216 protein-coding genes and 3 pseudogenes (2 of these 219 running past the window's edge) are annotated in these 224723 nt (G+C 72.5%); 85 read left to right on the plus strand and 134 right to left on the minus strand.

All coding sequences use genetic code 11. From position 1 onward, the window contains the following. Positions 1-298: the 3' portion of a hypothetical protein gene (locus tag BMZ92_RS08840; RefSeq protein ID WP_218153422.1), read on the plus strand. It extends 191 nt beyond the left edge of the window; the window shows 298 of its 489 coding nt (coding positions 192-489); the start codon falls outside the window, past its left edge; the stop codon is at positions 296-298. Positions 299-316: 18 nt separating this feature from the next. Here BMZ92_RS08840 and BMZ92_RS08845 read toward each other — a convergent pair whose 3' ends face one another. Then, positions 317-1531 (minus strand): chitinase, encoded by a 1215-nt coding sequence (locus BMZ92_RS08845; RefSeq protein ID WP_091505275.1) that lies wholly within the window; start codon positions 1529-1531, stop codon positions 317-319. Positions 1532-1724: 193 nt separating this feature from the next. Here BMZ92_RS08845 and BMZ92_RS08850 point away from each other — a divergent pair, with 193 nt between their 5' ends. Together BMZ92_RS08850 and BMZ92_RS08855 are read left to right on the plus strand one after the other, a co-directional pair. Next, complete coding sequence (locus BMZ92_RS08850) at positions 1725-1919, plus strand: PspC domain-containing protein (RefSeq protein WP_091505276.1); 195 nt, start codon at positions 1725-1727, stop codon at positions 1917-1919. Positions 1920-1939: 20 nt separating this feature from the next. Next, a complete protein-coding gene (locus BMZ92_RS08855) occupies positions 1940-2491 on the plus strand; it encodes a DNA-3-methyladenine glycosylase I (protein ID WP_091505277.1) in 552 nt (183 codons plus the stop codon). A gap of 3 nt (positions 2492-2494) precedes the next feature. On the opposite strand, the gene BMZ92_RS08860 is transcribed toward BMZ92_RS08855, so the two are convergent. Together BMZ92_RS08860 and BMZ92_RS08865 are read right to left on the minus strand one after the other, a co-directional pair. Then, complete coding sequence (locus BMZ92_RS08860) at positions 2495-3787, minus strand: MFS transporter (protein ID WP_091505278.1); 1293 nt, start codon at positions 3785-3787, stop codon at positions 2495-2497. 5 nt (positions 3788-3792) lie between these two features. Then, positions 3793-4986, minus strand: a complete 1194-nt coding sequence (locus tag BMZ92_RS08865) for a Glu/Leu/Phe/Val dehydrogenase dimerization domain-containing protein (RefSeq protein WP_091505279.1) — start codon at positions 4984-4986, stop codon at positions 3793-3795. A gap of 133 nt (positions 4987-5119) precedes the next feature. On the opposite strand from BMZ92_RS08865, the gene BMZ92_RS08870 reads away from it, so the two are divergent. The 3 genes from BMZ92_RS08870 to BMZ92_RS08880 all read left to right on the plus strand — a co-directional run bounded on the left by BMZ92_RS08870 (position 5120) and on the right by BMZ92_RS08880 (position 9561). Next, positions 5120-6043 carry a LysR family transcriptional regulator gene (locus BMZ92_RS08870; RefSeq protein WP_091505280.1) on the plus strand — a complete coding sequence of 308 codons (924 nt, stop codon included), beginning with the start codon at positions 5120-5122 and terminating at the stop codon, positions 6041-6043. Positions 6044-6375: 332 nt separating this feature from the next. Beyond that, positions 6376-8379, plus strand: a complete 2004-nt coding sequence (locus BMZ92_RS08875) for a S9 family peptidase (protein WP_091505281.1) — start codon at positions 6376-6378, stop codon at positions 8377-8379. Between the two features lie 288 nt (positions 8380-8667). Beyond that, positions 8668-9561, plus strand: coding sequence for a LysR family transcriptional regulator (locus tag BMZ92_RS08880; RefSeq protein ID WP_177228605.1), 894 nt, complete (start codon positions 8668-8670; stop codon positions 9559-9561). A gap of 12 nt (positions 9562-9573) precedes the next feature. Here BMZ92_RS08880 and BMZ92_RS08885 read toward each other — a convergent pair whose 3' ends face one another. Genes BMZ92_RS08885 through BMZ92_RS08900 form a run of 4 tightly spaced genes read right to left on the minus strand, consistent with a single transcriptional unit; the run spans position 9574 to position 13687 of the window. Beyond that, complete coding sequence (locus BMZ92_RS08885) at positions 9574-10092, minus strand: cupin domain-containing protein (RefSeq protein ID WP_091505283.1); 519 nt, start codon at positions 10090-10092, stop codon at positions 9574-9576. Beyond that, positions 10089-11036: a fumarylacetoacetate hydrolase family protein gene (locus BMZ92_RS08890; RefSeq protein WP_091505284.1), complete on the minus strand. Its 948-nt coding sequence runs from the start codon at positions 11034-11036 to the stop codon at positions 10089-10091. The genes BMZ92_RS08885 and BMZ92_RS08890 overlap by 4 nt, the downstream gene beginning before the upstream one ends. Continuing rightward, entirely contained in the window at positions 11017-12375 is a 1359-nt protein-coding gene (locus BMZ92_RS08895) for an MFS transporter (RefSeq protein ID WP_091505285.1), read from the minus strand. The genes BMZ92_RS08890 and BMZ92_RS08895 overlap by 20 nt, the downstream gene beginning before the upstream one ends. A 13-nt stretch (positions 12376-12388) precedes the next feature. Then, a complete protein-coding gene (locus BMZ92_RS08900; protein ID WP_177228606.1) occupies positions 12389-13687 on the minus strand; it encodes an amidohydrolase family protein in 1299 nt (432 codons plus the stop codon). 447 nt (positions 13688-14134) lie between these two features. On the opposite strand from BMZ92_RS08900, the gene BMZ92_RS08905 reads away from it, so the two are divergent. The 8 genes from BMZ92_RS08905 to BMZ92_RS08940 all read left to right on the plus strand — a co-directional run bounded on the left by BMZ92_RS08905 (position 14135) and on the right by BMZ92_RS08940 (position 22507). Then, positions 14135-15088, plus strand: coding sequence for an ABC transporter substrate-binding protein (locus BMZ92_RS08905; RefSeq protein WP_091505287.1), 954 nt, complete (start codon positions 14135-14137; stop codon positions 15086-15088). Then, positions 15075-15995: an amino acid ABC transporter permease gene (locus BMZ92_RS08910; protein ID WP_091505288.1), complete on the plus strand. Its 921-nt coding sequence runs from the start codon at positions 15075-15077 to the stop codon at positions 15993-15995. The genes BMZ92_RS08905 and BMZ92_RS08910 overlap by 14 nt, the downstream gene beginning before the upstream one ends. A gap of 1 nt (position 15996) precedes the next feature. Continuing rightward, the gene (locus BMZ92_RS08915) at positions 15997-16761 is read left to right on the plus strand and encodes an amino acid ABC transporter ATP-binding protein (RefSeq protein ID WP_091505289.1); all 765 of its coding nucleotides are present in this window, start codon (positions 15997-15999) and stop codon (positions 16759-16761) included. Further along, entirely contained in the window at positions 16761-18482 is a 1722-nt protein-coding gene (locus BMZ92_RS08920; RefSeq protein ID WP_091505290.1) for an aminotransferase class V-fold PLP-dependent enzyme, read from the plus strand. The genes BMZ92_RS08915 and BMZ92_RS08920 overlap by 1 nt, the downstream gene beginning before the upstream one ends. Beyond that, complete coding sequence (locus tag BMZ92_RS37805; protein WP_218153423.1) at positions 18479-18799, plus strand: MOSC domain-containing protein; 321 nt, start codon at positions 18479-18481, stop codon at positions 18797-18799. Before BMZ92_RS08920 ends, BMZ92_RS37805 begins: the two co-directional genes overlap by 4 nt. 143 nt (positions 18800-18942) lie before the next feature. Then, positions 18943-20064 carry a glycosyltransferase family 4 protein gene (locus BMZ92_RS08930; protein WP_091505614.1) on the plus strand — a complete coding sequence of 374 codons (1122 nt, stop codon included), beginning with the start codon at positions 18943-18945 and terminating at the stop codon, positions 20062-20064. Further along, positions 20061-22181, plus strand: a complete 2121-nt coding sequence (locus BMZ92_RS08935; protein WP_091505291.1) for an amylo-alpha-1,6-glucosidase — start codon at positions 20061-20063, stop codon at positions 22179-22181. The genes BMZ92_RS08930 and BMZ92_RS08935 overlap by 4 nt, the downstream gene beginning before the upstream one ends. A gap of 143 nt (positions 22182-22324) precedes the next feature. After that, entirely contained in the window at positions 22325-22507 is a 183-nt protein-coding gene (locus BMZ92_RS08940; protein ID WP_091505292.1) for a hypothetical protein, read from the plus strand. A gap of 42 nt (positions 22508-22549) precedes the next feature. On the opposite strand, the gene BMZ92_RS08945 is transcribed toward BMZ92_RS08940, so the two are convergent. The 6 genes from BMZ92_RS08945 to BMZ92_RS08970 form a co-directional block, all read right to left on the minus strand. Next, positions 22550-23065 carry a hypothetical protein gene (locus BMZ92_RS08945; protein ID WP_091505293.1) on the minus strand — a complete coding sequence of 172 codons (516 nt, stop codon included), beginning with the start codon at positions 23063-23065 and terminating at the stop codon, positions 22550-22552. A gap of 117 nt (positions 23066-23182) precedes the next feature. Continuing rightward, on the minus strand, positions 23183-25660 hold the full coding sequence (locus tag BMZ92_RS08950) for a LamG-like jellyroll fold domain-containing protein (RefSeq protein WP_091505294.1): 2478 nt from the start codon (positions 25658-25660) through the stop codon (positions 23183-23185). Positions 25661-25697: 37 nt separating this feature from the next. After that, positions 25698-26663, minus strand: coding sequence for an ABC transporter permease (locus BMZ92_RS08955; protein ID WP_091505295.1), 966 nt, complete (start codon positions 26661-26663; stop codon positions 25698-25700). After that, a complete protein-coding gene (locus BMZ92_RS08960; protein ID WP_091505296.1) occupies positions 26660-27619 on the minus strand; it encodes an ABC transporter permease in 960 nt (319 codons plus the stop codon). Before BMZ92_RS08960 ends, BMZ92_RS08955 begins: the two co-directional genes overlap by 4 nt. Beyond that, positions 27612-29165, minus strand: coding sequence for a sugar ABC transporter ATP-binding protein (locus tag BMZ92_RS08965; protein WP_091505297.1), 1554 nt, complete (start codon positions 29163-29165; stop codon positions 27612-27614). The genes BMZ92_RS08960 and BMZ92_RS08965 overlap by 8 nt, the downstream gene beginning before the upstream one ends. Next, positions 29165-30241, minus strand: coding sequence for an ABC transporter substrate-binding protein (locus tag BMZ92_RS08970; RefSeq protein WP_091505298.1), 1077 nt, complete (start codon positions 30239-30241; stop codon positions 29165-29167). The genes BMZ92_RS08965 and BMZ92_RS08970 overlap by 1 nt, the downstream gene beginning before the upstream one ends. Before the next feature lie 152 nt (positions 30242-30393). Between BMZ92_RS08970 and BMZ92_RS08975 the strand changes: the two genes are divergently transcribed. Together BMZ92_RS08975 and BMZ92_RS08980 are read left to right on the plus strand one after the other, a co-directional pair. After that, positions 30394-31395, plus strand: coding sequence for a LacI family DNA-binding transcriptional regulator (locus BMZ92_RS08975; protein ID WP_091505299.1), 1002 nt, complete (start codon positions 30394-30396; stop codon positions 31393-31395). Between the two features lie 48 nt (positions 31396-31443). Beyond that, complete coding sequence (locus tag BMZ92_RS08980; protein WP_091505300.1) at positions 31444-32598, plus strand: cytochrome P450; 1155 nt, start codon at positions 31444-31446, stop codon at positions 32596-32598. Positions 32599-32601: 3 nt separating this feature from the next. On the opposite strand, the gene BMZ92_RS08985 is transcribed toward BMZ92_RS08980, so the two are convergent. Genes BMZ92_RS08985 through BMZ92_RS09000 form a run of 4 tightly spaced genes read right to left on the minus strand, consistent with a single transcriptional unit; the run spans position 32602 to position 35007 of the window. Next, the gene (locus BMZ92_RS08985) at positions 32602-33291 is read right to left on the minus strand and encodes a hypothetical protein (RefSeq protein WP_091505301.1); all 690 of its coding nucleotides are present in this window, start codon (positions 33289-33291) and stop codon (positions 32602-32604) included. Further along, on the minus strand, positions 33288-33812 hold the full coding sequence (locus tag BMZ92_RS08990; RefSeq protein ID WP_091505302.1) for a SigE family RNA polymerase sigma factor: 525 nt from the start codon (positions 33810-33812) through the stop codon (positions 33288-33290). The genes BMZ92_RS08985 and BMZ92_RS08990 overlap by 4 nt, the downstream gene beginning before the upstream one ends. 57 nt (positions 33813-33869) lie before the next feature. Next, on the minus strand, positions 33870-34205 hold the full coding sequence (locus BMZ92_RS08995) for a hypothetical protein (RefSeq protein ID WP_091505303.1): 336 nt from the start codon (positions 34203-34205) through the stop codon (positions 33870-33872). Positions 34206-34242: 37 nt separating this feature from the next. After that, entirely contained in the window at positions 34243-35007 is a 765-nt protein-coding gene (locus tag BMZ92_RS09000; protein WP_091505304.1) for an IclR family transcriptional regulator, read from the minus strand. Between the two features lie 96 nt (positions 35008-35103). On the opposite strand from BMZ92_RS09000, the gene BMZ92_RS09005 reads away from it, so the two are divergent. Further along, positions 35104-36477 (plus strand): MFS transporter, encoded by a 1374-nt coding sequence (locus BMZ92_RS09005; protein WP_177228607.1) that lies wholly within the window; start codon positions 35104-35106, stop codon positions 36475-36477. Then, a complete protein-coding gene (locus tag BMZ92_RS09010) occupies positions 36477-37532 on the plus strand; it encodes an amidohydrolase family protein (RefSeq protein ID WP_218153424.1) in 1056 nt (351 codons plus the stop codon). The genes BMZ92_RS09005 and BMZ92_RS09010 overlap by 1 nt, the downstream gene beginning before the upstream one ends. Here BMZ92_RS09010 and BMZ92_RS09015 read toward each other — a convergent pair. After that, on the minus strand, positions 37514-40666 hold the full coding sequence (locus tag BMZ92_RS09015) for an ATP-binding protein (protein WP_091505616.1): 3153 nt from the start codon (positions 40664-40666) through the stop codon (positions 37514-37516). The genes BMZ92_RS09010 and BMZ92_RS09015 overlap by 19 nt on opposite strands. A gap of 114 nt (positions 40667-40780) precedes the next feature. Here BMZ92_RS09015 and BMZ92_RS09020 point away from each other — a divergent pair, with 114 nt between their 5' ends. The 3 genes from BMZ92_RS09020 to BMZ92_RS09030 all read left to right on the plus strand — a co-directional run bounded on the left by BMZ92_RS09020 (position 40781) and on the right by BMZ92_RS09030 (position 43951). Further along, complete coding sequence (locus tag BMZ92_RS09020) at positions 40781-41650, plus strand: alpha/beta fold hydrolase (RefSeq protein ID WP_091505307.1); 870 nt, start codon at positions 40781-40783, stop codon at positions 41648-41650. A gap of 53 nt (positions 41651-41703) precedes the next feature. Further along, positions 41704-42051: a VOC family protein gene (locus tag BMZ92_RS09025; protein WP_091505308.1), complete on the plus strand. Its 348-nt coding sequence runs from the start codon at positions 41704-41706 to the stop codon at positions 42049-42051. 253 nt (positions 42052-42304) lie between these two features. Continuing rightward, a complete protein-coding gene (locus BMZ92_RS09030) occupies positions 42305-43951 on the plus strand; it encodes a helix-turn-helix transcriptional regulator (RefSeq protein ID WP_245782966.1) in 1647 nt (548 codons plus the stop codon). 6 nt (positions 43952-43957) lie between these two features. On the opposite strand, the gene BMZ92_RS09035 is transcribed toward BMZ92_RS09030, so the two are convergent. From BMZ92_RS09035 to BMZ92_RS09065, 8 genes are all read right to left on the minus strand, one after another. Further along, a complete protein-coding gene (locus BMZ92_RS09035; protein WP_091505309.1) occupies positions 43958-44611 on the minus strand; it encodes an NADPH-dependent F420 reductase in 654 nt (217 codons plus the stop codon). A gap of 328 nt (positions 44612-44939) precedes the next feature. Continuing rightward, positions 44940-46067 carry a non-hydrolyzing UDP-N-acetylglucosamine 2-epimerase gene (gene wecB, locus BMZ92_RS09040; protein ID WP_218153425.1) on the minus strand — a complete coding sequence of 376 codons (1128 nt, stop codon included), beginning with the start codon at positions 46065-46067 and terminating at the stop codon, positions 44940-44942. A gap of 92 nt (positions 46068-46159) precedes the next feature. After that, on the minus strand, positions 46160-46309 hold the full coding sequence (locus BMZ92_RS37295) for a hypothetical protein (RefSeq protein ID WP_177228608.1): 150 nt from the start codon (positions 46307-46309) through the stop codon (positions 46160-46162). After that, the gene (locus tag BMZ92_RS09045) at positions 46306-47439 is read right to left on the minus strand and encodes a lytic transglycosylase domain-containing protein (protein ID WP_091505310.1); all 1134 of its coding nucleotides are present in this window, start codon (positions 47437-47439) and stop codon (positions 46306-46308) included. Before BMZ92_RS09045 ends, BMZ92_RS37295 begins: the two co-directional genes overlap by 4 nt. Beyond that, entirely contained in the window at positions 47436-48101 is a 666-nt protein-coding gene (locus BMZ92_RS09050) for a response regulator transcription factor (protein WP_091505311.1), read from the minus strand. The genes BMZ92_RS09045 and BMZ92_RS09050 overlap by 4 nt, the downstream gene beginning before the upstream one ends. 82 nt (positions 48102-48183) lie before the next feature. Continuing rightward, positions 48184-48843 (minus strand): helix-turn-helix transcriptional regulator, encoded by a 660-nt coding sequence (locus BMZ92_RS09055; RefSeq protein WP_091505312.1) that lies wholly within the window; start codon positions 48841-48843, stop codon positions 48184-48186. A 74-nt stretch (positions 48844-48917) separates the two neighbouring features. Further along, entirely contained in the window at positions 48918-49943 is a 1026-nt protein-coding gene (locus tag BMZ92_RS09060) for a C40 family peptidase (RefSeq protein ID WP_091505313.1), read from the minus strand. A gap of 66 nt (positions 49944-50009) precedes the next feature. Beyond that, the gene (locus tag BMZ92_RS09065; protein WP_177228609.1) at positions 50010-50597 is read right to left on the minus strand and encodes an RNA polymerase sigma factor; all 588 of its coding nucleotides are present in this window, start codon (positions 50595-50597) and stop codon (positions 50010-50012) included. 492 nt (positions 50598-51089) lie between these two features. On the opposite strand from BMZ92_RS09065, the gene BMZ92_RS09070 reads away from it, so the two are divergent. Further along, positions 51090-51851: a hypothetical protein gene (locus BMZ92_RS09070; protein ID WP_091505315.1), complete on the plus strand. Its 762-nt coding sequence runs from the start codon at positions 51090-51092 to the stop codon at positions 51849-51851. Between the two features lie 8 nt (positions 51852-51859). Here BMZ92_RS09070 and BMZ92_RS09075 read toward each other — a convergent pair whose 3' ends face one another. Beyond that, entirely contained in the window at positions 51860-52435 is a 576-nt protein-coding gene (locus BMZ92_RS09075) for an RNA polymerase sigma factor (protein WP_177228610.1), read from the minus strand. A gap of 441 nt (positions 52436-52876) precedes the next feature. On the opposite strand from BMZ92_RS09075, the gene BMZ92_RS09080 reads away from it, so the two are divergent. Then, positions 52877-53530 (plus strand): LuxR C-terminal-related transcriptional regulator, encoded by a 654-nt coding sequence (locus BMZ92_RS09080; protein WP_091505317.1) that lies wholly within the window; start codon positions 52877-52879, stop codon positions 53528-53530. Positions 53531-53537: 7 nt separating this feature from the next. On the opposite strand, the gene BMZ92_RS09085 is transcribed toward BMZ92_RS09080, so the two are convergent. Together BMZ92_RS09085 and BMZ92_RS37300 are read right to left on the minus strand one after the other, a co-directional pair. Then, positions 53538-54116 carry a hypothetical protein gene (locus BMZ92_RS09085; protein ID WP_091505318.1) on the minus strand — a complete coding sequence of 193 codons (579 nt, stop codon included), beginning with the start codon at positions 54114-54116 and terminating at the stop codon, positions 53538-53540. Then, complete coding sequence (locus BMZ92_RS37300; protein ID WP_177228611.1) at positions 54116-54514, minus strand: hypothetical protein; 399 nt, start codon at positions 54512-54514, stop codon at positions 54116-54118. The genes BMZ92_RS09085 and BMZ92_RS37300 overlap by 1 nt, the downstream gene beginning before the upstream one ends. Positions 54515-54778: 264 nt before the next feature. Between BMZ92_RS37300 and BMZ92_RS09095 the strand changes: the two genes are divergently transcribed. Continuing rightward, on the plus strand, positions 54779-55012 hold the full coding sequence (locus BMZ92_RS09095) for a helix-turn-helix domain-containing protein (RefSeq protein ID WP_218153426.1): 234 nt from the start codon (positions 54779-54781) through the stop codon (positions 55010-55012). Here the strand turns inward: BMZ92_RS09095 and BMZ92_RS09100 are convergent. After that, on the minus strand, positions 54966-55712 hold the full coding sequence (locus tag BMZ92_RS09100; RefSeq protein WP_177228613.1) for an ArsR/SmtB family transcription factor: 747 nt from the start codon (positions 55710-55712) through the stop codon (positions 54966-54968). The two genes, BMZ92_RS09095 and BMZ92_RS09100, sit on opposite strands and share 47 nt — an antisense overlap. Before the next feature lie 57 nt (positions 55713-55769). Between BMZ92_RS09100 and BMZ92_RS09105 the strand changes: the two genes are divergently transcribed. After that, positions 55770-56999: an MFS transporter gene (locus tag BMZ92_RS09105; RefSeq protein ID WP_091505321.1), complete on the plus strand. Its 1230-nt coding sequence runs from the start codon at positions 55770-55772 to the stop codon at positions 56997-56999. A gap of 361 nt (positions 57000-57360) precedes the next feature. Here the strand turns inward: BMZ92_RS09105 and BMZ92_RS09110 are convergent, their stop codons facing one another. Then, the gene (locus BMZ92_RS09110) at positions 57361-57669 is read right to left on the minus strand and encodes a hypothetical protein (protein ID WP_091505322.1); all 309 of its coding nucleotides are present in this window, start codon (positions 57667-57669) and stop codon (positions 57361-57363) included. A 96-nt stretch (positions 57670-57765) separates the two neighbouring features. Here BMZ92_RS09110 and BMZ92_RS09115 point away from each other — a divergent pair, with 96 nt between their 5' ends. Further along, positions 57766-58776, plus strand: coding sequence for an LLM class flavin-dependent oxidoreductase (locus BMZ92_RS09115; protein WP_091505323.1), 1011 nt, complete (start codon positions 57766-57768; stop codon positions 58774-58776). A 6-nt stretch (positions 58777-58782) separates the two neighbouring features. Here BMZ92_RS09115 and BMZ92_RS09120 read toward each other — a convergent pair whose 3' ends face one another. Then, the gene (locus BMZ92_RS09120; protein ID WP_091505324.1) at positions 58783-60054 is read right to left on the minus strand and encodes a YeeE/YedE family protein; all 1272 of its coding nucleotides are present in this window, start codon (positions 60052-60054) and stop codon (positions 58783-58785) included. Positions 60055-60095: 41 nt separating this feature from the next. After that, complete coding sequence (locus BMZ92_RS09125; protein WP_091505325.1) at positions 60096-61331, minus strand: MFS transporter; 1236 nt, start codon at positions 61329-61331, stop codon at positions 60096-60098. 76 nt (positions 61332-61407) lie between these two features. On the opposite strand from BMZ92_RS09125, the gene BMZ92_RS09130 reads away from it, so the two are divergent. Next, on the plus strand, positions 61408-61959 hold the full coding sequence (locus BMZ92_RS09130) for a TetR/AcrR family transcriptional regulator (RefSeq protein ID WP_091505326.1): 552 nt from the start codon (positions 61408-61410) through the stop codon (positions 61957-61959). Between the two features lie 50 nt (positions 61960-62009). Continuing rightward, entirely contained in the window at positions 62010-62870 is an 861-nt protein-coding gene (locus tag BMZ92_RS09135) for a zinc-binding dehydrogenase (RefSeq protein WP_091505327.1), read from the plus strand. Between the two features lie 155 nt (positions 62871-63025). Here BMZ92_RS09135 and BMZ92_RS09140 read toward each other — a convergent pair whose 3' ends face one another. Together BMZ92_RS09140 and BMZ92_RS09145 are read right to left on the minus strand one after the other, a co-directional pair. Further along, the gene (locus BMZ92_RS09140) at positions 63026-63448 is read right to left on the minus strand and encodes a hypothetical protein (protein WP_245782967.1); all 423 of its coding nucleotides are present in this window, start codon (positions 63446-63448) and stop codon (positions 63026-63028) included. A 1-nt stretch (position 63449) separates the two neighbouring features. Next, entirely contained in the window at positions 63450-63788 is a 339-nt protein-coding gene (locus tag BMZ92_RS09145) for a MerR family transcriptional regulator (RefSeq protein WP_245782968.1), read from the minus strand. A gap of 105 nt (positions 63789-63893) precedes the next feature. Between BMZ92_RS09145 and BMZ92_RS09150 the strand changes: the two genes are divergently transcribed. The 3 genes from BMZ92_RS09150 to BMZ92_RS09160 all read left to right on the plus strand — a co-directional run bounded on the left by BMZ92_RS09150 (position 63894) and on the right by BMZ92_RS09160 (position 66892). Continuing rightward, positions 63894-64412, plus strand: coding sequence for a hypothetical protein (locus tag BMZ92_RS09150; RefSeq protein WP_091505329.1), 519 nt, complete (start codon positions 63894-63896; stop codon positions 64410-64412). A 185-nt stretch (positions 64413-64597) separates the two neighbouring features. After that, positions 64598-65764: an IniB N-terminal domain-containing protein gene (locus tag BMZ92_RS09155; RefSeq protein WP_143249828.1), complete on the plus strand. Its 1167-nt coding sequence runs from the start codon at positions 64598-64600 to the stop codon at positions 65762-65764. Between the two features lie 159 nt (positions 65765-65923). Beyond that, positions 65924-66892: a sensor histidine kinase gene (locus BMZ92_RS09160; RefSeq protein WP_245782969.1), complete on the plus strand. Its 969-nt coding sequence runs from the start codon at positions 65924-65926 to the stop codon at positions 66890-66892. Here the strand turns inward: BMZ92_RS09160 and BMZ92_RS09165 are convergent. Then, positions 66889-68979: a helix-turn-helix transcriptional regulator gene (locus BMZ92_RS09165; RefSeq protein WP_143249829.1), complete on the minus strand. Its 2091-nt coding sequence runs from the start codon at positions 68977-68979 to the stop codon at positions 66889-66891. The genes BMZ92_RS09160 and BMZ92_RS09165 overlap by 4 nt on opposite strands. 277 nt (positions 68980-69256) lie before the next feature. Further along, positions 69257-69406, minus strand: a pseudogene (locus BMZ92_RS38785) (ATP-binding protein); the annotation flags it as partial. A gap of 206 nt (positions 69407-69612) precedes the next feature. On the opposite strand from BMZ92_RS38785, the gene BMZ92_RS09175 reads away from it, so the two are divergent. Beyond that, positions 69613-70425, plus strand: coding sequence for an alpha/beta hydrolase family protein (locus tag BMZ92_RS09175; protein ID WP_091505334.1), 813 nt, complete (start codon positions 69613-69615; stop codon positions 70423-70425). 6 nt (positions 70426-70431) lie between these two features. Here the strand turns inward: BMZ92_RS09175 and BMZ92_RS09180 are convergent, their stop codons facing one another. The 13 genes and pseudogenes from BMZ92_RS09180 to BMZ92_RS09235 form a co-directional block, all read right to left on the minus strand. After that, entirely contained in the window at positions 70432-71274 is an 843-nt protein-coding gene (locus BMZ92_RS09180; RefSeq protein WP_091505335.1) for an SMP-30/gluconolactonase/LRE family protein, read from the minus strand. After that, complete coding sequence (locus tag BMZ92_RS09185; protein WP_091505336.1) at positions 71271-72170, minus strand: sugar kinase; 900 nt, start codon at positions 72168-72170, stop codon at positions 71271-71273. The genes BMZ92_RS09180 and BMZ92_RS09185 overlap by 4 nt, the downstream gene beginning before the upstream one ends. Then, complete coding sequence (locus BMZ92_RS09190; RefSeq protein ID WP_091505337.1) at positions 72167-72790, minus strand: bifunctional 4-hydroxy-2-oxoglutarate aldolase/2-dehydro-3-deoxy-phosphogluconate aldolase; 624 nt, start codon at positions 72788-72790, stop codon at positions 72167-72169. Before BMZ92_RS09190 ends, BMZ92_RS09185 begins: the two co-directional genes overlap by 4 nt. An 8-nt stretch (positions 72791-72798) precedes the next feature. Next, positions 72799-73944 (minus strand): galactonate dehydratase, encoded by a 1146-nt coding sequence (gene dgoD / locus BMZ92_RS09195; protein WP_091505338.1) that lies wholly within the window; start codon positions 73942-73944, stop codon positions 72799-72801. Further along, positions 73941-74654 carry a FadR/GntR family transcriptional regulator gene (locus tag BMZ92_RS09200; protein ID WP_091505339.1) on the minus strand — a complete coding sequence of 238 codons (714 nt, stop codon included), beginning with the start codon at positions 74652-74654 and terminating at the stop codon, positions 73941-73943. Before BMZ92_RS09200 ends, dgoD begins: the two co-directional genes overlap by 4 nt. 28 nt (positions 74655-74682) lie before the next feature. Continuing rightward, positions 74683-75426, minus strand: a complete 744-nt coding sequence (locus BMZ92_RS09205; RefSeq protein WP_091505340.1) for an SDR family NAD(P)-dependent oxidoreductase — start codon at positions 75424-75426, stop codon at positions 74683-74685. Next, positions 75423-76340, minus strand: coding sequence for a DUF4380 domain-containing protein (locus BMZ92_RS09210; RefSeq protein ID WP_091505341.1), 918 nt, complete (start codon positions 76338-76340; stop codon positions 75423-75425). Before BMZ92_RS09210 ends, BMZ92_RS09205 begins: the two co-directional genes overlap by 4 nt. After that, positions 76337-77386, minus strand: a complete 1050-nt coding sequence (locus BMZ92_RS09215; protein ID WP_091505342.1) for a zinc-dependent alcohol dehydrogenase family protein — start codon at positions 77384-77386, stop codon at positions 76337-76339. Before BMZ92_RS09215 ends, BMZ92_RS09210 begins: the two co-directional genes overlap by 4 nt. Then, positions 77386-78390, minus strand: coding sequence for an ABC transporter permease (locus BMZ92_RS09220; RefSeq protein WP_091505343.1), 1005 nt, complete (start codon positions 78388-78390; stop codon positions 77386-77388). Before BMZ92_RS09220 ends, BMZ92_RS09215 begins: the two co-directional genes overlap by 1 nt. Before the next feature lie 17 nt (positions 78391-78407). After that, positions 78408-79262: an ATP-binding cassette domain-containing protein gene (locus BMZ92_RS38790; protein ID WP_425425800.1), complete on the minus strand. Its 855-nt coding sequence runs from the start codon at positions 79260-79262 to the stop codon at positions 78408-78410. A 141-nt stretch (positions 79263-79403) separates the two neighbouring features. Then, a pseudogene (locus BMZ92_RS38795) lies at positions 79404-79829 on the minus strand (ATP-binding cassette domain-containing protein); the annotation flags it as partial. A 119-nt stretch (positions 79830-79948) separates the two neighbouring features. Continuing rightward, on the minus strand, positions 79949-80941 hold the full coding sequence (locus BMZ92_RS09230; RefSeq protein WP_091505345.1) for a substrate-binding domain-containing protein: 993 nt from the start codon (positions 80939-80941) through the stop codon (positions 79949-79951). Between the two features lie 97 nt (positions 80942-81038). Beyond that, a complete protein-coding gene (locus BMZ92_RS09235; protein WP_245782970.1) occupies positions 81039-82946 on the minus strand; it encodes an MFS transporter in 1908 nt (635 codons plus the stop codon). A 57-nt stretch (positions 82947-83003) separates the two neighbouring features. Between BMZ92_RS09235 and BMZ92_RS09240 the strand changes: the two genes are divergently transcribed. Genes BMZ92_RS09240 through BMZ92_RS09250 form a run of 4 tightly spaced genes read left to right on the plus strand, consistent with a single transcriptional unit; the run spans position 83004 to position 85127 of the window. Beyond that, the gene (locus BMZ92_RS09240) at positions 83004-83516 is read left to right on the plus strand and encodes a MarR family winged helix-turn-helix transcriptional regulator (RefSeq protein WP_091505346.1); all 513 of its coding nucleotides are present in this window, start codon (positions 83004-83006) and stop codon (positions 83514-83516) included. Positions 83517-83532: 16 nt separating this feature from the next. Further along, positions 83533-84084 carry an MmyB family transcriptional regulator gene (locus BMZ92_RS09245; protein WP_218153427.1) on the plus strand — a complete coding sequence of 184 codons (552 nt, stop codon included), beginning with the start codon at positions 83533-83535 and terminating at the stop codon, positions 84082-84084. Positions 84085-84112: 28 nt separating this feature from the next. Then, on the plus strand, positions 84113-84373 hold the full coding sequence (locus BMZ92_RS38560) for an MmyB family transcriptional regulator (protein WP_281245161.1): 261 nt from the start codon (positions 84113-84115) through the stop codon (positions 84371-84373). A 46-nt stretch (positions 84374-84419) separates the two neighbouring features. Further along, positions 84420-85127 carry a GAF and ANTAR domain-containing protein gene (locus BMZ92_RS09250; protein WP_091505347.1) on the plus strand — a complete coding sequence of 236 codons (708 nt, stop codon included), beginning with the start codon at positions 84420-84422 and terminating at the stop codon, positions 85125-85127. 7 nt (positions 85128-85134) lie between these two features. Here BMZ92_RS09250 and BMZ92_RS09255 read toward each other — a convergent pair whose 3' ends face one another. Further along, positions 85135-86256 carry an L-talarate/galactarate dehydratase gene (locus tag BMZ92_RS09255; protein WP_091505348.1) on the minus strand — a complete coding sequence of 374 codons (1122 nt, stop codon included), beginning with the start codon at positions 86254-86256 and terminating at the stop codon, positions 85135-85137. Between the two features lie 124 nt (positions 86257-86380). Between BMZ92_RS09255 and BMZ92_RS09260 the strand changes: the two genes are divergently transcribed. Further along, positions 86381-87352: an ATP-binding cassette domain-containing protein gene (locus BMZ92_RS09260; protein WP_245782971.1), complete on the plus strand. Its 972-nt coding sequence runs from the start codon at positions 86381-86383 to the stop codon at positions 87350-87352. Then, positions 87349-88152, plus strand: coding sequence for an ABC transporter permease (locus BMZ92_RS09265; RefSeq protein ID WP_091505349.1), 804 nt, complete (start codon positions 87349-87351; stop codon positions 88150-88152). Before BMZ92_RS09260 ends, BMZ92_RS09265 begins: the two co-directional genes overlap by 4 nt. 12 nt (positions 88153-88164) lie before the next feature. On the opposite strand, the gene BMZ92_RS09270 is transcribed toward BMZ92_RS09265, so the two are convergent. Genes BMZ92_RS09270 through BMZ92_RS09280 form a run of 3 tightly spaced genes read right to left on the minus strand, consistent with a single transcriptional unit; the run spans position 88165 to position 92497 of the window. Beyond that, positions 88165-89727, minus strand: a complete 1563-nt coding sequence (locus BMZ92_RS09270; protein WP_091505350.1) for an N-acyl-D-amino-acid deacylase family protein — start codon at positions 89725-89727, stop codon at positions 88165-88167. Between the two features lie 11 nt (positions 89728-89738). Beyond that, complete coding sequence (locus BMZ92_RS09275) at positions 89739-91157, minus strand: Na+/H+ antiporter NhaC family protein (RefSeq protein ID WP_143249830.1); 1419 nt, start codon at positions 91155-91157, stop codon at positions 89739-89741. Continuing rightward, positions 91154-92497, minus strand: a complete 1344-nt coding sequence (locus BMZ92_RS09280; RefSeq protein WP_091505351.1) for a type III PLP-dependent enzyme domain-containing protein — start codon at positions 92495-92497, stop codon at positions 91154-91156. Before BMZ92_RS09280 ends, BMZ92_RS09275 begins: the two co-directional genes overlap by 4 nt. A gap of 81 nt (positions 92498-92578) precedes the next feature. On the opposite strand from BMZ92_RS09280, the gene BMZ92_RS09285 reads away from it, so the two are divergent. Next, a complete protein-coding gene (locus tag BMZ92_RS09285; protein ID WP_091505352.1) occupies positions 92579-93598 on the plus strand; it encodes an Lrp/AsnC family transcriptional regulator in 1020 nt (339 codons plus the stop codon). Positions 93599-93716: 118 nt separating this feature from the next. Here the strand turns inward: BMZ92_RS09285 and BMZ92_RS09290 are convergent, their stop codons facing one another. Continuing rightward, positions 93717-94286 carry a TetR family transcriptional regulator gene (locus BMZ92_RS09290; protein WP_091505353.1) on the minus strand — a complete coding sequence of 190 codons (570 nt, stop codon included), beginning with the start codon at positions 94284-94286 and terminating at the stop codon, positions 93717-93719. 91 nt (positions 94287-94377) lie between these two features. On the opposite strand from BMZ92_RS09290, the gene BMZ92_RS09295 reads away from it, so the two are divergent. Beyond that, positions 94378-95409, plus strand: a complete 1032-nt coding sequence (locus BMZ92_RS09295) for an NAD(P)-dependent alcohol dehydrogenase (RefSeq protein WP_091505354.1) — start codon at positions 94378-94380, stop codon at positions 95407-95409. A 9-nt stretch (positions 95410-95418) separates the two neighbouring features. Here BMZ92_RS09295 and BMZ92_RS09300 read toward each other — a convergent pair whose 3' ends face one another. Both BMZ92_RS09300 and BMZ92_RS09305 read right to left on the minus strand, forming a co-directional pair. Then, a complete protein-coding gene (locus BMZ92_RS09300) occupies positions 95419-96495 on the minus strand; it encodes an alanine racemase (protein ID WP_091505355.1) in 1077 nt (358 codons plus the stop codon). A 41-nt stretch (positions 96496-96536) separates the two neighbouring features. Further along, on the minus strand, positions 96537-96689 hold the full coding sequence (locus BMZ92_RS09305; RefSeq protein ID WP_245782972.1) for a hypothetical protein: 153 nt from the start codon (positions 96687-96689) through the stop codon (positions 96537-96539). Positions 96690-96823: 134 nt separating this feature from the next. Here BMZ92_RS09305 and ligD point away from each other — a divergent pair, with 134 nt between their 5' ends. After that, on the plus strand, positions 96824-98794 hold the full coding sequence (ligD, locus tag BMZ92_RS09310) for a DNA ligase D (RefSeq protein WP_245782973.1): 1971 nt from the start codon (positions 96824-96826) through the stop codon (positions 98792-98794). A gap of 4 nt (positions 98795-98798) precedes the next feature. Here the strand turns inward: ligD and BMZ92_RS09315 are convergent, their stop codons facing one another. From BMZ92_RS09315 to BMZ92_RS38085, 4 genes and pseudogenes are all read right to left on the minus strand, one after another. Continuing rightward, complete coding sequence (locus BMZ92_RS09315) at positions 98799-100457, minus strand: sigma-54-dependent Fis family transcriptional regulator (protein WP_091505358.1); 1659 nt, start codon at positions 100455-100457, stop codon at positions 98799-98801. Between the two features lie 59 nt (positions 100458-100516). Beyond that, positions 100517-101602 (minus strand): LLM class flavin-dependent oxidoreductase, encoded by a 1086-nt coding sequence (locus tag BMZ92_RS09320; RefSeq protein ID WP_091505359.1) that lies wholly within the window; start codon positions 101600-101602, stop codon positions 100517-100519. Then, positions 101602-102630, minus strand: coding sequence for a CocE/NonD family hydrolase (locus tag BMZ92_RS09325; RefSeq protein ID WP_177228614.1), 1029 nt, complete (start codon positions 102628-102630; stop codon positions 101602-101604). Before BMZ92_RS09325 ends, BMZ92_RS09320 begins: the two co-directional genes overlap by 1 nt. 2 nt (positions 102631-102632) lie before the next feature. Next, a pseudogene (locus BMZ92_RS38085) lies at positions 102633-103259 on the minus strand (CocE/NonD family hydrolase); the annotation flags it as partial. A 97-nt stretch (positions 103260-103356) separates the two neighbouring features. Between BMZ92_RS38085 and BMZ92_RS09335 the strand changes: the two are divergent. Then, positions 103357-104193 carry a patatin-like phospholipase family protein gene (locus BMZ92_RS09335; RefSeq protein WP_091505362.1) on the plus strand — a complete coding sequence of 279 codons (837 nt, stop codon included), beginning with the start codon at positions 103357-103359 and terminating at the stop codon, positions 104191-104193. Positions 104194-104268: 75 nt separating this feature from the next. Next, positions 104269-105702, plus strand: a complete 1434-nt coding sequence (locus BMZ92_RS09340) for an amino acid permease (RefSeq protein WP_091505625.1) — start codon at positions 104269-104271, stop codon at positions 105700-105702. Here BMZ92_RS09340 and BMZ92_RS09345 read toward each other — a convergent pair. Genes BMZ92_RS09345 through BMZ92_RS09360 form a run of 4 tightly spaced genes read right to left on the minus strand, consistent with a single transcriptional unit; the run spans position 105683 to position 109594 of the window. After that, entirely contained in the window at positions 105683-106438 is a 756-nt protein-coding gene (locus BMZ92_RS09345) for a DeoR/GlpR family DNA-binding transcription regulator (protein WP_091505363.1), read from the minus strand. The two genes, BMZ92_RS09340 and BMZ92_RS09345, sit on opposite strands and share 20 nt — an antisense overlap. Continuing rightward, entirely contained in the window at positions 106435-107445 is a 1011-nt protein-coding gene (gene pdxA / locus BMZ92_RS09350) for a 4-hydroxythreonine-4-phosphate dehydrogenase PdxA (protein ID WP_091505364.1), read from the minus strand. Before pdxA ends, BMZ92_RS09345 begins: the two co-directional genes overlap by 4 nt. A gap of 20 nt (positions 107446-107465) precedes the next feature. Then, the gene (locus tag BMZ92_RS09355; protein WP_177228615.1) at positions 107466-108611 is read right to left on the minus strand and encodes a four-carbon acid sugar kinase family protein; all 1146 of its coding nucleotides are present in this window, start codon (positions 108609-108611) and stop codon (positions 107466-107468) included. Continuing rightward, on the minus strand, positions 108608-109594 hold the full coding sequence (locus BMZ92_RS09360) for a 2-keto-3-deoxygluconate permease (RefSeq protein ID WP_091505366.1): 987 nt from the start codon (positions 109592-109594) through the stop codon (positions 108608-108610). Before BMZ92_RS09360 ends, BMZ92_RS09355 begins: the two co-directional genes overlap by 4 nt. A 491-nt stretch (positions 109595-110085) precedes the next feature. Here BMZ92_RS09360 and BMZ92_RS09365 point away from each other — a divergent pair, with 491 nt between their 5' ends. Then, a complete protein-coding gene (locus tag BMZ92_RS09365; RefSeq protein ID WP_091505367.1) occupies positions 110086-110394 on the plus strand; it encodes a hypothetical protein in 309 nt (102 codons plus the stop codon). 506 nt (positions 110395-110900) lie between these two features. Here the strand turns inward: BMZ92_RS09365 and BMZ92_RS36810 are convergent. The 3 genes from BMZ92_RS36810 to BMZ92_RS09375 all read right to left on the minus strand — a co-directional run bounded on the left by BMZ92_RS36810 (position 110901) and on the right by BMZ92_RS09375 (position 113338). Further along, positions 110901-111362 carry a hypothetical protein gene (locus BMZ92_RS36810; protein WP_143249831.1) on the minus strand — a complete coding sequence of 154 codons (462 nt, stop codon included), beginning with the start codon at positions 111360-111362 and terminating at the stop codon, positions 110901-110903. A gap of 131 nt (positions 111363-111493) precedes the next feature. Next, a complete protein-coding gene (locus BMZ92_RS09370; protein ID WP_245782974.1) occupies positions 111494-112252 on the minus strand; it encodes a transglycosylase SLT domain-containing protein in 759 nt (252 codons plus the stop codon). Between the two features lie 471 nt (positions 112253-112723). After that, positions 112724-113338 carry a hypothetical protein gene (locus BMZ92_RS09375; protein WP_218153428.1) on the minus strand — a complete coding sequence of 205 codons (615 nt, stop codon included), beginning with the start codon at positions 113336-113338 and terminating at the stop codon, positions 112724-112726. Between the two features lie 212 nt (positions 113339-113550). Between BMZ92_RS09375 and BMZ92_RS09380 the strand changes: the two genes are divergently transcribed. Next, entirely contained in the window at positions 113551-114891 is a 1341-nt protein-coding gene (locus tag BMZ92_RS09380; protein ID WP_091505368.1) for an enolase C-terminal domain-like protein, read from the plus strand. A 445-nt stretch (positions 114892-115336) separates the two neighbouring features. After that, entirely contained in the window at positions 115337-115762 is a 426-nt protein-coding gene (locus tag BMZ92_RS09385) for a hypothetical protein (RefSeq protein ID WP_091505369.1), read from the plus strand. An 856-nt stretch (positions 115763-116618) separates the two neighbouring features. Here the strand turns inward: BMZ92_RS09385 and BMZ92_RS09390 are convergent. Continuing rightward, positions 116619-117344, minus strand: coding sequence for an ANTAR domain-containing protein (locus tag BMZ92_RS09390; protein ID WP_091505631.1), 726 nt, complete (start codon positions 117342-117344; stop codon positions 116619-116621). A 171-nt stretch (positions 117345-117515) separates the two neighbouring features. Between BMZ92_RS09390 and BMZ92_RS09395 the strand changes: the two genes are divergently transcribed. Genes BMZ92_RS09395 through BMZ92_RS09405 form a run of 3 tightly spaced genes read left to right on the plus strand, consistent with a single transcriptional unit; the run spans position 117516 to position 120229 of the window. Next, positions 117516-118064: a DUF4232 domain-containing protein gene (locus BMZ92_RS09395; RefSeq protein ID WP_091505370.1), complete on the plus strand. Its 549-nt coding sequence runs from the start codon at positions 117516-117518 to the stop codon at positions 118062-118064. Positions 118065-118108: 44 nt separating this feature from the next. Beyond that, positions 118109-119434 carry a cytochrome P450 gene (locus tag BMZ92_RS09400; RefSeq protein WP_091505371.1) on the plus strand — a complete coding sequence of 442 codons (1326 nt, stop codon included), beginning with the start codon at positions 118109-118111 and terminating at the stop codon, positions 119432-119434. A gap of 39 nt (positions 119435-119473) precedes the next feature. Beyond that, complete coding sequence (locus BMZ92_RS09405; RefSeq protein ID WP_091505372.1) at positions 119474-120229, plus strand: alpha/beta fold hydrolase; 756 nt, start codon at positions 119474-119476, stop codon at positions 120227-120229. Here the strand turns inward: BMZ92_RS09405 and BMZ92_RS09410 are convergent. From BMZ92_RS09410 to BMZ92_RS37305, 4 genes are all read right to left on the minus strand, one after another. Next, a complete protein-coding gene (locus tag BMZ92_RS09410) occupies positions 120221-120967 on the minus strand; it encodes an MBL fold metallo-hydrolase (protein ID WP_245782975.1) in 747 nt (248 codons plus the stop codon). The two genes, BMZ92_RS09405 and BMZ92_RS09410, sit on opposite strands and share 9 nt — an antisense overlap. Before the next feature lie 9 nt (positions 120968-120976). Next, entirely contained in the window at positions 120977-122473 is a 1497-nt protein-coding gene (locus BMZ92_RS09415) for an FAD-dependent oxidoreductase (protein ID WP_091505373.1), read from the minus strand. 4 nt (positions 122474-122477) lie between these two features. Beyond that, complete coding sequence (locus BMZ92_RS09420) at positions 122478-123392, minus strand: AurF N-oxygenase family protein (protein ID WP_091505374.1); 915 nt, start codon at positions 123390-123392, stop codon at positions 122478-122480. A 113-nt stretch (positions 123393-123505) separates the two neighbouring features. Then, positions 123506-123643 carry a hypothetical protein gene (locus BMZ92_RS37305; RefSeq protein WP_177228616.1) on the minus strand — a complete coding sequence of 46 codons (138 nt, stop codon included), beginning with the start codon at positions 123641-123643 and terminating at the stop codon, positions 123506-123508. Between BMZ92_RS37305 and BMZ92_RS09425 the strand changes: the two genes are divergently transcribed. Beyond that, positions 123630-124076: a hypothetical protein gene (locus tag BMZ92_RS09425; protein ID WP_143249832.1), complete on the plus strand. Its 447-nt coding sequence runs from the start codon at positions 123630-123632 to the stop codon at positions 124074-124076. The genes BMZ92_RS37305 and BMZ92_RS09425 overlap by 14 nt on opposite strands. Here BMZ92_RS09425 and BMZ92_RS09430 read toward each other — a convergent pair whose 3' ends face one another. Both BMZ92_RS09430 and BMZ92_RS09435 read right to left on the minus strand, forming a co-directional pair. After that, a complete protein-coding gene (locus tag BMZ92_RS09430) occupies positions 124077-124967 on the minus strand; it encodes a serine hydrolase (protein WP_091505376.1) in 891 nt (296 codons plus the stop codon). Continuing rightward, positions 124967-125896 carry a LysR family transcriptional regulator gene (locus BMZ92_RS09435; RefSeq protein WP_091505377.1) on the minus strand — a complete coding sequence of 310 codons (930 nt, stop codon included), beginning with the start codon at positions 125894-125896 and terminating at the stop codon, positions 124967-124969. Before BMZ92_RS09435 ends, BMZ92_RS09430 begins: the two co-directional genes overlap by 1 nt. Before the next feature lie 26 nt (positions 125897-125922). Between BMZ92_RS09435 and bla the strand changes: the two genes are divergently transcribed. Continuing rightward, positions 125923-126795 carry a class A beta-lactamase gene (bla, locus tag BMZ92_RS09440; protein ID WP_091505378.1) on the plus strand — a complete coding sequence of 291 codons (873 nt, stop codon included), beginning with the start codon at positions 125923-125925 and terminating at the stop codon, positions 126793-126795. A 581-nt stretch (positions 126796-127376) separates the two neighbouring features. On the opposite strand, the gene BMZ92_RS09445 is transcribed toward bla, so the two are convergent. From BMZ92_RS09445 to BMZ92_RS09455, 3 genes are read right to left on the minus strand one after another with little or no spacing between them, the layout of a single operon-like run. After that, entirely contained in the window at positions 127377-127952 is a 576-nt protein-coding gene (locus tag BMZ92_RS09445; RefSeq protein WP_091505379.1) for a TetR/AcrR family transcriptional regulator, read from the minus strand. Positions 127953-127956: 4 nt separating this feature from the next. Beyond that, complete coding sequence (locus tag BMZ92_RS09450; RefSeq protein ID WP_091505380.1) at positions 127957-129303, minus strand: amidase; 1347 nt, start codon at positions 129301-129303, stop codon at positions 127957-127959. Further along, complete coding sequence (locus BMZ92_RS09455; RefSeq protein ID WP_091505381.1) at positions 129290-129478, minus strand: hypothetical protein; 189 nt, start codon at positions 129476-129478, stop codon at positions 129290-129292. Before BMZ92_RS09455 ends, BMZ92_RS09450 begins: the two co-directional genes overlap by 14 nt. Positions 129479-129569: 91 nt before the next feature. Here BMZ92_RS09455 and BMZ92_RS09460 point away from each other — a divergent pair, with 91 nt between their 5' ends. Further along, complete coding sequence (locus BMZ92_RS09460; protein WP_091505382.1) at positions 129570-130445, plus strand: MBL fold metallo-hydrolase; 876 nt, start codon at positions 129570-129572, stop codon at positions 130443-130445. Positions 130446-130552: 107 nt separating this feature from the next. After that, a complete protein-coding gene (locus BMZ92_RS09465) occupies positions 130553-131023 on the plus strand; it encodes a GNAT family N-acetyltransferase (RefSeq protein ID WP_091505383.1) in 471 nt (156 codons plus the stop codon). Positions 131024-131512: 489 nt separating this feature from the next. On the opposite strand, the gene BMZ92_RS09470 is transcribed toward BMZ92_RS09465, so the two are convergent. After that, positions 131513-131965 (minus strand): GlcG/HbpS family heme-binding protein, encoded by a 453-nt coding sequence (locus tag BMZ92_RS09470; RefSeq protein WP_091505384.1) that lies wholly within the window; start codon positions 131963-131965, stop codon positions 131513-131515. Between the two features lie 964 nt (positions 131966-132929). Between BMZ92_RS09470 and BMZ92_RS09475 the strand changes: the two genes are divergently transcribed. Continuing rightward, a complete protein-coding gene (locus BMZ92_RS09475; protein ID WP_143249833.1) occupies positions 132930-133571 on the plus strand; it encodes a DUF6338 family protein in 642 nt (213 codons plus the stop codon). A 53-nt stretch (positions 133572-133624) separates the two neighbouring features. Then, positions 133625-134947, plus strand: a complete 1323-nt coding sequence (locus tag BMZ92_RS09480) for a hypothetical protein (protein WP_091505386.1) — start codon at positions 133625-133627, stop codon at positions 134945-134947. Here the strand turns inward: BMZ92_RS09480 and BMZ92_RS09485 are convergent. The 3 genes from BMZ92_RS09485 to BMZ92_RS09495 all read right to left on the minus strand — a co-directional run bounded on the left by BMZ92_RS09485 (position 134919) and on the right by BMZ92_RS09495 (position 137156). Continuing rightward, positions 134919-135329: a hypothetical protein gene (locus BMZ92_RS09485; RefSeq protein ID WP_091505387.1), complete on the minus strand. Its 411-nt coding sequence runs from the start codon at positions 135327-135329 to the stop codon at positions 134919-134921. The two genes, BMZ92_RS09480 and BMZ92_RS09485, sit on opposite strands and share 29 nt — an antisense overlap. After that, positions 135329-136495 carry a molybdopterin-dependent oxidoreductase gene (locus BMZ92_RS09490; RefSeq protein ID WP_342743478.1) on the minus strand — a complete coding sequence of 389 codons (1167 nt, stop codon included), beginning with the start codon at positions 136493-136495 and terminating at the stop codon, positions 135329-135331. Before BMZ92_RS09490 ends, BMZ92_RS09485 begins: the two co-directional genes overlap by 1 nt. Positions 136496-136784: 289 nt before the next feature. Then, complete coding sequence (locus BMZ92_RS09495) at positions 136785-137156, minus strand: winged helix-turn-helix transcriptional regulator (RefSeq protein WP_091505389.1); 372 nt, start codon at positions 137154-137156, stop codon at positions 136785-136787. A 77-nt stretch (positions 137157-137233) separates the two neighbouring features. Between BMZ92_RS09495 and BMZ92_RS09500 the strand changes: the two genes are divergently transcribed. Genes BMZ92_RS09500 through BMZ92_RS09515 form a run of 4 tightly spaced genes read left to right on the plus strand, consistent with a single transcriptional unit; the run spans position 137234 to position 141552 of the window. Beyond that, the gene (locus tag BMZ92_RS09500; protein WP_091505390.1) at positions 137234-139021 is read left to right on the plus strand and encodes an LLM class flavin-dependent oxidoreductase; all 1788 of its coding nucleotides are present in this window, start codon (positions 137234-137236) and stop codon (positions 139019-139021) included. Beyond that, the gene (locus BMZ92_RS09505; RefSeq protein WP_091505391.1) at positions 139018-139917 is read left to right on the plus strand and encodes an LLM class flavin-dependent oxidoreductase; all 900 of its coding nucleotides are present in this window, start codon (positions 139018-139020) and stop codon (positions 139915-139917) included. Before BMZ92_RS09500 ends, BMZ92_RS09505 begins: the two co-directional genes overlap by 4 nt. A gap of 22 nt (positions 139918-139939) precedes the next feature. Next, complete coding sequence (gene lexA, locus BMZ92_RS09510) at positions 139940-140596, plus strand: transcriptional repressor LexA (protein WP_091505392.1); 657 nt, start codon at positions 139940-139942, stop codon at positions 140594-140596. Positions 140597-140634: 38 nt separating this feature from the next. Then, the gene (locus BMZ92_RS09515) at positions 140635-141552 is read left to right on the plus strand and encodes an SIS domain-containing protein (protein WP_091505393.1); all 918 of its coding nucleotides are present in this window, start codon (positions 140635-140637) and stop codon (positions 141550-141552) included. A gap of 561 nt (positions 141553-142113) precedes the next feature. On the opposite strand, the gene BMZ92_RS09520 is transcribed toward BMZ92_RS09515, so the two are convergent. The 9 genes from BMZ92_RS09520 to BMZ92_RS09560 form a co-directional block, all read right to left on the minus strand. Then, positions 142114-143130 (minus strand): zinc-dependent alcohol dehydrogenase family protein, encoded by a 1017-nt coding sequence (locus tag BMZ92_RS09520; RefSeq protein WP_091505394.1) that lies wholly within the window; start codon positions 143128-143130, stop codon positions 142114-142116. Between the two features lie 88 nt (positions 143131-143218). Further along, positions 143219-144136, minus strand: coding sequence for an NAD(P)-dependent oxidoreductase (locus BMZ92_RS09525; protein ID WP_091505395.1), 918 nt, complete (start codon positions 144134-144136; stop codon positions 143219-143221). Further along, positions 144133-145071 carry a shikimate dehydrogenase family protein gene (locus BMZ92_RS09530; RefSeq protein ID WP_091505396.1) on the minus strand — a complete coding sequence of 313 codons (939 nt, stop codon included), beginning with the start codon at positions 145069-145071 and terminating at the stop codon, positions 144133-144135. Before BMZ92_RS09530 ends, BMZ92_RS09525 begins: the two co-directional genes overlap by 4 nt. Further along, positions 145068-145706, minus strand: a complete 639-nt coding sequence (gene eda, locus BMZ92_RS09535; protein ID WP_091505397.1) for a bifunctional 4-hydroxy-2-oxoglutarate aldolase/2-dehydro-3-deoxy-phosphogluconate aldolase — start codon at positions 145704-145706, stop codon at positions 145068-145070. The genes BMZ92_RS09530 and eda overlap by 4 nt, the downstream gene beginning before the upstream one ends. Next, entirely contained in the window at positions 145703-146317 is a 615-nt protein-coding gene (locus BMZ92_RS09540) for a glucose-6-phosphate isomerase family protein (RefSeq protein WP_091505398.1), read from the minus strand. Before BMZ92_RS09540 ends, eda begins: the two co-directional genes overlap by 4 nt. A gap of 116 nt (positions 146318-146433) precedes the next feature. After that, a complete protein-coding gene (locus BMZ92_RS09545) occupies positions 146434-147450 on the minus strand; it encodes a zinc-dependent alcohol dehydrogenase (protein WP_091505399.1) in 1017 nt (338 codons plus the stop codon). Further along, on the minus strand, positions 147450-148448 hold the full coding sequence (locus BMZ92_RS09550) for a substrate-binding domain-containing protein (protein WP_091505400.1): 999 nt from the start codon (positions 148446-148448) through the stop codon (positions 147450-147452). Before BMZ92_RS09550 ends, BMZ92_RS09545 begins: the two co-directional genes overlap by 1 nt. A 31-nt stretch (positions 148449-148479) precedes the next feature. Beyond that, positions 148480-149484, minus strand: a complete 1005-nt coding sequence (locus tag BMZ92_RS09555) for an ABC transporter permease (RefSeq protein WP_218153429.1) — start codon at positions 149482-149484, stop codon at positions 148480-148482. Then, positions 149481-151016: a sugar ABC transporter ATP-binding protein gene (locus BMZ92_RS09560; RefSeq protein WP_091505401.1), complete on the minus strand. Its 1536-nt coding sequence runs from the start codon at positions 151014-151016 to the stop codon at positions 149481-149483. Before BMZ92_RS09560 ends, BMZ92_RS09555 begins: the two co-directional genes overlap by 4 nt. Before the next feature lie 218 nt (positions 151017-151234). Here BMZ92_RS09560 and BMZ92_RS09565 point away from each other — a divergent pair, with 218 nt between their 5' ends. From BMZ92_RS09565 to BMZ92_RS09575, 3 genes are read left to right on the plus strand one after another with little or no spacing between them, the layout of a single operon-like run. Continuing rightward, the gene (locus BMZ92_RS09565) at positions 151235-151966 is read left to right on the plus strand and encodes an SDR family NAD(P)-dependent oxidoreductase (RefSeq protein WP_091505402.1); all 732 of its coding nucleotides are present in this window, start codon (positions 151235-151237) and stop codon (positions 151964-151966) included. Continuing rightward, positions 151963-153450 (plus strand): xylulokinase, encoded by a 1488-nt coding sequence (gene xylB / locus BMZ92_RS09570; RefSeq protein WP_091505403.1) that lies wholly within the window; start codon positions 151963-151965, stop codon positions 153448-153450. Before BMZ92_RS09565 ends, xylB begins: the two co-directional genes overlap by 4 nt. After that, positions 153447-154388 (plus strand): phosphotriesterase family protein, encoded by a 942-nt coding sequence (locus BMZ92_RS09575; RefSeq protein WP_091505404.1) that lies wholly within the window; start codon positions 153447-153449, stop codon positions 154386-154388. Before xylB ends, BMZ92_RS09575 begins: the two co-directional genes overlap by 4 nt. Positions 154389-154391: 3 nt before the next feature. Here the strand turns inward: BMZ92_RS09575 and BMZ92_RS09580 are convergent, their stop codons facing one another. After that, entirely contained in the window at positions 154392-154955 is a 564-nt protein-coding gene (locus BMZ92_RS09580; protein ID WP_091505405.1) for an NADPH-dependent FMN reductase, read from the minus strand. A gap of 87 nt (positions 154956-155042) precedes the next feature. On the opposite strand from BMZ92_RS09580, the gene BMZ92_RS09585 reads away from it, so the two are divergent. Next, positions 155043-155537 (plus strand): MarR family winged helix-turn-helix transcriptional regulator, encoded by a 495-nt coding sequence (locus tag BMZ92_RS09585; protein ID WP_091505406.1) that lies wholly within the window; start codon positions 155043-155045, stop codon positions 155535-155537. A gap of 305 nt (positions 155538-155842) precedes the next feature. Here the strand turns inward: BMZ92_RS09585 and BMZ92_RS09590 are convergent, their stop codons facing one another. The 6 genes from BMZ92_RS09590 to BMZ92_RS09615 all read right to left on the minus strand — a co-directional run bounded on the left by BMZ92_RS09590 (position 155843) and on the right by BMZ92_RS09615 (position 161582). Continuing rightward, on the minus strand, positions 155843-156535 hold the full coding sequence (locus tag BMZ92_RS09590; protein ID WP_091505407.1) for a class E sortase: 693 nt from the start codon (positions 156533-156535) through the stop codon (positions 155843-155845). Next, positions 156535-158250 carry a glycan biosynthesis hexose transferase WsfD gene (gene wsfD, locus BMZ92_RS37310; protein ID WP_091505408.1) on the minus strand — a complete coding sequence of 572 codons (1716 nt, stop codon included), beginning with the start codon at positions 158248-158250 and terminating at the stop codon, positions 156535-156537. Before wsfD ends, BMZ92_RS09590 begins: the two co-directional genes overlap by 1 nt. Continuing rightward, a complete protein-coding gene (locus BMZ92_RS09600; protein WP_091505409.1) occupies positions 158247-159146 on the minus strand; it encodes a septum formation family protein in 900 nt (299 codons plus the stop codon). Before BMZ92_RS09600 ends, wsfD begins: the two co-directional genes overlap by 4 nt. Next, positions 159143-160516, minus strand: coding sequence for an XrtP-associated glycosyltransferase (locus BMZ92_RS09605; RefSeq protein WP_091505410.1), 1374 nt, complete (start codon positions 160514-160516; stop codon positions 159143-159145). The genes BMZ92_RS09600 and BMZ92_RS09605 overlap by 4 nt, the downstream gene beginning before the upstream one ends. Beyond that, positions 160513-161121: an exosortase/archaeosortase family protein gene (locus tag BMZ92_RS09610; RefSeq protein ID WP_143249835.1), complete on the minus strand. Its 609-nt coding sequence runs from the start codon at positions 161119-161121 to the stop codon at positions 160513-160515. Before BMZ92_RS09610 ends, BMZ92_RS09605 begins: the two co-directional genes overlap by 4 nt. 242 nt (positions 161122-161363) lie before the next feature. Beyond that, positions 161364-161582, minus strand: coding sequence for a hypothetical protein (locus BMZ92_RS09615; protein ID WP_091505412.1), 219 nt, complete (start codon positions 161580-161582; stop codon positions 161364-161366). Between the two features lie 313 nt (positions 161583-161895). Between BMZ92_RS09615 and BMZ92_RS09620 the strand changes: the two genes are divergently transcribed. Then, positions 161896-162192 (plus strand): DUF1540 domain-containing protein, encoded by a 297-nt coding sequence (locus BMZ92_RS09620; RefSeq protein WP_091505413.1) that lies wholly within the window; start codon positions 161896-161898, stop codon positions 162190-162192. Between the two features lie 29 nt (positions 162193-162221). Here BMZ92_RS09620 and BMZ92_RS09625 read toward each other — a convergent pair whose 3' ends face one another. Continuing rightward, positions 162222-163085 (minus strand): SDR family NAD(P)-dependent oxidoreductase, encoded by an 864-nt coding sequence (locus BMZ92_RS09625; protein WP_091505414.1) that lies wholly within the window; start codon positions 163083-163085, stop codon positions 162222-162224. Positions 163086-163166: 81 nt separating this feature from the next. Between BMZ92_RS09625 and BMZ92_RS09630 the strand changes: the two genes are divergently transcribed. Further along, entirely contained in the window at positions 163167-163808 is a 642-nt protein-coding gene (locus BMZ92_RS09630) for a TetR family transcriptional regulator (protein WP_091505415.1), read from the plus strand. A 190-nt stretch (positions 163809-163998) separates the two neighbouring features. Beyond that, a complete protein-coding gene (locus tag BMZ92_RS09635; protein WP_091505416.1) occupies positions 163999-164541 on the plus strand; it encodes a DUF3455 domain-containing protein in 543 nt (180 codons plus the stop codon). Between the two features lie 17 nt (positions 164542-164558). On the opposite strand, the gene BMZ92_RS09640 is transcribed toward BMZ92_RS09635, so the two are convergent. Next, the gene (locus tag BMZ92_RS09640; RefSeq protein WP_245782976.1) at positions 164559-165431 is read right to left on the minus strand and encodes an AraC family transcriptional regulator; all 873 of its coding nucleotides are present in this window, start codon (positions 165429-165431) and stop codon (positions 164559-164561) included. Between the two features lie 150 nt (positions 165432-165581). Here BMZ92_RS09640 and BMZ92_RS09645 point away from each other — a divergent pair, with 150 nt between their 5' ends. Beyond that, positions 165582-166646: a DUF2235 domain-containing protein gene (locus BMZ92_RS09645; protein ID WP_091505417.1), complete on the plus strand. Its 1065-nt coding sequence runs from the start codon at positions 165582-165584 to the stop codon at positions 166644-166646. A gap of 4 nt (positions 166647-166650) precedes the next feature. Here BMZ92_RS09645 and BMZ92_RS37315 read toward each other — a convergent pair whose 3' ends face one another. After that, a complete protein-coding gene (locus BMZ92_RS37315; RefSeq protein WP_177228620.1) occupies positions 166651-166824 on the minus strand; it encodes a hypothetical protein in 174 nt (57 codons plus the stop codon). A 146-nt stretch (positions 166825-166970) separates the two neighbouring features. On the opposite strand from BMZ92_RS37315, the gene BMZ92_RS09650 reads away from it, so the two are divergent. Continuing rightward, entirely contained in the window at positions 166971-168539 is a 1569-nt protein-coding gene (locus BMZ92_RS09650; protein ID WP_091505418.1) for a DUF11 domain-containing protein, read from the plus strand. Between the two features lie 139 nt (positions 168540-168678). Here the strand turns inward: BMZ92_RS09650 and BMZ92_RS09655 are convergent, their stop codons facing one another. Both BMZ92_RS09655 and BMZ92_RS09660 read right to left on the minus strand, forming a co-directional pair. Continuing rightward, a complete protein-coding gene (locus tag BMZ92_RS09655; RefSeq protein ID WP_091505419.1) occupies positions 168679-169737 on the minus strand; it encodes a saccharopine dehydrogenase NADP-binding domain-containing protein in 1059 nt (352 codons plus the stop codon). Then, the gene (locus BMZ92_RS09660; RefSeq protein WP_091505420.1) at positions 169734-170486 is read right to left on the minus strand and encodes an LLM class flavin-dependent oxidoreductase; all 753 of its coding nucleotides are present in this window, start codon (positions 170484-170486) and stop codon (positions 169734-169736) included. Before BMZ92_RS09660 ends, BMZ92_RS09655 begins: the two co-directional genes overlap by 4 nt. A gap of 113 nt (positions 170487-170599) precedes the next feature. Here BMZ92_RS09660 and BMZ92_RS09665 point away from each other — a divergent pair, with 113 nt between their 5' ends. Next, entirely contained in the window at positions 170600-171487 is an 888-nt protein-coding gene (locus tag BMZ92_RS09665) for a LysR family transcriptional regulator (protein ID WP_091505637.1), read from the plus strand. Here BMZ92_RS09665 and BMZ92_RS09670 read toward each other — a convergent pair. From BMZ92_RS09670 to BMZ92_RS09680, 3 genes are all read right to left on the minus strand, one after another. Further along, on the minus strand, positions 171476-172333 hold the full coding sequence (locus BMZ92_RS09670; protein WP_091505421.1) for an alcohol dehydrogenase catalytic domain-containing protein: 858 nt from the start codon (positions 172331-172333) through the stop codon (positions 171476-171478). The genes BMZ92_RS09665 and BMZ92_RS09670 overlap by 12 nt on opposite strands. A 10-nt stretch (positions 172334-172343) precedes the next feature. Beyond that, positions 172344-173213, minus strand: coding sequence for an SAM-dependent methyltransferase (locus BMZ92_RS09675; RefSeq protein ID WP_091505422.1), 870 nt, complete (start codon positions 173211-173213; stop codon positions 172344-172346). A 61-nt stretch (positions 173214-173274) separates the two neighbouring features. Further along, the gene (locus tag BMZ92_RS09680) at positions 173275-174138 is read right to left on the minus strand and encodes an SAM-dependent methyltransferase (protein ID WP_091505423.1); all 864 of its coding nucleotides are present in this window, start codon (positions 174136-174138) and stop codon (positions 173275-173277) included. A gap of 125 nt (positions 174139-174263) precedes the next feature. Here BMZ92_RS09680 and BMZ92_RS09685 point away from each other — a divergent pair, with 125 nt between their 5' ends. Continuing rightward, the gene (locus BMZ92_RS09685; RefSeq protein WP_091505424.1) at positions 174264-175478 is read left to right on the plus strand and encodes an FAD-dependent oxidoreductase; all 1215 of its coding nucleotides are present in this window, start codon (positions 174264-174266) and stop codon (positions 175476-175478) included. A gap of 62 nt (positions 175479-175540) precedes the next feature. Beyond that, a complete protein-coding gene (locus BMZ92_RS09690) occupies positions 175541-176749 on the plus strand; it encodes an FAD-dependent monooxygenase (protein WP_177228622.1) in 1209 nt (402 codons plus the stop codon). On the opposite strand, the gene BMZ92_RS09695 is transcribed toward BMZ92_RS09690, so the two are convergent. Continuing rightward, the gene (locus BMZ92_RS09695) at positions 176750-177346 is read right to left on the minus strand and encodes a TetR/AcrR family transcriptional regulator (RefSeq protein ID WP_091505426.1); all 597 of its coding nucleotides are present in this window, start codon (positions 177344-177346) and stop codon (positions 176750-176752) included. It abuts the gene before it with no gap. A 30-nt stretch (positions 177347-177376) separates the two neighbouring features. Here BMZ92_RS09695 and BMZ92_RS09700 point away from each other — a divergent pair, with 30 nt between their 5' ends. Next, entirely contained in the window at positions 177377-178342 is a 966-nt protein-coding gene (locus BMZ92_RS09700; RefSeq protein WP_091505427.1) for a helix-turn-helix transcriptional regulator, read from the plus strand. On the opposite strand, the gene BMZ92_RS09705 is transcribed toward BMZ92_RS09700, so the two are convergent. Continuing rightward, complete coding sequence (locus tag BMZ92_RS09705) at positions 178333-179250, minus strand: SDR family oxidoreductase (protein ID WP_091505428.1); 918 nt, start codon at positions 179248-179250, stop codon at positions 178333-178335. The genes BMZ92_RS09700 and BMZ92_RS09705 overlap by 10 nt on opposite strands. Before the next feature lie 65 nt (positions 179251-179315). Here BMZ92_RS09705 and BMZ92_RS09710 point away from each other — a divergent pair, with 65 nt between their 5' ends. Further along, the gene (locus BMZ92_RS09710; protein WP_177228623.1) at positions 179316-180338 is read left to right on the plus strand and encodes a nucleoside hydrolase; all 1023 of its coding nucleotides are present in this window, start codon (positions 179316-179318) and stop codon (positions 180336-180338) included. Here the strand turns inward: BMZ92_RS09710 and BMZ92_RS09715 are convergent. Further along, positions 180332-181510, minus strand: coding sequence for an MFS transporter (locus tag BMZ92_RS09715; protein WP_091505430.1), 1179 nt, complete (start codon positions 181508-181510; stop codon positions 180332-180334). The two genes, BMZ92_RS09710 and BMZ92_RS09715, sit on opposite strands and share 7 nt — an antisense overlap. A 124-nt stretch (positions 181511-181634) precedes the next feature. On the opposite strand from BMZ92_RS09715, the gene BMZ92_RS09720 reads away from it, so the two are divergent. Beyond that, a complete protein-coding gene (locus BMZ92_RS09720; protein ID WP_091505431.1) occupies positions 181635-182573 on the plus strand; it encodes an alpha/beta hydrolase family protein in 939 nt (312 codons plus the stop codon). 6 nt (positions 182574-182579) lie between these two features. On the opposite strand, the gene BMZ92_RS09725 is transcribed toward BMZ92_RS09720, so the two are convergent. Continuing rightward, positions 182580-183032 carry a DUF6314 family protein gene (locus BMZ92_RS09725; RefSeq protein WP_091505432.1) on the minus strand — a complete coding sequence of 151 codons (453 nt, stop codon included), beginning with the start codon at positions 183030-183032 and terminating at the stop codon, positions 182580-182582. Positions 183033-183215: 183 nt separating this feature from the next. Between BMZ92_RS09725 and BMZ92_RS09730 the strand changes: the two genes are divergently transcribed. Beyond that, the gene (locus tag BMZ92_RS09730) at positions 183216-188672 is read left to right on the plus strand and encodes an ATP-binding protein (RefSeq protein WP_091505433.1); all 5457 of its coding nucleotides are present in this window, start codon (positions 183216-183218) and stop codon (positions 188670-188672) included. 192 nt (positions 188673-188864) lie between these two features. On the opposite strand, the gene BMZ92_RS09735 is transcribed toward BMZ92_RS09730, so the two are convergent. The 4 genes from BMZ92_RS09735 to BMZ92_RS09745 form a co-directional block, all read right to left on the minus strand. Beyond that, a complete protein-coding gene (locus BMZ92_RS09735; protein WP_091505434.1) occupies positions 188865-189338 on the minus strand; it encodes an SRPBCC family protein in 474 nt (157 codons plus the stop codon). Beyond that, the gene (locus BMZ92_RS09740) at positions 189335-189658 is read right to left on the minus strand and encodes an ArsR/SmtB family transcription factor (RefSeq protein ID WP_091505435.1); all 324 of its coding nucleotides are present in this window, start codon (positions 189656-189658) and stop codon (positions 189335-189337) included. The genes BMZ92_RS09735 and BMZ92_RS09740 overlap by 4 nt, the downstream gene beginning before the upstream one ends. 52 nt (positions 189659-189710) lie before the next feature. Next, positions 189711-189869, minus strand: a complete 159-nt coding sequence (locus BMZ92_RS37320; protein WP_177228624.1) for a hypothetical protein — start codon at positions 189867-189869, stop codon at positions 189711-189713. Positions 189870-189970: 101 nt separating this feature from the next. Then, the gene (locus BMZ92_RS09745; protein WP_091505436.1) at positions 189971-190840 is read right to left on the minus strand and encodes a LysR family transcriptional regulator; all 870 of its coding nucleotides are present in this window, start codon (positions 190838-190840) and stop codon (positions 189971-189973) included. Between the two features lie 95 nt (positions 190841-190935). Here BMZ92_RS09745 and BMZ92_RS09750 point away from each other — a divergent pair, with 95 nt between their 5' ends. Then, positions 190936-191526 (plus strand): LURP-one-related family protein, encoded by a 591-nt coding sequence (locus tag BMZ92_RS09750; RefSeq protein WP_091505437.1) that lies wholly within the window; start codon positions 190936-190938, stop codon positions 191524-191526. 23 nt (positions 191527-191549) lie between these two features. Here the strand turns inward: BMZ92_RS09750 and fahA are convergent, their stop codons facing one another. From fahA to BMZ92_RS09790, 8 genes are all read right to left on the minus strand, one after another. Continuing rightward, positions 191550-192719, minus strand: a complete 1170-nt coding sequence (fahA, locus tag BMZ92_RS09755; RefSeq protein WP_091505438.1) for a fumarylacetoacetase — start codon at positions 192717-192719, stop codon at positions 191550-191552. Then, on the minus strand, positions 192716-193537 hold the full coding sequence (locus tag BMZ92_RS09760) for a hypothetical protein (RefSeq protein WP_245782977.1): 822 nt from the start codon (positions 193535-193537) through the stop codon (positions 192716-192718). The genes fahA and BMZ92_RS09760 overlap by 4 nt, the downstream gene beginning before the upstream one ends. Further along, the gene (locus BMZ92_RS09765) at positions 193534-194727 is read right to left on the minus strand and encodes a homogentisate 1,2-dioxygenase (RefSeq protein ID WP_091505439.1); all 1194 of its coding nucleotides are present in this window, start codon (positions 194725-194727) and stop codon (positions 193534-193536) included. The genes BMZ92_RS09760 and BMZ92_RS09765 overlap by 4 nt, the downstream gene beginning before the upstream one ends. Then, the gene (locus BMZ92_RS09770) at positions 194702-196327 is read right to left on the minus strand and encodes an FAD-dependent monooxygenase (protein WP_091505440.1); all 1626 of its coding nucleotides are present in this window, start codon (positions 196325-196327) and stop codon (positions 194702-194704) included. Before BMZ92_RS09770 ends, BMZ92_RS09765 begins: the two co-directional genes overlap by 26 nt. A 23-nt stretch (positions 196328-196350) precedes the next feature. Then, positions 196351-197310, minus strand: coding sequence for an MBL fold metallo-hydrolase (locus BMZ92_RS09775; RefSeq protein ID WP_091505441.1), 960 nt, complete (start codon positions 197308-197310; stop codon positions 196351-196353). Between the two features lie 11 nt (positions 197311-197321). After that, the gene (locus BMZ92_RS09780) at positions 197322-198599 is read right to left on the minus strand and encodes an MFS transporter (RefSeq protein ID WP_091505641.1); all 1278 of its coding nucleotides are present in this window, start codon (positions 198597-198599) and stop codon (positions 197322-197324) included. Between the two features lie 573 nt (positions 198600-199172). Then, on the minus strand, positions 199173-199970 hold the full coding sequence (locus BMZ92_RS09785; protein ID WP_091505442.1) for a hypothetical protein: 798 nt from the start codon (positions 199968-199970) through the stop codon (positions 199173-199175). Further along, positions 199970-200332, minus strand: coding sequence for a hypothetical protein (locus BMZ92_RS09790; protein WP_177228626.1), 363 nt, complete (start codon positions 200330-200332; stop codon positions 199970-199972). Before BMZ92_RS09790 ends, BMZ92_RS09785 begins: the two co-directional genes overlap by 1 nt. Positions 200333-200406: 74 nt before the next feature. Here BMZ92_RS09790 and BMZ92_RS09795 point away from each other — a divergent pair, with 74 nt between their 5' ends. Beyond that, positions 200407-201456, plus strand: a complete 1050-nt coding sequence (locus tag BMZ92_RS09795) for a tetratricopeptide repeat protein (protein ID WP_091505444.1) — start codon at positions 200407-200409, stop codon at positions 201454-201456. Next, the gene (locus BMZ92_RS09800) at positions 201456-203873 is read left to right on the plus strand and encodes a CHAT domain-containing tetratricopeptide repeat protein (protein ID WP_091505445.1); all 2418 of its coding nucleotides are present in this window, start codon (positions 201456-201458) and stop codon (positions 203871-203873) included. Before BMZ92_RS09795 ends, BMZ92_RS09800 begins: the two co-directional genes overlap by 1 nt. A gap of 3 nt (positions 203874-203876) precedes the next feature. Here the strand turns inward: BMZ92_RS09800 and BMZ92_RS09805 are convergent, their stop codons facing one another. Beyond that, positions 203877-204734, minus strand: a complete 858-nt coding sequence (locus tag BMZ92_RS09805) for a LysR family transcriptional regulator (RefSeq protein ID WP_091505446.1) — start codon at positions 204732-204734, stop codon at positions 203877-203879. 120 nt (positions 204735-204854) lie between these two features. Between BMZ92_RS09805 and BMZ92_RS09810 the strand changes: the two genes are divergently transcribed. Beyond that, a complete protein-coding gene (locus BMZ92_RS09810; RefSeq protein ID WP_091505447.1) occupies positions 204855-205598 on the plus strand; it encodes an SDR family oxidoreductase in 744 nt (247 codons plus the stop codon). A 46-nt stretch (positions 205599-205644) separates the two neighbouring features. Here BMZ92_RS09810 and BMZ92_RS09815 read toward each other — a convergent pair whose 3' ends face one another. From BMZ92_RS09815 to BMZ92_RS09855, 9 genes are all read right to left on the minus strand, one after another. After that, on the minus strand, positions 205645-206124 hold the full coding sequence (locus tag BMZ92_RS09815) for an SRPBCC family protein (protein WP_091505448.1): 480 nt from the start codon (positions 206122-206124) through the stop codon (positions 205645-205647). A gap of 28 nt (positions 206125-206152) precedes the next feature. Then, the gene (locus BMZ92_RS09820; RefSeq protein ID WP_091505449.1) at positions 206153-207448 is read right to left on the minus strand and encodes a sigma-70 family RNA polymerase sigma factor; all 1296 of its coding nucleotides are present in this window, start codon (positions 207446-207448) and stop codon (positions 206153-206155) included. Between the two features lie 612 nt (positions 207449-208060). Then, positions 208061-209077 carry an LLM class flavin-dependent oxidoreductase gene (locus BMZ92_RS09825; protein ID WP_091505450.1) on the minus strand — a complete coding sequence of 339 codons (1017 nt, stop codon included), beginning with the start codon at positions 209075-209077 and terminating at the stop codon, positions 208061-208063. Continuing rightward, positions 209074-210645 carry a dipeptide ABC transporter ATP-binding protein gene (locus BMZ92_RS09830; protein ID WP_091505451.1) on the minus strand — a complete coding sequence of 524 codons (1572 nt, stop codon included), beginning with the start codon at positions 210643-210645 and terminating at the stop codon, positions 209074-209076. Before BMZ92_RS09830 ends, BMZ92_RS09825 begins: the two co-directional genes overlap by 4 nt. Next, on the minus strand, positions 210638-211474 hold the full coding sequence (locus tag BMZ92_RS09835; RefSeq protein WP_091505452.1) for an ABC transporter permease: 837 nt from the start codon (positions 211472-211474) through the stop codon (positions 210638-210640). Before BMZ92_RS09835 ends, BMZ92_RS09830 begins: the two co-directional genes overlap by 8 nt. Continuing rightward, entirely contained in the window at positions 211467-212438 is a 972-nt protein-coding gene (locus BMZ92_RS09840; protein WP_091505642.1) for an ABC transporter permease, read from the minus strand. Before BMZ92_RS09840 ends, BMZ92_RS09835 begins: the two co-directional genes overlap by 8 nt. Continuing rightward, a complete protein-coding gene (locus tag BMZ92_RS09845) occupies positions 212435-214045 on the minus strand; it encodes an ABC transporter substrate-binding protein (protein WP_091505453.1) in 1611 nt (536 codons plus the stop codon). The genes BMZ92_RS09840 and BMZ92_RS09845 overlap by 4 nt, the downstream gene beginning before the upstream one ends. Before the next feature lie 81 nt (positions 214046-214126). Then, positions 214127-216061, minus strand: a complete 1935-nt coding sequence (locus tag BMZ92_RS09850) for a glycosyltransferase (RefSeq protein ID WP_091505454.1) — start codon at positions 216059-216061, stop codon at positions 214127-214129. Then, complete coding sequence (locus BMZ92_RS09855) at positions 216058-216657, minus strand: DUF998 domain-containing protein (protein WP_091505455.1); 600 nt, start codon at positions 216655-216657, stop codon at positions 216058-216060. Before BMZ92_RS09855 ends, BMZ92_RS09850 begins: the two co-directional genes overlap by 4 nt. Before the next feature lie 85 nt (positions 216658-216742). Here BMZ92_RS09855 and BMZ92_RS09860 point away from each other — a divergent pair, with 85 nt between their 5' ends. Next, positions 216743-217438, plus strand: a complete 696-nt coding sequence (locus tag BMZ92_RS09860) for a response regulator transcription factor (protein ID WP_091505456.1) — start codon at positions 216743-216745, stop codon at positions 217436-217438. Position 217439: 1 nt separating this feature from the next. Beyond that, positions 217440-218699 carry a sensor histidine kinase gene (locus BMZ92_RS09865; RefSeq protein ID WP_091505457.1) on the plus strand — a complete coding sequence of 420 codons (1260 nt, stop codon included), beginning with the start codon at positions 217440-217442 and terminating at the stop codon, positions 218697-218699. Positions 218700-218986: 287 nt separating this feature from the next. Here BMZ92_RS09865 and BMZ92_RS09870 read toward each other — a convergent pair whose 3' ends face one another. Next, positions 218987-219910: a quinone oxidoreductase family protein gene (locus BMZ92_RS09870; RefSeq protein ID WP_091505458.1), complete on the minus strand. Its 924-nt coding sequence runs from the start codon at positions 219908-219910 to the stop codon at positions 218987-218989. Between the two features lie 74 nt (positions 219911-219984). Between BMZ92_RS09870 and BMZ92_RS09875 the strand changes: the two genes are divergently transcribed. Beyond that, entirely contained in the window at positions 219985-220419 is a 435-nt protein-coding gene (locus BMZ92_RS09875; protein WP_245782978.1) for a MarR family winged helix-turn-helix transcriptional regulator, read from the plus strand. A 371-nt stretch (positions 220420-220790) separates the two neighbouring features. On the opposite strand, the gene BMZ92_RS09880 is transcribed toward BMZ92_RS09875, so the two are convergent. Beyond that, positions 220791-221435 (minus strand): type 1 periplasmic-binding domain-containing protein, encoded by a 645-nt coding sequence (locus BMZ92_RS09880; RefSeq protein ID WP_091505460.1) that lies wholly within the window; start codon positions 221433-221435, stop codon positions 220791-220793. A gap of 100 nt (positions 221436-221535) precedes the next feature. Here BMZ92_RS09880 and BMZ92_RS09885 point away from each other — a divergent pair, with 100 nt between their 5' ends. The 3 genes from BMZ92_RS09885 to BMZ92_RS09895 all read left to right on the plus strand — a co-directional run. After that, positions 221536-222732, plus strand: coding sequence for a HupE/UreJ family protein (locus tag BMZ92_RS09885; RefSeq protein WP_091505461.1), 1197 nt, complete (start codon positions 221536-221538; stop codon positions 222730-222732). A 60-nt stretch (positions 222733-222792) separates the two neighbouring features. Further along, positions 222793-224331, plus strand: a complete 1539-nt coding sequence (locus BMZ92_RS09890; protein WP_177228627.1) for a purple acid phosphatase family protein — start codon at positions 222793-222795, stop codon at positions 224329-224331. A gap of 68 nt (positions 224332-224399) precedes the next feature. Next, positions 224400-224723, plus strand: the 5' portion of a protein-coding gene (locus BMZ92_RS09895) for a WxL protein peptidoglycan domain-containing protein (RefSeq protein WP_091505463.1). Its footprint extends 636 nt past the window's final position; 324 of the gene's 960 nt are visible here — the first part of the coding sequence; its start codon is at positions 224400-224402; the stop codon falls past the right edge of the window.

A 224723-nucleotide genomic window follows, 5' to 3' on the forward strand; every position in this document is an offset into this window, starting at 1 on the left:
CTCGTCACCACCACCACCGACGTCCTCCACCACACGCACGACGACGTTCACCCCACCCCCGGTCACCAGCAGCAGCGCCGCCGGTGACGTGCGCGCCTACCAGCTCACCGGCGGCCGCGTGGTGCTCGAACTCGGTGCCACGTCGGCGAAACTGGTGTCCGCCACCCCCGCGGAGGGGTGGCAGGTGCAGGCTTGGCAGGCCGACGGCTGGCTGCGGGTGGACTTCAGCCGCGACGGCACGACGTCCTCCTGCTTCGTCACGTGGAACGGCCATCCCCCGTCGGTCCAGACCACGTGACGAAGCAGGAAAGCGCTTTCAGCAGGCGCCGTTGTCGACCCAGACCCCGGCAGCGCCACCCGGGGTGTCACCGTAGGTCCACCAGCGGGCCGTCCACTTGTGTCCGTTGTAGGAAACGACGGCGCCGCCGTTGTACGCGGTGGTGGCACTCCACGCCGCGACCGCGCAGCTGCCCGGCGTCGTCGAGGTCGGCGGCGGCGTCGTGGGCGGCGTGGTGGTCACCGGCGGGGTCGCCCCGGCGAACCGGGCGGTGAACTTCGTGAAGTCCCAGTCGTTCTGCGTCACGTTGCTGCACACGCCGTTGTCGGTGGTCGTGGTGCAGGCGCGGTCGCGGTTGACGGACCAGAACGTGAACCGCCCCAGGCCGTGGCTCGTGGCGTAGTCGAGCACCGTCTGGAAGTCGGCCTGGGTGAAGTACTCCGACACGTCGGTCTTGCCGTTCATGCCCGAGAAACCCTCGTGCGCGTAGGCGGTGGCGCTGTCCCACCCGAGGTGGCTCATCAGCAGCGAGTGGAACGCCTCCAGCGCCGAGGTCTGGCTCGCGGCGCCGTTGAAACCACCGTCGAAGGGCATGATCGAGAAGTTGTTCGGCGTGAAGCCCAGGCTCTTCGACTTGTCCAGCAGCTGGGTCCCGAACCAGCCGGTGCCCGCGGCCGTGCCCGGCATGGTGACCGACACGAACAGGCCCGGGTTGTTGCGCTGCAGGATCTGCGCGGCGCCGAGCTCGTTGTTGATGGCCGCGTCGTTCTCGTACTCCGGCTCCTCCAGGTCGAAGTCGATCGCGCGCAGCCCGTAGCGGTCGATCACCTGCTGGTACGCGGCCGCGGTGGCGGCCGGGGTCGAGCAGGTCTGCCCGAGCTTGGTGCCGCCGTACCCGCCGACGGAGACCGAGACGTCCCCGCCCGCGCCTCGGATCCGGCTGATCACGTTCGCGACCGTCGTGTCGGAGGAGACGGCGGACGTGCCGTCCCACGTCGGGCTGCAGCCCCCGCCGTTCGGGGCGAGGATGAAGGCGAGCTGGAAGGCCTTCTGCCCCGTCGCGCTCATCACGGTCACCGGGTCGGGCGGGTTGTTGCTCTGCGGCATCAGGTAGGGCGCCGAGGCGTACCAGTTGCTGCTCAGCGCCGCGGCGCCGACGGCGGCCGAGGCGCCGGTGTGCGCGGCGAGGGTGAAGGCGGTGCCGGCCGCGACCGTGGCCGCGGCGAGCGCGGCGGCGATCCTGTGTCTACGCATTTTTCCTCCTGGGGGACGGGGAACGCGCTTCTCGTAATGTGGACTAGACCAATCTCGTCCGTCAACACTTTGGACTGGACCAGGCCGTGGTGCCTACTTCCGTCGGGATCCCGGCAAAGCAGGCGAAAAGTTCAGGGACCCCCTCCGGGGACTTCCCGATGCGGGACGGGCGGCGGGGCGGGATCGTGGAGGCATGCCGAACACGAAGACCCTGACCCGATCCCGCCACGACCGCGTGATCGCCGGCGTGTGCGCCGGCCTCGCCGACTGGCTGGGCTGGCGCCCCCGCACGGTGCGGCTGCTGTTCGTCCTGTCGTGCCTGCTGCCCGGCCCGCAGTTCCTGATCTACCTGCTGCTGTGGATCATCCTGCCGAAGGCGCCCCGCTGAACCCCTGTTAGCCTCGCGACGTGGGTCGTTGCGCCTGGGCCGAGGGCTCCGAACTGATGATCGCCTACCACGACACCGAATGGGGCCGCCCGGCGCACGACGACGGGTACCTGTTCGAGCTGCTGCTGCTCGAGGGCGCGCAGGCGGGGCTGTCGTGGTCCACGGTGCTGAACAAGCGCGAGAACTACCGCCGCGCGCTGGACGGGTTCGACTACACCCGCATCGCCCGCTACGGGCAGGCGAAGCTCGACGAGCTGCGCGCCGACGCCGGCATCGTCCGCAACCGCCTGAAGATCGAGTCCACGGTCCGCAACGCCAAGGCGTTCCTCGCCGTGCGCGAGGAGTTCGGCACCTTCGACGCGTACCTGTGGCAGTGGGTCGACGGCGTGCCGGTGGTGCACCGCCGCCGCGCCGGGGAACCGCTGCCCGCGAGCACGGAACTGTCCGACCGCCTCTCGAAGGACCTCAAGCGCCGCGGCTTCACGTTCGTCGGCACCACGATCGTCTACGCCTACCTGCAGGCGGTCGGCGTCGTCGACGACCACGTGGAAGGCTGCGTCGCGATCGCCTGAGCGTCACGACGCGCGGGTCCCGGCGGCCGCTCCTCCCGCGAGCACGAGCGCGAACACCACGTACGAGGCGAACAGCCCGCCGGTGCCGGGCGCCGAGCTTAGCGCGCCGCCCACCGCGCGGCCGAGCACCCCGCCGATGGCCTCCGCCGCGATGGCGGACGTGGCCAGTTCCGTAGGAGTGAGCCCGGTCGTCCCGGCCGTGGTGGCCATGACGTACAGGGCGGGGTAGGCGATCCCGACCCCGACGCCCGCCACGGTCCAGGACACCAGCGCGGCGGGGAACGACGGGGCCACGAGCAGCATCGCGGCCACGACACCGACCCCGGCCGCCGCGACCGCCAGCCCCGCCACCGGGAACGCCCCCTTGCCGTGGCGCCGCACCAGGCGCGGGATCAGCAGGCTCGTGACCGCCCACGCCAGCGGCGCCCCGCTCAGCACGATCGCCGCCTGTGCGAGCGGGGTGCCGTAGCCGTCCGTGAGCAGGACCGTGATGAGGCTGTCGGCGCCGAAGTAGCCGAAGGCGAACAACACCAGCGCGGCGACCGCCGCCGGAGTTCCCCGCCGCAATCGCCCGGCCCCGGGTGGCAGCAGCGCGCCGGCACCGGCGAACGCGACGGCCGCGCCCGCCAGCGTGACCGGCCAGCCGCCCGCGCCGAACGCGATCACCGTGGCACCGGCCGGGACGAGCAGGGCGCGCCCGACCGGCCGGGGCGGGCCCTGTGGCCGGGCGGACCGCAACGCCGCCCTGCCGACGAACAGGCGACCGAGGAGGACGACCGGCACCGGCGCGAGCAGCGTCCACCGCCAGCCCAGCCAGTGCTCGAGGGCGAGCGTCGCGGCGGGACCCACCAGCGCGGGCAGGATCCACATCGCCGAGGACGCCGCGACGACCCGCACCCGCAGGCGCTCGTCGAGGTGCTCGATCGCCGAGCTGATCCCGAACACGCCCAGGACCCCACCCGAGAACCCGGCGAGGAACTGTCCCAGCGCGAACAACTCCGCGCTCACGGCGGACGCGGCCACGCCCAGCCCGGCGAGGTAGCCGGCCAGCCCGGCGGTGAGCGTGAGCCGGGCGCCGAGCCGGTGCACGACCCGGCCCGCCAGCGGCAGCGCGACGAACAACCCGAGCGTCGTGCCCGCCGTCAGCAGGCCCAGCCGGTCGCGTGCGGACAGTCCGGCGGCGACGACCGGCAGCAGCGTCGACGCCACGAAACTGGTGACGGCGGCACCGAACTCCAGCGCGACGATGCCCACCGCCAGCGCGACCGCTCCCCTGGCGACCGGCTTCGACCCCATACCCGCTAGGGAATCACAACCTCCGTGTCCTCGCGGGCGAACGCCCAACCCCGCGCCGTCGCCCGCGGCGTCACGCCGTCGGTGATCCAGCGCTCCAGCAGCAACGCGACCTTCGCCCGCATCTCCGTGCGCAGGCGGCGGAACGAGTCCTCCGGGTCCGCGCCGACCTGGCCCAGCAGCAGCCACCACGCCCACGCCGCCGCGCCCGCGTTGGCCACGAAGTCCGGGATCACCGGGATGCCGCGCCCGGCGAGCATCGCCTCGGCCTCGGCGGTGGTGGCCGCGTTCGCCGCCTCGACGACGACCTTCGCCGCGACGTCCACCGTGTTGTCCGGCGTGATCGCGTACGAGATCGCCGCGGGCACGAGGATGTCCGCCTCGATCCCGACGACGGCGCCGCGCGGCAGCCGCCGCACGTCCTCCGGCACGCGGGACCGGTCGATCTCCCCGAAGGCGTCCCGCAGGTCCAGCAGCGACGGCACGTCCAGCCCGTCCGGGTGGTACAGGGTGCCCGCGGCGTCGGCGACCGCGACCACGCGCATCCCCGCCTCGTGCAGGTACCAGGCCGCGCCGCCGCCCATCGTGCCGATGCCCTGGATCGCCACCGTCGTCGTCTCCGGCGCCCAGCCCCATGCGCTCGCGGCCCCGAAACACGCCTGCGCCACGCCGTACCCGCCGATCACGTCGCCCAGCAGGCCGCCGGGCACGGGCGTGCCGAGACCGGCCCGGACGCGGCGCAGCGTGCGTTCCGGATCGGCCGAGCGGCTGATCGCCGCGTGGTAGGACTGCTGCAGACCGAGCCGGGCGAACACGTCGTCGATGAGGTGCTGCGGCACGCCCAGGTCCTCCGCGGTGACCCAGTGGTCGTCGAGCCAGGGCCGCATCGCGGCGCAGAACCGGGTCAGCACTTCCGTCGCACGCGGGTCCTTCGGGTCGAAGTCGATCCCGCCCTTCGCCCCGCCCACCGGCAGGTCGAACGCGGCCGTCTTCGCGGCCATGCCGCGGGCCAGGTCCTCGACCTCGCGCAGCGTGCAGCCCGCGCGCATCCGCGTGCCGCCCGTGGCAAGACCGGAAACCAGGGTGTGCACCACGAGGTACCCGTGTGCGCCGGTGACCGGGTCCGTCCACGTCAGCCGCAGCAGCGGCTCGGCCTCCCCCGCGGCGTCCCTGCCCCGCACCGGGTCCTGCATCGTGGTCATCCGACCTCCCCACTCACCGCCAGCAACATCAGCCAGGGTGCGGGCGGGGCCGGACCGGCGTCCAGTTAGGGATCGTGCACGGTTCCGTTCACGCTTCCTGCACAAGGGCACGGTGGCTTTTACGCTGGGACGCATGGAGCTTTCGCTGCACCGGTTACGGTTGCTCCGGGAGCTGCGCCGCCGCGGCACGGTCACCGCGGCCGCGGCCGCCCTGCACTACACGGCGTCGGCCGTCTCGCAGCAGCTCGCCCAGCTGGAGCGGGACGTGGGCGCCAAGCTCATCGAACGGCTCGGCAGGCGCGTGCAGCTGACGGAGCTGGGGATGCTGCTCACCGACCACGCCGAGGAGATCCTCAAGTCCGTCGAACGCGCGACGATGGCGCTCAAGGAGGCGCAGGAGGGTGTCACGGCGCGGCTGACGGCGGGTGTGTGGGCGTCGGTCGCGTCGGGGCTCCTGCCGTTCGCGCTGTCCGCGCTGGCCGCGGAGCACCCCGGGATCGAAGTGCGGACGAGGGAACTGGCGCCCGAGGACACGGCGGCCGCCGTGCGGGACGGGAGCCTGGACTTCTCGTTCGTCATCGAGTACTCCGACTACCCGATGCCGTGGGACCCGGCGCTGACGAAGGTCGTGATCGCCGTGGAGCGGATGCACGCCGCGGTGCCGGAGGGCTGGGTGCCCGCGGGCAGCGTGCGGATGATCGAGCTGGCCGAGCACCCGTGGGTACTGGCCGGCCCGCGCTCGCACTTCGGCCGGGCGGTGCGCCTCGCGTGCCAGCGGCACGGGTTCGAGCCCCGGATCGAGCACGAGGTCGGCGAGCAGGCGACGGCGCTGGCGATGGTGGGCGCGGGGCTGGGCGTGACGCTGGTGTCGGACCTGGGGTTGTCGCTGCGCCCGGCGGGGGTGGACATCGTCGCGCTGACCGAACCGGTGATGCGCACGGTGTCGATCGCCCACCGCACGTCCAGCGCGAACCGGCCCTCACTGCAACTGGTGATCGAAGCGGTCCGCGCCGCCGCCGCGGAGCAGGGCCTCGGGGCAGCGGCTCCGTTGCCCTAGCTTCGGGCGAAAAAGGCGGTTTTTCCCACCAAAGCAACTGGCACCGCCGCGGGTTCTGAGGGGCTTCCTCGCGAGGACAGCGCCTCCGTGGTGGGAGGCACAGCCGCGGAGCGTCCGTGAGGGGTGGTGGTCGGGCTGGCGGGCGGGGGGTCATGAGGAGGCGATCCCGGAGCCGAGAACACCGCGGCGCGCAGCGCCTCCGCCGGGGGTGGTGGTCGGGCCGGCGGGCGGGCCTCAGGTTCCGCCACCCGCACCGCCAAGCAGGCTTTCCGACACAGTTATCCACCGAAAACAGGTCACGGAGTGTCGGGGGTAGGTGGTAGGAAGGCTGGGTGACTTCCGACGACCCCTTCGCCGACCTCGATGGCTACGTCGCGCTCCCCCGCGCCGCCGGGCTCGCCCTCTCGCCCGACGGGCGGCGCCTGGTGGTGGGCGTGTCCACGCTCGACGCCAAGAAGACCAGGTACGTCTCCGCGTTGTGGGAGGTCGATCCCACCGGCGAGCGCCCCGCCCGGCGGCTGACGCGCAGCAAGGAGGGTGAGTCCGGCGCGGTGTTCACGCCGGAGGGCGACCTGCTGTTCGTGTCGTCGCGCCCGCTGCCCGACGCCGAGGAGGAGGACACCCCGCCTTCGCTGTGGCGGCTGCCCGCGGGTGGCGGCGAACCGGAGCGGCTCGCCTCGCCGCCTGGTGGTGTGCAGGGCGTTGCCGTCGCCCGTGAGGCGGGCACGGTCCTGGCGGGTACGGCCATGCTGCCCTCGGCGGCGGACGCCGAGCAGGACCGGAAGCTGCGTGCCGAACGCAAGGAGGGCAAGGTTTCCGCGATCCTCCACGAGGAGTACCCGGTCCGGTACTGGGACCACGACCTCGGCCCGGCGCGGCCCCGGCTGCTGGCCGGGCAGCCCGGCGAGGAGCTGCGGGACATCACGGGGCACGTCGGCCGCGCGCTCGACTTCGAGGTCAGCTGGGACATCTCGCCCGACGGCCGCACGGTCGCCACGATCTGGCAGGTCGCCGAGCCCGGTGGGTCGCAGCGGGAAACGCTCGTGGCCATCGATGTGGCGAGCGGGGAGCGGCGCGTGCTGGCCGACGACCCCGAACTGGAGTACAGCACGCCCCGGTTCTCGCCGGACGGCTCGCAGCTCGCGGTGATCGTGACCGAGCGGTCCCAGGCGACGAAGATCGGCGACAGCTGGCTGGCGTTGCTGCCCGTGGACGGCGGTCAGCCCCGGGCGCTGACGGCGTCGTGGGACCGCTGGCCGGGCGGGGCGCGGTGGCTGCCGGACGGCAGCGCGCTCGTCGTCATCGCGGACGACCAGGGCAACGCACCGTTGTGGCGCGTGGACGCGACGTCCGGCGAGGTGACGCGGCTGACGGACCGCGGCGCGTTCACCGACGTGCAGATCTCCCCCGACGGGCAGTGGGTGTACGCGCTGCGGTCCTTTGTGGACAGTCCACCCGCGCCGTACCGGATCGCGCTCGACGGCGGTGTCGTCGAGCCGCTGCCGGGCCCGGTGCCCGAGGTGGCGCTGCCGGGGCACGTCGAGGAGGTCACGGCGACCGCGGCGGACGGGGCACCGCTGCGGGCGTGGCTCGCGCTGCCGGAAGGGGCGTCGGCGGAGCAGCCCGCGCCGCTGCTGCTGTGGATCCACGGTGGTCCGATCGGGTCGTGGAACGCCTGGCAGTGGCGGTGGAACCCGTGGCTCGCGGTCGCGCGGGGTTACGCGGTCCTGTTGCCCGACCCGGCGATTTCCGTGGGGTACGGCCTCGACTTCGTCCAGCGCGGCTGGGGTGACTGGGGCGGCGCGCCGTACACCGACCTGATGACGATCACGGACGCGACCGTCGAGCGTGCCGACATCGACGAGTCCCGCACGGCCGCGATGGGTGGTTCGTACGGTGGGTACATGGCGAACTGGGTGGCCGGCCACACCGACCGGTTCAAGGCGATCGTGACGCACGCTTCGGTGTGGGCGATGGACCAGTTCGGCCCGACGACGGACGGCGCGTACTACATAGCGCGGGAGATGAGCCCGGAGTCGGCGGCCCGGAACTCGCCCCACGCGCTCGCGGACCGCATCAGCACGCCGATGCTCGTCATCCACGGGGACAAGGACTACCGCGTCCCGATCGGCGAGGGGCTGCGCCTGTGGTGGGACCTGGTGTCCCGCTCGACGGCACCCGACGGCTCCACCCCGCACAAGTTCCTGTACTTCCCGGACGAGAACCACTGGATCCTGACGCCGAACCACGTCAAGGTCTGGTACAGCACGGTGCTGGCCTTCCTGGCCCACCACGTCCTCGGCCAGGAGTGGGTGAGGCCCGAGATCCTCGGCTGAACCCGGCACCAGGCGCTGAGTGGACCGCCCTCGATGGAGGGTGGTCCACTCAGCGCCCCTGGCAGACGAGGGATGCCGCCGGAGACGACCCGCCGGGTGGGGCGACCGCGGCGGCGCCAGGCCCACCAGCTCATCGAGGATCGCCCGCAGCCCGTCCCGCGCCTCAAGCGACCCGGCCCGGCGCCTCCGCCGCACCCTGCGTCCCGGCTCACGCCGCGCTCTGGACACCCTCGTTGTCCGAATGCGACAGTGGGCCGGGGCACCAGAGTGCGAACCGGAGGTGGCGGGATGGAACTCCGGCAGATCCAGTACTTCACGGTCATCGTGCGGGAGGGCAGCTTCAGCCGGGCCGCACTAAAGCTGCACATCGGCCAGCCCGCGCTGAGCAAGCAGATCAAGGCGCTCGAACGCGAGCTGGGCGTGGACCTGCTGGTGCGGCTGCCCGAGGGCGTCCGGCCGACTCCCGCGGGCAGCCGTCTCGACGAGCTGGCCGCCACGCTCCTCGGCTACGTCGACGACATCGGCCCCGCTGTCCGGGAAGCGGCCGCGGCGCCCGCCGGGACGGTCCGGCTCGGCCTCTCCCCCTCCCTGGTGCCCGCGCTGGCCGGGCACCTGGAACAGCGGTTCGCCGCCGGGTTCCCGCACACCAAGCTGGAAATCGTCGAGGCGCTGCCCATGTTCCTCGCGGACTGGCTGGCGGAAGACCGGCTCTACCTCGGCGTCTTCACGCTGTCCTCGTACGCGACCCGGCAGTTGTCGCTCGTGGACGTCGGATCGGACGAGATGCTGCTCGCCGGGACGCCGGCCGCGCTCGCCGGCATCGGCGAACACGCGACCCCGGACGCGGTGCGGTCGCGACGGCTCGCGCTGACACCCGGATTCCGCGAACTCCTGGCCGGCAGGCCGGAGTTCGCGTCCCTCGCGCGGCAGGGCGGATCCGGGATCGACTCCCTCCACCTGGTGCGGGATCTCGTGCTGCGCGGCGAATACTGCTCGGTGCTGCCGTACACGTTCCTCCGCGCGGACCTCGAAAGCGGTGCCCTGTCTGCGGTGGGGTTTTCCCCTGTCCTGGAACGGGAACTCGTCGCCGCGACCCGGGCGGGACGGCGGCTCTCGCCCGCCGTCCGGTCCGTCGTGGAGCTGGTCCGGAGCCGGCTCGCCGAGTTCCGCCGCCCAGGCTGACCACGTGACCGGTCAGTCCGGCGGCATGGGTGACAGCTGCCCGCCGAACACCGACAGGTCCTCGCGCAGGACGGTGTCGCCGATCCGCACCGGCAGCGCGTCCATCAGCACGAACAGGACCCGGACCGGCTCCTCGCCGCGCGGGACCCAGGAGTGCGAGGTGCCCCGCTGGACCAGCACGTCGCCGGCTTCGAGCCGTTCGACCACCTCACCGCTGTCGAGGACCATGTCGAGCTGCCCGGACAGCACCACCGCGACGTCCTGCGTCTCGGTGCGGTGCATGTTCGGCCGCTGCGGTTCCCCCGGCGCGAACTCCGCCATCCGGAACAGCACCCGGGAGCCCTTCGGGCCGGGGGCACCGTCGTCGAAGCCCTCTTCGTCGTTGCTCGCGGGGAACCGGCCCGTGCACCAGAACACCCGTGCCTCGTAGCCGGGCAGACGCGGCTCCGAGGTGACCACCTCGTCCGAACGGAGCACGGCCTTCCCGTCGGCGGAGTGGCCGGTCACGACCCGGCGGAAGCGGAACGTCATCGGACCACCCCGGCCGGGCGCAGCGGGAGGACACCCGTCCCCTCCGTCACGGTCTGCCGGGTCTCCCCCAGCCCCTCGCCACACAGGCTCACCACGTCACCCGGCCGCAGCCAGCCGGTGAAGTCCGCCAGTGCCGGGGTGTCGACGTGTTCGAGCAGGCAGCCGCGTGGCACGGTGCCGGACCCGATCACCGCACCGGGCAGGAGATCGGTCCCGCGTGACGCGTACGCGAGGAGCTCACCAAAGGTCCAGTCCATTTGGTCGAGGCTGCCGCGGGTCAGCTCCTCGCCGTTGACGGTCGCCGACAGCGTGATGGCGAGCCTCCCGTCCCGGCGGTACGGCTCCAGTTCGTCGACCGTGACCAGTGCGGGCCCGAGCGTGATCGCGCAGTCCTTCCCCTTCGCCTGGCCGATGCCCTGCGCCAGGTCCACGAGCTGGTGGTCCCTGGCGGTCCAGTCGTTGAAGAGCGTGTAGCCGGCGATGTGCTCCTCCGCCCGGTCCGGGTGCAGGTCCCGGCCACCGCGGCCGAGCACCGCCCCGACCTCCAGCTCCAGGTCGAACATCGCCGATCCCGGAGCGACCGGGACGTCCTCGTACGGGCCGACGATCGCGTCCCGGTTGGCGAAGTAGAACGCCGGGCTGTGCGACCACGCCGGGTCCAGCGCGCCGTCCCTGCCGAGCACGCGGTAGCAGTTGCGGAGGTGCTCGAGGAAGCCCACGCCGTCCCGCACCGACTGCGGGCGGCGCAACGGGGCGAGCAGGGTGACCTCCGCCAGGCCGCGGACCTCCGCGGGCGCGCGGCGGGCGTCTTCCCCGGCTTCGGCGAGGTTCCCGCTTTCCAGCAGCGCCTCCAGGGTGGTCCCGGCCGCGAGCCCGCGCACGGACTCCCCGTCGATCACCCCTGTACGGACCCCGTCGCCGGCGTCATAGCTGACCCATTTCAAGGTTGTCCTCCTCCAGTTTCCGTTCGGGCCGGGCACCCCGGCCGAGGTAGGTGCGGAGCCCTCCGACGACGAGGGCGGCGGCGACGGTCAGCGCGCACGCGGCGAGCACGACGTACATCGGGGCGCCGGTGCCGACGGTCGCCACCAGCCACACCAGGATCAGGTTCAGGAAGCCGCCGAGGAGCGCGATGACGATGTTGTAGGGCACCGAGTAGCCCGTCTGCCGCACCTCGGTCGGGAAGATCGCCGAGACGAGGCTCGGCACGGCGGCCGGCAGCCCGGCCGCCGTCATCGCCGCGGGCAGCTGGAGCCACACCGCCAGTGCGGATCCGGCCGGCAGCCCGGGCAGGACGACCAGCAGCACCGCGGTGGTCGCCGCGGCCGACAGGCCGGCCCACAGCAGCATCCGGCGCCACCCGTACCGGTCCGCGAAGCGGCCCCACAGCGGCATCGCCGCCATCGCGCCCGCGATCGTCAGCAGGCTGGCCGCCAGCGCCGCCGTCGCTGAGTAGCCGAGTGCGCTCTGCAGGTAGGTCGGCCAGTAGTTGAAGTACGTGACGTTCACCAGCGTCAGCGCGATCGCGACGAGGACGGCGAACAACACGGCCGGGCGGTGGTTCCGGAGCACCGCCCGGATCGGCGCCGCCGGGCGTGGCGTGCCCTGCGCTCGCTCGCGGACGAACTCGGGCGTCTCGTCGAGCCGGCGGCGCAGGTAGAGCGACACGAACCCGAGGAGACCGCCGAGGAGGAAGGGGAGGCGCCAGCCGAGCGACGGGGTGCCCGGGGCCAGGTGCGTCACCACCAGCCCGGAGAGGAACCCGGCCCCCGCGCCGAGCAGGAAACCGCTGTACGCCGTCATCTGCTGGAACGCGCCCGCCCGCGCCACTCCCCCTGGCGGGGCGTGTTCGCTGACGAAGACCGCGGCGGCCGGGACCTCGCCGCCGACCGCACAGCCCTGGGCGAGCCTCAGCAGCAGGAGCAGCACCGGGGCAGGCCAGCCCACCTGGTCGTACGTGGGCAGGACGCCGATCAGCAGGGTGGACACCGACATCACCGCGACGGTGAAGATGAACAGCCGTTTCCGGCCCACCCGGTCGGCCACCCGCGCGATGAGGATGCCGGCCACCGGCCGGACCAGCAGCCCGGTCGAGTAGATGGCGAGGGTCTGGACGAGCCTCATCGTCGGCGACAGGTCCGCCGGGAAGAACGCCCGGCCGATCAGGGTGGCGACGTAGAGGTAGGCGACGAAGTCGTAGTACTCGAGTGCCGCGCCCAGCGAGCCGAGGCGGACGTTCCGCCTGGCCCGCCGGACCGCTTCGGGCGAAGGTGCCTGCGTCATGGCAAGACCATCCTTAGTCCTCGAAATCGATGGAGGCGTAGGGCCAGCCGACGGCGGCGGTCAGGTGGTCGTGTGACTCCTGTATGCGGCGCAGGGCCCGCTCCAGGTCGACGCCGAGCAGCCGCCCCTCCCACTTCACGAAGCGGCCGTCGACCAGGACGGCGTCCACGGAGTCCACCCCGGCGCCCTGGACCACCGAGGCGAGGACGTTGTTCCGGGGGAACAGGTGGGGCCGGACGGTGTCGATCAGGATGATGTCGGCCTTCTTGCCCGGCGTCAGCGAGCCGGCCAGGTCGCCGACACCGCAGTTGTTCGCGCCCTGCTGCGTCGCGGAGAGCAGGATCTCCCGCAGCGACGCCGCCGGTGTTCCGGAGCGGTGCTGGTCGACCCGCTGCAGCTGGTGGAGCGCCCGCATCTCGGCGAACATGTCGATCGCGTAGGTCATCGGGTTGTCGTTGCTCAGGCCGGGCCGCAGCCCCTGCTCGACCCACTCGCGGTAGGGGATCCGGCCGTAGCGGAACTGCGATTCGATCCGGGGGCAGACGTTGACGTGGGCGCCGTGGTCCACGACGATCCGCCGTTGTTCCGGCGACAGGAAGTTGCCGTGGTTGATCGCTTCCCGCCCGTCGAACGACCCGTTTCCGTACAGCGCGGCGAGGTCCTGCTTTTCGATTCCGCTGTCGAAGGAAAACCACAAATCGAGCTCCTCGCGAACGGGGAGGAGTTCGGTGAGGTCGTCGAATCCCGGCGCGTACAGACGCATCGTGCACAACTGGTCGTCGCCGGGAAAATACTTGTCCCGCAGGCGCCGGGCGTCCGCCGGGAAGGTCCCCGCCCAGTCTCCGGCGCGCGGGCGGCCCATCGCGTGCACACCCCGCACCCCCGACTCGAACAGCGCCTCGACCGCCGCGTCCGAGTGCTCGGGCGAGCGGGCGTTGTGCATGTTGTCCACGACGGTGGTGATGCCGCCGTTGAGCGCGGCCAGCAGGCTGCTCAGGGTGCCCGCGTGGACGTCCTCCGGCCGGAAGGCGGGCGCGAACAGGCGATGGGCCGCGTACATGTAGCTGCGGCCGGATTCGGGTGCCCCGCCAATGGCGTCCTCAGTGGACTGCGGGATGTTCTCCGGGATGATCCGGCCGAGCGCCCCTTCCCAGCAGTGGATGTGCGGATCGCAGAAGCCCGGCAGGACGATGTGGCCGCTCGCGTCGACGACCACGGCGTCCGGCGCGGAGATCGAGGCGCCGACCTCCGCGATCCGGTCACCGGCGATCAGGACGTCACCCGTGGCGAAGTCGCCCACCGCGCTGTCCATCGACAACACGGATCCCCCGCGGAGGAGGATCCGCTGGGAACGGTCCGGGCGGTTTCGGGCGTGTTCATCGAGAAGTGCGTGGAAACGGCCGCGCGCAGCGAAATCGGACGCGGTATTCGCGTCAGTGCTCATGGAACCTCGATTCGGCAGATCCGGGCTCCGGTGCCCGGTTACCGCCCACCGGGGCGGCGATCTCAGGTTAACAGCCGGAATGCGGACGATCCCAATGCCGTTTCGGAAATACCGCAATTCCTCACAGGAATACCGTGCGGGAATTCGAGCGTTTTCGGACCCCGTGGCCACCGGGGTGGAGGCACCCCTGGGGCGCGGCAGCCGGGCAGCGAAACTTCAACTCCTCGTTGACCTCTTCAACAGCGCGTTGTAACGTCCTCCCTCAACCGTGTGGCGCCGTGCACCGGTGCCCCCCTTTTCAGCGAGGAGTAAGCGATGTCGGCCAGGTCTCGTCTCGTGCGCTGGGGCGCACTCATCGCCGGTTGCCTGCTGACCACGGCCGCCTGCGGCGGTGGTCCCGACGGCGCCGGCGGCGGCAGCACGGACAGCGGCACCTCCAGCGGGGTCCCGGACACCGCCGCGATCGTCCAGTCGGTCACCAAGGACGCCCAGCTCGCGGCGGCCCTCCCGCCGCAGCTCACGCAGGCGGGCTCGCTCAACGTCGGGTCCAACCTGCAGTCCGCGCCGAACAACTTCTACGCCTCCGACGGCAAGACGCCGGTCGGCTTCGAGGTGGACATCGCCAAGGCCATCGCCGCCAAGCTGGGCCTGACCGTGCACTACAGCGACATGCCGTTCGGCTCGCTGATCACCAGCCTCGCCTCCGGCCGCCTCGACCTGACGATGGCCGGGATGAACGACACCAAGGCCCGCGAGCAGCAGATCGACTTCGTCGACTACTTCACCTCCGGCATCACGATCATGGTGCGCAAGGGCAACCCGGACGGCATCACCGGCGCGGACTCGCTGTGCGGCAAGACGGTGGCCGTCGTGCAGGGCACCAGCCACCAGACCTTCGCCGCCGAGCAGAGCACGAAGTGCACGCAGGCGGGCAAGCCGGCGGTGACGGTGACGGCCACCGACAGCGACTCGCAGAACCAGAATCAGCTGCGCACCGGCCGCGTCAACGCGATCCTCAACGACCTGCCCACCGCCGCCTACGTCTCGAAGAACGCGGGCAACGGCCAGTTCTTCGAGGTCGTCCCCGGTGAGCCGATCAACGGCGGCCCCTACGGCATCGGCGTCAACAAGAACAACCCGCAGCTGCGCGACGCCGTCGCGAACGCCCTGACCGCGCTGCTCCAGGACGGCACGTACACGAAGATCCTCGACGCCTGGGGCATCAAGCAGGGCGCGCTGACGAAGGTGACGGTCAATGCCGGCAGCTGACGTCCAGTCCCCGCCCAAGGCCGAGCTGCCGATCGTCCGGCTGCGGCACTGGGGCCGCTGGGTCAGCGCCGTGGTCATCCTGGCGCTGCTGGCCGGCCTCGGCGTCCTGCTGGCGCAGGCGAAGATCCAGTACGACACCGTCCCGGACTTCCTGTGGTACCGCGTGATGGCGGTCGGCCTGCTCAACACCGTGCTGCTCGCGGTGATCTCGCAGGCCGTCGCGATCGTCATCGGCATCGTGGTCGCGCTGATGCGCCGCTCGGCCAACCCGGTCGCGCGCGTCGTCGCCGCCGTCTACGTGTGGCTGTTCCGCGGGCTGCCGGTGCTGCTGCAGATCCTGCTGTGGTTCAACCTGGCGCTGGTGTTCGAGTTCATCTCGATCCCGCTGCCCTTCGGCGGCTACCTCGTGCACGAGCCGACCAACGTCGTGATCAGCGCGTTCGTCGCCGCCCTGCTCGGCCTGGCGCTCAACGAAAGCGCTTACATGGCCGAGATCGTGCGGGCCGGGCTGAACAGCGTCGACAAAGGACAGACGGAGGCAGCGAAGTCGATCGGCATGTCGCCCGCGATGACGCTGCGCCGCGTGGTGCTGCCGCAGGCGATGCGCGTGATCATCCCGCCCACCGGCAACGACTTCATCAACATGCTCAAGGGCACGTCGATGGCGTCGGTGATCGGCGTGACGGAACTGATCCACGCGGCCAACAACATCTCCTCGAACAACCTGCTCGTGATGGAGACGCTGCTGGCCGCGGCGATCTGGTACATGGTCGTCGTCACCGTGGCGAGCATCGGTCAGCACTACCTCGAACGCGCCTTCGGCGCCGCCGACCGGGCGGGTGCCGCGTCCGGGCCGTGGTCGCGCGTGGGCCGCGCGCTGCGGGCGATGCCGTTGCGGAGGGCCTGACATGAGCGAGCCACTGCTGCGCGCCGTGGGCGTGCGCAAGCACTTCGGCGGCACCGAGGTGCTCCGCGGCATCGACCTGTCCGTCCGCAAAGGACAGGTCGTGTGCCTGCTCGGCCCGTCCGGAGCGGGCAAGAGCACGTTCCTGCGCTGCATCAACCACCTGGAGACGATCGACGGCGGCCAGGTGTGGGTCGACGGCGAGCCCATCGGGTTCCGCCTGCACAAGGGGAAACTGCACGAGCTGCGGGAACGCGAGGTGGCCCGGCAGCGCCGGGACATCGGCATGGTGTTCCAGCGGTTCAACCTGTTCGCGCACCGCAGCGTGCTCGAAAACGTCATCGAGGGCCCGGTGCGGGTGCGGGGCGTGAGCCAGGCCGAGGCCAGGAAGACCGCGCTGGAGCTGCTGGACCGGGTCGGCCTCGCGCACCGCGCCGACGCCTACCCGGAGCAGTTGTCGGGTGGCCAGCAGCAGCGGGTGGCGATCGCGCGCTCGCTGGCGATGAAACCGAAGCTGATGCTGTTCGACGAGCCGACCTCGGCGCTGGACCCCGAGCTGGTCGGCGAGGTGCTGGAGGTGATGACCGCGCTGGCGGCGGAGGGGATGACAATGGTGGTCGTGACGCACGAGATGGGCTTCGCCCGCGAGGTGGCCGACGAGGTCGTGTTCATGGCCGACGGGGCCGTCGTGGAAACGGGGCCGCCCGGCGAGGTGCTGGTCGACCCGAAGCACGAGCGGACCCGCCAGTTCCTGGCGCGCATCCTCTGATGGGCCGGATCTCACCGCGGTACCTGCTGCAGTTCGACGAGCCCGCCGGCTACCTGGACTTCGCCCGGTTCGGCCCGCCGTCGCACGCCGTGCTGGACACCACCGCCCGCCTGACCGAACAGGCCGCGAAGGCCGGTCCGTCCACTGTGGACGAGCTGATGCGCCAGGAGGTGCGCGCGAAGGCCGCCGTGGCGCGGTTGTGCGGCACCGACACCGACCACGTCGTGCTCGTGCCCAACACCAGCCAGGGCCTGTTCCAGGCGGCGTTCGCCGCGTCCGGCGAGGTGCTGGTGTCGGCGGCGGAGTTCCCCGCCAACACCTACCCGTGGGTGCGGGCCGAGCAGGCCGGACGCCTGCGCGTGCGGCGGATGACGCCGCCGGACAGCTACGTCACGCCGGACGCGGTCGCCGCCGAGCTGACCGGCGAAACCACGCTCGTCTCCGTGAGCGCGGTGGACTTCCGCACGGGTTACCGCGCGGACCTGGCCGCGCTGCGCGAGGTGGTCGGCGACCGGCTGCTCGTCGTGGACGGCATCCAGGGCTTCGGCGTGATCGACGCGCCGTGGGAGGCCGCCGACGTGCTCGTGGTGGGTGGCCAGAAGTGGCTGCGCGCGGGCTGGGGAACGGGGTTCGCCGTGTTGTCGGACCGCGCGCTCGACCGGCTCCAGCCGACGCTGTCCGGCTGGACGGGGGCGCACGACGCCGGGCTGTTCGACAACGAGGTGCACCCGCCCGCGGACACGGCGGCGAACTGGTCGATCAGCAACCTGAGCCCGGTAACGTCGGGTGCCTTCGCGGCCGCGCTGGAACTGGTCGAGGAGACCGGGGTCGCGGCGATCGAAGGGCGGATCGCCGAGCGCGTCGGGGAACTGGAGGAGACGCTGCGGTCGCTGGGCGCGGACATCGTGTCCGCCACCGGCCGCCGGGCGGGGATCCTCGCGTTCGCCCTGCCGGAGCGGCCCGCCGAGCAGGTGGGCGCGGTGCTGGCGGCGGAGGGCATCGCGGCGACGGTCCGCGTCGAGCACGTCCGGTTGTCGCCGCACGCGTCGACCCCGCCCGCCGCGGCCGAACTGCTGCGCTCGGCGCTGGCGGGCCGGCCGCGGACGAGCACGACCGTCGCGGTGGAAACCACGGCGGAGGCGGAGTCGGTGCTGACCGCGCTGGTGCCCGCGGTGCCGGGGCTGGCGGCGATGCTGGGGCCGGGCAACGAGGTCGTGCTGCACGACCTGAGCAAGCTGCCGAACTCGATCGTCGCGGTGGCGGGCACGCTGACGGGCCGCACGCCGGGCGGTCCGATGACGGATCTGCTGCTGGGCCTGGTCCGCCGCGGCACGACGCAGGACCTGACCAACTACGAGACGCACGGTCCCGACGGCAGGCCGATCCGGTCGTCGACGATCTTCCTGCGGGACGCGGAGGGCGTCGCGATCGGCTGCCTGTGCGTGAACAGCGAACTGCCCGCGACGGCCGCCGGGAGCACCACGCGGCAGGAGACGTTCCCGCCCGACGTGGACAGCCTGCAACGGTTCCTGGTGGACCGGGCGGTGGGCAGCACGGGCATCCCGGTGGAGCTGATGAAGAAGCGGCACAAGGCGGCGGTGGTCCGCGAACTCGACGAAGCCGGGTTCTTCCTGATCAAGGACGCGGTGGACTTCCTCGCGGCCGAACTGAAGGTCACCCGCTACACGATCTACAACTACCTGAACGAAATCCGGGGGTGAGGGCGAAAACCGGTGGCCGGGCCCCCGCGCGGCTCCTGGCGTGGGGGCAGCTGGACTTCTGGCACGTGGGTGCAGACCTGGTGCTGGAGATGTCCGGTCCGCGCATCCCGTGCGCCACCTTCCAAGGCTGGCTGCGGCGTGACGGGTGGCTCGCGGAGTTCACCCTCGCTGCCCGGCCCGGCGCCTCTCTGCGGGTCATCTCCCCCGGTGAAGTCCGCGCCGGTGATCCGGTCGAACTCGTCCACCGGCCCCAGCTGCGTGGTGTGACGCAGATCTCCCCCATCAGGCGCTTGCCGTCCCCGTCGGTCCTGAGTTAGCACTCTTAAGAGGAGAGTGCTAACTGAAGAGGGTTCGAGGAGGCAGCTTGAGCAGCACGCACCGCCCTGCGTGGAAAGCCCGATCTGTTCCGCACACCGCCGTGCGCCCGGCGGCTGACGGCACCGGCCCGCTGCGCGTGGCCATGGTCGTCCCGCCCTACTTCGACGTTCCGCCCCGGGCGTACGGCGGGGTCGAGGCGGTGGTGGCCGACCTCGCCGACGCCCTCGTCGCCCGCGGGCACTCGGTCACCCTCATCGGGGCCGGGCGGCCCGGGACCTCCGCCCGCTTCGTGCCGGTGTGGGACCGCACGGTGCCCGAGCTGCTGGGCGAGCCCTACCCGGAGGTCATGCACGCGGCCGCCGCGCGCCGCGCCGTCCGGCGGCTGGCCGAAACCGAGGGGCTGGACGTCGTGCACGACCACACGCTCGCCGGGCCGCTCAACGCCCCCGCGTACGGCGTGCCCACCGTCGTCACCGTGCACGGGCCCGTCGGCCCCGACATGGAGCGCTACTACCGCGAGCTGGGCGACGACGTGCACCTCGTCGCGATCAGCGACCGCCAGCGCGAGCTGGCACCCGGCCTCAACTGGACCGTGACCGTCCACAATGCACTACGTCTCGCGGACTGGCCGTTCCGGTCCGAAAAGGACGACTACGCGCTGTTCCTCGGCCGGTTCCACCCGGACAAGGCCCCGCACCTGGCGCTGGAGGCCGCACACGCCGCCGGGTTGCGCCTCGTGCTGGCGGGCAAGTGCGCCGAGCCGATCGAGAAGGAGTACTTCGAGCGCGAGGTCGAGCCGCGGCTGACGGACTCCGACCACGTGTTCGGCGTCGCCGACGCCACCGCCAAGCGCGAGCTGCTGGCGAACGCGCGCTGCCTGCTGTTCCCGATCCAGTGGGAGGAGCCGTTCGGCATGGTGATGATCGAGGCGATGGCCTGCGGCACCCCGGTCGTCGCGTTGCGCTCGGGTGCCGTGCCCGAGGTCGTCGTCGACGGGGTGACCGGGCTGATCCGTGACGACCCGGCCGAGCTGGTGCAGGCGCTGGAGGACGTCCGGCACCTCGACCCGGCCGCCTGCCGCGCCCACGTCGCCGCGCACTTCGACGTGGCCGGGCTCGGCGCGGGCTACGAGCGCGCGTACCGGCGGGCCATCGAGGTCAGCACGCTGCGCCGCGACTACGCCGGGCTCGACTCGGCGCTCGACCGCGCCTACGACCGGCTGGAGGACGACGGCGCCCTGCAGGCCTCCGGAGACCGGGCATGACCCCCGAGGCCTTCAACTCCGGCGAGCCGGTGCCGGTGACCGCCGCGGGCGGGACCGTCACCCTGGTCGAGGGCAGTACGTTCTGCCTGTCCGACACCAGCGGGGACATCCGCCCCGGGACGTCACACGGGCTGTTCTTCCGCGACGCCCGGCTGCTCTCGCGCTGGGAGCTGCGCCTGGACGGGCAGACGCCGCACCCGCTTTCGGTGCAGTCGCCCGAGGCGTTCGCGGCGCAGTTCGTGCTGCGCCGCAACCCCAAGCCGGGACAGGCGGACAGCACCCTGCTGCTGGTGCGCGAGCGGCTCGTCGGCGACGGCCTGCGCGAGACGATCACCCTGCGGAACCTGGGCCGCGAGAACACCGTGGCGACGCTGACCCTGCACGTCGACGCGGACTTCTCCGACCTGTTCGCGGTCAAGGAGGGCCGCCCGGCGCACGGCGGCGCGGACGCCACGGTCGCCGGTTCGGAACTGCTGCTGCGGGACCGCGACGACGGCTCGCGGGGGCTGTCGGTGAGCGCGACCGCCGATCCGCTCGCCGCCCCCGGGGTGCTGAACTGGCGCGTCATCGTGCCCGCCCGCGGCGAGTGGTCCACCGAGATCGTCGTGCAGCCGACCGTCGGCAACCGCCGCGTCCGACCGCAGTTCGACCGCGGCGAGGAGGTGGAGAGCAGCGGGCCCGCGCGCAAGATCCGCGCCTGGCGGGACGTGAGCACCGCCGTCACCGCCGAGCACGCGGTGCTCACACAAGTGTTGCACCGCACCGAAAGCGACCTCGGCGCGCTGCAGATCCACGACAGCGCGCAGGACGGCCGCCCGTTCGTCGCGGCGGGCGCGCCGTGGTTCATGACGTTGTTCGGCCGCGACAGCCTGCTGACCGCGTGGATGGCGCTGCCGCTCGACGTCGGCCTCGCGCTGGGCACCCTGGAGACGCTCGCGGAGCTGCAGGGCCGCCGCGTCGACCCGCTCACCGAGAAGGAGCCGGGGCGGATCCTGCACGAGCTGCGGCTGGGCCCGGACAGCGACCAGGTGCTCGGCGGCAGCCACTACTACGGCACGGTCGACGCGACGCCGTTGTTCGTGATGCTGCTCGCGGAGTGCTGGCGCTGGGGCGCCGACGAAACCGGCGTGCGCGCGCTGCTGCCCGCGGCGGACGCGGCCCTGACTTGGCTGGAACGGTACGGCGACCGCGACGGCGACGGGTTCGTGGAGTACCGGCGCGCCACCGACCGCGGCCTGCTCAACCAGGGCTGGAAGGACAGCTTCGACGGGATCAACGACGCGGCCGGCCGTCTGGCGACGACGCCGATCGCGCTGTGCGAGGTGCAGGGCTACGCCTACGCGGCGTGGCTCGCGCGCGCGGAACTCGCGGAGGCGTTCAACGATCCGGCGACCGCCGGGCGGTGCCGCGAGCGGGCCGAGACCCTGCGGGCGCGGTTCGCGGAGACGTTCTGGTTGCCCGACAAGGGCTGGTACGCCGTCGCGCTCGACGGGCGCAAGCAGCCGGTGGACTCGCTGACCAGCAACAGCGCGCACTGCCTGTGGTCCGGCATCGCGACCGACGAGCACGCGGCGGTGCTGGTCGAGCGGCTTTCCGGGTCCGAAATGGACAGTGGGTTCGGGTTGCGCACCCTGTCGTCGGCGATGGGTGCCTACAACCCGATGAGCTACCACAACGGGTCCGTGTGGCCGCACGACACCGCGATCGCCGTCGCCGGGCTGCTCCGCTACGCGCACCTGCCGGGCGCGGTCGACCTCGCCCAGCGCCTCGCGACCGGGCTGCTCGACGCGGCGGCGTCGTTCGGCGGGCGGTTGCCGGAACTGTTCTGCGGCTTCTCCCGGACGGAGTTCAGCCCGCCCATCCCGTACCCGACGTCGTGCTCGCCGCAGGCGTGGGCCAGCGCGGCCCCGCTGTTGCTCGTGCGCTCGTTCCTGGGCCTGGAACCGCATGTGCCGCAACGGAAGCTGACGGTGCGGCCGCACCTGCCCGCGCAGTGGGGTCGGCTGAGCCTCACCGACCTGCGCCTGGGCGGGGTGACCGTGCACGTGGAGGCCGACCGCGAAACGGCGAAGGTGACGGGCCTGCCCGACGGGTGGCAGCTGGACGGCGCGGACTGAGGCCGGATCTGGTGCTCCAGTGGGGGTCATCCGGTGCGATGGACTCGACTTGCGCTGGTTTTCCCTTGCGGCTAAAGCCGGGTATCCCGCGGGGGTACCGGAAAAGCAAGGGAGGTAAGGCAATGCGAAGGATCACGACAGCGGTGGCCGCTTTCGCCCTGGCCGCCGGAACCCTGCTGGGCCTGACGGGGACGGCTTCGGCCGACCCGACGTCGGTGTCGGTGGACATGTGCGTGGGTGGGGGCGGGACGCTGATCTCCAGTGATGAGGGCGCGCACCTGACCTGCATCGGCGGCTGGTTCAACGGTTTCCCGGTCGTCGTGTGACGGCCCGGTGCGGCACCGCTTCCCGCGGTGCCGCACCGTTTTCTACTGCCCCGTCGAGTACGGGCCGCGGTGCTCCAGGTTGGGGCTGACCTTCGGCAGGCGGCCCTCCTGCCCCGGCACCGGCGTCGTCGTCGGTTCGCGGAGTTCGGCGTCCACCTCCGACTCCCGCGCCCGCGGGTCCGGCACCACACCCGTGCCGTTGACCATGGCCGTGCGTGTGTTCCAGTCCTCGACGACCCGCTCCTCGCGCCGCCGAGCGAGCACGCCGAGCGTGATCGCGTGCGCGACCGCGAGCGTCAGCAGGTAGACACCGAGCCTGCCCATGATGCCCGGCAGCGCGTCCCCGCCGGGGAAGTGGATCGTCGAGATCAGCGCGAGCGCGCCGAGCACCGCGAGGTGGAACAACGCGGTGATCAGCACCGTCATCGCCGACGCCGCCTCGGGGTCGTTGCCCTCCTGGTCCAGGTAGCCGCTGCCGCTGCGGTAGATGATCTGGCCGTCGATCACCGCCATCAGGATGCCGACCACCAGGAACGCCACGTAGCTGTCCGTGCTCATCGGGAACTCCCTCCTCCTCCGAGGAGGAATACCCGCGCGAGCACCCCCCGCTCCCGCCCCGATCAGGTGAAATGCGACGGTGGCCGCGCCTGGGGCGCGGCCACCGTCGGGAGGGAACTACTTGCCGCTGCCGTACAACGCGGCCACGTCCGCGTCGGACAGCGCGCGGTCGTACACGTGCACCTGGTCCACCGCCCCGTTGAGGTAGTCGACCGGGTTGCCGCCGTACTGCCCGCGCCCGATCACCGTGTGGCCCGTGGAGGCGTCACCGAGGCACACGCTCTTCGTCGCCGCCTGCTGGCCGTCGACGTAGAGCTTGAGCGTGCCCGAAGCCGCGTCCCGCACGCCCACCAGGTGGTACCAGCGGTTCGGCTCCGGCGTGACGGGGGCCAGCGCCCGCGTGCCGACGAAGCTGAACGCCAGCTTGTGGTCGGCGCCCGAGTACTGCAGGTAGAAGGCGCTGTTGCTGCCGCCGTCCTGGCTCACCACGGTCTGGAAGCCGTCGCCGACCGCGTTGAACTTCACCCACGCCGCCACGCTGTAGCTGCCTTCGGTGTTCAGCAACGCGGCACCGGTGTCGGCGTACTGGCCGGAACCGTTGGTGGCCAAGGCGGATCCGCTCTTGCCCGCCGTCCACGAAGCCCCGCCGACGAGCGTCGCGTCGTGGTCACCGACGACGTCCTGCGCGACCGTGCCGGCGTTCTCGTCGAACGGGTACGCGGCGATGCCGTCGATCCCCGGCGTGCCCGCCGGGATCTGCGGCCCGGCCGCCGGCTGCCCCGTCGCGCCCTTGATGACGGCGAGGTTCGCCGCCCGCACGGCCGCGAAGTCCATCTTGCGCACCTGCCGGTCGTAGGTGAAGAACCCGTTGACCTCCTTCTCGACGTCCGTTGTCTGCGTGTACACACCGGCCGACACGCCACACCGCTGGGCGACGAGGAGCAGGCGCTGCTGCAACTCGCCGTAACGGCGGGTCAGGGTCGCGCTGTCCGGTTCCATCTCGTAGGCGAAGCTGCCCGCCGGGTCGAACTCGTGCCCGGCGACCTTGAGCCCCAGCCCGCCGTACTCGCCGTCCACCGCCGCGCGGCTGCCGGTCTGCATCGGGGTGCCCGGCCCGGTGTAGGTGTGGTCGTCGTAGAGGTCACCGCGGCCGCTGTCCGGTTCGGACCGGCAGCAGTTGACGCCGGACTCGGCGTCGACGAGCCGTGTCGGGTCCCACGCCTTGACCTGGTCGGCGATGCGGCCCACGTCGTAGTCGCCCCAGCCCTCGTTGAACGGCACCCAGGTGACGATCGACGGGAAGCTGCGGTGCTGGTCGATCATGCGGTGCAGCTCGGACTCGAAGTTCGCGCGCGAGGCCGGGGTCGGCTCGATGTCGTCCTTCATCGCGGGCATGTCCTGCCACACCAGCAACCCGAGCTTGTCGGCGTAGTAGTACCAGCGGTCGGGCTCGACCTTGATGTGCTTGCGCACCATGTTGAAGCCGAGCGCCTTCTCCTGCTCCAGGTCGAACTTCAGCGCGGCGTCGGTGGGCGCGGTGTAGATGCCGTCGGGCCAGAAACCCTGGTCCAGCGGGCCGATCTGCATGACGAACTTGCCGTTGAGCAGCATCCGCTGCTTGCCGTCGGGGGTCTTGCCGACGCTGATCGAGCGCATGCCGAAGTACGAGCCCACCTCGTCGCCGCCGGTCACGCGCACCTTGAGGTCGTAGAGGAACGGGTCGTCGGGCGACCACAGGTGCGGGTTGCGGAGGGTCAGCTTGAGGGGCTTGTTCGCGTCGCCGCTCACGTGCCCGACGACCCGCCCGTGGTCGTACGCCGTGGCTTCCACGCGCTGCCGCACCGGCCCGCCGACGATCGCGTTGACGGTGACCGAGCTGGACGCGACGTCGGGCGTGACGTCGAGGCGGTCGATGTGCGCCGGGGCGACCGGCTCCATCCACACGGTCTGCCAGATCCCGGAGGTGGGCGTGTAGAAGATGCCGTCGCCGGGGGTGCGCTGCTTGCCCAGCGGCTGGCCGCCCTGGTCGTTGGGGTCGGTGACGCCGACGACGAGCTCCTGGTCGCGGTTCGTGGTGAGGGCGTCGGTGACGTCCACGGTGAACGCGTCGTAGCCGCCGGTGTGCCGGGCGACGGTGCGGCCGTTGACGATGATGGTCGCGTCGTAGTCCACGGCCTGGAAGTGCAGCAGCAGGCGCTGGCCGCGGCCGACCTGCCAGTCACGCGGCACCTGGAAGCTGCGGCGGTACCACATCTGGGTCTCGTGCCGCATGATGCCGGACAGCGCGGACTCGACGGGGTACGGGACGAGGATGCGTTCCGCCAGGCTCCGGCCGACCGGCGGGGCTTCGCCGGGGTTGGCCTTGGCGAACTCCCAGACGCCGTTGAGGTTCTGCCAGCGGTCCCGCGTCAGCTGCGGACGCGGGTACTCGGGCAGCGCGTTCGTCGGCGAGACCTGGTTCGTCCAGGGCGTGGACAGCGGGGGCGTGAGTCTTTGCCATTGCGGGGTGGGCGCGGCGTTCGCGGCGGGAACCGCGAGGCCGAGAACGGCGGCGGCCACAGCGGCCGCCAGCGCCGCCCAGCGGGGACGGGACATCGTTACGGTACCTCCTCCAATTGACGTGCAGGAGACCTCAGGAGCGGCGCCGGGCGAGGAGCCGCTGGATGACGACCACGACGAGCAGGAACGCGCCGCTCACCACGGTCTGGTAGTTCGAATCGAGCGTGCCGACCTGGTTGATCACGTTCTGGATCAGCGTGCGCAGCAGCACGCCGACGAGCGTGCCGACGATCGTGCCCGCGCCGCCGGTGAGCAGTGTGCCGCCGATGACGACGACCGAGATCGCGTCGAGCTCGGTGCCCACGCCCAGCACCGTGACGCCGGACTGCAGGTACGCGGCCGTGAGCAGGCCCGCCACCCCGGCCAGTCCCCCGCTGAGCGTGTACAGCGTGATCTTCGTGCGCGCCACCGGCAGTCCCATGAGGACCGCCGACTGCTCGGCCCCGCCGAGTGCGAACACCGCCTGGCCGAACCTCGTGCGCCGCAACAGGACCCCGCCGAGCGCGAACAGCACCAGCGCGATCCACACCGGCGTCCCCACGCCGAGGATCTCGCCCTGCCCCAGCGCGAGGAACGGGGACCCGGCGTCCACTTTGTACGTCGTCGCGCCTTCGTTCGTGATGGCCAGCAACAACCCTCGCGCGAACAACAGGGACGCCAGCGTCACGATGAACGGCGCCATCCCGGTCCGGGCGATAAGCACGCCGTTGACGAGCCCGATCAGCGAGCACACCACGAGCGGCAGCAGGATCGCCACCACGAGCCCGTACCGGCTGCCGTACGCCGCCAGCACCCCGCCGAGCGCGTACACCGAACCCACCGACAGGTCGATGCCACCGGAGATGATCACGAACGTCATGCCGAGCGCGATCACCGCGAGGAACGAGCTCTGCAGCGCGAGGTCCCGCAGGTTGTCCGCCGACCCGAAGCGCGGGAACGCGAACCACGAGATCACGACACCGAGCACGAGCACCACCGCGGCGCCCTGGCGCTGCAGCACTCCCGCGAACGCCGCGTTGCGCGGGGACAGGGCGATCATCGGCTGCTCCGCTCTCGCGCGACGTACACCGCGACGACGATGATCGCCGCCTGCACCATCTGCGCGGTCGAATCCGGCAGGTTGTGCTTGATCAGCGTGGCGTGCACGAGCTGCATCAGCAGCGCCCCGAACACGGTGCCCAGCACCCGCACCCGCCCGCCGGTCAGCGGGGTCCCGCCGACGACGACGGCGGTGATCGCGGACAGCTCCATCAGCAACCCCAGGTCGTTGGGGTCGCTCGCGCCCAGCCGCGCGGTGGACAGCACCCCGGCGAGCGCCGCGAGCGCACCCGAGACGACGTACACCCCGACCAGCACCCGCCGCACCGGCAGCCCGGCGAGCGTGCTCGCCGCCCGGTTCCCGCCGACCGCGACGAGCTGCCTGCCGAACGTCGTGCGCTGCACGAGCAGTCCGGCGAGCACCGCGACGACGGCGGCGACCAGCACCATCACCGGGATGCCGAGCACATCCCCCGTGCCCAGCGCCAGGAAGTCCCGGTTGTGCAGCTGCACCAGCTGGCCGTGCGCGACCACGAGCGCCAGCCCGCGGCCGCCGACCAGCAGCGCGAGTGTCGCGATGATCGGCTGGATGCCCAGGTACGCCACGAGCACCCCGCTGAACAGCCCCGACACGATCCCCGCCACGACCGCGACCAGCACGGCCACGAGCGGGCCCGCCCCGAGGTAGAGCGGGATCAACGCGGCCGCGATCGACATGACCGAGCCGACCGACAGGTCGATCCCCTCGGTCCCGATCACCAGCGCCATGCCCAGCGCGACGATGCACACGGGCGCGGCCTGCACGAGCTGGGTGCGGAAGTTGGCCGCGGACACGAAGTTCTCGGTGAACACGACGTTGAACACCACGAGCGCGACGACCGCGACGTACACGCCGTAGTTCTGCAGCCAGGCGGCCGTGCGCGCCCGCGTGGGCGCGGCGAGCGTGGCGCTAGCCATCGTGACCTCCCCTGGCGATCGCGGCGAGCACCTTCTCCTCCGTGATGTCCTCGCCCGTCAGCTCCTCCGCCACGGCGCCGTCCGAGAGCACCAGCACCCGGTCGGCCCCGTCGACGAGCTCCTCCAGCTCGGACGAGATCAGCAGCACGCCCAGCCCCTCCCGCGCGAGCTCGTCGATCAGCGCCTGCACCTCGGCCTTGGCCCCGACGTCGATACCACGCGTGGGCTCGTCCAGCAGCAGGACCCGCGGCCCGGTCGCCAGCCAGCGGGCGAGCAGCACCTTCTGCTGGTTGCCGCCGGACAGCTCGGCGACCTTCTGGTCGGGGCTGGACGCCTTGATGCGCAACCGTTCCATGAACACCCGCACGATCCGGTCCTGTTTGGACTTCGACACGAGCCCGAACGGCGACAGACGCGGCAGCGCGGCGAGCGCGATGTTCTCGCGCACCGACAGGTTCGGGATGATGCCGTCGGTCTTGCGGTCCTCGGCGAGCAGCGCGACCCCGGCCCGCATCGCCGCCGGGACCCTGCCCCGCTTCAACGGTTTCCCGGCCACGACCACGGTGCCGCCGTCGAGGGGGAACGCGCCGACGAGAGCGCGCGCCGTCTCGCTGCGGCCCGAGCCGAGCAGCCCGGCGAGCCCGAGGACTTCACCCGGACGGATGGTCAGCGAGACGTCCCGCAGCTTGCGGACGCCCCGCAGCTTCTCCGCACGCAGCACCGGTTCCCGCTCGACCTCGTGCTCCTCGCCGAAGGCCGTGACGCCCTCTTCGCGGATCTTGCCGATCTCCCGGCCGAGCATGAGCGACACCAGTTCCAGTCGGGGCAGCTCCGCCAGCGGTCCACTGTGGACCACCCTCCCGTCACGCAGCACCGTGACACGGTCGCACACCCGGTACAGCTCGTCCATTCGGTGACTGACGTAGAGGATCGCGATGCCCTGCGCGTGCAGCCGGGCCAGCACCTCGAACAGCTTCTCGACCTCGCGCGGCTCCAGCGACGACGTCGGCTCGTCCATGATGACGACCTTTGCGTCGGTGGACACCGCGCGCGCCAGCGCGACCATCTGCTGCGCGCCCACGCCCAGGGTGTGCAGGGGGCGGCGGACGTCGTCGGTGATGCCGTAGTCCGCGAGCAGCGCCCGGGCCTCGGCGTTCATCCGCCGCCAGTCCACCAGCCCGGCGCGGGTGCGCGGCTCCCGGCCGAGGAACACGTTGCCCGCGATGCTCATCAGCGGGACGAGGTTGACCTCCTGGTAGATCGTGGAGATCCCCGCCTGCTGGGCCTCGGCTGGACGCCGGAACGCCACGGTGTGGCCGAGGTGGCGGACCTCGCCCGAGTCCGGCTGGTACACGCCGGTGAGCACCTTGATCAGCGTCGACTTGCCGGCACCGTTCTCGCCCACCAGCGCGTGCACCTCGCCGGGGCGCAGCGCGAAGCTGACGTCGTCGAGCGCGAGGGTGCCGGGGAAGCGCTTGCTGACCCCGGTCACCTCGAGCACCGGTGCCGTCGTCCGCGAGGTGCCGGGATCGGTCACGGCGGTCATCAGTAGGAGTTCCCGACCTTCTGGGCCGCGTTCGTCTCGTCGTAGGAGTCGTCGCTGATCACGATGCTCGACGGGATCGGCTGACCGTCGGCGAACTGCTGCAGCGTCTGGAACGCCAGCGGCCCGAACCGCGGGTTGGACTCGATGACGGCGTTGTAGCTGCCGTCGGCGATGAGCTGCACGGCGTTGCGCGTGCCGTCGACGGAGACGACCTTGACGTCCTTGCCCGGGTTCTTGCCCGCGGTGCGCAGCGCGTTGACCGCGCCGATGCCCATCTCGTCGTTCTCCGCGTACACGGCGGTCAGGTCCGGGTGGCTCTGGATCAGCTGCTCCATCACCGACTGGCCCTTCGAGCGGTCGAAGTCGCCGGTCTGCTCGGCCACGACGGACAGGCCCGGCGTCTTGGCCAGCTCGTCCTTGAAGCCCTGGGTGCGGTCGGTGGTGACGTTGTTGCCGGACGAGCCGAGCAGGATCGCGACCTTGCCGCTGCCGCCGGTGACCCGCGCCATCTCCTGCGCGGCGCGCTTGCCCTGCTGCACGAAGTCGGAGCCGATGAACGTCAGGTAGTCGGTGCAGGGCTGCGAGGTCACCTTGCGATCGATGGTCACGACCGGGACCTTCTTCGCCTTCGCCGCGTCGAGGGCGGGCTGCAGGCCGTCGGAGTTCAGCGGCGCGACGATGAGCAGCTGCGCACCCCGGTCCAGCAGCGATTTGATGTCGCTGATCTGCTTGTTCAGGTCGCTCTGCGCGTTGGTCGTGAGCAGGTGGTCGCCCGGGATGCCGAGCTTGGCGGCCTCGTCGCGGATCGACTGCGTCTCGGCGGTCCGGAACGGGTTGGCCTCCTTCTCGGACTGCGAAAAGCCGATCACCGCCGTCTTCGGGTCGACCTTGGGGTAGCCGGTCTGCGCGAGCGTGCAGCCGCCGCTCGCCGGCGCCGCCGAGGCGGCCGAGGCGGCGGGGCCGCTGCCTGCGGCCTGGGGGGCGGCGGTCTCTTCGCGGCTGGTGCAGGCGGCCAGGGTGAGCGCGGCGGCGGCCGCGGTGACCAGGACCAGTCGGGGACGGGAGGACAGGGGCACGGGTACTCCTCGGGCTGCGTCGTCGGGGCCCGCTCCGTTTGGTGACTTGGATCACCATGGGAGCCTGCGCTAGTTTTACATCGTTGGAACAACGTTGTAAACCGGCCGAACGACTACTGTCCGGTTGTCGCCGACGCGAAGGGACCCCGCCTGTGGCCGTGACACTCAAGGACGTCGCCCGGCTGGCCGGGGTCTCGGTGAAGACCGTGTCGAACGTCGTCAACGGCTACGCCTTCGTGAAGCCGGAGAACCGCCGGCGGGTCGAGGAGGCGCTCGCCGCGACCGGGTACCGGCCCAACCTCGGCGCCCGCAACCTGCGGCGCGGGCGGACCGGCTTCCTCGCGCTGATGGTGCCGGAGCTGAACATCCCGTACTTCGGCGAGCTGGCGGGACTGGTGCTCAAGGCCGCGCAGAAGCGGGGCTGGAGTGTCCTCATCGAACAGACACAAGGGACGCGCGAGCGCGAACGGGAAACCCTGGTCTCCCTGGGGCCGCACCTCGTGGACGGTGCGCTCGTGCACCCGGAAGCGTTGCAGGCAGGGGATTTCCACGACGCGGCCGGCGGCATCCCCCTCGTGATGCTGGGTGAGCACGCGGTGGACGTGCCCATCGACCGCGTGGCGATCGACAACGTGCTGGCGGCGCGCACCGCGGTGCGGCACCTGGCGGAGCTGGGCAGGCGGCGGATCGCCGCCATCGGGCAGAACCCGGCGCGCGGCACGAGCGAACAACGCATGGCGGGCTACCGGGAAGCGCTTTCCGAGGCTGGTCTGTCCTATGTGGAGGAACTGGTGGCCCCGGCCGAGAAGTACCACCGCGCCCACGGCGCCGCCGCGATGAAGGCGCTGCTGGACCTGCCCGAGCCGCCGGACGGGGTGTTCTGCTTCAACGACCTGCTCGCCATCGGCGCGCTGCGGGCGGTCGCCGAGCGCGGCCTGCGGGTGCCGCACGACGTGGCGATCGTGGGCTTCGACAACAACGAAGAGAGCGCTTTCAGCCTGCCCGCGCTGACGACGATCGCGCCGGACAAGGCCGCGCTGGCCGAGGCCGCGATCGACCTCGTGTGCCGCCGCATCACCGGTGAGACGGACACCCCGCCGCAGCACGTGCAGACGCCGTTCTCCCTGGAGGTCAGGGAAAGCACCCGGGGGTGACCCGTTCGGCGGTTCCCGGTCCCGGCTGGGATCGCCCAACCTGGGCCGATGAGCTCACGCAAACTCGACCGCGGCGGCCCCGCCACGGGCTGCCCGGTCACCGGCCTCGGCGACGGGACGTGGCAGGTCCGGGGGTACGAGGCGGCGCGGCAGCTGTTGCGCAGCACCGAAACGGTGCAGGCGGGGCTCGGCGTGGAGACCACCAGCAAGCTGCCCCAGCGCATCCGGCGCCCCGTGCTCTACCGCGACGGGCCCGAGCACCGCGAGGACCGGCGGCAGACCGCGAGGTTCTTCACGCCCCGCCGCGTCGACGAGCACTACCGCGGGATGGTGGTCGCGGTGGTCGAGCGGGAGCTGGCGAAACTGCGGGCCACCGGCCGCGTCGAGCTGTCCGACCTGAGCTTCGCGGTCGTGATCGACGTGGTCAGCGCGGTGCTCGGCCTCACCGAGAGCAGACCGGGCATCCGGCGGCGGCTGGAACGGTTCTTCCCGGAGAAGTTCGGCAAGCCCGGCCTGACGAGCCCGCACGGGCTGTACTGGCTGGTCCGGCAGAACGTCAACTGGCTGCGCATCTACCTCGCCGACGTGCGGCCGGCCATCCGCGCCCGCCGCCGCGAACCGCGTGACGACCTCATCACCCACCTGCTCGGCCAGGGCTGCATCGCCGCGGAGGTCCTCGGCGAGTGCCTGACCTTCGCCGCCGCGGGCATGGTCACCACGCGGGAGTTCGTCTGCGTGGCGGCCTGGCACCTCACCGGGGATCCCGCGCTCCACGCCCGGTACCGGGCCGCCGCCGAGCCCGAACGCCTGGCGATCCTGCACGAGATCCTGCGCCTGGAGCCGATGATCGCGCGCCTCGCCCGGCGCACCACGGCACCGCTGGTGCTGGGCGGGGTCACGGTACCGGCGGGCAGCCGGGTGGAGGTGCTCGTCGACGAGGCGAACGCCGACCCGGCCGCGGTCGGTGACGAGCCACTCACCCTGCGCCCGGAGCGCACGGTCCCGAACCCCGCCGGACTGTCCTTCGGGGACGGTCCGCACCGCTGCCCCGGCGCGCACATCGCGATGCTGGAGACCGACGTCCTGCTCACGCGGTTGTTCGCGCTCGACGGGTTCCGCCTCGAAGGCGAGCCGCGCGTGACCCTCCGCGACGAGATCGGGGGGTACCAGATCCGCGGGCTGGTGGCGGCCGCCGGGTCTTGAGCGCTAGCGGGGCAGCACCGCACCCGTCGCGTCGTACGCCTGTGGTGGTGTCAGCACCGTGTCGGACGGGACGTCCGCCGGCGGGAACCAGAAGATCACGACGTCGGGGTCCTGGCTCCACAGCGCCTGCCGCGCCTGCACGGTGCGCGTCCCCACGGTGGTGGTGATCCTGCCGGCCGGGCCGACGTAGTAGCCGAACACCGGCAGCCGCGGTTCCTGCTCGCTGCCACCGTCGAGCACGCGGAACCCGGGCTTCAGCGCGGCTCCCGCGGTTTCGTTCGCCAGCAGGTCCGCGGTGAGCACGCCCCCGGGCGTGCGATGACCCGCCATCAGTCCGAAGTGGACCTCCGGCAGCTCCGGCACGTCGATCGCCACCATGTACAGCACCACCTCGCCCACGGAATCACTGAGCCCGGTGCCCACGACCCGGCCGAGCGGTGGCCGCTCTTCGCGTTCGGCGGCGGTCGGCTGGGCCGCCACCGGCGCCTGCGGGCTCCCGCCCCGCACCTGCGCGGTGAGCCCCAGCACCAGCGCGACCACCGCCACCACGGCGACCACCGCACCGCACTGCAGCAGCTGCCGACGGCGGCGCAGCCGGCGGCCCTCGGCGAGGATCCGCGGCAGGTCGGGCGGGGCGTAGGCGTCCTCGGGCTGCTCGCGCAGCGCGGCACGCAGGTCGTCGATCCCGGTCATCGCGGCACCCCTCCGCAGCTTTCCCGTGCCTCGTCTCCAGCGGCCACCCGCAGCTTGGCCAGCGCCCGCGAGTTCGTGCTCTTCACCGTGCCCAGCGACACGCCCAGCTCGGCGGCGACGTCGGCTTCCGGCAGGTCGAAGTAGTGCCGCAGCACGATCACCGCCCGCTCCCGGCCGGTGAGCCCGTCCAGCAGCTCCGCGAGCCACCGGCGGTCCAGCGCCAGGCTCTCGGGCCGGTCCGGGGCCCGGACCTCGGGCACGTCGTCGGTGGGCAGCTCGCGGATGGGGCGCCGCCAGTTGTCGATGAGGTGGTTGACGAGGACCCGCCGCGCGTAGCCGTAGGCGTCCTTGTGGCGGACCCGCTTCCAGGCCGCGTACGTCCGCGCGAGCACGGTCTGGACGGCGTCCTCGGCGTGGTGCCGGTCGCTGGTCAGCAGGTAGGCGGCATGGGTGAGCCTCGCCGAGCTCGCCAGGACGAACTCGGCGAACTCCTCGTCCCCCCGTGCCGTGCGGTGCCCCATACCCGGATCAGACGGGTCACGTGCGCGAAAGGTTGAGTGCGCCCCGCCACAGGGTGCTCAGTCCGGCGGGGGCCAGTCCGCCTGCTGCGCCCGGATCTCCCGCTGGTCGGCGTCCCGCTCGCGTTCCTCGGCCTCGCGGTCGCGCTCGTCGGCCTCGTCGTCCCGCCGGTCGACGGCCCGCTCCCGTTCGGCGGCTTTGAGTTCCCGCCGGTCTGCCTCGCGCTCCCGGGCACCGGCCCGGCGCTCCCGCTTGTCCACGCGGTGTTCCCTCGCCGAGACCGCGCGCTCCCGTTCGCTGACCCGCTGCTCGCGGCGCGTGGCACCCAGCGTCGCCTCGGAGGCGGCGACCTCCTCGTCGATCTCGGTCTGCTCCGTTTCCCGGGCACGTTCCACACCACCAGCATGCGCGCCCGCCGGCTCCGGGACCAGCTCACCCCCCGGACCGCAACGCGGCCGACACCGCACCCGCCGCCGCCACGACCTTGCCCGCCAGCGCCCGCCCGACCCGCTTCGTCGGCATGCGGCTCGACGGCAGCACGACGTTCACCGACGCCACCGGCACGCCCGTCGCGTCCCGCACCGCGGCGCCCACCGCGCACACGCCGGACTCGCCCTCCTCGACGTTCAACGCGAACCCCGCCTTCCGGATCGCGGCGAGTTCCCTGGTCAGGTCCGGCCAGCTCTGGATCGACGCCTCCGTCCGCCGTTCCAGGCCCCGCCCCGCGAACCGGCGCTCGAACTCGGCCTCCGGCAGCACCGCCATGATCGCCTTGCCCGCCGCCGTGCAGTGCGCCGGGATGCACACCCCGGTCCGGTTGCCGACCCGGACCGTGCGCGTGCTTTCGATCCCGTCCACGAACCGGATCTCGCGCCCTTCGAGCACGCCAAGGCTGACCGTCTCCCCCGTCTGCGTCCACAGCTGCTCCAGCACGGGCCTGGCCACCTGCCGCACGTCCAGCCGGTGCACCGCGGCGAGCCCGATCTCCCGCAGCACGGGTCCCGGCCGGTACGGCCCGTTGCGGGTCTCCTGCACCGCGAAACCCTGGGCGCGCAAGGAGTTCAGCAGCCGGTGTGCCGTCGACGGGGCCACGGCCAGCAGGTCCGCCACCTCCGACAGCCGCAGCGCGCGGTGCTGGGCGAGCAGCCGGACCAGCTGCAGCGCGTTGTCCACCGAGCCCAGCGTCGTTTTCGCCATAGCGGAATTCTAGATCGAAAATCTTCCGCTGCGTCGAATCTCGTGTTTGGCTCGGGAGCAGGTCACATCGCCGTGTCCGAGAGGCAGGAGTGCCCCTTGTCCCCCACACAGCCGATCGACGCCACCGGGGAGCTGCGCAGCGCCCGGTTCGGCCGTTTCCACCTCGTGCTCGTCGTCGCCGTCCTGCTCGCCCTGTTGTTCGACGGCTACGACACGCTCAACCCGTCGTACGTCATCCACTACACCGCGGGCCCGTGGCACCTGAGCCACAGCGAAACCGGCTTCCTAGTCTCCTCCGGGCTCATCGGGTTCCTGGTCGGCGCGCTCGTGCACGGTCCGATCGCCGACCGCGCCGGGCGGCGGCCGGTGCTGCTCACCGCACTGGCCGGGGCCGGCCTGTTCAGCCTGCTGACCGCCGTGGCGGCGAACGGGTTCACCTCGTTCGTGCTGCTGCGCTTCTGCACCGGGCTGTTCCTCGGCGTGATCATGCCGCTGGGTACCGCCTACATCAACGAGTTCGCCCCGGCCCGCTCGGCGAACCGGGTGGTCGCCGCGGCGCTGGCCGGGTACTGCCTCGGCGGCGTGCTCGCCTCGCTCGTCGGGATCTACGTCACGCCGAAGGCGGGCTGGCACGCGCTGTACTGGATCGGCGCGGCGCCGCTGCTGCTCGCCGTGCTGCTGCGCCCGCTGCTGCCGGAGTCCGTGCAGTTCCAGGTGCTGCGCGGGCGGCACGCCGACGTCGCGCGGACGCTCGCGAAGATCCGGCCGGACCGGAACTACCAGGGCGCGGAGTTCCTCCAGCCCCGCGAACGCGCGTCGGCGCGGGAGATGCTCGGCACCGTGGTGGGACGGCGGTTCCGGCCGACGAGCATCGCGTTGTGGGTGTGCGCGTTCATGATCCTGTTCTGCATCTACGGCCTGTCCGGCTGGCTGCCGTCGGTGATGGAGCACCGCGGCAACACCTTCGCGGCCTCGTTCTGGTTCCTGGCGATCCTGCAGCTGGCCGGCATCGTCGGCGGGATCGCGGTCGCGGTGGTGTGCGACAAGCTGCGGGCCGACCTCGCCAAGGGGCTCGTCGCGCTGATGGTGATCGCGACGCTCGCCGTGGTGCTGGTCGGGGTGAGCGGCGGCCCGGTGGCCCCGCTGGTCGCCACCGGGTTCGCGGGCTTCGGCATCATCGGCGGGCAGTCGGCGCTGGACACGCTCTCCGCCCAGACGTATCCGGCGCACCTGCGCAGCACGGGCACCGGGATGATGTTCGGCGTCGGCCGCGTCGGCGGCATCCTCGGCCCCTACCTGATCGGCTGGCTGCTCGACTGGACGGACGGCGCCACCGGCGTGGTGTTCGTCGCGCTGGTCGTGGCGACGGCCGTCGCGGCGGTGACGGCGGCCGCGCTCGTCGCGTTCCGCCGCCGTCTGTCCTCCACTGTGGACACTCCCGTGGTTTCCGTTCCGGCGAAAGGACGATGATGAGTTACCTGCGAATCGCGACGGAAGAGGCCTACGGCCCCGCCGAGCTGTTCGACCTGTACCGCGAGCTGCTGCCCGACACCGACGACATCGGCTTCCGCAGCCTCATGGGCCACTACCTGACCAGCGACGCCGATCGCCCCCGTTTCGTCCGCAGCCGCCTGCAGGACCTCGGCGAGACCCGGCTGTCCGAAATGGACGCCACGGGGATCCACCACGCGGTGCTCGCGCTGACGTCGCCGGGCACGCAGGTGCTGGAGGACAAGCACGCCCGCGAGATGGCCACCCTCGCCAACGAGCGGATCGCCGAGGCGGTGCGGAAGTACCCGTCGCGGTTCTCCGGCCTCGCCGCCGTCGGCTTCGAGGACATCCCCTCGGCCGTGGACGAGCTGGAGCGGGCGGTGACCAAGCTGGGGCTCAAGGGCCTGATCTGCAACTCCCACATCAAGGGCCACTACCTCGACGAACCCCGCTTCCGCCCGCTGCTCGAAGCGGCCGAGGCGCTCGACGTGCCGGTGTACCTGCACCCCAACACGCCGCCGAACGACATGATCCGGCCGATGTACGAGGCCGGGATCGACGGCGCGATCTTCGGGTTCGGCGTCGAGACCGCCACCCACCTGCTGCGGATCATCACCTCCGGCGTGTTCGACCGGTTCCCGCGGCTCAAGCTCGTCGTCGGGCACCTCGGCGAGGCGCTGCCGTACTGGTTCTACCGGCTGGACTACATGCACGCCGGGCAGGTGGCGTCGAAGCGGTACGAGGCGATCAAGCCGCTGGAGCTGAAGGTCAGCGAGTACTTCCGCCGCAACATCTGGCTCACCACGAGCGGGATGCCGTGGGCGCCCACCATCATGTACGCCCGTGAGGTCGTCGGCCCGGACCGCGTGATGTACGCGATGGACTACCCGTACGAGTACGTGCCGGAGGAGGTGCGGATGCAGGACGAGCTGCCGCTGAACCCCGAGGAGCTCAAGGAGTTCTTCCAGGACAACGCGATCCGCGTGTTCGGGCTCGACGAGGCGGTGCTGAAGGGTCAGGAGAGCGGGCGGTAGCCCGTGCGGGCGGCCGCGGCCCAGTGCGGGGCACCCGCACGGGCGGCGACCGCCGCCGCCTGGCGGTAGTGCCCGGCGGCCTCGTCCGGCCGCCCGAGCGCCGTGGCGAGGTCCCCGAGGTAGTGCGCGACCGGCCGGAGCGTCAGCATCCCGCTGCCCGCTCCGGCCAGTTCCGCCGCGGCCGGGAGCAGTTCTCCGTACAAAGTGGACAGTTCTCCGCCCAGTTCCACCGCGGCGACGGCGTGCAGGCAGGTCCGCGCTTCGTACAGCAGGTCACGGGGTGACGGCGGCACGGCCGCGAGTGCTGCCCGCGCCTCGCCCTCGCGGCCCGCGCCGAGCAGCACCAGCGGACGGCACCAGGGCGCGTAGCCGCCGAACTCCCCGTCCTCCGGCAGGCGCCCCTGGGAAATCCGGTGGCACAGCAAGGCGAAGGCACCGATCCCGTTGTCCACACCGGACATTTCCGTGCCGGCCAGCCCGTCGGCCGCGTCCCGGTAGGCCGCTTCCGCGGGTTCACCGGTGACGGCCGTGCGCAGCGCCCGGTACCACCGCGTGAACGGCGCCACGAGCGGAAGCCGGTAGTCGGCCGCGAGCCGGTCGGCGACGGCCGCGTGCTCGTCCGCCACTGCGAACCCGGCGAGCGCGGCGTGGGCCTGCACGAGCACGAGCCGCGCGAGGACCTCGAACGTCACCATCCCGTGCCGGATCACCAGCTCCAGCAGTTCCTCCCCGATCCGGCGGCGCTCCGGGGCGAGCCCGGCGGTACCGAAGGACCGCATGAACCGGGCGTTGAGGGCGAAGGCGAGCAACGGCGGGTCGTCCAGCCGCCGTGCGATCTCCTCCGCCTCGCGCGCGGCCTCGTCCGCCCGCGCTCCGCCGGTGTTGCGCAGTTCGAGCACAAGCGTCGCCAGCAACCGGCCACGCGCCGCGGTTTCCTCCGGGGGCAACGCTTCGAGCGTCCGCTCCGCCACGGCGGCGAGGCGGGCCGCGAGCGCCGGGTCGTCGTGCTCGGTCCAGATGGCGGGCACGTCGAACGCGCCGATCACGCGCGCGGTGAAGACGGGGTCGCCGAGCCGTTCCGCCAGCGTGACCGCCTCCTCGCGGTAGCGGCGGGCCTGGCCGAGTTCCCCGGTGAACGGCAACGCGCGCACCAGCCCCATCACCAGTTCCAGGCGGGTCCGCACGTCGTCGCTGCCGGACCGGTCGTGTGCGTCCAGCGCCGCGCGCCACAGCCGCACCGCCTCGTGCGGGGCGAACCGGGCTTCGGCCTGCTCCGCCGCCGCCCGCGCGTACCCGGCCGCGCGATCCGAGCCCGCGAGCAGGAAGTGGTGCGCCAGCGCTTCGACGTCCCCCGGCCGCAGCCGCTCGATCGCCTCGCCGATACGGGCGTGCCACCTCGCCCGGCGCACGGGTGAGACGTCCTGGTACAGCGCGTCCCGCACGAGGTCGTGGGAGAAGCGGAGCTCCTCGGTCAGAAACCCTTGTGCCATGGCGGTTTCGAGCGCGTCGAGCACGTCCTGTCCGGCCGCGGCGGAGAGCACGCAGGGGTCCACCTGCGTGCCCGCGACAGCGGCCATCCGGAGCGTGCGGCCGACGTCCTCGGGCAGTTTCCCGGCGCGGTAGCGGACCAGGTCACGCACGCCGGGCGGCACCGCCGCGAGCCCGTCGGTGCCCTCGGCGTCGAGCAGCCGGGCAAGTTCGCGGAGGAAGAACGGGTTCCCGGCACTGCGCCGGTGCAGCACCGCGGCGGTTTCCTCGTCGACGACCAGCCCGGTGGCGTCCCGCACGAGGTCGGGCACCGCGGTCTGCGGCAGGCCGCCGAGGTAGAGCCGGACGGGTTCGGTGCGCGCGACACGGCCCAGGAACTCCGCCAGCTCCGGCGAAACCTCCGTCGTGCGGTAGGCGGCGACGACCAGCACCGGGGCCGGAACCGGTTCGGTCACCACGGCGGCCAGCAGCGCCAGCGTCTCCTCCCCCGCCCAGTGCACGTCGTCGAGCACCAGCAGCAGGGGCGCCTGACGCGCTGTCCTGGCGAGGTGCGCGCCGACGGCGCGGTGCCACCGGAAGCGGGCCGTCACCGGATCGGCGCCCGCCTCGGACTCCGGGCCCGGTCCCTCGAGGGTGTCCAGGATCCGCGTCCACGCCCACCCGGCGGGCACGCCCTCGTGCTCGGGATTGCCGCCCCACGCCGTGGTCCAGCCCTGGGCCGACAACCGCGCCGCGGCGGCCTCCGCGAGTGCCGTCTTGCCCGCTCCCGCCTCACCGCTCAGCAGCACGAGCCCGAGCCTGCCGCGGGTTGCGGCCGTCGCCGCCGCGTCCAGCAGCCGGTCCAGCTCCTCCCCCCGGCCCACCAGCGCCGGTACCGGCCGGGTGGGAGTCAGGCGCGGGGCCTGCGCGAGGACGTCGGCCTCCAGCCCGCGCAACGCGGGACCGGGATCGACGCCCAGCTCGTCCGCGAGCACCTTCCGCGCGCGCCGCAGCGCGGCGAGCGCGTCCCCCTGCCGCCCCGCGCGGTACAACGCCAGCGCGAACAGCCGCCACCCCTCCTCGCGCCACGGGTGCGCCTCGGTGTGGCCTTCCAGGTCGGGCACGGCCTCGGCGGCTCGGCCGAGCGCGAGCAGCGCCTCCGCCCGGCGCTCCCCGGCCAGCAGGCGCAGCTCGTCGAGGCGCGCGATCTCCGCCCGTGCCCAGGGAAAACCGTCCACTTCGGCGTACGCGGGACCACGCCACAACGCGAGCGCTTCGTCGACGCGGGCGAGCGCCGCGTCAGCACGGCCCGCCGCCAGCAGGTCGGCGGTGGCGGACACGGCGTCCTCGAAGCGCCACGCATCCACCGCGTCCGGCTCGGCGCGCAGTGCGTACCCCGGGCCCTCGGTGACCAGCAGCCGGGCCGGCGCGCGCGGGGCGCGGTCGGGTTCGAGCGCGCGGCGCAGGGCGGAGACGAACGTCTGGAGCGCGGCCTGCGCGCCGTCCGGCGGGTCCTCCCACAGGTCGTCGACGAGCCGCGCGGCGGGCACCACCCGGCCGCGTGCGACCAGCAGGCGCGCCAGCACGGCCCGGTGCCGCGGCCCCTTCAGCTCGACCGGGCCCCGCGCGTCCTGCGCCACCAGCGGGCCGAGCACCCCGAACCGCACCGCCACCTCCCCTCCTCGCCAGGCACTGTACGCGGCGCTCAGCGCGTGCTCAGTGGACGCTCAGCGCACCCCGTGAAGGTGGGGTCACCAACGAGTTCCACGGAAAGGTTTCCCATGCAGATCCCCGGGTTCGACTACCGGCGGGTGCCCGTCGCCGACGGCGTCTCGCTCAACGCGGCGGTGGGCGGTACCGGCGCCCCGATCGTGCTCCTGCACGGTTTCCCCCAGACGCACCTGATGTGGCGGCACGTCGCCGCCGACCTCGCGGTGGACCACACCGTCATCTGCCCCGACCTGCGGGGTTACGGCGACAGCGACAAGCCGGCCGACACCGGCGGGACGTACTCGAAGCGCACCATGGCCGCCGACGTCGTCGCGCTCGCCCGCGCGCTCGGGCATGAGCGGTTCGCGCTCGCCGGGCACGACCGCGGCGCACTGGTCGCCATCAGGGCCGGACTGGACCACCCGGACGTGATCACCCACCTCGCGTCGCTCGACGTGCTGCCCACGCTCGACATGTGGCAGGTGATGCGGGGCGTGACCGCCGCCGTCGGCTTCCACCTGTACCTGATGGCGCAGCCACCGGGCCTGCCGGAGCGGATGATCGGCGCGGTGCCGGACGAGTTCTTCGGGTACTTCCTCGACGCGTGGATCCAGCGCCCCGAGGCGATCCCGGCGGACGTGCGCGCCGCGTACCTCAAGGCGTCCCGCGAAGCCGTGCCCTCGATCGTCGCCGACTACCGCGCGTCCGCCACGATCGACGTGGAGCACGACACGGCGGACCGGCAGCGCGGCACCCTGCTGCGGATGCCGGTGACCGTGCTGCAGCAGGACTGGGGCGCGGCGCTGGGCTACGACGCGACCGCGCTGTGGCGGGCGTGGGCCACCGACCTCCACCACGCCACGGTCACCGCCGGGCACTTCATGGCCGAGGAGGCGCCGGCCGAGGTCATCAAGGCCTTGCGCGACCTGCTGGCCCGCTGACGTGGTTTCCTGGTGCGGTACACCCGTTCCCGCACCACACCAGGAGCCCGCCGATGACCGTCCGCCGCGTAGTGCCCAACATCCAGTCCACGACGGCGGGCGAGAGCCGCGAGTTCTACGGCCTCCTCGGTTTCGAGGAGGTCATGAACCACGGCTGGATCGTGACGCTGGCCTCGCCCGCCAACCCGGCGGCGCAGGTCAGCGTCATGAGCCACGACAAGACCGCGCCCGTCCACCCCGACCTCAGCGTCGAGGTGGACGACGTCGACGCGGTGTACGCGGCCGTGCGCGACAGCGGCGCGGAGATCGTGCACACCCTGCGCGACGAGGAGTGGGGCGTGCGGCGGTTCTTCGTGCGCGACCCCAACGGCAAGGTGGTCAACGTGCTGAGCCACCGCTGATCCCGCGGCGGTGATTTCCTTGCGGGGCACGGCGAAACCCGGCAAGGCCGTCACGGCCGAACACCGCGGTCACTCCCAGGAGGCCGCCATCCGGGGGTTCCGTGCGCTACTGACAGTGGCAAATCCTTGTGCGCCAACACGATCGGTGGAAACAGGTCCGTACGGGTCACAGCACCCGGCACCTTTCCCTTACGGGCGCCTACTCTTGCTGATGTGATCTTGCACTGTCGGGGGGCCGAGGAAAGGAGCAACCGTGGTGCAGCTGACCGGGTTGCCGAGGGCGGTGCCCGGGAAACGGGAGGCCACCCCGTACGAGCCACCCGCTGACGTACCGGGGGAACTGCGCCGCATCACCGCGGAAGGCGACTGGGACGCGCTGGAGTCGTTGATCGACCACTTCTGGCTCACCATGGACAGTGAGCTGGGCGCCCAGCTCACCACGGTGCTCACCGACGTGCCGGAGGAGGAGCTGCACGCGCGGCCGCGGCTCATGATCGGCGGGATCGCGGCCTACCACGCCGCGGTCTACCCCGACGCGGAGGAGCACCGGTCCTTCCTGCGCCGGTACACGGATCTCGGCAGGCGGCTGGCCGCGACGATGGACCCCGAACACGAGGAGGTGCCGGCGACGGTCGCCATCGTCGGCACGGCCGCGATGATCGCCGTGCGCGCGGAGGGCCGGTTCGCCGAGGCGGAGGAGTTCGGGCAGCGGCTGACCGACCGGCTGCTGCGGCTCGGCCCGGCACCGGCCGCGGGCCCGAGCCCGCGGCCCGGCTGGCTGCCGATGCAGCGCGGGCTGACCCGCTCGCTGATGGGCGACTTCGCGCAGGCCACCGAGCTGTACCGGCAGGCGGTGGAGCAGGCGGGCACCGAACCGGTCAGCGCGTACGCGGCGATCAACGCGACGGCGAACCTCGCCATGGTGTTCGGCCACCTCGGGCACCGCGAGACCGCGCGCCGGTGGACGGAACGCATGCGCTCGTACCCGCCGCCGTCGGGCTGGGTGTCGTTCCTGCTGACGGTCGGCTCGACGCTCGCGGACGGCTGGGAGGCGCTCGACCGCTACGATGAGAAAGCGCTTTCCGAGTGCCTGGCGGTCACCGGGGACGGGACCAAGCCCATCGAGGTGTGGCCGTTCGTCACCGCACTGGTCGCCGCACACGGCCTGCACTTCGGCGAACCGGCGGCCACGCTGGCCCACCTCGGTGAGATCCGGCTCAGCCACGCGCCGGCGCTGGCCGACCAGGGCACCGCGCGCCAGGTGCTGACACGGGCGCGGGCGGACCTGCTACTGGCCGCCGGGCAGGCGAACCGCGCGCTGCGGGTGATCACCGACGCCGGTGCGGGAGCCCCGTGGCTGGCGCTGCCCGCGGCCCGGTTGCGCCTGCTCGCCGGCGAGTACGAGGTCGCGCGGGCGCTGGCCGCGCAGGCCACCGTCGACCCGGCGGTGTCCAGGCGCGATCTCGGGCAGCTGCTGCTGGTCAAGGCCCTCGCCGCACTGCGCTCCGGTGACGAGGTGGAGGCGGGCCGGGCCGCGGCGGCCGCCATGCGCCTGCGCGCCCCGGACGAGGTGCTTTCGCTGGCCACTCTGTCCGAAGAGGACAGAGCCGCCATCGCCCGGCTCGTCGAGGTCCCGCTCACCGAGCGGGCACAGGCCCGGCTGGCGGCGGCCGCCCCCGTGTTCCCCGAGCGCGTCGAGCTCGTCGAGCTGACCAACCGCGAGCACGCGGTGCTGCTCGCGCTCGCCGCCGGGGGCACGGTGTCGCAGATCGCCCGCGGGCTCGTCGTGTCGGTGAACACGGTGCGCACCCAGCTGCAGAGCGCGTACCGGAAACTGGGCGCCTCGAACCGCCAGGAAGCGCTGACGCGGGCGCAGGAACTCGGCGTGCTCGGCCGGTGAGCGCGCTCAGCGGGTGCCGATCGCGAAGTTGAAGTTCGTGTGCCCGAAGGTGCGGCCCAGCCGGTACCGCAGGGGCACCAGCATTTCCAGCGAGCGCGCGCCCGTGATGTCGCCGAGGTCGATGATGGCGTCCTGCGGCCAGCCCATCTCCCGCAGGAAGCCCGTCGCCAGCCGCTTCGCACCGCCGTCGTTGCCCGCGAGGAACGTGACGTGCCCGCCGCCCAGCCGGTCCGGCCGCACCATCACCGCGGGGCTGACCGTGTTGAGGGTCTTCACGACGCGGGTCAGCGGGAACTCGCGCTGGATCTGCTCGGCGAGGCTGCCGTCGCCCACCGGGCGCAGCGTCGGCGGGTCCTCCCCCGGCTCCACCACGGGGTTCGCGACGTCGAGCAGGACCTTGCCCGCCAGCGCCTGCGCACCGGCCTCCCGCAGCACGTCGAGCGAAACCGTCCCCGCCGTCGCGTTCACGACCACCGTGGAATCCTCGACCGCCGCGCGGTACGCCGCGACGGAGCCGTACGGCCCGGCGGCCGTGGCCCAGCGGCGCACCCGTGCCGCCTGCGGGTCCCGTGTGCCGAGGATCACGTTGTGCCGCAGTTCCGCGAAACGCGTGGCCAGTGTGCGGCCCACGAGCCCGGAACCCAGTACGGCGACCAGCAAAGTCCAGCTCCTTTCCCCCGGGCCCACCCCTGCCGCCGGACCCGAGATCAGGTTTATCGGGCGCGCGCGGCGACGACAAGGAGGACGGCGGATGAAAAAGAGGATGAAAAACACAGTGCCGGCAACGGCTTCCCGCGCGGCGGCGGAAGTACCCGGAGCCGGGACCCGCGGCGGGTCCCGGCTCCGGCCCCCTGGGGAGCCCGGCCGGGGCGTCGGGAGCGCGCTCGGTTCCCTTACGGGCGCGGCGGAACCAGAGCGCCGGCACCCCGGCACGGGGAAGGCCCGGAAATCGTTTGCTCCCTGCGTTTCCCGGCTGCCGCGGCGGGCCTCACGCGAACCTCCTGGCGATCTCCGCGACGATGCGGGCGGACGCGTGCCCGTCACCGAAGGGCGAGGCGGCGCGGGCGAGGCGGGTGTGCAGCTCGGGCAGTTCGTCGAGCCACTCGCCCGCCGTCTTGCTGATCAGCGGGCCCGGCGCGACCAGCACCGCGAAGTCCCGCATCGCCTCCGGGCGCTCAGTTGAGCGCCGCACGACGATGAGCGGTCGCTTGAGGACCGTGCACTCCTCCTGCACGCCACCGGAATCGGAGATCAGTAGCGCGGCGTGCGCGGCGAGGCCGAGGAACTCCGACGGCCCCAGCGGGTCGGTCACCGCCAGCCCGTCGAGGTGGGCGGTGAGCCCGAACCGCTCGACGGCACTCGCGGTGCGCGGGTGCAGCGGCAGCACGACCCGGCACGGGATCCGGTTGAGCTCGGTGAGGATCGCGGCCAGCGCGACGGGGTCGTCGGTGTTCTCGGGCCGGTGGATGGTCGCGAGCGCGTAGCGGTCGGGCTCCAGCCCCCGGTCGGCCAGCAACCGCTCCCGCCGGGCCGGGTGCGGCAGCTGGGACAGCACGGCCTCGACGACCGTGTTGCCCGTGCGGATCACCGACTTGCCCGCCAGCCCCTCCCTGGCGAGGTTGCCCACGTTGTCGTCGGTGGCCGCGCAAAGGAGGTCGGACACGTGGTCGGTGACCACCCGGTTGTGCTCCTCCGGCATGTTGCGGTCGAAGCTGCGCAACCCCGCTTCCACGTGCACCACGGGAATCGAGCGGGCGTTGCCCGCCAGCGCCCCGGCGACGGTCGCGTTGGTGTCGCCCTGCACGACCACCGCGACGGGATTGGTCTGCGCGAACAACAGGTCCAGCGAGCCCAGCGCCGAGGCGATCTGCCCGGCCCGCGTCGCGCCACCCACCGAGAACCGGACGTCCGGTGCGGGCAGACCCAGCTCGGCGAAGAACACGTCCGACAACGCCGAGTCGTAGTGCTGTCCGGTGTGGACGACGCGCGCCTTGGGGCCGAGGTGCCGGATGATCCCAGCGAGCTTCACGATCTCCGGCCGGGTGCCGAGCACCACCGCGACCCCGCCGTCGGGCAGTGCCGCGATCTCCTCGGGAGAGCTTTCCGTTCCGGTCACTGGGTTTCCTTCCGCCACAGGTCGTTGTCCTCACCCGGGAAGACCTGTCCGGCCGCCCGGACGTAACGGGACGACCCGGAATTTCCGGTGATCTAGCGCACCGCCGCGCCCCCGCCGTAGAGCCAGGAGTCCACGAGCGGGAACAGCCAGTACCAGAGCACGGCGAACAACCCCGCGGCGAGCAGGAGAAAACCCAGCCACCGCAAGCGGAACCGGGTGTTCCGCGGCTTCGTCGTGGTCATTCCAGAAGCTCACTTCCGACAACGTCCACTTGGGACTGTACTGCCGTGGTCGTGCTGGTGCCCGATCCGGACGACAGGCGCGTCGGCGAGGTGCTCGACGTCGTGCTGGAACTGGACGTCGTGCTGGGGCTCGACGACGTGCTCGGGCTCGAGGTCGTGGTGCTTGGCTCGGTGGTACTCGGCTCAGTCGTGCTCGGTGTGGTGCTCGGCGTGGTGCTGGGAGCCGGGGTGGGGCTCGGCGCCGTGCTCACCGGAGGCGGCGGGGGTGCCACCGGCACCGGCTTCGGCGCGGGCGCCGCCACCGGCACCACCGGCGGCGCCACCGGGACCGGGATGACCGGCACCGCGCCCCGCCCGTACGCCTCGGCGATGGTCAGCACCAGGTCCACATAGGAATCCGAGTGGTTGTACCGGAACACCGCCGCCCGCAGCGCCGCGGGATCGCTGAGGTCCCCGCCACCCGCGCACAGGTACCGCCCCGCCGCGAGCGCCGCGTCGAACAGGTTGTCCGGGTCGGCCCGGCCGTCCCCGTTGCCGTCCGACGCCCACGCGCGCCACGTGGACGGGATGAACTGCATCGGCCCGACCGCGCGGTCCACCGCGGCGTCCCCGTCGACCGCGCCGGCGTCGGTGTCCCCGATGGCCGCGGTGTCGCCCGTGCCGTCCAGCGCGAGCCCGCGGATCGGCGGCGTCACCGAGCCGTCCGCCGCGGGCTGCGCGCCCCCGTAACGCCCGTGGTTCGACTCCACGCGGCCGATCGCGGCGAGCACCGTCCAGCTCAGCCCGCACCCGGGGTTCGTGCGGGCGAGTGTGTCGGCCGCCCGGTGGTACGCGGTCAGCGCCACCGACGGGATCCCCGCCAGCAGCGACACCGGGGAAGCGCTTCCCCGGCTCCCGCCCGACGACAGCGGGATCGACGGCAACGAGGGCAGGGCGGGGAGTTCCGGCAGGGCGGGCAGTTCGGGCAGGGCCTCGTCCTGCCACCTCGGTTCGTCCACAGTGGCCGGACGGGGCGCGGACAACGCCAGCGGTACCTGGTTCCCGGCGGCCCGGTTCACCGGCAGCGCGGTCGCCCCCAGCAGTGCCAGCCCGGCGCCCACGATCCCCGCCACCCGGGTCTTGGCCTTCATTCGACGCTCACCACTCCTCTTTCCTGCCGCGGGAGCACCGGTTCCCCCGCGGGCGGTACGAGCAGGCCGTTGCGGAACCCGATGGCAACGGCGTGCGTGCGGTCCCGGGCCCGCAGCTTGCGCAGGATGCTGCGCACGTGGGTCCGGATGGTCTCCACGGACAGGCGGAGCACGTCGGCGATCGCCGCGTTGCCCAGCCCCTCCGCCAGCAGGTCCAGAACCTGGGCCTCGCGCGGCGAAAGCACGCCGGTGCTCACCACGCGCGGCCGTTGCACCGGCCGCCCCGCGCACGCGGCGCGGACGCATTCGAGCAGGTGCCACGCCCCGGCGGAGCGCGGCACGACGCCGCGCGCACCCGCGTCGAGGGCCCCGGTGATGTACTCCGGCTCGTCGTGCCGTTCGGCCACCACCACGAGCACCGCGGGCACCCGGTCGGCCCCGCCGAGCAGCCGCGGGAGCCTGCCCTGCTGGTCCACTCTGGAGTCGAGCAGCACCAGGTCGGGCCGGGCCTGCGCGACCAGCTGGGCCGCGCCACGGACCGTCGCGGTGTGCCCGGCCCACTCCAGGTCGGGCGCGTTGTCCACGATCCAGGCCAGTCCCGCGCGGTAGATCGGGTCGAGGTCCACCACCACCACGCGCCGCGGCCGGTCGTGCGGCGTCACGGTCGCTCCCCCCTCGAAACCGGTTCGAACACGCTGAAGTGCGGCAAGGGCTCTCCATCCTGTGGGGTGCCGGGCCGCGCGGTCACGAGGGGCACGGGGTGTGTCCCGCGGGCAGCAGGCCGTACTCATAGGCCTTGGCGACGGCGTGCGCACGGTCGCGCACCTTGAGCTTGACGAACAGCCGGTGCGCCCGCTTCTTGACGGTGTTGGGCGAAATCCCGAGCAGCGCCGCGATGGAGTCCGTGCGGTGCCCGTCGGCGACGAGCGAGAGCACCTGCAGTTCCGGCGCGGTCAGCAGGGTCGGTGCCGGGGCGCGGCGGGGCGCGGGCACGGGTGCCTGCCCGCACGCGGCGTGGATGGCGGCGGCGAGCAGCTCCGGCTCGACCGGCCGCGCGAGCACCTCGGCCACCCCGGCGGGCGGCGGGCCCACGGCGGGGTCGGCCAGCACCACGACGGCAGGCCGCGGCACGGAGTACCGCAACGCCCGCAGCACGCGCCATTCGCGGTCGGCGGCCTGTTCCACCACGACCACGTCGGGCGCCGTCACCGAGCACAGCAGGTGGAAGGGTTCCTCGTCCTGCTCCCGGCCGACCCACTGCAGCCACGGGTCGGCCGCGACGATCGACTCCACCCCGCGCGCGACCACGTCCGGCCTGCCGAGGTACGCCACGCGCAGCACCCGCGGCCCCCCGTCCCGCGCCCGCTGGGGAACTCCCGCCACGATGTCGCTCATCGAAGACATGTCTTTCCGTCCCTCGCTGGAGAAACCACTACGCCTCAAGACCCGTCGGCCACTGTGGACATGACGCGGCGGGGTCAGCCGATCCGGCGGATCACCGTGAGGGGGCCGATCGCGTCGATGGCGGCGACCTGCACGGGCCGTCCGACGGTCGGCGCGTGCACCGCGTGCTGCCCGTCGAGCGCGATCGCCACGTGGCTCACGGGCTGGTAGTAGAAGACGAGGTCCCCGGCGCGGACCTGGTCGCGCGGGACCGCGGTGCCCACTTGGGACTGTTCGGCACTCGTGCGCGGCAAGGCGAGGCCTGCCGCGTGGTAGGCGGCGAGGACCAGCCCCGAGCAGTCGTAGGCAGCCGGCCCCTCCGCACCCCAGACATAGGGTTTTCCCAGTTGTGCCAAGGCGAAGCGCACCGCGGTGCCGGCCGCCCCCGGCACGGCGGTGCCGTCCGGCCGCGCCCCGCCGCCCTGCTGCTGGAGTTCCTGCTGCACGGACAGCACGAGCCGCCGCAGCACCTCCTGCAGGTACTGCTCACCACCGGTCACCAGCTCCGCGGCGGTGTCCCGGCGGCGCTGGGCCTCCGACCGCCGTGCGAGCGCCTGGTCCCGTTGCCGCGCCAGGGTTCCGGCGTCCTGCCGCGCGCGCTCCGCGGTCCGGCTCGCCTGCTCCGCCCGTTCGGTCGCGGCGGCGGTGCTCCGCCGGGTGCCCTCGGTGAGCCGGTCGAGCATCGACACGGCGGACAGCAGCTGCGGCAAGGAGTCCGCGGTGCCCGCCAGCCCGGCTTTGCCGTACGGCAGCGCCTCGAAGACCATCCGCCCGGAACCCCCGAGGCTGGTCCGCCACCGGGCCGCCTCGGCGTGCGCGTCGGCGGCGGCCCGTTCCGCGGCGGCGGAAGCGGCGGCGCTGTCGGCCGCCTGCCGCTCGACGGCGGCGGCCGTCGCCGACGCGTTGTCCAGATCGGCCTGCGATCGCGCCAGTTCGCCCTGTGCCCGCTCGAGGTACGTCTGCGCCTGCACCGCGATCTCTTCGAGCGAAGGCTGTTCGGCGGCGTACGCCGGAACCGTGCCCAGTGCCAGCGCGGCGGCCAGTACCGCGATCGTCTTCATCCGTTCCCCTCCCGGTCCTCACCCGAGAAGACCGGAATGGACGGACGAGCCTGTCGCGGGACCGCCTCAGGCGTCGGCGGGCACGCAGGCGCCGAGTTCGTCGAAGCGCCGCTTGAGCGCCGTGCGGGCGCGCCACAGCAGCGAACACGCGGCGGGCGCGGCGATGCCGAACGTGGCGGCGATCTCCTGCGGCCGGTAGCCCAGCACCTCCGACATCCACAGCACCTCACGCCAGCGCGCGGGCAGCGCGGTGAAGGCCAGTTCGAGGATCGCCTCGGATTCCCCGCCGGTGACGCGGACCTGCTGCGCCTGCCGGGCTTCCGCCCCGGAACAGCTCAGTCCAACCGCGACGGTGCGGGAATTGCGCGTCATGAGGTCGATCGCGAGCCGCCGCACCGTGGTGCGCAGGTACGCGGGGACGTTGGTCTGCGGCCCCTTGCCCGCGCGCAGCGCCGTCATCATCCGCAGCAGCGCGTCGGCCGACACGTCCTCGGCGTCCGCGACCGACCGCACGACCTTGCGCGCGTACCGCAGCACCTCGTGCTGGTGGCGCCGGTAGAGCTGAGTGAGAGCGGCGCGGTTGCCGGACCGTGCCTGCGCCAGCAGGCTTTCGTCCGGCAGTTCGTCCACTGTCTCCGCCAGCGCTTCACTCATGTGCCCCTTCTCGTCAAACGCTTCAGCGGTGCTCATGCAACTACGAACCGCGCCTCCCGTTCGGGTGACGATGAGGTGACGCAAAAGGCCCCGGCGCCCTGTCCGGCTACCTCCTGCCGCCCCGTAGAGTGAATCGGCGCAGGTCAGGTAACAGGCGTTTACGGCGAGCCGATAGTGCGCGCACGCCACGGAGCGAAGATAACGGCACGGTCACACTACTCCGTTTTGCACAGAGCGCATGACTCAGCGTGACGGAAATTCCGCTCCCTTTTACAGAGCGTCAACGACCGCCTACAGCGATTCCGGCTACCCCTGCCGCGAACAGGCCAAACTCCACAATGGCCTTTGTGCGTCAGATCACACCCGTTCGTGTCACCCGGGGGTTCCGCTCCCGGCCCGCAGCCCAGAAGCTTTCAGCGTTGAGTAGATTGCGTATCCTCCGTCGCGCCGCCGTACGGCCGGAACGAGCGACGCACTGGGAAGGTGTGGTCAGTGGCCCAGCAGCACGACCCGGCACAGTGCCGGCAGCCCGCCGGCCTGGCGGACGACGCTGCCTTCTCCCCCACCGAACTGCTGCGGGCGTGGCGCGCGAAGGCCGACGGGCCCGAGTGGCCCGACGAAGTCCCGTGGGAGGTCGAAGCCACGACCCGGGTCGTGCACGCCTGCCTCGACGGCGTCGACCTGCCCTCGGCCCTGCGGGCGCTCGCCGACCAGCGGTTCGACCAGGCGGCCACCCCCGACGAGTTCGCGCTCGACGTCGCGGCGCTCGCCGCGTGCCTCACCCGGCCCGCCGCCGTCACGGCCGGGCAGCTGGTGCGGATGGGCGAAGAGGCCGCGCGCTGGGTCGTCGCCCGTGACCACACGCTCGCGCAGCTCGCCGATCCGCTCACCGCGTTCCGCACCCGCACCGCGTTCCTCGCCGACCTCACCTACCGGGGCAGCCTCGAGCAGGCGCCGTACGTGTGGGTGGCGCGCTGGCGCACCGACGACGGGCAGTCCCTGCGGATGTCGATCGCGGACCGGATCGACCCGCTCGGCGCATACGAGTCGGCCTGCTACCTCGGGCCGTGCAGCCTGTCGGTGCTCGTCTCCGGCCCCGAGCGGGGACAGGAGCTGGAGGCGCTGCTCGCCGGGATCGCCGAACTGGACGGGCTGGAGACCGTGGTCCTGCCCCGGCCGGAGGGTGATCCGCCCGCGCTCGCGGAGTGGCTGGTGTCCAGCTTCCCCGAGCTGGTGCGCGAACCCCTGCCCTGAACCGGCACTCACCCCTCCGTGGGCACGCACGCGCTGAGCTCGTCGTACCGCTTGCGCAGCGCCGTGCGGGCGCGCCACAGCAGGGAACACGCCGCGGGGCGGGCGATGCGCAGCTCGGCGGCGATGTCCTGCGGGCGGTAACCGACGACCTCGACCAGCCAGAGCACTTCGCGCCAGCGCGGCGGCAGCCCGGTGAACGCGAGCTCCAGTATCGCGTCGCGCTCCTTCTCGTCGAGGTGGCGGCGCCCGTCCGCGGGCGTGCAGTCCAGCCCGATCGCGAGGCTGCGCGCGTTGCGGGTGGCCAGGTCGATCGCCAGGCGGCGGACGGTCGTGCGCAGGTACGCCGGCACGTTCGTGAGCGGTCCCCGGCCCGCTTCGAGCGCCAGCATCAGGCGCAGCAGGGCGTTCGCGGCCACGTCCTCCGCGTCCGCCGTCGTCCGCACGAACCGCCGCGCGTACCGCACCGCGTCGGCGTGGTGCCGCTGGTAAAGCTGGGTGAAGGCTGCCCTGTTCCCGGCTCGCGCGGCCGTCAGCAACTCCTCGTCGGGCAGCTCCTCGACTCTCTCCGCCAGCACCTCGCTCATCCGCCCCTCCTCTTCCCACTGCTCACTGAGGAGTCCCATGCAACTACAGACCGAGCAATCCAATCGGGTGAACATGTACTACTGATGGTGGATCCGGTCACGCAGCGCGTAGTCACCGCTGCCAAAAGAGTGAAGAGAACTTCACGTTCGTAACGGGGCTTTCGGAAACCCCGATAGTGCCGCCACGCAGGAGGTCCGTGATAACAGCACGATCACATTACTCCGTTTTGCCAGCGGCTTTTCCGCGTTCCGCGACGAAGGAGCACAGGATGGTTACGACGGCCCGACACGGGCACCCGGATCATCGCGGGAGTTTCCGCCCTCTTCCGTCACCCGGTCCCCCCGGACGGTGGAGCTGGAGGAGACTATGATCAACATTGCGGAGAGTGACGCAGGACCGGTGCGAGTCCCCGGACCCGGTACGGAGGGTGAGGCACGACCGTGAGCGTGCACGAGGACTACGTGCCCGGCACCACCGCGCCCCCTCCGACCGGCCCCGCCCCGGAGGTCGCCTACCTCGGCGAGGACCGCGAGCGCCAGGCGCTGCTGCACCGGCTGCTGGCCGACGAGCCGCGCCTGGTCTGGCGTGGCGCCGTGCGCGGCGAGATCCGGGAGCTGTTCGAGGATCCGCGGTCGGCCATCGTGATCGTCGACCAGTCCACTCCGGACCCGCTCTCCGCGGCCAGCGCGACGCGCGCGGCGTTGCCCACCGCCGCGCTGTTCGTGCTCCTGGCCGAGCAGGACACGCTCACCCCGGGCGAATGGGCGCGGCTGACCACGGTCGTCCAGGGCGTGCTCAGCCTGGAGGGTCTCGCCGGGCTGCCGGCGCACCTGCTCGCCGCGACAGCCGAGATCGGGTCGATGATGCGTGCCGTTTCGGCCACAGTGGACAGTCCGGCCGCCCGGCTGACTCAGTCCGAAGTGGACGTACTGGCCGCTGCCGCCGAGGGGCTGACCGTCGAGGAGACCGCGGCACGCCTGCACATCTCGGTCGGCACCGGGCGCGCGCTCATGCTCTCCGCCCGCAGGCGTCTCCGCGCCCGCACCCGGGCCGAGGCGGTGGCCAAGGCGCTGCGCGCGGGCCTGCTGTCCTGACGGGCGGTCAGCTCACGTCGAGCAGCGCCTGCGCGGGCCGGGCCGTCACCGCGCGTCCCACGACGAACCCGCTCGCCCCGGCACACGCGGTCAGGAACGTCACGAAGTCGTCGCCGAACGAGCGCGGGTGCGGGGTGCCGCGGGCGCGTTCCCCGCGGTAGGCGGCCAGCGCGGAGGCGCACTCCGCACGGCTGACCAGCCAGCCACCGTCGGTCAGCTTGTGCACCGGGATACCGGGGACGCCCGGCGGCAGCCCCGCCGAGAGCGCCCTTGCCTGCGCTGCCGCGAACTCCGCGCACCGCCGGCCGGTCCACACGGGGAAGCCGAACTCGTCGGGCACGGGCACGAGCCCGAACCGGCGCGGTTCGGGCAGCCGCGGCGATGGGCACCCCAGTGCCGCCCCGTCGCACGCCATTCCCAGTGCCAGCAACGAGTTCCGGAGCTCGTCCAGCCGTGCCCGCGGCAGCCGCAGGTAGTTGACCGTCCGCGCGTACCAGTCGGGACCGGTGCGCACCAGGGCCGCCAGCGCGGCGCGGTTGCACAGGTCGACCGGCCCGCCCCGAGGGAGCAGCCGGTACGGCGCCACTACCGGCCGCCGGCCGGGTTCCGCTCGGGGCGGCGGGCCGGCTCGTCGGACGGCAGCGGCTCGCCCAGTTCCTCGCGCAGGATCTGCTCGACCTTGTCGCCCGCTTCCCGCAGCTTCCGGAAGATCCCCATGCCCGTGTTCCCTTCTGGTGCGTTCCGCGGCGCGGGAATCCCGCGCCGGCACAGGTCGCAGGCCGGGTCGGGGTGCCAGGCCGCCGCCTGGGCCCGCAGGTCGCGCCGCACGGCACGACGGGTCCGCAGTACCCCGTCGGCGTCGTACCACGGCGTGCCGAACACCCGCAGCCGCCGTTGCGCGCGCCCGCAGGCGCACACGGTCCGGCGGTAGCCGCGGTACCGCGCCACCGCTCCGGTGACCGGTACCCGGACGATGCCCTTCATCCCCGCTTCCGCTCCCTCTGCTCGGTTGCCACTGACTCCTAGACAGGCTTCGCGCGCACGGCATGTCGCAGGACGACCACCTTTTTCGGAGGAATTCGGCCGGGGGTGGATCACCGCCGGTCAGAGACACGCGAACGGGTCCGGTTGAGACGGGGGTCACACCGCGGGGTCGCGCCGGGAAACCGCGTCATGGCACAGCGAGCACGGCGTCGGGTCCACATGAGACCCAGGGACCCCGCCTCCGCACGGCCGACCGCTTTCGCCGTGGCCGTGGGAAACATCCTCCGCGAACTCCGAGTACGGCGAGGGTGGACGAGGGCGGACCTCAGTTCCCGCACGGGAGGGCTCATCGCGCCCTCGTCGATCTCCGGTTACGAAAGCGGTTACCGCGCGCTGAAGCTGGAACTGCTCGCGTCGCTGTGCGCCGCGCTCGGCGTCCGCGTCGAGGCCGTCATCCGCGCCGCGGACCACCGCTCGCGCGCCGGCCTCCCACGCTGAGCAGTCCCGGCACCAGCTCCCCCAGCCGGTCCTCCGCGCCCCGCCTGATCTTCAGCGTCCGCCCGTCCCCGGCGACGTCGACCAGCTCCTCCGCACGCAGCCAGGACAGGATCTCGTGGCCCAGCGCGCCGCCGAGGTGCGGGCGCCGCAGCGTCCGGTCGAGGCAGCTCGTCGCCACCTTGCGCCGGGTCCCGGCGAGCGCCGCGACGTCGACGCCGTAGTCGCGCAACACCGGCTCCGCCTCGGGGCCGAGTTCGAGCGCGTCGCTGCCGGGATCGCGGCGGAGCGCGCGCCGCGCCAGCAGGTGGTCGAGCAGCGCGACGCCGAGGCGCCCCGCCGCGTGGTCGTAGCAGAGCCGTTCGGGCGCCTCGGCGGGGCCGGGCAGCGGCAGCGAGCCGCCGGCGTAGTCCGCCATCGCGTCGAGCACGGCGGTCACCGACGGATCGACGAGCCGGTACGTGACGTGGCGGCCCGACTGCTCACCGGCGACGAGCCCGGCCTGCCGGAGCTTCGCGAGGTGGTTGCCCAGCCGTGCGGGCGAGACGCCGAGGACGTCGGCCAGCTGCGTCATGCCGTGCGGTCCCTCGTGGGCGAGCAGCTGCAGCACGGTCAGCCGGATCGGGTCCGACAGCTCGCGGGCGAGCGCCGTCACCGTGGCGACCACGGGCTGCGCCGCGCTGGTCCACCCGGGCGAAGTCACGCCGGTCAGGCTACCACCGACTTTCACGTTTCACGGATACGTGATAGGTGTCTGTACATGGACGCGGTGCGCCGGTACTGGCGCGAGCAGATCCCGCCACCCGGCCCGTTCCGGGTGCTGGCGCTGGGCATCCTCGTCACGACCGCCGGCGAGGGCGCGTGGTTCACGACCTGGGCGGTCTACTTCACGACCGTGGCCGGGCTGCCCGCGCCGGTGGTGGGGCTCGGGCTGCTGCTCGCGGGCGGCGCGGGGCTGCTCGCCGCCACCCCGGTCGGCGCGCTCGCCGACCGCTTCGGGCCCCGCGCCCTGCTGATCGGCCTGACCGCCGTCGAGGGGCTCGCGATGGCGGCGTTCGTCTTCGCCTCCCACGTCGCGGTGTTCGTCTCGGCCGCCCTCGTGCAGACGACGGTCGATCGGGCTGCCGCGGGCGTGCGGACCGCGTACGTCGCCCAGCTCGCCGACGAGGAGACGAGGATGGGGCACCTGGCGCGGCAGCGCGTCGCCAGCCACCTCGGCTACACGCTCGGCGCCGCGGCCGGAGCCGTGTGCCTCACGCTCCACACCCCGGCCGCCTTCCACGTGCTGATCGCGGTCAACGCCGTCACGTCGCTGGGCTACGCCGCACTGCTCACGCGGGTGCCCGCCGTGCGCCCGGGCCGCAGGGCGCGCCCGCACCGGCTGTCCGGTGATCCGGCGTTCCTCGCCGTCGCGGCGAGCACCGGTCTGCTGTCGCTGTGCTGGGGTCTGGTGTCCACGGCGCTGCCGCTGTGGCTGGTGCGCGACACCGGGCTGCCCGCGGGGCTCGCGGGTGTCGTCGTGATCGTCAACTCACTGGGCGTGGCGCTGTTGCAGGTCCCGGCGAGCCGGGGCTGCACGAGCGCGCGGCGTTCGGCGGTGCGGGCGGTGTGGTCGGGCGGCGCGCTCGCGGTCGCGTGCGTGTTGTTCGCGGCGACGTCGGGCGGCAGCGGGTTCGCCGCGGCCGGCGTCGTCCTGCTCGCGGCGGGCGCGCACCTGGCCGGGGAGCTGTGGTTCATCGGCGCGCGGTGGGCGCTGACGCTCGAGCTCACCCCGCCCGGGGCGACGGGGCGCTACCAGGGCATGACGGCCACGGCGGAGGCGGCGGTGCAGATGATCAGCCCGGCGGCGCTGACGTTGCTCGTCGGCACCTGGGGCCTGCCCGGCTGGTTCGTCCTCGCGGGGGTGTTCGTGGCCGCCGGCACGGCGACGCTGCCCGCGACGCGGTGGGCGCTGCGGACACGGCCGGCGCCGGTGCTCAGCGCGGGGTGATGTCGTCGTCCACGGCGGCGAGCGCGCCCAGCCTGGCACGCTGCGATCCCGCCCTCAGCCCGCGGTGAAGTCGTCACCACGGCGGCAATCGCGCCCGGCCCGCCCGGCGGCGCGGACACGACCGACCCCAGCCCCCAGCCCGCGGCGATGCCGTCGACCACGGTGGCGGCAACCGCGCCCGGCCCGCCGCCAAGCCCTGCGACCCCCTCAGCCCACCGCGAAGTTGTCGACCACGGCGGCAATCGCGCCCGGCCCGCCCGGCGGCGCGGACACGACCGCCTCCCGCCCCCAGCCCGCGGCGATGCCGTCCACCACGGCGGCGGCAAGCGCGCCCGGGCCGCCGCCGGGCCCTGCGACCCCCTCAGCCCGCGGTGAAGTTGTCGTCCACCACCGCGGCTAGCGCGTCGAGCGCCCGGTCCGCCGCGGCCTGGTCACCGCCGTCCAGCCGCAGCCGGGCGGTGCTCGCGCCCGCGCCGCGGGCCTCGACGTGCAGTTCGCCGCGGCCACCCGGCCACGTGAACCGCAGCCGTGGCGGCTCGGTCTCGGTCCGGACGTCGCGTGCGCCCAGCGCGTCGGTCAGCCAGGCCCCGGTCCTGGCGGGATCCCCTGCCGTGTTCAGCACGAGATCGGGTTCGGCGTCGATGCCCCGGTTCGCTTCGTAGACGGTCACACGCCAGGCGTACCCCCCGCGTCCGCATGGTGAACGTCCCGCCGCGCGCCTGGCAGGATGGCGGCAGGAAGATCATGGCCGGGAACGGAGGACGCCATGCCGGAACCGTTGCGCAAGCTCGGGTTCCTCACCATCGGGCTGTTCGACGAGGCCGATCCGCGGCGCGGGCACGAGTCGACGCTCGGCGTCATCGAACTCGGCGAGCAGCTGGGGTTCGACAGCGCCTGGGTGCGGCACCGGCACCTGCAGTACGGCATCTCGTCACCGGTGGCCGTGCTCGCCGCGGCTTCCCAGCGCACGAGCCGGATCGAGCTCGGCACCGCCGTGATCCCGCTGGGCTGGGAAAACCCGCTGCGGCTCGCGGAGGACCTCGCGACGGTCGACATCCTCTCCGGCGGGCGGCTCAACCCGGGCCTGAGCGTGGGGCCGCCGATGCACTACGAGCGCGTGAAGGACGCGCTGTACCCGGACACGGCGGACGTGGAGGACTTCAGCTACGAGCGCATGCGGCGGTTCCTGGACTTCGTGCGGGGCAAGCCCGCCACGGACTTCAGCGGCACCGAGGGGTTCGAGGTGTTCTCGGACCGCGTGCAGCCGCATTCGCCGGGGCTGGGGCGGCGGCTGTGGTACGGCGGCGGCAGCCTGCGGTCCGCGCGGTGGGCGGGCGAGCACGGGATGAACTTCCTGACCAGCAGCGTGGTGAAGGCCGAGGAGTCGGAGGACTTCGCCGAGATCCAGCTCTCGCACATCCGCGAGTTCCGCGCGCACCACCCCGACGGCGAGCGGGCCAGGGTGTCCCAGGGGCTGGTGGTGATCCCGACGGATTCGGCGACCGCGGACCAGCGCGAGAAGTACCGGGCCTACGCGGAGCGGCGGACACCGCGGACCCGCACACCGCAGGGCCCGGCGCGGATGATGTTCGCGCCGGACCTGGTGGGCACGTCGGACGAGCTCGCCGAGCGGCTGCACGCCCACGCCGCGTTCCGCGAGGTCGACGAGGTCGCGTTCGCGCTGCCGTTCACCTTCGAGCACGAGGACTACGTCCAGATCCTCACCGACATGGCGACCCGGCTGGGCCCCGCGCTGGGCTGGCGCCCGGGAAGCTGAGGTCCCTCAGCAAACACTGTCCGACGGACGCGGATTGCCGAGGCCGAACAACGGCCGCAGCTTGAGCCCGACCCAGGTGCCGCCGAGTGCGAACACGCCCCACAGCCAGCCGTGCAGGCTGCCCGTCGAGATGCCCGCCAGGTACGCCCCGATGTTGCAGCCGCCGGACAGCCGTGCGCCGATGCCCATCAGCACCCCGCCGAGCACCGCCGCGACGGCCGTCCGCCACGGGATCTCCGCGCGGATCTTCCACGCACCCGCAGCGGCGGCCGCGACCGCCGCGCCGAGGATGATCCCGATGTCCGTCAGGCTCGTCTTGTCCGTCCACACCGGACCCGCCAGCGACTTGGCGTTGCTCGCGCTCTGCCAGAACTCCCACGTCTCCGGGTGCAATCCGAACAGCTGCAACAACTTCGCGCCCCACAGTGCGAACGCGAACGTCACACCCCACGTGCCGCCCGACACCAGCACCACCGCCGCGGCCAGCACGGCGAGCACCACCGCACCGGCCAGCAGCGGCCACGACCCGCGGAAGACCCGCGCGAAACCCCGCGCCGTCGGCACCACGCCCACCGGCGGCGGGGTGCGCCGCGCCTGCACCACCCGCGTCACCGCGACCACGCCCACCAGCACCGCGATCGTGACCGCCCACGAACCCCACCAGCCGACGTGGTCGGCGAGCAGGAAGCCGGACACCTGCGGCCAGCCGGTGAACACCGGGTACGCCCACGTGTAGAACACCGACCCGGCGATGAACCCGCCGAGCGTCAGCAGGATCGTCGACTGCCCGGCGCCCACCGCGAACAGGGTGCCGGACGCGCACGCGCCGCCCAGCTGCATGCCCACCGCGAACAACGCGGCCCCGGCGAACAACGCGAGCCCGATCGGCCCGGCGGTGATCTTCGGCGTGGCACCGAACAACCCGGTGCCGGTGCCCGCGATCAACGCGATCAGCGTCGCCGCCGTGCCGAGGAGCAGCGCGTGCGCCCGGAGGCCGGTGCCGTTGCCCACGGCGATCAGCTGCCGCCACGCCGAGGTGAAGCCGAACCGCGAGTGGAACAACGCCACTCCCAGCAGCAGGCCGATCACCAGCAGCGCCCCGAACCGCGCGCCGTAGGACGCCCAGACGTACGCGCTCAGCCCCACGCCGAGCACCGCGGCGACCGCCAGCGGCACCACCCGCACCGGCTCCTCCGGCTCGGGCGCGGGTGCCGCGCACGAGGTCGGGGACGGGGACAGGAACCTCCCGGCGGGCGGGCGTTCGGTGACAGCGGACATCGGCACTCCAGACGAACTGCGAAAAAAGATCACCGTCCAGGTTACGAGGCGTGGGCGTGCCGTCTCACCATTTGGATGACCAGCGCCGTGCCCGCCAGCGCGACGAGCACCGCCGCGTAGACCAGCGCGGTGGGGCGCAGGCCGAACGCGGTGGCCGCCAGGCCCGCGACGACGGCGGGCAGGCTGAACGCGAGGTAGGAGATCACGTACGCGACGGCGAACAGCTCGCCCCGTTCGGCGGGGGCGGAAATCCTTGCCAGGGTGCCGAAACTGGCCAGCGCCGACGCGCCGAAGCCGATCCCGGCGATCACCGTGCCCGCCGCGGCGAGCGCGATCAGGTGCGCCGCGATCCCGGCGAGTGTGGTGCCCACCCCGGCGGTGAGCAGCGCGGCCCCGGTGGTCAGCACGAGCGTCACCGGCCGCGTGCGCAGCAGGAAGGTCGCCAGCGCACCGGTCCCGCACAGCAGCGTCACGACCAGGCCGCCCACGAGGTGGTTGGTCAGCCCGAACAACCCGGACGCGATCGACGGGCCGAGCGAGAGGTACAGGCCGCCCAGGGACCAGCTCGCGAGCAGGATCGGGATCAGCGCGAAGAACTCGGCGCGCAGCCGCTGCGGCACGCCGAGCCGCGGCAGCAGCGACCGCAGCCCGCCCGGCCGCAGGCCCGAGGTCTCCGGCATGGCCGCGACGATCAGCGCGGCGAGCACCATCCCCGCCAGCAGCAGGGCGTACACGAGGTGGGTGGGCGCGGGGCCGAACTGGACGAGCGCGCCGCAGCCCAGCGCGCCCAGCGCCAGCCCGGCGGTGGGCGCGACGCCGTTGATCATCCCGGCGCGGCCGGGGGCGTGCGGCGGGTCGAGGTCGACCAGCGTCGCGGCCATCGTCGTCATCGCCGCGCCCGTCGCGATGCCCTGCACCAGGCGGGCGAGGAACAGCACCGGCACCCCGCCGGCGACGAGGAAGAGCACCAGCGAGACGGCCTCCAGCAGCACCGCCGCGCCGAGCACGGGACGGCGCCCCACGTGGTCGGACAGGGCACCGAGCACGAGCAGCGAACCGATCAGGCCCACGACGTACACCGCGAAGACGGCGGTGAGCGTGGTCGCGGAGAAGTGCCAGTTCTGCTGGTAGACGACGTAGAGCGGGGACGGCGCGCTGGACGCCGCCATGAACAGCACGAAGATCGCCGCGACGGCGGCGAAGGTGACTCCGCGCGGCAGGCGTCTGGACGGGGCCTGCGCCCCGGGCAACGCGACGGCGACGGACGAGTCGGACACGGTCACTCCTCAAAAGCAACGATGAATGCGTTAGCCACCATAGCGCAAACGCAACGATCAGTGCGATACTGTTTTCATGCCCGCTTCTCCCACTGCCACCCGGCCCGGCGGGCGGTCCGCGCGCGTCCGCGCGTCCGTGCACCGCGCCGTGGCGGAACTGCTCGCCGAACTCCCGGCCGAGGAGGTGACCCTCCCGCTCATCGCGACGCGCGCGGGGGTGCACCCGACCACCGTGTACCGGCGCTGGGGCTCACTGGCCGAGCTGCTCAGCGACGTCGCCTCGAGCCGGTTCAGCGGTGACATCGTGGTGCCGGAGACCGGCAGCCTGCGGCAGGACCTGGAACGGTGGGCGCTCGCGGTGGCGACCGACCTCGCCGATCCGGACGTGCTCGCGCTCATGCGCGCCACGCTGGGCTCCGGCCCCGAGGGCGGCTGCGCCTGCACCGGCGACCGGCACGCCCAGCTCAAGGCGATCCTCGACCAGGAGCAGGCACGGGGCGGCACGGTCCCGACGGTCGAGGAGGCCGCGGACGGGCTGCTCGGCCCGCTGTACTACCGCGCCGTGTTCACGGACCTGCCCTCCGAACCGGAGTGGGTGCGCGGACTGGTGCGGAAACTACTCGCTTGACCTGGAGCGCGCTCGAGGGAGCAGACTGCCGGGAGGCGAACGGAGGGGACATGCACCTGGTCGAAGCCGACGGACGTGGCGGTCTACGGGTGCGGCACGCCCCGCCACCCGTGCCGGGACCCGGCGAAGTGCTCGTGGAGGTGGCCGCCGCCGGAGTGCGGGCCCTGCCGGGTGGCGCCGGGCCGGACAGCGGGGTCGCCGGCCTGGTCGGCGCGCTGGGCGCGGGCGTCCCCCGCCACTGGCTCGGGCGGCGCGTGGTGGCCACTGTGGACGGTGACGGGTACGCCGAACGCGTCACGGTGCCGCTGTCCGCGGTGCTCGAAGTGCCCGACGCGGTGCACGAGCAGGAGGCGGCGGCGCTGCTGCGCGAAGGCAGCACGGCGCTCGCGTTGTTCGAGGCCGCCGACGTCTCGCCCGGGGAGTCCGTGCTCGTCCTGCCCGCGGCCGGCGGGATCGGCAGCGTGCTCGTGCAGCTGGCCGCGGCGGCCGGCGCCCACGTGATCGGCGCCGCACGCGGACCGGGCAAGCTTCGGCTGGTGCGGGACCTCGGCGCGGACGTCGTGGTCGACTACGGCGAGCCCGGCTGGGCGGAGCGGGCCGGGTACGCCGACGTGGTGTTCGACGGCGTCGGCGGTGAGCTGGGGCGCATCGCGTTCGACCACGCCAAGAGCCGTTTTTCCGCCTACGGCACGGCTTCCGGCTCCCCCGCGGTGCTGCCGGAGCCGCGGGGCGTCACCGTGCACGAGCCCGTCGAACCGTCCACAGTGGACGTGCAGCGCATCCTGCGGGCCGCCGCCGACGGGCGCGTCGTCCCGCTCATCGGCCAGACCTACCCGCTGACGCGGGCGGCGGAAGCGCACGCGGCGCTGGCCGCCCGCCGCACGGTGGGCAAGACGCTGCTGGTGGCCTGACCGCTCAGCCGACGCCGACGACCTCGGGCACCCGCTCGCCCGCCCCGGGCACGTCACCCTCGCCGGACAGCCGCGGCCGCTCGCTCAACGCACGCCGCCGAACTCCAGCACCGCCCCGGGCACCTCGCCCACACCAGGCTGCCGCGGCCGCTCGCTCAGCCGACGCCGACGATCTCGGGCACCCGCTCGCCCGCCTCGGGCACGTCACCCTCGCCGGGCTGCCGCGGCCGCTCGCTGTCGAAGCGGGCGAACTCGAACCGGACCTCGCCGCGCCCGGACACCACGGGGTTGATCACCCCGGCGGTCTCGACGGTCGCCAGCTGCGCGAGCAGGCGCGCCAGCGCGTCGGGCGCGTACCGCGGCTCGGCGTCGGTCTGCACCAGCGTCCGGTGCAGGCTCGTCAGCTGCCAGCCGTCGGCGCCGCCGTGCCCGGCCGGCGCCGCGACCGCGACGGAGACCAGCCAGCGGCCCGCCTTGCCGGACAGCGCGGGGGTGCGGTGGTGGCTGATCCCGATGACCTGGTCCGCCCGCACCAGCCCGTCGCTGAGCGTCCGGATCCACACGTTCTCCAGCCCCATGTCACTCCTCCTGTTCGCGGTGCGTGCCGGTGTCGTCCATGCCGAGCCTGCGCCGCAGCTCCTTGTTCTCCGCGCGCGTGCGCGCGAGCTGGTCCTCCAGCCGCACGATGCGGTCGGCCGCGGCGAGGGTCATGCCGCTGTCGAACAGCTCGCGGACGCGCGCCGCCAGGCGGAGCTGCCGGCGCGAGTAGCGGCGGTGACCGCCGCTGGAGCGGTGTGGCTGGACCACGTCGGCCGCGTCGAGACTGCGGAGGAACGCGGGGCGCACGTCCAGCGCCTCCGCCGCCTGCCCCATCGTCCACGCGGGGTAGTCCTCGTCATCCAGCCTGTCTACACCCACGTGTCCAGGTTATCTACGGCCGATGATCGACTCAATCTCCAGTGTTGAATGGAGATTTGCCTCCCGGCCTACCGTGAAGAGATGCAGTTCTCAGGCTCACGAGGAATGCGACCCTCCAACGAACTGCCCGTGTCCGTGCCGACGGGCGAGGACGTCGTCACCGATGGCGAGCGAGCGCTGCACCTGAGCACCTGCCGCGTTTTCTCCTCCGGCGTCGAGTTCGCCCTGACCGCGCTCAACCGGACCGAGCGGCACCAGCTCGGCCGCCACCCGGGCCACGATCTGCTGCTGGGCCTGGAATTCGCGGACGGCACCGTCGCGATCGCGCCCCGGTTCGGCCGGCACGGCGCTGACAGCGGCCTCCTCCGCGTCACTGGCAGCTCCGGGGGCAGGCACACCCAGCAGACCTTCTACCTGACCCGGCTGCCCCCGCCGGGACCGCTGACCGTGCGGGCCACCATCGCCGGGAGCGACCTGCCCGACCTCGTCGTCACGCTGTCCGGCGAGGAGATCCGGGCCGCGGCGGAGCGCGTCCGGCGGCTCTGGCCCGAGGCGCCGCCGGAGGCTCCGGCCCCGCCGCCCGAGCTGCCCGCGCCGGAGGGCAGCTGGTTCGCAGGACGGTGACCAGTTCACTTGCCCACCCGATAGGGCGTAATCCCCTAACCCCCTATCGGGTGATGGGGCTACTTCGGGTGGCAGTACGGGCCTCATCCCCGATGCCACCGACGAAGATCATCTCTAGGTTCGACCGGGTCGTGCGGTAGCTGCCGCGCACATCGTCACTGTCCGGAAACCTCATGGAGACTCCGTTGTCCCAGCCGATCCAGTCCCTGCACGACCTCGTGCTGTCCCTCGTGACCGACGGCACCAGCCAGTCGGCCTTCCTCGCCGACCCGGCCGGCGTGCTCGCGGGCGCGGGCCTGTCCGACATCACCGCGGGTGACGTGCAGGAGGTCACCGCCCTGGTGACCGACCACGTCCCGGCGCCCGTCGCCGAGGCCGTCGAGTCCGCGCTCGCCGCGCTGCCCGCCGACCTGCCGGACAACCTGGACTGCGCCATCGAGCACCTCCGCTGCGTCGCCGGGACCCTGCCCGGCGGCCTCGGCTCGCTGGCCACCGCGACCTCGGCCTCCGACTCGGGCCTCGCCGGCTCGGTCGCCTACGCCGGTGAGCACGTCGACAGCACCCTCGCCGCGGCCGTCAGCGGCGGCGGCGCCTCGGTCGCCGACACGACCGCCACCGAGGTCGGCCAGCTCGCGGGCAGCGTCGCCGCCGGCGGTGACGCCCTGTCCGCCACCACCGGTGTCACCACCGCCGACGCGGCGCTCAGCGGCGCGCTGGCCGCGGCCGACGGCTCGGTCGCGGGGGCGGTGCAGTCGGTCAGCCCGGCCGGTGCCTACGCCGTGGGCGTCGACGCCATCGCGCTGCCCAGCCTCGGCTCGGTCGGCGACCTCGGTTCGTCGCTCGACTCCGACCTGCTCGGCGACAGCACCCCCGCCGTCGACACGACCGGGACCTACGCGCACACCGTGGTCGCGGGTGCCGCGGGCGCGGTCTACAACGACAGCGCGGCCATCGCCGGTTACGCCGCCCCGGTCGCGGGCGACCAGGTCGCGAACGCGGTCGCCCAGGCCGGTTCCGAGGTCGCGCAGCACGTCGACAGCGCCGCTTCGGTGGTACCCGAGGCGCTGAGCCACGTGCCCGCCCTGCCCGCGCCGAACCTGCCGGTGGACCTGCCCGCCGACGTGCCGGTGCACGTGGCGACCCAGCTGCCGCAGTCGCTGCCGGACGTGGCCCAGCTGCCGCACGTGGCGCAGGTGCCCGACGTCGCGCACGACGTGGTCTCGACCGCGCAGGCGGCGACCTCCGGCGTCGTCGCGCACACCGGCATCTCCGACCTCGGCGTGCTCGACCACACCGCCGCCCTGCCCGACCTGGGCGACGCCCTGCACACCGACCTGCCGCTGGGGCACTGACCCGCGGGGAGCCGAGCCCCGTTCCCGGGGGCCCGGCTCCCGGACTCGCCCGGGCGATCAAGGCGCGACGGCGCTATGGTGGCGGTGAGTCTGGATGCGCCGGTGGCGCGCGCTGGGCCGGGACCACAGGGCACGAGCGCGATCGGTAACGGGGTAACAGTGACAAGCGGTGGGGACAGCGGGACGAGATCCCGCGAGCGGTTCGAGCACCCCGCCCTGTTCTACAGCGGCGACGAGCAGTACCTCGCCGGGCTCGTGCCCTTCGTGCGGCACGGCCTCGAACGCGACGAGCCCGTGGCCGTCGCCGTGCCGGGCAGGCAGCTCGGTCTCCTCCGCGACGCGCTGGGCGCGGACGCGGTGCACGTCCAGCTCACCGACATGACCGTCGCGGGCCGCAACCCCGGCCGCATCATCCCCGGTGTGCTCCGCGCCTTCGCCGACCGGCACGCCGGCCGCCCGGTGCGCATCATCGGCGAACCGATCTGGGCGGGCCGCAGCAGCCGCGAGTACCCGGCGTGCGCCCAGCACGAAGCGTTGATCAACGCCGCCTTCACCGGCCGCGACGTGACCATCGTCTGCCCCTACGACACCGACGGGCTCGACGAGGTCGCGCTGTCCGACGCGCGGGCCACCCACCCGGTGCTGTGGGAGGACGGCAGGGTCCTGCCGAGCGACGGCTACGCGCCCGACGCGGTGGTCCAGCAGTACAACCAGCCGCTGGAGTCGCCGTCCGGCGCGGCCGAGCTGGCCGTGCACGAGGTCGGGCAGCTGTCGGCCGTCCGCCGGTTCACCGTCGCCGAGGCCACCCGCCGCGGGCTCGCGCCGGAGCGGGCGCAGGACCTCGAACTCATCGCCACCGAGCTGGTCACGAACAGCCTCGTGCACACCGAGGCGGCCAAAGCCCAGCTGCACCTGTGGGACGACGACGAGCACGTGGTCTGCGAGGTGCGCGACGGTGGCCACCTCACCGATCCCCTCGTCGGCCGCCGCCCCGCGGCCCCGCACCAGCAGGGCGGCCGTGGCCTGCTGCTCGTCAACCACCTGGCCGACCTCGTGCGCGTCCACACGACACCCGACGGCACCACGATCCAGGCGTTGTGCCGCAAGGACTCCCGCGCGGCCGGCTAGGAGCCCGAGCCCGCGCGGCTGAGCGCGCCGGCCAGCTCCACGCGGGACCGCAGGTTGAGCCGCACGAAGATGTTGCGCAGGTGGTGTTCGACCGTGCGCTGCGAGAGCATCAGCCGCGCGGCGATCTCCCGGTTGGTCTCCCCCGCCGCGACCAGCCGCGCGATCTGCTCCTGCTGCGGCGTCAGGGATCCGAGCGACGGCGCGCTCCGCCGGGCCACGCTGTCGCCCGCCGCCCGCAGTTCCGCGCGCACCCGCTCCTCCCAGTAGCCCGCCTGGCAGGCCTGCACGAGCCGCAGCGCGTCCCGCAGCTGGGCGCGGGCCTCGCGCGAACGACGCGCCCGCCGGAGCCGTCGCGCGTACAGCAGTTCGGTCCTGGCCAGTTCGAGCGTCGACTCCCCGGCCCGGTGCAGCTCCAGCGCCTCCTGGAAATGCCGCTCCGCCACGGCGAAATCCTCGGCGTACAGCGCCCGGCACCGCGCCGCGAACGCCTGCCACGCCGGGGTGCCGGTGGCCCGCGCCCACGCCTCGTACCGGTTGAGCACCTCCTCGGCGAGCACGGGCTGTTCACACCGGATCGCCGCCTCGACGAGCTGCGGCGCCGCCGCCACGCGCAACATCGGCCGCGCGGTCTCCCCGGCGAGCAACGGGACCAGCCGCCGCAACGCGTCCTCCGGCTGGTCGTCGAGCAGGTCGACACACGCGTGCACCCACTGCGCGAGCGCGGCCGTGCGCGCCAGCCCCGCCGCCTCCACCCGTGACGCGGCCTGGTCGAGCCGTGCCACGGCGACGTCCCGGTCTCCCAGGGACGCGGCGGCGAGCGCGGACAGCACGAGGTGCTCGGCCTCGCTGTTGCGCTGCCCCGCGGCCCGGGCCGAGGACAGGCCGTCCTCCGCGGCGGCGAGCGCCATCCGCGGCCGGTCGAGCAGCACGGCGGTGAGCGCGAGCTGGGCCAGTGCTGCGGGCAGCACCGCGTCGTCGGAGGCGAGCCGGGCCCTGCTCACGGCGGCGGCCGCCCGGTCGTGGGCCAGGCGCGGCGAGCCCAGCACCATGGCGGCCTCGCTCGCGCGGACGGCCGACAGCGCGTCCCTGGCGGCGGTGCCCTCCTCGACGACCCGACGGAGCGCGGCACCCCCGGTTTCGCGGTCCCCGGACAGCGCGGCGTGCATGCCCGAGCAGTAGGCGCTCATCAGCCGGACGGGTGGCGTGTCCGGAGCCGCCGCGGCCACGGTCTGCCATTCGTCGGGCGTGGCTTCCGGCAGGTGCCCGGCCGCCCGGCGGGCCTCCTCCGCGAGCAGCAACGCCACCGCGGCTTCGGCCGGGGGCAGGTGCTCGGCGGCCAGCGACAGGTCGTGCCGGGCGAGCGCGGGCACGCCGTCCCGCAGCTCGATCTCCCCGCGCAGCGCCATGATCCGGCCCAGCCGCGGCCCGGTCGCGTGTTCGTGTGCCTGGCGCAGCAGCTCCCTCGCGGGGAACGGGGCACCCGCCGCCCAGTAGCGGCCGGCGGCGGCGATCAGCCGTTCCGCCTTCGCCTCCCCGGGCGGGGTCACCTCCGCCGCGCGCCGCACCGCTTCGGTCGCCCGCTCGGGAGGTTCGGTGGCCGCGGCCTCGACCAGCTCCCCGGCGACCTCCGGCCCGGGCTCGCCTCCGGCACGCGCGCGGTGCCAGATCCACTGCGTGCGGTGGCTCAGCGGATCGAGCGCCGCGGCCAGCGCGCGGTGCGCGGCCCGCCGCTCGTCCTCGCTCGCTCCGGCGTACACGGTCGCCCCGACGACCGGGCTCGCCGGGCGCACCTCGTCCCCGCTGACCCGGACGAACTCCGAGCGCAGGCATCCGGCCAGCCCGTCCTCCCCGCACCGGGCGAGCACGCCCAGGTCGAGCACGGTGTCGCAGCAGACGATCAGCGCGAGCCGGCGTGCCTCCGGTGACAGCGCGGCGAGTTCCGCGGTCAGCCGTGCCCGCTGCCGTCCCCGCACCGGGAGCACGCGGGGCAGCGGCTGCCGCGCCGCGAGCTGGGCGGGGGTCAGCGCTCCCGCCCAGCTCCAGCAGGTCCGCGGGCACGCCGCCCGTGGCGGCGAACAACGCGGCACGCACCGTCGGATCCGCCACCCCGGACAGCAGCCGGTCACCGTCCTCAGCGGACAGCGGGGACAGCGGCACCTCCGGCAGCCCCTCGAACGGCTCGTGCCTGCCCGGTGGCACCGCGAACACGAAGCCGGTCCGCGGGCAGCGCCGCACGGCGCGGAGGAGGTTTTCGCGGCAGGCGGCGGGAAGGCGGTGCGCGTCGTCGGCCAGCACCAGTGCGCCAGGCTCCGGGCAGCCGGGCGGCTCCGTCTCGTCGACGTGGAGAACTCGCAGGTCAGCGGCTTCTTCGGCGACGGCGGCGAGCAACGCTGTCTTGCCCGTGCCCCTCGATCCACTGAGGACGAGCGCGCCGCCCCGCCCCGACCGCACCGCCGCGGTCAGCTCGGCCAGCGCGGCGCGTGCGGCGTCCCGGCCGTGCAGCGGAGCAGCCATCGCACCCCCACCCGGTGGTGAAAATCGTTCCCGAACACATGACACCGCACGGTGAACCGCTTGCGCAAGGAGAGGCTGGGCACACCGGCGGATACACCGATGCGAGGGGACGCGGGCGCTGTCACCGTGATCTTCCCCGTACTGAAGGAGGAACAACAGTGCGACGAAGCGCGAAAGCCTGGTCGAGCCTCGTCTTCGCCTGCGCGATGGCGGTCGGCACGCTCGCCGCGAACCCCGCCGAGGCGAGCCCGTACCAGCACGGTCCCGACCCGACGGAGTCGAGCATCGAAGCCACCACCGGCCCGTACCAGGTCTCGCGGACCACGGTGTCTTCGCTGTCGGTCTCCGGTTTCGGTGGCGGCACGATCTACTACCCCACGACGACCAGCGAAGGCACCTTCGCCGCAGTCGCGATCGCCCCCGGCTACACCGCCGACCAGAGCAGCATCTCCTGGATCGGCCCACGTCTGGCCTCGCAGGGGTTCGTGGTGTTCACCATCGACACCCTGACCCGGTACGACCAGCCCGCGAGCCGCGGTGACCAGCTGCTCGCGGCACTGGACTACCTGACCGGCCGCAGCTCGGTGCGCACCCGGATCGACGCGTCCCGGCTGGGCGTGGCCGGGCACTCGATGGGCGGCGGCGGCACGCTGGAGGCGGCGAAGGACCGGCCGAGCCTGCAGGCCGCGGTCCCGCTCGCGCCGTGGGACCTGAACAAGGACTTCTCGTCCGTCACCGTGCCGACGTTCATCATCGGCGGGCAGAGCGACACCGTGGCACCGGTGTCCACGCACTCCGAGCGGTTCTACTCCTCGCTGCCGTCCACTTCGGACAAGGCGTACATGGAGCTGCGAGGCGCCAGCCACTTCTTCCCGAACACGCCCAACACGACGATGGCCAAGTACATGATCTCGTGGTTCAAGCGGTTCCTCGACGACGACACCCGCTACGACCAGTTCCTGTGCCCGGCCCCGGACGACGCGACGATCTCGCAGTACCTCGACACCTGCCCCTACTGACGGGCTTCAGGCCCCGCTGCCGACCCGGGCCACCCTGGTCGGCAGCGGGGCCACCGCCATCGGGGTGGACAGCACGGCGCCGTCGAGCTCGCCCGGCGCGTCCAGGCCGACCCGAGCCGTGGTGACGACGAGGTGCTCGCCGGTCAGGCAGACGCTCGCCGGCTGGCGGGCGGGCACCGGCAGCACCCGGTCGAGCGTGCCGTCCGGGGCGAAGCGCCGCACCTCCCCGGCGCCCCAGATCGCCGACCACAGGAAGCCCTCGGCGTCCACGGTCACGCCGTCCGGGCTGCCGCCGGCCACGGTCGCGAACTTCTCCCGCTCCCCCGGCTCACCCGTGGCCGCGTCCACGGTGTACCGGAAGATCACGCCCTCGGCGCTGTCGGCCAGGTACATCGTCGTGCCGTCGGCGTCGAACGCCGGGCCGTTGGGCACCGTGAGGCCGGTGATCACGGCCGTCACCGAACCGCCGGGGTCCACCCGGTACACCGAGCCCGCGCCCGGCGTGGCGTCGTAGGCCATCGTACCGGCCCAGAACCGCCCCGCGGGATCGGCGACGGCGTCGTTCATCCGCATCTCCGGAGCGTCCTCCGGCCGGGCCAGCCACCGCACGGACCCGCCGAGCACCGCGATGCCCGTGCCCGCCGCGGCGAGCCAGCCACCACTCGCGAGCGGCGCGACGGCGCCCAGCGGTTCGGCAAGCTTGAGGAGTTCGCGGGGTGGCCCGCCTTCGGGCAGTTCGAGCAGCCTGCCCCGCAGGATGTCGACCATGACTAGGCGGCCGTCCACCAGCCGCAGCCCTTCGCCCAGCTCGAACCGCTCACCCGGCCACGCCGTCCAGTCCGGCGTCATCGCAGCGCCGCTCCTTCCTCCACGCCCAGCAAGCCCAGCTCCGCCCGCGTCGGCAGGCCTTCCCAGTCGCCGGACGTGGCGACGGCGAACGCGCCACACGCGTTGCCCCGCGCCAGGCGCTCGGGCACGCTCAGCCCGTCCAGCAGCCCGGAGAGGTAGCCGCTGGTGAAGGCGTCGCCCGCGCCGACGGAGTCGACCACGGGCACCCGGTGCCCCGGCGCCCGCCACGTGCCGTCCACTGTGGACGCGGAAGCACCGTCAGCGCCCTGTTTCGTCACGACCTCGCGGACACCCGCGGCCAGGAGGGCTTTGGTACCGCCGACGAGGGCCAGCTCGTCCGCCGACCCGATCACGACGTGGGCCCGGCGGGCCAGCGGCGTCAGCACCTCCGCCGCCGCCTCGGCCGGCCACAGCCGGGAGCGGTAGTTGACGTCGAACGAGACGGGAACGTCGCTGCCCAGCACGGCCTCCGCCGCCGCACGCGGGCCCTCACCGAGCGCCGGGGTGATCCCCGTCAGGTGGACCAGCGCCGCCCCCGTCAGCGCGGGCAGGACGTCGGCGGCGGTGAGCGCCGAGGCGGCCGAGCCGTCGCGGTAGTACAGCACCCGCGTGACGTCCGGCAGCCGCTGCTCGAACAGGATCAGCCCCGTCGGGCCGGGACCACGTTCCACAGTGGACACTTCCACGCCTTCGGCGCGCAGGGTGCGCAGGACGAGTTCACCCGCCTCGTCCTCGCCGACGCGGCTCACCCACCGCGTCCGGTGCCCGAGCCGCGACAGTCCGATCGCGACGTTCGACTCGGCCCCGGCGATGGACGTGCGGAACGACGTGCCCAGCCGCAGCAGTCCTTCCCCGCGGAGGGCCACCATCGTCTCCCCCACGGTCACGACCGTCATCGCGTCCCCACGGCCGCCAGGAACTCCTCGGCCCGCGTGCGCAACGCGCCGAGGTCACCGCCGTGCGGCGCGTCCCCGGTCAGCGGGCTGCCCACACCCACCGCGAGCGCGCCCGCCGCGAGGTACCGCGGCACGTCGGCGAGCGCGACGCCGCCCACGGGCACGAGCCCGAGACCGGGGAACGGGTCGCCGAGCGCCTTGACGTAGCGGGGACCGAGCGCGTCCGCGGGGAACAGCTTGACCGCGGTGGCGCCCGCCCGCGCGGCGGCGAGCACCTCGCTGGGCGTCATCGCGCCCGCGAGCACGGGCAGGCCCAGCTCCAGCGCGGCCGTGACGCCCTCGCCGAGCGCGGGTGTCACGGCGAACTCCGCCCCGGCGTCACGCGCGTTCTTCGCGTCCTCCGCCGTCAGCACCGTGCCCGCGCCGATGTGCGCCCGTCCGCCCAGCGAGGCCGTGATCCGACCCAGCACGCCGAGCGCGTCGGCCGAGGTCAGCGACACCTCCAGCAGCGAGACCCCGGCGTCGACGAGCACCTCCGCGGTGCGCACCGAGGCGTCGGCGTCCCGGCCGCGGATGATCGCCATCAGCCGGTGGTGTGCCAGCAGTTCCTTGAAGTCCATGTCCGTCCTCACCATTCCGCGAACGAGCCGTCGTCGTGCCGCCACACCGGTGGCCGCCACCGGTGCCCCTTGCGGTCGGCCTCGCGCACGGCGTCCTCGTCGATCTCCACGCCCAGCCCCGGCGACTCCCAGCGGCGGATCACCCCGTCCGGGAAGGCCAGCGGCTCGCGGTCGAGCACGTAGTCGAGCACCTCCGCGCCGACGTTGTAGTGGATGCCGATGCTCTGTTCCTGGATCAGGAAGTTGGGCGTCGAGAACGCCACCTGCAGGCTCGCCGCGAGCGACAGCGGGCCCAGCGGGCAGTGCGGGGCCAGCAGCGCGTCGAACGTCTCGGCCAGGGAGGCGATCCGGCGCACCTCCGAGATGCCGCCCGCGTGGGACAGGTCCGGTTGCGCCACCGCGATCCCCGCCTGCAGCACCGGCAGGAACTCGGCACGCGAGTACAGCCGCTCCCCGCACGCCACGGGCACCGTGGTGGCCGACACGACGTCACCGAGGCGGTGGCTGTACTCGGGCAGCACCGGCTCCTCGACGAACAGCGGGTGCAGCGGCGCCAGCTCCGGGATCACCCGCCTGGCGGCGGCCACCCCGAACCGGCCGTGGAAGTCGACCGCCACGTCACGGGAGTCGCCGAGCACCTCGCGCACGGCCGCCACCCTGCTGACCATCTCGGCCACCTCGGCACGGCCGGGCATCCGGTTCACCCGGCCGGCCGCGTTCATCTTCACCGCGGTCAGCCCGGCCGCGACCTGCGCGGCGGCGGCTTCGGCGACCTCGGCGGGTTCGTCCCCGCCGATCCAGCCGTAGACCCGGACCTCGTCGCGCACCGCGCCGCCCAGCAGCTGGTGCACCGGCACGCCGAGCGAGCGGCCGAGGATGTCCCACAGCGCCTGGTCCAGCCCGGCCACCGCGCTCGACAGCACCGGCCCGCCGCGGTAGAAGGCGGCCTTGGTCATCAGCTGCCACAGGTCCTCGACGCGGCGCGGATCGCGGCCGAGCAGCAGGTCCGCCAGCTCGTCGACAGCGGCGCGGACCGTCTCGGCCCGCCCCTCCACCACGGGTTCACCCCAGCCGACGAGCCCGTCGTCGGTGGCCACCCGGCAGAACAGCCACCGCGGCGGCACCAGGAACGTCTCGACGGAAATGATCTTCACGCGTCGTCTTTCTCTTTCCTGTCGCCGAGTATCCCGGCGACGTCGTGGGCGGCCTTCTCCAGCAGGGCGGTCACCGCCGCCGAGGCGGCCTCCGGATCGCCCCGGCGCACGGCCTCGACGACGACCGCGTGGCTGGGCACCGGGTCGTCGTCGCTGAACTCGTGCACGATCCCGTCCCGCAGGCGCAGCGCGGGCTCGATGAACACGTCCATCCTGGCGAGCATTTCGTTGTGGGTGGCCCACAGCAGCGCGCGGTGCCAGCGGATGTCGGCCAGCACCTCGTTCAGCGGGTTGTTCGCCCGCTTCATCTCGTCGAGTGCGGCGTCGAGTTCGGCGAGGTCGCGCTCGTCGCGCCGCCGCGCGGCCATGGCGGCGGCCGCGGGCTCGACCACCGCTCGCACTTCGGCGAGGTCACGCAGGACGCCCAGGGTGTCCCCGGCTTCGCTGCGCCACCGGATCACGTCGCTGTCCAGCAGGTTCCAGTGCTCGCGGCCGCGCACGTACGTGCCCCGCTTCTGGCGGGCCTCGACGAGCCCCTTCGCGGCGAGCACCTTCAGCGCCTCACGCAACGCGGTCATGCTGACGTCCAGCTCGCGGCCGAGCTCGGCGAGGTCGAGGACGTGCCCCTCGGCGTAGTGCCCCGACACGATCCGGCCGCCGAGCGCCGCCACCGTCTGCCCGTGCACCCCGCGGCCGCTGTAGCCCGCCATTCGCTGTTCCTCCCGTTCGCGTTCGCCGTCACGACGAATCCTTGACGACGCTCCAGCCGCCGTCGACGGTCAGCTCGGCTCCCGTGACGAACGAGGCGTCGTCCCCGGCGAGGAACGCGATGGCCGCCGCGACCTCCTCGGGCGTGCCCAACCTTTTCACGGCCGTCGCCTCCGCACTGCGCCGCCGGTCGGCCTCCCCGATCCCGTTCCAGGCCTCGGTGAGCACGGGCCCCGGCAGCACCGCGTTGACCCGCAGCACGGTGCCGTACTCCACGGCGAGCTGCCGCGCGAGCCCGGTGAGCGCTGCCTTGGTCGCCGCGTACGCGGGGCGTCCGGGCAGGCCGAAGTGGGCGTGCACCGACGAGGTGAGCACCACCGCGCCGCGGCCGTGCCGCGACAGGTCGGGCAGGCAGGTGCGGAAGCCCAGGAACGTGCCGGTGAGGTTCACCGACAGCTGCCGCTCCCACGACGCCAGGCTCGTCTCGTGCGCGGGCAGCACGTCGACGGTGTAGGCGTTGCTGACCAGCACGTCGACGGGCCCCAGCTCGGCCCGGCACTGGGCCACCGCCGTGGCCCAGGCGTCCTCCGAGCTGACGTCGCAGCGCACGGGAAGCGCTTTCCCGCCGGCTTCGTCGATTCGTCGGGCGACCGCTTCGACGCCGTCCTCGATGTCGAACAGCGCGACCGCCGCCCCCTCGGTGGCGAGCCGGACGGCGGTGGCCGCCCCGATGCCCCGGGCGGCGCCGGTCACCACCGCGACGCGTCCCTTCACCCTTCCCCCTCTCCCGCGGTCACCTCGCAGTCGATCGTCAACGTCATCCGCTCCCCCGGCGCGAGCGTCGTCAACGGCCCGAGCACCTCGCACTCGACGATCCGCGCGGGCGGGTCGAGGTCACCGAGACCGGCCAGCGGGGCGGGGAGCGGATACTCCATCCACACCTCCACGCGCGAGCCGGAGTCCGGGTACGCGGCCGCCGGGTCGACCGCGAACGACTGGGTCAGTGTGCTCCCGTTCCCGGTGTGCGACCAGCGCCCGGTCGCGGCGGGGAAGCCGAGCTTGCCCACGACGTCCTGGTGCGGCACGTGCACGCCGCCCGCGGTCGGCCGCCACCGCGGGAAGCCCGTGCCCGCCAGCAGCTCGGTGACCTCCGGCGGCCCCGCGACGTCCGTGCCGCCGGGCCCGTCCGCGGCCAGCTGCGTGACGTTCCACAGCGCCCAGCGCACCGTGCGGGCGCTGGTGTTGGTGCCGGTGAGCGTGAGCCGGTAGCCGCATCGCCCTCGGGTCAGCTCGAACCGCCTGCTCAGGCGCAGGCCGGTGCGCGGGTCGTCACCGCTGGTCAGGGTGACGACAGCCGTGTCGGCGCCGTCCTGGACCTCGGCGGTGTACGCGCCCGAGTCGAGCACCGGGTCCGGCGGACCCGCCCACTGGTCCTCCCGCTCCCAGCCCTGCGGCGCGGGCCACGTCTTGTCGCCGCCGTAGTTGACCCAGTCGCCGAGGGTGCCGCCGTGCGGCCGGTGCTCCCGCCGGAGCACTAGGTCGTCGGTGAGCAACTCCTCGTTGCGCCACAACAGCTCCCCTGAGTCCGGAGTGGACAGTGAGAGCAGCCGCCCCCCGAGCGAGGGCACCAGGCCGAGGCGCAGCAGCCCGTTGTCGAGCCACAGCGCCCCGTCCCCGTACTCGATCACGCCAGCTCCGGTGAGGGCAGCAGGACCACCTTGCCCTGGCTCGCGCCCGCGGCCAGCTCGTACGCCTTCGCGGCGTCCTCCAGCGGGAACCGGTCGCTCACCACGCGCTCGGGACGCAGGCCCCACCGCGCGAGGTTCACCGCCAGCTCCGTCATCGCCGTCAGGGACGTGACCCACGAGGCGTAGAGCGTCAACTGCTTGTGCAGCAACGCGTCCGACACCTCGGTCTCGAGCGTGCCGCCCTCGCCCACCAGCGAGACCCGGCCCCACTCCGCCGCACCGGCGATCGCGGTGGCCCGGCCCGCACGGGAACCCGAGCAGTCGATGGTGGTGGCAGAGACCGGCGCGATCTCGTCGTCCGGGGTCAGCACCTCGTCGAAGACGCCCAGCCCCGAGGCCCACTCGCGCCGCCGCTCCGAGGGCTCGACGCCGACCACCCGGCGCGCGCCCATGCCCCTGCCGATCATCCCCGCGGCGAGCCCGACCGGCCCGAGCCCCACGACCAGCAGGTCCCCGTCGCCGTTCACGCCGATGCGCCGCAGACCCTCGTACGCCGTGCCGAACCCGCACGCGATCAACGCTCCGTCCACATAGGACAGCTCGTCGGGCAGCGGGACGCACGTCGACTCCTCGGCGAGCACGTAGTGCGCGTGCCCGCCGTCGCGCTGCCAGCCGTAGGCCTTCCGCTCGGGCGCGGTGCAGCTGATGAAGTACCCGCGTCGGCAGTTGTCACACAGCCCGCAGCCCGCGATGTGGTAGACGATCACGCGGTCGTCCACCCCGAACCGCCGCACACCCGGCCCCGCCGCGACGATCCGGCCGGATGGCTCGTGCCCGGCGACGACGCCGCGGTACGCGGGCCCGTCGACCCCGCGGTGCCCCTTGTGGCCGTGGTAGATGTAGCCGATGTCGGACCCGCAGATGCCCGACGCGCCCACCTCCACGAGCACCTGGCCCGGCCCCGGCTCGGGCACCGGCAGGTCACGCAGCACCGCCGTCGAATCGCCCGGCAGGTACACCCCGGACATCGTCCGTTCCTGGTTCATCAACTCTCCCTCGTCGCGCGGGCCCGTTTGGTGATGATCACGTTCACCAGCACGGCCACCACGATGATCACGCCGCGCACCACGTTCTGCAGGAACGAGTTCACCCCCAGCAGCACGAGGCCGTTGCTGATGACGGTGATGAACACGACGCCCAGCAGCGTGCCGAGCATCGAGCCGCGCCCGCCCGCGAGCGCGGTGCCGCCGATGACGACCGCCGCGATGACGTCGAACTCCAGCCCCGACGCGGCACCGCCGTTGCCCGAGCCGAGCCGGGCGGCGAGCAGTACGCCGGTGATCGCCGAGAGCAGCCCGGTGGTGGCGAACAGCAGGATCCGGATCTTCGCCAGGTTGACGCCCGCCATCCTGGCGGCGGGCGCGTTGCCGCCGACCGCGTAGACCGAGCGGCCGTAGGCGGTGTAGCGGGCGACGTAGGCGAAGACGAAGAACAGCACGACCATCACGATGGCCGGGGTGGGGATGCCGAGGACCGTGCCGCCGAGGACGGTGAAGAAGCCGCTGTCGGGCAGCACCACCGGCAGCGCGTCGGTGAGGTACAGCCCCAGGCCGCCCAGCGCGCTCCACACGCCGAGGGTCGCGATGAACGAGGGCACGTCGAAACGGGCCCGCAGCCAGCCGGCGAGCGCGCCCCACGCGATACCGGCGACGAGCGTGACGAGCACCGCCGGGCCGATGCCCAGCCCCCACTCGGTCGCCGCCTTCGCGACGAGCACCGAGGAGAAGGCCACGGCGGGCCCGATGCTGATGTCGATCTCGCCCGCGATGATCACGAGCGTGACGCCCCAGGCGGCGATGCCGACGGTGGCGGCGTCCCGGAGCATGCCGAGCTGGTTGTCGAGGCTGAGGAACCCGGCGGCCGTGCTGCCGAGCACGATGTAGAGCACCACGATCGCGGCGAGCAGGCCGATCTCGTTCAGCGAGCGCCCGCCGAGGCGCCTGCCCACGCTGCCGCGACGCTGCTGGGGCGTGGAGTCGATAACGGTCATGGTCTTCCTTGCCTTGGTCAGGCCGCCATTGCGGCGGAGAGCACGGAATCGGTGGTCAGTTCGGCGCCGGTCAGCTCGCCGGCGACACGGCCGCCGCGCAACGCGAGCACCCGGTCGCACACCAGGGGCAGCTCCTCCAGCTCGCCGGAGACGAACACGATCGCGGCCCCGGCGTCGGCCAGTTCCCGCACCAGGCGGTAGATCTCGGCCTTGGCCTGCACGTCGACGCCGCGGGTCGGCTCGTCGAGCAGCAGGATGCGGCTGCCCGCGTGCAGCCACCGGCCGATCACGGCCTTCTGCTGGTTGCCGCCGGAGAGGTTGACGATCGGCGTGTCCGCCGCGGCGGTGGCGATCGACAGCCGCCCGATGAGTTTCTCCGCCGCGCGCCGGACCCGGCCCGGCGCGATCGCCGGTCCACTCCGGACGGCGCGGAAGTCCGACAGGACGAGGTTCTCGTCCACCCCGAGCAGCGGCACGACGCCTTCGTCCTTGCGGTCCTCCGGGGTCATGCCCACGCCTAGGCGCTTCATCGCGGCCGCCGTGGGCCTGCCGATCTCACGGCCCTCCACGCTGATCGTGCCCGCTGCGGGCGGGTCGAACCCCGCGATCGCACGCAGCACCTCGGTTCGCCCGGACCCCATGAGCCCGCCGAGACCGAGGATTTCGCCGGGGTGCACGTCGAAGGACACGTCGAGCACCTTCGGCGGCACGCGCAGCCCGCGCACGGACAGCAGCGGCACCCCGGACCGGTCGACCTTCCGCAGCGGCGGCCGTTCGACGGCGGCGGCCGTGTCGCCCAGCATCAGCGCGACGATGCGGCTCGTGTCGGCCTCCGCGACGTCCACCGTTTCGACGACGCGGCCGTCCCGCATCACTGTGGCGCTGTGGGCGATGCGCCGGATCTCCTCCAGCCGGTGGCTGACGTAGAGCACGGCGACGCCCTCGTCCGCGATGCGCGTGACCGTCTCCAGCACGACGTCGACCTCTTCGGCGGCGAGCGCGCTGGTGGGCTCGTCGAGGATCAGCAGGCGCGGCTGTTCACGGACGGCGCGGCAGATCTCGACCAGCTGCCGGTGCGCCAGCGGCAGCGAGCCGACGGCCGCTGCCGGGTCGATGGCCAGGCCCAGCCGCTCGAACACCGCGCGGGCACCGGCCCGCATGGCGCGGTAGTCGACCTTGCCGCCGCGCCGCGGCCAGCGGCCCAGGTACAGGTTCTCCGCGACGCTCAGCTCCGCCACGAGGCTCAGCTCCTGGTGGACCGTGCTGACGCGCAGCTCCGCCGCCCGGCGCACCCCACCGTCACCGAGCCGCTCGCCCGCGACGGTGACGGTGCCCGCGTCCGGCCGCTCCACCCCGGACAGCACGCGGATCAACGTGGACTTGCCCGCGCCGTTGCGGCCGAGCAGCGCGCGGACCTCACCGGCGCGGATGGTCAGCGAGGCGTCGGTGAGCGCGCGGACGCCGGGATAGTGCTTGGTGACGCCGTCGACGACGATGACGTTGGCGGTCACGGACTTCTCCTTCGCTCGATCGTCTGCTGTGGACAGTGGCGGGTGGCTCACGGCACCCCGTCCGGGTGCGCGGTGAGCCAGGCGCCGCCCTGCTGCGGGCCCACGTACAACTCGATCGGCGCCGGCACGACCGTGTAGGTCTTCAGGTCCCCCCTGCGGACCTGGTCGGCGGCCCGCGCGGCGAGCTTGCCGACGGCGATGCCGGAGATGTCGACGACGGCCTTCAGTACGGTGCCCGCGGCGAGCGCCTGCGCGGCCTCGGTGGACATGTCGCTGCCGAACACGACGGTCTGCCCGGTCTTGCCACGGGCCTGCACCGCGCGGACGGCGCCCATCGTCGCGCCGCCCGCCTCGCCGTAGAAGGCGTCGACGTCGGGGTGCGCGGTGAGGATGCGCTCCGCCACGTCCACCGCGTCGTCGATCGTCGCGCCCTCCTGGTTGGCGACGATCGACGCGCCGGGCAGCTTGGCCTTCAGCGCCTGCTCGAAACCCTGGCGGCGCTGGATGCACACCTCGACGAACTCGCAGTTGACGACGGCGATCTTCGGCTCCGCCTTGCCGACGGACCGGAAGTGCTCGGCGGCCTGGTCCCCGAGCAGCGCCCCGAAGCGGACCGGATCGCCCAGCACGTACGCGGACACGTACTTCCGCGCGCTGTCCTCGGCGATGCAGGTGTTGTAGCAGATGACGGGGATGCCGCTGGAGTGCGCGAGCTTGATCGCCGGCACCGACGCGGTCGCCGACGCGGGCGACAGGATGAGCGCGTCGACCTTCGCGGCGCTCACCTGGTCGACGAAGGTGCTCTCCTTCGACGCGTCGCCCTGCGCGTTGATCTGCAGCAGCTGCGGCACGTGCCCGAGCGCCTCGGCCTCCTGCTGCATCCCGGCGCGCACCCCGGCGTAGAACCCCTGCGCGTCCATGTAGACGACACCGAACCGGCCGTTCTCACCGACCTTGCCGCCGCACGCCGCGACGAGCCCGAGCAGCACCACGGCCGCCAGCGCCAGGCCCGCCCGGCCGAGACGCCCCGTTGCGCCCATATCTCTCCTCTGATCCACACCGACCTCGTGACGACGACCAGTCTGGGGCCCGGGCGGACCAGAGTCAAGATTAATTATTAATTAATGCGCTTCCGGGTTACCGGCTGCCGGAGAAGACCGGGTCGTGGCGGGTGCGGCGGCCTTCGATGCGCACCGGGCTCGCGGTCGGCGCGTAACCCGCCGCGACGACGGTGTACTCGCCCGGCGGCAGGCCCTCGACGCGGTAGCGCCCGGCCTCGTCCGCGACGGCCGTGTGCCGGGCCGCGCCGTCCGGTCCCAGCACCTCGACGCGGGCGAACGGGACGGGCCCCGCCGGGCCGGTCACCACACCCGAAAGCCGCACCTCCCGCTCGAACGCGAAGTCCGCGGTCACCGGGCCGTCCGCCACCCGCACCTGCCGCACCGCGGGCTCGCGGCCGGGCACCGAGGCGAGCACCAGGTACTCGCCCGGCTCGACGGGCAGCTCGAACCGCCCGTCCTCGCCCACCTCGGCACGCTGGGAACGGTTGGTGCGCAAGGAAGTCAGCGTCACCGCGGCGGGTGCGCCGACCACCGTGCCGCGGACGACGGGACGCGGTGAAGCGGGCTTGCGGCGGCGGGCGGACATCACGACGTCGGCCAGCCCGACCAGCAGCGCCACCCCCACCAGCACGACCGAACCGACCAGCCCGTGCGCGGCCGAGGAGTGGTAGTCGCCGTGCGAGCGGGTCAGCTGCCCGAAGAACAGCGAGCCGCCGAGCGCAGTCCCGATCGCGGCACCCACGCGCTGCCCCGTCTGCAGCACGCCCGCCGCGGTCCCGCCCTCCGCGGGCGGCACCTCCTCCAGCGCGAGCGTCTGGTTGGGCGCGATCACGAAGCCACTGCCGAACCCGGCCACGAACAGCGGCCCGGCCAGCACGAACGCGGCGTTCGCGCCGTCGTACTCCCCCACCAGCAGCGCCGTCGCGCCCAGGCCGAGCACGACCAGGACGATGCCCGACACGACCAGCGGACGGCCGAACCGGTGCACGATCCGGCCGCCGATCGCGGGCGAGATCGCCGAGCCGATCGCGAACGCCAGCAGCGAACACCCCGCCTCCAGCGGCGAATAGCCGAGGCCCTGCTGGAAGAACAACGTCATGACCAGGAAGATCCCGGTGAACCCGGCGAAGTAGACCATGCCGAGCAGCGCGCCCGCGGAGTAGCTGCGCACCGTCAGCAGCTTCAGGTTCACCAGCGGGTGCTTGCCGCGGGCGCCCAGCCGCCGCTCCCACAGCACGAACAGCACGAGCAGCGCGGCGCCGACGCCCATCAGCCACCAGCGAGGCGTCGACGTGGACTCCTCGGCCTCCACCAGCGGCAGCATCACCGAGACCACGGCGAGGCCAAGCAGCAGCGTGCCCAGCAGGTCGGGCGAGCGCCGGGGACCGCGGCGCTCGTCGTGCGGCAGCAGCCGCATCCCGAACGCGATCGCGAGCAGCCCGATCGGCAGGTTGACGTAGAAGACGTAGCGCCAGCCCTGCTCCATCCCGATGCCCTGGATGAGCAGGCCGCCCAGCAGCGGGCCGACCGCGGTGGACAGCCCGACGGTCGCGCCGAACAGGCCGAACGCCTTGCCCCGCTCGCGCCCGGTGAACAGCTGCTGGATCATGCCGATGACCTGCGGGTTGAGCAGCCCGCCCGCGATGCCCTGGCACAGCCGCGCGACCACGAGCCAGGTGGCGCCGGGCGCCGCCCCGCACAAGACGCTGGTGGCCACGAACAGCAGCAGCCCGAGCAGGAACATGCGCTTGCGGCCGTAGTCGTCCCCGAGCCGCCCGGCCGGGACGAGGGCCAGCCCGAACGTCAGCGCGTAGCCGGACACGACCCACGACACGTCGGCGGGGGTGGCACCGATGCCGTGCTCCATCGACGGGAGCGCGACGTTGACGATGCTCACGTCGAGCAGGGTCATGAACCCCGCGACCAGACAGATCCACAGCGCGCGCCAGCGCCGCGGGTCGGCGTTGCCCGTTGAAGTCACCACGTCATCCACAGTAGATTCGAGACCAGTAAGAATTTTCCCAAGCTAAGGATACCGGTGATGGCGGCGGCTGGCGGACCACGTGACCGGGTCGACATCCTCATGGACCAGGTACCCGGGCACAGCGAGGCGGAATCCACCGCGAAGGCGCTGGCGCTCCGGCTGCGCCGGGTCGCGCACCGGCTGGAGACCGAACTGCGCCGCGAACTGGCCGCGTTCGGCATCGAGCTGTGGGAGCTGGAACTGCTGGCCACGCTGAAACGGGCGGGCCCACCGTATCGGCTGTCCGCGGGTGCGCTGCTCGACAGCATGCGCGTCACGTCGGGCGGGGTGACCAAGCGCGTGGCGGGGCTGGAACGCCGGGGCTGGGTGCGGCGAGAGACCGATCCGGCCGACCGCAGGCAGATCCTGGTCGGCCTCACCGACACCGGCCTGCGGCGCGTCCGCGAGGTGCTCGGCACCAAGACCGGCACGGAGACGCGGCTTCTGTCGGCCCTGTCCCCCGCCACCCAGCAGCGGCTCAACGACGACCTGCGGCGCCTCCTGGTCTCACTGGAAGGCGCCGCGGACTGAGGCGGAGGAGGTGCCCGTGTCCCGTCAGGAACTCGCCCGTTTCCTGCGTGACCGGCGGGAGAAGCTGCGGCCGGCCGACCTCGGGCTGCCCGAGGGCACGCGGCGGCGCACGCCGGGCCTGCGCCGCGAGGAGGTCGCCGGCCTCGCCGCCGTGTCGGTCGACTACTACGTCCGGCTGGAGCAGGCGCGCGGGCCGCACCCGTCGGCCCGGGTCCTCGACGCCGTCGCCGGCGCGCTGCGACTGAGCCCGGCCGAGCGCGCCCACGTCTTCCGCCTCGCTGGTACCGATCCCGCGCCGCTGATCGGACCGGTGCGGACCGTGCGCCCGCACGTCGCCGGTCTGCTGACGCGGCTACCCGAAACGGGTGTCGTGGTCACCGACGCGACGTACACCGTGCTCGCCCGCAATCCGCTCGCCGACGCCCTGCTCGGTGACTTCGGGCCGCGCCCCAACCTCGCGCGCCGCTACTTCCTGCAGGGTCAGCGCGCGGAACGGCCGGAAGGCGGCCCGTTCGGTCCGATCGCCGCCGCCCCCGCTGCGGGCCGCGGCCGACCGCTACCCGCGTGACGAGCCGCTCCGGCGCCTGCTGGCCGACCTGCGGGAACGCAGCGAGGAGTTTCGGGAGCTGTGGCGGACGCACCGGGTGCACGCGCCGGGGCACCGCCGCAAGACGCTCGCGCACCCGGACCTCGGCCGCGTCCGGGTGAACTGCGACGTGCTCGCCGTCCCCGAGGACGACCAGCAGATCGTCTTCGTCACCGCCGACCCCGGCACGCCCTCGGCACGCGCGCTGCGTCACCTGGCCCGCGTTTCCCCGGCCCGTGAACGGGAAACACCGGAACGCGCGCCGCAGTGATCTCCACTAGCTTGGGCTGTTCGGGAGCGACGACGGGAGCCGACACATGGGGCAGCCCTGGGAACCGGACGAACTGGGCAAGACCATCGCGGGGGTGGCCAGGGACCTCCTCGCCCAGCCGACGCTGCAGGACACGCTCGACCGGATCGTGTACCACGCGATCCGGGTCGTGGACGGGTGCGAGTTCGCCGGCATCCTGTCCGTGCGGAACGGCGAGGTGCAGTCCCTCACAGCCAGTGACGACGGCGTGGTCGCCTCGGACCGGATCCAAGGCGAGCTGCGTGAGGGGCCCTGCTTCGACGCGGCGCTGCGCCTGAGCGAGATCTACCGCCTGCCCGACCTCGCCGCCGCACGTGACCGCTGGCCGCACTACGTGCCGCGGGCACTGGAGCTCGGCATCCGAGGCATGATGAGCTTCCTGCTCTACACCGACGACGCGCGGGAAAACCTCGGCGCGCTCAACCTGTACTCCGGCGAGCCGAACATGTTCACCCCCCGCTCCGAACACACGGGCTGGCTGCTCGCCTCGCACGCCGCCGTGGCGTTCGCCGGTGCGCGCCGCCAGGGGCAGCTGCACGAGGCGATCACCACCCGCCAGGACATCGGCGAGGCGATCGGCATCCTGATGGAGCGGTACAAGATCACCCGCGACCAGGCGTTCGAGCTGCTGAAGAAGGCCTCCCAGGACCGCAACGTCAAGCTGCGCGAGCTGGCCCGCTCGGTCACCGAGACCGGCGAGGCCCCCCTCGGCTGAAGCCGGGTCAAACCCGGAACTCCGCGACCGTCCACGCCCGGGCCCGCTCGCTGATCGTCACCCCGAGCCCCGGCCGGCCCGACAGGTGCATGCGGCCGCCCGAGATCTCCAGGTGCTCGTCGAACAGCGGGTCGAGCCACTCGAAGTGCTCCACCCACGGCTCCCGCGGATAGGCGGCCGCGAGGTGCACGTGGATCTCCATCGCGAAGTGCGGCGCCAGCTGCAGGTGCCGGGCGTCGGCCAGCGCCATCACCTTGAGGAACTGCGTGATCCCGCCGACGCGCGGGGCGTCGGGCTGCACGATGTCCGCTCCCCCCGCCCTGATCAGTTCGGCGTGTTCGCCCGCTCCCGCGAGCATCTCGCCCGTCGCGATGGGCGTGTCGAACGCGGCCGTGAGCGCGGCGTGGCCCTCGAAGTCGTAGGCGTCGAGCGGTTCCTCGATCCAGCCGAGGCCGAAGCGCTCCAGCGCCCGGCACATGCGCCGCGCGGCGGGCCGGTCCCACTGCTGGTTCGCGTCGACCATCAGCGTCACGTCGTCGCCGATCTTCTCGCGCACCGCCGCCACCCGCGCCAGATCCACCGCCGGGTCCGGGTGCCCCACCTTGATCTTGATGCCGCCGATGCCGTTCGCGACCGACTCCGCGGCCCGCTCCAGCACCTCCTCGACGGGCGCGTGCAGGAACCCGCCCGAGGTGTTGTAGCAGCGCACGGATTCCCGGTGTGCGCCGAGCAGTTTCGCCAGCGGCAGCCGCGCGCGCTTGGCCTTGAGGTCCCACAGCGCGATGTCGAACGCCGCGATCGCCTGCACCGACAGGCCGCTGCGGCCGACCGAGGCGCCCGCCCACACCAGCTTGTCCCAGAGCTTCGCGATGTCGTTGGGGTCCTCGCCGACCAGCACCGGCGCGAGCTCCCGCGCGTGCGCGAACTGCCCCGGTCCCCCGGCCCGCTTGGAGTAGCTGAAGCCGACGCCCTCCAGCCCGGCCTCGGTGGTGATCTCCGCGAACAACATCGCGACCTCGGTCATCGGCCGTTGCCGCCCGGTCAGCACTTTCGCGTCGCTGATCGGCACGGGCAGCGGGAGCGTGACGGACGAGACGCGCACCCCGGTGACGCGGTCGACGGTGACCATGCGGTTCCCCTTTCCGGCAGGTGGTGACCACTCCACCTTCCCGGATCCCGGCCCAGGGAAAAACCCTGACGTGCCCGGCCGCCGGTGCGCCTACGGTAGGGCGATCCGGACAGGGGAGGACACCGTGACCCACACCGAACCGGCCGTGCGGGCGAGAGCACTGGTGAAGACCTTCGGGAGCACGCGGGCCCTCGACGGCATCGACCTCGACGTCCCCGCCGGGCAGGTGCTGGGCCTGCTCGGCCCCAACGGCGCGGGCAAGACCACCGCCGTGCGGATACTGACCACCCTGCTGCGCCCGGACTCGGGCGAGGCGGAGGTCGCCGGGCACGACGTGCTCGCCGACCCCGACGCGGTCCGCCGGGCGATCGGGTTGTCCGGGCAGTACGCGGCGGTGGACGAGAACCTCACCGGCTTCGAGAACCTTTACCTGGTCGGGCGCCTGTACGGCAGGCGACGCGCGTCGGCCCGCGCGAGAGCGCGTGAGCTGCTCTCGCGGTTCGGGCTCGAAGAGGCCGCCGACCGGCCCGCGAAGGGCTATTCCGGCGGGATGCGGCGGCGGCTCGACCTCGCGGGCGCGCTCGTCGGCGAGCCGTCGGTGGTCGTGCTCGACGAGCCGACCACCGGACTGGACCCCGGCGGGCGGCTCGACACCTGGCAGCTGATCAGGGAACTCGTCGCCGACGGCACGACCGTGCTGCTCACCACGCAGTACCTGGAGGAGGCCGACCAGCTCGCGGACACCATCGTCGTGCTCGAGCGGGGCCGGGTGATCGCACGCGGCACCGCGGACGAGCTCAAGGCGCAGACCGGCGGGGAGCGGCTGGAGCTGGTGCTCTCGTCGGCCGCCGACCTCGCGGTCGCGCTGCGGGTGCTGCGTGAGGTCGGCACGGGCGAGCCAACCGGGGACGAGCGGGCGCGCCGGGCCGAGATCCTCGTCGACACCGGGCCGAAGGCGCTCGTCGAGGCCCTGCGGCGGCTCGACGCCGAACAGGTCGTGGTGCAGGACGTCGCGCTGCACCGGCCCACGCTCGACGACGTGTTCCTGTCCCTGACCGGGCACGCGGTGTCCGGCGAAGCGGAGGAGGCCCGGTGAACGCGCTGGTGAAAGGGCTTTCCGACGGTGGCGTGATCACGTGGCGGAACCTGCTGAACGTGCGCCGCAACCCGGACTGGCTGATGGCGGCGACGCTGCAGCCGATCATGTTCGTGCTGCTGTTCGCCTACGTCTTCGGCGACGCCATCGGCGGCGACGCGGGTGGCGGCGCCTACCGCGAGTTCCTCATCGCGGGGATCTTCGCGCAGACGGTGGCGTTCAACTCGGCGTTCACGGTGATCGGGTTCGCCAACGACCTGCAGAAGGGCATCATCGACCGGTTCCGCTCACTGCCGATGTCCCGGCTCGCGGTGGTTTTCGGCCGCACCACGTCGGATCTCGTGGTGAGTGTCGTGGCGCTGGTGGTCATGTCGCTGTGCGGGCTGATCGTGGGCTGGCGGATCCGCGGCAGCGTGCTCGACGCGGTGTTCGCCTACCTGCTGATGCTGTTGTTCGCGTGGGCGCTGTCGTGGATCGGCGCGCTGATCGGGCTGGCGGCACGCAGTGTCGAGGTGGCGCAGAGCGCGGGGCTGATCTGGATGTTCCCGCTCAGCTTCATCTCCTCGGCGTTCGTGCCGCTCGACAAGCTGCCGGGGGTGCTGGGCGTGCTCGCCGAGTGGAACCCGTTCACGGCGGTCATCAACGCGACGCGCGAGCTGTTCGGCAACCGCTTCGGCACTCCCCCGACGGGCTGGCCCGCCGAGCACGCGGCGTTGTACACGGTGCTGTGCTGCGTCGGGATCATCGTCGTGTTCGCCCCGCTGGCCACCGCCCGCTACCGGCGCGTGGCGAGCCGGTAGCGGGGTTGCGCGTCACGAGCGCCGTAGCACCCGGCCAGGACGCTCTCGCGTGACTTCGCCGTCCCGCAAGGCGAAGCGGCCCCCGACGAGCACGTGGCTTGTGCCTGTGGCGTAGCACAGCGGCGCCTCGTACGTGGCCGTGTCGATCACGGTTCCGGCGTCGAACGCCGTGAGATCGGCGACCATGCCTTCCGCGATCGTGCCGCGGTCGGTCAGGCCGATCCGGCCGGCGGGCAGCGCACTGCACTTGCGCACCGCCTCGGCGAGTCCCACCACGCCGCGTTCCCGCGAGTACTCGCCGAGCGCGCGGGCGAACGTGCCGAAGTGCCGCGGGTGCGGGTGCCCGCCCTGCCCGGTGTCGAGCACCCAGCCGTCGCTGGCGATCGCGCTGAGCTCGTCGGCCAGCACCGTGTCCACATCGGACTCCGCCATCGCGTGGTTGACGATCCACACGTCCCCCGCGTGCTCCCGCAGGACGTCCAGCGCGGTGTCGGCGGGCGGACGGCCCTCGGCGGCGGCGATCTCGGCGAGCGAGGAACCGACCCACTTCCGGTAGGGCCCCGGCGGCAGCGCCGCGAGCACCGTCCCCTCGGGCAGCACGGTGCGGCCGATGCGCGCGTCCAGTTCCTCCCGGATGCGGGCACGGGTTTCGCCGTCGTGCAGCCGCGACACGAGCGCAGGCAATCCCCCGTCGAGCGCCCAGTCCGGCAGCCGGGAGCTGAGCCGGGTCGAGGAGGCGGCGTACGGGTACACGTCGCAGGCGACGTCGAGACCTTCGGTGCGGGCCTGGCGGATCCGGCTCAGCGCCTCGCGCACCTTGCCGTGGTTGGCCGGCCCCATCGCCTTGAGGTGCGAGATCTGCAGCCGCACGCCCGTGCGCCGGGCGGTCTCGAGCGCCTCTTCCACAGCGTCGAGCAGGTGGTCACCCTCGTCGCGCATGTGCGTGCTGTACAGCAGTCCAGCCCGCGCCGCGGTCTCGGCGAGTGCGACGAGCTCCTGCGGCGGAGCGAACGAACCGGGCGCGTAGATCAGCCCGCTGGAGAACCCGAACACGCCCTGCCGGGCCTGTTCGGCGAGCAGCTCGCACACGCGCGCCAGCTCCTCGGCGGTCAGTTCGCGCAGCTCGTTCCCCGCGACAGCGCTGCGCAACGCGGCGTGCCCGGCGAGCGCGGCGACATTGATCGCCGGCTCGCTTTCCTCGACAGCGGCGGCGAAACCGGCGAAGTCCGGCCACACCGCGGCGTCCCGCTCGGAGATCGTCGTCAGGCTCGCGTCCCCGCCGGGCACACCGGGGAACGGCGAACTGCCGCAGTTCCCGGTGACGATCGTGGTGACGCCCTGGCGCAGGCACGCCTCCGCGACCGGCGCCTGCCGGATCGAGAAGTCCGCGTGCGAGTGCAGGTCCACGAACCCGGGCGCGAGCACCAGCCCCGCGCAGTCGACGGTTTCCCTTGCGCCCTCGGTGGTTTCCCCGACCAGCGCGATCCGGTCGCCGCGGATCCCGACGTCGGCGCGGCGTGGCGGGGCACCGGTCCCGTCGGCGACGGTGGCGCCACGCAGCAGTACGTCCAGCATTGCGGTCCCTTCTACAGCAGCACGGTGAGGATGGCCAGGTACAGCAGGGCCGCCGGGACCAGCACGAGCCAGCCGACGCCCAGCAGGGTCTTCAGCCGCGTGCTTTCGGCGAACCCGAGCACCGACATCATGTTGGCGTTGGGGAACGGCCCGTAGGTATCCGCTTTGGACCCCCACAGGTACGTCACGGCCCAGGCGGCCGGGGTGAGCCCGATGCTCGCGCCGAGCGGGCCGAACACCTTGTTCAGCAGCACGACGTGGGCCGCGGTCGCGCCGGGCACCCCGAGCCAGCCCAGCATCGCCACGCCCGCGGCGAACGGCAGCGCGGGCATGTCGTGCAGCATCGGCCCGAACTTCTCCAGCAGGACGTCGTAGGGCTTGAGCTCGTTGACCATCGCGAAGAACGCCGCCAGCAGCCAGAACATCAGGAACGTCTCGAACAGCCTGCCCCCGCCCCGCACGAGCGCGGCCACGGTGTCGCGGACGCTCAGCCCACCTGCGGCGGCGGTCACCACGGCGAGCACGGGCAGCGCGACGAGCGGGAAACTGGTGCCGGACCCGCTGATCGTCGCATACGCCACGGCGGCCACGAGCGCGACGGCGAACACGACGGTCGCGCGGCGGCCGTGGGGCGCGTCGGTGGTCTGGTCCACCAGTTCGGGCGGGTAGAAGTCGTCGCCGCGAGCAGCCGACTTGCGCTGCACCCGCGGGACGACGAACAGCGACAACAGGATCGACAACACCGCGAGCGGGCCCGCGGCCACGAGCAGGTACGTGCCGTAGCCGACCTTCGCGGCGTCGAGGATGGCGATGTTGGACCCGGCGAACGGTGCGAGCGCCAGCCCCGAACAGCCGCCGAGGAACAGCATGCTCGCGGTGGCCGAGCGCGTGAACCCGGCCCGTGCCACGACGGGGATGACGATGGGGGCCGCGATCGCGAGCGCACCGGCGAGCGTGCCGAGCGCGAACACGAGCACCAGGCTCGCCGCCATCACGCCCAGCTGCAGCCCGATCCGGCTGTTGCCCCGCACCAGCCGCAGCACGCCCCGCACGAGCACGTCCGCCGCGCCGGTCACGCGCAGCACCTCGCCGAGCGCGCCACCGAGCACGACGATCACACCGATGAGCGTCACGGTGTCGCCGAGCGACTTGCCGAGCAGGTCGCCGACCGCGGCGGGCGCGCGGTGGTCCAGCAGGATCCCGGACAGCAGCGCGCACGCCGTCGCCAGCAGGAGGTGCATCCCCGACAGCGACAGCACCGCGTACAGCACCACGGGCAGCAGGCCCCAGACGGTCGGCGCGTGCACGAAGATCCCGAGCACCAGGCTGGCGGCGAGCCCGGCGACGGCGATCGCGTAGCGCGCGACGTTCGCCGGGGCGAACCGCCGCGACGGAGCGGGTGGTGCGCTCGCCTCGGCCGTGGCGGTCATGCCCGCTCCAGCCGTGCGAGGTCCGGTGCGGCGAGCGAGACCAGGGCGTCCCGGTGCTCCCCGCCGCTTTCGGCGACGATCTCGGCCATCGACTGCTCCTTCCGGATGAGGGTGAACCGCGGCGTCCCGGTCGTGGCGGTGAACCCGTGGACCGCCGGGCGCGGCAGGCTGTTGTAGGACCAGGGCGTGGAGAAGTAGTACGCGCCGGTGTCGGGCAGCACGACGAGATCGCCGGGCACGAGTTCGGGCAGCTCACGTCCGCGTGCGAGCATGTCGCCCGCGAAGCAGCACGGCCCGGCGACGTCCTGGACGATCACTGGTCCCTGTTTGCGGGTCCCGTCCGGCCCGAACGCCTGGATCCGCAGCGGCCACGACTCGGGCATGAACACCGTGCGCGTCGCGACCTGCGCCCCGGCGTGCGTCACGGCGATCCGCCGCCCGCCGGCGTCCTTGACGTACTCCACGAGCGCGGCGGTGAACCCGTGCTTGGCGATCAACGCCCGGCCGAACTCGGTGACCAGCGTGTAGCGGCCGTCGAACAACCCGGGCACGCGCTCGCGAAGCAACGCGGCGTACTCGGCGAAGGTCGGAGTGGTCTTGTCGCTGGAGAAGTTGACCGGCAGCCCGCCGCCGATGTCGATCCCGGTCACCTGCTGCCGTCCGGCGGCCCGGTTGATCTCCTCCGCCAGGTCGTACACCACGCGCACGCCCTCGGCCATCAGCTCCAGCGGGCAGCCCTGCGAGCCGACGTGCACGTGGAGCCGGGTGAGCCACGGCCGCGCGGCGAACGCGGCCAGCACGCGCTCACGGACGCCGGGATCCCGAAGCGGGACACCGAACTTCGAGTCGCGCGAGGCCGTGCTCATCGCGCCGATCGAGCCCGCGCCGACCTGCGGGTTGATGCGCAGTCCCAGCGCGGACGCGCTCGGTGTGGTGGCGAGCAGCGCGTCGATCCGGTCGAGCTCGGCGAAGTTGTCGGCGTTGACGGCCGAGCCGAGCGACAGCGCGTGGGCGAGTTCCGCACGGGTCTTGGCGGGCGAGTCGAACACGATGCGCCCGGGGTCGAACCCGGCGGCCGCTGCCTGCGCGTACTCCCCGGGGCTGGCCACCTCGCAGCCCATCCCGGCGTCCGCGAGCAGCCGCAGCACCGGCACGAGCGCCGCGGCCTTCGCGGCGAAGGTGTGCAGCACGGGCACCTGCTCGAAGGCCGCGAACAGGTCGCGGACGGAGCCCAGCAGCCCCGGCACGTCGAGGAACCCGGCGACGGGCTGTCCCGGCCCGAGGACGTCCTGCTCGACCGCGGCCCGCACGACCCGGTCGAACCTCCCTGCGCTTTCCATGGCGACAAGAGTCGGTGAATCTTGCCTGAACGAGCGGCGATTGCTTGATACCGTCATTTTTCGCTGGAGAAGGAGGGGTTGATGCGGGATTCCGTCGACGAGCTCGATCTCGCGCTGATCAACGCCGTCCAGGTGACGCCCCGCGGTTCGTGGTCAAGATTGGGCAGGGCGCTGGGCATCGACGCGGCGACGGCGGCCCGGCGCTGGCAGCGGCTGCACGAGGCGGGGCTGGCGTGGGTGACGTGTGTGCTGGGGCCGGCGCGGCACAGCGAGTTCTGCATGGCCTACGTGGAGATCGACTGCCTACCGGGGCGCCTCGACGAGGTCACCGCAGCACTCGCCGAACGCGACCGGATCGTCTACGTCCACCACCTGACCGGCGCGTACAACCTGCTCGCGGTGCTGGCCCGGCCCACTCCCGCCGCGGTCGCGGACTACGTGCGGGAGGCGATCGAGCCGCTGCCCGCGCGGGGGTACCGGTGCGAGGTGCGCACGGTCGGCTACAGCGAGGCGAGCCGGTGGCGGTTGCGCAGCCTCGACGCGGCACAGCGGACGGCGCTCGAAGCGGAGCAGGACGCGGTCCGTGCGCCACGCGGCGGCAAGGTCGACGGGACCGACCAGCGGCTGTACCGGCTGCTGCACGAGGACGGGCGGATGCCCTACACCGAGCTGGCCGAGCGGGCGGAGATCAGCGAGCCGACCGCGCGGCGCCGGGTGAACCGGCTGCTCGCCGGACGGCAGTTGCGGCTGCGGTGCGAGGTCGCGCAGTCGATCTCGGGCACGCCCGTGACGGCGTTCCTGTGGGCGAGCGTGCCTCCGTCGGGCCTCGACGCCGCCGGGCGGGCGCTCGCCGCGCTCCCCCAGGTGCGGTTGTGTTGCGCGCTCACCGGGTCGCGGAACCTGCTGCTGATGGCGTGGCTGCGCTCGCTCGACGAACTGCCGGCGCTGGAGGCGGCGGTGCAGGGCCGCATCGGGGAGCTGACGGTGGTGGACCGGGCGGTGTGCCTGCGGACGGTCAAGCAGATGGGACGGTTGCTCGACGGCGAGGGCCGCAGCGTCCGGCTGGTGCCGCCGAGCCCGGAACTCTTCCAGGCGTCCTGAGGATCGCGACTTCTGTCGCGTGTGGACGGTGGTGTTTCGGCGACGGCGCCTCACGGGCGCGGGTCCGCCGCGGCACGGTGGCTTCCGCCGCCGACCGCGCCTTGGCCGCCAAGCCGCCTCAGGGTGCGAAGGCTCGCCGCACCGTCGCGGCGAGTGCCTGCTTCCGTCGCGTGTGGACGGACTCGTCCTCCTGGCGCCCCGCCGCGATCGTGATGCTCGCCGGGGACCACGTCATCGCCAGCGCGATCACCATCGAGTGCAGGTCCAGCGGGGTCAGGTCCGCCGCGATCCGGCCGTCGCGCTGCGCCTGCGCGATCACCGCGAGCTTGTCGGCGTAGTGCCCCTCGACGTGGGCGAACAGGTCCCCCTCCGGCACCCGCTCCAGCCGCGCCCAGGTCGCCAGCCGGATCAGCTCCGGGTCCTCCAGGTAGGCGTCGTAGAGCCGCGTCGCGTAGCCCGGCAGGTCGTCGCCGGTGAGCGGGACGGAGTCCACGTTGCGCTCCACCCTGTCCCACAGCACGGTGTCGAACAGCTTCTCCTTGCTGCCGAAATACGCGTACAGCTGCGCCTTGTTGGCCCGCGCCGCCGCGGCGATCCGGTCCACCCTGGCCCCGGCGACGCCGTGTGCGGCGAACTCCGCGACGGCCGCGTCGAGCAGCCGCCGCCGGGTCGCTTCTCCGTCTCGCACCCGCCCATGGTAACCAACCGGTTTGTTTGACAGCGGCCACACCGAGGCCTACCTTCGAAGAAACCAACCAGTTTGTTTCTTAGGAGAGTCCATGCGTTCTGTGACCGGCTACGCCGCTCCCGCGGCGGGCGCCCCGCTGGCCCCGTGGCAGTTCGAGCGCCGCGACCTGCGGCCCGACGACGTCGCGGTCCGGGTGCGCTACGTCGGCGTGTGCCACACCGACCTGCACGCGGTCGAGGACTCGCCCGCCGCCGAGTTCCCGCTGGTGCCGGGGCACGAGTTCGTCGGCGAGGTGAGCGCCGTCGGCTCGGAGGTGACGCGCTTCGCGGTCGGTGACGTGGTGGCGGTGGGCAACATCGTGGATTCCTGCGGGAAGTGCGACTACTGCCTGGACTCGCAGGAGAACTACTGCGCCGAGTTCCCGACGATGACGTACCTCGGCGTCGACCGGCGCGACGGGCTGCCCCAGCGCGGCGCCTACTCGAGCGAGTACGTGGTGACCGAGAAGTTCGTGTACGCCCTGCCCGACGGGCTCGACCCGGCCGGCGCCGCGCCGTTGATGTGTGCGGGGGTGACGACGTGGGAACCGCTGCGCCGGTGGCAGATCGGCCCCGGGATGCGGGTCGGCGTGGTGGGCCTCGGCGGGCTGGGGCACCTCGCGGTGAAGTTCGCGAAGGCGCTCGGCGCGGAGGTCACGGTGTTCACCACGTCACCGGGCAAGGAGGCCGCGGCCCGTGTGCTCGGTGCGGACGACGTGGTGGTGTCGACGGACGCCGCGGCGATGACGGATCGCTTGGGGCGCTTCGATTTCATCCTGAACACGGTGTCGGCGAAGCATGATCCGTCGCCGTACCTGCGGGCGCTGCGGGGCGGCGGGACGCTGTGCATGCTCGGCATCCCGGACCGGTACGAGCCGGAAGCGCTGGCGCTGCTCATCGGCGCGAAGAACCTCGCGGCGTCGGGCAGCGGCGGCACGCGGAGGACACAGGAGATGCTGGAGTTCTGCGCGGCGCACGGCATCACCGCGGACGTCGAGGTGCTGCCCGCGGCCGAGGTCAACACCGCACTGGACCGCCTGGCCCGCAACGACGTGCGCTACCGCTTCGTCCTGGCGATGGACTGAACCACCCGCTCACCAGCCCCGGATCCGCGACCACACCACCCCACTGCCGGTGAGGTGGTACTCGTCGAACTGGGCGGCCGTCGCGCAGGCGTGGTTGGGCAGGATGCGGACCCGCGTGCCGACGGGCAGGTCCGGCAGCGCGGCGCCGCTGCCGGGCCGGACGGACAGGATGCCGTGCTCCTGGCTCGCGCCGGTCATCAGCAGGTCCGGGTACGGCCTGCCGTCGAGGTCCGTCACGACGCCGTAGCCCTGGTCGACCGGCTGCGCCGCCGTGCCGCGGTCACGGGACAGCGCCATCCAGCCGCCGTCGGTGAGGATCCAGCCCTTGCCGGGGCGGTGGCCGATCACCGTCACCTCGACGGACAGCGCGATGTCGTCGAGCCCGCACACCCCGATCCCCGCCATGACAAGATCGAAGAACACGAAGTTGCCCGCGCGGACCTCGGTGACCCCGCTGAGGTCCGCCGCGAAATGCGCAGTCGGTGTCGATCCGACGCTGACCACCGGCACCTCGTGCCCCGCCGCGCGCAGGTCCTCCGCCACGCGCACGGCCGCCTGCCGTTCGGCTTCGGCGTCGGCCGTCAGCGCGGCCGGGCTGTACGAGAAGTACGACTCCCCCGCGTGCGTCAGCACCCCGCGCAGGTTTCCGCCTAGCACTCCGGCGATCCTGGCCGCGGCGGGATCGCCGGGGAGGATGCCGCCGCGGTGCCCGTCACAGTCGACCTCGATCAGGGCGGGCACCCCCGCCTCGGCGACGGCCGCCGCCTGCTCGACGCTGTCCAGCAGCACCACGAGGTCCACGCCACGCCGCCGCAGCGCGGTGACGCGCTCCAGCTTCCCCGGCGCGATGCCGACGGCGTACAGGATGTCGGTGAACCCGGCGTCCGCGAACGCCTCGGCCTCGGCGAGCGTCGACACGGTGATCGGCCCCGAGCCGCCGTCGAACAGCAGCCGGGCCACCTCCACGGACTTCGCGGTCTTCAGGTGCGGCCGTAAGGTGCCGCCCAGAGCCGCGAGACGGGTGCGCAGCCGGGCGATGTTCGCTTCGACTTTCGGCAGGTCCAGTGCCAGGAACGGGGTCGTCACCCGCTCAGCCTATACAACTCGTCCGAGATCCAGACGAACTGTCAAGACCTCGGGTTCACACGCGTCCCGCCACGCCCGCCGGCGGCCACCGTGCAGCGGCGGCACGGCACGATCCCCTCGTCCCGCGTGTCGGCCAGCGCGTCCACCCAGAGCACGTGCGGGAACTGGGCCAGCCGCGCCTTGTGCAACGGCACGCCGCACAGCGTCTGGTTCGTCCCCGGCAGCCACGCGCGGGAACCCCCAGGACACCCAGGCGAGTTCGCCGCCGCGCACTGCTAGGCCGATCGAGTTACGGTCGGAGCAGGTCAGGGGAAGGGAGGGCCGCACGGTGGCTCGGGGTGACCGGTCTCGCGTCCCGGACTGGGTCGAGCCCATGCTGGCCAAGCCGGACGGCGGGCGGCTGCGTGCGGGCTCCGGCTGGGCCTACGAGTACAAGCTCGACGGCTACCGCTGCTGCATGCGCGTCGCGGCCGACGGCACGACCGTGCTCACCAGCCGCAACGGCATCGACTTCACCGGCGAGTTCCCCACCCTCACCGGCGTGCTCGACCCCGGGCGGGCGCTGGTGCTCGACGGGGAGATCGTCGCGTGCGGCGAGGACGGCAAGGTCGACTTCGGGCTGCTGCAGGAACGGCGCGGGCGCTACCAGAAGTCCCGCACCGCCCGCCGGGAAGAGCCGTTCGAGGACGTGCGCGTGCGCTTCCTGGCCTTCGACCTGCTGCGGCTCGACGGCGAGAGCCTGCTCGACGAGCCCTACGACCGCCGGCGCGCGCTGCTCGAAGAGCTGCCGATGCCCGAGCCGGACCTGGTGACGCTCGTGCCCGCCATCACCTTCGACGACCTGACCGCGCGGGGGCACACCCCGCAGGACGTCCTGCACCAGGCCGCCGGCGAAGGCTACGAGGGCCTCATCGCGAAGCTGCGCAGTTCCGTCTACGTGCCCGGCCGCCGCCCTGACTCGTGGCTCAAGCACCCGTTCATCCGGACGCAGGAGGTGGTCGTGTGCGGCTGGCGGCCGGGGCAGCGCGGGTTCACCGGTACCCTGGGCAGCCTCCTGCTCGGCGCGCACGACCCGGACACCGGCGACCTCGTCTACATCGGTGACGTCGGCACCGGGTTCAGCCAGCAGGAGCGGGCCGACCTGCAGGAACGACTGGAAGGGCTGGCACGCAGGACCCACCCGTTCGCGGCGACCCCGCCCCGCGAGGACGTCGCGAAGGCCCGCTGGGTGGAGCCGGTGCTCGTCGGCGAGGTGCGGTACCGGCAGTTCACGCGCGGCGCGGGCCGGTTGCGGCACACTTCGTGGCGAGGCCTTCGCCAGGACAAGGAGACCACCGAGGTGATCGCGCCCCGCAACACACCGGCTCCCGGACCGGCCCCCGAACCCGCGCCGAAGAAGATCACCGTGCAGGCGGGAAAGCGCAGGCTGACGCTGTCCAACCTGGACAAGCCGATGTTCCCCGACGGGTTCACCAAGGGTGAGGTCGTCAACTACTACTCGCACATCGCCCCCGTGCTGCTCCCCCACCTCGCCGGCCGGCCGGTCACGTTCATCCGGTACCCCGACGGCGTGGGCGGCCAGCAGTTCTTCGAGAAGAACGCGCCGCAGGGGGCGCCGGACTGGCTGCGCACCGCCCTCCTGCCCAGCACCGGCTCCCGCGGCTCGGGCGGCACGATCTCCTACCCGCTGATCGACGACCTGCCCGCGCTGGTGTGGGCGGCCAACATGGCCGCACTGGAGCTGCACATTCCACAGTGGACGGTCGGACCGGGGCCGAAGCGCCGTCCGCCGGACCGGCTCGTGTTCGACCTCGACCCCGGTGAGGGCACGACGATCGTCGAGTGCTGCCGGGTGGCGGAGCGGTTGTACGAGGTGCTGCGCGAGGACGGGCTGACACCGTACGCGAAGACATCCGGCTCGAAGGGGATGCAGGTGTACGCCGGGATCCGCACCCGGTCCGCCGACGCGCCGTCCGCCTACGCGAAGGCGGTCGCCGAGCGGTTCGCGCGGGAGACGCCCGAGCTGGTGACCGCGAAGATGGCGAAGGCGTTGCGCCCGGGCAAGGTGTTCATCGACTGGAGCCAGAACAACCCGGCGAAGACCACGGTGGCGCCATACTCGCTGCGCGGCCGGGAACACCCCACCGCCTCCACGCCCGTTTCATGGGACGAGGTCCGCGCCTGCCGCCGCGCGCGGGACCTCGTCTTCACCGCCGATGACTTGCTCGAACGGGTCGCGGAACTCGGTGACCTGTTCGCCGACATCGGCGAAACCCGCGCCCCGCTACCGAAACCCTGAGGCATCAGCGCACCTCGTAACGCTTCAGCCTGCGGTACAGGGTCGCACGGGAGATCCCGAGCCGCGCCGCGGTAGCCGCCCGGTCGCCACCGGTCTCGCGCAACGCGGCCAGCAGCACGCGGCGTTCGGCGGCCCGCACCTCGTCCAGCGCTTCGCGGACCGGCAGGTCGTGGACGTCGATCAGGGGCCCCGCCGCCCGGATACGGGCGGTGGCCAGGACCTGCCGCAGCTCGCGCACGTTCCCCGGCCAGTCGCTCGCCGCGAGTGCGGCAGCGGCACCGGGTGTGAGGGTCACGCCCTCTCCCAGCAAACTGGCGCACAGCGCCGCAAACTCGCTCCGCCGCTCCCGCAGTGGCGGTACCGCCAGTACCACGGGGAAACCCTCATCAACCGAGGTGCCGCCCTCCCGGACGGTGGCGACGACACGGCAAGAAGCACCACCGATCAGCTCGGCGACCGCGACCCGCAACTCGGGCGGCACATCGCCGAGGTGCCCCAGCAGCACGGGTTTCCGCCCGCGCAGCGCCGCGTCAAGCGAACGCAGCCACCGCACCGGGTCCAGGTGCGCGAGTGCGCCGTCGAACTCCGTGTACTCCCGCAACGCCATCCTGGCCTGATACCGCTTGCCGCTGCCACGCTCACCGGTCAGCAGGACCGGGTGGCCCTCCGCCAGCGCCCGCGACAGCTGCCGCCGGAAATCGCCCATCGGATCGCCCGAAACCCAGGCAGGCTCACCGGAAGTGTCCGGCCGCAACGCGAGCACCGCCGCGAACTCCCCCCGTGGCTGGGGCACGGGTTCGACGTCGATCGTCACCGTCACCCCGGAGCTGAGCCGGACGCGGCCGCCACGAGACTTCTCGGCGAGGCGCCGCAGCAGTTCCTCGTCCGCCTCGTGCACGAGGGCACGCGCACGCGTGCTCACCACGCACAACCGGCTGCTCACGCCGACCACCGGCCCGCGGTGCCGTCGCTGTGCGGCGGAGAACGCGTCGAAGAACTCGCGCTCCCCGTCCGTCCGGCTGGCCAGCAGCTGCGCCTCGATGGACCGCCCGATCTCCGCGACGAGCGGCAGCAGTGCCGTGGTGGAGTACTCACGCAGGCAGTGCGCGCCCAGCGTGCCCACGTACCGCCTGGTGAACGGGTCGCGGAGGATCACACCCGTCGTCGTGATGATCTCGGTGTCGGTGCGGAAGTGCTCGGTGCCGGAGATCATGAACGCCTGCTGCGTTTCGTGGGCGCAGCCGAGCCCGTTGGTGCCCATCAGCTCCTCCGCGAAACTCAGCCCCGGCCGCAGGTTCTGCCGGTGCACGCGCCCGGCCTCGGGGAAGTCGCCGACCACGACGGTGAGCAGCCGGCACGCCCGGTCGGCGAGGAAGCCCCACGAGCCGAGGTCGGCGATTTCGTCGGAGAGCCGGTCCATGATGGGCTGGGCGACGGCGGCGAGCCGGGTGCGAGGGCGGAAGTCGGCGTCGAAGACGTACTCGCGCGCCGCCGGGTCCACCCCGGCGAGCATCGAGCGGCGCCACGACGTGACCACCTCGCGCCGCACCTCGGGGTAGTCCGCGGGATCGACCGCGAACGGGTCACGCGACAGCACGTCCAGCTTCGCCTCGCGGACCCGGGCCCACTCGGCCGACGTGCGCGGCACCGACGGCGCTGCCATCTACCCGACGTTACCGGCCGCGGCGACGCCGGAACGCCGGTTTCCGCCTGGCAAAAGGCTCAGGCCGCGACCGGCTTGCCCCGCAGGCCACGTGCCTTGGGCAGCACCTCGCGGGCGAACAGCTCCAGGCTGGCGTGCGCCTGGTCGTAGGGCATGCCGCCGAACGCCGGGGCCAGCGTCAGCTCGAAGTCACCGATCACGTCCCGGATCGCTTCGATCTGGCCGAGGATGCGCTCCGGGTTGCCCCACAAAGCGGTCGCGGCGTAGTCGTTCGCCGCCTTCTCCAGCCCGATCTCCCGGAAGTACGCCGCGTTGGCCGCATACCGTTCGTGGCCCTTGATGCCCGCGAAGTGCTCGCCCGCCATCTCGTAGTGCTCCACATTGGACATGAAGAACCGGTTGACGTACTCGAAGTGCCGCTCGCGCGCCAGTTCGTCGTCGGCGTGGCAGTACATGTTGACGTTCAAGGAGATGGGCGGCGCGGTCTCAACGTGCTCGGCCTCGTACAGCTCGCGGTAACGCGTGAACGTCGGCATCAGATCGGGCACCGGCCGCACGATGAACGACATCAGGTGCGCCCGCAGCTTCGCCGCCATCACAACGGAATCCGGCGAACCCGCGACGCAGTACCGGCGGTCGAGGAACGACCCGCGCGGCCGGGGCCGCAGCTCGGCCCTCGGCTGCGGGTAGAACGGCCCGTCCCCCTCGATGAACCCGGTCTCCAGCGCCTCGAAGATCATCGGCGCGGCCTCGTCGAAGCGTTCGCGGGTCTCGTCGAGCGGGATGCGGAAGGGCACGTACTCGGTGCGTGACAGGCCGCGGCCGAAGCCCAGCAGCAACCGCCCGCCGGAGATCGTGTCGACCATCAGCGCCTTCTCCGCGACGCGCAGCGGGTCGTTCCACGGCAGGATCACCGCGGCGGTGCCGAGCTTGATCCGCGTCGTCCGCCCGGCGAGGTTCGCCAGCACGACGAAGTTGTCCGGGCAGGCGGAGTAGTCGGAGAAGTGGTGTTCGACGACCCACACCGCGTCGTAGCCGAGCCGGTCCGCCGCCACGGCGACGTCGAGTTCGCCGTCGTACATCTGCTGATCGGTCAGGTCGGGGTGGAGCTTGCCGAAACCGAGGTTGATACCGATGCCGAGCACTACTGGTTCCTCCCTGCCGGAGACGGGATCACGGGCAGCCGGATGGCGCTGGGGTGTGGTGGGCCGAAGAAGACGCGCTGGGTGGCGGAGACGAAGTCGGCCTCGGTGACCGCACCGGCGGGCTTGCCGCTGCCGGAGTTGCGGTCGAAGCACGGGAAGTTCGAGCTGGCGATGTCGACGCGGATCCGGTGCCCCGCGCGGAAAACCAGGCTGGTGGCGCCGACGTCGATCACGTACTCGTGGACCTCGCCCGGCACGACGGGCCCCGGACTGTCCATTCCGGACCGATAGCGGGCGCGCACGACGCCATCGGCGACGTTGAGCGCCCGGCCGTCAGGGTGCACGTCGACGAGCTTGGCGGTGAAGTCGGTGTCCGCGGCGGAGGTCGAAGCGTGCAGCACGACCGTGAGTGGCCCGGTCACCTCGACGTCCTCGGTCAGCGCCGGGCTGGTGAAGCGGAGGATGTCCGTGCGCCCGTCGAGCGGCCTCTGGTCGCGTTGACCCGGCTGCCACGACAACCCGCCGTCCGGGCCGCCCGCCATCAGGATCGCGCCGCCGATCGTCGGCACCGGGTCGTGCGGGTCGTGGACGTACTCAGCCGAGCCCGCCTCGGGCAGCTCCCGGGAAAGCGTGCCTCCCGGGCCGAAGTACCAGGTCTGCCAGTCGGTGCGGGCCGGCGGCCACTCCTGTTCGGTGCGCCAGCCCGCGCCCATCACGTAGAGCCGCACCGGTGGCAGTGACGACGGCACCTCGTCGGCCTGTTCCCGCAGGAACCGCAGTTGCTGCTGTTCGAGCCCGATCGCCTGCGCACTGCCGCCGGGGTGGAGGACCTCGCCCGCGACACCGGACTGGTCGGCGTGGGACCACGGGCCGACGACCAGGTGCCCGCCCATCGCGGTGAAGTTGGCCAGCGTGCCGCGCAGGAACAGGTCGAACCAGCCGCCGACGTGCAGCGTCGGCAGGTCGCCCGGCGGGACGCGTAGCTGATGCCGTGCCAGTACGCCGGGTCGTCCTCGCGGTCGAGCCACGTGCGCCAGCTCGGCAGGAACTCGCTGATCCCGGGCCGGTCGGCGAGCGGGAGCGTGCGGTAGGCGGCGACGGGATCGGCCAGCAGCCGGCCGAGCGCGGGCGTGGGACCGCCGGCGAGCTGGGCCGCGGTGAGCAGGTGCCAGCCGACTGCCTGCCCGAGCTGGAAGGCGCCCTGCCGGTAGACCAGCCCGTCGCGGTAGTCGTCGGGTGTGACGGTGGGCGCGAGCGCGACGAGCCCGGGCGGCCGGTGCCCGCTCACCGCGAGCTGCGCCATGCCCAGGTAGGACATGCCGAACATCGCGATCCGGCCATCACACCACGGCTGCGCCACCAGCCACGCGAGCGTGTCGAGGCCGTCTGACGTCTCGTTCTCGAAGGTGCGCAGCTCCCCGTCCGACCGGCCGGTGCCGCGGCATTCCTGGACCAGCACGGAAAACCCGGCGTCCAACGCGGGCAGCACGGGCAGCGTGCGGGACATCGGTTCGGCGTAGGGCGTCCGGATGAGCAGCACCGGCCGCGCCCCGCCCGGAGCGCGGTGCAGCCGTCCCGCCAGACGCGCCCCGTCGCGCATCGGTACCCGGACCGACTCGACGACGTGGTTTTCGGTGCCCTCCAGCGTCCCGGTCATCCGGCTCCCTCCATCGGCCTGCCGGTTACGCTACGGACGCCGCGCCCCCGCCGGAGTCTCACTTCTGAGACCGGGACGCGGCGAGGGAGGACGGGAGATGACCGAGGCGCTGGTGCTGGGTGGTGGTGGGGTCGGCGGGATCGCCTGGCTCACCGGGCTGCTGACGGGGCTGGCCGAGGCGGGGCACGACGTCACCGGGGCCGACGTGCTCGTGGGCACGTCCGCGGGTTCCACCGTGGCGGCACAGCTCGGCAGCGGGCTGCCCCTGCCGCGGCTGTACGCGCGGCAGACCGAACCGGAGCTGCAGTCGGCCGAGATCATGGCCGAGGTGGACTTCGAGCGCTTCGGGCAGCAGATGGCGGAACTGCTCGGCGGCGCCACCGATCCCGCCGAAATCCGGCGCGCCATCGGGGGTTTCGCCCTGACCGCGGACACCGTGTCCGAGGCCGAGCGCCGCGCGGTCATCGAGTCGCGGCTGCCCTCGCACGAGTGGCCCTCCCGGACGCTCAAGATCGTCGCGATCGACGCGGAGACCGGCGAGCCCACCGTGTTCGACGGCACCTCGGGCGTGAGCCTCGTCGACGCCGTGGCCGCCAGCTGCGCCGTGCCCGGGGTGTGGCCGCCGGTGACGATCGGCGGGCGCCGGTACGTCGACGGCGGGGTGCGGTCCAACGCCAACGCGGACTACGCGGCCGGGGCGTCCCGGGTGCTGGTGCTCGCGCCGATGGGCGAGACGGAGCTGCTGCCGAGCGAAAAGCCGCTGGCCACTGCGGTCGGGGAGCTGCGCGCGGCCGGCGCGGAGGTCGCGGTCGTCGAGCCGGACGAAGCGTCGCGCGAAGCGGTGGGCACGAACCCGCTCGACCCCGCCACCCGGCGTCCCGCCGCGGAGGCGGGCCGGGCCCAGGGCCTGCGGCTCAAGCCCGACTACCGCTGAGGACTGGACCAGTTCGCGTTCCGGTGGGTAACTTCCCCCCGGACAAGCAGGACGAACAGGATCGGGGTGGTGGCCGTGGCCGACCGCGGGGTGTTCCGCCGCAAGCCCATCGAACAGATCGAGGCCGTCGAGACCGGCGGCCTGCAGCGGACGCTCGGGCTGTGGCAGCTGACGGCGATCGGGATCGGCGGGATCATCGGCGCCGGGATCTTCTCGCTGGCGGGCGCGGTCGCGCACGAGACCGCGGGACCCGCGGTGCTGATCTCGTTCCTCGTCGCCGGGATCGCCAGCGCGGCGGCGGCGTTCTCCTACGCCGAGTTCGCCGGGCTCATCCCCCGCGCCGGTTCCGCCTACACCTACGGCTACGCGGTGCTGGGCGAGCTGGTCGGCTGGTTCATCGGCTGGGACCTGCTGCTGGAGTACACGGCGATCGTCGCCGTGGTGGCGATCGGCATCTCGGGTTACTTCAACGACCTGCTGGGTTTCCTGCACGTCGAGCTGCCGCTGTGGATGTCCGGCGCACCGGGTACCGAACCGGAGGGCGTGCCGTCGGGGTCGTACAAGGTGGACCTGTTCGCGGTGGTGCTGTGCCTGCTGATCGCGTTCGTGCTCAACCTCGGCATGCGCTCGGCGGCGCGGTTCGAGACGCTGCTGGTGTACCTGAAGATCGCGCTGGTGCTGCTCGTCATCGTCGTCGGCGCGTTCCACGTCAAGACGGGGAACTGGGCGGACTTCTTCCCGTTCGGCATCGGCGGCGCCTTCACCGGTGCGGCGACGGTGTTCTTCGCCGTGTTCGGCTACGACGCGATGTCCACCGCCGCCGAGGAGTCACGCGACTCGCAGAAGCACATGCCCAAGGCGATCCTGTACTCGCTGGGCATCTCGATGGTGCTCTACGTGCTGGCGTGCCTGGTGCTCACCGGCATGGTCAACTACCGCGACATCGACGCTGAAAGCGCTTTCTCCAGCGCGTTCGCGTCGGTCGGGCTCAACGCGCTGGGCGCGGTGATCGCGGTCGGCGCGATACTCGGCATCCTCACCGTGTTGTTCACGTTCCTGCTCGGCGCCACCCGCGTCGGCTACTCGATGAGCCGCGACGGCCTGCTGCCGAAGTGGTTCTCCGGCACCCACCCCACGCGCCACGTGCCGACGCGCATGACGTGGGTGCTCGGCGTCGCCGCCGCGGTCATCGCCGGGCTGCTGCCGATCGCCGAGGCCGCCGAGCTGACCAACATCGGCATCCTGCTGGCGTTCGTGGTGGTGTGCGTCGCGGTGATCGTGCTGCGGTACCGGCGGCCGGACCTGCCGCGCACGTTCCGGACGCCGGGCATGCCCGTCGTCCCGGCGATCGGCGTGGTGTTCTCGCTCTGGCTCATCACGTTCCTCAAGCCGGAGACGTGGCTGCGGTTCGTGATCTGGTTCGCGATCGGGCTGGTGGTGTACTTCGCCTACTCGCGCCGGCATTCGGCGCTGGCGCGCGAAACGGACGTCACGCCACCAGCACCGTGACGCCGGGCAGGGCGCGGAACGGGGCCAGCTGCTCCTCGGTGGCCGACGAGTCGGTGATCAACGTCCACTCCGGCGGCAGCGGCGTCCACCAGTGCGAGCTGGCGCGGCCGAGCTTGCTCGCGTCGGCCAGCACGTAGACGGCCCCGGCCTGCTCGATCAACCGCCGCTTCACCGCGACCTGCTCGGCGCTCGCCTCGCACACACCGCGGTCGGCCGTGACGCCGTCGCCGCTGAGGAACACCGCGTCCGCGGTCAGCACGTCGAGCACCAGCTCGGTCAGCGGGCCGACGGTGCTCTGGCTGATGTGGCGCACCACGCCGCCGAGAGCGATCAGCTCGACGCCCTCGGCGTCGGCGAGTGCGTTGAGCGTCGTCAGCCCCGTCGAGGCGACGGTGATCCCCTGCCACGACGTGAGCCTTGCGGCGAGCGCGCCGACCGTGGTGCCCGCGTCGAAGAACAGCAGCTGCCCCGGCTTGATGTGCCGCTCGGCCTCGCGGGCGATGGCGGCCTTCTCCACCCCGCCGAGGGTTTCGCGCTCGTGCAGCGGTTGTTCCTCGCCGCCGGGCGCGAGCGCACCGCCGTAGGTGCGCACGATCTCGCCGGCCTCGGTCAGCACGGCGAGATCGCGGCGGATGGTGGACGCGGTGACGTCGAAGCGCACGGCGAGCTCGTCGACCCCGACCGGCCGGGTCCGCAGCAGGTCGCGGATCGCCTCCCGCCGCGTGCGCGCGTTCACGACGCCTTGTCCTCCTCCACCTCGGGTGCCAGCTCGACCGCCTGCCGCAGCGCTTCGAGCATGCTCGCCTCGTCCGCGGCGCCGGTGCCCGCGATGTCGAACGCCGTGCCGTGGTCGACGCTGGTCCTGATCACCGGCAGCCCGATCGTAATGTTGACGCCCGCGTCGAGCCCCAGCACCTTGACCGGGCCGTGGCCCTGGTCGTGGTACATCGCGACGACCAGGTCGAAGTCACCGCGCACGGCGCGGAAGAACACGGTGTCGGCGGGCAGCGGCCCGTCCACGTCGATGCCCTCGGCGCGGCACTCGGCGACGGCGGGCACGATCTTGTCCTCTTCCTCGCCGTGCCCGAACAGCCCGTTCTCCCCCGCGTGCGGGTTGATGCCGCACACGGCGATGTGCGGGCGCTCGATCCCGGACTTGCGCAGCGTCTCGTGCCCGCGGCGGATCGTGCGGGCGACCAGGCCCGGCTCGATCTTCGCGACGGCGTCCACGAGCCCGATGTGCGTGGTCACGTGCACCACGCGCAGCTTCGGCGCGGACAGCATCATCGACACCTCGGGCGTGCCGGTGAGCGCGGCGAGCAGCTCGGTGTGCCCGGGATAGCGGTGCCCGGCGGCGTGCAGCGCCTCCTTGTTGAGCGGCGCGGTGCAGATGGCGTGCACGCGGCCCGCGACGGCCAGCTCGGTGGCGGTCTTGACGAACTGGTACGCACCGTCGCCGGCGACCGGCGACAGCTCGCCGAAGGGCAGGTCCTCGGGGATCACGCCGAGGTCGAGGCAGTCGATGACGCCCGGCGTGTAGCCGCCGTCCTCGGGCGCCTCGACGGTCCGCACCTCCAGTGCCACACCGGTGATGCCGATCGCCTTGCGCAGCCGCGCGGCGTCGCCGACGACCAGCGGGCGGCAGGTGCGGTAGAGGTCGGCCGCGGCGAGTGCCTTGACCACGACCTCGGGGCCGACGCCGGCGGCGTCGCCCATGGTGATGGCGACGATGGGACGTCCCATGGGAATGCTTCTCCTTCTCCTCAGTGCGAAGCCGTGGCCGGAGCGTGCAGGGCGCGCCGGGCGTGCTCCAGGGTGTCCGGCGCGCCGAACGCGCCGGCCTTGGTGATCAGGGGCAGTCCGCCGAGCGCGGGGACGGCCGAGCGGACGACCCCGGGGGCGAGCTCGCCGAGCACGGCGAACCCGCGCACCCCGGCGGCGAGCAGCACGGCCCGCGCGGTCTCCCCGCCCGTCAGGACCAGCCCGGCCAGTGCGTGCCGCCGCTCGGTGACGTACCGGCCCGCGACGCTCGCCAGCGCCGAGGCGACCTCGGCGGCGTGCTTGCGTTCGACCGGGGCGCCGGGATCGGGCACCAGCAGCACGTCGCCCTCCACAGTGGACAGTTCCACGCCGGCGATGCTCTGCTCGGCGGGCCCGAAGGGCGCCTTGACCGCGACTGTGGTGACCTCACCGGACGCCATCAGCGCGGCCCGCTGCTCGCGGGCGAGCGCGGAGTAGCTGCCCAGCACCGTGAGCACGGAGCCGGGGGCGGCGGGCGGGAAGGACGGTGCGTGCAGCCCCCGCTTCCGGGCGGCGACGCGGGTGAGCCCAGCCGAGCCGACAAGCAGCACGTCCGGCCCGAGCGCCTCCCCCGCCGCGTGCAGGACCTCCAGATCCGCTTCCGTCACCGCGTCGGCGCACACCACGTCCGCCGCGGCGGAGCGGTAGGCCGCGACCACCGCCGACGGTCCACTTCGGACGACGTCCAGCGGGATCAGCGCCGTGCTCAGGCCACTCCCGGCGAACAGCTCGCGCAGATCGCCACGGACGGTGGTCCCGGCCCGCAGCACCCCGCCCGTCACCGTGCGACCGGTGTCGGGGAAGGCCGGAGCCAGCAGCGCCGTAGCCGACAGCTCCCGCAGCGCGGCGGCGATCTCGACGGCGATGTTGCCCCGCAGTGTCGAGTCGATCTTCTTGTACAGCGGGGCTCCCGCCGCGCTGCGCACGGCCGCGGCCACGGCACGGGCGGCGAACTCGGGGCTGCGGTGCCTGCTGTCGGTGTCGATGGCGACCACCTCGGTGTCCGGCAGCGCGGTGTCGAGCGCGACCGCGGCGTGCGGCCCGTAGGCGGCCGCCGCGTCCGCGGCACCGGTGAGGTCGTCGGCGACGATGACCAGCCGCTCGCTCACGACGACGTCCCTTCGGGCACCGGCTGCTCCTCCTTCTTCCTGGCCCTGGAAGCGAACCACGCGGTGGCGAACGGGACCAGCAGGGACGTGACCACCACCGAGGCCGCCACCAGGATCGTCGCCTGTGCCGCGGCGGCCTGGTACGCCGGGTTGGCCGCGGCGACGATCGCGGGCACGGCGGCGGCGTTGCCCGCAGTAGATGCGGCCGCGATCCCCGCAACGCCCGTGCCGCCGGTGAACTTGTCCGCGAGCAGCAGGACGGCTCCGGTCACGAGGAACACGAACACGCCCAGCCCGATGCCGAGCAGCCCGGCGCGCCACACGGACTTCAGGTCGATGCTCGACCCGAGCGCGAACGCGAAGAACGGGATGAGCACGGGCACCGCGCGGCCGAGCCACTCGCGCATCTGCGGGTCGAGGTTGCCCAGGAGCATGCCGACGAGCAGCGGCAGGACCGCGCCGACCAGCGTCTGCCACGGGAAGGCGGACAGGCCGGCCGCGCCCAGCGTGAGCATGGTGAGGAACGGGCCGGACTCGATGGTCATGATCGAGTAGGCGGCGACGTCCTTGCCCTTGCCGAACTGGCCCATCAGCGCCATGTACAGGCCGCCGTTGGTGTCGTTCATCGCGGCGACGACGGCGAGGGTGGACAGCCCGGCGAACGCGCCGGAGCTGATCGGCAGCTCGCCGAGCAGGCGGCCGAGGATGATGCCGACGACGACGGACACGGCCACCTTGGCCGCGAACAGCGCGCCGCCCTTCTTCAGGATGTAGGGGGTCGACCGGACCTCGATGCCCGCGCCCATGCAGACGTAGAAGACGGCGAGGATGGTCAGCGAGCCGGAGAACAGGGCTCCGGTGAACGAGCCGAAGAACTTTCCCGTGCCGGGGGCCACGGTGTAGAGCACCGCACCGATCAGCAGCGGGACGATCATCATCCCGCCGGGGATCGCTTCGATACGGCGCTTGATGGGAACCGCCACGACGCTCCTCCTTGAACGTGCGGAGCCCGGGACGGCGGCGCCCGGGCTGCGTTATGTGCGCAACTCTAAGCTTGATTGCGCACTTCGCGCAAATGTGATGCGCGCTACGCGCACGCTGGGATCGCTCGCCCTCAAGGGTGCCCGCGGTGGTCACGGCAGCCCTCGCCTGCGCGGGTGACCCCCGTTCAAGAGCACTCGTTCGGACCACCACCATCCCCCGCACCAGGGATTTCTTCCGGTCGGCACAAACTTCTTCACTCCGCGTGACGAGCGAAGGAGGCCGGGATCGCTCTAAAGAGGAAAGAGTGAGGGCGGTTGTCTACCAGAGCTGCACGTGCACGCGGCGCGTGCATTTACCCGTGCAGGTGCTGCTGGTAGCTTGCCTCCTGCAAGATGCACCTGAAGATCCAGCCCTTTCGGGAATGACGCGGACCGCGGGCCTCGCCAGATCGTTCCCCAGTTTCGCGGTGCGAAGGACGGCGAATTCGACGATGTGCTCCCCGGAGGCTACCCCGGTCGAAAACCGGCTGCTGAACCTCATCGACCGCGGCTACCGCTTCATCCACCCGCGTGACGACGGCGGAACGCTGGTCGCCGTGGTGGGCGTGCGGCCGCACGACGCGGTGATCGACGTGATCCGCCTGGACGCCGAGGACGACGCGACGGCCCTGCGCGTCCCCGCCGACGAGGACGACATCCTGACGCCGGAAAAGCCGCTGTGGAGCTGCCACGGCACGGCGCACGAGGTGCTGGACGAACTGCTCGCCCTCCCCGACGAGACCACGACCTCCCGCGGCTGACGGTCCCCGGCGATGCCACGGGGTCCAAGTCCTGGGCGGCGACGGTGGGCGCGCTCATCGAACTGAAGTCGGCGACCGCATGGTTTCGAGCCGGGCCGGACCGGTCTGCTCGTCGATGTCCCGGGACGCTCCACGAGACACACCGAGACCGAAGGCCGGCCCCCGCCCCACCCGCCGCTGACGCGGGAGGCGAGCGCGGGGGCCGGTTGATCCCCCCGGATCAATTCAGTTGGACCACGGGTGTCCGAGGGGCAGCGAGTGGCGCCCCAGCGGCACACTGTTTGTCGCGATATCCCCCGGCGATCACACCGCCCGCAGCGTCCCCGAGCAGCAAGCCAACCCACGTCTACCCCAGCGCGAGCCCGTTCTAGCGATTCCCCGCAGCGATCACACCGCCCACAGCAACCCCGGGCAGCAAGCCATCCCGCCGCGCCCGCACCCGGCCGTGGGCAGTAAGTCGGGTCCTGCTGGCACCGGTTCACCTTCGAATCAGCCGCGCCCGACAGTCACGGCACCACTTCGAACTGCCCCAAGGGAGTCGAACCGTGCCACGGATTTCCCACCGTGACAGCGCTACCTTCGAAATGCCCCAACGGAATCGGGTCATGCCAGGGATTTCCGCCCGTCACCGCACCGCCGTCGAGATGCCCCAACGGCACCACACCATGCCACGGATTTCCGGCCGCCACCGCACCACCGTCGACATGCCCCAACGGCACCACACCATGCCACGGATTTCCGATCGTCACCGCGCCACCGTCGATGCGCCCCAGCGGCACCAAACCGTGCCACGGATGTCCCAGCCTCACCGCGCATCCGGTGCCACCCAGAACCGAAACCGATCCCTGCGCAGCAAGCCCGTCAGCGCGAGCGAGCACGTACGATCCGTGTGGCAGCGCCTCATCGCTCACGAGCGCCGCTACGCCACCCGCGGCCAACGCGGTACCCGCGACCGCGAACGCCACCATCGCCGTCCTCGCGCCCATCTCATTCCTCCCCTTTCGCCCTGGAATCCCGTACCGGACGCTAGTGGCACGGGCGGAGGGAGGACGTCCGTCGCGCTACGTATCCCGCGTAAGCAGATTTACGTATCTCGCGGTCAGTACCCGCGGTAACCGCCGCCGGAGCTGAGCGACTTCAGCCCGGGGTGGCTGTCGAACCCACCGTAGCGGGCGACGGTGTACCGCACTCCCGCGATGATGTTGTCCACGGGGTTGAAGATGTCGTCGTGGCCGGGCAGCTTGTACGCGTCGAACGTGAAGTCCGTGCACTGCATCAGACCCTTCGACGGATGTCCGGCGCGCGCGTTCGCGTCCCACCGGTTCACCGCCTCCGGATCACCGTCGGACTCCTTGTCGATGACGGTGCGGATGGCCTCAATGTCCTCAATGGACACCGGGACGCCCTGCGCCTGCAGGATCTCGATCGCCTCGCCGATCCAGCGGGACAGACGGTCGCCGGCAGGCGCGGGAGCGGCTTCGGCGGGAACCACGACCGGGGTCGCCACGGCCTCGAGTTCCGCGGCGCCCTCGGCGGGCTGCGGCGCGGGCTGCCCACCGCCCAGCGGAAGCACGGCGCCGACCTCACCGGGCGCGGTGACGGGCTCCGCCAGGTCGGCCATCGCCGCGAGCGGCAACGACACAGCGCCGGAGCCGCTGCCGGTGGCAGGTGCCGGGGCGGGGGAACCGCCAGGTCCGGCAAGCGCCAGCGGACTGGCCGTGCCCGCGACGGACAGGGCGAGCAACCCGGCGGACACCGCCGTCCGGGCACCGAGCCGTCCTGATGCCCGGTGGCGGGGTGCTGCGGAGAAGGGCAGGGCAATGCGTTTCGCGCGCACGTTCGCGCAGTGGTTTCCCACGGGGAAAGGGTCTCCTCGGGTCGGGGCATGACGCGCCGACCCGTCGGGGGCCAGGCCGGCTGGTCCACGGTCGGCGGGAAAACCGCAGATCACCGCTGGACCTGAGCCAGGTTACGAAACCAAAAACGAGATATCACGCGACGGTGACGATCGCCACACGTTTACCACGTTTGCGCAATTCCCTTTGTGGGCACGAAATCCCAGCTCAGCCCTGTTTCTTCACACTCCGTGAAACCCTTGCTACTCCGCATCCAGCACGCGAATCACATCCCTGTAATTCCGCGAAACCCTCCCTAAAACACCACCAACGCCACCTCGGCCGTCGCTGTCACACCACCTTCCTCACGCGCCCGGATACCCTCTCCGGATCACCGGAACCTGGCGGAACCCTGGAACAACGTTCACCCCTCTACCCGATCCCTCCTCCGCCCCTCTCGTATGAGCCAGCGAAACCGCTCAGTCCACCGTGGATCAACCTCCGGGCAGCGTGTACCCGAGCGCGATGTCGAGCGTCGTGGCGAAGGTCAGGTACATCAGCCACAGCCCGGTGACCACGTGGAAGAACCCCAGCACCCGCTCGGCGGGGTTGCTGCTTTCGTCGCCCCGGCGGCCGCCGATCCGGAAACTGGCGAAGAACTCGCTGACGTAGACCGCTGTCAGCCCGGAAAACAACAGCCCGACCGGCCAAGCACCCGCCGAGAAGAACACGACCACGCCCAGCACCGAGATGATCGTGAACGCGATCGCCATCAGCCCGGTGGGCCGGACGTCGTTGCCCTGATAACGGTTCCAGCCCAATGCGAACCAGTGGATGCCGTAGGCGGAAAACGCCAGCGCGGCCATGTACAAGGCCGGTTCCCGCAGCGAGCCGAACCACGTCAGCGCCGCGAACAGGTAGACCCCGGTGACGAACTGGCAGAACCCGGGCAGCCAGATGCCCCAGACGCCGGTGGCCCTGTCCACCGCCGGACCGCGTGGCGGCGCGCGGAACAGCTCCTGCGGACCGTAGATGAGATACCCGGTGCCCAGGCCGAAGAAGCCCAGCACCACCGGAACGAACGCACTTGTGTGGAACTGGATGCCCACGGCGACCTCGCTTTCCCGTTCTTTCTCGCCAGCATGGGAGCGTTCTTGCGGGAACGCAAACGTGGTATCCGCTCGAACGGATGAAAACACCCCGTTTTAAGTGGACTACGCCCGGAAAACACCCCGATCCAGCTACGACTTTTGGCTAGTTACGCCGAACCGATCAACACGGTACGGTCGGTTTAGAACGTCAGAGCGGACTGGAGGGCGCGATGACAGCAAAGGTGGTGGCGGTGGACGTCACCGACGTCCGGTTTCCCACGTCTCGGGAACTCGACGGTTCGGACGCGATGAACGAGGCGCCGGACTATTCGGCGGCGTACGTCGTGCTGCGGACCGACGACGCGGCGCTGCCCGAGGGCCACGGGTTCACGTTCACGATCGGCCGCGGCACCGAGCTGGCCGTGCGGGCCGCCCAGCTCGTGGGCGAGCGCCTACGCGGGATGACGGTGGCGGAGCTCGTCGGCGATCTCGGCGGGCTGTGGCGGCACCTCACAGGTGACAGCCAGTTGCGCTGGCTCGGTCCGGACAAGGGCGTGATCCACCTCGGCACAGCTGCCGTGGTGAACGCGGTGTGGGACCTGGCGGCGAAGCTCGCGGGGCAACCGTTGTGGCGGTACCTGGCGGGGTTCTCGCCGCAGCAGCTGGTCGACGTGGTCGACTGGCGTTACCTGCGGGACGCGCTGACGCCCGAAGCGGCGCTGGAGTTGCTCGCCCGGCAGGAGCCCGGGCGTACGAGCCGTATCGAACACCTGCTGCGGCACGGCTATCCGGCGTACACCACCAGTGCGGGTTGGCTCGGCTACGACGACGCGAAACTGCGGCGCTTGTGCCAGGAGGCCGTCGACGCGGGCTGGGACGCGATCAAGCTGAAGGTGGGCGCCGATCTCGAAGCGGACCGGCGCCGGTGTGCCATCGCCCGCTCCGTACTGGGCCCGGAACGGCGGCTGATGATCGACGCCAACCAGGTGCTCGGGGTCGAGGAGGCGGTCGCATGGTTCCGCGAGCTGGCCGAGTTCGACGTGTACTGGTTCGAAGAACCGACGAGCCCCGACGACGTGCTCGGGCACGCGGCGATCGCCGCCCGGATCTCGCCGACGCTCGTCGCGACCGGCGAGCACACGCAGAACGCCGTGGTGTTCAAGCAGCTGTTCCAGGCGAAGGCGCTCGGCGTGTGCCAGCTCGACGCGTGCCGCGTCGGCGGGGTCAACGAGGCGGTGGCCGTCCTGCTCCTGGCGGCGGCGCACGGCGTGCCGGTGTGCCCGCACGCGGGTGGCGTCGGCCTGTGTGAGCTCGTGCAGCACCTGGCGATGTTCGACTTCGTCGCGGTCAGTGGCTCGATGGAGGGCAGGATGATCGAGTACGTGGACCACCTGCACGAGCACTTCGTCGATCCGGTGCGGATGCGCGGTTCTCGTTACCTGGCGCCCACGGCTCCGGGTTACAGCGCGCGCATGCGTCCGGAATCCCTTGCGGCACACCGCTTTCCGGACGGCCCGATATGGGCGGATACCGCACAGCCAGCTGCCACAACAGAAGGGAGGGGACGATGACAGGTCACCCGGCTGGTGCGTGACGCGAGCGGCGAGGTCCGCCGGTTCGTCCTCGACATGGCGGATTGCGTCCTTGCTCCCCAAGGTAGCACGCTGGGCTCCCGGCCCCCCGGGCGAGCGTGAAGCGGTGTTCACCTCTAGGCGGCGCGATCGCGCGGTGCACGACGGTCAAGAACGTCAACTCCCACAACATCGAGGGCGAGAATCCGCCGCACTCAGCACGCAAGCAAAGACCGTCAGCAGGGCTTGCACAGTGGGGCCGCGGATCGCGCGGGGGGCGACCGCCTTACCCACTGGCGGACAGCTCATATGGGTGGTTCGAGAACCGGAACAGGACGAACCCCCACGGCGAGGGGCAGCACCACCTTGCCTGGCTGACGGCGTTACGGTGACTGCCGGACAGCTCGTAGGAGCTGGTTGGGGAACCGGAACAGGAGGAGGTGGCATGACCGCGACGGCAGCGCTGGCCGGGGTGGCGTGTCTCTGGCTGGGGATGGTACTGGCGATCTCGTTCCTCGAGGCGCCGCTGAAGTTCCGGGCCCCGGACGTGACCGTCCGAATCGGACTCGGCATCGGAAGGCTCGTGTTCCGTGCCCTCAACGCGGTTGAGGCGGCACTCGCAGTGGTGGTCGTGGTGACGCTGATCGCGGGCCACGTGCCGGGGCCGGTTCTGGGGACGGCAGTGGCGGCCGTCGGCGTGCTGGCACTGCAACTGGTGGCGATCCGGCCCGTGCTCAACCGGCGGTCCGACCGGGTGCTCGCAGGGGAAGACCCGCCGCGGTCGCGGGCGCACCTGGGCTACGTGGGCACGGAGGTGGTGAAGGTCGCGCTCCTGCTGGCCGCGGGAGTACTGGCGTTGTCCGGCCTGTAGGGCCGTCGGGCTGCCCGCCGCCCGTCGGCTGATGCCGCCTAGCGCCGGGGTACACGGTCCGGCACCCAGGTCCTGCCCGGCCCCGCCCCGCCTGACCTTGCACGCCTTCGCACCCGATCCTGCACCGCCCAGCACACCGGCCCCGTTCGCGTCTCCCGCCCAGCACACCGGCCCCGTTCGCGTCTTGCCTGCCTCCACCGGCCGAACGCTGCGCCCCACGGCCCGATCTCGCCTGACCTGCGCCGCCCGGCACCCGATCCTGCCGTGCCTGGCCTGCGCGGTCCGGCATCCGATCGCCTGGCCCGCCTGGCCTGGCATCTCAAGCACCCGATCCCGCCTCGCCCGCCTGGCCCCCTCCGCCCAGCACATCTGCCCGGTATCGCGCCTTGCCTGCCTCGCGCCTGCCGACACGCTGCGCCCTACGGCCCGATCTCGCCTGACCCGATGCCTGCCCGCCCGGGCGAGGCAACCGGCGACTCGGCACGAGAGCCCTCAGCGGCAACCACCGTCGATCGTCATGTCTGCCCCGCCGTCCACGGGCAAGACCCGCCCTGACCGCGACCCGACCAGCCGCGGCGCCCGACCAGGCACAACCAGCAACGACGCACGGTCCGCGGCATCACCGCAAGCCGCTACCACCACGCGGCCACGCCAGCACATGCCCGCATCGCCAAAGCCGCGTCACCAACGCGGCCGCGCCACCGCCAACTGCGGCGCCACCACAGGCCCGCGCCGCCGTGCGGCCACGCCAGCACACGCCCGCATCACCGCAAGCCGCGGCACCGCGCGCAAGGCCGCATCACCCAGCCACGGCGGGCCCCAAGCCCACCACCAAGCCGCCACCCCACAACCCACCTCACCGGCGGGTGCTGTCCTCCACAAAGCGCGCCGCGATGATGTTCAGCTTCACGTTCTCGTGTTGGGAGCGCGTCGTCAGCATCTGGAACGCCTCGTCTTCCGTGATGCGGTGCGCGGCCATCAGGATCCCCTTCGCCTGCTCGATCACCGCCCGCGACTGCATCGCGATCCGCAGGTGCCGCACCTGCTCCCGCGCCTGCGTCGCGCGGTGGGACAGGCGCAGCACCGTCGTCACGACGAGGGTGTACAGCTCCAGGATCTGCTGGTCCAGCTCCAGGAAACCATGTCCGCCGAACCCGAAGAGGTTGATCGCGCCCGAAAAGCCCTCGGCCACCGCGAGGGGCGACGCCAGGTAACTGCCGACCCCGTGCTCCCTCGCCACAGTGGTGAAGTGCGGCCACAGCTGCCGCGCCGTGTCGATCTCCACGCGGACGATCTCGCCGGTCCGGGCCGCACGGAGACAGGGCCCGTCCCCCTCGTCGTACTGCGCGGAGTCGATCTTCACGGCCACTTCGTGCGTCGTCGCGGCGGTGGTGGCACCTTCGGCGCGCACCAGGGTGATCGAGGCCATGTCGGCACCGGGCACGACACGCACCACCTGCTCGCACACGGCCTGCAGCAGCGCACCGGGATCATCGGTGACGGCGACCGTGTCCGACAACGCCTCGAGCGCCTGCCGCACCTCGTCGAGGTGTGCCGACGATCCGCCCGGCAGCTCGCTCATCGTGGCCTGCATCCTCCGTCGTCCAGTCGCGGGAGGCGGACGACGCGGAACGGCCGTCCACCGGTAGCCGCTGGCTGGTCAACGGACTGCGGCAAGTTTACCCAAGCCCCCCAGTGGGTACTACAGGCTGTTACGCTCCCCGCAGTTCGCCGAACCAGGGGGGTCCACACCGTGCGCGCACTCCCCGCCGTGCTGCTCCTCACCCTGCTCGCGTCCTGCGGAAAAGCCGCTCACCCCGACAACGGGATCGAGCCGCCGCTGCTGACGGTCGGCCCCAGCACCCCGGTCGACACCCCCGGCCCACGCTGCCCGGACTCCGGACTGAGCGTCACCGCGGGCGAGGTCGACGCCGCGCTCGGGCACCGCGCCAGCGTGCTCACCGCCACCAACTGCGGCACCACACCCGTCCACCTCGACGGCTACCCCGCGATCCGGCTCCTCGACGCCACCCGCGCACCGCTCGCCGTCACGGTCGCGCACGACTCCTCGTACATGGCGATCGACCCCGGCCCCGCCCCACTCACCGTCGCACCCGGTGGCCGCGCCCTGACGGTGCTTTCGTGGTCCAACACCGTCACCTACGGCGACTCCGCGACCGGCGCCTTCGTCGAGGTCGTCCCGCTCCCCGGCGCCGCCGCGCAAACCCTCCCGCTCGACACCGACCTCGGCACCACCGGCAGCCTCACCGTCACGGCCTGGGCGTCGAGCCTGCGCAGCTGACCACAGATCGACATCCGCCACCACCACGGGATACGTTCGAGTCCGTGGAGACGAGGGCACTCACGACGCGGATCCGGGACAGCGCCAAGCCGGTGGTCCGCTGGGGACTGCGGCACGCACTCGCCCGCACCGCCGTGCGGACCGCGGCGAAGCGGGGCGACCTGCAGGCCCGGCTCATCACCCAGGCCGGAACCACCGCGACCGCCGGGCTTTCCGGGCTCTTCGACGAGATCCGGGCACACGGCCCCCTGCTCAAGGGCAGCTTCGCCTACATCACCACCAGTCACGCCGCCGTCAAAGAGGTGCTGACCAGCAACGACTTCCAGGCCGGGTTCGGCACGGTCGAGAACGCGTTCGTCGCGCGGCTCGACGCGTGGTCCGAGCCCGGGCACGTGCACCCCGTCGAGCGGCCGTCCCTGCTGGTCACCGAGCCCCCCGACCACACCCGGTACCGCAAGCTCGTCACGCGCGTGTTCACCGCCCGCGCCGTGGAGAACCTCCGCGCCCGCACCGAGCAGATCGCCGCCGGGCTGCTGGACTCCCTCGACCCGGCGCGGCCCGTCGACCTCGTCGAGACCTACTGCAGCCTGCTGCCCGTCACCGTCATCGCCGAGATCCTCGGAGTGCCCGAGCACGAACGGAAACGCGTCCTCGAACTCGGTGCCGCCGCCGCGCCCAGCCTCGACATGGGCCTGTCGTGGCGCCAGTTCCGCGCGGTCGACTCGGCGCTGGCGTCCTTCGACGCCTGGCTGCGCGACCACCTCGACCACCTGCGCGCGCATCCCGGCGACAACCTGCTCAGCCGGCTCGTCGCCGCGAAGGAGGACGGCGTCGGCCTCACCGACCAGGAGCTGCGGTCCACCGCCGGGCTCGTGCTCGCCGCCGGTTTCGAGACCACCGTGAACCTGCTCGGCAACGGAATCGCCCTGCTGCACCGGAACCCCGCGGAACTGGACACCCTCCGGCGTGAACCGGAGCTGTGGCCCATCGCCGTCGAGGAGATCCTGCGCACCGATCCGCCCGTGCTGCTCACCGGGCGCTCGTGCGTCCGCGACACCGAGGTGCTGGGCGTGCCGGTCCGTGCCGGATCCCTCGTCACCACCGTCCTCGCCGGAGCGAACCGCGACCCCGCCGTCTTCACCGATCCCGGCCGCTTCGACGTCCGCCGCGAGAACGCCCGCGACCACGTCTCCTTCTCGGCCGGACGGCACTACTGCCTCGGTGCGGCACTCGCGCGGATGGAGGGTGAGGTCGGGCTGCGGGCGTTGTTCGACCGGTTCCCCGGCCTGACGCTGCTGCCGGGCGCCACCCGGCGCGGCACGCGGATCCTGCGTGGCTACGAAACGCTACCCGCCCGGCTGCGTGGCTGAACGCGTTTTCCGCGCTGCGGGCGAGGGTATCTTCCCGCCATGATCGCGCGCGGCTGGCATCCGGAGTCCACTGTGGTCGGTGGGACGCCGATGCATTCGGGCACGCTCGGGCGCGGGCCGTCCGTGGTGTGCGTGCCGGGGCTGGGCTGCTCGCACCGGTACTTCCTGCCCCTCGCCCGGCGGCTGGCTCCCCACGCGCACGTCAGCGCGCCCGACCTGCCCGGTTTCGGGGCCTCACCGGGCCCCGCCGAGGCGCTCGACGTGCGCGGGCTGTCCCTCGCGCTCGCCGGCTGGCTGCGGGCCACCCGGCGCGGCGGCTCGGTGCTGGTGGCCAACTCCGCCGGGTGCCAGGTAGTCGCGGATCTCGCCGTGCACTCGCCCGGCTTGCTCGGGCCCGTCGTGTTCATCGGCCCCACGACGGATCCCCACCTGCGCGCGTGGCCGAGGCAGGCCCTGGGGCTGCTCGCCGACGTGCCGCGCGAGCACCCCGCGCTCGCCCCGGTCGTCGGGCTCGACTACCTCAAGTGCGGCCCGCGCCGGTTCCTCGCCACGTTCCGGCACGTGCTGCGCGATCCGTGGGAGGACAAGCTGCCCGCCCTGCACACGCCGACGGTCGTGGTGCGGGGCACGCGTGATCCGCTCGTGTCGGGGAAGTGGGCACGCGAAGCGACCGCGCTCCTGCCCGTCGGACGGCTCGTCGAACTCCCCGGCAAGCCGCACGCGCTCAACTTCTCGGCTCCCGCCGAGACCGCCCGGATCGTGCTCGGGCTGCTCGCTCCGAGGCCCTCAGGCTGAAGCGCGTGCCGCCTCGACGGCGTCGGGCATCGAACCCCGCCACGGCTCCCCGTGTCCCGGCGCGAGGACTCCGGCGTCGAGCTTGGCGAACGCGTCCAGGCTTTCCCGCGACTCCTCGAGGAAGTGCGTGAAGAAGGCGGGGATCAACTGCGGCCCCGTCGTCCGCGAGAGCGGATGCCCGGTCACGAGCGCGTCGCCGGACGCCACGACCCCCTGGTCCGGCAACAGGTAGGCGACGTGGCCCGAGGTGTGCCCGGCACACGGCACGGGCACCGGGTTGCCCGGCAGGTCGAGCGCGCCTTCGGTGGGGAACGGCCGCGCGTGCGGGATCGACGGGTGTGTCAGCGCGCCCGCGCGGAGGATGCGCAGGATCCAGCCCGCCCCGCCCGGCCGCACGAACTGCTTGAGCACGTCCACCGGCGTGGCCTGCTCGAGCCGTTCCCGTCGCGCGTGCCCGACCTCGGTCGCGTGCGTGTACACCGGCGCGCCGTAACGCTCGTGGAAGTGGTTCAGCGCGCCCATGTGATCGAGGTGAGCGTGGGTGAGCAGCACGGCCCGCACGTCCTCGGGCCGGCGGCCGATGGCGCGGACCGACGCCTCGACGGCGGCGACGTCACCCGGCCAGCCACCGTCGATCAGCGTGACGTCCTCGCCGTCGCGCACCAGCACCCAGTTCACGTCGGTGCCGCGCGCCATGAACACGTTCGCGGCGACCTCGGCCACCTCACCCTTGCGCACGGCCGCAGCCTAGCCGCCCCGGCGCCGGCCCAGGAGCGCCGCCTTGCGACCCTGACGTTTCCGGGCGGGAAGCCTGCCCGCGACGGCCTCGTCGAGGAGGCTACCCACGGTCTCCGCGGCGCAGGCCCGGTTCGCCCCGATCCCGCCGGACGGCCCGCGCTTGATCCAGCCGACGACGTAGGTGCCCGGCCGGACCCGCCCGCCCTCGTTCGGGATGGTGCCGGTCTGCTCGTCGAACGGCAGCCCCGGCACCGGGGTCCCCCGGTAGCCGACCGCGCGGATCACCTGTCCCGCCGCGATTTCCGTGCCCCCGCCGACACGCAGCCCGCGGACCTGGCTGTCCCCGGTGATCGCCTCCGGCGCGGAGTGGAAGCGCAGGACGATGCGGCGCTTGCCGTGCCGAGGCGGCGCGGACCAGTCGACGGTCTCCCTCGCCAGGTCCCGCAGCAGGGCCGCCTTGTCACCGGGCGCGGCCGCGTCGATCGTCTCGGCGATCCGCGGGTCGTGACTGTCGACCACCAGGTCGACGTCCTCCCGCTGCGTGAGCGCGAGCAGTTCCGGCCTCGTGTACGCGGCCGATTCCGGGCCCCGGCGGGCGAGCAGCACCACCTCGCGGACCTTGCTGGTGCGCAAGCGGGAAAGCGCTTCCGGCGAGATCTCCGTGCCGGCCAGCGCGGCCGGGTCGGCGGTCAGGATCCGCGCCACGTCGAGCGCGACGTTGCCGGTGCCGACGACGACCACGCGCTCGGCCGACAGGTCCACCGCGTCCGCGGCCACGTCGGGGTGGCCGTTGTACCAGGCGACAACCGTCGTGGCGGCGAGGCTGCCCGGCAGGTCCTCCCCCGCGATTCCCAGCCGCCGCGCCGACGACGCCCCGACCGCGTAGATCACCGCGTCGTAGCGCTCCGCCAGGTCGTCGACGGAGACGTCCCGGCCGACCTCGACACCCAGCCGCAGCTTCACGCGCGGGTGGTCGTGGAAGCGCGCGAACGTCTCGCCGATCTTCTTCGTCGACGGGTGGTCGGGCGCAACGCCGTAGCGCACGAGGCCTCCCGCGACCGGCAGCCGGTCGATGAGCGTCACGCGGGAACCGGTGTGCAGCAACAGGTCCTCGACCGCGTACATGCCGGCCGGGCCGGTACCGACCACCGCGACGTCCAGCGGCGCGAAGTCGCTGGGGATCCGGCGGTCGAACGTCGGCGGCCCCCACGCGTGGAAGTTCGGCGCGAGGCCGAGGACGTCCACCGGCTCCTGATCGGCGTAGTACGCCGCGTTGATGTCGGCGTACGCGCGCATCGGGCCCAGCAGGCTGTCCGCGGGGAAGATCGCGTCCACCGGGCACGCGTCGGCGCAGGCGCCGCAGTCGATGCACGTGCGCGGGTCGACGTAGAGCATCTCCGTCGTCCCGAAGTCCGGTTCGTCCGGCGTCGGGTGGATGCAGTTGACCGGGCAGACCGAGACGCAGGACGCGTCGTTGCAGCAGGTCTGGGTGATCGCGAAGGCCATGGCGTCAGATCAGGTTGGCGCGCTTGTAGAACCAGGTCGAGGCCTTGGTCAGCAGCCCGGCCGAGTGGAGGAACTCCATCAGGCCCGCGCAGCTGGACCGCAGCATCGCCTTGTGGTGCTCGTTCGCCTTCGCCTCGCGCACGGCGCGCCTGGTGTCCAGGCCCGCGTTCGCGTACACCTTCGGGTTCACCATGCTGCTGACGATGAAGTACGACGCGATCGCCACGACCAGCGCGTTGTACTGGCGCCGCAGCCAGCCCGCGCCCTTGAGCCGCTCGCGGGTCTCCTCGCGGGCGAACTTCATGTGCCGCGACTCCTCGACCACGTGGATGTTGTTGATGGTGCGCACGAACGGGACCACGCGCTCGTCACGCATCCAGTCGCGCTGCATGACGTCGAGTACCTCTTCGGCGACCAGGATCGCGGCGTACGCGGCCTCGCCCTTGGCGGTGCTCTTGAAGAACCGGCCCAGCTCGACCGCGAGACGGCGGGGGCGGTAGGCCGGCGCCCGCAGCTTCGCGGCACCACGCGCGAACATGATCGAGTGCCGGCACTCGTCGGCGATCTCGGTCAGCGCCCACTGGAACGCGGGGTCGGTCGGGTCCTTGGCGTAGAAGTCGCGGAGCACCATCTGCTGCAGGATCATCTCGAACCAGATCCCGGTGCTGGCGACGGAAGCGGCCTCCTGCCGGGTCAGCTCACGCTGCTGCTCCGGGGTCAGCTCGGCCCAGTACGCGGTGCCGTACAGCGTGCTCCACTCCGGGCTCGCGCCGTGGTAGCTCGTGTCGAGCGGGGTCTCCCAGTCGACTTCCTTGATCGGGTCGTAGGACAACGTCTCGGACGAGTCCAGCAACCGCCGCGCCATCTCTTCGCGGCCGGGCTCGGTCTCCTCCGCTCGCTGCGTACCGACGCTGGTCATAGCAGACTCCTTGCCGCACGATTGCCTGTTACCGAGGTTTACTGTTACCTAAGGTAACACGAACTTCGGCGCGTGTGCAGGGGGTGCTAGGAAGGGACCGCTATGCGAATCGATCAGCGAATCACCCTCAGCGCCGTGGTCCTGGCAGCCACCGCTCTCACCGCGTGCGGAACCTCGTCGGACAGCAGCGCCCCCGCTACCTCCTCGGCGCCGGCATCGACGTCGGCGACGACCGTCGTGCCCTCGAACATCACGGCACCGGGCACCAAGATGAAGTTCGGCGACCGTGCCGTGGTGAAGTGGCAGGACGGCTACGTCGGCATCACCGTCACCGGCGTGGACTCCGGCGACACGGCCGGTTTCCGGCAGAAGTTCGGCGAGAACGCCAACGACCTCGAGCCGTACTACGTCCGCTACACCGTCGAGAACCTGGGCGGCACCGACCTGTCCGTCAAGAACCCGCCCCTGGTCAGGGCGGCACTGGCCGACGGCACGAGCACGGGCACGTTCATCACCGGCTCGGTGGACCAGTGCGAGACCGTGCTCACGCCGCAGACGTTCACGACCGTCGGCGCCCAGGTCACGGAGTGCCAGCTGGACGCCGCGAGCACGGGCGACCAGGTCGGCGGCGCCCGCTACGCCCAGGGCGAGTACGACGAGCAGCCGCTGCTCTGGACGAAGTGATCAACCCGCGCGCAGGTGGTCCCGCAACCGCCGCGCGACGTGCGCCATCGCGGCCTCGGCCGCCGGCTGGTGCGCGGCGGGCACGCGGGACTCGGTGAGCGCCACGACGGCGAACAGGCCGCCGTCGGCGTGCTCGACCACCCCGGCCTCGTGCCGCAGGGTCAGCAGTGTGCCGGTCTTGCCCGCCCACACCGTGGCGTCCGAGCTGAAGTCCGGGGCGAGGCGCTGCCGGAAAACGTGGTGCCGCAACAACTCCCGCACCCGGTCGGCCACCTCGGCGGCGATCTTCGACGGGGTCCACAGCGCCTGCAGCAGGTCGGCGCACGCCCTGGCCGACCCGGTGTTGGCCCGGGTGACGTCGAGCTGCGGGATGCGGTGACCTCGCCCGGCGGTGCCCGCTCCGATGGCCAGCGAGTGCGCCAGGTGGACGTCGGCGGCGCCGAAGCGTTCCGCCGGCGTCTCGGCCAGCTCGGCGATGAGGTGCCGGACCACGATCCCTTCGACGCCGAGCTCCCGCACGATCCGCGTGACCTCCGCGGGCGGGGTGAGCGCGAACAACGCGTCCGAGGCCGTGTTGTCGCTGATGGACGTGCTCAGGTACAGCAGGTCGTCGAGCGCGATGCGCGCCGGGTGGCGGAACCGGCTCAGGCCCGTCGGCCCCGGCGTGGTGACGCGGCCCGGCTGGACCTCCAGCGCGGTCGCGCCGTCCAGCTCGCCGCGGTGCACGCGGGTCAGCGTGGCAACGGCGAGCGGCACCTTGACCAGCGAGGCGAGCGGCCACGGCGTGTCGGTCTCGAAGCCGATCTCCGCACCGGACCGCAGGTCACGCACCAGGAACGAGCCCCGCAGCCCGGCGTCGTCGAGCACTTCGCGCAGTTCCCGCAGCAGCATCACGCCTCCCCCGTTCCCAGGCAGCGCCCGATCGACCGTGACAGCGGCCGGAGGCGTTCCTCGTCGTCACCGTAGGTCGTGGCCAGCGCGTAGCCGCGGACGAGCCGGAGTTCGCCCAGCGGCCGCCAGTGCAGATCGAGGTCGGCCGCTTGCGCCGCCGAGCACAGCAGCAGGTCCGAGGAGCCGAGCACGTCCGCGACGGCGGAGACGAGAGAGTCGGCGGCGACGACCTGCGAGGGACGCAGGCCCAGCGCGTCACGCAGGCGGAACAGCGGATCACGCAGGTGCGGCACGTCGTCCTCCGGCTGCAGCCACACCCGCCGGGGCCGTGCCGCCTCACCGCGGCCGGGTCGCAGGGTTTCCAGGTAGACGGTGCGTTCGCGGGGAGCCACGGCGGCGGCGACCCCGAGCGGCACGGCCCACTGGGCCTGGTCCTCGGGCGCCGCGACCAGTGCTGCCCTGACCTGTTGCGTGCGCAGCAGATCCTCACGGGCGGCTGGCGCGGCAGGGCGGAAATCGAGGACGAGGTCGTGCTCCCGCGCCTCCGCGTCGAGGTGGGCGAGGTCCCGCGTGCCGCAGCACTCGGGCACGGCGAAGCGCAGCGGACGACGGCGCGCCAGCCTGGCGTCGGACTCCAACGCCTCGGCGAGGCCGACGAGCCGCCGAGCGGCGGGCAGCACCTCGCGCCCGAACGGCGTCAGCACCGCTCGGCGTGTCGCCCGGTCGAACAGCCGGTCCCCGAGACGTCGCTCGAGCGCGGCGATGCGGCGGCTCGCGACCGGCTGCGGAATCCCGGCGGCCGCAGCGCCCAGCGTGAAGCTCCCCCGCTCGCTGACGCTCACGAACGCCCGGCAGGCGTCGACCAGATCCACGCCGCGAAGTCTATGCCGATCCGGTATGGAAACCTCGGTTCGTGTCTTGGACAGCATGAGCAGGTCCCGGAAGGGTGGGAGTCATGTTCGCCAGAAGCACCCTGTTCGTCCTGCTGTTGTTCGGCCTGCTCACCGGCTGCGCGAGCACCCCGGCGCCGCCGGCCGCCGGGCCCGCGGAGCAGACCGCGGCCCCGGATTTCCACGACCTCGAAACCCGCTTCGGCGCCCGCCTCGGCGTATACGCGCTCGACACCGGCAGTGGTAAGGAGATCGCCTACCACGCCGAGGACCGCTTCGCCTACGCCTCCACGATCAAGGCGCTCGCCGTCGGTGCCCTCCTGCTACAGGGCGCTGACCTGGACAAACGGCTCACCTATACCCAAGCGGACATCGTGTCGCACTCCCCCGTCACCGGACCGCGTGTGAACACCGGCGTGACCGTGCGCGAGGCGGCCGAGGCCGCCCTCCAGCAGAGCGACAACACCGCGGGCAACCTGCTGTTCCGCGAACTGGGCGGCCCCGCCGGGCTCGCGAACGCGCTGCGCAGCATCGGGGACACCACCACGCATCCCGACCGCTGGGAGACCAGCCTCAACGAGGCGGCCCCCGGTGACATCCGCGACACGAGCACCCCTCGGGCCCTCGCGACCAGCCTGCGCGCCTTCGCACTCGGCGACGCGCTGCCCGCGGACAAGCGCGACCTACTCGTGGACCTGATGCGCCACAACACCACCGGCAGCGGGCTCATCGCCGCAGGCCTGCCCGAGGGCTGGACGTCGGCGGACAAGACGGGCTCAGCCGGCTACGGCACCCGCAACGACATCGCCGTCGTGTGGCCACCGTCGAGTGCCCCAGTAGTCCTGGCAGTACTGTCCACACGCGACACAAAGGACGCCACCTACGACGACAAACTCATCGCCGAGGCAACGGCCCGCGCTGTCACCGCGCTGCGTTGACAGCGCCGTCGAGCGGGATTGCTCCCCGCTGTGCGGACCCGTTGGGTGGACCCGTGGGCGGCCCCGTTGGGCGGACCTGTTGGGCGGACCTGTTGGGCGGACCCGCTTCGTCGGGCCGACCCCGCTCCGCCGGGCAGCGCCGTTACCGCGGGGCGCTCGCCACCTGTCCGAGGGTGCGGTCGCCGCCCCTGGAGCGGGCGGGTCACCGCCTTGCGCTGCCCCGCCCCGTCGACAGAGCTGCCACCGCGCGGCGCTCGCGGCTCCTAGGAGCGGGTGCGGTCGCCGCACTGCGCCCCCGTCCGTCCAGCAGGACTGTCTCCGCGCTGCCTCGCCTCCCATCGAGCAGCACGGACACCGGACAGCCCTCACGGCTCCGTCAAGCAGCACCGTCGCCGGAGGGCGGTGCCCACCGCCCCTGGGGCAGCACGGTTACCGCGTCGCGGTCACCACCCCGCCGAGCCGTGCCGCCACCGCGTGGCGCTCGCGGCTCCGCCGAGCGGCACTGTCCGCCCCGCCTGCGCGTACCGCCCCGCCGAGCAACGTCGTCCCCGCAGCATCCACCGCCCTGCCGAGCAGCACCCTTACCGAGTGGCGCTCGCCGCTCCGTCGAGCAGCTCGGACACCAGCCGCCTGGCGTAGGCCGGTTCGAGCCCGTCCGGCCGGAACAGGATGCGGTACATCATCGGCGCCACCAGCCGGTCGAGCACCGTTTCCACGTCCGGCACGCGCTCCCCGCGCTCTGCGGCCCGCTTGAGGATCACGTCGATCTGCTCGGCCGCGTATGCCGAGCACTGACCGGCATTGCTCCCGTCCGGGTCGCCGAGCAGCGCGTCCCGGATGTACGCGCGGCCCGGAGGCGAGGACATCTCGTCCAGGAACTCCTCAGCCCACGACTTCAGGTCGGCTTCGAGACCACCCCGATCCGCAGGCGGGCACTCCGGCCGGAGGATCTCGACGGCGACATCGGACAGCAGCCACCGCACGTCGCCCCATCGGCGGTAGATCGTGGACGGCGTGACCCCGGCCCGGGCCGCGATCTGGGGCACGGTCAGCCCTTCCCGCCCCAACTCGGCCTCGAGCTCGCGAACGGCGGAGTGCACCGCTTCCTGAACCCGGGCGCTGCGACCCCCCGGGCGCACCATCGGCCTACGGCTCATACTTTCAGCTTAAGGCAAAGATCCCCCTTTCCAGCGTCAGCTCCCAGGCCCGGCCGACCCGGAACAGGAGCGGCTCGGCCAGCGGCCACCCCAGCAACTGCAGCCCGATCGGCAGGCCGGCCGAGTCGGCACCGACCGGCACCGTCAGCGACGGGAGCCCGGTGATGTTGGCGGGCGCGGACAACCGGACGTAGGCGTCGGATACGCTTTCGACTGTGCCGTCCGGCCAGGTCACACTGTCCTGACCCGACGGCACGGCCGTCAACGGCACTGCCGGGGCGGCGAGCACGTCAACCGGCTCGAGCATCCGCAGCCACTCGCGGCGCAGGAGCGCGCGGGCACGCTGGGCCCGCAGGTAGTCGCCCGCCGGCAAGAGCACCCCGGCTTCGAGCAGTACCCGGACGTCGGCGGCATACAGCTCCGGCACGGTCCGCAGCGTGCGTTCGTGGTAGGCGGTCGCCTCCGGCACCATCAGGCCCCACTGGATCGCCTGGACGTAACGCGTCATCGGGACCTCGACCTCGACGAGCACGGCGCCGAGCGACTCCATCCGTTCGATCGCCTGGCGCACTGCGGCTTCCACCTCGGGATCGACGTGCTCGAAGTAGTAGTTGCGCGGCACGCCCACCCGCAGCCCGGCCAGCCCACCGTCCACAGTGGCCGGTCGCCCGCCGGTCAGCACCGGCAGCACGAGCGCGGCGTCCTCGACCGTGCGCGTGATCGGGCCGACGTGGTCCAGCGACCACGACAGCGACACCACACCATCACGCGGCACCAGGTCGTAGGTCGGTTTAAGCCCGACGACTCCGTTGAGCGCGGCGGGCACCCGGATCGAGCCGCCGGTGTCGGTGCCGAGCGCGAACGTAGCCATGCCCGCGGCGACCGCGACGGCGGAACCACCACTGGAACCCCCGGCGATGCGGCCCGGGTCCCTCGCGTTCGCCGTCTGCGGTGTGATCAGCCCGTACGCGAACTCGTGCGTATGGGTCTTGCCGATCAGCACCGCGCCCGCGTCGGCCAAGCAGGCCGCGACGACGCTGTCGGCTTCGGCCCGATGCCCGGCGCGGACACGGGAACTGCCGGTGGTCGGCAGCCCTGCGACGTCGATGAGGTCCTTGAGCCCCACGGGAATCCCGTGCAGCGGGCCGCGGTACTCGCCCCCGGTGATCTCGCGCTCGGCCTGGCGGGCCGCCTCGCGCGCCCTTTCGGCGGTCACGGCCACGTAGGCGTTCAGACGCGGCTCCACCTCCTCCACGCAGGCCAGCACTGAGTCGACGAGCTCGACCGGCGACAACGCGCGCGTGCGCACTGCGTCAGCGGCGGCGGCGAGGGTGAGTTCATTCGGCCCCACCAGGCACCTCCTGGCGGAAAGGTGCCATCTCCCCGAGGTCGAGCTCACGCAGGACGGACACGACGGAATGGATGTGGTTGGCGGTGGCGGCCACCACGTCGTGACGGTCCCCGGACAGCGGCAGCCCGGCACGGGCGGCCCAGCGAGCCGCGTCCGGTGGGGCGAAGTCGGACATCGATCCTCCCGAAAAGCTAAAAGTTTGCGTTTAGGCAGAGTAGCCCGTATCGTCGCTTAAAGCAAACCCGTTGCGTTTAGGAGGAGTGGTCATGAGCGTCCCGTCGTGGACCGTCGGCGAGTTCACCGTGCACCGGATCGACGAGGTGTCCCTGCCGCCCGCCACGGGCCCCTGGCTGCTGCCCACCGCCACTCCCGACGTCGTGGCCCGGCACGACTGGCTGCGGCCCCACTTCGCCGGGGACGACGGGGCGCTGCGCCTGGCCAGCCACACCTTCGCCGTCTCGGTGGGCGGGCACCGGATCGTCGTGGACACCGGCATCGGCAACGGCAAGCAGCGCGCCAACCCCGCCTGGCACAACCTGCACACCGCCTACCCCGACCGGCTCGCCGAGGCCGGGTTCGCCCCGGAGACGGTCGATCTCGTGGTGCTCACCCACCTGCACACCGACCACGTCGGCTGGAACACCCGGCTGGAGGGTGGCGAGTGGGTGCCGACGTTCCCGAACGCCCGATACGTGACCTCGCGCGTGGAAAGGGAGTTCTGGGCCGGGTACGCGATGGACGAGCCGCGGCAGCAGATGTTCCGCGACTCCGTGCTCCCGGTCGAGGACGCGGGCCTGCTCGATCTCGTAGACGTCCGGAGGGACGGTACGGAGATCATGCCCGGGGTCCGGCTGGTGCCCACACCCGGTCACACGCCGGGGCACGTCGCGGTGCGGCTGGACAGCGGCGGCCGGACGGCGCTGATCACCGGTGACTGCGTGCACCACCCGGTCCAGGTACCGCACCCGGAGATCACCAGCTGCGTCGACATCGACCCGGATCTCGCCGTGCGCACCCGCCGCGAGCTCTTCGAGTCGCTCGCGAGGAGCGACACCCTCGTGCTGGGCACCCACTTCCCACCACCGACCGCCGGACGGATCGCCGATCAGGGTGGATCCCTGCGCTGGGTGCCGGTGAGTTAGGTGTCCGTGAGCAAGGGGCTGCGTTCAATCACCGGCCGTACGAGCCGGAATTGTCGGATGCCGTTGGTACGGTGCGGCGCAAACGCGGGCGAGCGAGGGGAATACCGGTGGCAGAGGTGGCGCTGCGGTTGGTCGAGGATGCCGACCTGGACGCACTGTTCGACCAGAGAGGTGATCCCGAGTCCATCCGGATGGCCGCTTTCACCACCAGCGACCCCGACCGTGAAGCGTTCGACGCTCACATGGCGGAGACACGCAATTCTCCTGACGTCACCCTTCGTGCCGTCACGTGTGACGGGCGCCTTGTCGGCAGCATCGCCAGCTTCGTCATGGAGGGGGACACAGAGATCACTTACTGGATCGACCGTTCGGCCTGGGGGCGCGGCATCGCCAGCCGAGCACTGGCCCTCTTTCTCGACACGGTCGCGACCCGGCCCCTGTACGCCCGCGCCGCCAGCGACAACCACGGCTCACTCAGGGTCTTGCGGAGAGCGGGTTTCACGGTCATCGGCACGGAGATCTCTTACGCGCCCGCCCGTGGCACCGAAATCGAAGAGACGATCCTGCGTCTCGTTTAGGACGTCGCGGTGGGATGGGGTTGACGTGGGAGGACGTCCAGTCGGCGGGTGGCGATTGCTGTTCGTGGAAGCGGTATCGCCCCGGGCAGCCGCAATCGTCGCCGCCATCGGGATTTCCACAAGGCCGTCAAGATCTGGCGAAATATACCGCCGCCCTCCCACGCTGGCTCGCCCGCTTCGAGACGCAACGCCGTTACGGGGCACTTGGCGAATGTTCACCGGGATGGCAAGGCTTCTTCGTCACGGACGATCCGCAGGCTGCGGCACGCTGACCGCCTCGCCGCCGTCATCCTCTGGTGTGCCAACAACGTCGGTCGCCGGACATACCGCAACCCGCGACCTTCCCTGCGAGCGTTACCGGGACGGGCGCCGGTCACTCCACTCGGTAACCGAGGTGCGTAACTCCTGGCGCCGGTACAGCATCGACAGCGAGCACAGACTCGTCGAACGAGGTCAGCGCGAGTCCACGGTGGACGTTCGCACACTTGATCATGAAGTGCTGCGCGCGGGACCGGCTGAGCGCTTCGCCTGCCACTGTTCGACGGCGACCTGCACGGCCTGCTCGTCTTCGAGGGCGTGCGCGCCGGAGGCTCCGGCGGCGCCGAGGATCACATTGCCGTCGGTGACGAGGACGCCGCCGGCCCACGGGACGAAGTCGCCGTGGTACAGGTACTGGATGCTCTCGACGATGCCGGCCGGAAGCTCGATCTGGCCCGACGGCTTCAGGGCGAGCAGCGCGCTGCGGGCCTTGGCGACGGCGATCCGGCTGGTCATGGGCATGCCGCCGTCGGCGCGGCGCAGGGTGATCACTTCGCCGGCCACGTCGAGCACGGCGACCGCGAGGGGTGGGAACCCCCGCTCGGCCGCGACGGTCAGCGCGGCGTCCACCAGCCAGTCGGCGTCGGCGAGCGTGAGGCCGGGGAGGCGAGGTGAGTCGATCATGGAAAGGAGCTTAGCGTCGGGAATCGCTGGGTGGGTGGGAATAAACCGGCGGTCCTGGCGGGCCGCCACGCGCGACGGTGCCAGCCGCCGGGTGGGGGCGAAAGGCTCAGCGGTCCACGTTCAGCCGGTGCGCGGAAGTGATAGGCCCGACGGGCGTGAAGGCGCTGGGCCCGGGCCCAGCCAGCGCCGCGCGGGAGCGCCGATCGCGAGCCATCGGCGAGCGGCAGCGCTGAGCCCCAGGCCGCCGCCAGCGGTCACGGGCCGGACCTGGGCAAGCAAGCCCCCAGTGGCGAGCGGAAACGCCAGCCAGCGGCGGGTGACAAGGAGCCCGGCCGCGGGCACGGCCGCCAACTGGTGCAGAGGACCGCAGTGGTCGTCCACCGGCGGAGGCCCGGCGCAGCCGCGAGCCTCATGCGAGAGCGCCGAACGCCGGCCGTCAGCGGGTGCTGCGGAAGATGCGCCGCCACCAAGGGGACGTCGGCGCAGGCGAGACCAGGTCGGGCGGAACCGGCCCGGGTGGAACCGACGGAGGCGAGACCGGCCCCGACGAAACCGGCCCGGGTGGAACCGGCCCGGGTGGAACCGACCCAGACGAGAGCGGCTCAGGCGGAACCGGTCCAGACGAGACCGATCCGGACGGAACCGAAGCGGGCGGGGTAGGCCCAGGCGGAACCGACGCAGGCGGAACCGACGTCGGCGGAACCGGCGCGGCCGCCTGATCGGGTGACACAGGGCGCGGCCCCGAGGCGGCCATCGGTGGCGGCGTCTCGTCGTGGATGAACTGGCCGCCGTAGCCGGGCTGGGCCACGGGCGGCGGGGTGTCGTCGTGGATGAACTGGCCGCCCTGGTCTGCGCCGGGGTGCTCGCGGGGACCGGAAGCCTCTGTCACAATTCGCCACCTGAAGTCGCGGTCTACGGCGTCGTCGAGGATACGGCTGCCGCCACGGTTCCGGAAGGTGAGCGCGTGCCCACGACCCTCGTCGGCCTGGTGCTGTTCCTCGTGCTGCTCGTCCCGGGGTTCGCCTACACCCTGCGCCGCGAACGGCTCGCGTCGGCACGCGCGGTTTCGACGTTCCGCGAGACCGTCGAGCTCGCGTTCGTCAGCGTCGTCGCCGATGCGGTCGTGTTGCTGCTGTTCACGCTCGTGCGGGCGATCGTCCCCTCGTGGACCCCCGACGTGCGCCAGTTGCTGCGCGAGCCGGGCCGCTACGCCATCGACAACCTGACCTCAGTAACCCTGTGGGCCCTCGGTCTCCTCGCCGTCGCGGCCGGGCTCGCCGCCGGTGCCGCGAGTCTGCGCCGTCGCCGGGAACACGCCGCCCGCGTTTCGGCGTGGACGATGCTGTTCACCGAACACCCTGGCGCACGCATCCACGTCGGCTGCCGGCTCGACGACGGGAGCTACGTCGCGGGCCGCTTGCGCACGTACAGCCGCTCCGGCGATGACGTCCCCGACCGCGACCTGACGCTCACCGGCCCGATCTCCTACCGCGCGCCGGGCGAAACGACCACCACCGTCCTGCCCGACGTCGGGGCCGCCGCGGTCAGCGCCCGCAACCTCACCCTCCTCACCGTCACCTACGAGGTACCGGTTACGGAATCCTGACGGCACGGCCCGAAAACCCGTCCGCGGCACCGGACCGCACTACGGTTCCCCCGGTGATCGAACGTCTCCAGGGCGTCCGGCGCGACCTGCTCGCCGGAGGCCTCGTCGTGGTGCTGGTGGTACTCGCCGTCGCCGGATGTCTGTGGTGGAACCCGGGCAGGCAACTCGGCCCACGTGCCTTCGCCGGAGCGGGGCCCCGGTTCGGCGAGTGGCCGATCCTGGGCACATTCCTGCCGCACGCGGGACCCGCCACCGCCACGACCGTCCTCATCGGACTCGCGGTCGTCCTCTACGGACCACGGCTGGCCGCACACCTGCCCTGGCGGTACGCGCTCGCCTCCGCTTACGCGGCCGCCGTCGCCTGGACGTGCTCACTCGCCCTGATCGACGGCTGGCAGCTGGGCATCGCCGGGCGCCTGACCACCAGCGCCGAGTACCTGACCGAAGTCCCCGGCATCACCGACATCGGCAGGATGCTGCGCACCTTCAGCAGCCGCATCCTGGACTTCCAGCCGGACTCCTGGACGACGCACGTCTCCGGCCACCCTCCCGCCGCGACGCTCGTCTTCGTTTGGCTGGACCGGATCGGGCTCGGCGGCGGGGCGGCGGCGGGCATCGTGTGCATCCTGGCCGGGGCGTTGACCGCGATCGCCGTGCCCGTGACGATCTCCGCGCTCGGCCGGCGCGACCTCGCTCGCGCGGCGCTGCCGTTCCTCGTGCTGTTCCCCGGAGCGGTCTGGGTCGGGGTGTCGGCGGACGGCCTGTTCGCCGGGGTCACCGCGACCGGCATCGCGCTGCTCGCGCTCGGCGCCACCGGGCGGCTCGCGTGGGCCGCCGCCGCGGGAGTGGTGCTGGGCTTCGGGATCTTCCTGTCGTACGGGCTCGTGCTGATGGGCGCGATCGCGCTCGCCGTCGTGGTGCACACCCGCCGCTGGGCCGCGCTGGCGCTGGCACTGGCCGGGGCGGCCGTCGTTGTGGGGGTGTTCGCGGCGGCGGGGTTCTGGTGGCTCGACGGCTACCACCTCGTCGTCGAGCGCTACCACCAGGGAATCGCGGACCTGCGCCCCTACTCCTACTGGGTGTGGGCCGATCTGGCGTGCCTGGCGCTGGCGACCGGCCCCGTGCTCGGACCCGGTCTGCGGCGCGCGGCGTGGCGCACCGGGCTCGGCGCGGTGGTCGCGGGAGCCGTGGTGGCGGTGGCCGCGTCCGACCTTTCCGGACTGTCCAAAGCGGAGGTCGAGCGCATCTGGCTGCCGTTCGCCGTGTGGCTGGTGGCCGCGGCCGCGTTCCTGCCCCAGCGTTCCCACCGCTGGTGGCTCGCCGCGCAGGCGGCCACGGCGCTGGCCGTCAACAGCCTCGTCGTGACGAACTGGTGAGCAGCCTGACCAGGTAGGACAGCCCCGACACAGCGAACATCGCGGCGACGAGCCAGAGCCAGCGCCCGAGGTAGGGCTGCTGGCTCAGCGACGTCGCGGCGAGGTGCGTGGCGCCGCCCTGCCGGATGATGCCCGGCAGGAACAGCAGGAACGTCAGGCCCGCGCCCAGCAGCGGCAGCCGGACGTGGTTGACCACGCGAACGGGCAGGCGGGTCAGCGCCCGGTCCGCCAGTGCGCCGAGCGGGAACAGCACCAGGTCGTGGACGACCGCCGCCCCGGCGAACCACAGCAGCACGGTCAGCCCCACCGGATCGCCCCACAGGAACGAGGCGGCGTAACCGGCGAGGGCGAAACAGGCCAGCAGCAAGGGAGTCCGCTTCATCAGGCGCTCCGGAAGTCGAGTGCGCGAACCCATTTCGTGCAGTGCACCCCCGGCAGGGCGGGCACGATGATCCGCGCCGGGAAGCCGTGGTCGAGGCTGAGGTCGGCGCCGTTGACGCGCAACGCCAGCAGCGCGTCGGGATCGGTCGTCTGCCCGTGGTTCAGCGTCGCCTGGGCGAAAGGTCCCTGTTCCAGCGAGGAGACGAACGCGGACGCGGGTTCCGGCACGCCCGCCAGCGCCGCGAGGTCACGCAGCCGGACGCCGGTCCAGGTCTGGACGGTCGACCAGCCTTCCACGCAGGCGATCGGCAGCCGGGCCATGTGCTGCGGGAGGGCCAGCAGCTCGTCTCGAGTGAAGGTGCGCCCGGTGACGCCGGTGACCGTCAGCCGCCAGTCCTCGCGGACCACGACGCCCGCCGCCGCAGCTGTCTTGTTGATCGGGTACCGGTTCGCCCCCTCCCCCGGTTCGGTGCCACGCGGCAGCAGGAACGCCAGGTCCCGCAGCGGGCCGCCGACCGTCTGCCCCGCGGTGAGCAGCCCGACGAGCAGCGCGCCGCCGCCGACTGTGCCCAGCAGCCCGCGCCTGCTCATCGTCAGCGGGGCGGGCTCCTTCGCGCGCGGGATGGCCGGTGCGCGACGACGCAGCGAGCGGATCATCGTGGGCAGTTTGAGCGCGACGTGCGTGACGAAGGAGGCGATGAACACCCACGCGCCGAAGTAGTGCCCGGTGTAGAAGCTGAACCCGAAGACGTAGTCGTACTGGATGTTCAGCACGCCCGTGACGATCTCGAACAGGACGCTGCCGACGAGCAGCAGCAACGACAGCCGTTCGAGCGCGTGCGCCACCGAACGGACCGGCGGCCAGGCGAACAGCTTCGGGATGACCGACCACAGCTTCGCCAGCACGACCGGGACCAGCACCAGCCCGAGGCCCACGTGCAGGCCCTGCGTCAGCCGGAACAGCCAGGACGGCCGGGTCGGCCAGTCGAACAACGGCAGGTGCAGCCAGCCGACGTCAGCGGGGAGGTGCTGCCCCGGCCCGTACGCGACGAAATCGAGCAAGCCGGTCAGGACGACCAGCGGCAGGCAGGCGAGCAGGACCGCGCCGAACACCGAGGTGAGCCACGGGCCGCGCAGCGGACTGCGGAACCGGAACAGGTTCTTCACGCGGCCGATGCTAGGGACGGCCACGCCACGGGGGCAGCGATCGTGGGCGGCGGTGAGGAACTCGTAAGACCTGGTGATCCACAAAGGACTCCCGGGACGGGAGGTTTACCGGCCGTGGTCCGCGGGAAGGCGCAACCACCGGCTGGAAGGAGTGAGCACGATGGTTCAGCCAGTACCACCGGGCCCGGATCCGGTGCCGAGGCCCGTCCCGGACCCCGGGCCGCCGCCTCCGGACCCGATCCCGCCCGGCCCGCCGATCCCGCCGGAACCGGACCCGCCCACCGCCTAGCTACGCGTGGCCCGGGGTTCGGCGGGCGCGGTCCTCCTCGCTCCAGCGCACCAGCGGCTGCAGCGCGCTCATCAGGCTCCGGGCCCGCTCGGTCGGGTGGTACGTCACGAGCACCGGCGTGGTGGGCACGACGACGCGCTCGATCAGCTCCTCGGCCTCCAGCTCCCGCAGGCGCTGGGCGAGCAGCCGGTCGGAGATGCCGGCCACCATCGCGCGGTACTCCACGAACCGCTGCGCGCCTCGCACGCCCGCCAGCAGGATCCCGCCCGTCCACTTCCGGCCGACCAGCTCCACCGCGTCCTGGAAGCCCCGGCACCGCTCGTCGTCGATGTGCTCGAACGCCGGGACCAGGGCCCTGTTCGCTCCGCTCATGCTCCCAGTGTACTTACAAAAGGTAAGTCGCTCACCAGGTGTTTGCCGCTGGGCGGGCCGATGGGAATCCTGGAGCCATGCACACCTCCGGCAGCCGCGTCGAGTTCGGCGTGGTCCTCACCTCCGTGACCCTCGCGAAGCTCGCCGAGGACCTCGGGTACGACCTCGTCGTCGTCCCGGACCGCGAAGGCGAACTCGACGCGTGGACCCTGCTGTCCTGGATCGCCGCCACCACGGGACGCATCGGGCTCGCCGCGGAAGTGAGCGGGCCACCGCACCTCCCCGCGATGCTCGCCCGCGCCGCGACCAGCCTCGACCAGCTGTCCGGCGGCCGTGTCCGGCAGGACCTGCCGTCCAGGCTGGTCGTACCGGCCGAGGCGTCCCCCGAGGACCTGCTCCCGCTGATCACCGAGCACGAAGCCCGCACGATCCTGCTCACGTCTGCGGATCCGGACACCCTGAAGCGGTTCGCCGAGGTGATTCCGGCGCTGCGCAAGGCGGTCCCCCGCAGCGCGGCCGCGCTGGCGCTCCGGCGCCCGGGGATCGACTATGACCACGTGCCCTCCTCGATCGCCGAGGTGGTCGAGCCGGGTGACCCCGCCTACCGCCGCTTCCGGTCCGGCTACCTGCGAGGCGGTTCGCCCGGGATCGTGCTGCGGGCGGCCGACGCCACGCAGGTGTCCGACGCGCTGGCCTTCGCCCGGCGGCACCCGCACCTGCCGCTGTCGATCCGCAGTGCGGGGCACGGCATCAGCGGCCGGTCCACCAACGACGGCGGCATCGTCCTCGACGTCTCGTCGATCAACGGCATCGAAGTGGTCGACAAAGCCATCCGCCGGGTGCGGATCGGGCCCGGGGCGCGCTGGATGGACGTCGCCGCCGCGCTCGAACCGCACGGCTGGGCGCTCAGCTCCGGCGACTACGGCGGTGTCGGGGTCGGCGGCCTGGCCACGGCGGGCGGGATCGGCTTCCTCTCCCGCGCCCACGGCCTGACCATCGACCACCTGCGTGAGGTCGAGATGGTGCTCGCCGACGGTTCGGTCGTGCGGGCGAGCGAGACGGAGAACCCGGACCTGTTCTGGGCTGTGCGGGGCGCGGGCGCCAACTTCGGGGTCGTGACGTCGTTCGAGTTCGAGGCCGACGAGGTCGGGCAGGTCGGCTTCGCGGTGCTCGTGTCCGACGCGAGCGATCCGGCGGATTTCCTGCTGCGGTGGGGCCGGGTCGTCGAGAAGTCACCACGGGACCTGACGAGCTTCCTCATCCTTCCGCCACCCCGGCGGGGGCAGCCCCCGGTCGCGCAGACGATCTCGGTGGTCGCCTCGGACGAACCGGACACGGTGCTGGAGCGGCTCCAGCCGATCGCCGACATCGCGCCGCTGTACGGGCAGCAGGCCCAGATCGTGCCGTACGCGGCGGTGATGGCGAACGCGAGCGACGACCCGCACCAGGCCGCCGGCGAACCGGTCTCGCGCAGCGGGCTGCTCGACCACGTGACGCCTGAGTTCGCCGCGACCGCCGCGCAGGTGCTCCGCTCCGGCGGGCTGCACTGGTTCCAGCTGCGGGCCGTGGGCGGCGCCGTGTCCGATGTGGACTCCGACGCCACCGCCTACGCCCACCGGTCCGCGAACTTCAGCGTCGTGGGCATGGGTTTGCGCGACGACGCGGTGGACGCGGCGTGGGGGCGGTTGCGGCCGTTCTTCACCGGGCGCTACCTCAGCTTCGACAGCAGCACCGACCCCGGCCGGATCGCGGACGCCTTCCCGCCGCGCACGCTCGCCCGGCTGCGCGACCTCAAGGCGAAGTACGACCCCGACAACGTCTTCCGCGACAACTTCAACGTGACCCCCGCACAGGAGCAGCGATGACCGACTACGGACAGGAACTCACCTTCGGCGCCTTCGTGACCCCGGCGGCACGGCCGCCGCTGCGGGCCGTCGAGCTGGCGGTGCACGCCGAGGACGCCGGGCTCGACCTGGTGACCTTCCAGGACCACCCGTACCAGCCGTCCTTCCACGACACGTGGACGCTGCTGTCCTTCGTGGCGGCCAGGACGCGGCGGATCCGGCTGTCCGGCAACGTGCTGAACCTGCCGCTGCGCCCGCCCGCCGTGCTGGCGCGCGCGGCGGCGAGCCTCGACCGGCTCTCCGGCGGCAGGCTCGAGCTCGGCCTCGGCGCGGGCGGGTTCTGGGACGCGATCGAGGCGATGGGCGGGCGGCGGCTGACGCCGGGGCAGTCGATCCAGGCGGTGGAGGAGGCGATCGCGATCATCCGGGGCGTCTGGGCGGTGGACGAACCGGGCGGCGTGCGCGTCGACGGCGAGTTCCACCACGCACAAGGCGCCAAGCGCGGGCCCGCACCCGCGCATCCGATCGGGATCTGGATCGGGGCGTACAAGCCCCGGCTGCTGCGGCTCGCCGGCCGGCTCGGCGACGGGTGGCTGCCGTCCCTGTCGTACCTCCCGGACGGGCCGGAGTCGCTGGCGGAGCTGAACAAGTACATCGACGAGGGTGCCGAAGCCGCAGGACGTGCGCCCGCGGAGATCACCCGGTTCCTCAACATCGCGGGGCAGTTCACCCCGAACGGTGGCAGGCTGCTCGTCGGGCCGCCGGAGCAGTGGGCCGAGGAGCTGGCGGACCTCGCGTTGTCCTACGGCACGTCCGGCTTCATCCTCGCGACCGACGACCCGGACACGATGTCGCGCTTCGCCCAGGAGGTGGCGCCGCGGGTGCGGGAACTCGTGGCGGTCGAACGCGCCGGGTAGCGGAGGCTCTACGATCCGTCGGGTGACCACCTACGACGACCTCGCCGAGTTCCTGGACGCCTCCAGCCTGCCGCCGCGGCAGCAGCGGATCCTCGCGACGATCCGGGACTGGGTGGTGCGGTACGGCTACCCGCCGAGCACGAGGGAGCTCGGGGACGCGGTCGGCCTGCGGTCCACCTCCTCGGTGTCGAAGCACCTGGCGAGCCTGGAGGAAAAGGGTTTCCTGCGGCGGAGCAGCAGCATGGCGCGGCCGATCGACGTGCGGATGTTCCTGGGGGAACCGGGACAGCGGTCGTCCGATGTGGACTCCGTGCCGGTGCCGGTCGTCGGCGACATCGCCGCGGGTGTCCCGATCACGGCGGAGGAGCACGTCGACGACGTCCTGTCGCTGCCGAGGGAGCTGACCGGCCGCGGCACGGTGTTCGCGCTGCGCGTGCGTGGTGACTCGATGGTGGACGCCGCGATCTGCGACGGCGACATCGTGGTGGTGCGGCGGCAGTCCGAGGCCCACTCGGGGCAGATCGTCGCCGCGATGATCGACGAGGAGGCCACGGTGAAGGTGTACCGGCGCCGCAACGGGCACGTCTACCTCGAACCGCGGAACCCGGCCTACGAGGTCATCGACGGTGACCGGGCCGTCGTGCTGGGTACCGTCGTGTCGGTGCTGCGCAGCGTCTGATTCCGGTAGTCTCACTACATCCGCTCGACGAGCGGGGGATGGGGCGGAAGGTGAACCAGCCGGACGAGGGGCCGCAGGACAGCAGGGTGCCGCTGCTGGAGGCGATCGCGACGCGCATGGGTGAGTTGCGCCGCAGCGAGCGCAAGGTCGCGGAGGCGGTGCTCGCCTCCCCCGGCGACGTGGTGCACCTGAGCATGGCGGCGCTGGCGGAGCGCGCGGGGGTCAGCGAGCCGACGGTGATGCGGTTCTGCACGGCGATGGGGGCGCGGGGGTTCCAGGCGTTCAAGCTGGAACTGGCGCAGACCGTCGCGCTCGGCCTGCCGGCGACGCACAGCGCGATCGAGCCGGGTGAGTCCGTGCCCACCCTCATCGGCAAGGTGTTCGACCAGTCGATCAGCAGCCTCGACCGGGCGCGGCGGGCGCTGGAGACCGAGCGCATCGAGGAGGCGGTGGAGCTGCTGGCGGGCGCGGGCGAGATCGTGTTCGCCGGGTTCGGCGCGTCGTCGATCGTCGCCCAGGACGCGCAGCAGAAGTTCCCGCTGTTCGGCGTGCCGTGCAGCGCGCCCGTCGATGCGCACCAGCAGTTCATCGCCGCGTCGATGGCGGGGCCGGGGACGGTGTTCGTGGCGCTGTCCAACACCGGGCGGACGCAGAGCGTGCTCGACGTGGCGGCGGTGGCGCAGGAGCAGGGGGCGCGCGTCATCGGGATCACCGGTGAGCAGAGCCCGCTCGCGGAGCTGGCGGACGTGCCGCTGGTGGTGAAAACCTTCGAGGACACGGATTTTTACACGCCGACGCTGAGCCGCCTCGCCGCACTGGTGGTGATCGACGTGCTCGCGACGGGCGTGGCGCTGCGCCGCCCGCCGGAGCACCTGGCGCGCCTGCAGCGGATGAAGGAGGAGCTGACGGCGATGCGCACGGGGGCACGGAAGGCGGTTTCGCCCCGGGTGGAGTGAGGTTGGGGCAGTCGCGGCTGGTTGGGGGCGGTCGGGGCTCAGCGGGGAAGCGCTTTCCGCGCGGCGGGAAAGCCCTTTCTCAGATGGCGAGCAGTTGGGCGTGGGCCGGGGAAGCGCTTTCCGAGTCGGGAAAGCGTTTTCTGACACGGGGAGGCGCTTTCTGAGGCGAGGAGCCGCTTTCCGCGACGCGAAGCAGTTGGGCGCGGGCGAAAAGGCGCTTTCTGAGGCGAGAGCGGCTGATTGGGGGCGAGGAAGCGCTTTCCGGCGACGTGCGGCCGGGAGCGGCCAGAGGATTGGTCGAGAAAGCGCTTTCGCTATCAGGCGTGCCTGGAGCGGGGCGGGGAAGCGCTTTCCTCACGGCCAGCCGCTTGGGGAAGCGCTTTCTGCGGTGCGGCGGGGCGAACACTGCGAGGCGAGGAGAATGCTCCAGGCCGGAGCTCGCCCCACCCGCACAAACCCCACCTCAGCACAAACCTCACCCCCGCCCAAACCCACGCCCGCACAAGCCCACCCCCGCACAAACCCACCCCCGCACGAACCACACCTCGCCCCGACCCACCGTTACGGCACCAGCACGGCCTTCAAACAACCACTTTCCCCCGCCGCCGCAAGCGCTTGCGGGTATTCGTCCAAGGCGAAGCGGTGCGTGATCAGGCCATCGGTGCGTACGCGGCCCGTGCGCAGCAGGCGCAGTGCCGGCTCGATTCCGTGCAGTTGCGCGAACGAACCGAGGATCGTCAGCTCGCGGCGGAACACCTCGTACGCCGGCACCGGCCAGCGTGCCGACTCGGGCGCCATGCCGTACACGACAATGGTGCCGCCGTCGCGTGCCAAGCCGAAAGCCGAGGCCAGCACGGAAACCGCGCCGGTCGCGTCGATCACCACGTCGAAGCCGTCCGGTGCCAGCGAACGCAACGCCGCAATGCCCGATGACGGATCGGCACGGTCCAGGCGCATCGTGTGGTCCACGCCGAACTCCGCCGCCTTCGCCAGTTTCGACGGGGTTGGCGCCGCCACGGTGACGCGGCCCGCGCCCGAGTGCGCGGCCAGCTGCGCCAGCAGCAACCCCGTCGGGCCCGCACCGAAGATCACCACGTCCGACGCCGGGGAAAGCGCTATCCGGTCCAGCCCCCGCACGACACACGCGAGCGGCTCCGCGAACACGGCCACTTCCACCGGCAGGTCGTCGGCGGCGAAGCAGTTCGCCTCCCGCGCCGTCAGGTACTCGGCGAACCCGCCCGGCTCCGTCACGCCCTGCGCCCGCAGGTTCGCGCAGAAGTGTCCCATCCCCCGCCGGCACGGGGCACAGTCCCCGCACCGGGAAGTGTTGTCCAGCACCACCCGCTGCCCCGGCCGCAACCCGGTCACGGCCTCACCGGTGCGCACCACCTCGCCGACGATCTCGTGCCCGGGTGTCAGCGGATAGCGAGGCCCGAACTCACCCTCGTGCAGGTGCAGATCGGTACCGCACAACCCGGCCATCAGGACCCGCAGCAACACCTCGTCCGGCCCCGGTTCCGGGTCCGGCACACTCGTGACCCGGTACGACCGCGGCGCGTCATACACCACCGCCTTCACACGGCACCTCCCAGAACAGCCAGCAGATCCGTCGCGCACCGCACACTCGTGACCCCGCACGACCACGGCGCGTCATACACCACCGCCTTCACGCCACACCTCCCAGCACAGCCAGCAAATTCGCCACCGCAGCCGCCGTCGCGCGGCGGATGCTGGCGTCCGTGTAGCCTCCGATGTGGGGCGTCGCGAGGACCCTTTCGTGTCGCAGCAACGGGGTCAGCTCGGGCGGCTCGGTGTCGAAAGCATCCACGGCGTACGCGCTCAGCCGCTCCCCCTCCAACGCGGCATGCACCGCATCGTCGTCCACCAAGACCGACCGGGCCGTGTTGACCAGCACCGCGCCGCGTGGCGCCAGGTCCAGCAGATCCGCTGTCACCAAAGGCTTTCCGTCGGACGGCGGCGGGCAGTGCAGCGTGACGACATCGCTGCGACCGAAGAGCTCGTCCAGCGAAACAGCGTCCGAAGTGGACACGAACGGATCGTACCCGAGCACGCGCGCGCCGAGTGCGCGGAACGCCGACGCCACGCGCCGCCCGATCTCCCCCAGCCCCACGACGCCCACCGTCACGTCGGCGAGTTCCCTGCCCTGCCTACGACTCCAGCCCCCGGCCCGCACCGACGCCGCCGACCACGGCACGTCCCGCAGCGCGCACAGCGTGAGCGCGAGCGTCAGCTCGGCCACCCCCTGCGCGTTCGCCCCGGCGGCACGCTCGACGCGCACCCCTCGCGCACGAGCCGCGTCCAGATCGATCGCGTCCGTGCCCGCGCCGTTGCGGCTGATCACCTTCAGCTCCGGCGCCGCGGCCAGCACCCGGTCGGTGATGCGTTCGACCCCGGCGAGCCAGCCGTCGCAGCCGGGCACGAGGCCCAGCAGGTCCTCCTCCGCGGGCAGCCGCCCCGCCGGACCGGGCACCAGCTCGTACCCGGCCTCGGTCAGCGGCGCCAGCTCCGGCACGCCGTCGAGCCCCGCCTTCGTCAGCGACCGGGGCGTCACGAGGATCTTCATCGCCGCGCCCCCGACGCCAGCTCGCTCAACGCCTCGAACTCCTGCCCCTCCGTGGCGATGCCGATGCCGAACACCTCGGCGATCACCTGCGTCCAGCCGTGCAGGAAGTACACCCAGCCGTCGTGCACGCGCACGTGCCCCGCCGCCCGCGCCTGGTCCAGGAACACCAGTTCGCCGCGGTAGTTGAGGTCCCACGCGACCGCGTCCGCGGGGAAGACCGCCTTGCCGGTCAACGGCGAACCCGGCGCGTCCTTGCCCAGACCGGTCGCGTTGACGACGAACGAACCGGGCGCGAGGTCCGCCAGCACGCGGTCGTTGTCGCTGGGCGCGGGCACGATGACGGTCTCGATCTCCAGGTCCGTTCCCGCGTCCGCGTGCACGCGCAGGAGCGCTTCGAGCCGCGCGGGGTCGCGGTCGGACACCACGATGCGGCGCGGCCGGTCCTTGCCCGGCCTGCTGAGGTACCACGTGATCGCGATCGCCGAACCGCCCGCGCCCATCACGAACGCGTCCGCCCCCGTGTTCTCCCAGTACCCGGCGGGCAGGATCGCGTCGACCGCGAGCCCCGAGGAGATGGGGTCCTTGGCGTGCGCCACCACCCCGCCGTCCGGTTTGGACAGACAGCTGGTCTCGTGCATCAGCTCCGCCAGCGGGTCCACGCGGGTGAACAGGTCGCCGCACGCGGCGAACAGGTCGAGTTTGTGCGTGGTGACCAGCGCGCCGCGGCCCAGTTCGTCGGCGGCGAGGAACTCCACGACCCGGCGGTAGTCCGCGGCGGGCGCGTGCACCGGCAGGTCGATCCCCTCCAGCACCGCGTCGAGCCCGAGGTGCTCGGCCCAGCGCGGGAACACCGTGCGGATCGAGGAGCTTTTCGTGGTGACGCCGATAAAGTACAGCGTGGGGCGCTGCGCCGGCTCCGGCAGTTCGACGGTCATGACGCGGCCTCCACCAGTTTCACCGCCGTGCGGGCCCGCGCGGCGATCTCGTCCCACTTCCCCGCGCTGATGTCCGCGCGCGGCGCCACCCACGTCCCGCCCACGGCGAGCACCGCGGGCAGGGCCAGGTACTCGGCGAGGTTGTCCGGGGAGACACCGCCGGTGGGCACGAACCGCACGCCCGCGGCGGCGAACGGCCCGGCGAGCGACCGGAGCGTGCCCAGCCCGCCGTAGGCCGCGGCGGGGAAGAACTTCACCACGTCGTAGCCCGCGGCGAGGCAGTCCATGATCTCCGCGGGAGTCACTGCACCGGGGACGAACGGCAGGCCCGCCTCGCGCGCCGCCGCGAGGACGCCGCCTCCGCAGCCCGGTGAAACTCCGAAGCGCGCCCCGGCTTCCGCGGCGTCGGCGACGTTCGCGGGGGTGAGCAGCGTGCCCGCTCCCACCAGCAGTTCCGGCACCTCGGCGGCCACCCGCTCGATCGCGGCCCGCGCCGCGCTCGTCCGGTAGGTCACCTCCATGACGGGCAGCCCGCCCGCGACGAGCGCGCGGGCGAGCGGCACGGCCGCATCGGCGTCCTCGATCTCCACGACGGGCACCACGCGCAGCGCGCCCAGGTCCGCGAGGACGCTCACGCGACCACCTCCACCGGGTAGCCGCGGTGATCCGGGTTGGGCCGCAACGTCCAGCCGTCCCCGTCGGCCACGACGAGCGACTTCATCCCGCCGGCCCGTTCGATGAGGCCGTAGTCCTGACCGGCGTCGGTGTTGTAGCAGAACAACGTCACGAGCGGTTCGTCACCGGTGTTGACGCTGCGGTGCACCCAGTGCCCCGGCACGTGCACGGCCCGGCCGGGCGCCAGCTCGTAGGCTTCGCTGCGCCCGTCGAGGGTTTCCAGCAGCAGCAACCCGTGCCCGCTCAGGCAGTGGTACAGCTCGGCCCGGTCGGGCACGGCGTGCAGGTGTCCGCGGGTGACCGCGAACTCCTCGCCCACCCGTCCGGGCAGCAGTGTCGACGTGCCGATCGTCAGCGCGCCGGGTCCTTCGGCGCACCGGTGCTCCTCCACGCGGTACACGACGTGGTCTCCGCCCAGCTCGGCGAGCAGCGCCTCGTACGCGGCCTGGTCCCGGTAGACGCCGCCCATGTCGCCGAGCCGCTTCTCGTACCCGGACGTGCGCCCCGCGAGCGAGCCGCCGACTCCCACGACGAGCGCGCCCGGTTCGGGGACCGAACGGGGTTCCGTCATCACAACACCTTTCTTGTAGTTCTGCTACACGACGCTGGGCACACGTGTCCCCTCCGCCGGTTTCCGAGCGCGCCGAAGCAGAGGAAGCTCCACTCGGCGGGGTGGCGGTAGTGCCGCTACACCGCGGCGGGCCCGGACACCTGGACCAGGACCTTCACCTGCTCCGGATCACGGGCCGCGGCGAACGCCTCCGCGGCCCGCTCCAGCGGGAAGATCCCGCTCACCAGCTCGTCGGCGGGCACCGTGCGCACCAGGCGCAGTGCCTCCTCGACGTCCTCACGGACGTACATGAGGCTGCCCAGCACCGTGATCTCCCTGTCCTGCACCAGGTGCAGCGGCACGGTGACCGGCCCCGCGGGCACGCCGACGACGACGTACGTGCCGCCCTTGACCAGCAGCCCGATCCCCTGCCGCGCGGTGGCTTCGACCGCGACGCAGTCGAAGACCACGTCGACGTCCCCGGAAAGCGCTTCCTCCGGTGCCACCGCGGTATCCGCGCCCAGCCGCAGCGCCCGCTCCCGCTTGGCGGGCATCGGATCGGTCACCGCGATCTCCGCCGCCCCGGCCGCCCGCGCGGCGGCCACCACCAGCAGGCCGATCGGCCCGGCGCCGAGCACGACGACCCGGCTGCCCCCGCCCACGCCCGCCCGGCGCACCGCGTGCACCGGGGTGGCGAGCGGTTCGACGAGCGCGGCGGCCAGGTCCGGCACGTCGGCGGGCAGCACGTGCAGCCGGTCAGCGGCCACCGTGAAGTACTCGCCCATCGCGCCGTCCGTCTGGCAGCCGAAGACCGCCAGCTCGGCGCAGATGTTGTAGCGGCCCTCCACACAGCGGCGGCACCGGCCGCACGCGAGCCCGGGTTCGAGCACGACCCGGTCACCGGGCCGCAGCCCGGTCACGTCCGGTCCGGTCTCCCCGACGACACCGACGGCCTCGTGCCCCGGCGCGTACGGCAGGTCGATGAACGGGTGCTCCCCCGCCACCGCGTGCGTGTCACTGCCGCAGATCCCCACGAACACCGGCCGGACCAGGACCTCGCCGGGCCCGGGCACCGGGCGGGGCACCCGTTCCAGCGCCACGGTGCCGCCCGGGTGCACGCGCACCCGGGCCACCGCGCCCGGATCGTCCGGCATCAGAAGATGCTCTTCGGGTCGTAGAACTGGGACACGTTCTCGCAGTTGATGCCCTCGGCGCGGGTGTTCTGCGTCTTGGGCAGCGTCTTCGGGTCCACCGAGCCGGTCGCGATGCCGATGGCGGCGTCGAACGCGGCGTCCGCGGCCAGGTTCGGCGAGTTCAGGCCCGTCGAGACGTACTGGCTGTCACAGCCCTTGGCGATCTCGGCGAGCGCCTCCTTCTGACCGTCCGCCGACGCGGCGACGAGCACCTTGGTGTTGCCCTGGTTGCGCAGCACCTGCAGGGCACCCAGCGCCATCGAGTCGTTGAGCGCCAGCATCAGGCCGATGCCGGGGTTCGCGGCGAGCATCGACTCGGTCGCGGGCACGGCCTGTTCCTGGGTGTAGGTGCCGCTGGCGGACGCGACGACCTGCGCCGTGACGCCGCCCTGCTGCAGCCCCTCCAGGAAGCCGCTCTGCCGCGCCGGGCCGACGATCTCGTCGTTCGGGCCGCCGTTGAGCACGCCGACCTGGATGGTCTTGCCGCTGCCGATGCGCTTCGCGGTGAGCAGCCCGGACAGGCGGCCGATCTCGTGGTTGTCCGACTGGATCGACGTGACACCGACGTCCGGAATGCCGGTGTCGACGAACAGCAGCGGCACCTGGCCGGCGACCTGGGTCAGTTGCGCCCGCTCGGTCTCCGGGCTGATGGCGTCGACCACGATGACGTCCGCGCCCTGCGACAGCATCGTCTGGACCTGGTTGATCTGCGTGACGGGGTCGCCGTTGGCGTTCTGGAACAGCAGCTTGAAGCCCTTGTCCTTGGACTTCTGCTCGGCCACCGACTGCATCGCCACGTAGTACGGCGCGTCCATCTGGCGCGCGGCGAAGCCGATCGTGACCTCGTTGGCGGGCTTGGGGGCGGCCGCCGAACCGCCGCTGGAGCCGACGGTGCCGCAGGCGGCGAGCGTCAGCGTCGCACCGGCGACGAGTGCGGCGAGCACACGGGTTTTGCGCATGACGAGAACTCCATTGTCCACAGTGGATGGGTCAGTGGCCGCGCGCGGAGCGCCCGCGGCCGATGGTGGCGAGCCCGACGGCGAGCAGGATGAGCGCGCCGCGGAAGGCGTCCTGCAGGAACGTCGAGACGTTGAGCAGGACCAGCAGGTTGGAGATGACACCGAAGATGGCGGTACCGATCACGGTGCCGACGACGCGGCCCTGCCCGCCGTTGAGGCGCGCGCCGCCGATGACGACGGCCGCGATCGCGTCCAGCTCGAACAGGTTGCCCGCGGTGGGCGTCGCCGCGCCGACGCGGGACACGAGCAGGAAGCCGCCGAGCCCGACGAGCAGCCCGGCGATGACGTAGACGGCGACGAGCGTGCCGCGCACCGGGATGCCGGAGGCCTGCGCGGCCTCCACCCGGCTGCCGACGGCGAACACGCGGCGCCCGAACACCGTGCGGCGCAACAGGAACGCGAGCCCGATCGCGACGAGCACCCAGATGATGCCCAGCAGCGGGACACCGGCGATGGTCGTCGTGCCCGCGACCGTGAAGCCGGACGCGGCGGGGGTCAGCGGGCTGCCCTCGGTGTAGGCGTAGACGAGCCCGCGGGCGAGCGCGAGCATGCCGAGCGTCACGATGAACGGCTCCAGCCCGCGGAAGGCGACGAGGAACCCGTTCACCGCGCCGAGCACCATGCCGACGACGAGCGCCACGAGCAGTCCGACGAGCGCCGACGACCCGCCGAAGAGCCCTGCGGAGAGCACACAAGCCAGGCCCAGCACGGAGCCGACGCTGATGTCGATCCCCCCGGAGATCACGACGAGCAGCTGCGCCAGCGCGACGATGCCGGTGACCGAGATCTGCAGCACGAGGTTCTGCAGGTTGCGGGTGGTGAGGAACGCGTCGCTCGCGAGCGATGCGATCACCAGCAGCGCGATCAGGATCAGCAGCGGGTACTGCTGGCGCAGCCAGCCCCCACCCCGTCCGCGCCAGAACGACCGGGCTTCGCTGCCAGCGCCCGTCTCCAGCGTTTCTTCCACAGCGGTCACGCCGCCTCTCCTCCCAAAGCCGTCCTGATCAGGTCGTCCGTCGTCGCGTCGGCCGTGTCGAACTCGGCCGCCACCTGGCCGTCGCGCAGGACGAGCACGCGGTGGCACAGCATCAGCGCCTCCTCGGCCTCGCTCGTGACCACGAGCACGGCCCGGCCCTGGCGGCACAGGTCGTGGATGATCCGGTAGATGTTGAGCCGGGCACCGACGTCGATGCCCTTCGTCGGCTCGTCCAGCACGACCACCTCGGGGTCGGCCTCGAGCCACTTGGCCAGGCACACCTTCTGCTGGTTCCCGCCGGAGAGCGTGCTGGTGAGCACGTCCGGCCCGCCCTTGATCTGGAACCGCTTGATCAGCTCGGTGACCCGAGCGCGCTCGCGACGCCGTCGCAGCACGCCGAGCCGGGAGGAACTGCCCAATGTGGACAGTGTGAGGTTCTCCCCGTTGGTGAAGTCCGCGACGAAGCCTTCGCGCCTGCGGTCCTCTGTCAGGTACACGACGCCGCGTCGCAAAGCCTCGCCAGGCGAGCGCAGCACGACGGGGTTGCCGTCGAGCGACACCTCCCCGGCGAGCGCCCGCTGCTGCCCGGAAACCGAGCGCGCGACGGAGGAACGGCCGCTGCCGACCAGTCCGTAGACGCCCACGACCTCGCCCTTGGCGACGTCGAACGACACGTCGCGCGCCGAGCCGGCGGACAGGCCGCGCACGGTGAGCGCGGGCGGCCCCGCGGTCTCCGGCAACGCGGGCGGGCGGTCCAGCGCGGTGACGGCCTCGCCGATCATCATCGTCGTGACGTGCCCGGCGTCCGTCTCGGCGGCGCGGACGACGTCGACGAGGTTTCCGTTGCGCAGCACGGCGATCCGGTCCGCGAGCGCGAAGACCTCCGGCATCCGGTGCGACACGAACACCACCGCGGTGCCCGCGGCGCGCTCCGCCGCGACCATGCGCTCGATCTCCTTGAAGTGCTCCTCGGAGGTGGACGCGGTGGTCTCGTCGAGGATCAGCACGCGGTGCGGCGTGACGGTGGCGCGGGACAACGCGAGCATCTGCCGTTGCCCGGGCGCGAGCTGCCGGGCGGGCATGCGCGGGTCGAGGTCGCCGAGCCCGACGTCGCCCAGGATCCGCCGCGTCTCCGGGTCGTCCCCGCGGCGCGCGAGCTTCCACGGCCGGACGTCGCTGCCCGCGCGGAGCCGGTACAGCCACACGTTTTCCGCGAGCGAGAAGTCGTCGACGACCAGGGGTTCCTGGTGCATCAGGAGGATGCCGGCGCGTTCGGCGTCGGCGGGACCGGTGACGGGGCCGTCGTGCCCTTCCACCCGGATCTCGCCGTCGTCCGGGGCTTCCTGGCCGGCGAGCAGCCGGGCGAAGGTGGACTTGCCCGCGCCGTTGGCCCCGCAGACCGCGAGCACTTCGCCCGCGTACCCGTCGAGGTCGAGGCCCTCCAGTGCCCGGACCCCCGGATACCTCCGGCCGACCCCGCGGGCCGAGAACACCACCCGGGGTGACCCCGGTGGCCGGTCGGCACTACTCATGCGCACCTCCTCGTGCCAATCAAGTTGTAGTGAAACTACACATCGATCCGCCGATCGCCTAGCCCCTTCCGACTCCGCCGTGGCTCACGTCACTCGGATGGCCTAATAGGACCTTGCGCAGCGTGAGATAAGCTAGCGAAACTACAGAACCCGGCGGTGCGGCCCTCTTCTCTCGGTGGTGACGGGCCGTACTCGCCCGCGTCCGCGAAGAGGGGAAGATGACCGAGCGATTTTCCGGCCGCCGCATCGCCGTCACCGGCGCCGCAGGCGGGATCGGCAGCGCGCTGTGCCAGTCGCTGCGCGACCAGGGCGCCCGCGTGCACGGGCTCGACCGCGACGGCCTCGACCGGCTGCCGGAAGGCGTCGAGGGGGCGCGGGTGGACCTGCGCTCCGAGGAGTCCGTGGTCGAGGTCGTCCGCGCCCTGTACGCGCAGGACCCCACGCCGGTCGACCTCGTGACGTGCGCGGGCATCGTCGAGGACGACGTCGCCGCCGAGGACATGCCGATGGACCTCTACGACGCGGTGATGGGCGTCAACCTGCGCGGCGTGTTCCTGACGTGCCGCGAGTTCGGCCGCGAGCTGCTGCAGCGCGGCGGCGGCGCCATCGTCAACGTCGCGTCGATGTCCGGCACCGCGATCGTCAACCACCCGCAGAAGCAGTCGGTCTACAACACGACCAAGGCCGGGGTCAGCGCGCTGACCCGCTCGCTGGCGGTCGAGTGGGGGCCGCGCGGCGTCCGCGTCAACGCGGTCTCCCCCGGCTACGTCGACACCCCGCTCAACGCGCTCAAGAAGCACATGCACGAGCAGTGGAAGGCCGAGACGGTGCTCGGGCGCTTCGGCGAGCTGCGTGAGATCACGTCCGCGATCGAGTACCTGCTCAGCGACGAGGCCTCGTTCTGCTGCGGCACCGACCTGCTCGTCGACGGGGGGTTCTCCCTGCGATGATCATCTCCCACGACCTCGGGACCACCGGCGACAAGGCGACCCTCGTCGACGAGACCGGCACCGTGCTCGCCGCCGTGACGGAGACCTACGGCACCGACTTCGGCCCGCGCGGCAAGGCCGAGCAGGACGCCGACGCGTGGTGGGCCGCGGTCTGCGCGGCGACGCGCCGGCTCGTCGCGCAGCACCCGGCGGCGCTGGACCGGGTCGAGGGCATCTCGTTCTCCGGGCAGATGATGGGCGCGGTGCTGCTCGGCGACGACGGCCGCCCGGTGCGGCCCGCCATCATCTGGGCGGACACGCGGTCGGTGGACCAGACCGCGCAGCTCGTCGAGCGCGTCGGGATGGAGAAGGGGTACTCGATCACGGGGCACCGGCTCAACCCCACCTACTCCCTGTCGAAGGTGATGTGGGTGCGGGACCGGGAGCCGGAGGCGTTCGCGCGGACGCGGCACGTCGTGCTGGCGAAGGACTACGTGGTGCACCGGCTGACCGGTGTGCTCGCTACCGACCCGTCGGATGCCAGCAGCACCAACGCCTACGACCAGTCCACAGAGGACTGGTCCGGTGAGCTGCTCGACGCCGCCGGGCTCGACCGGGCGTTGTTCCCCGAGATCCTCCCGTCGACCACCGTCGTCGGGAAGGTGAGCGCCGAAGCGGCGCGGGAGACCGGGCTGCGCGAGGGCACGCCCGTGGTGCTCGGGGGTGGCGACGGTCCGATGGCGGCGCTGGGCGCGGGCGTGCTCGACGCGGCGAGCGGCGCCTACGCCTACCTCGGCTCGTCGTCGTGGGTTTCGCTCGCGGCCGACGCGCCGCTGCACGACCCGCGGATGCGCACGATGACGTTCAACCACGTCATCCCCGGCCGCTTCGTGCCCACCGCCACGATGCAGGCGGGCGGCGCGTCGCTGGAGTGGATCGTGTCCACGCTCGCGCCCGGCGACGACCAGCGGTACTCCCGACTGCTGGGCGGCGCCGCGGAGGTCACCGCGAGCGAGGACGGGCTGTACTTCCTGCCGCACCTGCTCGGCGAGCGCTCGCCGTACTGGAACCCCAAGGCGCGCGCGGTGTTCGCCGGGCTGGCCCGGCACCACGGTCCCGCGCACCTCACGCGCGCGGTGCTCGAAGGCGTGGCCTTCAACCTCTACACCGGGCTGCGGGCGTTCACCGAGAACGGCGCGAGCATCGACCACGTGGACGCGATCGGCGGGGCGGCGAACGCGGGCGTGCTGCTGCGGATCTTCGCCGACGTGTGGGGCGTGCCGGTGCGGCGGCGGGAACTGGCGGACGAGGCCACGTCGCTCGGCGCGGCGATCGTCGGCGGGGTCGGCGCGGGTGTGTTCGGCTCCTTCGACGTGGCACGGCGGTTCGCCGAGAACCGTGCGGAGGAACGCCCGGATTCCGCCGCGCACCAGCGTTACGCGCGGGAGTACGAGATCTTCATGGACGCCTACCGGCGGCTCGAGCCGTGGTTCGAGACGCTATGATCCGGACCGTGCTCGGCGACGTGCCCGCCGCCGGGTTCGGGCCGGCCGACTACCACGAGCACCTGTTCCAGGTGAGCCCGCTGCTCACCGGGGACGAGCTGGACGACGAGACCGCGAGCGGCGAGGAAGCGCTTTCCCTTGTCACCGCGGGGATCTCGGCGATGGTCGAGGCGACGCCGACGGGGCTGGGCCGGAACCCGGCCGCGGTCGCGCGGATCAGCCGCGCGACCGGACTCCAGGTCGTGCACGTGACGGGCGCGCACCGCGAGGAGCACTACCCCGCCGGGCACTGGCTCCGGGACGCGGACGACCTCACCGCCCGCTTCACCGCTGACGTCACCGAAGGCCTGCCCGCCGAGGACTCCCCCGCCCGCGGCCCGGTCGCCACCGGTCCGGATGGCGAGCCGGTGCGGGCGGGCATGGTGAAGGCGGGCGTCGGCTACTGGCGGATCTCACCGTTCGAGCAGCGCGTGCTGGCCGCCGTCGGTGAAACCGCGGCGGCGACGGGCGTGCCCGTGATGGTGCACCTGGAGTACTGCTCGGCGGCGTTCGAGGTGCTGGAACTCCTTGCCGCGCAAGGGGTTCCAGCACACCGCGTGGTGCTGGCGCACGTGGACCGCAACCTCGACCCCGGCCTGCACGCCGAGCTCGCGGCAGTCGGGGCCTACCTCGGGTTCGACGGTATGGCCCGGCACCGCGAGGCGCCGGACTCGGCGATCCTCGACGACCTCGAACAACTCGTCACCGCCGGGCACACGCCGAGAATCCTGCTGGGCGGGGACGTCGCCCGCCGCGGCCGCTACCGGGCCTACGGCGGGCTGCCCGGCCTCGACTACCTGCCGCGCCGGTTCCTGCCGCGCCTCACCCGCCGCGTCGGCGAGGACGCGGTCGGCGAGATGCTGCGGCACAACCCGGCGCGGCTGCTCACCCTGTCCTGACGCTCAGGCGCGGACGGTCTTCAGCGCGCGGGACCAGGACTCCAGCTGGTCGAACAGCACGCCGGCCGCCTCGTCGTGCTGCGGGCCCGGCTTGAACGCCGAGAAGTTCTCGAAGTCGGTGTACAGGGAGAACGACAGCTGCTGGCGCACGTGCGCGAGCTGCAGCTCGCTGGCGATGGCCCGCAGGTGCTCGATCGCCCTGGCGCCGCCGAGCGCGCCGTAGGACACGAACGCGGCGGCCTTGTTGTTCCACTCGCCGTAGAGGTAGTCGATGGCGTTCTTCAGCACGCCCGAGGTCGAGTGGTTGTACTCGGGGGTGACGAAGATGAAGCCGTCGTAGGAGGCGATCTTCTCGGCCCACGCCTTGGTGTGCTCGTTGGCGTACTGGCCCAGGGAGGGCGGGATCGCCTCGTCGAGGTGCGGCAGCGGGAAGTCCGCCAGGTCGACGAGCTCGTAGTCGGCGTCGCTGCGCCCCTTGGCCTTCTCCAGCACCCAGTCGGCGACGGCCTTGCCGTTGCGGCCGGGGCGGGTGCTGCCGAGGATGATCGCGATCTTGAGGTCGCTCATGGTTCTGCCGGTCCTTTCGTATGAACGTTCATACGCAACCTAGCGCGGTTGATATGAACGTTCAAGTGGCGGTGCTAAACTGGGCGCATGTCACGTTCCCCCTCCTCCGCCGGGCCCCGCTGGCTGGACGCGGGCGAACTGAAGACCTGGCAGTGGTTCACGCTCCTGCTCAACGAGCTGCCCCACGCTATGGGCAGGCAGCTCCAGCGGGACGCCCAGCTGAGCTACCTGGAGTACTACGTGCTGGCGGGTCTGTCCGATCAGGCAGACCACCGGATGCGCATGTGCGACCTGGCGGTGCTGGTGAACTCGGAGCAGTCCCGGCTTTCGCACCTCGTCGGCAGGCTCGAGAAGCGCGGCTTCGTGCGCCGCGAGCCGGACCCGGCCGACGGCCGCTACATGCACGCGATCCTCACCGAGGCCGGGTACAGCCACCTGCGGGAGGCCGCGCCCGCGCACGTCGAACACGTCCGCGAGGTGGTCTACGACGCCCTCGACGCCGACGAGCTGCGGGCTCTGCGGACGATCTCGGAGAAGATCGTCCGCAGGCTCGGCGACCGGCGGCCGCTGAACGGCGAGTGACGAGCCGACCGCGCGGTGTGGATGGGCGCTTCCCGCCGCGGTTCCCCCGCGACGGGAAGCGCCCCGTCCGATGTGGACACTACGGCGGCGGCAGCGAGAACCCCGCGGCGGCGATCGCCGTCACCCCCACGACGGCGAGGCGCCGCACCGGTGTCGTCCGCGCACTGCGTGCTGTCATGATCTTCCCCCGGTCATCGCCCGAAAATCGGCGAGACCGAGCATGCCCGCACGTCCACCGGGGCACATCCGGCATCCGGGTGACGCGGCCGGTTTCGTCCGGATTGGTCCGGTCCTGCCGGAAACGGTCAGCCCACCACGGTGTCCGGTGGCACGGTGCGCACGCCGGTCAGGTCGGCGTGCACGATGAGGCGCTGGTAGCTCGCCCACTTCGGGTTGCACGTCGTCAACGTCAGCACCTGTTTCACCGGCTGCGCGGCGGGGTTGTCCGGCACCGGCGCGATCACGTCGACGTCGCTGGGCCGCACGATCTCCGTGCCCGTCACCGTGTACGTGTACACAGTGGACCCCGCCTGCACGTACACCGGATCCCCCGCCGCGACCTGGTCCAGGTCCCAGAACACGCGGGGTGCGCGGTGCCCGGCCACCGCGAAGTTGCCCAGCTGCCCCGGGTACGCGGTGCCCGGGTAGTGGCCGGGGCCGCGGCGCAGGTCCGCCAGCGTCACGCCCTCGACCACCACCCAGTGCAGGTTCAGCCGCGGGATCGTCAGGCGCACCAACGGTTTCCCGTTCGGTGGCGCCCCGGTTTCCCACGGGTTGCCCACGACCGGGGCGGGCAACCCGGCCGGATCGGGCTGGTCCCACTGCCGGTCCAGCTCCTGCTCCAGCGCGTGCTGCTCCCGGTCGGTCTTCGCGGGCACCACGTACAGGTGGTACACCCCGAACAGCAGCAGGACCAGCCCGATCGTCACGAACGTGGAGCCGAGCGCCCCGTAGAGCCTCGGCCGCCACCCCAGCCGCACACGGTTCGCAGTTCTCATCACACCGGCTCCAGCTCCCGTTCCCGCTCCGCGGCCCGTCTCGCCTCCTGCCGGATCCGCTCCTCCCGGCGCAGGCGCTTGCGCTGCCACGGCCACGGCACCCCCGTGTTGGGCAGCCGCTGGTCCGGCAGGAACTGGTCGGGCCTGCCGATCTTGTCCAGCGCCCCGAGCGCGGCGACGAGCAGCGGGAACAGCAGGTAGGTGCTGTAGACCACGAAGACCGAATGCTTGACGATGTCGTTCATCCCGTCGGACAGCAGCACGGACGCCAGCTGCGCCATGGTGTTCAGCGACATCGCCGCGAGCACCCAGCCGATGCCGCGCCCCGACGCCCCGAGCCTGCGGTGGAAGGCCAGCCACAGCCCGAGCGCCAGCGAACCCAGCCACAGCACCGGGAACACCACCCACCGCAACGGCCGGAACAGCGTGAACAACGCCTCCCCGACGAACACGCGGTTCTCGTGCGCGTAGGCGGGCTCGCCGCTGTCCGGCAGGTAGTTGCCCAGGTAGCCGGGCCTGGCCTCGGTCACCGCGTCGAGCCCCTTGTCCAGCACCGCGAAGATCCGCCCCGGGTGCGTGGCGTAGAACTCGACGATCTTGCCCATGCTCATGGTGTCGAGGAACTCGCGGTAGCCCTGCGGCACTTCACCGGGCCCGGACAGGGCCAGGATCGACTCGCCGTTGTACTTCGCGAGGCTTTCGTCGACGCCGAGGTCCTTCAGGTCCTGCTCCGGGTCGGAGCCCAGCGGCAGGATCGTCTCGAACACCTGGTGGAAGTAGTAGATCTCGGTGAGCCACCGCGACTGCGACGCCGAGAACTGGAGGCAGCCGAACACCAGCAGCCCGCAGATCGCGAACGCCGGCGTGCGGCGCAGCCCGCCGACGACTAGGCGGCGCGCCAGCCGCGGCCGCGGCTCCGGCCCCATCTCCGGTTCCCGCCGACGCCGGAACACCTTGGCCAGCAAGGGAAAGCGCACCGGCCGGATCAGCATCGCCGGCAGCACCCCGGCGAACATCGTGATCGTCTGCGTCTTCGCCACCACCGTCCACAGCACCGCGGCGGACACCAGCAGCAGGTCGGACACCGTGGCGTAGTTCCGGCGCAGCAGCCGCAGCAGGGCCGCGATGATGAACAGCATCCCGATGATCGCGGCGGGCTCGCTCAGCGGCGAGATGAAGTACGGCGCGATCGCCGAGTCGGCCGTGAACAGCCCGATCAGCGACACCACCAGCACCCGCACCCACACCGGCAGCGGGAGCGCGGCGCAGATCAGCCCGATCGCGACGCCGAAGAACACCGACACCACGATCCCGAGCATCCGCAGGTCGAGCGCGTGGTGGTAACCGAACAGCGGCGTCAGGAGCTTCGCCAGCCACAGGAAGTACCACTCGCTGCTGTAGTACGGCTCCCCGGTGCCACCGGCGCTGCACGCCTCGCCGTACCAGACGTGCGTGTCGTACACCGGGTTCAGGTACGCCCACACGTCGTGCCCGTTCGGCACCGAGGCGACCTGCAGCTGGCACATCAGGCGGTGGCCGTCGAAGTTGTCCGCGAGCCCGACCGCGCCGCCGACGAACAGCCGGCACAGCATGATCACGGTCCACAGCAGACCCATCGTGGCGGACACGACCGGGATCCGGCGTCCCGGCTCGGCGAGCCAGCCCCACGCGCGCCGCCCGGCCCCGAGCGGCGCGGCGAGTTTCGCGACGGTCACGCCCCCTCCCCCTTCGCGTACGAGCGCACGCTGACGTCGAGGGTCGCCTTCGGGTCGGACGGCGCCAGCCAGCACCGGCCCACCCTGCTGTCCTGCCGGATCGACGGGTCACCCGGTACCTCGACCACGACAGTGAGGTCCGGCCGCGACTTCAGCGGGGCACCGAGGTAGGCCTCGGCCTCGGGGCCGCACAACCGCTGCGCGACGCCGACCATGAAGTCCCTGCCCTTCTCGATCTGGTCCGTGCCGAACAGCAGCCACGGGTTGACCAGCTCGCGGTTGTGCGGCACCGCGCACGTCACCTCGTTGGCGTCCAGGCGGCACGTGCGGAAGCGCGAGCCCTCCTTCGTCTTCATGGCGTCCTTGAACGGGAACGACACCGCGACCGGCGACAACTGTCCACGAGGGACACTCATCACGTCGCACCGCATGCGGCGCTCACCGGCGTTCCACTCCTCCGAGGTCGGGAAGAACGTCACCGTCGTCAGGTCCCGCACCGCGTCGCGGTCGTCCGCGCCGACGTAGGCGTTCAGGGCATCGCCCTGGCACAGGGGCGGTCCCTCCTTCTGCAGCAGGACCGGGCTCGGCCGTTCCTTCGCCGCCGCCAGCTCACCGGTCAGCTCCACCACCTGGTAGGTCTCGGTGGTGTGCTCGGCGTCGCAGCGCACGGACGGCTTGGTGTCGGTCAGGAACGCCCACGACGTCTCGACCGCCTCGTCGAGCTCGTGGCACGAGCCCACCTCCCACTTGGTCAGCAGGGGCCCCGCGCCGAGGCCGGGCGGGCTCTGGATGAACCCGGCCGCCGCGAGGGCGACCCCGCCCAGCGTCACGACCACCAGCAGACTTCCCCAGGCGCCGCGGACGAAGCCGCGCCGCACCTTTCCGGACCGCTTCATTTCGCCACCGCCTCCGCGACGGCCGGCTGCTGCGCCCCGGCCAGTTCGCTGTTCCTCCGCGTCTTCTTCCAGCTGCCCCGCCCGGTGACGAACCGCCCGAAGGCCCGCCAGGCGATCACGTAGTTGAGCACCGAGTACACCGCCACCGCGAGCCCGTAGTAGAGGGCCGAGCGCCGGCTCACCCCGGGTTCGCAGCGGGACCGGTAGAACCAGCCCCAGATCGCGAACTCCCCGATGCCGACGATCGCGTAGGCGAACATCAGCAGCAGCCCGCCGTTGAGCAGGAAGCCCTGCATGAAGTCGCGGTAGGCCGCCGCGTTGAACGCGAACACCGCGAGCGGGATGACGTACACGACCGAACCGATCACCTGCACCCACGGGCGCAGCATGAAGTAGAGGATCTCCAGGAAGCCCGCGGTGGAGAAGCACGGCGAGCCCCAGACCCTGGGCAGGTAGCGGAAGCACTGCATCGAGCCCTGCGCCCACCGCGTCCGCTGCACCACCAGCGGCTGCACCGTCCACAGTGCCTCCTGGTCGACCCAGGAACTGCGGCTGTAGGCCGTTTTCCAGCCCGCGAGCATCAGCCGCAGCCCGAGTTCGAAGTCCTCCAGCAGCGCGTTGCCCCACGGCTCCCGCTTCTCGCCCGCGATGGAGTCGAGCGCGGTCAGCCGGTTGAGCTGCCCGTTGCCGCCCATGTTCACGGTGCCGGTCTTGCGGCGCGTGATCTGCATGGCCGAGATGGGCCCGCGGAACTCGATGTCCTGCATGCGGGCGAGCATCGCGGCGAACCTGTTCGCCAGCGGCCCCTTGCCGGGCAGTGGGCGTGCCACGTCGCGGTTGACCATGCGGACCTCGACCTGCACCGCGCCGACCGTCTCGTCCTCGAACGCGTCCGGTCCGGCGCACAGCTGGAGCATGTTCGGCGACGGCCTGCCGTCGGCGTCCACCACCGCGACGATCGTCTTCGCCCGCGCCCCGGTGTCCCCGACGTGGTCGCTGATCTCCCGGTACCCGTGGTTCAGCGCGGCGCCCTTGCCGAGCCGGGCGTCCGGCAGCCGCCGCGTGAGCAGGTGGACGTTGGCGTTGCGCTCGGCGTGCCCGGCGACGATGCGGGCGGTGCCGTCGGTGGAGGCGTCGTCGATGACCCACAGGTGCGCCTCGGGGAACGTGGTCTCCAGGTAGTCCAGCGTGCCGCCGATGACGGCCTGTTCGTCCCGGCACGGGATGATGAAGTGCCAGTCCAGCGCCCCGGGGTCGCCAGGGCGTTCCGGCTTGGCCTTGAGGAACCCGCGCACCAGGATGCACACGTACGCGAGGAAGATCAGGCCGAGGAAGAACGACAGGCTGATCGAGACCTCGAGGAGGCTCATCCCTCGACCGCCTCCTCCTTGCGCCTGCGGCGGGGCCGGTGGCCGGTCATGATCCGGAGGTAGACGAGGATCGCGGCACCGCCCGCGGCGAGCATCACGAGCGAGCCGATCAGCACGTGCCCCCAGTCGAGCCCGGTCTTGCCGAACCTCCCGGCGAGCGCGACGATCAGCGTGAGCCGGATGTTGTTGGCGACGGCGATGATGACGAACGCGACCAGCGTCGCGAGCACGACGCGGCCCCGGGAGCGGGCGGTGGACAGGAACATCGCGCCGGAGATCGCGAACAGCGGGGCCACCAGCAGCACGCTGCTGCACGCGAGCGAGACGATGATGCCCATGATCCCCGGCGACGCCGAGGTCTGGAAGTACATGACGGGACGGCCGGGCAGCGGGAAGGTGTGCTGGCCCAGCACACCGCTCACGACCTCACTGGCGAGCCACGTCTCCCCCACGCGGTAGCGTTCCTGGAAGACGATCATCGTCACGACGATCGCGGCGCAGCACGCGGCGGCCAGCCAGCCCACCCACGCGTGTCTCCTGCCGGAGTCACCCGGCGCGCCCGCCGGGACGCCCGCCCACGGCGCCGGGATGCTTTCACTGCTCACGAGAGTCCTCCCCCGCACCGTCCGAGCACCGGGAGAGCCCCGCCGACCTGCGGGCTGGTTTCACCTGCGTACATCCGAGTCAACAGTCCCCTCGCCTTCGCAACGACTTTCTCTCCCCCTAGGACCGGAGGACGGCGGCGGACATGACGGCCCCGAACGGGTCATCGGCGCAGGGCCCCGGACAGCCCGGTGCCCGGGCGGATGCGTCATCCGCCCGGGCACCGGGTTCCCGCCGTCTCCCCTCAGACGGCCCCTCCCCCGAACGGCCGCGGCACGTCACCGCCGAGCGCGGCGAGGTTGCGCGCGACCACGTTCTTCCGGACGAACGTCAGGCCCGCGAAGATCAGCATCGCTCCGATCGCGAGCATCAGACCGAGCGCCGGAGAGCCCGTGGCCGCGAGCACCCCGCCGACACCCCCGGCCGTCCCACCGATGTGGGGGTTGATTCCACCTGCGTACATCTGAATGGCTGTCCTCTCACTTCGCCGACTACGACCCTGAAGACGCGCCCGGTGCGGCGGACATGACGGCCTCCTCCGCGCGGAGGAGGCCGCGGCCGGGGAGGCCCCGCCTCACCCGATGAGGCGGGAATGCGATTCGGGCCATTCCGCCGGGGAATTCACAGGGGGCCCCGGAGCTGGGAAAACACGGCCGGAAAAGGGAATCAGGAAAGGCTCACCTAAACAACGGGAAACTGCGCCAAGAGGCATGCGGTGGCATTCTCCGGGGTACCGCATCGACGACCCACCACGAAACAGTTCCCAGGAGGCGGAGATGACCACGACCGAGATGCCCCCCGTGGCCGACTGCACGGTCACCGGCTGTTCCTACAACCACGACGGCTGCCACGCGTACGCGATCACCGTGAGCGGCGAGAACGGTTCGGCCGACTGCGGCACCTTCGTCCCGCTGAACACCAAGGGCGGCCTGGAAAAGGTCGTCGCACAGGTCGGCGCCTGCTCCCGGACGGACTGCCGGTTCAACTCCTCGCTGGAATGCACCGCCTCCGGCGTGCGCGTCGGCCCCGGTGGTGACCACGCCGCGAACTGCCTCACCTACACCCCGGTGTAGCGCACGGCCGGGCCGCGCCCGCGGCCCGGCTACTCCCCCGCCCAGCGCGTGACGTCCCCGCCGGCCTCGTCGTGGTCGGTGGAGACGCTGAGCTCCCGCCACTTCTCGTCCTCGTCCAGCCGGCGCGCCCAGGCGCCCCGCCCGAGCCGGTAGGCGTCGCTGCCCAGCAGCAGCCGCAGCGGGGGCTCGTCGAGCCCCGCGACCGTCAGCACGACCCGCGCCACCTTGGCCGGGTCGCCGTAGGCCTCCTGCTTGAAGTTCCGCATCGCCTCGGCCCCGGCGCCGACCGTGGCCCGGTAGGGCTCGCTGACCGGCGGGGTGTGCATCGACGACCCCGCCCAGTCCGTGCGCATCCCGCCGGGTTCGAGCACGGTGACCTTGATGCCGAGCGGCCGCACCTCACTGGCGAGCACCTCGGAGAACCCGCCGACGGCCCACTTCGCCGCCTGGTAGGCGCTCAGGCCCGGCGTGCCCATGCGCCCGCCGACCGACGACACCTGGATGAGGTGCCCGCCGCCCTGGCGGCGCAGCACCGGGATCGCGGCCCTGCTCAGGTACACGGTGCCGTAGAAGTTGGTGTCGATCTGCCGCCGGAACGCCTCCAGCGTCGTGTCCTCCAGTGCCGCGCGGTCAGCCTGGCCCGCGTTGTTCACCACCACGTCGAGCCGGCCGAAGGCCTCGACCGCCTCGGCGACGATCCGTTCCGCGGCCCCGGCGTCAGTGACGTCGAAGCGTGCCGCGCGGATGCGGTCGCCGTGGGCCGCGACCAGGTCGCCGAGCGAACGCGGGTCGCGGGCCGTGGCCAGCACCCGGTGCCCGGCGGCCAGTGCCGCGGTGACGATCTCGCGGCCGAGGCCGCGCGAGGAACCGGTGACGAGAAAAACCTGGGACATGACAGCTCTCCTTTTACGCAATCCGATTGCGTTAAAACCACCGTAGCACGTAACGCAAGGGACGTGCGTTACAGTGGGGTCATGCACCGCCGCGCCCGCTCGCAGGAAGCCAAGCTCCAGCGCACGGAGGACCTCCTCGCCGCGGCGCGCACCCTCGCCGCCGAACGGGGCGGGGTCCGCCACGTCACGCTCGCCGCCGTCACCGAGGCCGCCGGCCTGCACCCCTCAGCGGTCCGGCGCTACTTCGACAGCAAGGAGGAACTCCTCCTCGAGCTCGCCGAACGCGGCTGGCGGCAGTGGCGTGAGACCCTCCTCGCCCGCGTCTCCGGCGCGCACGACCTCACCCCCGAGCAGACGGCCTCCGCCGTCGCGCAAACCCTCGCCGCGCAGCCGTTGTTCTGCGACCTGCTCACCCACGTCCCGCTCAGCCTCGAAGGCGAGGTCGCGATCGACCGCGCGCGCCGGTTCAAGGCGGCGTCGTTCGGGGCCTACGACGACATCGTGGAGGCGCTGGCGAAGGCGGGCGCGCTGACCCCGGCCCAGGCACGGGACCTGGTGACCGCCGCGGTCGGCATCACCGCGAACCTCTGGCAGGTCTCCCACCCCACGGCGACGCTCGCCCGGCTCTACGCCGAGAACCCGCGCTGGGAGCACGCCGCGCTCGACTTCGAACCACGCCTGACGCGCCTGCTGCGGGCGATGGCCCGCGGGCTCGCCCGCTGATGACGAGACCCCGGGGGTGGGCGGCGGACGCGATCGGCCGCACCGTGCACCGTCCCGCCCAGGTCCCGGCCGGGCTGCCGCTGCCTGAACGTGCAGCGATGGCGTCCGAACGCCCCGGCACGTGAGCCGGCGGTCGCCGGGGCCCGTACCACCCAGTGCGAGGCCCCGAGCCGATCCGGAAGGATTTCCGATGAAACGTGCACTACCGGTCGCCGTCCTGCTCGCCGCGGGTCTGGTGACCGCGGGCTATGCCGGCGCCACCACGGCCACGACGACCGAAAAGGTCCAGACCACTAGCGCCACCACCCGGTACACCCCCGTTCCGCCGGAGCTCCAGGTGCCCGACGGGCACAAGCTCGTCCTGGCCGCCCACGTCGAGCAGGGGGCACAGGTGTACACGTGCTCGGCGGGCGCGTGGACGCTGCTGGAGCCCGCCGCCGTGCTGCGCTCCGGGAGCACCGTGGTGCTGCACACCAAGGGTCCACAGTGGATCTCCCCGGCGGACGGCAGCGCCGTCACCGGGAGCGCCGTCGCGAACGTGCCCGTCGAGGGAGCCGTGCCCCAGCTGCTGCTGAAGGCGACGGCGAACCGCGGCACCGGGCTGTTCGGCTCGGTGGACTACATCCAGCGGCTGGCCACCCGCGGCGGCGTCGCGCCGGCGGGCCAGTGCACCGACGGAGCGCTCCAGGCCGTCCCCTACTCCGCGGAGTACCGCTTCTACTCTCCCGCCTGACCCCGGCCCGGCCCGCCTCACGCGTCCGCGCGGAGGCGGGCCGCGTCCTGTCCCGGCGGGGCGCCGAAGAGGCGCCGGTACTCGCGCGTGAACTGCGACGGGCTGTCGTACCCCACGAGGTGCCCGACCCCGGCGACGTCGCCGGGCCGCGCCAGCAGCAGCGAACGCGCTTCCTGCAACCGGATCCGCTTCTGGAACTGCAGCGGGCTCAACGTCGTGACGGCGCGGAAGTGCCGGTGGAACGCCGAAACGCTCAGCCCCGCCAGCCGCGCGAGGTCCTCGACCCGCATCGGCTCGGCGTAGTGCTCGCGGATCCAGCGGATCGCCTTGGTCACGTGCGCGAGCTCGCCGTCGGCGAGCCCGATCTGCCGGACCCGGCCGCCGAGCGGCCCGGTCAGCAGCCGCCACAGGATCTCCCGTTCGATGAGCGGGGCCAGCACGCGCACGTCCTGGGGCCGGTCGAGCAGGCGCAGCATCCTCGCCACCGGGTCGAGCAGGTCGGGCCCGGCCTCGCACGTCGCGATGGCCGCCTCGGGCCGGGGCCGCCGCGCGGCCGCGGCCTCCAGCAGCAGCGGGGCGATCACGGCCGCCCGCAGCACCAGCCCCAGCGACAGCGCCGGACGGCCCGGCGCCACGTCGACGTAGTGCCCCGTGACCGGCAGGTCGGCGGTGACCAGGAGGCACTGCCCCGCGCGGTACTCGTACGCCCGGTCCCCCAGCAGCAAGCGTTTCCCGCCCTGCGCCATCACGATCAGCAGCGGTTCGGACAGCGCGTACTCGGGCTCGACCTGGTCCACTTTGGACAGCAGCAGCCCCGGCACGGCGCTGCCCAGGTCCGGCCGGGCGTGCGCGGAGATGCGCTCGCGGATCTCGTCCAGCAACGTCTGCACGCTCCCACACAAGCAGCGCCGCCGCGCGTCCCGCAAGCCCGATCCTGGCGAACGGGGCAGGATCGGGCAAGAGCCCGCGCGGATCGGCCGCTGGGGTCTATCCTGCGCTCCGGGGAGCGGCATCCGCCACCGACCGCGGGGAGGCCCGCCATGAGACGACTGGTGATCTGCTGCGACGGCACCTGGAACCGGCCCGACCAGCTGCAGGGCGGCAAACCGTGCCCCACCAACGTGACCAAGCTGGCGCTCGCCGTGGCCGACGAGACCGACGGCGTGCCCCAGCTGCTCTACTACCACCCCGGCGTCGGCACCTACCGGCGGGAACGCCTGCGGGGCGGCGCGTTCGGGTTCGGCCTGTCCCGTGACGTGCGGAGCGCGTACCGCTTCGTCGTGGACAACTACCAGCCGGGCGACGAGATCTTCCTGTTCGGGTTCAGCCGGGGCGCGTACACGGCCCGCAGCACGGCCGGCCTGATCCGCAACGCGGGCGTGCTGCGGCACGAGCACGCGTACCGGCTGCCCGAGGCGTACGACCTGTACCGGGCGAGGGCGGTGCGCCCGCGTGACGTGGAGTCCCAGCTGTTCCGCCGTTCCTACAGCCACGAAACCCGCATCCGGTTCATCGGCGTGTGGGACACCGTCGGCAGCCTCGGCGTGCCCGCGGTGGGCCCGGCGTTCCTGACCCGGCTGCTCAACCGCCGGTGGGCGTTCCACGACACCGAACTCAGCGGCCGGGTCGACGGGGCGTGCCACGCGGTCTCGATCGACGAGAAACGCCGTCCGTTCGCGCCGACCCTGTGGACGCAACGGGAACCCGAGCCGGGCCAGGTGGTGCGGCAGGTGTGGTTCCCCGGTGTGCACGGCGACGTCGGCGGCGGCTACCCGGACGCGTCGGCGGCCGACGTCGCGCTGCTGTGGATGGCCGACCAGGCCGCGGAATTCGGGCTCGGGTTCCGGAAGGACGCGTTCACCGAGGCGGGCGGCTGGGGCGCGGAAGGCGGTTCCCTGCCCGCCGTGGCCCCCGACCCGGCCGGGCCGCTGCACGAGTCGCGGCGGCGGTTCTACCGGCTGCAGCGGCCCTGGCACCGCCTCCGCCACGACACCCCCGGCGCGGCGGGGATGGCGCTCTCCCCGACGGCGTCCGCCCGGTACGACAGCGACGACCGGTACCGCCCGCCGGGCTTCGCGGAGTTCCGCGAGCGGTACGGCGGGTAGGCGCTCAGGCGCGGCGCCGCAGCCATCGCCACGCGAGCCGGTACGGGTCGGATTCCAGTACTTTGCCGGACTGCACCACCACGCGCGCGTGCGCCAGCGCGCGCCGGGCCTCCTGCAGGTCGATCCCGTGCTCGCGGCAGCGCCGGAGAAACCTTTCCAGCGCGTCGTCCTCAGGCACACCAGGAGGATTGACCGCCGGCCGCGTCCGCGAACCTTGATCATCTCATCGAGTGGTCCTCCCCCGCTCGGACGAGCCGCGTGAGGTTCTCCCGGTGCCCTCCGGTCCGAGGAGGTGACATCTACCGAAACCCAAGGAGGGGATCGATGTCACGAATCGGCAGACGCCTGGCGCGGCTGGGCAGCCTGCTCGCCGTGGGCGGGCTGGCGGCACTGGCCGCGGTGGTCTCGGCACCGGGCGCCGGTGCGCAGACGGCCGCCTCGTGCGGGTACGGCGCCGGTGGCCCGAGCGCCTCCACACTGTGCTGGATCAACATGGCGAACTACAACGACACCCAGGCCCGGTCGAGCGCCGGGCAGAACATGACGATGCGGCTCCCCGGCGGCTACACGATGACCTTCAACGTCATCAACCGGCCCCAGGGCACGAACGCGTTCCGGCCGCTGAGGGCGGCCGCGGTGCCGACGTGGGGTCCCGCTTACCTGGGCAACCGCGCCTACCGCGGCATCCCCGGGCAGCCCGCGCTGATGGCCAACGCCGGCGGGACGACCGGGGTCTGGGTCGACGTGGTGACCCTGCGCAACATCGTGGTCCGCGACTCGGCGGGCGCACAGGTGACCGGCTACGCGCTGGTCGGCGCGGACGCCGAGGCGACCGCGGCGAACGAGGGCATCACGTGGCGGTCGAACCAGCGCATCGACCTCCTCGCCCGGCTCAGCCCCGGCGCGGGTGCGGGCGGCTGCCAGAACAGCGTGACCGGGCTGGGCACCACGACGGTCAGCTGCACCGGTGCCAACAGCACCAACGGGACGTGGGGCACCGTCCTGGTCAAGTCGGTCGGCGCGACCTCGTTCTCGCAGACGCTGCAGAGCACCTCGGGCGGGGAAGGCGTCGCCTTCGCCGTCATGACCTCGAAGCTGACGCTCACCAAGTCCGTGGCTTCGCGGGTGCGGCCGAGCGACTCCTTCGACCTGCGGGTGACCTCGCCGGAGGGCACCCTGGCGGGCTCGGCCAGGACGGGCACGGCCGCGACGGCCACGACCGGCACGCTCACCGTGCTGCCGCGCGCCAACGGCAGCCGCTACACCCTGAGCGAGGCCGCGACCGCGGGCAGTTCGCTGGCGAGCTACTCGCAGGCGTGGACGTGCCGCAACGCGACCACGGGCAGCACGACGGTGCTGCCGTCGGGGGCGGGCACCAGCAAGGCGGTGGCCCCGCAACCCGGTGACGACATCACGTGCACGATCACCAACACCCCGCTCCCGGTGGACCTGGCGATCGTGAAGGCGGCGACGCCGGAGGTGAACGTCGGCGGGACGGTGACGTACCTGCTCGTCGTGACGAACAACGGCCGCGGCGACTCGTCCGGCTACACGGTGACCGACCAGATCCCGGCCGGGCTGACGAACGTCTCGTCGAGCACGGCGGGCTGCTCGGTCTCCGGGTCGACGCTGACCTGCACCGGCGGGCTGCTGCCGGCGGGCCAGAGCAGGCAGATCACGGTGACCGGCACCGCCGACGGCACGGTGGACCTGCTGCGCAACACCGCGACCGTGCGGGGTGTCCAGCCGGACCCGGTGCCCGCGAACAACACCTCCAACGCCGCGGTGACGGTCGTCACCGTGCCGATGGTGGCCGCGGGTTTCGCCGGGGTGCTGGGCCTGTTCGGCGGTGGCTGGGCACTGCGCAGGCGCCTGCGCCGCCCGGTGTCGTGACCTGACAGTCGCGAGTGGACGGTCAGCGGGGCGGGTGCCGGAGCGGCGCCCGCCCCGTTTTCCGTCGAGGAACCGATCGGCATCGCCTTCGCCGGCGCCTCGACGACCCGCCCGGGGTCAGCACGACCGAACGGCCGTCCTACGCGCCCGGGACGAACCGTCCTCCCGCTGCCTCCGCGAGCTCGGGACCGAACATCGCACCCGGTGTCCGGGCACCTGGCCGTCCTTCGCCGCGGGCGAGGCGGGCGGCGACCTCAGCGGCCACGGCGGCGGTGAACGCCATGCCCTCCCCCGCCCGCAACCAGCCCTCCCGCGTGCTGCCGTCGGGCCACCACGCCCTGGCGTGCGCCCACGTGAACTCCCGCGGCGCCGGGCGCGCCTTGACCCGCATCGCGGCGAGCCGTCGTTTCAGTGCGCGGCGCAGCGGCGGTACGGACACCAGCGCGGCCACCCCCGGCAGCAGCGCCCGCACCAGCCGCCCGGACGGCATCGCGCCGGTCGCGGCGACGACGTCCGGCGCCCCGCTGACCCGGCGCGCCACCTCCAGTTCCCCGGAGGGCCACGCCGTGGTGCCGACCGTCGTCCCGTCGGGCAGGGTGAGCCGCTCGAACCCGCTGCCGAGCCTCGCCCGCACCAGCCGCCCACCGGCGTAGCGGCGGCTACCGCCGGTCAAGCCGTCGAGCAGCGAGGCCGCGAGCGCCTCGCCGAAGATCCCCTCCTCCATCGCCACCGACGCCACCGCGTCCACTCGCACCCGTTCCGGCGCCGGCTGCCCCGCACACAGCCGCAGCACGACGCTTTCCGTGCCCAGTACGCCGAACCCGGCACCGGGCACCAGGCAGCTCCCCGCCGCGACCGCTTCCTCGTGCAGGTCGAGCACGCCGGTCACCGCCGTCAGCTCGTTCGACAGGTCCAGGTAGTGCGTGCCCCGCAGGCACGCGCGCGCGATGGGCAGCGCGGTCCCGGTGAAGGGGCCGATCGTGTTGACCACGACCGCGGGCCGTTCCTCCGCGACCGCGGCGGGCACCGCCGACGCCGAGACCACCACCCGCGTCCGCGCCCCCAGCTTCTCCGCCAGTTCGTCCAGCCGTGCCTGATCCCGGCCCACGAGGACCGGTGACAACCCCCGTGCCAGCAGTTCCTCGGCGATCACGCGGCCCGTGCGGCCCGTCCCGCCCAGTACCCAGATCCCGCTCATCGTCCCGCCTCCACTGCCTCACGCAAGGCCACCAGCTTCGCGACACCCTCGGCGAAATCCCCGTCCCGCGGCAGCATGAGCACCACGTGGTCGGCCCCCGCCGCCCGCCGTGCGGCGACCCGGGCCGCGGCCGTCTCCTCCGTCACGTCCGGCAGGCAGACCACCAGCAGCTTGTCCGGGCCGAGCACGCGCCGGGCCTCGGCGGTGAACTCCGGCGGCACTCCCGCGGGCAGCGCGCCGTCAGCGATTTCCCCCGCCAACGCGAGCATCTTCGGGCCGTTGGCGGCGATCAGCCGGGGGTACGCCGTGTCCGGGGCGGGCGGCGCCGTGGGGGCGTCCATGCGCTCGCGGTAGTCCCGCACGGTCGCGAGCGGACTGCCGAACCGCCGTCCGGTGCCCTCCGCCTGCGCCGGGTACCCCACGCCGAGACCGAGCACGAACCGGCCCGGGTACGCCTCCGCCAGCTGGGCCGCCGCGGCGTGCAGGGTCTGCGGTTCGCGGGCCCACAGGTTCGCGACCGCCGTGCCGAACACGGTCCGTTCCGTCGCCGCGAGCAGCACGGCGAGCTGCACGAGCGCGTCCTTGCCCCCGACGACCTCATTGGTCCAGACCGCGGGCCAGCCGGCCTCCGACAGCCGGACCGCCCCCTCCCGCTGGGCCGCCACCGGAGGCACCCCGGTGAACGACACCGGCAGCATCACCCCGGCCGGCCCCAGCGCGCGCCGGGCCGCTTCGACCACGTTTCCCATTGAAGATCCTCCCGTTGTGCTGCCCCCACCGTGGAGCGCCGCCCGGCCGGCGTCCAATGAAAGTTCCGCACACGGCGATGCGTTTCCCGCAACACCGCAGCTAGGCTGGGGTGGTGGCCGACCTCGACCTGCGACTCGTGCGGTGCTTCACGGTGCTCGCGCAGCACCGCCACTTCGGCCGCGCGGCGGCCGCGCTGCACGTCACGCAGTCCTCATTGAGCCGTCAGATCAGCAGGCTCGAACAGCAGCTCGGCGCACGCCTGCTGGACCGCACGCCGAGCGGCACACGGCTCACCGAGGCGGGTGCGGCCTTCCTGGCCGACGCGGAGGCGCTGCTGCGCTCGGCGGAGCGGGCCGCGGCACGCGCACTGGCGGCCGCCCGGCCCCACCGGCTGACGGTCGGCAGCCTGCTCAACCTGGTCGTCACCCCGGCGGTGCGGGAGCTGCGCCGCCGGTTCCCGGACGCCGAGGTGCGCACCGTGAACCTCGGCTGGCACGAAACCCGCGAAGCCCTGCTGGACCACCGCGTCGACGCTGTGCTGACCCGGCTGCCGCTGCAGGCAGACCGGCTGCGCGTGACCGACCTCTACGAGGAACCCCGGGTGCTCGTCGTGCCCGTCGACCACCGCCTCGCGGGCAAGGAATCCGTGACGCTGGACGACATCGCCGACGAACCGCTCCCCCGTGCCGACGAACCGCTGTGGGACGCCTTCTGGCGCATCGACCCCCGCCCCGACGGCAGCCGCGCGCCGGACGGTCCCCTCATCAACGCGGCGGACGACAAGATCGAGCTCGTGGCGAGCGGGCAGGCGGTGGCCATCCTCCCGGCGTCCGCCCGCATCGCCACCCTGCGGCCGGACCTCACCGCGATCCCGCTCGAAGGCGTCGAACCGTGCCAGGTCGTGCTCGCCACGCGGGCGGACGACCACGGGCCGCTCGTGACGGCGTTCCGGGAGTACGCGGTGGCGCACCTCTCCGGCAGTGTCCACTCAGGACGGTGAGCGCGTGACGAGCGGTTTCTCCGGCACGTCGCGCAGCACCTCCGGCAGCGCGTCGAACGTGCAGCGGTCGCTGAACACGGGCATCGGGTCCACGGTTCCCGCCGACACGAGCGCGAGCACGTCCGCCAGGTGCGGGGTGACGTCGGGTGGGCCGGTGGTGAGCGTGACCGCGTTCAGGTACATCGGCCCGGTCGGCACGCGCGTGTCGGCGAAGTAGATGCCCACGCTGTGGCAGTACCCGCCCGGCGCGGTGGCCCGCAGCGCCGACGAAAGCCCCTTCGGATGCCCGGCCGCGATGCGCCGGCGGCGCTTGTCGCCGTCCACGTAGACCACCCGCTCACCGCCCAGCGCCCCGGCGAACGCACACGCCCACAGGCCGATGCTCGTCCCGCCGAACACCAGCACCGGCGCACCGGGCAGGCGCCGCTGGCCGAGCAGCACGCTGCGGTAGGCGTCGACGAGGTTGTCCGACGCCGAAGCGACCGCACCGGGATCGACCCCGGCGGGCACGCGCACGAGGTTCGCCGCGGCCCACGGCACCCGCACGAGGTCGGCGAACAGCCCGCCCCAGTCCCCGCCCAGCGGCAGGCCGAACATCGCGTGCCGCGGTACGGCCGCGCACCGCGACGGCGCGCCGTCGCGGCGGTTCTCGCAGCTTCCGCACGAAACGTGCCACGGCACCACGGCGAGGCCCGGCACGTCCGGCCCCAGCTCCACGATCTCGGCCACGCACTCGTGCCCCAGCGAGGGCACTGGGTCGAAGGGCGTCAGCCCCGCGATCACCGCCCGGTCGAGGTCGCACGTCGCCGTGACGGGCCGCACCAGCGCGTCACCCGGTTCGAGCAGCGCGCACTCGTCAGCCTTCCGGCACGCGGCCGACGCCGGCCCAGTAGAACGGCCTGACCTGTTCCGGTTCCAGCTTGGGGAACACGGCCTCCACCGGGTCCGGCCGCCAGTCGGTGAGGTGCACGATGCCGGGCGGCACCAGCTCGAACCCGGCGAACCACGACTCGAACTCCGCGCGGTCCCGCAGCCAGGCCGGGTTCTGCGTGCGCCGGTAGGACTCGGCGAGCGCGCCGATCTGCGCGGCGCCCTCCTCGGGGGCGTCGTCGGTGGTGATGTGGCTGGCGGCCCACCAGCTGCCCGGCGCGAGCTGGCGCCGGTAGCGCGCGACGAGGTCGAGCACGTTGTCCCCGCCGCCCACGAAGTGCAGCACCGACACCATCAGCAGGCACACCGGCTTGCGGAAGTCCAGCAGCTTGCGGGTGACCGGGTGCGCGAAGATCTCCTCCGGGTCCCGCAGGTCGCAGCGGACCACGCCGGCCCACTTGGTGGCGCCCTGCTTGTCGAGGATGATCTCGGAGTGCGCCACCGCGACGGGCTCGTAGTCGACGTACACCACGCGGGGATCGGACTTCGGCGCCGCGTGCTGCCGCACGATCTCGTGCACGTTGCCCACCGTCGGCACCCCGGACCCCAGGTCGAGGAACTGCGTGATGCCCTCGTCGAGCGCCGCGCGCACCACCCGGCCCAGCCACTGCCGGTTCGACATCGCCAGCGGTTTGATCAGCGGGAACTGCTTGTCCGCCTTCTCCCCGAACATCTGGTCCACGACGTAGTTCGTGCTGCCGCCCAGGTACCAGTCGTAGACGCGGGCCGAACTCGGCTTGTCCAGATCCAGGTCGCGCGGCGCCGCCGGCGCGTGCTCGCTGTCGTCCTTGCGCAAACTGGCGCTCCTCGCGGTCTCGGTGCCCTGGTGGAGCAGGATATCCGACGGCGGAAAGCGCTTACCCGGCTTTGCGGCCGACCCCCGCCCACACCACGGAGTCGTTGGGCGAGTCGAACCGGACGTCGGGCGCGTTCTCGCCGTTCTCCTCGGGGTGCCACAGCGGCGTCCAGGTGGCGCCGGGCTCGACCATCTCCAGGTCGCCGAACAACGCCTCGATCTCCGCGCGGGGGCGCCAGATCACCGGGGTCGCGGTGTTGTCGTACATCTTGCCGAACTCCGCCATCTCGCGGGCCCGGCTCTCCGGCACCCCGTCGGCGGTGCCGTGCGACAGCACGAGGTACGAACCGGGGGTGAGCAGCTCCCGGTAGCGCGCGACGGCCTCCGGGCCGACGTCCGTGCCGTCCGGGCCGGGCTGGGTGACGTGCAGGACGGCGATGAGCAGCAGCGCGACCGGCTGCCCGAAGTCGATGACGCCGCTGTCGCGGACCTTGCGCCACAACAGGTCCGGGTCCCGCAGGTCCGCGCGGATCACCGCGTGCCGGTCGGGGTCGCCGTCCTGTTCCAGCAGCATCTGCGAGTGCGCGACGGCGACGGCCTCGTTGTCGATGTACACGACGCGGGTGCCGGTGTTCAGCTCGTCGGCCACCTGGTGCGTGCTGCCCATCGTCGGCACGCCGGAACCCACGTCGATGAACTGCCGCACACCCTGCTTCACCAGGTACCGCACGGCGCGGTGCAGGAACAGCCGGTTGGACTTAGCCGCCGGGCGCACGAACGGGAAGGCCTCCAGCGCCTTCTCCGCGAACACGCGGTCGACCGCGTAGTTGGCCTTACCACCCAGGTAGTAGTCGTACACCCTGGCCACGTTGGGGTGGTCCAGGTCGACGCCCTCGACCGGAAACTTTTCGAACCGCTCGGCCATGCCCGCCTACTCGTCATCGTTCCGCCACAGACCGTGCGGATAGTAGCGCTGACCGGGATGCCCCTTTCGCGAAGGCGTTCTGACCGACTGGTCAGTGGTCTGACCGATCGGTTAGTCTCGGTGCCATGGAGCACGTGACGTGTTGTGTGGCCGGCGGTGGGCCGGCCGGGGTGATGCTGGGGTTGTTGCTCGCGCGCGCCGGGGTGCGGGTCGCGGTGCTGGAGAAGCACGACGACTTCCTCCGCGACTTCCGCGGGGACACCGTGCACCCGTCCACCCTGCGGCTGCTGGACGAGCTCGGTCTCGGCGAGCGCTTCGCCGCCCTGCCGCGGCGGGAGCTGACCGAGATGCGCATGCGGATCAACGGCGAAACCGTCGTGGCCGCGGACTTCGGGCGGTTGCGCGGGCGGCACCCCTACATCGCGATGGTCCCGCAATGGGACTTCCTGCAGCTGCTGGCCGACGCCGAGCCGGCGCTGGACCTCCGGATGGGTACCGAGATCACCGGGCTGCGCCGCGAGCACGGCCGCGTCACGGGCGTGACCTACCGCGACGCGAGCGGCGACGGCGAGCTGGCCGCGGATCTCGTCGTGGCGTGCGACGGCCGTGATTCGGTGGTGCGGCGGGCGGCGGGGCTGCGGCCGAGGGAGTTCCCCGTGCCGATGGACGTGTGGTCGGTGCGGGTGCCCGCCCCGCCGCACGGCGAGCGCGACGGCCGGGTGTTCGGTGTGTTCGGCGGTGGCCAGGCCGCGGTGACGATGGACCGCGGCGACTACTTCCAGACCTCGTACCTGATCCGCAAGGGCGACGACGCGCGGCTGCGCGCGCAGGGCATCGAGTGGTTCCGCGAGCGCCTCGGCGCGTTGTTCGGCTGGGCGCCGGACGTGCTGTCGGTGATCCGGTCCTGGGACGACGTGAAGCTGCTGGAGACCACGATGGGCCGCCTGCCGCGGTGGTACGCCGACGGCCTGCTGTGCCTCGGGGACGCGGCGCACACTATGTCCCCCGTCGGCGGGGTCGGGGTGAACCTCGCGGTGCAGGACGCCGTCGCCGCGGCACGGATCCTCGCCGGGCCGCTGCTTTCCGGCCGGGTGTCCACAAAGGACCTGGCGAAGGTGCAGAAGCGCCGGGAGCTCCCGGTGCGCGTGATCCAGCGCCAGCAGCTGGGCGAGCACGACATGCTGCTGCGCCCCGCGCTCGACGGCACACTGACGGAGCTGCCCGCGCCGCTGCGGGCCGTGCGCCGCTTCCCGGCGCTGGCGGCCGTGACGGCCTACCTCGGCGGGGTCGGGCTGCGACCCGAGCACGCACCCGCCTTCGCGCGGCCTCGGGGCCGATGAGTTTCGCGCCCCGAGGGGGTCTACCTCTCCGACGGCAGGAACGCGGACGAGCGGGAGGCACTGTGAGCGGCACCAGGGTGTTGGTGGCGGGGGCGAGCATCGCGGGGCCCGCGCTGGCCCACTGGCTGCACCGGCGGGGAGCCGAGGTGACCGTGGTGGAGCGGGCCCCCGAGCTGCGGCCCGGCGGGCAGGCGGTGGACGCGCGCGGGGTGACCAAGGAGGTCATCCGGCGCATGGGGCTCGGCCCCGCGGTGCGCGCGGCCCGCACCGAGACCGCCGGCGCGCACGTGGTGGACGCGGACGGCGCCGTGCTGGAGACCTACCGCGCGGACGACGACGGCGGCGACGGGTACATCTCGGAGATCGAGATCCTGCGCGGGGACCTGTCCCGGGTGCTCTACGACGACACCCGCGACGGCGTCGAGTACGTCTTCGGCGACCGGATCACCGAGCTGACCCAGGACGCGGACGGGGTCGACGTGGCCTTCGCGGGCGGTGGCAGGCGGCGCTTCGACCTGGTCGTCGGGGCGGACGGGCTGCACTCCTCGCTGCGCGCGCAGGTCTTCGGGCCGCACGAGCGGTTCGTCCGCCACCTCGGGCACGTGCTGGCCTTCTACAGCGTGCCCAACAAGTTCGGGCTGGACCGCTGGCTGCTGGAGTACCAGGAGCCCGCCTCCGGCCGCTCCGCCCTCCTGCGGCCCATCCAGGACGCCACTCGCGGGATGGCCATGTTCTCCTTCCCCGCCGGCGAGTTCGACGTCGACCACCGCGACGTCGAGGCGCAGAAGCGCCTGCTGCGCGAGCGGGCGGCCGATCTCGGCTGGCTGGCGCCGCGCCTCCTCGAGCACCTGGACGACACCCCGGACTTCTACCTCGACCAGGTCGCACAGGTGGTGCTGGACCGCTGGTCCAGCGGACGGGTGGGGCTGCTCGGGGACGCGGCGTTCAGCTCGTCACCGCTGTCCGGGCAGGGCACGGGCCTGGCGCTGGTCGGCGCTTACGTGCTGGCCGGTGAGCTGGCCGCCGCCGGGTGGGACCCGGAGGCGGGGTTCGCCGCCTACGAGGCGCGGATGCGCCCGTTCGTCGAGGCCAACCAGGAGATCGGGCGGTTGAACGCGCGCAGCCGCGACGTTCCCGGGCCGGACACCGAACCCGGCCCGGCGCCGGAGGAGTGGGACATGGAGCTGATCGAGCGCGCGCTCAACGGCCTCGAACTGCCGGACTACGCGGAGGTGCCGGACTCCGGGCCCCGCTCGCCGATCCCCTCGTAGCTACGCGATCGCCGCCAGGACGAACCTTTCGAGTTCGTCCGCGGCGGCGTCGAGGTCGAGCTCGGGGTGGGCGAGCCAGTGCGACACCACCCCGTCGATCGCGCCGCCGATGGCCAGTGCGATCGCCCGCGTGTCGAACTCCCGCAGCTGCCCCGCCCGCTGCCCGTCCGCCAGCAGCCCGGCCAGCGTCTGCCACCGGCCGCCCGCGTCGTGCGAGCCGGGGGCCTTGAGCTTCGTGCCGTCCTGGTCGTCGAGCAGCACCTCGGTGATCAACCGCACGTGCCGCCGGTGCGCCGACTGGTAGCCGATCATCGCCCGCACGTACGCCGTCACGGCCGCGCGGGCGTCGGGCTGGCTTTCGACGCGCTCGCGCACGTAGTCCCCGAACTGCCGGAACACGTGCTCCAGCGCCGCCTGCGCCAGGTTCTCCTTCGAGGAGAAGTGGTACAGGACCGCGGCCTTGGAGATGCCCGCCCGTTCGGCGATGGCGGACAGCGACGTGCCGCGGTAACCCTTCGTGGAGACGAGGTCGATCGTGCACTCGATGATCTGCTCCCGGCGGGCGTGCTCGGTGAACGTCATCGGCCGGGAGCTCATGCCGCGATTCTAGGCGGGCACAATGCGGGCATGCGCGCGGAACGTCTGGTCGCCCTCCTGTTCACGTTGCAGAGCAGGCGCAGCGCCACGGTGGCCGAGCTGGCCGGGGCACTCGGGGTGTCCGAACGGACCATGCACCGCGACATCTCCGCGCTGCAGGCCGCGGGCGTTCCACTGTGGACGGAGACCGGCCGGTACGGCGGGGTGCGGCTCGTCGACGGCTGGCGGACGCGGCTGGACGGGCTGACCTCCCGCGAGGCGGTGGCGATCTTCGCGATGGGCGTGCCGCGCGCACTGGCCGAACTCGGCCTCGGCACGGCCGTCTCCGCCGCGCACGCGAAGGTGTCGGCGACACTGCCCGCGCCCCTGCGGGAGCAGGCACAGCACCTGGCGCAGCGCTTCCACCTCGACGCACCGGGCTGGTACTCCGAGGAGGAGGACGCCGGGCACCTCGCGGAGATCGCGCGGGCCGTGTGGGAACAGCACCGCGTCACGGTCACCTACCGGCGGGGCGAGGGCACCGTCGAGCGGACGCTCGAACCGCTGGGGCTCGTGCTCAAGGCCGGGGTCTGGTACCTGGTGGCGCGGGTCGGCGAGGCGCTGCGCACCTACCGGGTCAGCCGCATCGCCACGGTCGAACCGAGCGACGAGCGCTTCGAGCGGCCCGCCGACTTCGACCTGGCGAGCTGGTGGCAGCGGTCGTCGGCCGAGTTCGAGCGGTCGCTGCAGCGGTACCCGGTGCGGTTGCGGCTGAGCGCCCGCGGCACGCGGTTGCTGCCCCGGCTGGTCGATGCCGACTCGGCGCTCGCGGCGTTGCGGGCGGCGGGTCCGCCGGATGCCGACGGCTGGGTGGAAATCGAGCTGGCGCTGGAGGAACCGCCCGTCGCCGCGGGGCAGCTCCTCGGGCTCGGCGTGGAGGTGGAGGTCCTCGGACCACCCGCCGTGCGGGCCGCGTTCGCGGACGCCGCACGGCGGATGGCCGACCGTCACCGGTAACCGGTGGCGTCCGCGGGTTTGCCCGGCCCCTGCACCTCGTCGAGGTACCGCCAGGCGTCCGGCCTGCTGCCGTCCGCGTCCGTGAAGCCGTAGACCTTCGCCAGCTGCGCACTGCTGAGCGTCTGCCCGGAGAACCGCGCGCGGTCGGGGTCCGCGGCCAGCGACGCCACCGCCCTCGCGACGAACAGCGGGGACTCGGAGATGCAGAAGTGCGGCACCTTCACCAGCGCGTCGCGCCAGTTCTCCTCGGTCACGCCGTACGCGTCGAGCATCGCCTCCGACCGCAGCCAGCCCGGCGTCATCGCCACCGCGGTGCCGCCGTACTCGGCGAGGTCGTGCGCCTGCGCCTTGACGATGCTGTGCGAGGCCGCCTTCGCCACGTAGAACCCGATGGACGTGCCCTCGCGGTACCGCGCGTTGTACTCCTCCGTCCCGTCGGTCATCTCCACGACCAGCCCGCCCGGCTGGCGGATCACCAGCGGGAACAGGAAGTGGCTGGTGATCAGGTGCGCGTCGACGCCGAGCCGGATCGACCGCAGCACGTGCTCGACCGGCATCTCCCACACGCGCTTGCCCCAGCCGATGTACTCGTCACCGCCCCACAGCCCGTCGACGAGGATGTCGAGGCGCCCGTGCTCGCGGTCGACGCGCTCGGCCAGCGCCCCCACCTGGCCCGGTTCGAGGTGGTCGACGCGGATCGCGGTGCCGGTGCCGCCCGCCTCCTCGATCCGCTCCAGCGTGCCCTCGATCGTCTCCGGCCTGCCCACCTCGGACCGGTGCTGCCCGGACGTCCGCCCGGTCACGTACACGAACGCGCCGCGGCGTCCCAGCTCCACCGCGATCGCCCGGCTCGCGCCGCGGGTCCCGCCCGCCACGAGTGCCACCTTTCCTGCCAAGTCAGTGCTCATGCGGCCACTTTCGCCGCGAACCCTGACAGGATGCGTCATGGTTGGCGCTCACTGGGGAGGCTGCCGTGCGGATCGTCCTGCTGGTGCTCGTGCTCGTCCTGCCACTGCTCGCCACGCCCGCGACCGCGCAACCGCGGCCGGTGCCGGTGATCTACGACAGCGATCTCGACGTCGACGACGCCTCGACGCTGGCGTACCTGTGCGTGCAGCACCAGCGGCACCGGATCGACCTGCGCGCGGTCACGGTGGCGGACAACGGGTTCGGCGTGCCAGGGCGCACGCGGCAGCACGCGCTGAGCGTGCTCGCCGAGTGCGGGCTGCCGGACGTGCCGGTCGCCGAGGGGGCCGAGCCCGGCGTGCACCCGGCACCCGCGAGTGCGGTGCGGGACATGGAAACCGTGCTCACCGCCGCGCTCGGCGACGCCGGGCGGACCCCGCCGCCCGCCACCCTCACCGCGGCGCAACTGATCCGGCGCACGCTGGCCGAAGCTCCGGGCGAGGTCACCGTGCTGGCGACGGGACCGCTGAGCAACCTCGCCCGCGCCGTGCCGCCGGGCAGCCCGGCGGCACGGAAGATCGGCGAGGTGCACGTGATGGGCGGCGCGATCTCGGTGCCGGGCAACCTCTTCGGTGAGGCGCTGCCCGGTTTCGACAACTCGCAGGAGCTCAACGTGTGGCTGGACCCGGTGTCGGCGCGGCAGGTGTTCTGCTCGCTGCCCGTCGTCCTCACCCCGCTCGACGCGACCGACCAGGTGCCGATCAGGCAGGCCTACGTCGACCGCATCGGGGCCGAGGGCACCACCGCGAGCGCCGGGACCGTGCACCGGATCATGACGCACCCGGTGCTGCGGGACGGGATCGCGCTGGGCATCTTCTACTGGTGGGACGCGCTGGCGGCGGTGGCCGCGTTCGGTGATCCGCGTGTCGTGACGGGAGTGCGGCCGGTGCGGCTCGACGTGGTGCAGGACGGGCCGCAGTCGGGCCGCACCCGGCCGGATGCCCGTGGTGCCAAGGTGATCGCGGCTTCGGGCGCGGATCCGGGCCGGTTCGAGGAGGTGTTCCTCGCCGGGCTGAACGGGAGTCAGTGAGCGGTGGCCGCGGGGGCGTTCCCGGTCCGCGCCTGGCGGGGCCGCAGTGAACCCACGCCCAGCACGGCGAGCCCCGCGACGGCGAGCGCCGCGCCGACCCACAACGGGGACACGTACCCGAACCCGGCGCCGAGGGCGAGCCCGCCGAGCCAGGCACCGATCGCGTTGCCGATGTTGAACGCCGCGATGTTGACCCCGGAGGCCAGCGTCGGGGCGTCCTGCGCGTGCCGCATCGTGCGCAGCTGCAGGCCCGGCGCGGTCGCCAGGCCGATAGTGCCCATGAGCGTCAGCGCGACGACCGTCATCGCCTTGTTCCCCGCGGTCAGCGCGAAGCCCGCCAGCACCACGGCGAGCAGGGCCAGCAGCGTCGTCAGCGTCCGGTTCAGCGCGCGGTCCGCTGCCTTGCCGCCGGCGAAGTTGCCCACGAAGGTCCCCGCGCCGAAGAGGACCAGCAGCCACGGCACGGTGGTGGCGGCGAAGTGGCCGACCTCGGTGAGGATGAAGGCGATGTAGGTGTACCCGCCGATCACGCTGCCGAAGGCGAGCACGCTCACCGCGGCGGAGATCCACACCTGCGGACGGCGGAAGGCGGCCAGCTCACCGCGCACGCTCGTGCCCTCGGGCGCGGGGGCCGGTGGCACCAGCGCCGCGATCCCGGCGAGCGCGACGAGACCGATGATCGTGACCGCCCAGAACGTGGAGCGCCAGCCCAGCTGCTGGCCGAGGAACGTGCCCAGCGGCACGCCGAGGACGTTGGCGACGGTGAGGCCGCCGAACATCAACGAGATGGCACCGGCCCGCCGGTTCTCGGCGACCAGGCCGGCCGCCACGACCGCGCCGACGCTGAAGAACGCGCCGTGGCACAGCGCGGCGACGATCCGGCCCAGCAGCAGCACGGAGTACACGGGTGCCAGCGCGGAGATCAGGTTGCCCGCGATGAACAGGACCATCAGCGAGAGCAGCACCTTCTTGCGGTCGAACCGCGTGATGGCCACGGTGAGCGCGATCGCCCCGAGCGCCACGCTGAGCGCGTAGCCCGAGACGAGGTAGCCCGCCACCGGCTCCGAGACGTGGAAGCCGGCGGCGATTTCCGGGAGCAGGCCCACGATGCCGAATCCGGTGAGCCCGATTCCGAAGCCCCCCAGAGCGAGGGCGAGAAGGCCGAGAGGCATGTCCGAACCCTCCCTCGTTGATACCGGCCGGGTACTAACGGGTACGCAACCGGTCTTGGACTCCAGGGCAGGGCCACCCGCAAGCTGGACCCGGCACCACAGCGACGACCAGCGAAGAAGGACCATGCCCGCTCAGGAAACCGCCACCCAGGACCGGATCGAGCAGACGCTGCGGCACATGGCGGACGGTTTCGCCCGCTCGATCCGCTCCCCCATCCTGCACACCCCGGCCGAGTACGGTCTCGCGTACGAGGACGTCACCTTCCCGGCACTCGACGGCGTCCCGCTGGAAGGCTGGTTCATCCCGGCGCCCGGCGCGGACCGGGTCGTCATCGTCAACCACCCGCGGTGGTTCAGCCGCGCGGGACTGCCGTCGCACCTGGAGCCCTGGCGCTCGATCGGCGCACCGGCCGGCAACGACTTCGAGGTCGACTTCCTGCCGGACTACCGGATCCTGCACGACGCCGGCTACCACGTGCTGACCTACGACCTGCGCAACTTCGGGCACAGCGGCGCGGCCAACGGCGGGGTCACCTCCGGTGGCCGGTTCGAGGCCCGGGACGTCGTCGGCTCGCTGCGGTACGTGCGCGGCCGCACCGAGCTGCGCGCGCTGCCCGTCGGCCTGTTCAGCAGGTGCCTGGGCTGCAACGCCACCCTGTTCGCGATGTCGTGGTACCCGGAGGAGTTCGGCGACGTCCGGTGCCTCGTGGGCTGCCAGCCCCTGTCCGTCCGCTTCGTGCTGGAACGCGGCCTGGAGCGCGCGGGCGTGCCCGCCGGCCGCATCGACGACCTGGAGGAGCTCATCCGGCGCCACACGAGCTTCCGGCTGGACGACATGTCACCGCTCGGCGCGGCCGGGGACGTGACCGTCCCGGCCTTCCTCTACCAGGTCCGCGACGACGCGATGACCAGGCCCGAAGACGTCCAATCCGTCTACGACGCCATTCCCGCCGAGAAGGACCTGTACTGGATCGAAGGCACCACCCGGCGCTGGGACGGCTACACGTACTTCCAGCGCGATCCCGGCCGGGTGCTCGGCTGGCTGGACCGGCACCTGCGGTGACCGTCCTCAGTGGACGGTGCGCTCGTAGACGGTGTGGATGGAGTAGTTCTTCTTCGGCCCGGTCACGCGCATGCGCACGGTGAACCGGTCTTCCCCGGGGAACTCGTACTCGCCGACGTAGGTGTCCTGCCCGCACAGGTGCACGTCGGTGGCGGCCCCGGGCGTTTCGGCGAGCCGGAGCACGTGGAAGGTGCGGGGCGGGCCCGGTTCGGCGAAGCAGATGCGGATCTGCCCCTCCTCCAGCCGGTAGTGGTACTCGCGGAACACCTCGTGCGACGACCCGCCGGCCAGCGTCAGCACGCCGTCCTCCCGGTAGTGCAGCAGATCCGGCCCGGCCGGGCGGAACCGGGCGGTACCGGTCATCGAGCCGAGCCCCGGCAGCTCACGCGACAGCGCCCACTCGCCGGGCAACGCGGCGAACAGCCGCCGCTCCGGGCCGTACTCACCAGTAGCCCCCATCGCACCCCTTTCCCACGTCACAGCGCCTTTCCCGATGCTATGCCCGCCGCCCGCGGAGTGGTGGTGAGCACGCTTCGCGCCTCCGCCCGGTCGCTACACTCGACCGGTCAACCGCACGTGGGACCCCGGCCGATCCGCGGTCGGCCACCCGTGCGCTGAGTGCCTTGGGAGGGGCTCGATCCGGTGTTCAGTCGTATCGCCATCGTCAACCGTGGAGAGGCCGCGATGCGGCTCATCCACGCCGTCCGTGAGCTGGCCGCGGAAACCGCGACACCGATCGAGACCATCGCACTGCACACCGACGTCGACCGCAACGCGACGTTCGTGCGGGAAGCCGACATCGCCTACGACCTCGGTCCCGCCTCGGCGCGCCCGTACCTGGACCTGAAGGCGCTGGAGCACGCGCTGCTGGAGACCAGGGCCGACGCCGCGTGGGTCGGCTGGGGCTTCGTCGCGGAGGACCCGGCGTTCGCGGAGCTGTGCGAGCGCATCGGCGTCACCTTCATCGGGCCCAGCGCGGACGCGATGCGCAAGCTCGGCGACAAGATCGGCGCCAAGCTGATCGCCGAGGAGGTCGGCGTCCCCGTGGCGCCGTGGAGCCGCGGCGCGGTGGAGACCCTGGAGGACGCGATCTCCGCCGCCGCGCGGATCGGCTACCCGCTCATGCTGAAGGCGACCGCCGGCGGCGGCGGGCGCGGCATCCGCGTGATCCGCAGCGAGGCCGAGCTCGCCGACGCCTACGAGCGCACGAGCCAGGAGGCGGCCCGCGCGTTCGGCAGCGGCATCGTGTTCCTGGAGCGCCTGGTCACCGGCGCCCGGCACGTCGAGGTCCAGGTCATCGCCGACGGCCAGGGCACCGCGTGGGCGCTGGGCGTGCGGGACTGCTCGGTGCAGCGGCGCAACCAGAAGATCATCGAGGAGTCGTCCTCGCCCGTGCTCGAACCGGAGCAGGCCGCCGAGCTCAAGGCCTCGGCCGAGCGGCTCGCCGTCGCGGTCGGCTACCGCGGCGCCGCCACGGTCGAGTTCCTCTACCACCCCGGTGACCGGCTGTTCGCGTTCCTGGAGGTCAACACCCGCCTCCAGGTCGAGCACCCGATCACCGAGGCCACCACCGGGTTCGACCTGGTGAAGGCCCAGCTGGCGGTCGCGTCCGGGCGCAGGCTGGAGGGCAGGCCGCCCGCCGAGCGCGGGCACGCCATCGAGGCCCGCCTCAACGCCGAGGACCCGGACCGCGACTTCGCCCCCTCCCCCGGCCGCATCGCGCGTCTCGACCTGCCCGCCGGGCCGGGCATCCGCGTCGACACCGGGGTCAGCGAGGGCGACACCATCCCCGCCGACTTCGACTCGATGATCGCCAAGATCATCGCCTACGGGCACGACCGCGACGAGGCGCTGGGCAGGCTGCGCCGCGCGATGGCCGAGACCACGGTGATCATCGAGGGCGGCGCGACGAACAAGAGCTTCGTGCTCGACCTGCTCGACCGGCCCGAGGTGATCGACGGCAGCGCCGACACCGGCTGGATCGACCGCGTGCGCGCCGAGGGCGACCTGGTGTCGAACCGGCACTCCGGCGTCGCGCTGGCCGCGGCCGCCATCGAGGCGTACGAGGAGGAGGAGCGCGCGGAACGGCAGCGGCTGCTGTCGACGGCGTTCGGCGGGCGCCCGCAGGTGCAGCACGAAAGCGGCCGCCCGCTGGCGCTCAAGCTGCGGGGCGAGACCTACCGCGTGCGGGTCGCGCGCGTGGGCGCGCAGCGGTTCCGCGTGGGCATCGAGGCCGGTGAGGACGTCCGCACGGCCGACGTCGAGATCGAGCGCTTCGACGCCTACAGCGGCCAGATCTCCGTCAACGGCACCAAGTTCCGGCTGCTGACCGGCACGCACGGGCCGATCCACCTCGTCGAGGTGGACGGGGTGGCGCACCGGGTCAGCCGCGACGAGGGCGGCGTCGTCCGCTCCCCCGCGCCCGCGCTGGTGGTCGCCACGCCGCTGGAGGTCGGCGCCGAGGTCGAGGCCGGCGCGCCCGTGCTGGTGCTGGAGAGCATGAAGATGGAGACGGTGCTGCGGGCGCCGTTCAAGGCGCGGCTGACCGAGCGCCCCGTCTCCGTCGGCAGCCAGGTCGAGACCGGTGCCCCGCTGCTGCGGCTGGAGCCGATCGGGGACGCCGAGGCCGAGGAGGCCACCGGTGGCGGCGCCGTGGACCTCGACCTGCCGGTCGCGCCCGCCGGGGTCCCGGCCGGCCGCCGGGTCACCCGCGGCCAGGAGGACCTGCGCAGCCTGCTGCTGGGCTACGACGTCGACCCGCACGACGAGCGCCGCGTGCTCGACGACTACCTCGCCGCGCGCCGCGCCGCCGCCGACGAGGGGCACCGGCTGCTGGCCGGGGAGCTCGACCTCGTCGGTGTGTTCGCCGACCTCGCCGAGCTGAGCCGCAACCGGCCCAGCGGGGAGGACAGCGGTGACGCGCACGTGCACAGCGCCCGCGAGTACTTCCACACCTACCTGCAGAGCCTCGACGTCGAGCGGGCCGGGCTGCCGGAGCGGTTCCAGGCCAAGCTCGCCAAGGCGCTGGGGCACTACGGGGTCGGCGACCTGGAGCGCACCCCCGAGCTGGAAGCCGCGGTGTTCCGGATCTTCCTGGCCCAGCAGCGCGCGGCCGCCGACGCGGGTGCCGTCGCGGCGCTGCTGCGCGCGTGGCTGCGGGAGCCGCCGCCGGACGAGACGCTGCGCGAGCCCGCGGGCCTGGCGCTGGAGCGGCTCGTCGCCGCGACGCAGGTGCGCTTCCCGGCGGTCGCCGACCTCGCGCGCGGGGTCGTGTTCGCGTGGTTCGGGCAGCCCCTGCTGCGCCGCAACCGGGCCCGCGTGTACGCCGACGTCCGCAAGCACCTGCACCACCTCGACGCGCACCCGGACTCGCCGGACCGCGCGGAGCGGATCGCCGAGATGGTGCGCAGCACCGAGCCGCTCGTGCGGCTGCTGGGCCGCCGCCTCCGCCGTCCCGGTCTGGACCACAGCGTGCTGCTGGAGGTGCTGACCCGGCGGTACTACGGCAACAAGGGCCTCACCGCGGTCCACACCCGCGACGTGGCGGGCTGCCGGTTCGTGGTCGCCGAGCGCGCGGAGGAGTCGCTGGTCTCGGCCGCGGTGGGCTTCGAGGCGCTGGGCAGCGCGCTCGACGGGCTCGCCGAGCTGGCCGGCGGCGAGCAGACCGTCGACGCCGACGTCTACCTGGCCTGGGAGGACCAGCCGGAGGACTCGGACGCGGCGGCCGCCGCGCTGCACGAGGTCGTCGCGGCGCACCCGCTGCCGCCCCAGGTCCGCCGCCTGACCACCACGGTCGCCGGCCGCGGCGGCGCGGTGATGCACCACCACTTGACGTTCCGCCCGTCCACCACGGGGATGGCGGAGGAGCGGCTGATCCGCGGCCTGCACCCGTTCATCGCGCAGCGGATGCAGCTGGAGCGGCTGCGGAAGTTCGACCTGACCCGGCTGCCGTCCACCGACGAGGAGGTCTACCTCTTCCAGTGCGTGGCGCGGGAGAACCCGGCCGACGAGCGGCTCGTCGCGTTCGCGCAGGTGCGGGACCTGACGGAGCTGCGCGAGCACGACGGCAGGCTGGTGGCGCTGCCCACGGCCGAGGACACGATCGCGGTGTGCCTCGACTCGATCCGCCGCGCGCAGTCGCGGCGGCCGGCGAAGAAGCGCTTCCCCACCAACCGGATCGTCGTCTACGTGTGGCCGCCGAGCGAGCTCACCCGCGAGGAGCTGGAGATGATCTCCCGGCGCGTGCTGCCCACAACGGCGGGTGCCGGGCTGGAGGAGATCCTGTTCATCGGACGGCAGCGCGACCGCGAGGCGGGCACGCTGACCAAGGTCGCGGTGCGGATCTCGTTCGACGCCACGGGTTCCGCGAAGCTCAGCGTCGAGGAGCCGTCGGACGAGCCGGTCGAGCCGCTTGACGACTACCGCCAGAAGGTGCTGCGCGCGAGCAGCCGCGGCACGGTGTACCCGTACGAGCTGACCGGGCTGCTGGGCGAGTTCACGGAGTACGACCTGGACGAGAACGCGGCGCTGGTGCCGGTGGACCGGCCGAAGGGGCGCAACTCGGCGGCGATGGTCGCCGGTGTGGTCACCACGCCGACCGCGCGGTATCCGGAGGGGGTGACGCGGGTGGTGTTGCTGGGTGATCCGACGAAGTCGCTCGGGGCGTTGTCGGAGCCGGAGTGCCGCCGGGTGATCGCCGCGCTCGATTTGGCGGAGCGGATGGGCGTGCCGGTGGAGTGGTACGCGTTGTCCTCGGGTGCCCGGATCGCGATGAACTCGGGTACGGAGAACATGGATTGGGTGGCGGCGGCGCTCAAGCGGATCGTGGAGTTCACCCAGGCCGGTGGTGAGATCAACATCGTGGTGGCCGGGATCAACGTCGGGGCGCAGCCGTACTGGAACGCCGAGGCGACGATGCTGATGCACACCAAGGGCATCCTGGTGATGACGCCGGATTCGGCGATGGTGCTGACCGGCAAGCAGGCGCTGGACTTCTCCGGTGGCGTCTCGGCCGAGGACAACTTCGGCATCGGCGGCTACGACCGGGTGATGGGCCCGAACGGGCAGGCGCAGTACTGGGCCCCGGACCTGGCCGGGGCGCGGGACGTGCTGCTGGCGCACTACGACCACACCTACATCGCGCCCGGTGAGCCCAGGCCGCGGCGGGCGCAGACCAGCGACCCGGTGGACCGGGACATCTCCGGCTACCCGCACGCGGTGGTCGGCAGCGACTTCACCACGGTCGGCGAGATCTTCTCCCCCGAGGCCAACCCCGACCGGAAGAAGCCGTTCGACATCCGGACGGTGATGCGGGCGCTGGCGGATCAGGACCACCCGGTGCTGGAACGCTGGGCCGGCATGGCCGACGCCGACACCGCCGTGGTGCAGGACGTGCACCTGGGCGGGTACCCGGTGTGCCTGCTGGGCATCGAGTCCCGTTCGGTGCCGCGGCGCGGGTTCCCGCCCACCGACGGCCCGGACGCCTACACGGCGGGCACCCTGTTCCCCCGCTCGTCGAAGAAGGCCGCGCGGGCGATCAACGCCGCCAGCGGCAACCGGCCGCTGGTCGTGCTGGCCAACCTGTCCGGGTTCGACGGCTCGCCCGAGTCGATGCGCAAGCTGCAGCTGGAGTACGGCGCCGAAATCGGGCGCGCGATCGTGAACTTCCGCGGCCCCATCGTGTTCTGCGTGATCTCCCGCTACCACGGCGGCGCGTTCGTGGTGTTCTCGAAGGCGCTCAACCCGAACATGACGGTGCTGGCGCTGGAGGGCTCGTACGCTTCGGTGCTCGGCGGTGCCCCCGCCGCGGCCGCGGTGTTCGCGGGCGACGTCAACGCGCGCACGGCGGCCGACCCGCGGGTGCGGGAGCTGGAGGCCCGCGTCGCGGCCGCCTCCGGTGCCGACCGGGCCGCGCTCACCGCGGAGCTGGACGAGCTGCGGACGTCGGTCCGGGCGGAGAAGCTCGGCGAGGTGGCGGCGGAGTTCGACCGGGTGCACAGCATCCAGCGCGCGGTCGAGGTGGGTTCGGTGGACGCGGTGATCCGCGCCGCCGAGCTGCGGCCGCGCATCATCGAGGCGATCGAGGCACGACTGTCCTGAGTGGACCCTCCGGGCGGGCGTTCCGCGCCCGCCCGGAGGTCCGTCCTATCCGAACAGAGCGGCGTAGCGGGCCAGGTACAGCGGCCAGCCGCCGTCGCTGGAGACGGCGCCGCCGACCGACCCGCCGCTCTCAACTGTCCCGAGTGGACTTCCGGGACAGGCCTGCGTGCCCGCCCCGGAAGTCCGCCCGCCCTACTCGAACAGAGCGGCGTAGCGGGCCAGGTACAGCGGCCAGCCGCCATCGCTGGAGACGGCGCCGCCGACCGACTGCCAGCCGGGGCCGTGCCGGTCGAGGTGGCGGTGTTCCAGCTCCACGCGGGTGCGTTCGGGGCTCTCCGCGACGAACCGCACCTCGACCTCGCTGGTCAGGTCCGGATCGGACTCCACCTGCCACGTCGGGCCGATGTCCCAGCTGAACACGACGCGGTCGGGCGGTTCGTAGGCCAGGACGCGGGCCCAGCGGCATTCGCTGCCGTCGGCCGCGCGGTCGTAGATGTGGCCGCCGACGCGGGGTTCGAACACGGTCTCGGTGATGGGTGCGCCGAGCAGGTTGTGCTCGGGCGGTTTGAAGTCGCCGAACCGTTCGGTGAACGTGGCGAACGCGCGCTCGAGCGGCGCGTCGACGACGATCTGCCGCCGGACCACGGTCGATTCGGTCTGCGTCATGGGTCTTCCTCCGTCGGTTGCGCGGCGGCGTCCGCGTAGCTGGTCAGCGCCCGCTGCCAGAAGGTGTCGAGCTGGTCGCGCAAGGCGGCCACCGCCGTGGGGTTGAGCCGGTAGATCCGCCGGGTGCCGACCGCGTGCTCGCTGACCAGCCCGGCGTTCTTGAGGATCTTCAGGTGCTGGGAAACCGCGGACCTCGTCACGGGCAGGTGCTCGGCGAGCTGTCCCACCGCCTGCGGCCCTTCCGCCAGGCGGCTCACGATCGCGCGCCGCGTCCCGTCCGCGAGCGCGGTCCAGCCTTCTTCAACTCGGTCAGTACTCACTAACCGTTAGTCTTCACTAATATAGTGGGCGGGTCAACCCCGCCGCCGCACCTCATCGAGAGCGCGCGAACAGGAGCCCGCAGCCCACGAGCGCCAGCGCCATCGCCACCGTGGTCAGGCCTGCGAGCGCGGCGAAGACGGCGAGGACGAACGCCCGCACCGCCAGTACCCGCAACAGCCGCGCGACGTCGCGTCCCTCTCCGGCCTCCATGTCCCCGAGTCTTCGCTCCAGGACCGAGCACGTCCAACGCTGAATTCCGCTGCGATTCAGCTGCCGGATCGCTGAATCTGCGGGGTTCACCGGCCCCACGCTCACGCGCTCGCGGTCAGGTGCGCCAGCAGCGCCCGCGCCGCGGGGTTCACCGGCTCCCGCCCCCGCCCCGCCAGGAACAGGGTCCGGGTGAAGTCGGCGCCGGTGAGGCGGGCGAAAGGCAGCCCGGCCCGCTCGGCGATGGCCTCCGGCACGATCGTCACGCCGAGCCCCGCCGCCACGAGTTCCAGCAGCAGCGGCAGGTTCGTCGCCTCGCAGACGGGGTTGTGCCGCAGGCCCGCGTCGGCGAACCGCCGGTGGATCATCGTCTGCATGCCGCTGCCGCTGAAGTCCACGAAGGGCTCGTCGTCCACCTCCGCCAGCGGAACCCGGGCCCGGCGCGCGAGCCGGTGCCCGGGATGGGTCACCAGCACGAGGCGCTGCCGCCACCGGGCGAACGTGGTCAGCTCCGCCGGCACGGGCCCGTCGGCGGCGAGGTAGGCCAGGTCCAGTTCCCCGCCGGCCACGGCGGCGGCCAGCACGGGCGCGGCGCCGTCGCGGACGTGGATCCGCACGCCGGGGTGGCGGGCCTGGAACACGCCCAGCTCCCGCGGCAGGTCCACCACGGTGAGCGCCTGGATCGTGCCGATCGACACCCGGCCCCCGGTCAGCCCCGCTACGGCCGCGACCTCACCGCGCGCGGCGACGGCGTCGGCGACCAGACGGCGCGCGACGGGCAGCAGCGCCCGCCCCGCCTCGGTCAGCAGCACGCGGCGCGTCGTCCGCTCGAACAGCGGCGCACCCAGCTCCGTCTCGAGCTTGCGCACGGACGCGCTCAGCGCCGACTGCACGATGTGCACCTCCCGCGCCGCCGCGGTGAAGCTGCCGTGCCGCGCCACGGCCAGGAAGTGCTCGACCTGCCGCAACTCCATCCAGCGATGCTAGCGCTGGATCCGCTCGCAGCCAGCGACCGGGGAGATTTCCGGAAATTCCGGACAGATCGCACGAAGAGTGCGAAGATCCGGGCATGGACATCCAGCAGCAGCACCGGTTCCACCTGCACCAGAAGGTCACCGTGATGGTGAACCGCTACGAGGTCTTCGCCGATGACGGGCAGGGCGAGCCGGGGCCGCTGGTCGCGTTCGTCGAGCAGAAGCGGATGACCTTCAAGGAGCAGGTCACGCTCTACACCGACGCCGGCAAGCAGTCCGTGCTCGCCGCGTTCCGCGCCCGCAAGGTGATCGACCTCGCCAGCGCGTACGACGTCACCGACGGTGAAGGGCGCCAGATCGGGGTGTTCGGCAAGAAGTTCGGGCAGTCGCTGCTGCGTTCCACCTGGCAGCTCGACCAGCCCGGCACCCCGTCGGTCACCGTCACCGAACGCAACGAGACCATCGCGCTGTTCCGCCGCCTGTGGGACTTCCTGCCGTGGGTCGGCGACATCCCGTTCCCGTGGAAGTACCACTTCGACTTCCTGCGGGACGACACCGTGGTCGCCACCTTCGACAAGAAGACCCGCTTCCGCGACCACTACGTGCTGACCGTCTCCGACGAGACGCTGGACCGGCGGCTCCTGCTCGCGCAGGCCGTCGCGCTGGACGCGCTGCAGTCGCGGTAAGCCGCCGGTCCACTTCGGACACCTCAGTCCCTGGCGGGCCGGATCGTGCCGGTGACCTCGCCGAAGGAGATCCGGCCGCCGTCCGGCCCCGGTGCCGTCGCGGAGATGGTGACCTCGTCGCCGTCCTCCAGGAACGTGCGCTGCTCGCCCTTGACGGTGACCGGTTCGCGGCCGCCCCAGGTGAGTTCGATGAACGCGCCCCGCTGGGACTTCTCCGGGCCGGAGATCGTGCCGGAGGCGAACAGGTCGCCGGTGCGGGCCGACGCGCCGTTGACGGTCAGGTGCGCGAGCATCTGCGCCGGGGACCAGTACATGGTCCGGTAGGGCGGGCGCGAGACCTCCTCGCCGTTCCACTCCACGACCAGGTCGATGTCCAGTCCCCAGTCCTCGCGGCCCCGCAGGTACGGCAGCGGCTCCGGGTCCTGCCCGGGCAGCGGCACGCGCGCGGCTTCGAGCGCCGCGAGCGGCACCACCCACGGGGAGATCGACGTGGCGAAGCTCTTGCCGAGGTGGGGGCCGAGCGGCACGTACTCCCACGCCTGCAGGTCCCGAGCGGACCAGTCGTTGACCAGCACCACGCCGAACACGTGGTCGGCGAAGGAGTCCACGTCGATCCGCCCGCCCAGCGGCGAGGGCGTGCCGACGACGAACCCCAGCTCCGCCTCGATGTCCAGGCGGCGGCTCGGACCGTACGTCGGTGCCGTCTCGTCGGGCGCCTTGCGCTGCCCGCACGGGCGCACGACGTCGGTCCCGGACACGACGACCGTGCCCGCGCGGCCGTGGTAACCGACCGGCAGGTGCTTCCAGTTCGGCATCAGCGGTTCCGAATCCGGGCGGAACAGCCGCCCGAGGTTCGAGGCGTGGTGCTCCGAAGCGTAGAAGTCCACGTAGTCCGCGACCTCGAACGGCAGGTGCAGCGTCACCTCGCCCACCGGGTGCACGGCCTCGCCCGGGACGTCACCGCGCAGCAGGTCCCGCAGGCGGGCGCGCACCTCGTCCCAGCGGGCCCGGCCCTGCGCCAGGAACGGGTTGAGCGTGGGCGCGGCGAACACCTCGTCGTCGAGCAGCAGCGCCACATCGACGACGCTGTCGCCGAGGCGGACGCCGACCCGCCGCTCCTCGCCCGGCCGGGAGAACACGCCGTAGGGCAGGTTGCCGTAGCCGAACAGCGACCCCTCCGGCACCTCGATCACGCCGGTACTCCTTCCCTGAGCACACCCAGCTCGACCAGTTCGGCGAGCGGTTCTCCGATGCTGCACGTGCCGAACGACAGGAACGCCGCACGCGTCGCGCGCACCCGGTCGTCGTCCAGCTCTCCCACCAGCCGCGCGACTTCGGTACCGTCCCGTTCGGACAGAAGTTCCCTCGCCCGCGCCGTCGTGCCGCCGGTGAGCAACGCATCTGTGGCGAGCAGCAGGTTGAGGAACCCGTGTTGTTCGAACCCCGTCTCGGGATCGGTGTTGCGCACGGCGTGGTGCAGGCCCGCGGTCGCCTTGAACGGCACCCCGGCCGCGACCACCGCCGCGATCGACTCGGCGAGCTCTGTCTCTTCCGGGTAAAGGTCGGCACGCACCCCACCGGTGCGGAACTTGGCGCGGTAGCGGCCGGTAAGCGCTTCCAGCACCTCGGCCCGCCGCGCGTCCCGTGGGACTTCGACGTACACGTCCAAACCCTCGGGTGCGTCGATCTCGTCCGGGGAAGCGCTTTCCGGCAACGCCACCTCGACCGAACGCAACTCGACCGGCAGCTCCGCCGCCGCGGTCAGCACCCCGGGCAGCCCGGCGGGACCGCCCGGCAGCGTCACCGACACCGGCAGCCGCGGCCCGTCCGGCGGCAGCAGCTCACCGAGCCGGGCCAGCGCATCGGCGGGGAGCACCAGCGGGCCGACCATCCCGGCGTACCACTCCCCCGCCCGCTCGCGGTAGGCGCGCACCGCGTCGGGCAGGGAAGCGTTGCCAGGTGGGAAGACCGCGGCGTCGTCGCACAGCCCGGCGACCAGCGCGGGGATCACGCCGGCCCCCGGCCCGACCAGGTCCAGGCGTAGGCGGGGTCCTCGGACGCCAGCCCGCCCTCGCCCAGCTCCAGCGGGCGGAACGTGTCGACCATGACCGCGAGCTCGTCGAAGAACTCCACGCCGAGCGACCGCTCCACCGCGCCCGGCTGCGGGCCGTGACTGTGCCCGCCGGGGTGCAGCGAGATCGAGCCCTGGCCGATGCCCGAGCCCTTGCGCGCCTCGTAGTTGCCGCCGCAGTAGAACATCACCTCGTCGGAGTCCACATTGGAGTGGTAGTAGGGCACCGGCACCGACAGCGGGTGGTAGTCCACCTTGCGCGGCACGAAGTTGCACACGACGAAGTTGGTGCCCTCGAACACCTGGTGCACGGGCGGCGGCTGGTGCACGCGGCCGGTGATGGGCTCGAAGTCGGAGATGTTGAACGTGTACGGGTACAGGCACCCGTCCCAGCCCACCACGTCGAACGGGTGCGTGGGGTATACGTAACGCGTGCCGGTGATCCCGCGCGAGCCGCGGTGCTTGACGAGCACCTCGACGTCCGTGCCCTCGGCCAGCAGCGGCTCGCCCGGTCCGTGGAGGTCGCGCTCACAGTACGGCGCGTGCTCCAGCAGCTGCCCGTACCGGGACAGGTAGCGCTTGGGCGGGGCGATGTGCGAGTTCGCCTCGATCACGTACAGCCGCAACGGATCCGACCCGGTGGGCACCCACCGGTGGGTCGTCGCACGCGGCAGGAGCACATAGTCCCCCTGCCGCGCGGAGAGCACGCCGAACACGGTCTCGACGGTCGCCGACCCGGACTCGACGTACACGCACTCGTCACCGATCGCGTTGCGGTACAACGGCGACGCCTCGCCACAGACCACATAGGACAGACGGACGTCGGCGTTGCCGAGCACCAGGCGGCGGCCGGTGACGGCGTCCACGGCCTTCCAGTCCTCGTCGAACAGGTCGTGCAGCTTGAGGTGCCGCGGCAGCAGCGGGCGGTTCTCCGTCAGCGTCTGGTCCGGCAGCTCCCACGGGGTCGCGTCGACGATCGCCGACGGGACACCGCTGTGGTACAGCAGGGAGGAGTCGGACGAGAAGCCCTCCTCCCCCATCAGCTCCTCGTAGTACAGACCGCCCTCGGGGGTGCGGTGCTGGGTGTGCCGCTTGGGCGGGATGTCACCGACCCGCCGGTAGTAGGCCATCGGAGTTCTCCTTCCGGGTGGTGTCGTGGCCCAGCGCCCGCGTGAGCGCCGGGGTGATGTCTCGGTGATCGGTGAGGACGGCGGCGACGTGCGCGTCCGGCCGGACGAGCCACACCTCGCCGGGCCGGGCGCCGAGCGCGGCCGTCAGCGCGCCGCCGGGGTCGATCTCGTCGAGCGCGAGGACCCGGACCGGGCCTGGCGCCGCCGCGGCGGCGGTGAGCACGCCGTCATCGGCACCGGGCGCGGTCAGCAGCAGGAACCCGTCGCGGGCCAGCTCCCGGATCCGGCCCGGCCCGCGTGGTGTGACGACCGGTGCGTCCGGGAGCAGCACGCCGGGACCGGCGGGCGGCACCTGGCCACGGGGCGGCCGCCCCGCGAACGGGCGCTGCGGATCGGCGGTCGTGAGCGGGGAATCGACGTACCAGAACGGTTCCGACAACCGGCCCGAGTCGACGTCTTTCCGCGCCTCGGGGTCTTCGGCGGCCCGGGTCAGGATGTCGATCCGGCGGCGCGCCCGCTGTTCGTCCGGTGGCACGAGGAAGTCCATCGTCGCGGTCGTGACGGCGAGGTTCTCCCGCGCGGCGGCGTGCCGTTCGTCGTGGTAGCTGTCGAGCAGCGCGTCCGGCGCCCAGCCGTGGCCGACGTAGGCGAGCTTCCAGGCCGCGTTCTCCGCGTCGGCGACCCCGGAGTTGAGGCCCCGCGCGCCGAACGGCGAGACGAGGTGCGCGGCGTCCCCGGCGAGCAGCACGCGCCCGCACCGCATCCGGTCGACGACGCGGGAGTGGAAGCGGTACACCGACTTCCACACGATCTCGTAGTCCCGGTCGCCGATGATGCGGCGGATCCGCGTGTCCAGCGCGCCGGACGCGGCCTCGGCTTCGAGGTCGTAGTCCGCCGGGACCTGCCAGTCGATGCGGAAGGTCGAGTCCGGGCACGGGTGGATCAGCACCTGGCGGCCGGGGTTCCACTCCGGGTCGAAGTAGAACCGCCGCTCGCTCGCCCAGCCGGGCAGGTCGGTGCGGATGTCGCAGATCAGGAACCGGTCGTCGAAGGAGTGGCCGTCGAAGCGGACGCCGAGCAGGCGGCGCAGGTCGTCGCAGCGCGCGCCGGCGCACACCACGAGGTACGAGCCTGCCAGCTCGCGCCCGTCGTCGAGCCGCACGCGCACGCCCTCGCCGTCCTGTTCGACGCCGGTCACGCGGTGCCCCCAGCGCACGTCGATCGAGGGCTCCGCGGCGATCCGCTCGTCGAGGACCTCCTCGGTGCGGGTCTGGGAGATGTTGACGAACGGCGGGAACGCCGGGCGGCCGGGCTCGGCGAAGGTGTAGCTGAACAACTCGGTGCCGCGGTGGAAGGTGCGGGCCGTGGTCCAGGTGACGCCCTCGTCGGCGATCCGCCGCCCGGCGCCGACGGCCTCCCACACGTCGAGGACGTCGCGCTGCTGGCAGATCGCCTTGGAGCCGATCTTGTCGCGGTGCGGCCGCTGGTCGAGCACGATCGTGGGCACGCCCCAGCGGGCGAGCAGCAGTGCGGTGGTCTGGCCGACCGGGCCCGCGCCGAGCACGAGCACCGGTGCGGCCTGCCAGGATGCGGTGATCATCGGATGCTCCGTTCCGCGGGCGGTCAGCCCTGCAGCTGGGCCCAGACCTCGCGGTCGCGTTCGGCGGTCCAGATCACCGGACGCTCCACACCGGACAGTTCGTCCCACAGCCGCGAGACGTCGAACGGCAGGCAGTGCTCGAAGATCGGCCAGTGCCCGTAGTCGTCGACCAGTGCGGCGTGCGTGGCCTCGAAGGCCTCCTTGAGCGTGCCGCCACGCTGCTGGACGGCGCCGACCTCGCGGATCATCACCCGCAGGAAGTTGCGGGTCTGCTCGATCGCGGCGTCCACCGCGTCCCGGCCCCTGCTGACCCCGCCGCGGCCGCCGACGAGCTGCTCCGCGCCGAGCGCGTTCAGGTTGTCCAAAGTGGACGACGACCACTCGCGGTGGAAGGCGTCGCCGGTGTAGAGCGCGGCTTCGGCCTCCACGAGGTCACCGGCGAACAGGATCTTCTCGCGCGGCAGCCACGCGGTGATGTCGCCCTCGGTGTGCCCGCGGCCGTGCCACTGCAGCACCAGCTCGCCGCGGTCGCCGCCGAGGTCGATGGTCAGCCGGTCGGCGAAGGTGAGCGTGGGCCACGTCAGGCCCGGCACCGAGTCCGCGCCCTCGGCCAGGCGCGGCATGCGGGCGAACTCGCTTTCCCAGTCCTCCTTGCCGCGCTCGGCGACCAGCGCCTTGGTGTTCTCGTGCGCCACGATGGTTTCCGCCTGGAAAGCGCTTGCACCGAGCACGCGGACGGCGTGGTAGTGGCTGAGCACCAGGTAGCGCACGGGCTTGTCGGTGTGCTCCCGCAGTTTCGCGAGCCACTTGCGCGCGGCGACGGGCGTGGCGAGGGCCTCGAAGCAGACGAGGAAGTCCTCGCCCTCGATGGCGCCGATGTTCGGGTCGCCCTCGGCGGTCAGCGCGTAGACGCCGTCGGCGAGGACCTCCAGCGTCTGCTCCTTGGCGGCGGTGTCGGCGGAGGAGGCGAACGGTTTGGGCATGGGGTGTCCTTTCAGTCGGCCGCGAGCACGAAGGCTTCGCGCTCGGCGGCGGAACGCTCGCGCAGGGCGAGCACGGCGGCGAGACTGACCAGGCAGGTCAGCAGCATGTAGGCCGACACCGACAGCGACGTGCCGGTGAGGCCGATGAGCCAGGTGGCGAGCAGCGGGGCGAACCCGCCACCGAGGATGGCCCCGAAGGAGTACGCGAACGAGACCCCGCTGTAGCGGATGGCGGCCGGGAACAGTTCCGCGTAGGCGGCGGCCTGCGGCCCGTACGTCAGCCCGAGCCCGAAGGCGAGCACCACCACCGAAAGCAGCATCAGCGGCAGCGAACGGGTGTCGAACAGCAGGAAGAACGGGAACGTCCACGCGGCCATCGCGACCGTGCCGACGAGGTACGTGCGGCGGCGGCCCCACGAGTCCGACCAGCGCCCGGCGAGCATGGTGAACACGCCCCAGCTGACCGCGCCGACCATGCCCACGAACAGCATCGTGGAGCTGGACAGGCCGAGCGTGCGCGTGCCGTAGGAGTTGATGAACGCGATCAGGATGTAGCCGACCATGTTGTTGGCGATGAACAGCCCGATCGCGACGAGCAGTTCCCGGGTGTTGCCGCGGAACAGCTCGGCCAGCGGCGCGGACCGGCGGGCACGGCGTTCGCGCAGTTCCGTGAAGACGGGGCTCTCGGAAACCTTGGCGCGCACGAAGAACCCGACCGCGATGAGCACGACGGACAGCAGGAACGGGATGCGCCAGCCCCACGCCAGGAACTGCTCCTTCGTGGTGAGCGTCGAGACGGTGAAGAACACGAGGTTCGCCAGCAGGAGGCCGATCGGCACGCCGATCTGGGGGTAGGAGCCGAGGTAGCCGCGGCGGCCGGGCGGGGCGTGCTCGACGGACATGAGCGCGGCGCCGCCCCACTCGCCGCCGGCGGAGAAGCCTTGGAGCAGGCGCAGCACGACGAGCAACACGGGCGCCGCGACGCCGATCGAGCCGTAGCCGGGCAGCACGCCGACGCCGACCGTGGAGATGCCCATGAGGAGCAGCGTCGCGACGAGCACGGCCTTGCGCCCGAGGCGGTCGCCGAGGTGCCCGGCCACCACGCCGCCGATAGGCCGGGCGACGAAGCTGACGCCCAACGTGGCGAAGGAGGCCAGGAGCGCCGCGGTGCCGTTGAGGGAGGGGAAGAACTGCGTGCCGAAGACGAGGCTCGCGGCGGAGGCGTAGACGAAGAAGTCGTACCACTCGATGGTGGTCCCGACAAGGCTCGCCCCCACGACGCGGCGCAGCTGGGCGGGGGTGGTTCGGGCGGGGGTGGCGGCGGCGGGGCGGGGGGCGGTGGTGACGGGGGTGGCGGCGGTGCCGGGCGAGGCGGCGGCGCCGTCCTGAGTGGCGGCGCCGGGCGAAGTGGCAGTGCCGCGCACGGTCGCGTGGCCGGGCGTGGTGGCGGCAACCGGAGTGGCGCCGGGCGCAGTGGCGCGGGCGGATGCGGTGGTGCCGCTTGGCGTAGCGGCGGCAGGCCGGGTGTGGCCACCCGACGAAGTGGCCCGGCCGGGCGCAGCGGCAGCGGCGGCCGGAGTGGCGTCAGGTGGAGCACCCGGCGTGGTGGCGAGGGCGGGCGGGGTGGCACTACCGCCGGAAGCGGCTTCGGGGCTGGGCGTCATCGGCAGTCCCTTCCCGTCGTCGGGGCGCGTGGCGGAACGATCAAAACCTTTACTAAGTCTGGGACGGTAGAGGATCCCGCCCGCCGGCGCCAGAAGTAATCAAAGGTTTTATCGTTTTGTGTAGCTGTGACTCCGGTCACCGACGCTACGCCCGCCGCCCCGCCCACGCACAGAAAACCGGGCGCCGGGCACGAGACCTCAGGAACCCTTGCGCAACCGGTCGTCGATGAGCGCGCCTTCCGCGGGGGTCGGGGACTCGCCCTGCACGGCGATGCCCAGCGCCTCCGCGAGATCCCGCCACCGCACGTCGATCGCCGCCTCGACGAGCGTCGCGAACTCCTCCAGCGACACCCGTGCCCGGCGCCACGCCACCACGAACGCCACGACCGCGACGACCACCGCCGGCCACCAGAGCACGCCGACCACCAGGTAGAGCACCGCCCACCCGGCGAGGGCGCACGCGTCGTCGAACCTGGCTCTCGCGTTGCGCACCGGCGCGTGGAACTCCTCGGACGTGAGCAGCCAGATCCGCGGCCACGCGAGCGCCGCGCTGAACCAGTACTGCGCGCGGACCCGTACCTCGACGAGCCGGAGCCGGTCGGACAACCACGTCGGCCTCGCGGGCAGGTACGCCGCGACGGGCTCGGTCCCCCGCTTCTTCGCCGCCTCCACCGCGCGGGCACGCCGCAACCTCGGCGCGAGCAATGCCCGTTCCCGCAACCAGAATCGCCGCACACCCGTTCCCAGGCCGCGCGCGAGCGTGCCCGCCACGCCCGCTCCCACGACCACGACCGCCACCTCCACCGCGAGCCGGACCGGTTTGCGGCCCGCGCCGCGCTCCGCCGCCGACGCGAGCCGGTCCACGTCGAACGCGTGCGCGTGGCCCAGCACCCACCCGCTCACGGCGATCACCGCCAGCAGCAGGCCCGGCAGCAGGATCTGGGTGAACCAGCGGGCGGCGACCCGCTTGCCCGCCTCGGTGAGGAACGAGACCATCAGCGGCCCGGCACCATCGGCACGCCGAACGCCGCGCAGCCCGGCACGTGCCCGTGCTCGTCACGGCCCGCCGTGCGCGAGCACCGCTGCCGCGGGCAGCGGTAGGCCCCCGCGCCCACGGACGTCACCGGTGGCGAGCCGGGCAGTCCGGCGATCGCGGCCCCGGGCGGTTCGGCCCACGAGCGCACGCCGCCCGCGGGCTCGGTGTCCAGCCACTTCCGGCACGCCGACACCGCCGACCCGCCGTCGCGCACGCGCGCGATCTCGCGGTCCAGCCGCGCGGCGGCACCCGTCCGCGCCGCCTCCTCCCGCAGCCGCGGCAGGTTCTCGCACCACCTCGCCAGCGCAGCGTCCTCCCGCACCTCCACCTCCCGTCCGGGGACTTATGTTGACGGATCCCGTGACGGAACGCACCCGTAACCGGCAAAGTGGACGGGTGCGTTCGCATCGCGAGGGGATCAAGCGGGAACTCGACGGCAGGCTGCGCCGGTACCTCGCCGGGGAACCCGGCGCCGCCGCGGATCCCGACGGGCTGGAAACGGCGCTGGCGGGGGTGACCGAAGCGGGCTCCCCCGACTACATCGACGTGATGACCCTCCTCGGCAGCCTCCGGCTGTGCCGCGAAGGACTGCTGCGCCCCGGCCAGGCCCCGCCGGACATCCGGGAGGTCGCGCGGCTGCTGGCGCCGGTCACCCAGTCCGCGCCCTCGACCTTCACCACCCTGCTGCTCATCACGGTCCAGGCAATCGCTGGGCTGCCGGGCTACGACCGGCCGGAACGGCTGGGCGGCAAGGCGCTCAACCTCGCCGACCACGGGATGTCACGCGGGGACCCGGCGGTGCTGCGGCAGGCGATCGACCTGTTCGAGCAGGCGCTGGCGGCCGCGACGATCGACCACCCCAGCCGCGGCGACCTGCTGACCAGTGCCTGCTCGTGCTGGATCAGCATGTACGAGCTGACCCGCGACCCCGCCGCCGTCGACGAGGCCGTGCGCACGGGCCTGGCCGCCGCGGAACTGACCGCCGGGGAGAGCCACGGCACCGCGTTGAACAACCTCGGCGCCGCGCTGCGGCTGCGCCACGACCTGACCGGCGACCCCGGCGACCTCGACCGCGCGATCGAACTCTTCGAGCGGGCGATCCCCCGCACCCCGCGCGACCACGTGGAATGGCCGGTGCGCAACCACAACCTCGGGTACGCGCTGGGCCTGCGCTACCACGCTGCGGGCCGCCACCAGGACCTCGACCGCGCGATCGACTCCGTGCGCAAGGCCGCCGAAGCGGTGGGGCCGCACCGCCCGCAGCGTGCGGAGTACATCGGCGACCTCGCCTACTTCCACTGGCTGCGCCACCAGGCGACCGGTGACCGGGCCGACGTCGCCCAGGCCGCGAGGCTGTTCGAGGTGGTCGCGACGACGTCCCCCGACCCGGAGCGCCGGGACATGGCGGCGCAGTACCTGCGGGCGGCCCAGGACGCGCTGCGCTGATGTCCGACCGGGTGCGCGAGGAGGCGCTGGCGGATTACTGGCGTGCGGCGGACGCGGGTTACGCGGCGGACTACGCCGCCACGGTCCCGCTGCTGCGCCACGCCGTCGCGGTGACCCCGCTGGAGCACCCGCGGGGCGTGGAGTGCCGGCTGGCGCTGGCCACCGCGCTCACCGCCGCCTTCTCCGGGAACGCCGCCGTGGAGGCGCTCGACGAGGCGGTCACCGCGCTCACCGAGGTGGCGCGCGCCCTGCCCCGCGGCGACCCGGACCGCAAGGTCGCGCTGGTCAACCTCAGCGGGGCGCTCAACCGCCGGTTCGGCTACCTCGGCGAGCCCGCCGACCTCCGCCGCACGGTGGACGTGCTCCGGGAAGCGCTGACCGGCGAACCCTACGACTCGGTGCTGCTGGGCAACCTGTGTGCCGCGCTGGAGAACCGCTACCGGCACACCATGGACCCGGCAGACCTGGACGAGGCGATCGACGCGGGCGAACGCGCCGTCGAGTTCTGCCCGCCCGGGGCCGGACACTACGCGCACGTGGTGCACAACCTGGGGCTGGCACTGGTGCAGCGGTACCGGCTGCACGGCACGGTCGCGGACCTCGACGAGGGGATCACCCTGCTCCGCCGGGCGGCGGAGCTGCTGCCGCCGGACGTGGCCGAGCGGATCCCCGCGCTCAACGCGCTCGCCCGCGCCTGCCGGGACCGGTTCGAGAAGTCCGGGGACCCGGCCGACCTGGACGAGGCGATCGACATCGGCCGCTTCCTCCTGCGGAACACCGGCGAGCTGCCCTACCTCGCCGCGGACGTGGCGGCCGGGCTCGGCATCTGCCTGCACCTGCGCGCGGAGAGCACCGGCAGCGAGTCCGACTCCGCGGAGGCCGTGGCGGTGCTGCGCGCCGCCAGGGACGGGACCGGGCCGATCCGGATGCGGCTGCTCGCCGCGACGCTGGCCGCGCTCTACCAGAGCGGCCGCGGTCCCCTCGCCGACGCGCTGGAGGACTACGCGGCCGCGGTCGACCTGCTGCCGCTGCTCGTGTGGCGCGGCCTCGACCGCGAGCGCCACGAGCAGCTCCTGCGCGAGTACGCGGGGCTGCCGTCCGAAGTGGCCGCAGCCGCGATCGCGGCCGGGCAGCCGGAGCGGGCGGTCGAGCTGCTGGAACAGAGCCGCGGGGTGCTGTGGAGCCAGTTGTTCGAAACCCGGACGGACATCGCCGCGCTGGCCGATGCCCATCCGGGCCTGGCCGACCGGCTCGACGCCCTGCGGACCCGGCTCGACCCGCCGAGCCCCGACCCCGACGAACGCCGTCGCCTCGCCCGCGAGTGGGACGAGCTGCTGGCGACCGTGCGGGACCTCGACGGGTTCGGGAACTTCCTGCGCCCCGCGCCCTTCCGCGAACTGCGGCAGGCCACTGTGGACGGTCCGGTCGTGCTCGTCAACGCCAACCGGTTCCGCTGCGACGCGCTCATCGCGACGAGCGACGGTGTGACGGTCCTGCCCTTGCCCGGCCTGGACGCCACCGCCGCCGGACAGTGGACCTACCGGTGCCTGGAAGCGGTTTCCGAGCCCGTCCGCGGTGGCCCGGCGCGGCAGGCGGTGCTCGCGTGCCTGGAGTGGCTGTGGGACGCCGTCGGTGGCCCGGTCACGGAGTTCCTCGGCTGCCGGCCCGGCGGCCGGACGAGGATCTGGTGGTCGGCGACGGGCCCGCTGAGCGCGCTTCCGTTGCACGCGGCGGGATACCACGATCCCGACGACGGCCGTCCGGGCGACTCGGTGCTCGAGCGGGCGGTGTCCTCGTACACGCCGAGCCTGCGCAGCCTCATCCACGCCCGGCGCCCCGAGGACGGGACGGCCCCGCCACGTCTGCTGGTGACGGCGGTGCCCGACGCGCCGGGTGCGGACCCGCTGCCCGGCGCCGCCGAGGAGGCCGCCCGGCTCGCCGCGCTCCACCCCGGCACCGTGCTGACCGGTCCGGCGGCGACGAGAACCGCTGTCGTGCGCGAACTCCCGGCGCACCCGTACGTCCACTTCGCGTGCCACGGCGACCAGGACCTGTCCGCGCCCAGCGGTAACGCGCTCCACCTGTACGACGGGCCGTTGCGGCTGGCCGACCTCGTCGCGCTCGACCTGCGGGACGCCCAGGTCGCCGTGTTGTCCGCGTGCCGCACCGCGCTGGGCGGAGCGGGGCTGTTCGACGAGGCGATCCACCTCGGGGCGGCGTTCCAGCTGATCGGCTACCGCGACGTCGTCGCGACCCTGTGGCCGGTCCACGACCTGACCGCACCGGAGGTCGCGGCCGCGGTGTGGCGCGATCCGCGGCACCCGGCCGAAGCGGTGCACGAGGCCGTACTCGCCCTGCGCGACCGGTACTGGCACGACCCGGTGGCGTGGGCGGCCTTCGCGCACCTGGGGCGCTGACCCTCAAGCAGCCGCTGTGAGGTGCGCCTTCGCCGCCGCCCGGAACGCGGGCAGCAGGGGGTTCGGATCGGCCGCCCGCGTCGCCACCACCACCCGGCAGGGCTCGGCGTCCTCGACCGGGATGGCCACCAGGTCCGGGCGCAGGGCTAGCCGCCGGTCACCGGCGGGCAGCAGGCCGCTCGCGCGCCCCTCCGCGACGCGCTCCAGCTTGTCCTCGATGCTCTCGACGACCGTCACGTCCTCGGGCGGTGTGAAGGCCGCGCCGGTCTGCCTGCACGTCACGAGCCCCTCGCCGACGAGGTCGTCCAGCCAGACCGACTCCTTGCCCGCCAGCCGGTGGAACGCGGGCACGACCAGCACGAACGGCTCCTCGTAGAGCACCGTCACCTGGACCTGCGCGGCGGGCAGCGCCATCGGCAGCCGCGCGACGAGCGCGTCCACCTCGTGTTCGAGCAGCGCGCCGGCGGCGTGCCAGTCGAGGTGGCGCGCCGTGATCCGCGCGCCGGGGTGGCGGTGCCGCAGCTCCCGCACCACCGGCGTCACGACGAAGTCCTCGATGTAGCCGATGGTGAGCGTGGGCCGCGGGGCGGCCGCGCGGGCGGCGAGGGTGGCCTCGCGGGCGGTGTGCAGCAGCGCCCGCGCCTGCGGGAGGAACGCCCGGCCCGCGTCGGTGAGACTGCTGCCCTGGGGGCCGCGGTCGAGCAGGCGGACGCCCAGCAGGTCCTCCAGCCGCTGGATCTGGCGGCTGAGCGAGGGCTGCGCGAGGTGCAGCGCGGTCGCGGCGCGGCCGAAGTTCTCGTGCTCCGCGACGACCGTGAAGTACCGCACCAGCCGGAGATCGAGATCGGGAACGTCAGGCACAGCACCAGGGTACGCGTCATACCGATCGGCTATGGCGTCCTGCGGAACAGGTCTTGGACAGCCGCCCCGGGTTCGCCTTGACTGGGAAATACCAGAACGAACCGGAGAGGTTTCAGCACAATGGGGAAGTACGACGGAAAGAATGTGGTGATCATCGGCGGGAGCAGCGGGTTCGGTTTCCACACGGCCGAGCTGCTCGTCGCCGCAGGCGCACGGGTGCTGATCACCGGGCGCACCGAGTCCACTTTGGAGGATGCCGCGAAAAGGCTGGGAGACAAGGCGATCGCCGTCCGCAGTGACAGCTCGTCGATGACCGACATCGACGAGCTGGCCGACCGGGTGAAAACCGAGTTCGGCACGATCGACGCGTTGTTCCTCAACGCGGGGATCACCGGTTTCTCGGCTTTCGAGGAAACCCCGGAACAGCTGTACGACGAAATACTGGCCGTCAACACCAAGGGCCCGTATTTCACGGCGCAGAAACTGGCCCCGCTGCTGGCGCCCGGCGGCGGTGTGGTGCTGACGACGTCCGTGGCCAACGTCCGGGGCCTGCCGATGCTCAGCGTGTACGCCGCCAGCAAGGCGGCGCTGCGCTCGCTGACCCGCAGCCTCGCGCAGGAGCTGCTGCCCCGCGGCGTCCGGGTCAACGCGGTCAGCCCCGGCCCCATCGAGACCGGCATCCTCGACAAGACCCTGCCGAAGGAGGCCGCCGACCAGACCAGGGAGGACATGACCACGCGCAACCCGATGCGGCGCTTCGGCGACCCGGCCGAAGTGGCGAAGGCGGTGCTGTTCCTGGCTTTCGACGCCACCTACACGACGGGCGCGGAGCTGCCCGTGGACGGCGGCGCCTCACAGCTCTGACGGCCGCACCGAAGGGGACGGCGGCCCGCCGTCCCCTCCCCCGGCGTCACGACTCGCCCAGCACCTTCGCCAGGTTGTCGAGTTCGTTGCCCCGGCCCTGCACCAGCCGCTCGGTCCACACGGCGTCGTGCAGGGGTTCCATCGTCATCGTGACCTCGACGCCCTCGGCGGTGGGGCGCAGCTCGACCTCGGTGAGCGCCTCGTACGGCTCGACGCCGGGCACGAAGTCGACCAGCGACGTGTAGCACAGCCGGCTCACCGGCGTGACCTCGGTGAACGTCTTGCGCGACGGCGTTTCCAGCGGCAGCCCGGCGCTCTTCATGAACTCGACCTGCTCCGGGGCGGTGGCGATCATCGTGTAGGCCAGGGTGCCGCCGGGGCGCAGGTCGAGCTCGTCGACGCGGACGGTGAAGCCGTCCGGGGCCCACCACCGCTGGATGCCTTCGGCGGTCGTCCACAGCTCCCACACGCGCTCGGCGGGGGCGGGGTAGCTGCGCTCGATGCGGATCGGCGAGGTGCTGGTCATGTCGTGCTCCTTGGGTTCGGCAACCGTGTCATCCCCTACGACGCACGCCGGCGCGATCACTCATCGGCAGGGTGAGCGGCAGGCCGAACGCGGGCAGCAGGTGCGGCTCGAAGGTGGTGATCTCGGCGACGTGCCCGTTCTCGACCCGCAGCACGTCGAGCAGCTGGGCGCGGTACACGGCGGTGCCCGGCCGCCGCACGTACCCGGCCGCGGCGGGCATGCGGTTGGCCGAGGTCGGCAGGTACCGCCACTCGCCGAAGTACCGCGGCGAGCCCGGGTCGAACACCGGCCCGACCTGGCGGATGATCGCGTCGCGGCCGGTGAACCACACCGGGTTCGGCGGCATCGTGAGCACGGCGTCGGCGCTCAGCAGCTCGGCCATCGCGGACACGTCGGCGTGCTCGGCGGCCGCCATGTACCGGCGGAGCGTCTCGCGTTCCTCCGCGCCGGCCTGCCCCAGGCTCCAGTCGGCGCGCCTGCCGGGCAGCCGTTCCCGCAGCGTGGGCCGGGCGCGCTGCAACGCGCTGTTGACGGCGGGGACGGTCATGCCGAGCAGCTTCGCGGTTTCGTCGGCGGGCCAGTCGAGCACGTCCCGCAGGATCAGCACGGCCCGCTGCCGGGGTGGCAGGAACTGGATCGCGGCCAGGAAAACCAGCTCGATCGTCTCCCGCGACACGGCGGCCACGTCCGGGTCCGCCTCGTCGGGATAGGGCTGCAACCAGGGGAAACGGGCCGGTGGCTCGCCGTCTCCGGAGTCGATGCCCGGCACCGGCTCGTACTGCAGTGGCCTGCGTTGGGCGCGGCGGAGGAAGTCGAGGCAGGCGTTGGTGGCGACGCGGTACAGCCAGGACCGCACCGAATCGAGGTCTTCGAGGTCGTCGCGGTGGCGCCACGCCTTGAGCAGCGTCTCCTGGACCAGGTCGTCGGCGTCGTCGTACGAGCCGGTCATCCGGTAGCAGTGCACGCGCAGCTCACCCCGGTGCGGCTCGACCAGCCCGGCGAACGCGATCTCGTCCAGGCCCGGCGATTCCGTAACGGCGTCGGGCGTGACGTTTTCGGCCGCTAGCCGCGCGATCCGCCGCAGGCGCCCCACCTGGGTGGACAGGGTGCTGACGTCCTCGTAGAACGTGCCGGGCGGCCGGAGCGCCAGCCCCTTGACCTGCCGCTCGATCTCGGCGACGAGTCCGGTGACGGCCTCCTCCCCGGAGGGCGACCGGCGCGTCCGGTAGGCCCGCTGACGGCACGCGCCCGAGCAGTAGACCGCACCCCGGCCACGCCCGCGACGAGGCAGCGGCTTGCCGCACACCGCGCAGTCCCCGGCCACCCCGTCCGCCTTCCGTCACCCCGCCTCGCGTTACGCAATTCCTACCCGGTGGCGGGCGCGGTGGCTACCCCTTTGGCTGGGGAGGAGGGTGTCGCATTCCGTCACTCCGGCGCCGCGTTACGCAATGCGCGCCCGGGCGGTGGCTACCCCCTTGGCCGGGGACGAGGGTTTCCGCCGCACGACGGGCGCGACCCGGCGTTACGCAACTCGCGCCTGGGCGCTGGCTACCTCCACACCGCGGACGGCGGCTTCTCTCGCACGGCGCCGCTTCGGTGGTGGCGCCGTGCCCTGCATGTCCCAGGCGTCACCCCGCCTCGCGTTACGCAACTCCCACCTGGTGGGCGATGGCTATCCTCTTGGTCGCGGACGGGGGTTCCGCCGCACGACGGGCGCGACCCCGCGTTACGCAACTCCCACCTGCGGGCGGCTACCCCCACACCGCGGACGGCGGCTTCTCTCACACGGCGCCGCTTCGGTGGTGGCGACTTGCCCTGCATGCCCCAGCCGTCACCCCGGCGCCGCGTTACGCAACTCCCGGCCGGGCGGTGGCTACCCCCTTGGCCGCCGACAAGGGTTCTGCATTCCGTCACCCCACCCCGCGTTACGCAACTCCTACCCCCACACCGCGGACGGCAGCTCCCGCCGGACGACGGGCATCACCTCCGCCGCGAACAACTCCAGCACGTCCCTGGCCTCGCCGGCGCCGAGGCCGTCCACGGACACCGCCTGCACCTGGTGCCCGAACGAGGCGTGGTAGTCGGCGATCTTGTCGATCACCTGCTGCGGGCTGCCGACGAGCGCCGAGCCACCCGCGATCTTCTCCTCCAGCGTCGTGAACTCCGACCGGTTGTGCTGGTACGCCGGGGTCTTCACGAGCGCCTCGAAGTGCGGCCGGAACCCGTCCACCGCCTCCTGGGACGTCTTCGCCACGTACAGCCCGCCCGCACCCGAGCCGACGAGCGCATCCGCCGGGTCGCGGCCGTAGTCCACCCAGCGGCGGCGGTAGTGGTCGATCAGCTCGGCGTACTTCCGCTTGGGGTGGAAACCGTTGGCGGTGAACAGCGGGTCACCCCACTTGGCCGCCAGCTCGGTGGACTCGGTGCTCGACGCGCTGCCGTGCCAGATCCGCGGCCGCGCGGTGAACGGCCGCGGCTGGGTGGTCACCGCGTCCAGCGGCGGCCGGAACCGGCCCGACCACGTCACCTCCTCCTCGTACCACAGCCGCCGCAGCAGCTCGAACTTCTCCTCCTGGTACTCCCACTGCCGCGCCTCCTCCAGCCCGAACAGCGGGAAGTGCCGGGGATCGTTGCCCTTGCCGATCATCAGCTCCAGCCGCCCGCCCGACAGCTGGTCCACCGTCGCGTAGTCCTCGGCGACGCGGACCGGGTCCAGCACGCTGATCACCGTCAGCGTGGTCAGCAGCCGCACGCGTGCCGTGCGTTCCGCGACGGCCGCGAGCAGCACCGGCGGGGCGGAAGACAGGAACGGCTCACCGTGCCGCTCCCCCACCCCGTACGCGTCGAACCCCAGCTCCTCCGCGAACACGGCCTCGTCGATCACGCGCCGCAACCGCTCGTGCTGGCTGCCGCCGCCGTAGTGCGCGACGAGCGAGAACAAGGCGAACTTCACGCCACCTCCTTCGCCCGTCCCGGGATCGCCGCGAGCAGTTCCTTCGTGTACTCGTGCGAGGGCCGGTGCAGGACTTCGTCCGCAGGGCCGTACTCGACGAGCTTCCCCGCACGCAACACCCCCACGCTGTCAGCGATCTGCCGCACCACGGCGAGGTCGTGCGAGATGAACAGGTACGCCAACCCCAGCTCGTCCTGCAGGCGCACCAGCAGGTCGAGGATCTGCGCCTGCACCGAAACGTCCAAAGCGGACACCGGTTCGTCGCACACCACCAGGTCCGGCCGCAACGCCAGCGCCCGCGCGATCGCGACGCGCTGCCGCTGCCCGCCGGACAGTTCCGCGGGTTTGCGCTTGAGCATGCTCGACGGCAGCGCGACCTGGTCCAGCAACGCCGCCGCGTCACCGCGCCCGCCCGCCTTGAACGCCCGCAGCGGTTCGGTCACCAGGTCGGCGATCGTCAGCTTCGGGTTCAGCGCCGCGTACGGGTTCTGGTAGACCAGCTGCATCCGCCGCCGCAGCCGCCGCAACGCCTCGCCCCGCAGGCCGGTGACGTCCTGCCCGTCGAACCGGATCGTCCCGGCGCCCGGGGTTTCCAGCCGCAGCAGCAGGCGCGCGGTGGTGGACTTGCCGGAGCCGGACTCGCCGACCAGCGCCAGAGTCCGCCCGCGAGCGAGGGAAAACGACACGTCGTCCACCGCCCGCACCGGGCCGAAGTCCTTGCGCAGTCCCGAAACCTCGACCAGCGGCTCTCCCTCGGCACGCCGCGGGCGCAGTGGTTCGGCGGACAGGCTGGGCGCCGCGGACAGCAGCTGCCGCGTGTAGGCGTGCCCCGGGGTGGCCAGCAGTTCCGCGCTCGGCGCGCGTTCGACGACCACCCCCTGTGACATCACCGCGATCTCGTCGGCCCGGTCGGCGGCGACGCCCAGGTCGTGGGTGATGAGCAGCAGCGCGAGGTTCTCCTCGGAGGCCAGCTGTTGCAGGTGGTCGAGGATGCGGCGCTGCACGGTCACGTCGAGTGCGCTCGTCGGCTCGTCCGCGACGACCAGCCGCGGCCTGCCCGCGAGCGCCGCCGCGATCAGCACCCGCTGGCGCAGCCCACCGGACAGCTCGTGCGGGTACTGCCGCGCCCGCAGCGCCGGGTCGTCGATCCCCGCGCGGTGCAGCAGATCCGCGGCTTCGGCAGGCGCACTGCGGCGGGTCGCCAGCCCGTGCACCAGCAGGGTTTCCGCGACCTGGTCGCCCACGCGCTTCACGGGGTCCAGCGACACGCCGGGGTCCTGCGGGATCAACGCGATCCGCCGCCCGCGCACCTGCCGCCACGCCTTCTCGGACAGCCCGGTCAGCTCCTGCCCGTCGAAGGTGATCGACCCGCGCTCCAGGCGGCCGCCCTTCGGCAACAGCCCGAGCACCGCGTGCGCGGTGGTGCTCTTGCCCGAACCCGACTCGCCGACCACGGCGAGGCACTGTCCACTCCGGACGGACAAGTCGACCCCGCGCACCGCGGGCACCGTACCGCCGCGCACCCGGTAGGACACCGCGAGGTCCTTGACCACGAGCAGGTCAGTCATGCCGTTCTCCCTCCAGGGCACGGGAAACGCGGTTCGCGGACAGCACCACCGCGGCGATCACCAGCCCGGGCAGCGTGGTCATCCACCACGCGCTCGCGAGGTACGCGCGCCCGCCCGCGACGAGCGAGCCCCACTCCGGCGTGGGTGGCGCCGCGCCGTAGCCGAGGAAGCTCAGCGCGGAGATCTCCAGCACCGCGGTGCCGAACGTCAGCACGGCCAGCACGATCACGGGCCCGGCCGCGTTGGGCAGGATGTGCCGGGTCAGCACCCCGAACCAGCGCACCCCGCCCGCGCGGGCCGCCTCGACGTAGACGCTGCCCCGCACACGCAGGACCTCCGCACGCATGAGCCGCGCGAAGTGCGCCACGTTCGCCACGCCCACGGCGATCGCGACCTTCGTCGTGCCGAACCCCAGCCCGGTGACCAGCGCCAGCGACAGCAGGATCGGCGGCACGGCGAGCAGCACGTCCATCACGCGCATCAGCACCGAGTCGAGCCAGCCGCCACGGGCACCCGCGACGAGCCCGAGCACCGACCCGGCGACCAGCGCGATGAGCACCGCGGAAACCGTGGCCCGCAGGGAAAGCGCGGCCCCGTGCACCACGCGCGCGAACACGTCGCGCCCGGTCTCGTCGGTGCCGAACAGGTGCGCACCCGACGGGGCCTGGAGTTTCTGCCGCGGCACCCCGGCGAGCGGGTCGTAGGAGGTGAACAGGTCCGGCGCGAGCGCCCACGCCACCACGACGACGAGCACCAGCACCGCCAGCACCAGCCCGGGCCGCCGCAGCACGAACCCGGCGCGGGCGCGCACCGCGAGTACGTCAGCCATGGACCAGCTCCTTCCCGGCCCGCGCCACCGGATCCCGCCGCACCCGCGGGTCGAGCAGCGGGTACAGCAGGTCGACGGCGAGGTTCACCACGACGAAGAAGAACGCGGCGAGCACGATCACGGCCTGCACGACGGGGATGTCCTGCCCGGTGACCGCCGAGGTGGTGATGCGCCCGACCCCGTCACGCGAGAACACGGTCTCCGTCACCACCGAGCCCGCGAGCAGCTGTCCGGCGACCACGCCGACCATCGTCAGCACGGGCATCGCGGCGTTGCGCAAGGCGTGTCCGAAGTGGACACGGGACCGGGAAGCGCCCTTGGCCCGCACCGTCTCGACGTACGGCTCGGCGAGCTGCGTGCGCAGGCTCTTCGCCAGCACCTGCCCGATCACCGCTCCCGTCGGCAGGGAGATCGTCAGCGCGGGCAGGATCACCGACGCGAACCCCTGGTTGCCCAGCGCGGGCAGGAGCCGCAGCTGGAACGAGAAGATCTGCACCAGCACCAGGCCCACCCAGAACACCGGCAGCGAGATGCCCAGCGGTGGCAGTGAAAGCAGCAGCGTGCCCAGCCAGCGCGCCCGCGTGTACGTGCCCGCGAGCGCGGCCCCGCCACCGAGCACGACCGCCAGCACGAGCCCGAGCCCGGCCACCGCGAGTGTCGGCGGCAACGCGGCCACCACCATGTGCGTGGCGCTGTCACCCGTCGCGATGGACCGGCCGAAGTCGCCGTGCAGCGCCGACAGCAAGCGCTTTCCGTACTGCACCGGCCACGGGTCGTCCAGCCCGTACTCGGCACGCGCCTGCGCCAGCTGCGCACCCGTCACGGTCGCCGCCGCCTCACCACCGCCGAGTTTCGCCAGCACGGCGTCACCCGGCAGCAGGTACAGCAGGACGAACGACAGCGTGAACGCCGCCCACAGCACGACGAGCGCCTGCCCGGCCCGCCGCAGCAGGTAGCCGGTCACGAGCCCGACACCCACGTGTCGAACAGCTGCAGCCGCGACGACGCCTCGAACCCGATCGCGTGCGCCTGCGGCCCGAACGCGACCACCTGGGTCAGCTCGAACACCGGGATGGCGTAGGCGTGCTCGACGACCAGCCGCTGCGCCTGCTCCGCCGCCGGCTTCCGCACCGCGGGATCGAGCGCGGCCGCCTGCGCGTCCAGCTGGGCGTCGAGCGGGTTGCCCGCTGCCAGCTTGCTGCGGTTGCCCGCCTTGGTGGAGAAGATGTTGCGCAGGATGTCCGGGTCGGCGCGGGTCACGTTGTACCAGAGGAACTCGTAGTTCCCCGCCTGCTGCAGCTGCGTCGTCTCGGCGGTGGTGTGCAGCTCGATGCGCAGGTCGAAGCCGATCTTGCGGAGCTGCTGCTGGATCAGCTCCAGCACGCTCTGGTTCTGGTTGAACACCGGCGAGAAGATGACCGCCGCGGACAGCCGCTGCCCGTTCTTGACGCGGATGCCGTCCGGCCCGGGGACCCAGCCCGCGGCGTCGAGCAGCTGCGTGGCGCGGGACGGGTTGTACGCCAGTTCCGGCGAAAGGTCGGTGTACAGCGGGGTCGTCGTGGCGAGGATGCTGGTAGCGGGCTTGTAGTTCGGGCTCAGGACGGTGTCGACGACCTCCTGCCGGTTGATCCCGGCGCTCACCGCCTGCCGCACGGCCTCGTCCGTCAGCACGCCGCGCGTGGTGTTGGCGTGCAGGTTGAACACGATGCCCGGGTTGGGCCGCGTCTGCTCGCCGAAACCGCCGCCCTGGAACTGCGCCTCGTCGACCGGCTGCACCTCGGTGGTCGCCGACAGCTGCCCCGACAGCAGGCTGCCCGTGCGCACACCCGGTTCCGGCACGATCTTGTAGTCGATCGCGTCGAGGTACGCCTCGCCCTGGTGCTGCCACAGCGAGGAGCCCCACGCGTAGCCCTTGCGCTTGCTCAGCACGACGTCCGAGTTCTGCTTGAAGCTGGTGAACACGAACGGCCCGGAGCCGATCAGCCCGTCCCCCTGGCAGCGCTGGTCAGGGGTCTTCGCGTAGGCGGCCGGGGCGAGCACGCCGAGCGACATCGTCGAGCTGGCCTGCAGGAACTGCGCGCTGGGGACGGAGAAGTCCAGCCGCACGGTCTGCGGGTCCACGACGGCCGCTCCCCGGTACGCGGCCAGGTACCCCGAGCCCAGCGCCGCCTTGACGCCCAGCGCCTTGATGCCGTCGAAGCTGGTCTTGACGGCCGCGGCGTCGACCGGGGTGCCGTCGGAGAACGTCGCACCGGGGCGCAGGTGGAACGTGAAGCTCGTGGCGTCCGCGTTGACCTGCCAGGTGTCGGCGAGCCACGGCTTGATCTCGCCGGTCCGCGGGTCCTGGTCGGTGAGCGAATCGACGAGCTGCCGCCCCACGTTGAGGCTCGCGTTCGTGCTGGCCTGCTGCGGGTCCAGGCAGTCGGGGTTCGAGCCGACGGCGAGCGTCAGCGTGCCGCCGGGCCGGGGCGGCCCGGCGTCGGTGCTGCTCGCGCCCGCCGAGCAGGCGGCCGCGAGCAGCACAGGGACGGCGGCGAGAGGCAGGAGACGGGATGCGGATCGGAGGGACACACGATCACGCTAAAACGCGGGAGGGCCTTCCGGACGACTTCCCAGATACTGAAATCCGCTGTCCACAGTGGACGTCCCGGCTCAGCCGGCCGCGGGTAGCGGCTCCTCCGCCCAGCAGCTCCGGTAGGCGGCCTCGAAGGCGTCGAGGGTGTGCCCGATCTCATGACGCGAGACCAGCTCGCGGCCCGCCCTGCCCATCGCGGTCGCCGTGGCCGGGCTGCCGAGGACCTCCCCGATGGCCGCGGCCAGCCGGGGCACGTCGCCGGGCGGGTACCGGAACCCGGTGACCCCGTCCCTGACCAGGTGCGGCAGGGCGACCGCGTCGGCGGCCACCACCGGCAGTCCCGCCGCCATCGCCTCCATCGTGGCGAGGCTCTGCAGCTCGGCGGTGCCCGGCATGCAGAACAGGTCGGCCTCGCGGTAGGCGTGCGCGAGTTCGGCGTCGGACACGAACCCGCGGAAGCGGACCCGGTCCGCGACTCCCAGCTCCCGGGCGAGCGCGGTCAGCGCCAGGCGGCAGCCGCCGTCGCCGACGATCTCCGCCCGCACGTCCGGCAGCACGGCCACCGCCCTGATCAGCTCGTCCACGTTCTTCTCCGCGTCGAGGCGCCCGACGAACAGCACCGTCTTCCCGGCGGTCTCGTGCGGCGGGTAGTGCGCGAGGTCGATCCCGCACGAGATCGCGAGCGGGCTGCCCGGCATGCCGTGGGTGGTCAGCAGGTCCACCGCACGCGGCGTCGGCGCGGTGACGACCTGTGCCGCGCCGAACACCCGCACGAGATCACGCCACGCCCACCGCACCACCGGCCCGCGCAGCGCGCGCGGCACCGGCACGTACCCCAGCAGGTTCTCCGGCATGAAGTGGTTCGTGGCCACCACCGGGATCCCCTGCCTGCGGGCGGCCCGCAGCACCGCGCGGCCGACCGGGAAGTGGGACTGGACGTGGACCACGTCGGGCCGGACCCGCCGCAGCACCGCCTCCGCCTCGCGGGTCGCGCGCCACGGCGGGCTCACGCGGAACGTCGGGTGGAACGGGGTGCGCACCGAGGACACCGGGTGCCGCGTGATGCCACGGGCCCCGATCGGCACCGCGGTCGCGGGGCTGACCACGTGCACGTCGTGCCCGCGCCCGGCCAGGCCCTGCGCGAGCCGCCCGGCGAAGTTCGCCGCGCCGTTGATGTCCGGCGGGAACGTGTCCGCGCCGATGAGGATCTTCAGCCCGTCGCCGTGCGGCATGCGGGTTCCTTTCTGTGGAGGGGTTTCTTTCGCGAGCACGAGCACACCGGTGACGGAGAGGGCCGCGAAGGCCGCCAGTGCGACCGCCTGCCCCGGTGCCAGCACCGCCGACTCGCCGTAGAGCCAGAGCCCGACGGCGACGCCGGTGATGGGGTCGACGACCGTCGTGGCACCCACGACGACCGCCGGGGAGCCGCTGTCGTAGGCGCGGTGCACCAGCCAGCCGCCGAGCAGGATCAGCACCGCGGATTCGGCGGCAGGCCACAGCGCGAAGTCCTGGGTGGCGGCCCTGATGAGTGCGGAGCCGAGTCCGAAAAGGACGGCCGCGGCGGTGGCGAGCAGCAGGCAGCGCAGCCGCCCTCTGATGGCGACGGCGAGGCCGGCGAGCACGAGCGCGCCCAGCACCGGCACCTGCACGCCCACGGGGTCCACGTCGGCCGACGCGGCGGTCGACGTGGCCGCTACCAGGACGAACCCCGCCGTGCCCACGCACACCGCCAGCACCGCGGACAGCCGGGCGCGGCTGCTGAACACCACCGTGAGCACCAGGCTCAGCACCCCGATCGGCTGCACCACCGCCAGCGGCGCCAGCGCGAGCGCGACGACGTGCAAGCCGGCGCCGGTCGCCCCCAGCGCGGTTCCGGCTAGCCAGCGTCGTGACCGCATCAGGCGCGGGGACAGCCCGTGGCCGGTCTCGCGCACCGCACCGTGCTGCAGGGAAACCGAGGCGGCGAAACAGGAGGCCGCCACCACGGCGAGCAGGATCGCGAGCACGATCATCGCGCCACCCGCCTGATCTCCAGCGCCAGCACGACGACCAGCACCACCTGCGCGGCCAGCGCGATCCGCTCCAGCAGGCCCAGCGGCAGCCAGGGCAGGAACTGCGCGAGGCCGAAGAGCCCGCCGGTCACGAACGTCACCAGCGCGCACCACCGGAGCCGCTCTGCGGTGATCGTCCACAGTGGATCTGCCGCCAGGTTCCTGGACAGCAGCCATGACGCGAAGGGGAGACAGGTCAGGAAGACCGCGCCGCCGAGCCGGTGGATGCTGCCGGAGGTGGTCGACACGTCCACGGTGGGGTTGGCGGGGAACACCGCCACCAGGGCCAGCCCGGCAAGCCATAGTCTAAAAAGGACTACAGCGGACCTCGGCGGTCCGGCACCGGCGCGGCTCGCCCCGGCCAGGGTCGCGATCCCGCCCGCCATCAGCAACGCCACGGCCAGCACGAACAGCAACCCGTTGTGGAACACGTAGTCGCTGACCGGATCGGTGATCGGGTCGACGAGGCGGACCAGTGCGAAGTCCAGGTAGCCGACCACGAGCACCGCGCCGACGGCCGCGATCACGGCGAACTCGGCATGCGCTCTCGTCGTCACGGCACCGACGCTAGGCGGGCCAAGGCAAACGGAAGGTAATCGCGAGGCAAGGCCTTCGTTCCGCTTTCTGGTTTATGCTGCGGAGGTGGCCAGACTGCTGCTCGTGGAAGACGACCGCACCATCGGACAGGCGCTCGATTCGAGCCTCGGGCTGCACGGCCACGACGTGTGCTGGGTCCGTGACGGCACGGTCGCCCTGCACGAGGCGCAGCGCACCGCGTTCGACCTGGTGCTGCTGGACCTGGGCCTGCCGGACCTCGACGGGGTCGAGGTGTGCCGCCGGCTGCGGGCGCTCCAGCCGCAGACCGTGCTGGTGATCGTGACCGCGCGGCAGGACGAGATCGACGTGGTACTGGGACTGGAGGCCGGCGCCGACGACTACCTGACCAAACCGGTGCGGCTGGGCGAACTGCTCGCGCGCGTCAGGGCGCACCTGCGGCGCGGCCCGTCCGGTGCCCGCCAGACGATCGTGGTGGGCGCGCTCGTCGTCGACCCGGCGAGTCGCCAGGCGAGCGTCGCCGGGCAGGAGATCCTGTTGCGCGCCAAGGAGTTCGACCTGCTCGCCCGGTTGGCGGAGGCGGCGGGCACCGCGGTGAGCCGGGAGACGCTGATGACCGAGGTGTGGGACGCGCACTGGTACGGCTCGACGAAGACACTGGACGTGCACATCGCTTCGGTGCGCCGGAAACTCGCCGAAGGCGCGCCGGCGCCGGAGCAGGCGCCCCGCATTTCCACGCTGCGCGGGCACGGCTACCGCCTCGAACTGCCGACGGAGGCATGACGTGCGCAGGCGGATCGTCACCCTCGCCATCGCCGCGACCGTCGTCGCGGTCGTCCTGTTCGGTGTGCCGCTGGCCGTGCTGCTCGCCCACACCGGCTGGGAGGACGAGCGCACGGAGGTGGGCAGGGTCGCCATCAGCGCGGCACTGTCCATTTCGGACGAGCTGAAGGGGGCCGCCGCGCCCCGGCTCCCCGCGGCACCGGCGGAGACACGGCTGGCGGTGTACTTCCCCTCCGGGGAGCTGCGCGGCGGGGAGGGCCCGCGGTTCGCCGACGAGGCCGTGGCCGAGGCCTTCGACGGCGAAACCGAACTGGACGACACCGGTTCGGCGTTCGTCGCGGCGGTCCCGATCGTGGACGACGGGGCGCTGCTCGGCGTGGTCCGCGCGGAGAAGCCGCGGTATGCCGCGCACCTGCACACCGCGCTGCTGTGCTCGATCATACTCGGGCTCGCGCTGGTGTCGGTCGGTGTGGCGTGGCTGCTCGCCCGGCGCATGGCACGCCGCCTCGCCCGGCCGCTCGAAGACCTGTCGGGGGCGGCGAAAGTGCTGGGAGAGGGCGATTTCACCGTGCGCGCCCCGATGTCGGGGGTGCCGGAGATCGACTCGCTCGGCCAGTCGCTGGGCAGCGCGGCCCGGCGCATCGGGGACACCCTGGACCGGGAGCGGGCGTTCTCCGCGCACGCTTCGCACCAGCTGCGGACGCCGCTGGCCGGGCTTCGGCTGCAGCTGGAGGCCGCGCTGGAGTCGCCAGCGGATCCGAGACCGGCTGTCCGCACGGCGATCGAGGCGGCCGACCGTCTGGAAAGGACAGTCGACGACCTCCTCGTGCTCGCGAGGGACACCACGGCCACGCAGGTCGCGGATCTCGACGCGCTGCTGGCGGAGCTGGAGTCGACGTGGGGCGAGCCGCTGGCCGCGCGGGGCCGGGCGATCCGGATTTCGGCGGATGAGGCGCCGCGGCCGCAGGCGTCGGCGGCCGCGGTCCGGCAGGTGCTGAACGTGCTGGTGGACAACGCCTACACGCACGGGCGCGGCACGGTCCGGGTGACCGCGAGGGACGCGGGCGGCGTGCTGGCCGTCGACGTGTCGGACGAGGGCGAGGGTGTGGCGCCCGGGCAGCAGCTGTTCACGAGGAAGTCGGGCGGCCACGGCATCGGGCTGCCGCTGGCGCGCAGCCTCGCGGAAGCCGACGGCGGGCGGCTGGTGCACGTCTCCGGCTCGACGTTCACCCTGCTGCTGCCCGTCGGCGTCCGGGTGTGAGCGCTCGGCGGTGCGGCTCAGCCCGCTCCGGCGCCAGGGCGTGAGCGCAAGGCGCTCGGTCCTGCGCGGGGCCGGGCCGCCACCGCCCTGGCATCCGGCGGCTCGCGCCGCTCCGGCGTCAGGGCGTGAGCGCAAGGCGCCCGCGGTGCACGGGGCCGGGCCGCCACCCGCCCTCGCACCCGGCGGTTCGCCCCGCTCCGGCGTGAGGGTGTGAGCACAAGGCGCTCGCCGTTCACGGCACCCGCCATGGCGGACCGCTCGCACCCGGCGGCCAGCCCGCTCCGGCGTCAGGGCGTGAGCACGAGGCGCTCGGTCGTGCTGGTGGATTCCGCCCAGGCCTGTTCGACGTCCGACAGTGCGACCGGGCGGGCGTTGATCTCGAACGTGCCGCGGGTGATCTCCTCGGCGAGCGACGGCAGCTCGGCGATGATGTCGCGCGGGGTCACCGAGCCCTGTCCGCTGCCGATGATCCGCAGGCGGGCGGCGCGGAGCGCGGCGGAGGGGATCGCCGCGGTGGGCCCGGCGACGGACCCGATTTCGATCCACGTCAAGGGCTTGCCCCGGTCGGCGCGGTGGGTGACGACGGCGGCCATCGCGGCGGCGGTCGGCTCGCCCCACACGTAGTCGAGCACCACGTCGACGTCGGCCGCTTCCGCGACGCGGTCGAGCGGCACGGTTTCGCTCGCACCCACCGCGCTCAGCCGCGCCTCGTCCCGCCCGGCTGCGACGACGCGCCCGGCGCCGAGCAGTTTGGCGATCTGCACGGCGAGACGTCCCGCGTTGCCGGTGGCCCCGAGGACGAGGACGTCCTGCCCGGGCTGGAACTCGGCACGCCGGCGCAAGGCGACCCACGAGGACATGGCGGGGTTCATCGCGGCGGCGACGGCGAGCACGTCACTGCCCTCGGGCAGCACGACGCTGCGGCGGACGTCGATCACGGTCCGCTCCGCCATCGAACCCAGTGTCGTCTCGGGGAGGACGAAGTAGCGGAGCCGCCCGCCCGGCCCGCGGCCCACCCCGTCCACGCCCGGCACGAGCGGGAGCTCGCCGGTGGTCGTGTAGTGGGAACCGTTGGCCTGGGAGCGGACGCGGGGGTGCAGCCCGGCGGCGAGCACGTCGACGACCAGCTCGTCGGGCCCGGTGGCGGTGGGGTCGGGAAAGTCCTGGTAGCGCGGCGGAGCGTCGAACGCGGAAACGACGGCAGCTTTCATGAGAATTGCTCCTTTAGTTTGTTTTGCCAACCAAACTAGTTGGCAAGACAAACTTAGTCAAGTAGAGTGGGCCCGTGACCGACGAGCAGGACGACGTGGTGGACATGCTGGTGCAGACCGCTTTCGCGACGATGGCGGTGCTGAACAGGGTCGCCGCGGAGCACGACCTGTCGCTGACGCAGCTGCGGGTGCTCGGCATCCTGCGCGACCGGCGGCTGCGGATGAGCGTGCTGGCCGACTACCTGGGTCTCGACAAGTCGACCATGACGGGCCTGGTCCAGCGCGCGGCGAAGCGCGGGCTGCTCGCAAGGGCCCCCAGCCCGGGCGACGGGCGTGCGGTGGAGGTGTTCCTGACGCCGGACGGTGCCGCCCTCGCGCAGTCCGGCCGTGACCAGGTCGCGCGGGCGCTGGCACCGCTGACGGCGGCCCTACCCCCCGCCGACCGGCGCCGGTTGCAGGGCCTGCTGGCGCGGATGCTGGACGCGGGAGGAATCCTCGAGCCGGGGTGATCCCGGGGGTGGGGGGTGGGGGCTCGGGGGCGGCGGTTGCGAGGCGGCGGCTGGCGCGGGGGCGGCGGTTGCGAGGCGGCGGCTCGGGGGCGGCCGGGACGGCGGTTGTGATGGCCGGAGCGGCGCGGCCGGGCTGGCAGCGCAATCCGCGAGGCGGCCGAGACGATACGGCCGTCGCGGCGGCGCAGTTCGCAGGGCGGTCGAGGCGACACGGCCGGGACAGCGGCAGCCACGGAGCCAACGCAAGCTAGCAGGAGCCAGCAGGAGCCGCCAACCCCAGCCACCCCCCCCCCCCCCCGCCTCCCAGCCAAAACCCCCAGCCACCCCGCCCCCGCCTCCCAGCGAAAGGCGCCCCCGCCGCGAGAAAGCCCCTACCCCACCCGGACGACGATCCCCGTCAGGCCGGTCAGCACGCTCGCCACCCCGGCCCTCAGCGCCGCCGCCGCGTGCTGCGGCGTGAAGGAAGCCGGGTCGTACCCCGTTGACGTGCCCAGGCCCTCACCGCGGTAGGACGCGCCCGCCCAGTTCGCCGCCGTGACGTTCGCCGTGGGCTCGGCCAGTTCGGCGCCCAGCACGAGGAACTGCTGGTCGAGATGGCTGGCCGTGACGAGCGCCAGCGCGTCCACCAGGTCCTTGCCCGCGCTGACCACCAGGTCCGGGTGCAGGTCGATCGCCTGCCGGATGCTCGCCGGGTAGCCACCCGGCGCGGCGGAAACCGTTTTCAGGCTGACCTGCTCCTGCCCCGCCCACTCCGTCACGGCCGACACGAGCGTCTTCGTCTCCGGGTCGTCCCCCGCGGTGAGCAGCACCACGCGGTAACCCGGCGACGGCCGCACGCCCTCCCACGAACCAGGCGCCGGGGTGACCGTCGCCTCCGGGGTGGGCGACGCCGTGACGAAACCCGGCCCCAGCACACCGATCGCGCTCGGCGCGGGGTGTGGACGGGACCAGTCGTCCGCGCCACACCCGGCGACGAGCAGGCCCGCGGCCGCCACAGCCAGTAGTCGCCCACGCATGCCCCTTTCCTACCCGAACAACGACGAAGATCGGCATCCGGTCGCCGGTTGTTCGCCTGCCGTCCGCCGGCCGTTCGCCTGCTCCAAGCAGTCTGCGTCCATGTTCCGCCTGATCCGGGCCCTCGCCATCGCCGGCGCGACAGCCGCCGTGGCCCTCCTGACCGCCGCGCCCGCCTCCGCGCACGGCTTCACGTCCACCGTGTACGCCGACGTGACCTCCCCCGAATCCGGGCACGTCCACGCCTCCCTCGGGCTCGAGTACGACCTGCTCGTCGTCTCCGCGGCGGACTACCAGCACGACGACCCGCTGTTCCGCCAGGGCACCGCGGCCTTCGAAGCCCACGACTCCGCCGCGCAGGCCGCCGCACTGGAAACCCACGCCGACACGGTGATGCGGTACGTCAGCGAGCGCTTCCGGGTCACCGCGTCCGGGCAGGCCTGCGCCCCGGTTCGCGACGGCGGCTTCACCATGGAGGAACGTGACGGCGTCCCCTACACCCGCCTGGTGCTCGACTACCGGTGCGCCGCCGCTGAATCCCACCAGGTCTACAGTGGACTCTTCCCCGACGCCGAGGGGTACGTCCGTGACACCAAGACCATCGTCACCTACGAGCTCGACCTGACCTCCGGCAGCGCGGCGCTCGACGCGCACCAGCCCTCCTTCTCCACCCAGCAGGCGTGGACGCAGCGGTTCTGGGAGTTCTTCCGCCTCGGCGCCGAGCACCTGCTCACCGGTCTGGACCACATCCTGTTCCTGCTCGCGCTCATCGCGGGCTCCCGGCGGCTGCGCGAGATCGTGCTGGCCGCGACGACGTTCACGCTCGCCCACTCGGTGACGTTCGTCCTCGCCGCGCTCGGCCTCGTGCGGGCACCCGCGGCCGTCGTCGAACCCCTCATCGCGCTCTCGATCGCCGTGGTCGCCGCGTGGCCGTTGTGGCGGCTCTACCGCCGGGGCGCGCAAGCGTCGGAGCTGGACGCGGGCGGCCACTTCAGCCTCGACCGCACGGGCTGGGCGAGGCTCGCGGTGGTGTTCTGCTTCGGCCTGGCGCACGGCCTCGGCTTCGCCTCCGCGCTGGGCATCGACGCGGCGTGGTCGTGGACGCTGCTGTGGTCGCTGCTCGTGTTCAACCTCGGCATCGAGGTGGTGCAGCTGGCGATCATCGCGGTGGTCTTCCCGTTGCTGGCCCTGCTGCGCCACCGCGCCAGCCTGACCCCGGCGCTGGCGACGGGCGTGCTCGCCGCGGGCGTGTCGGTGATGGGGCTGACCTGGTTCGTGGAGCGGATCTTCGCGCTCTGATCCCCCGCAGGCCCGCTGCCGTTCACCTGATCAACATCAACCCGGGAAACGCTTCCCCCCATGACACTACCCAGATCACTGGCCCACGGCGTGACCGCCGCCGTCGTGGGCCTCGCCGTGGCGTTCGGCACCGGTCCAGTGGCCACGGCTGCGGACAGCCCGACCACGTTGTCGGGCATCGTCCTCGGCGTCGGCGCGAAGGAGTCCCAGCGCATCGTCAGCTGGTACTCCTCGACCGGCGCGGCCCAGGTCGTGCAGGTCGCCCCGACGGCGAAGCTGAACCACGGCCAGTTCCCGAGGAACGCGCAGACGTTCCCGGCGACCGTGACGGCGAACACCGTCAACGGCGGCTACCACGGGCACGCCACGCTGGACGGCCTCAGGCAGAACACCAGCTACTCCTACCGCGTCGGCTCCGGCGGCAGCTGGTCGCCGACGTACACGTTCAAGACGCAGAAGTTCAACGGGGACTTCGACTTCCTGTTCTTCGGCGACCCGCAGATCGGCTCGTCGGGGGACACCGCACGGGACGGCGCCGGCTGGCGCGACACGCTCGACGTCGCGCTGAAGGCGAACCCGGACGCCGAGCTGCTGGTCTCCGGCGGTGACCAGGTCGAGTCGGCGAACAACGAGTCCCAGTGGGACGCGTTCCTGTCCTCGGACAAGCTGCGCCAGTACCCGTGGGCGGCGACGATCGGCAACCACGACGTCGGCGGCAAGGCCTACGAGCAGCACTTCTGGACGCCGAACACCGACCGTTCGGCGCCCTACTACAACGGCGCCCAGGACACCCGCTCCGGCGGTGACTACTGGTACATCTACAAGGACGTGCTGTTCATCGACCTGAACAGCAACGCCTACGCGAGCGGCTCGGACGAGGCCCACATCGGCTACGTCACCGACGTGATCAAGCAGCACGGCGGTAAGGCGAAGTACACGGTGCTCGTCTACCACCACTCGATCTACTCCCCCGCCGACCACGCCAACGACGGCGACAACCAGCAGCGCCGCCAGGACTTCCCGACGGCGTTCTCCAACCTCGGCGTGGACCTGGTGCTGCAGGGGCACGACCACAGCTACTCACGCAGCTACGTCATCAAGAACGGGCAGAAGGCCAACCCGGCCGAGCAGCCCGGCGCGACGCAGGTGTCCCAGGGGCCGGGCGGGGTCGTCTACGTGACGGCGAACTCCGCGTCGGGCTCGAAGTACTACGACCTCACCGACCCGGACACGAGCAAGGACCCGAACTACGGGCCCGACCCGCTCAACCCGGACAACCACTGGGCCAACTCGGTGGAGAACCAGGAGCACGTCCGCACCTACGTCAAGGTGGAGGTGCGGGACGACAGGCTCGTCGTCCAGAACGTCCGCAGCGGCACCTGTGCGGCGCCGAACGCGGCGGTCGAGCTGGGCAAGGTTTCCTGGTGTGGTCCTGACGAGGGCACCAAGCCGGCACCGCCGGTGGGTTCCACTGTGGACAAGGTGGTCATCCACCCGTACCGCGGTGGCGGGCACGGCATCCACTGGCCGTTCCCGGGGCAGCCCTGCTGGCTGGAGCAGCCGGGCAAGGGCCGTACCACCCTCACCACGCTGAACTGAAAACCCGGTGGGGTGGCCGTTCCCGCGGCCGCCCCACCGTCCATTCCAGACTTACCGAGGATCCCCGGATGCCCGTCTTCGCCCGCGCGGCCGTCGTCGCGCTGCTCGCACTGGCCGTCAGTGCACCCCTTCCCGCGTCGGCGCAGGAGGACGTCCCGTGGACGGTTTCGACGGCCGCGAACGACTTCGGCGCCGACCGGGAGAACTACCGCTACACCGTCGAACCGGGTGATCTGCTCGACGACGCGCTGGTGGTCGCCAACCGGGGCGCGCAGCCGCTCGACCTGGCCGTCTACAGCGCGGACGGGTTCACCACGAAGACGGGTCAGCTCGACCTCGTCACGAAGGACACGCCCTCGACCGGCGTCGGCGCCTGGGTGCGGCCCGCCGTG

The sequence above is a fragment of the Amycolatopsis sacchari genome (assembly GCF_900114035.1).
Classification (GTDB): domain Bacteria; phylum Actinomycetota; class Actinomycetes; order Mycobacteriales; family Pseudonocardiaceae; genus Amycolatopsis_E; species Amycolatopsis_E sacchari.

Coding starts and splice junctions, on each gene's coding strand:
- BMZ92_RS08845 (WP_091505275.1), bottom strand. CDS start 1,531: ATGCGTAGACACAGGATCGCCGCCGCGCTCGCCGCGGCCACGGTCGCG.
- BMZ92_RS08850 (WP_091505276.1), top strand. CDS start 1,725: ATGCCGAACACGAAGACCCTGACCCGATCCCGCCACGACCGCGTGATC.
- BMZ92_RS08860 (WP_091505278.1), bottom strand. CDS start 3,787: ATGGGGTCGAAGCCGGTCGCCAGGGGAGCGGTCGCGCTGGCGGTGGGC.
- BMZ92_RS08865 (WP_091505279.1), bottom strand. CDS start 4,986: ATGACCACGATGCAGGACCCGGTGCGGGGCAGGGACGCCGCGGGGGAG.
- BMZ92_RS08870 (WP_091505280.1), top strand. CDS start 5,120: ATGGAGCTTTCGCTGCACCGGTTACGGTTGCTCCGGGAGCTGCGCCGC.
- BMZ92_RS08880 (WP_177228605.1), top strand. CDS start 8,668: ATGGAACTCCGGCAGATCCAGTACTTCACGGTCATCGTGCGGGAGGGC.
- BMZ92_RS08885 (WP_091505283.1), bottom strand. CDS start 10,092: ATGACGTTCCGCTTCCGCCGGGTCGTGACCGGCCACTCCGCCGACGGG.
- BMZ92_RS08895 (WP_091505285.1), bottom strand. CDS start 12,375: ATGACGCAGGCACCTTCGCCCGAAGCGGTCCGGCGGGCCAGGCGGAAC.
- BMZ92_RS08900 (WP_177228606.1), bottom strand. CDS start 13,687: ATGGACAGCGCGGTGGGCGACTTCGCCACGGGTGACGTCCTGATCGCC.
- BMZ92_RS08905 (WP_091505287.1), top strand. CDS start 14,135: ATGTCGGCCAGGTCTCGTCTCGTGCGCTGGGGCGCACTCATCGCCGGT.
- BMZ92_RS08910 (WP_091505288.1), top strand. CDS start 15,075: ATGCCGGCAGCTGACGTCCAGTCCCCGCCCAAGGCCGAGCTGCCGATC.
- BMZ92_RS08915 (WP_091505289.1), top strand. CDS start 15,997: ATGAGCGAGCCACTGCTGCGCGCCGTGGGCGTGCGCAAGCACTTCGGC.
- BMZ92_RS08920 (WP_091505290.1), top strand. CDS start 16,761: ATGGGCCGGATCTCACCGCGGTACCTGCTGCAGTTCGACGAGCCCGCC.
- BMZ92_RS08930 (WP_091505614.1), top strand. CDS start 18,943: ATGGTCGTCCCGCCCTACTTCGACGTTCCGCCCCGGGCGTACGGCGGG.
- BMZ92_RS08935 (WP_091505291.1), top strand. CDS start 20,061: ATGACCCCCGAGGCCTTCAACTCCGGCGAGCCGGTGCCGGTGACCGCC.
- BMZ92_RS08945 (WP_091505293.1), bottom strand. CDS start 23,065: ATGAGCACGGACAGCTACGTGGCGTTCCTGGTGGTCGGCATCCTGATG.
- BMZ92_RS08950 (WP_091505294.1), bottom strand. CDS start 25,660: ATGTCCCGTCCCCGCTGGGCGGCGCTGGCGGCCGCTGTGGCCGCCGCC.
- BMZ92_RS08955 (WP_091505295.1), bottom strand. CDS start 26,663: ATGATCGCCCTGTCCCCGCGCAACGCGGCGTTCGCGGGAGTGCTGCAG.
- BMZ92_RS08960 (WP_091505296.1), bottom strand. CDS start 27,619: ATGGCTAGCGCCACGCTCGCCGCGCCCACGCGGGCGCGCACGGCCGCC.
- BMZ92_RS08965 (WP_091505297.1), bottom strand. CDS start 29,165: ATGACCGCCGTGACCGATCCCGGCACCTCGCGGACGACGGCACCGGTG.
- BMZ92_RS08980 (WP_091505300.1), top strand. CDS start 31,444: ATGAGCTCACGCAAACTCGACCGCGGCGGCCCCGCCACGGGCTGCCCG.
- BMZ92_RS08985 (WP_091505301.1), bottom strand. CDS start 33,291: ATGACCGGGATCGACGACCTGCGTGCCGCGCTGCGCGAGCAGCCCGAG.
- BMZ92_RS08990 (WP_091505302.1), bottom strand. CDS start 33,812: ATGGGGCACCGCACGGCACGGGGGGACGAGGAGTTCGCCGAGTTCGTC.
- BMZ92_RS09000 (WP_091505304.1), bottom strand. CDS start 35,007: ATGGCGAAAACGACGCTGGGCTCGGTGGACAACGCGCTGCAGCTGGTC.
- BMZ92_RS09010 (WP_218153424.1), top strand. CDS start 36,477: ATGAGTTACCTGCGAATCGCGACGGAAGAGGCCTACGGCCCCGCCGAG.
- BMZ92_RS09020 (WP_091505307.1), top strand. CDS start 40,781: ATGCAGATCCCCGGGTTCGACTACCGGCGGGTGCCCGTCGCCGACGGC.
- BMZ92_RS09025 (WP_091505308.1), top strand. CDS start 41,704: ATGACCGTCCGCCGCGTAGTGCCCAACATCCAGTCCACGACGGCGGGC.
- BMZ92_RS37295 (WP_177228608.1), bottom strand. CDS start 46,309: ATGACCACGACGAAGCCGCGGAACACCCGGTTCCGCTTGCGGTGGCTG.
- BMZ92_RS09045 (WP_091505310.1), bottom strand. CDS start 47,439: ATGAAGGCCAAGACCCGGGTGGCGGGGATCGTGGGCGCCGGGCTGGCA.
- BMZ92_RS09055 (WP_091505312.1), bottom strand. CDS start 48,843: ATGTCTTCGATGAGCGACATCGTGGCGGGAGTTCCCCAGCGGGCGCGG.
- BMZ92_RS09060 (WP_091505313.1), bottom strand. CDS start 49,943: ATGAAGACGATCGCGGTACTGGCCGCCGCGCTGGCACTGGGCACGGTT.
- BMZ92_RS09065 (WP_177228609.1), bottom strand. CDS start 50,597: ATGAGTGAAGCGCTGGCGGAGACAGTGGACGAACTGCCGGACGAAAGC.
- BMZ92_RS09075 (WP_177228610.1), bottom strand. CDS start 52,435: ATGAGCGAGGTGCTGGCGGAGAGAGTCGAGGAGCTGCCCGACGAGGAG.
- BMZ92_RS37300 (WP_177228611.1), bottom strand. CDS start 54,514: ATGAAGGGCATCGTCCGGGTACCGGTCACCGGAGCGGTGGCGCGGTAC.
- BMZ92_RS09105 (WP_091505321.1), top strand. CDS start 55,770: ATGGACGCGGTGCGCCGGTACTGGCGCGAGCAGATCCCGCCACCCGGC.
- BMZ92_RS09115 (WP_091505323.1), top strand. CDS start 57,766: ATGCCGGAACCGTTGCGCAAGCTCGGGTTCCTCACCATCGGGCTGTTC.
- BMZ92_RS09120 (WP_091505324.1), bottom strand. CDS start 60,054: ATGTCCGCTGTCACCGAACGCCCGCCCGCCGGGAGGTTCCTGTCCCCG.
- BMZ92_RS09130 (WP_091505326.1), top strand. CDS start 61,408: ATGCCCGCTTCTCCCACTGCCACCCGGCCCGGCGGGCGGTCCGCGCGC.
- BMZ92_RS09135 (WP_091505327.1), top strand. CDS start 62,010: ATGCACCTGGTCGAAGCCGACGGACGTGGCGGTCTACGGGTGCGGCAC.
- BMZ92_RS09140 (WP_245782967.1), bottom strand. CDS start 63,448: ATGGGGCTGGAGAACGTGTGGATCCGGACGCTCAGCGACGGGCTGGTG.
- BMZ92_RS09150 (WP_091505329.1), top strand. CDS start 63,894: ATGCGACCCTCCAACGAACTGCCCGTGTCCGTGCCGACGGGCGAGGAC.
- BMZ92_RS09175 (WP_091505334.1), top strand. CDS start 69,613: ATGGCGGTCGGCACGCTCGCCGCGAACCCCGCCGAGGCGAGCCCGTAC.
- BMZ92_RS09180 (WP_091505335.1), bottom strand. CDS start 71,274: ATGACGCCGGACTGGACGGCGTGGCCGGGTGAGCGGTTCGAGCTGGGC.
- BMZ92_RS09185 (WP_091505336.1), bottom strand. CDS start 72,170: ATGACGGTCGTGACCGTGGGGGAGACGATGGTGGCCCTCCGCGGGGAA.
- BMZ92_RS09190 (WP_091505337.1), bottom strand. CDS start 72,790: ATGGACTTCAAGGAACTGCTGGCACACCACCGGCTGATGGCGATCATC.
- BMZ92_RS09200 (WP_091505339.1), bottom strand. CDS start 74,654: ATGGCGGGCTACAGCGGCCGCGGGGTGCACGGGCAGACGGTGGCGGCG.
- BMZ92_RS09215 (WP_091505342.1), bottom strand. CDS start 77,386: ATGAACCAGGAACGGACGATGTCCGGGGTGTACCTGCCGGGCGATTCG.
- BMZ92_RS09220 (WP_091505343.1), bottom strand. CDS start 78,390: ATGACCGTTATCGACTCCACGCCCCAGCAGCGTCGCGGCAGCGTGGGC.
- BMZ92_RS38790 (WP_425425800.1), bottom strand. CDS start 79,262: ATGCGGGACGGCCGCGTCGTCGAAACGGTGGACGTCGCGGAGGCCGAC.
- BMZ92_RS09230 (WP_091505345.1), bottom strand. CDS start 80,941: ATGGGCGCAACGGGGCGTCTCGGCCGGGCGGGCCTGGCGCTGGCGGCC.
- BMZ92_RS09240 (WP_091505346.1), top strand. CDS start 83,004: ATGGCGGCGGCTGGCGGACCACGTGACCGGGTCGACATCCTCATGGAC.
- BMZ92_RS09250 (WP_091505347.1), top strand. CDS start 84,420: ATGGGGCAGCCCTGGGAACCGGACGAACTGGGCAAGACCATCGCGGGG.
- BMZ92_RS09255 (WP_091505348.1), bottom strand. CDS start 86,256: ATGGTCACCGTCGACCGCGTCACCGGGGTGCGCGTCTCGTCCGTCACG.
- BMZ92_RS09270 (WP_091505350.1), bottom strand. CDS start 89,727: ATGCTGGACGTACTGCTGCGTGGCGCCACCGTCGCCGACGGGACCGGT.
- BMZ92_RS09275 (WP_143249830.1), bottom strand. CDS start 91,157: ATGACCGCCACGGCCGAGGCGAGCGCACCACCCGCTCCGTCGCGGCGG.
- BMZ92_RS09280 (WP_091505351.1), bottom strand. CDS start 92,497: ATGGAAAGCGCAGGGAGGTTCGACCGGGTCGTGCGGGCCGCGGTCGAG.
- BMZ92_RS09285 (WP_091505352.1), top strand. CDS start 92,579: ATGCGGGATTCCGTCGACGAGCTCGATCTCGCGCTGATCAACGCCGTC.
- BMZ92_RS09295 (WP_091505354.1), top strand. CDS start 94,378: ATGCGTTCTGTGACCGGCTACGCCGCTCCCGCGGCGGGCGCCCCGCTG.
- BMZ92_RS09315 (WP_091505358.1), bottom strand. CDS start 100,457: ATGGCAGCGCCGTCGGTGCCGCGCACGTCGGCCGAGTGGGCCCGGGTC.
- BMZ92_RS09335 (WP_091505362.1), top strand. CDS start 103,357: ATGACCGAGGCGCTGGTGCTGGGTGGTGGTGGGGTCGGCGGGATCGCC.
- pdxA (WP_091505364.1), bottom strand. CDS start 107,445: ATGGGACGTCCCATCGTCGCCATCACCATGGGCGACGCCGCCGGCGTC.
- BMZ92_RS09365 (WP_091505367.1), top strand. CDS start 110,086: ATGTGCTCCCCGGAGGCTACCCCGGTCGAAAACCGGCTGCTGAACCTC.
- BMZ92_RS36810 (WP_143249831.1), bottom strand. CDS start 111,362: ATGGTGGCGTTCGCGGTCGCGGGTACCGCGTTGGCCGCGGGTGGCGTA.
- BMZ92_RS09380 (WP_091505368.1), top strand. CDS start 113,551: ATGACAGCAAAGGTGGTGGCGGTGGACGTCACCGACGTCCGGTTTCCC.
- BMZ92_RS09385 (WP_091505369.1), top strand. CDS start 115,337: ATGACCGCGACGGCAGCGCTGGCCGGGGTGGCGTGTCTCTGGCTGGGG.
- BMZ92_RS09390 (WP_091505631.1), bottom strand. CDS start 117,344: ATGAGCGAGCTGCCGGGCGGATCGTCGGCACACCTCGACGAGGTGCGG.
- BMZ92_RS09405 (WP_091505372.1), top strand. CDS start 119,474: ATGATCGCGCGCGGCTGGCATCCGGAGTCCACTGTGGTCGGTGGGACG.
- BMZ92_RS09415 (WP_091505373.1), bottom strand. CDS start 122,473: ATGGCCTTCGCGATCACCCAGACCTGCTGCAACGACGCGTCCTGCGTC.
- BMZ92_RS09420 (WP_091505374.1), bottom strand. CDS start 123,392: ATGACCAGCGTCGGTACGCAGCGAGCGGAGGAGACCGAGCCCGGCCGC.
- BMZ92_RS37305 (WP_177228616.1), bottom strand. CDS start 123,643: ATGTTCGAGGGCACGACGGTCGTCGCCGACGTCGATGCCGGCGCCGAG.
- BMZ92_RS09430 (WP_091505376.1), bottom strand. CDS start 124,967: ATGCTGCTGCGGGAACTGCGCGAAGTGCTCGACGACGCCGGGCTGCGG.
- BMZ92_RS09435 (WP_091505377.1), bottom strand. CDS start 125,896: ATGCTGTCCAAGACACGAACCGAGGTTTCCATACCGGATCGGCATAGA.
- bla (WP_091505378.1), top strand. CDS start 125,923: ATGTTCGCCAGAAGCACCCTGTTCGTCCTGCTGTTGTTCGGCCTGCTC.
- BMZ92_RS09445 (WP_091505379.1), bottom strand. CDS start 127,952: ATGAGCCGTAGGCCGATGGTGCGCCCGGGGGGTCGCAGCGCCCGGGTT.
- BMZ92_RS09455 (WP_091505381.1), bottom strand. CDS start 129,478: ATGTCCGACTTCGCCCCACCGGACGCGGCTCGCTGGGCCGCCCGTGCC.
- BMZ92_RS09460 (WP_091505382.1), top strand. CDS start 129,570: ATGAGCGTCCCGTCGTGGACCGTCGGCGAGTTCACCGTGCACCGGATC.
- BMZ92_RS09470 (WP_091505384.1), bottom strand. CDS start 131,965: ATGATCGACTCACCTCGCCTCCCCGGCCTCACGCTCGCCGACGCCGAC.
- BMZ92_RS09485 (WP_091505387.1), bottom strand. CDS start 135,329: ATGAAGCGGACTCCCTTGCTGCTGGCCTGTTTCGCCCTCGCCGGTTAC.
- BMZ92_RS09495 (WP_091505389.1), bottom strand. CDS start 137,156: ATGAGCGGAGCGAACAGGGCCCTGGTCCCGGCGTTCGAGCACATCGAC.
- BMZ92_RS09500 (WP_091505390.1), top strand. CDS start 137,234: ATGCACACCTCCGGCAGCCGCGTCGAGTTCGGCGTGGTCCTCACCTCC.
- BMZ92_RS09505 (WP_091505391.1), top strand. CDS start 139,018: ATGACCGACTACGGACAGGAACTCACCTTCGGCGCCTTCGTGACCCCG.
- BMZ92_RS09515 (WP_091505393.1), top strand. CDS start 140,635: ATGGGGCGGAAGGTGAACCAGCCGGACGAGGGGCCGCAGGACAGCAGG.
- BMZ92_RS09525 (WP_091505395.1), bottom strand. CDS start 144,136: ATGAAGATCCTCGTGACGCCCCGGTCGCTGACGAAGGCGGGGCTCGAC.
- BMZ92_RS09530 (WP_091505396.1), bottom strand. CDS start 145,071: ATGACCGTCGAACTGCCGGAGCCGGCGCAGCGCCCCACGCTGTACTTT.
- BMZ92_RS09540 (WP_091505398.1), bottom strand. CDS start 146,317: ATGACGGAACCCCGTTCGGTCCCCGAACCGGGCGCGCTCGTCGTGGGA.
- BMZ92_RS09545 (WP_091505399.1), bottom strand. CDS start 147,450: ATGCCGGACGATCCGGGCGCGGTGGCCCGGGTGCGCGTGCACCCGGGC.
- BMZ92_RS09550 (WP_091505400.1), bottom strand. CDS start 148,448: ATGCGCAAAACCCGTGTGCTCGCCGCACTCGTCGCCGGTGCGACGCTG.
- BMZ92_RS09560 (WP_091505401.1), bottom strand. CDS start 151,016: ATGAGTAGTGCCGACCGGCCACCGGGGTCACCCCGGGTGGTGTTCTCG.
- BMZ92_RS09565 (WP_091505402.1), top strand. CDS start 151,235: ATGACCGAGCGATTTTCCGGCCGCCGCATCGCCGTCACCGGCGCCGCA.
- xylB (WP_091505403.1), top strand. CDS start 151,963: ATGATCATCTCCCACGACCTCGGGACCACCGGCGACAAGGCGACCCTC.
- BMZ92_RS09575 (WP_091505404.1), top strand. CDS start 153,447: ATGATCCGGACCGTGCTCGGCGACGTGCCCGCCGCCGGGTTCGGGCCG.
- BMZ92_RS09580 (WP_091505405.1), bottom strand. CDS start 154,955: ATGAGCGACCTCAAGATCGCGATCATCCTCGGCAGCACCCGCCCCGGC.
- BMZ92_RS09585 (WP_091505406.1), top strand. CDS start 155,043: ATGTCACGTTCCCCCTCCTCCGCCGGGCCCCGCTGGCTGGACGCGGGC.
- BMZ92_RS09590 (WP_091505407.1), bottom strand. CDS start 156,535: ATGAGAACTGCGAACCGTGTGCGGCTGGGGTGGCGGCCGAGGCTCTAC.
- BMZ92_RS09600 (WP_091505409.1), bottom strand. CDS start 159,146: ATGAAGCGGTCCGGAAAGGTGCGGCGCGGCTTCGTCCGCGGCGCCTGG.
- BMZ92_RS09605 (WP_091505410.1), bottom strand. CDS start 160,516: ATGAGCCTCCTCGAGGTCTCGATCAGCCTGTCGTTCTTCCTCGGCCTG.
- BMZ92_RS09615 (WP_091505412.1), bottom strand. CDS start 161,582: ATGTACGCAGGTGGAATCAACCCCCACATCGGTGGGACGGCCGGGGGT.
- BMZ92_RS09620 (WP_091505413.1), top strand. CDS start 161,896: ATGACCACGACCGAGATGCCCCCCGTGGCCGACTGCACGGTCACCGGC.
- BMZ92_RS09625 (WP_091505414.1), bottom strand. CDS start 163,085: ATGTCCCAGGTTTTTCTCGTCACCGGTTCCTCGCGCGGCCTCGGCCGC.
- BMZ92_RS09630 (WP_091505415.1), top strand. CDS start 163,167: ATGCACCGCCGCGCCCGCTCGCAGGAAGCCAAGCTCCAGCGCACGGAG.
- BMZ92_RS09635 (WP_091505416.1), top strand. CDS start 163,999: ATGAAACGTGCACTACCGGTCGCCGTCCTGCTCGCCGCGGGTCTGGTG.
- BMZ92_RS09645 (WP_091505417.1), top strand. CDS start 165,582: ATGAGACGACTGGTGATCTGCTGCGACGGCACCTGGAACCGGCCCGAC.
- BMZ92_RS09650 (WP_091505418.1), top strand. CDS start 166,971: ATGTCACGAATCGGCAGACGCCTGGCGCGGCTGGGCAGCCTGCTCGCC.
- BMZ92_RS09655 (WP_091505419.1), bottom strand. CDS start 169,737: ATGAGCGGGATCTGGGTACTGGGCGGGACGGGCCGCACGGGCCGCGTG.
- BMZ92_RS09660 (WP_091505420.1), bottom strand. CDS start 170,486: ATGGGAAACGTGGTCGAAGCGGCCCGGCGCGCGCTGGGGCCGGCCGGG.
- BMZ92_RS09680 (WP_091505423.1), bottom strand. CDS start 174,138: ATGGCCGAGCGGTTCGAAAAGTTTCCGGTCGAGGGCGTCGACCTGGAC.
- BMZ92_RS09685 (WP_091505424.1), top strand. CDS start 174,264: ATGGAGCACGTGACGTGTTGTGTGGCCGGCGGTGGGCCGGCCGGGGTG.
- BMZ92_RS09695 (WP_091505426.1), bottom strand. CDS start 177,346: ATGAGCTCCCGGCCGATGACGTTCACCGAGCACGCCCGCCGGGAGCAG.
- BMZ92_RS09700 (WP_091505427.1), top strand. CDS start 177,377: ATGCGCGCGGAACGTCTGGTCGCCCTCCTGTTCACGTTGCAGAGCAGG.
- BMZ92_RS09705 (WP_091505428.1), bottom strand. CDS start 179,250: ATGAGCACTGACTTGGCAGGAAAGGTGGCACTCGTGGCGGGCGGGACC.
- BMZ92_RS09715 (WP_091505430.1), bottom strand. CDS start 181,510: ATGCCTCTCGGCCTTCTCGCCCTCGCTCTGGGGGGCTTCGGAATCGGG.
- BMZ92_RS09720 (WP_091505431.1), top strand. CDS start 181,635: ATGCCCGCTCAGGAAACCGCCACCCAGGACCGGATCGAGCAGACGCTG.
- BMZ92_RS09725 (WP_091505432.1), bottom strand. CDS start 183,032: ATGGGGGCTACTGGTGAGTACGGCCCGGAGCGGCGGCTGTTCGCCGCG.
- BMZ92_RS09735 (WP_091505434.1), bottom strand. CDS start 189,338: ATGACGCAGACCGAATCGACCGTGGTCCGGCGGCAGATCGTCGTCGAC.
- BMZ92_RS37320 (WP_177228624.1), bottom strand. CDS start 189,869: ATGGAGGCCGGAGAGGGACGCGACGTCGCGCGGCTGTTGCGGGTACTG.
- BMZ92_RS09745 (WP_091505436.1), bottom strand. CDS start 190,840: ATGGAGTTGCGGCAGGTCGAGCACTTCCTGGCCGTGGCGCGGCACGGC.
- BMZ92_RS09750 (WP_091505437.1), top strand. CDS start 190,936: ATGGACATCCAGCAGCAGCACCGGTTCCACCTGCACCAGAAGGTCACC.
- BMZ92_RS09765 (WP_091505439.1), bottom strand. CDS start 194,727: ATGGCCTACTACCGGCGGGTCGGTGACATCCCGCCCAAGCGGCACACC.
- BMZ92_RS09770 (WP_091505440.1), bottom strand. CDS start 196,327: ATGATCACCGCATCCTGGCAGGCCGCACCGGTGCTCGTGCTCGGCGCG.
- BMZ92_RS09775 (WP_091505441.1), bottom strand. CDS start 197,310: ATGCCCAAACCGTTCGCCTCCTCCGCCGACACCGCCGCCAAGGAGCAG.
- BMZ92_RS09785 (WP_091505442.1), bottom strand. CDS start 199,970: ATGGTCTCGTTCCTCACCGAGGCGGGCAAGCGGGTCGCCGCCCGCTGG.
- BMZ92_RS09800 (WP_091505445.1), top strand. CDS start 201,456: ATGTCCGACCGGGTGCGCGAGGAGGCGCTGGCGGATTACTGGCGTGCG.
- BMZ92_RS09810 (WP_091505447.1), top strand. CDS start 204,855: ATGGGGAAGTACGACGGAAAGAATGTGGTGATCATCGGCGGGAGCAGC.
- BMZ92_RS09815 (WP_091505448.1), bottom strand. CDS start 206,124: ATGACCAGCACCTCGCCGATCCGCATCGAGCGCAGCTACCCCGCCCCC.
- BMZ92_RS09830 (WP_091505451.1), bottom strand. CDS start 210,645: ATGACTGACCTGCTCGTGGTCAAGGACCTCGCGGTGTCCTACCGGGTG.
- BMZ92_RS09835 (WP_091505452.1), bottom strand. CDS start 211,474: ATGGCTGACGTACTCGCGGTGCGCGCCCGCGCCGGGTTCGTGCTGCGG.
- BMZ92_RS09850 (WP_091505454.1), bottom strand. CDS start 216,061: ATGATCGTGCTCGCGATCCTGCTCGCCGTGGTGGCGGCCTCCTGTTTC.
- BMZ92_RS09870 (WP_091505458.1), bottom strand. CDS start 219,910: ATGAAAGCTGCCGTCGTTTCCGCGTTCGACGCTCCGCCGCGCTACCAG.
- BMZ92_RS09880 (WP_091505460.1), bottom strand. CDS start 221,435: ATGCGTGGGCGACTACTGGCTGTGGCGGCCGCGGGCCTGCTCGTCGCC.
- BMZ92_RS09885 (WP_091505461.1), top strand. CDS start 221,536: ATGTTCCGCCTGATCCGGGCCCTCGCCATCGCCGGCGCGACAGCCGCC.
- BMZ92_RS09890 (WP_177228627.1), top strand. CDS start 222,793: ATGACACTACCCAGATCACTGGCCCACGGCGTGACCGCCGCCGTCGTG.